This is a genomic window from Pseudomonas weihenstephanensis (assembly GCF_016812185.1).
Classification (GTDB): Bacteria; Pseudomonadota; Gammaproteobacteria; order Pseudomonadales; family Pseudomonadaceae; genus Aquipseudomonas; species Aquipseudomonas weihenstephanensis.
The window spans coordinates 172,347-401,020 of the sequence record NZ_JAAEBV010000005.1 but is presented as its reverse complement, the minus strand read 5'-3'; the positions used below and the strand labels follow the sequence as shown (position 1 = coordinate 401,020).

213 protein-coding genes, 6 tRNA genes, 7 pseudogenes and 1 riboswitch (2 of these 227 cut by a window edge) are annotated in these 228,674 nt (G+C 56.4%); of the genes and pseudogenes, 128 read left to right on the top strand and 98 right to left on the bottom strand.

Going from position 1 to position 228,674, the window contains the following annotated elements; translation table 11 throughout:
* The 4 genes in view from GYN01_RS17980 to GYN01_RS17965 are tightly spaced (at most 58 nt apart) and all read right to left on the bottom strand, a layout consistent with a single transcriptional unit that may run on beyond the window.
* Positions 1-266, bottom strand: partial view of a SufE family protein gene (locus GYN01_RS17980; RefSeq protein WP_048363345.1) — the 5' portion only. Its footprint begins 142 nt before the window's first position; only the first 266 of its 408 coding nucleotides appear in the window; its start codon is at positions 264-266; the stop codon falls past the left edge of the window.
* Positions 263-1,468 carry an aminotransferase class V-fold PLP-dependent enzyme gene (locus GYN01_RS17975; protein WP_203307550.1) on the bottom strand — a complete coding sequence of 402 codons (1,206 nt, stop codon included), beginning with the start codon at positions 1,466-1,468 and terminating at the stop codon, positions 263-265. The genes GYN01_RS17980 and GYN01_RS17975 overlap by 4 nt, the downstream gene beginning before the upstream one ends.
* A 58-nt stretch (positions 1,469-1,526) precedes the next feature.
* On the bottom strand, positions 1,527-2,561 hold the full coding sequence (gene dapD, locus GYN01_RS17970; protein WP_048363347.1) for a 2,3,4,5-tetrahydropyridine-2,6-dicarboxylate N-succinyltransferase: 1,035 nt from the start codon (positions 2,559-2,561) through the stop codon (positions 1,527-1,529).
* 48 nt (positions 2,562-2,609) lie between these two features.
* Positions 2,610-2,972: an ArsC family reductase gene (locus GYN01_RS17965; RefSeq protein ID WP_048363348.1), complete on the bottom strand. Its 363-nt coding sequence runs from the start codon at positions 2,970-2,972 to the stop codon at positions 2,610-2,612.
* A gap of 249 nt (positions 2,973-3,221) precedes the next feature.
* Here GYN01_RS17965 and GYN01_RS17960 point away from each other — a divergent pair, with 249 nt between their 5' ends.
* On the top strand, positions 3,222-4,868 hold the full coding sequence (locus GYN01_RS17960) for a Na+/H+ antiporter (RefSeq protein ID WP_048363349.1): 1,647 nt from the start codon (positions 3,222-3,224) through the stop codon (positions 4,866-4,868).
* A 78-nt stretch (positions 4,869-4,946) separates the two neighbouring features.
* On the opposite strand, the gene dapC is transcribed toward GYN01_RS17960, so the two are convergent.
* The 3 genes and pseudogenes from dapC to map all read right to left on the bottom strand — a co-directional run.
* Entirely contained in the window at positions 4,947-6,146 is a 1,200-nt protein-coding gene (gene dapC / locus GYN01_RS17955; RefSeq protein WP_203307549.1) for a succinyldiaminopimelate transaminase, read from the bottom strand.
* Positions 6,147-6,172: 26 nt separating this feature from the next.
* Positions 6,173-8,875: a [protein-PII] uridylyltransferase gene (locus tag GYN01_RS17950; RefSeq protein WP_048400013.1), complete on the bottom strand. Its 2,703-nt coding sequence runs from the start codon at positions 8,873-8,875 to the stop codon at positions 6,173-6,175.
* Between the two features lie 56 nt (positions 8,876-8,931).
* Positions 8,932-9,747: pseudogene (gene map, locus GYN01_RS17945) on the bottom strand (type I methionyl aminopeptidase); the annotation flags it as partial.
* A 338-nt stretch (positions 9,748-10,085) separates the two neighbouring features.
* Between map and rpsB the strand changes: the two are divergent.
* The 23 genes and pseudogenes from rpsB to ispD all read left to right on the top strand — a co-directional run bounded on the left by rpsB (position 10,086) and on the right by ispD (position 36,145).
* The gene (rpsB, locus tag GYN01_RS17940) at positions 10,086-10,826 is read left to right on the top strand and encodes a 30S ribosomal protein S2 (RefSeq protein WP_048363353.1); all 741 of its coding nucleotides are present in this window, start codon (positions 10,086-10,088) and stop codon (positions 10,824-10,826) included.
* Positions 10,827-11,032: 206 nt separating this feature from the next.
* Positions 11,033-11,902 (top strand): translation elongation factor Ts, encoded by an 870-nt coding sequence (gene tsf, locus GYN01_RS17935; RefSeq protein ID WP_048363354.1) that lies wholly within the window; start codon positions 11,033-11,035, stop codon positions 11,900-11,902.
* 207 nt (positions 11,903-12,109) lie between these two features.
* Complete coding sequence (gene pyrH, locus GYN01_RS17930) at positions 12,110-12,853, top strand: UMP kinase (RefSeq protein WP_048363355.1); 744 nt, start codon at positions 12,110-12,112, stop codon at positions 12,851-12,853.
* Positions 12,850-13,407 carry a ribosome recycling factor gene (frr, locus tag GYN01_RS17925; RefSeq protein WP_003440428.1) on the top strand — a complete coding sequence of 186 codons (558 nt, stop codon included), beginning with the start codon at positions 12,850-12,852 and terminating at the stop codon, positions 13,405-13,407. Before pyrH ends, frr begins: the two co-directional genes overlap by 4 nt.
* 15 nt (positions 13,408-13,422) lie before the next feature.
* Positions 13,423-14,178: a polyprenyl diphosphate synthase gene (gene uppS / locus GYN01_RS17920; protein ID WP_048363356.1), complete on the top strand. Its 756-nt coding sequence runs from the start codon at positions 13,423-13,425 to the stop codon at positions 14,176-14,178.
* Positions 14,178-14,984 carry a phosphatidate cytidylyltransferase gene (locus tag GYN01_RS17915; protein ID WP_048363357.1) on the top strand — a complete coding sequence of 269 codons (807 nt, stop codon included), beginning with the start codon at positions 14,178-14,180 and terminating at the stop codon, positions 14,982-14,984. Before uppS ends, GYN01_RS17915 begins: the two co-directional genes overlap by 1 nt.
* Positions 14,981-16,168, top strand: coding sequence for a 1-deoxy-D-xylulose-5-phosphate reductoisomerase (gene ispC, locus GYN01_RS17910; RefSeq protein WP_203307548.1), 1,188 nt, complete (start codon positions 14,981-14,983; stop codon positions 16,166-16,168). The genes GYN01_RS17915 and ispC overlap by 4 nt, the downstream gene beginning before the upstream one ends.
* A 44-nt stretch (positions 16,169-16,212) precedes the next feature.
* Positions 16,213-17,565 carry an RIP metalloprotease RseP gene (gene rseP / locus GYN01_RS17905; RefSeq protein WP_048363359.1) on the top strand — a complete coding sequence of 451 codons (1,353 nt, stop codon included), beginning with the start codon at positions 16,213-16,215 and terminating at the stop codon, positions 17,563-17,565.
* Positions 17,566-17,640: 75 nt separating this feature from the next.
* A complete protein-coding gene (bamA, locus tag GYN01_RS17900; RefSeq protein ID WP_048363360.1) occupies positions 17,641-19,986 on the top strand; it encodes an outer membrane protein assembly factor BamA in 2,346 nt (781 codons plus the stop codon).
* 43 nt (positions 19,987-20,029) lie between these two features.
* The gene (locus GYN01_RS17895) at positions 20,030-20,533 is read left to right on the top strand and encodes an OmpH/Skp family outer membrane protein (RefSeq protein ID WP_003440444.1); all 504 of its coding nucleotides are present in this window, start codon (positions 20,030-20,032) and stop codon (positions 20,531-20,533) included.
* Between the two features lie 2 nt (positions 20,534-20,535).
* Positions 20,536-21,590 (top strand): annotated as a pseudogene (gene lpxD, locus GYN01_RS17890) (UDP-3-O-(3-hydroxymyristoyl)glucosamine N-acyltransferase).
* 109 nt (positions 21,591-21,699) lie between these two features.
* Entirely contained in the window at positions 21,700-22,140 is a 441-nt protein-coding gene (gene fabZ, locus GYN01_RS17885; RefSeq protein ID WP_048363361.1) for a 3-hydroxyacyl-ACP dehydratase FabZ, read from the top strand.
* On the top strand, positions 22,137-22,913 hold the full coding sequence (lpxA, locus tag GYN01_RS17880; protein ID WP_048363362.1) for an acyl-ACP--UDP-N-acetylglucosamine O-acyltransferase: 777 nt from the start codon (positions 22,137-22,139) through the stop codon (positions 22,911-22,913). The genes fabZ and lpxA overlap by 4 nt, the downstream gene beginning before the upstream one ends.
* Positions 22,914-22,915: 2 nt before the next feature.
* Positions 22,916-24,046, top strand: coding sequence for a lipid-A-disaccharide synthase (gene lpxB / locus GYN01_RS17875; RefSeq protein WP_048363363.1), 1,131 nt, complete (start codon positions 22,916-22,918; stop codon positions 24,044-24,046).
* Positions 24,047-24,057: 11 nt separating this feature from the next.
* Entirely contained in the window at positions 24,058-24,675 is a 618-nt protein-coding gene (rnhB, locus tag GYN01_RS17870) for a ribonuclease HII (protein WP_048363364.1), read from the top strand.
* 78 nt (positions 24,676-24,753) lie between these two features.
* Positions 24,754-28,275, top strand: a complete 3,522-nt coding sequence (gene dnaE, locus GYN01_RS17865; RefSeq protein WP_048363365.1) for a DNA polymerase III subunit alpha — start codon at positions 24,754-24,756, stop codon at positions 28,273-28,275.
* A gap of 184 nt (positions 28,276-28,459) precedes the next feature.
* The gene (locus GYN01_RS17860) at positions 28,460-29,407 is read left to right on the top strand and encodes an acetyl-CoA carboxylase carboxyltransferase subunit alpha (protein WP_048400000.1); all 948 of its coding nucleotides are present in this window, start codon (positions 28,460-28,462) and stop codon (positions 29,405-29,407) included.
* 68 nt (positions 29,408-29,475) lie between these two features.
* Positions 29,476-30,792, top strand: a complete 1,317-nt coding sequence (tilS, locus tag GYN01_RS17855) for a tRNA lysidine(34) synthetase TilS (RefSeq protein ID WP_203307547.1) — start codon at positions 29,476-29,478, stop codon at positions 30,790-30,792.
* 272 nt (positions 30,793-31,064) lie between these two features.
* Positions 31,065-32,696, top strand: a complete 1,632-nt coding sequence (locus GYN01_RS17850) for a CTP synthase (RefSeq protein WP_048399995.1) — start codon at positions 31,065-31,067, stop codon at positions 32,694-32,696.
* Positions 32,697-32,702: 6 nt separating this feature from the next.
* A complete protein-coding gene (gene kdsA / locus GYN01_RS17845; RefSeq protein ID WP_048363369.1) occupies positions 32,703-33,548 on the top strand; it encodes a 3-deoxy-8-phosphooctulonate synthase in 846 nt (281 codons plus the stop codon).
* A gap of 153 nt (positions 33,549-33,701) precedes the next feature.
* Positions 33,702-34,991, top strand: a complete 1,290-nt coding sequence (gene eno, locus GYN01_RS17840) for a phosphopyruvate hydratase (RefSeq protein WP_048363370.1) — start codon at positions 33,702-33,704, stop codon at positions 34,989-34,991.
* 168 nt (positions 34,992-35,159) lie between these two features.
* Positions 35,160-35,438: a cell division protein FtsB gene (gene ftsB / locus GYN01_RS17835; RefSeq protein WP_048399993.1), complete on the top strand. Its 279-nt coding sequence runs from the start codon at positions 35,160-35,162 to the stop codon at positions 35,436-35,438.
* Positions 35,435-36,145 (top strand): 2-C-methyl-D-erythritol 4-phosphate cytidylyltransferase, encoded by a 711-nt coding sequence (gene ispD / locus GYN01_RS17830; protein WP_048363372.1) that lies wholly within the window; start codon positions 35,435-35,437, stop codon positions 36,143-36,145. The genes ftsB and ispD overlap by 4 nt, the downstream gene beginning before the upstream one ends.
* Before the next feature lie 80 nt (positions 36,146-36,225).
* Here the strand turns inward: ispD and GYN01_RS17825 are convergent, their stop codons facing one another.
* Positions 36,226-37,122, bottom strand: coding sequence for a LysR substrate-binding domain-containing protein (locus tag GYN01_RS17825; RefSeq protein WP_048399991.1), 897 nt, complete (start codon positions 37,120-37,122; stop codon positions 36,226-36,228).
* Positions 37,123-37,230: 108 nt separating this feature from the next.
* On the opposite strand from GYN01_RS17825, the gene GYN01_RS17820 reads away from it, so the two are divergent.
* The 8 genes from GYN01_RS17820 (at position 37,231) to rpoS (ending at position 44,384) form a co-directional block, all read left to right on the top strand.
* On the top strand, positions 37,231-38,343 hold the full coding sequence (locus GYN01_RS17820; RefSeq protein WP_048363374.1) for an S-(hydroxymethyl)glutathione dehydrogenase/class III alcohol dehydrogenase: 1,113 nt from the start codon (positions 37,231-37,233) through the stop codon (positions 38,341-38,343).
* A gap of 51 nt (positions 38,344-38,394) precedes the next feature.
* Complete coding sequence (fghA, locus tag GYN01_RS17815) at positions 38,395-39,240, top strand: S-formylglutathione hydrolase (protein ID WP_203307546.1); 846 nt, start codon at positions 38,395-38,397, stop codon at positions 39,238-39,240.
* A 62-nt stretch (positions 39,241-39,302) separates the two neighbouring features.
* Positions 39,303-39,776, top strand: a complete 474-nt coding sequence (gene ispF / locus GYN01_RS17810; protein WP_048363376.1) for a 2-C-methyl-D-erythritol 2,4-cyclodiphosphate synthase — start codon at positions 39,303-39,305, stop codon at positions 39,774-39,776.
* Positions 39,773-40,831 carry a tRNA pseudouridine(13) synthase TruD gene (gene truD, locus GYN01_RS17805; RefSeq protein ID WP_203307545.1) on the top strand — a complete coding sequence of 353 codons (1,059 nt, stop codon included), beginning with the start codon at positions 39,773-39,775 and terminating at the stop codon, positions 40,829-40,831. The genes ispF and truD overlap by 4 nt, the downstream gene beginning before the upstream one ends.
* On the top strand, positions 40,819-41,568 hold the full coding sequence (gene surE / locus GYN01_RS17800; RefSeq protein WP_203307544.1) for a 5'/3'-nucleotidase SurE: 750 nt from the start codon (positions 40,819-40,821) through the stop codon (positions 41,566-41,568). Before truD ends, surE begins: the two co-directional genes overlap by 13 nt.
* Before the next feature lie 41 nt (positions 41,569-41,609).
* Positions 41,610-42,245, top strand: coding sequence for a protein-L-isoaspartate(D-aspartate) O-methyltransferase (locus GYN01_RS17795; protein ID WP_173426975.1), 636 nt, complete (start codon positions 41,610-41,612; stop codon positions 42,243-42,245).
* Between the two features lie 206 nt (positions 42,246-42,451).
* Entirely contained in the window at positions 42,452-43,276 is an 825-nt protein-coding gene (locus tag GYN01_RS17790) for a peptidoglycan DD-metalloendopeptidase family protein (RefSeq protein WP_048363380.1), read from the top strand.
* Between the two features lie 103 nt (positions 43,277-43,379).
* Complete coding sequence (gene rpoS / locus GYN01_RS17785) at positions 43,380-44,384, top strand: RNA polymerase sigma factor RpoS (protein ID WP_048363381.1); 1,005 nt, start codon at positions 43,380-43,382, stop codon at positions 44,382-44,384.
* Between the two features lie 603 nt (positions 44,385-44,987).
* On the opposite strand, the gene GYN01_RS17780 is transcribed toward rpoS, so the two are convergent.
* Genes GYN01_RS17780 through GYN01_RS17770 form a run of 3 tightly spaced genes read right to left on the bottom strand, consistent with a single transcriptional unit; the run spans position 44,988 to position 47,538 of the window.
* A complete protein-coding gene (locus GYN01_RS17780; protein ID WP_203307543.1) occupies positions 44,988-46,037 on the bottom strand; it encodes an alkene reductase in 1,050 nt (349 codons plus the stop codon).
* A 20-nt stretch (positions 46,038-46,057) separates the two neighbouring features.
* On the bottom strand, positions 46,058-47,224 hold the full coding sequence (locus tag GYN01_RS17775) for an MFS transporter (RefSeq protein ID WP_048399979.1): 1,167 nt from the start codon (positions 47,222-47,224) through the stop codon (positions 46,058-46,060).
* 11 nt (positions 47,225-47,235) lie between these two features.
* A complete protein-coding gene (locus tag GYN01_RS17770; RefSeq protein ID WP_048363384.1) occupies positions 47,236-47,538 on the bottom strand; it encodes an ArsR/SmtB family transcription factor in 303 nt (100 codons plus the stop codon).
* Positions 47,539-47,694: 156 nt separating this feature from the next.
* Here GYN01_RS17770 and GYN01_RS17765 point away from each other — a divergent pair, with 156 nt between their 5' ends.
* Positions 47,695-48,297 (top strand): acyl carrier protein phosphodiesterase, encoded by a 603-nt coding sequence (locus GYN01_RS17765; protein WP_203307542.1) that lies wholly within the window; start codon positions 47,695-47,697, stop codon positions 48,295-48,297.
* Here the strand turns inward: GYN01_RS17765 and GYN01_RS17760 are convergent.
* Together GYN01_RS17760 and olsB are read right to left on the bottom strand one after the other, a co-directional pair.
* Positions 48,289-49,080, bottom strand: coding sequence for a lysophospholipid acyltransferase family protein (locus tag GYN01_RS17760; RefSeq protein ID WP_048399976.1), 792 nt, complete (start codon positions 49,078-49,080; stop codon positions 48,289-48,291). The genes GYN01_RS17765 and GYN01_RS17760 overlap by 9 nt on opposite strands.
* Positions 49,080-49,835 carry an L-ornithine N(alpha)-acyltransferase gene (gene olsB / locus GYN01_RS17755; RefSeq protein ID WP_048363387.1) on the bottom strand — a complete coding sequence of 252 codons (756 nt, stop codon included), beginning with the start codon at positions 49,833-49,835 and terminating at the stop codon, positions 49,080-49,082. Before olsB ends, GYN01_RS17760 begins: the two co-directional genes overlap by 1 nt.
* 263 nt (positions 49,836-50,098) lie before the next feature.
* Here olsB and GYN01_RS17750 point away from each other — a divergent pair, with 263 nt between their 5' ends.
* From GYN01_RS17750 to GYN01_RS17735, 4 genes are all read left to right on the top strand, one after another.
* On the top strand, positions 50,099-50,689 hold the full coding sequence (locus tag GYN01_RS17750; protein WP_048363388.1) for a YceI family protein: 591 nt from the start codon (positions 50,099-50,101) through the stop codon (positions 50,687-50,689).
* 1 nt (position 50,690) lies between these two features.
* Positions 50,691-51,845 (top strand): phospholipase D-like domain-containing protein, encoded by a 1,155-nt coding sequence (locus GYN01_RS17745; protein WP_048399972.1) that lies wholly within the window; start codon positions 50,691-50,693, stop codon positions 51,843-51,845.
* Positions 51,846-51,982: 137 nt separating this feature from the next.
* A complete protein-coding gene (locus tag GYN01_RS17740) occupies positions 51,983-52,618 on the top strand; it encodes a LysE family translocator (RefSeq protein ID WP_048363390.1) in 636 nt (211 codons plus the stop codon).
* Between the two features lie 82 nt (positions 52,619-52,700).
* A complete protein-coding gene (locus GYN01_RS17735) occupies positions 52,701-53,987 on the top strand; it encodes a GGDEF domain-containing protein (RefSeq protein ID WP_203307541.1) in 1,287 nt (428 codons plus the stop codon).
* 304 nt (positions 53,988-54,291) lie between these two features.
* Here the strand turns inward: GYN01_RS17735 and GYN01_RS17730 are convergent.
* From GYN01_RS17730 to GYN01_RS17715, 4 genes are all read right to left on the bottom strand, one after another.
* A tRNA-Gly gene (locus GYN01_RS17730) sits at positions 54,292-54,365 on the bottom strand.
* A gap of 67 nt (positions 54,366-54,432) precedes the next feature.
* Positions 54,433-55,317 carry an alpha/beta fold hydrolase gene (locus GYN01_RS17725; RefSeq protein WP_203307540.1) on the bottom strand — a complete coding sequence of 295 codons (885 nt, stop codon included), beginning with the start codon at positions 55,315-55,317 and terminating at the stop codon, positions 54,433-54,435.
* Between the two features lie 103 nt (positions 55,318-55,420).
* Positions 55,421-56,113 (bottom strand): pseudouridine synthase, encoded by a 693-nt coding sequence (locus GYN01_RS17720; protein WP_203307539.1) that lies wholly within the window; start codon positions 56,111-56,113, stop codon positions 55,421-55,423.
* A gap of 33 nt (positions 56,114-56,146) precedes the next feature.
* Positions 56,147-56,371: a cysteine-rich CWC family protein gene (locus tag GYN01_RS17715; RefSeq protein ID WP_048399960.1), complete on the bottom strand. Its 225-nt coding sequence runs from the start codon at positions 56,369-56,371 to the stop codon at positions 56,147-56,149.
* A gap of 149 nt (positions 56,372-56,520) precedes the next feature.
* Here GYN01_RS17715 and ung point away from each other — a divergent pair, with 149 nt between their 5' ends.
* A complete protein-coding gene (gene ung / locus GYN01_RS17710) occupies positions 56,521-57,213 on the top strand; it encodes a uracil-DNA glycosylase (RefSeq protein WP_203307538.1) in 693 nt (230 codons plus the stop codon).
* Positions 57,214-57,230: 17 nt separating this feature from the next.
* Here ung and GYN01_RS17705 read toward each other — a convergent pair whose 3' ends face one another.
* The 4 genes from GYN01_RS17705 to GYN01_RS17690 are packed head-to-tail and all read right to left on the bottom strand — an operon-like array spanning position 57,231 to position 61,262.
* Positions 57,231-58,262: an AbrB family transcriptional regulator gene (locus tag GYN01_RS17705; RefSeq protein ID WP_048399956.1), complete on the bottom strand. Its 1,032-nt coding sequence runs from the start codon at positions 58,260-58,262 to the stop codon at positions 57,231-57,233.
* Positions 58,255-59,769 carry a tripartite tricarboxylate transporter permease gene (locus GYN01_RS17700; RefSeq protein WP_203307537.1) on the bottom strand — a complete coding sequence of 505 codons (1,515 nt, stop codon included), beginning with the start codon at positions 59,767-59,769 and terminating at the stop codon, positions 58,255-58,257. The genes GYN01_RS17705 and GYN01_RS17700 overlap by 8 nt, the downstream gene beginning before the upstream one ends.
* Position 59,770: 1 nt before the next feature.
* Positions 59,771-60,229 (bottom strand): tripartite tricarboxylate transporter TctB family protein, encoded by a 459-nt coding sequence (locus GYN01_RS17695; protein WP_048399952.1) that lies wholly within the window; start codon positions 60,227-60,229, stop codon positions 59,771-59,773.
* 55 nt (positions 60,230-60,284) lie between these two features.
* Complete coding sequence (locus tag GYN01_RS17690; protein ID WP_048363399.1) at positions 60,285-61,262, bottom strand: Bug family tripartite tricarboxylate transporter substrate binding protein; 978 nt, start codon at positions 61,260-61,262, stop codon at positions 60,285-60,287.
* 489 nt (positions 61,263-61,751) lie between these two features.
* On the opposite strand from GYN01_RS17690, the gene GYN01_RS17685 reads away from it, so the two are divergent.
* Positions 61,752-62,423, top strand: a complete 672-nt coding sequence (locus GYN01_RS17685) for a response regulator (protein ID WP_048363694.1) — start codon at positions 61,752-61,754, stop codon at positions 62,421-62,423.
* On the top strand, positions 62,416-63,825 hold the full coding sequence (locus tag GYN01_RS17680; protein WP_048363400.1) for a sensor histidine kinase: 1,410 nt from the start codon (positions 62,416-62,418) through the stop codon (positions 63,823-63,825). Before GYN01_RS17685 ends, GYN01_RS17680 begins: the two co-directional genes overlap by 8 nt.
* Here GYN01_RS17680 and GYN01_RS17675 read toward each other — a convergent pair.
* Positions 63,818-64,639 (bottom strand): HDOD domain-containing protein, encoded by an 822-nt coding sequence (locus GYN01_RS17675; protein ID WP_048363401.1) that lies wholly within the window; start codon positions 64,637-64,639, stop codon positions 63,818-63,820. The genes GYN01_RS17680 and GYN01_RS17675 overlap by 8 nt on opposite strands.
* A gap of 32 nt (positions 64,640-64,671) precedes the next feature.
* Positions 64,672-65,613: a CAF17-like 4Fe-4S cluster assembly/insertion protein YgfZ gene (gene ygfZ, locus GYN01_RS17670; protein ID WP_048363402.1), complete on the bottom strand. Its 942-nt coding sequence runs from the start codon at positions 65,611-65,613 to the stop codon at positions 64,672-64,674.
* A 149-nt stretch (positions 65,614-65,762) separates the two neighbouring features.
* Between ygfZ and GYN01_RS17665 the strand changes: the two genes are divergently transcribed.
* Together GYN01_RS17665 and GYN01_RS17660 are read left to right on the top strand one after the other, a co-directional pair.
* A complete protein-coding gene (locus tag GYN01_RS17665) occupies positions 65,763-66,017 on the top strand; it encodes an FAD assembly factor SdhE (RefSeq protein ID WP_048363403.1) in 255 nt (84 codons plus the stop codon).
* The gene (locus GYN01_RS17660) at positions 66,001-66,453 is read left to right on the top strand and encodes a protein YgfX (protein ID WP_203307536.1); all 453 of its coding nucleotides are present in this window, start codon (positions 66,001-66,003) and stop codon (positions 66,451-66,453) included. Before GYN01_RS17665 ends, GYN01_RS17660 begins: the two co-directional genes overlap by 17 nt.
* On the opposite strand, the pseudogene GYN01_RS17655 reads toward GYN01_RS17660, so the two are convergent.
* Positions 66,422-66,613, bottom strand: a pseudogene (locus GYN01_RS17655) (L-aspartate oxidase); the annotation flags it as partial. The gene GYN01_RS17660 and the pseudogene GYN01_RS17655 overlap by 32 nt on opposite strands.
* A gap of 43 nt (positions 66,614-66,656) precedes the next feature.
* On the opposite strand from GYN01_RS17655, the gene GYN01_RS17650 reads away from it, so the two are divergent.
* The 8 genes from GYN01_RS17650 (at position 66,657) to GYN01_RS17615 (ending at position 72,908) form a co-directional block, all read left to right on the top strand.
* Positions 66,657-68,096, top strand: coding sequence for a tyrosine-type recombinase/integrase (locus GYN01_RS17650; protein WP_203307535.1), 1,440 nt, complete (start codon positions 66,657-66,659; stop codon positions 68,094-68,096).
* An 869-nt stretch (positions 68,097-68,965) separates the two neighbouring features.
* Entirely contained in the window at positions 68,966-69,748 is a 783-nt protein-coding gene (locus GYN01_RS17645) for a Rha family transcriptional regulator (RefSeq protein WP_203307534.1), read from the top strand.
* 104 nt (positions 69,749-69,852) lie between these two features.
* Positions 69,853-70,041: a hypothetical protein gene (locus GYN01_RS17640; RefSeq protein WP_047282980.1), complete on the top strand. Its 189-nt coding sequence runs from the start codon at positions 69,853-69,855 to the stop codon at positions 70,039-70,041.
* A gap of 28 nt (positions 70,042-70,069) precedes the next feature.
* Complete coding sequence (locus tag GYN01_RS17635) at positions 70,070-70,384, top strand: hypothetical protein (RefSeq protein ID WP_047282979.1); 315 nt, start codon at positions 70,070-70,072, stop codon at positions 70,382-70,384.
* The gene (locus GYN01_RS17630) at positions 70,381-70,710 is read left to right on the top strand and encodes a hypothetical protein (protein WP_203307533.1); all 330 of its coding nucleotides are present in this window, start codon (positions 70,381-70,383) and stop codon (positions 70,708-70,710) included. The genes GYN01_RS17635 and GYN01_RS17630 overlap by 4 nt, the downstream gene beginning before the upstream one ends.
* A gap of 313 nt (positions 70,711-71,023) precedes the next feature.
* Complete coding sequence (locus tag GYN01_RS17625; protein ID WP_203307532.1) at positions 71,024-71,440, top strand: hypothetical protein; 417 nt, start codon at positions 71,024-71,026, stop codon at positions 71,438-71,440.
* Between the two features lie 100 nt (positions 71,441-71,540).
* Positions 71,541-72,581 (top strand): hypothetical protein, encoded by a 1,041-nt coding sequence (locus tag GYN01_RS17620; protein WP_047282976.1) that lies wholly within the window; start codon positions 71,541-71,543, stop codon positions 72,579-72,581.
* Between the two features lie 162 nt (positions 72,582-72,743).
* Complete coding sequence (locus GYN01_RS17615) at positions 72,744-72,908, top strand: hypothetical protein (protein ID WP_157774110.1); 165 nt, start codon at positions 72,744-72,746, stop codon at positions 72,906-72,908.
* Between the two features lie 191 nt (positions 72,909-73,099).
* Here GYN01_RS17615 and nadB read toward each other — a convergent pair whose 3' ends face one another.
* Positions 73,100-74,716 (bottom strand): L-aspartate oxidase, encoded by a 1,617-nt coding sequence (gene nadB, locus GYN01_RS17610; protein ID WP_203307531.1) that lies wholly within the window; start codon positions 74,714-74,716, stop codon positions 73,100-73,102.
* A gap of 520 nt (positions 74,717-75,236) precedes the next feature.
* Between nadB and rpoE the strand changes: the two genes are divergently transcribed.
* The 4 genes from rpoE to GYN01_RS17590 all read left to right on the top strand — a co-directional run bounded on the left by rpoE (position 75,237) and on the right by GYN01_RS17590 (position 79,028).
* The gene (gene rpoE, locus GYN01_RS17605; RefSeq protein WP_047277106.1) at positions 75,237-75,818 is read left to right on the top strand and encodes an RNA polymerase sigma factor RpoE/AlgU; all 582 of its coding nucleotides are present in this window, start codon (positions 75,237-75,239) and stop codon (positions 75,816-75,818) included.
* Between the two features lie 31 nt (positions 75,819-75,849).
* Positions 75,850-76,440: a sigma-E factor negative regulatory protein gene (locus GYN01_RS17600; protein ID WP_048363406.1), complete on the top strand. Its 591-nt coding sequence runs from the start codon at positions 75,850-75,852 to the stop codon at positions 76,438-76,440.
* Between the two features lie 7 nt (positions 76,441-76,447).
* Complete coding sequence (locus GYN01_RS17595; protein WP_048363407.1) at positions 76,448-77,410, top strand: MucB/RseB C-terminal domain-containing protein; 963 nt, start codon at positions 76,448-76,450, stop codon at positions 77,408-77,410.
* Between the two features lie 181 nt (positions 77,411-77,591).
* A complete protein-coding gene (locus tag GYN01_RS17590; protein WP_203307530.1) occupies positions 77,592-79,028 on the top strand; it encodes a DegQ family serine endoprotease in 1,437 nt (478 codons plus the stop codon).
* Between the two features lie 70 nt (positions 79,029-79,098).
* On the opposite strand, the gene GYN01_RS17585 is transcribed toward GYN01_RS17590, so the two are convergent.
* From GYN01_RS17585 to arcD (GYN01_RS17530), 12 genes are all read right to left on the bottom strand, one after another.
* Positions 79,099-79,590, bottom strand: a complete 492-nt coding sequence (locus tag GYN01_RS17585; RefSeq protein ID WP_203307529.1) for an RDD family protein — start codon at positions 79,588-79,590, stop codon at positions 79,099-79,101.
* 96 nt (positions 79,591-79,686) lie between these two features.
* Positions 79,687-79,899 (bottom strand): cold-shock protein, encoded by a 213-nt coding sequence (locus GYN01_RS17580; protein WP_048363410.1) that lies wholly within the window; start codon positions 79,897-79,899, stop codon positions 79,687-79,689.
* Between the two features lie 386 nt (positions 79,900-80,285).
* Positions 80,286-81,410 (bottom strand): glycine cleavage system aminomethyltransferase GcvT, encoded by a 1,125-nt coding sequence (gcvT, locus tag GYN01_RS17575; RefSeq protein WP_203307528.1) that lies wholly within the window; start codon positions 81,408-81,410, stop codon positions 80,286-80,288.
* Between the two features lie 17 nt (positions 81,411-81,427).
* Positions 81,428-82,804, bottom strand: a complete 1,377-nt coding sequence (locus GYN01_RS17570) for an L-serine ammonia-lyase (RefSeq protein ID WP_048363412.1) — start codon at positions 82,802-82,804, stop codon at positions 81,428-81,430.
* Positions 82,805-82,888: 84 nt separating this feature from the next.
* Positions 82,889-85,747, bottom strand: coding sequence for an aminomethyl-transferring glycine dehydrogenase (gcvP, locus tag GYN01_RS17565; RefSeq protein ID WP_203307527.1), 2,859 nt, complete (start codon positions 85,745-85,747; stop codon positions 82,889-82,891).
* Positions 85,748-85,757: 10 nt separating this feature from the next.
* Positions 85,758-86,141: a glycine cleavage system protein GcvH gene (gcvH, locus tag GYN01_RS17560; RefSeq protein ID WP_048363414.1), complete on the bottom strand. Its 384-nt coding sequence runs from the start codon at positions 86,139-86,141 to the stop codon at positions 85,758-85,760.
* Between the two features lie 327 nt (positions 86,142-86,468).
* Positions 86,469-87,986: a sigma-54-dependent transcriptional regulator gene (locus GYN01_RS17555; protein WP_048363415.1), complete on the bottom strand. Its 1,518-nt coding sequence runs from the start codon at positions 87,984-87,986 to the stop codon at positions 86,469-86,471.
* Between the two features lie 201 nt (positions 87,987-88,187).
* Positions 88,188-88,547 (bottom strand): DUF5064 family protein, encoded by a 360-nt coding sequence (locus GYN01_RS17550; RefSeq protein ID WP_048363416.1) that lies wholly within the window; start codon positions 88,545-88,547, stop codon positions 88,188-88,190.
* Between the two features lie 56 nt (positions 88,548-88,603).
* Positions 88,604-89,533 (bottom strand): carbamate kinase, encoded by a 930-nt coding sequence (gene arcC / locus GYN01_RS17545; RefSeq protein WP_048363417.1) that lies wholly within the window; start codon positions 89,531-89,533, stop codon positions 88,604-88,606.
* Between the two features lie 83 nt (positions 89,534-89,616).
* Entirely contained in the window at positions 89,617-90,627 is a 1,011-nt protein-coding gene (locus GYN01_RS17540) for an ornithine carbamoyltransferase (protein WP_048363418.1), read from the bottom strand.
* Between the two features lie 76 nt (positions 90,628-90,703).
* Positions 90,704-91,960 carry an arginine deiminase gene (gene arcA, locus GYN01_RS17535; protein ID WP_048363419.1) on the bottom strand — a complete coding sequence of 419 codons (1,257 nt, stop codon included), beginning with the start codon at positions 91,958-91,960 and terminating at the stop codon, positions 90,704-90,706.
* Between the two features lie 33 nt (positions 91,961-91,993).
* Positions 91,994-93,421 carry an arginine-ornithine antiporter gene (arcD, locus tag GYN01_RS17530; protein ID WP_048363420.1) on the bottom strand — a complete coding sequence of 476 codons (1,428 nt, stop codon included), beginning with the start codon at positions 93,419-93,421 and terminating at the stop codon, positions 91,994-91,996.
* Between the two features lie 457 nt (positions 93,422-93,878).
* On the opposite strand from arcD (GYN01_RS17530), the gene arcD (GYN01_RS17525) reads away from it, so the two are divergent.
* Positions 93,879-95,306 (top strand): arginine-ornithine antiporter, encoded by a 1,428-nt coding sequence (gene arcD / locus GYN01_RS17525; RefSeq protein WP_203307526.1) that lies wholly within the window; start codon positions 93,879-93,881, stop codon positions 95,304-95,306.
* Positions 95,307-95,464: 158 nt separating this feature from the next.
* Here the strand turns inward: arcD (GYN01_RS17525) and GYN01_RS17520 are convergent, their stop codons facing one another.
* From GYN01_RS17520 to gap, 7 genes are all read right to left on the bottom strand, one after another.
* Positions 95,465-95,866, bottom strand: a complete 402-nt coding sequence (locus GYN01_RS17520) for a YbaN family protein (RefSeq protein ID WP_048363422.1) — start codon at positions 95,864-95,866, stop codon at positions 95,465-95,467.
* Between the two features lie 58 nt (positions 95,867-95,924).
* Entirely contained in the window at positions 95,925-96,533 is a 609-nt protein-coding gene (locus tag GYN01_RS17515; protein ID WP_048363423.1) for a biliverdin-producing heme oxygenase, read from the bottom strand.
* Between the two features lie 111 nt (positions 96,534-96,644).
* Positions 96,645-99,248 (bottom strand): TonB-dependent receptor, encoded by a 2,604-nt coding sequence (locus GYN01_RS17510; RefSeq protein ID WP_203307525.1) that lies wholly within the window; start codon positions 99,246-99,248, stop codon positions 96,645-96,647.
* Positions 99,249-99,365: 117 nt separating this feature from the next.
* Positions 99,366-100,271, bottom strand: a complete 906-nt coding sequence (locus GYN01_RS17505) for a FecR family protein (RefSeq protein WP_082149345.1) — start codon at positions 100,269-100,271, stop codon at positions 99,366-99,368.
* 166 nt (positions 100,272-100,437) lie between these two features.
* Positions 100,438-100,956 carry an RNA polymerase sigma factor gene (locus GYN01_RS17500; protein WP_048399923.1) on the bottom strand — a complete coding sequence of 173 codons (519 nt, stop codon included), beginning with the start codon at positions 100,954-100,956 and terminating at the stop codon, positions 100,438-100,440.
* Positions 100,957-101,157: 201 nt separating this feature from the next.
* On the bottom strand, positions 101,158-101,622 hold the full coding sequence (locus GYN01_RS17495; RefSeq protein WP_048363427.1) for a methylglyoxal synthase: 465 nt from the start codon (positions 101,620-101,622) through the stop codon (positions 101,158-101,160).
* 4 nt (positions 101,623-101,626) lie between these two features.
* On the bottom strand, positions 101,627-102,628 hold the full coding sequence (gene gap, locus GYN01_RS17490; RefSeq protein ID WP_048363428.1) for a type I glyceraldehyde-3-phosphate dehydrogenase: 1,002 nt from the start codon (positions 102,626-102,628) through the stop codon (positions 101,627-101,629).
* 208 nt (positions 102,629-102,836) lie between these two features.
* Between gap and edd the strand changes: the two genes are divergently transcribed.
* The 4 genes from edd to GYN01_RS17470 are packed head-to-tail and all read left to right on the top strand — an operon-like array spanning position 102,837 to position 107,863.
* Positions 102,837-104,663: a phosphogluconate dehydratase gene (gene edd / locus GYN01_RS17485; RefSeq protein ID WP_048363429.1), complete on the top strand. Its 1,827-nt coding sequence runs from the start codon at positions 102,837-102,839 to the stop codon at positions 104,661-104,663.
* Complete coding sequence (locus GYN01_RS17480; protein WP_203307524.1) at positions 104,660-105,625, top strand: glucokinase; 966 nt, start codon at positions 104,660-104,662, stop codon at positions 105,623-105,625. The genes edd and GYN01_RS17480 overlap by 4 nt, the downstream gene beginning before the upstream one ends.
* Positions 105,626-105,675: 50 nt before the next feature.
* A complete protein-coding gene (locus GYN01_RS17475; RefSeq protein ID WP_048363431.1) occupies positions 105,676-106,413 on the top strand; it encodes a response regulator in 738 nt (245 codons plus the stop codon).
* Positions 106,403-107,863: an ATP-binding protein gene (locus GYN01_RS17470; RefSeq protein ID WP_238936302.1), complete on the top strand. Its 1,461-nt coding sequence runs from the start codon at positions 106,403-106,405 to the stop codon at positions 107,861-107,863. The genes GYN01_RS17475 and GYN01_RS17470 overlap by 11 nt, the downstream gene beginning before the upstream one ends.
* Positions 107,864-107,882: 19 nt before the next feature.
* Here GYN01_RS17470 and GYN01_RS17465 read toward each other — a convergent pair whose 3' ends face one another.
* Positions 107,883-108,539, bottom strand: coding sequence for an AP2 domain-containing protein (locus tag GYN01_RS17465; protein ID WP_048363433.1), 657 nt, complete (start codon positions 108,537-108,539; stop codon positions 107,883-107,885).
* 346 nt (positions 108,540-108,885) lie between these two features.
* On the opposite strand from GYN01_RS17465, the gene GYN01_RS17460 reads away from it, so the two are divergent.
* From GYN01_RS17460 to GYN01_RS17435, 6 genes are all read left to right on the top strand, one after another.
* Positions 108,886-110,163 carry an ABC transporter substrate-binding protein gene (locus tag GYN01_RS17460; RefSeq protein WP_048399913.1) on the top strand — a complete coding sequence of 426 codons (1,278 nt, stop codon included), beginning with the start codon at positions 108,886-108,888 and terminating at the stop codon, positions 110,161-110,163.
* Positions 110,164-110,260: 97 nt separating this feature from the next.
* Complete coding sequence (locus tag GYN01_RS17455; protein ID WP_048363435.1) at positions 110,261-111,169, top strand: carbohydrate ABC transporter permease; 909 nt, start codon at positions 110,261-110,263, stop codon at positions 111,167-111,169.
* Complete coding sequence (locus GYN01_RS17450; RefSeq protein ID WP_048363436.1) at positions 111,162-111,998, top strand: carbohydrate ABC transporter permease; 837 nt, start codon at positions 111,162-111,164, stop codon at positions 111,996-111,998. The genes GYN01_RS17455 and GYN01_RS17450 overlap by 8 nt, the downstream gene beginning before the upstream one ends.
* Positions 111,999-112,001: 3 nt before the next feature.
* Entirely contained in the window at positions 112,002-113,162 is a 1,161-nt protein-coding gene (locus GYN01_RS17445) for an ABC transporter ATP-binding protein (protein WP_048363437.1), read from the top strand.
* Positions 113,163-113,247: 85 nt separating this feature from the next.
* Positions 113,248-114,585, top strand: a complete 1,338-nt coding sequence (locus GYN01_RS17440; RefSeq protein ID WP_203307523.1) for a carbohydrate porin — start codon at positions 113,248-113,250, stop codon at positions 114,583-114,585.
* A 97-nt stretch (positions 114,586-114,682) separates the two neighbouring features.
* On the top strand, positions 114,683-115,546 hold the full coding sequence (locus tag GYN01_RS17435; protein ID WP_048363439.1) for a D-hexose-6-phosphate mutarotase: 864 nt from the start codon (positions 114,683-114,685) through the stop codon (positions 115,544-115,546).
* 49 nt (positions 115,547-115,595) lie between these two features.
* On the opposite strand, the gene GYN01_RS17430 is transcribed toward GYN01_RS17435, so the two are convergent.
* Positions 115,596-116,456 (bottom strand): MurR/RpiR family transcriptional regulator, encoded by an 861-nt coding sequence (locus GYN01_RS17430; RefSeq protein WP_173426974.1) that lies wholly within the window; start codon positions 116,454-116,456, stop codon positions 115,596-115,598.
* Between the two features lie 207 nt (positions 116,457-116,663).
* Here GYN01_RS17430 and zwf point away from each other — a divergent pair, with 207 nt between their 5' ends.
* The 3 genes from zwf to GYN01_RS17415 are packed head-to-tail and all read left to right on the top strand — an operon-like array spanning position 116,664 to position 119,516.
* The gene (gene zwf, locus GYN01_RS17425; protein WP_048399907.1) at positions 116,664-118,133 is read left to right on the top strand and encodes a glucose-6-phosphate dehydrogenase; all 1,470 of its coding nucleotides are present in this window, start codon (positions 116,664-116,666) and stop codon (positions 118,131-118,133) included.
* Positions 118,120-118,833 carry a 6-phosphogluconolactonase gene (pgl, locus tag GYN01_RS17420; RefSeq protein WP_048399905.1) on the top strand — a complete coding sequence of 238 codons (714 nt, stop codon included), beginning with the start codon at positions 118,120-118,122 and terminating at the stop codon, positions 118,831-118,833. Before zwf ends, pgl begins: the two co-directional genes overlap by 14 nt.
* A gap of 17 nt (positions 118,834-118,850) precedes the next feature.
* Positions 118,851-119,516, top strand: coding sequence for a bifunctional 4-hydroxy-2-oxoglutarate aldolase/2-dehydro-3-deoxy-phosphogluconate aldolase (locus GYN01_RS17415; protein WP_048363443.1), 666 nt, complete (start codon positions 118,851-118,853; stop codon positions 119,514-119,516).
* A 131-nt stretch (positions 119,517-119,647) separates the two neighbouring features.
* Here the strand turns inward: GYN01_RS17415 and GYN01_RS17410 are convergent, their stop codons facing one another.
* Positions 119,648-120,835, bottom strand: coding sequence for an aminotransferase class V-fold PLP-dependent enzyme (locus GYN01_RS17410; RefSeq protein ID WP_048399903.1), 1,188 nt, complete (start codon positions 120,833-120,835; stop codon positions 119,648-119,650).
* A gap of 13 nt (positions 120,836-120,848) precedes the next feature.
* The gene (locus GYN01_RS17405; RefSeq protein WP_019693207.1) at positions 120,849-121,085 is read right to left on the bottom strand and encodes a DUF3820 family protein; all 237 of its coding nucleotides are present in this window, start codon (positions 121,083-121,085) and stop codon (positions 120,849-120,851) included.
* A gap of 208 nt (positions 121,086-121,293) precedes the next feature.
* Here GYN01_RS17405 and GYN01_RS17400 point away from each other — a divergent pair, with 208 nt between their 5' ends.
* Positions 121,294-121,761 carry a ferritin-like domain-containing protein gene (locus tag GYN01_RS17400; protein WP_048399902.1) on the top strand — a complete coding sequence of 156 codons (468 nt, stop codon included), beginning with the start codon at positions 121,294-121,296 and terminating at the stop codon, positions 121,759-121,761.
* A gap of 56 nt (positions 121,762-121,817) precedes the next feature.
* Here the strand turns inward: GYN01_RS17400 and GYN01_RS17395 are convergent, their stop codons facing one another.
* Together GYN01_RS17395 and GYN01_RS17390 are read right to left on the bottom strand one after the other, a co-directional pair.
* Positions 121,818-122,288, bottom strand: coding sequence for a MaoC family dehydratase (locus GYN01_RS17395; RefSeq protein ID WP_047277033.1), 471 nt, complete (start codon positions 122,286-122,288; stop codon positions 121,818-121,820).
* A gap of 74 nt (positions 122,289-122,362) precedes the next feature.
* The gene (locus GYN01_RS17390; RefSeq protein ID WP_048399900.1) at positions 122,363-123,307 is read right to left on the bottom strand and encodes an alpha/beta hydrolase; all 945 of its coding nucleotides are present in this window, start codon (positions 123,305-123,307) and stop codon (positions 122,363-122,365) included.
* A 209-nt stretch (positions 123,308-123,516) separates the two neighbouring features.
* Here GYN01_RS17390 and fadD2 point away from each other — a divergent pair, with 209 nt between their 5' ends.
* Together fadD2 and fadD1 are read left to right on the top strand one after the other, a co-directional pair.
* A complete protein-coding gene (gene fadD2 / locus GYN01_RS17385; protein ID WP_048363447.1) occupies positions 123,517-125,205 on the top strand; it encodes a long-chain-fatty-acid--CoA ligase FadD2 in 1,689 nt (562 codons plus the stop codon).
* Between the two features lie 350 nt (positions 125,206-125,555).
* Positions 125,556-127,247: a long-chain-fatty-acid--CoA ligase FadD1 gene (fadD1, locus tag GYN01_RS17380; protein WP_048399898.1), complete on the top strand. Its 1,692-nt coding sequence runs from the start codon at positions 125,556-125,558 to the stop codon at positions 127,245-127,247.
* Between the two features lie 130 nt (positions 127,248-127,377).
* Here fadD1 and GYN01_RS17375 read toward each other — a convergent pair whose 3' ends face one another.
* A complete protein-coding gene (locus tag GYN01_RS17375) occupies positions 127,378-127,758 on the bottom strand; it encodes a hypothetical protein (protein ID WP_048363449.1) in 381 nt (126 codons plus the stop codon).
* A gap of 200 nt (positions 127,759-127,958) precedes the next feature.
* Here GYN01_RS17375 and GYN01_RS17370 point away from each other — a divergent pair, with 200 nt between their 5' ends.
* The 3 genes from GYN01_RS17370 (at position 127,959) to def (ending at position 129,857) form a co-directional block, all read left to right on the top strand.
* Positions 127,959-128,150 carry a CsbD family protein gene (locus GYN01_RS17370; RefSeq protein WP_048363450.1) on the top strand — a complete coding sequence of 64 codons (192 nt, stop codon included), beginning with the start codon at positions 127,959-127,961 and terminating at the stop codon, positions 128,148-128,150.
* Between the two features lie 211 nt (positions 128,151-128,361).
* Entirely contained in the window at positions 128,362-129,315 is a 954-nt protein-coding gene (locus GYN01_RS17365) for a YihY/virulence factor BrkB family protein (protein WP_048363451.1), read from the top strand.
* Between the two features lie 2 nt (positions 129,316-129,317).
* On the top strand, positions 129,318-129,857 hold the full coding sequence (gene def / locus GYN01_RS17360; protein WP_048399896.1) for a peptide deformylase: 540 nt from the start codon (positions 129,318-129,320) through the stop codon (positions 129,855-129,857).
* Positions 129,858-129,931: 74 nt separating this feature from the next.
* Here the strand turns inward: def and GYN01_RS17355 are convergent, their stop codons facing one another.
* Positions 129,932-130,342: a GNAT family N-acetyltransferase gene (locus tag GYN01_RS17355; RefSeq protein ID WP_048399894.1), complete on the bottom strand. Its 411-nt coding sequence runs from the start codon at positions 130,340-130,342 to the stop codon at positions 129,932-129,934.
* A gap of 291 nt (positions 130,343-130,633) precedes the next feature.
* Between GYN01_RS17355 and GYN01_RS22740 the strand changes: the two are divergent.
* Positions 130,634-131,404: pseudogene (locus GYN01_RS22740) on the top strand (PAS domain-containing protein); the annotation flags it as partial.
* Positions 131,381-131,953, top strand: coding sequence for a methyl-accepting chemotaxis protein (locus GYN01_RS22735; RefSeq protein WP_420850452.1), 573 nt, complete (start codon positions 131,381-131,383; stop codon positions 131,951-131,953). The pseudogene GYN01_RS22740 and the gene GYN01_RS22735, both read left to right, overlap by 24 nt.
* Before the next feature lie 87 nt (positions 131,954-132,040).
* On the opposite strand, the gene GYN01_RS17345 is transcribed toward GYN01_RS22735, so the two are convergent.
* Both GYN01_RS17345 and gntR read right to left on the bottom strand, forming a co-directional pair.
* A complete protein-coding gene (locus tag GYN01_RS17345) occupies positions 132,041-132,541 on the bottom strand; it encodes a hypothetical protein (RefSeq protein WP_048399891.1) in 501 nt (166 codons plus the stop codon).
* Between the two features lie 152 nt (positions 132,542-132,693).
* Entirely contained in the window at positions 132,694-133,725 is a 1,032-nt protein-coding gene (gene gntR / locus GYN01_RS17340) for an HTH-type transcriptional regulator GntR (RefSeq protein WP_048363456.1), read from the bottom strand.
* 226 nt (positions 133,726-133,951) lie between these two features.
* Here gntR and GYN01_RS17335 point away from each other — a divergent pair, with 226 nt between their 5' ends.
* Positions 133,952-134,485 (top strand): gluconokinase, encoded by a 534-nt coding sequence (locus GYN01_RS17335; RefSeq protein ID WP_048363457.1) that lies wholly within the window; start codon positions 133,952-133,954, stop codon positions 134,483-134,485.
* Between the two features lie 85 nt (positions 134,486-134,570).
* On the top strand, positions 134,571-135,923 hold the full coding sequence (locus tag GYN01_RS17330) for a GntP family permease (protein ID WP_048363458.1): 1,353 nt from the start codon (positions 134,571-134,573) through the stop codon (positions 135,921-135,923).
* Positions 135,924-135,977: 54 nt separating this feature from the next.
* Here the strand turns inward: GYN01_RS17330 and alaC are convergent, their stop codons facing one another.
* Positions 135,978-137,186, bottom strand: a complete 1,209-nt coding sequence (gene alaC / locus GYN01_RS17325) for an alanine transaminase (RefSeq protein WP_048363459.1) — start codon at positions 137,184-137,186, stop codon at positions 135,978-135,980.
* Positions 137,187-137,383: 197 nt separating this feature from the next.
* On the opposite strand from alaC, the gene GYN01_RS17320 reads away from it, so the two are divergent.
* A complete protein-coding gene (locus tag GYN01_RS17320; protein ID WP_048399886.1) occupies positions 137,384-137,875 on the top strand; it encodes a GyrI-like domain-containing protein in 492 nt (163 codons plus the stop codon).
* 6 nt (positions 137,876-137,881) lie between these two features.
* Here GYN01_RS17320 and GYN01_RS17315 read toward each other — a convergent pair whose 3' ends face one another.
* From GYN01_RS17315 to GYN01_RS17295, 5 genes are all read right to left on the bottom strand, one after another.
* Positions 137,882-138,385, bottom strand: coding sequence for a GNAT family N-acetyltransferase (locus tag GYN01_RS17315; protein ID WP_048399884.1), 504 nt, complete (start codon positions 138,383-138,385; stop codon positions 137,882-137,884).
* Between the two features lie 115 nt (positions 138,386-138,500).
* A complete protein-coding gene (locus GYN01_RS17310; protein WP_338053184.1) occupies positions 138,501-138,743 on the bottom strand; it encodes a methyltransferase family protein in 243 nt (80 codons plus the stop codon).
* 61 nt (positions 138,744-138,804) lie between these two features.
* Entirely contained in the window at positions 138,805-139,998 is a 1,194-nt protein-coding gene (locus GYN01_RS17305; RefSeq protein WP_203307522.1) for a GAF domain-containing sensor histidine kinase, read from the bottom strand.
* Between the two features lie 163 nt (positions 139,999-140,161).
* Positions 140,162-140,467, bottom strand: coding sequence for a PepSY domain-containing protein (locus GYN01_RS17300; RefSeq protein WP_203307521.1), 306 nt, complete (start codon positions 140,465-140,467; stop codon positions 140,162-140,164).
* Positions 140,468-140,571: 104 nt separating this feature from the next.
* Entirely contained in the window at positions 140,572-141,699 is a 1,128-nt protein-coding gene (locus GYN01_RS17295) for a glycerophosphodiester phosphodiesterase (RefSeq protein ID WP_203307520.1), read from the bottom strand.
* A gap of 231 nt (positions 141,700-141,930) precedes the next feature.
* Between GYN01_RS17295 and GYN01_RS17290 the strand changes: the two genes are divergently transcribed.
* On the top strand, positions 141,931-142,257 hold the full coding sequence (locus GYN01_RS17290; RefSeq protein ID WP_048363465.1) for a DUF2025 family protein: 327 nt from the start codon (positions 141,931-141,933) through the stop codon (positions 142,255-142,257).
* Between the two features lie 28 nt (positions 142,258-142,285).
* Here the strand turns inward: GYN01_RS17290 and GYN01_RS17285 are convergent, their stop codons facing one another.
* From GYN01_RS17285 to GYN01_RS17265, 5 genes are all read right to left on the bottom strand, one after another.
* Positions 142,286-143,362 (bottom strand): diguanylate cyclase, encoded by a 1,077-nt coding sequence (locus tag GYN01_RS17285; RefSeq protein WP_203307519.1) that lies wholly within the window; start codon positions 143,360-143,362, stop codon positions 142,286-142,288.
* Between the two features lie 468 nt (positions 143,363-143,830).
* Entirely contained in the window at positions 143,831-144,148 is a 318-nt protein-coding gene (locus GYN01_RS17280; protein WP_048363467.1) for a helix-turn-helix domain-containing protein, read from the bottom strand.
* Positions 144,149-144,396: 248 nt separating this feature from the next.
* Complete coding sequence (locus GYN01_RS17275) at positions 144,397-145,647, bottom strand: ribonucleotide-diphosphate reductase subunit beta (RefSeq protein ID WP_203307518.1); 1,251 nt, start codon at positions 145,645-145,647, stop codon at positions 144,397-144,399.
* Between the two features lie 495 nt (positions 145,648-146,142).
* Complete coding sequence (locus tag GYN01_RS17270; RefSeq protein ID WP_048399874.1) at positions 146,143-146,361, bottom strand: hypothetical protein; 219 nt, start codon at positions 146,359-146,361, stop codon at positions 146,143-146,145.
* 135 nt (positions 146,362-146,496) lie between these two features.
* A complete protein-coding gene (locus GYN01_RS17265; protein ID WP_048363470.1) occupies positions 146,497-146,760 on the bottom strand; it encodes a DUF2790 domain-containing protein in 264 nt (87 codons plus the stop codon).
* 419 nt (positions 146,761-147,179) lie between these two features.
* Between GYN01_RS17265 and acs the strand changes: the two genes are divergently transcribed.
* The 6 genes from acs to argR all read left to right on the top strand — a co-directional run bounded on the left by acs (position 147,180) and on the right by argR (position 153,923).
* On the top strand, positions 147,180-149,135 hold the full coding sequence (acs, locus tag GYN01_RS17260) for an acetate--CoA ligase (RefSeq protein ID WP_048363471.1): 1,956 nt from the start codon (positions 147,180-147,182) through the stop codon (positions 149,133-149,135).
* A 606-nt stretch (positions 149,136-149,741) separates the two neighbouring features.
* Positions 149,742-150,527: an ABC transporter substrate-binding protein gene (locus GYN01_RS17255; RefSeq protein ID WP_048363472.1), complete on the top strand. Its 786-nt coding sequence runs from the start codon at positions 149,742-149,744 to the stop codon at positions 150,525-150,527.
* A 90-nt stretch (positions 150,528-150,617) separates the two neighbouring features.
* Positions 150,618-151,307, top strand: coding sequence for an ABC transporter permease (locus tag GYN01_RS17250; RefSeq protein WP_048363473.1), 690 nt, complete (start codon positions 150,618-150,620; stop codon positions 151,305-151,307).
* On the top strand, positions 151,304-152,002 hold the full coding sequence (locus tag GYN01_RS17245; RefSeq protein WP_048363474.1) for an ABC transporter permease: 699 nt from the start codon (positions 151,304-151,306) through the stop codon (positions 152,000-152,002). Before GYN01_RS17250 ends, GYN01_RS17245 begins: the two co-directional genes overlap by 4 nt.
* A gap of 51 nt (positions 152,003-152,053) precedes the next feature.
* Positions 152,054-152,818, top strand: coding sequence for an ABC transporter ATP-binding protein (locus GYN01_RS17240; protein WP_203307517.1), 765 nt, complete (start codon positions 152,054-152,056; stop codon positions 152,816-152,818).
* A gap of 124 nt (positions 152,819-152,942) precedes the next feature.
* Positions 152,943-153,923, top strand: coding sequence for a transcriptional regulator ArgR (gene argR, locus GYN01_RS17235; RefSeq protein ID WP_048363476.1), 981 nt, complete (start codon positions 152,943-152,945; stop codon positions 153,921-153,923).
* A gap of 2 nt (positions 153,924-153,925) precedes the next feature.
* Here argR and GYN01_RS17230 read toward each other — a convergent pair whose 3' ends face one another.
* Positions 153,926-157,834, bottom strand: coding sequence for a leucine-rich repeat domain-containing protein (locus GYN01_RS17230; protein WP_203307516.1), 3,909 nt, complete (start codon positions 157,832-157,834; stop codon positions 153,926-153,928).
* 654 nt (positions 157,835-158,488) lie between these two features.
* On the opposite strand from GYN01_RS17230, the gene GYN01_RS17225 reads away from it, so the two are divergent.
* The 7 genes from GYN01_RS17225 to astE all read left to right on the top strand — a co-directional run bounded on the left by GYN01_RS17225 (position 158,489) and on the right by astE (position 166,285).
* A complete protein-coding gene (locus GYN01_RS17225; RefSeq protein WP_203307515.1) occupies positions 158,489-159,709 on the top strand; it encodes an aspartate aminotransferase family protein in 1,221 nt (406 codons plus the stop codon).
* 140 nt (positions 159,710-159,849) lie between these two features.
* Positions 159,850-160,869 carry an arginine/ornithine succinyltransferase subunit alpha gene (aruF, locus tag GYN01_RS17220; RefSeq protein WP_048399868.1) on the top strand — a complete coding sequence of 340 codons (1,020 nt, stop codon included), beginning with the start codon at positions 159,850-159,852 and terminating at the stop codon, positions 160,867-160,869.
* Positions 160,870-160,923: 54 nt separating this feature from the next.
* Positions 160,924-161,961, top strand: coding sequence for an arginine N-succinyltransferase (gene astA / locus GYN01_RS17215; RefSeq protein ID WP_048363480.1), 1,038 nt, complete (start codon positions 160,924-160,926; stop codon positions 161,959-161,961).
* Entirely contained in the window at positions 161,958-163,424 is a 1,467-nt protein-coding gene (gene astD / locus GYN01_RS17210) for a succinylglutamate-semialdehyde dehydrogenase (RefSeq protein WP_173426973.1), read from the top strand. The genes astA and astD overlap by 4 nt, the downstream gene beginning before the upstream one ends.
* A 127-nt stretch (positions 163,425-163,551) precedes the next feature.
* Positions 163,552-164,898 carry an N-succinylarginine dihydrolase gene (astB, locus tag GYN01_RS17205; RefSeq protein ID WP_048399865.1) on the top strand — a complete coding sequence of 449 codons (1,347 nt, stop codon included), beginning with the start codon at positions 163,552-163,554 and terminating at the stop codon, positions 164,896-164,898.
* A gap of 63 nt (positions 164,899-164,961) precedes the next feature.
* Positions 164,962-165,249 carry a hypothetical protein gene (locus tag GYN01_RS17200; protein ID WP_048363695.1) on the top strand — a complete coding sequence of 96 codons (288 nt, stop codon included), beginning with the start codon at positions 164,962-164,964 and terminating at the stop codon, positions 165,247-165,249.
* A 13-nt stretch (positions 165,250-165,262) separates the two neighbouring features.
* On the top strand, positions 165,263-166,285 hold the full coding sequence (gene astE / locus GYN01_RS17195; protein WP_048363483.1) for a succinylglutamate desuccinylase: 1,023 nt from the start codon (positions 165,263-165,265) through the stop codon (positions 166,283-166,285).
* On the opposite strand, the gene GYN01_RS17190 is transcribed toward astE, so the two are convergent.
* Entirely contained in the window at positions 166,270-167,634 is a 1,365-nt protein-coding gene (locus GYN01_RS17190) for a M91 family zinc metallopeptidase (protein WP_053221317.1), read from the bottom strand. The genes astE and GYN01_RS17190 overlap by 16 nt on opposite strands.
* Positions 167,635-167,925: 291 nt before the next feature.
* A complete protein-coding gene (locus tag GYN01_RS17185; protein ID WP_048399862.1) occupies positions 167,926-168,438 on the bottom strand; it encodes a 6,7-dimethyl-8-ribityllumazine synthase in 513 nt (170 codons plus the stop codon).
* A 129-nt stretch (positions 168,439-168,567) separates the two neighbouring features.
* Positions 168,568-168,738: riboswitch (FMN riboswitch) on the bottom strand.
* A gap of 214 nt (positions 168,739-168,952) precedes the next feature.
* Between GYN01_RS17185 and ltaE the strand changes: the two genes are divergently transcribed.
* The 9 genes from ltaE to mgtE all read left to right on the top strand — a co-directional run bounded on the left by ltaE (position 168,953) and on the right by mgtE (position 177,020).
* Positions 168,953-169,957 (top strand): low-specificity L-threonine aldolase, encoded by a 1,005-nt coding sequence (gene ltaE / locus GYN01_RS17180; RefSeq protein WP_048399860.1) that lies wholly within the window; start codon positions 168,953-168,955, stop codon positions 169,955-169,957.
* Positions 169,958-170,103: 146 nt separating this feature from the next.
* On the top strand, positions 170,104-172,722 hold the full coding sequence (alaS, locus tag GYN01_RS17175) for an alanine--tRNA ligase (protein WP_048363487.1): 2,619 nt from the start codon (positions 170,104-170,106) through the stop codon (positions 172,720-172,722).
* A gap of 83 nt (positions 172,723-172,805) precedes the next feature.
* Positions 172,806-174,041, top strand: coding sequence for an aspartate kinase (locus GYN01_RS17170; RefSeq protein ID WP_048399856.1), 1,236 nt, complete (start codon positions 172,806-172,808; stop codon positions 174,039-174,041).
* 187 nt (positions 174,042-174,228) lie between these two features.
* A complete protein-coding gene (gene csrA / locus GYN01_RS17165; RefSeq protein ID WP_003175645.1) occupies positions 174,229-174,417 on the top strand; it encodes a carbon storage regulator CsrA in 189 nt (62 codons plus the stop codon).
* Between the two features lie 61 nt (positions 174,418-174,478).
* Positions 174,479-174,569: transfer RNA gene (locus GYN01_RS17160), tRNA-Ser, on the top strand.
* Positions 174,570-174,676: 107 nt separating this feature from the next.
* Positions 174,677-174,753 (top strand) — tRNA-Arg (locus tag GYN01_RS17155).
* Between the two features lie 69 nt (positions 174,754-174,822).
* Positions 174,823-174,899 (top strand) — tRNA-Arg (locus GYN01_RS17150).
* Positions 174,900-174,969: 70 nt separating this feature from the next.
* A tRNA-Arg gene (locus GYN01_RS17145) sits at positions 174,970-175,046 on the top strand.
* A gap of 531 nt (positions 175,047-175,577) precedes the next feature.
* The gene (gene mgtE, locus GYN01_RS17140) at positions 175,578-177,020 is read left to right on the top strand and encodes a magnesium transporter (RefSeq protein WP_203307514.1); all 1,443 of its coding nucleotides are present in this window, start codon (positions 175,578-175,580) and stop codon (positions 177,018-177,020) included.
* A gap of 125 nt (positions 177,021-177,145) precedes the next feature.
* Here mgtE and GYN01_RS17135 read toward each other — a convergent pair whose 3' ends face one another.
* Positions 177,146-177,472 carry an Arc family DNA-binding protein gene (locus GYN01_RS17135; RefSeq protein ID WP_047276944.1) on the bottom strand — a complete coding sequence of 109 codons (327 nt, stop codon included), beginning with the start codon at positions 177,470-177,472 and terminating at the stop codon, positions 177,146-177,148.
* Between the two features lie 365 nt (positions 177,473-177,837).
* On the opposite strand from GYN01_RS17135, the gene phnN reads away from it, so the two are divergent.
* Complete coding sequence (gene phnN, locus GYN01_RS17130) at positions 177,838-178,416, top strand: phosphonate metabolism protein/1,5-bisphosphokinase (PRPP-forming) PhnN (protein ID WP_203307513.1); 579 nt, start codon at positions 177,838-177,840, stop codon at positions 178,414-178,416.
* On the opposite strand, the gene GYN01_RS17125 is transcribed toward phnN, so the two are convergent.
* Together GYN01_RS17125 and GYN01_RS17120 are read right to left on the bottom strand one after the other, a co-directional pair.
* Positions 178,408-178,587: a PA3371 family protein gene (locus GYN01_RS17125; protein ID WP_048363492.1), complete on the bottom strand. Its 180-nt coding sequence runs from the start codon at positions 178,585-178,587 to the stop codon at positions 178,408-178,410. The genes phnN and GYN01_RS17125 overlap by 9 nt on opposite strands.
* Before the next feature lie 18 nt (positions 178,588-178,605).
* Positions 178,606-178,842 (bottom strand): hypothetical protein, encoded by a 237-nt coding sequence (locus GYN01_RS17120; protein ID WP_048400325.1) that lies wholly within the window; start codon positions 178,840-178,842, stop codon positions 178,606-178,608.
* A 391-nt stretch (positions 178,843-179,233) separates the two neighbouring features.
* Between GYN01_RS17120 and GYN01_RS17115 the strand changes: the two genes are divergently transcribed.
* A tRNA-Arg gene (locus GYN01_RS17115) sits at positions 179,234-179,310 on the top strand.
* Between the two features lie 281 nt (positions 179,311-179,591).
* Positions 179,592-180,896 (top strand): HEPN domain-containing protein, encoded by a 1,305-nt coding sequence (locus GYN01_RS22365; protein WP_238936301.1) that lies wholly within the window; start codon positions 179,592-179,594, stop codon positions 180,894-180,896.
* Here GYN01_RS22365 and GYN01_RS22360 read toward each other — a convergent pair.
* Positions 180,893-181,507: pseudogene (locus tag GYN01_RS22360) on the bottom strand (recombinase family protein). The gene GYN01_RS22365 and the pseudogene GYN01_RS22360 sit on opposite strands and share 4 nt — an antisense overlap.
* Positions 181,508-181,659: 152 nt before the next feature.
* Here GYN01_RS22360 and GYN01_RS17105 point away from each other — a divergent pair.
* Positions 181,660-182,418 (top strand): competence protein CoiA, encoded by a 759-nt coding sequence (locus GYN01_RS17105; RefSeq protein WP_203307512.1) that lies wholly within the window; start codon positions 181,660-181,662, stop codon positions 182,416-182,418.
* Between the two features lie 565 nt (positions 182,419-182,983).
* On the top strand, positions 182,984-183,871 hold the full coding sequence (locus GYN01_RS17100) for a DUF2971 domain-containing protein (protein WP_203307511.1): 888 nt from the start codon (positions 182,984-182,986) through the stop codon (positions 183,869-183,871).
* 185 nt (positions 183,872-184,056) lie between these two features.
* Here GYN01_RS17100 and GYN01_RS17095 read toward each other — a convergent pair whose 3' ends face one another.
* On the bottom strand, positions 184,057-185,091 hold the full coding sequence (locus GYN01_RS17095; protein WP_203307510.1) for a hypothetical protein: 1,035 nt from the start codon (positions 185,089-185,091) through the stop codon (positions 184,057-184,059).
* A gap of 325 nt (positions 185,092-185,416) precedes the next feature.
* Between GYN01_RS17095 and GYN01_RS17090 the strand changes: the two are divergent.
* Positions 185,417-186,042: pseudogene (locus GYN01_RS17090) on the top strand (DDE-type integrase/transposase/recombinase); the annotation flags it as partial.
* Positions 186,043-186,314: 272 nt separating this feature from the next.
* On the opposite strand, the gene GYN01_RS17085 reads toward GYN01_RS17090, so the two are convergent.
* The 9 genes from GYN01_RS17085 to GYN01_RS17045 form a co-directional block, all read right to left on the bottom strand.
* A complete protein-coding gene (locus GYN01_RS17085; protein ID WP_203307509.1) occupies positions 186,315-186,671 on the bottom strand; it encodes a hypothetical protein in 357 nt (118 codons plus the stop codon).
* A 208-nt stretch (positions 186,672-186,879) separates the two neighbouring features.
* Entirely contained in the window at positions 186,880-187,386 is a 507-nt protein-coding gene (locus tag GYN01_RS17080) for a hypothetical protein (protein WP_203307508.1), read from the bottom strand.
* A gap of 11 nt (positions 187,387-187,397) precedes the next feature.
* Positions 187,398-188,264 (bottom strand): TIGR04255 family protein, encoded by an 867-nt coding sequence (locus tag GYN01_RS17075; protein ID WP_203307507.1) that lies wholly within the window; start codon positions 188,262-188,264, stop codon positions 187,398-187,400.
* A gap of 810 nt (positions 188,265-189,074) precedes the next feature.
* A complete protein-coding gene (locus GYN01_RS17070) occupies positions 189,075-189,932 on the bottom strand; it encodes a hypothetical protein (protein ID WP_203307506.1) in 858 nt (285 codons plus the stop codon).
* Positions 189,933-189,993: 61 nt separating this feature from the next.
* Positions 189,994-190,191 carry a hypothetical protein gene (locus GYN01_RS17065; RefSeq protein WP_203307505.1) on the bottom strand — a complete coding sequence of 66 codons (198 nt, stop codon included), beginning with the start codon at positions 190,189-190,191 and terminating at the stop codon, positions 189,994-189,996.
* A gap of 771 nt (positions 190,192-190,962) precedes the next feature.
* Positions 190,963-191,376 (bottom strand): hypothetical protein, encoded by a 414-nt coding sequence (locus GYN01_RS17060; protein ID WP_203307504.1) that lies wholly within the window; start codon positions 191,374-191,376, stop codon positions 190,963-190,965.
* A 60-nt stretch (positions 191,377-191,436) separates the two neighbouring features.
* The gene (locus tag GYN01_RS17055; RefSeq protein ID WP_338053182.1) at positions 191,437-191,691 is read right to left on the bottom strand and encodes a helix-turn-helix domain-containing protein; all 255 of its coding nucleotides are present in this window, start codon (positions 191,689-191,691) and stop codon (positions 191,437-191,439) included.
* A complete protein-coding gene (locus tag GYN01_RS17050; RefSeq protein ID WP_203307503.1) occupies positions 191,688-192,014 on the bottom strand; it encodes a hypothetical protein in 327 nt (108 codons plus the stop codon). The genes GYN01_RS17055 and GYN01_RS17050 overlap by 4 nt, the downstream gene beginning before the upstream one ends.
* Before the next feature lie 142 nt (positions 192,015-192,156).
* The gene (locus GYN01_RS17045; protein ID WP_338053181.1) at positions 192,157-192,375 is read right to left on the bottom strand and encodes a helix-turn-helix domain-containing protein; all 219 of its coding nucleotides are present in this window, start codon (positions 192,373-192,375) and stop codon (positions 192,157-192,159) included.
* Positions 192,376-192,532: 157 nt separating this feature from the next.
* Here GYN01_RS17045 and GYN01_RS17040 point away from each other — a divergent pair, with 157 nt between their 5' ends.
* The gene (locus GYN01_RS17040; protein ID WP_203307502.1) at positions 192,533-193,042 is read left to right on the top strand and encodes a hypothetical protein; all 510 of its coding nucleotides are present in this window, start codon (positions 192,533-192,535) and stop codon (positions 193,040-193,042) included.
* Here the strand turns inward: GYN01_RS17040 and GYN01_RS17035 are convergent.
* The 3 genes from GYN01_RS17035 to GYN01_RS17025 form a co-directional block, all read right to left on the bottom strand.
* On the bottom strand, positions 193,031-194,245 hold the full coding sequence (locus GYN01_RS17035; RefSeq protein WP_203307501.1) for a tyrosine-type recombinase/integrase: 1,215 nt from the start codon (positions 194,243-194,245) through the stop codon (positions 193,031-193,033). The two genes, GYN01_RS17040 and GYN01_RS17035, sit on opposite strands and share 12 nt — an antisense overlap.
* 187 nt (positions 194,246-194,432) lie before the next feature.
* On the bottom strand, positions 194,433-194,708 hold the full coding sequence (locus GYN01_RS17030; RefSeq protein WP_048363508.1) for a hypothetical protein: 276 nt from the start codon (positions 194,706-194,708) through the stop codon (positions 194,433-194,435).
* 133 nt (positions 194,709-194,841) lie between these two features.
* Positions 194,842-196,161: a histidine-type phosphatase gene (locus tag GYN01_RS17025; protein WP_203307500.1), complete on the bottom strand. Its 1,320-nt coding sequence runs from the start codon at positions 196,159-196,161 to the stop codon at positions 194,842-194,844.
* Positions 196,162-196,496: 335 nt separating this feature from the next.
* Here GYN01_RS17025 and GYN01_RS17020 point away from each other — a divergent pair, with 335 nt between their 5' ends.
* Complete coding sequence (locus tag GYN01_RS17020) at positions 196,497-197,738, top strand: glutamine synthetase family protein (protein ID WP_173426972.1); 1,242 nt, start codon at positions 196,497-196,499, stop codon at positions 197,736-197,738.
* 103 nt (positions 197,739-197,841) lie between these two features.
* Positions 197,842-199,185 carry an MFS transporter gene (locus tag GYN01_RS17015; protein WP_203307499.1) on the top strand — a complete coding sequence of 448 codons (1,344 nt, stop codon included), beginning with the start codon at positions 197,842-197,844 and terminating at the stop codon, positions 199,183-199,185.
* 46 nt (positions 199,186-199,231) lie between these two features.
* On the opposite strand, the gene GYN01_RS17010 is transcribed toward GYN01_RS17015, so the two are convergent.
* The 4 genes from GYN01_RS17010 to flgA all read right to left on the bottom strand — a co-directional run bounded on the left by GYN01_RS17010 (position 199,232) and on the right by flgA (position 201,828).
* Positions 199,232-199,972 carry a flagellar brake protein gene (locus GYN01_RS17010; protein WP_048363512.1) on the bottom strand — a complete coding sequence of 247 codons (741 nt, stop codon included), beginning with the start codon at positions 199,970-199,972 and terminating at the stop codon, positions 199,232-199,234.
* A gap of 92 nt (positions 199,973-200,064) precedes the next feature.
* Positions 200,065-200,532: a flagella synthesis protein FlgN gene (locus tag GYN01_RS17005; RefSeq protein WP_048363513.1), complete on the bottom strand. Its 468-nt coding sequence runs from the start codon at positions 200,530-200,532 to the stop codon at positions 200,065-200,067.
* Positions 200,533-200,582: 50 nt separating this feature from the next.
* Positions 200,583-200,906, bottom strand: a complete 324-nt coding sequence (gene flgM, locus GYN01_RS17000; RefSeq protein WP_048399848.1) for a flagellar biosynthesis anti-sigma factor FlgM — start codon at positions 200,904-200,906, stop codon at positions 200,583-200,585.
* A 151-nt stretch (positions 200,907-201,057) separates the two neighbouring features.
* Positions 201,058-201,828 (bottom strand): flagellar basal body P-ring formation chaperone FlgA, encoded by a 771-nt coding sequence (gene flgA, locus GYN01_RS16995; RefSeq protein ID WP_203307498.1) that lies wholly within the window; start codon positions 201,826-201,828, stop codon positions 201,058-201,060.
* A 77-nt stretch (positions 201,829-201,905) separates the two neighbouring features.
* Between flgA and GYN01_RS16990 the strand changes: the two genes are divergently transcribed.
* The 6 genes from GYN01_RS16990 (at position 201,906) to flgE (ending at position 206,955) form a co-directional block, all read left to right on the top strand.
* A complete protein-coding gene (locus GYN01_RS16990; RefSeq protein WP_048363516.1) occupies positions 201,906-202,838 on the top strand; it encodes a chemotaxis protein CheV in 933 nt (310 codons plus the stop codon).
* Positions 202,839-202,884: 46 nt separating this feature from the next.
* The gene (cheR, locus tag GYN01_RS16985) at positions 202,885-203,712 is read left to right on the top strand and encodes a protein-glutamate O-methyltransferase CheR (protein ID WP_048363517.1); all 828 of its coding nucleotides are present in this window, start codon (positions 202,885-202,887) and stop codon (positions 203,710-203,712) included.
* Positions 203,713-203,998: 286 nt separating this feature from the next.
* Complete coding sequence (gene flgB, locus GYN01_RS16980) at positions 203,999-204,406, top strand: flagellar basal body rod protein FlgB (RefSeq protein WP_048363518.1); 408 nt, start codon at positions 203,999-204,001, stop codon at positions 204,404-204,406.
* A gap of 3 nt (positions 204,407-204,409) precedes the next feature.
* Complete coding sequence (flgC, locus tag GYN01_RS16975) at positions 204,410-204,853, top strand: flagellar basal body rod protein FlgC (protein ID WP_048363519.1); 444 nt, start codon at positions 204,410-204,412, stop codon at positions 204,851-204,853.
* A 15-nt stretch (positions 204,854-204,868) separates the two neighbouring features.
* Positions 204,869-205,597 (top strand): flagellar hook assembly protein FlgD, encoded by a 729-nt coding sequence (flgD, locus tag GYN01_RS16970; protein ID WP_048399843.1) that lies wholly within the window; start codon positions 204,869-204,871, stop codon positions 205,595-205,597.
* A 29-nt stretch (positions 205,598-205,626) separates the two neighbouring features.
* Positions 205,627-206,955 carry a flagellar hook protein FlgE gene (gene flgE / locus GYN01_RS16965; protein ID WP_048363521.1) on the top strand — a complete coding sequence of 443 codons (1,329 nt, stop codon included), beginning with the start codon at positions 205,627-205,629 and terminating at the stop codon, positions 206,953-206,955.
* Between the two features lie 480 nt (positions 206,956-207,435).
* On the opposite strand, the gene GYN01_RS16960 is transcribed toward flgE, so the two are convergent.
* Positions 207,436-207,618 carry a hypothetical protein gene (locus tag GYN01_RS16960; RefSeq protein ID WP_203307497.1) on the bottom strand — a complete coding sequence of 61 codons (183 nt, stop codon included), beginning with the start codon at positions 207,616-207,618 and terminating at the stop codon, positions 207,436-207,438.
* A 41-nt stretch (positions 207,619-207,659) separates the two neighbouring features.
* Between GYN01_RS16960 and GYN01_RS16955 the strand changes: the two genes are divergently transcribed.
* Positions 207,660-208,328, top strand: coding sequence for a hypothetical protein (locus tag GYN01_RS16955; protein WP_082149335.1), 669 nt, complete (start codon positions 207,660-207,662; stop codon positions 208,326-208,328).
* 95 nt (positions 208,329-208,423) lie between these two features.
* On the opposite strand, the gene GYN01_RS16950 is transcribed toward GYN01_RS16955, so the two are convergent.
* Together GYN01_RS16950 and bglX are read right to left on the bottom strand one after the other, a co-directional pair.
* Positions 208,424-211,297: a ribonucleoside-diphosphate reductase subunit alpha gene (locus GYN01_RS16950; protein ID WP_048363523.1), complete on the bottom strand. Its 2,874-nt coding sequence runs from the start codon at positions 211,295-211,297 to the stop codon at positions 208,424-208,426.
* 692 nt (positions 211,298-211,989) lie between these two features.
* Positions 211,990-214,281: a beta-glucosidase BglX gene (gene bglX, locus GYN01_RS16945; RefSeq protein ID WP_048363524.1), complete on the bottom strand. Its 2,292-nt coding sequence runs from the start codon at positions 214,279-214,281 to the stop codon at positions 211,990-211,992.
* A 263-nt stretch (positions 214,282-214,544) separates the two neighbouring features.
* Here bglX and GYN01_RS16940 point away from each other — a divergent pair, with 263 nt between their 5' ends.
* The 8 genes and pseudogenes from GYN01_RS16940 to GYN01_RS16905 all read left to right on the top strand — a co-directional run bounded on the left by GYN01_RS16940 (position 214,545) and on the right by GYN01_RS16905 (position 220,568).
* Entirely contained in the window at positions 214,545-215,153 is a 609-nt protein-coding gene (locus tag GYN01_RS16940; protein ID WP_048363525.1) for a LemA family protein, read from the top strand.
* Positions 215,154-215,260: 107 nt separating this feature from the next.
* The gene (locus GYN01_RS22510; protein ID WP_203307496.1) at positions 215,261-216,004 is read left to right on the top strand and encodes a TPM domain-containing protein; all 744 of its coding nucleotides are present in this window, start codon (positions 215,261-215,263) and stop codon (positions 216,002-216,004) included.
* Between the two features lie 28 nt (positions 216,005-216,032).
* Complete coding sequence (locus GYN01_RS16930; protein WP_203307495.1) at positions 216,033-216,647, top strand: TPM domain-containing protein; 615 nt, start codon at positions 216,033-216,035, stop codon at positions 216,645-216,647.
* Between the two features lie 217 nt (positions 216,648-216,864).
* Positions 216,865-217,142: pseudogene (locus GYN01_RS16925) on the top strand (LuxR C-terminal-related transcriptional regulator).
* A gap of 36 nt (positions 217,143-217,178) precedes the next feature.
* Positions 217,179-217,730, top strand: coding sequence for a hypothetical protein (locus GYN01_RS16920; protein WP_203307494.1), 552 nt, complete (start codon positions 217,179-217,181; stop codon positions 217,728-217,730).
* A gap of 581 nt (positions 217,731-218,311) precedes the next feature.
* Positions 218,312-219,529, top strand: coding sequence for a class I SAM-dependent methyltransferase (locus GYN01_RS16915; RefSeq protein ID WP_203307493.1), 1,218 nt, complete (start codon positions 218,312-218,314; stop codon positions 219,527-219,529).
* A 136-nt stretch (positions 219,530-219,665) separates the two neighbouring features.
* Positions 219,666-220,247 (top strand): DJ-1/PfpI family protein, encoded by a 582-nt coding sequence (locus tag GYN01_RS16910; RefSeq protein WP_048363532.1) that lies wholly within the window; start codon positions 219,666-219,668, stop codon positions 220,245-220,247.
* 15 nt (positions 220,248-220,262) lie between these two features.
* Positions 220,263-220,568 (top strand): ribbon-helix-helix domain-containing protein, encoded by a 306-nt coding sequence (locus GYN01_RS16905; RefSeq protein ID WP_048363533.1) that lies wholly within the window; start codon positions 220,263-220,265, stop codon positions 220,566-220,568.
* 50 nt (positions 220,569-220,618) lie between these two features.
* On the opposite strand, the gene GYN01_RS16900 is transcribed toward GYN01_RS16905, so the two are convergent.
* From GYN01_RS16900 to GYN01_RS16890, 3 genes are all read right to left on the bottom strand, one after another.
* On the bottom strand, positions 220,619-223,168 hold the full coding sequence (locus tag GYN01_RS16900; protein WP_203307492.1) for a TonB-dependent hemoglobin/transferrin/lactoferrin family receptor: 2,550 nt from the start codon (positions 223,166-223,168) through the stop codon (positions 220,619-220,621).
* Positions 223,169-223,288: 120 nt separating this feature from the next.
* Complete coding sequence (locus GYN01_RS16895; protein WP_203307491.1) at positions 223,289-224,239, bottom strand: FecR family protein; 951 nt, start codon at positions 224,237-224,239, stop codon at positions 223,289-223,291.
* On the bottom strand, positions 224,236-224,775 hold the full coding sequence (locus tag GYN01_RS16890; RefSeq protein ID WP_203307490.1) for an RNA polymerase sigma factor: 540 nt from the start codon (positions 224,773-224,775) through the stop codon (positions 224,236-224,238). The genes GYN01_RS16895 and GYN01_RS16890 overlap by 4 nt, the downstream gene beginning before the upstream one ends.
* Before the next feature lie 174 nt (positions 224,776-224,949).
* Between GYN01_RS16890 and GYN01_RS16885 the strand changes: the two genes are divergently transcribed.
* Positions 224,950-225,282, top strand: coding sequence for a YegP family protein (locus tag GYN01_RS16885; protein WP_059763173.1), 333 nt, complete (start codon positions 224,950-224,952; stop codon positions 225,280-225,282).
* Between the two features lie 103 nt (positions 225,283-225,385).
* On the opposite strand, the gene GYN01_RS16880 is transcribed toward GYN01_RS16885, so the two are convergent.
* Together GYN01_RS16880 and GYN01_RS16875 are read right to left on the bottom strand one after the other, a co-directional pair.
* Positions 225,386-226,273 carry a dihydrodipicolinate synthase family protein gene (locus GYN01_RS16880; protein WP_048363538.1) on the bottom strand — a complete coding sequence of 296 codons (888 nt, stop codon included), beginning with the start codon at positions 226,271-226,273 and terminating at the stop codon, positions 225,386-225,388.
* 32 nt (positions 226,274-226,305) lie between these two features.
* Positions 226,306-227,088 (bottom strand): aldolase, encoded by a 783-nt coding sequence (locus GYN01_RS16875; RefSeq protein ID WP_048399814.1) that lies wholly within the window; start codon positions 227,086-227,088, stop codon positions 226,306-226,308.
* Between the two features lie 151 nt (positions 227,089-227,239).
* On the opposite strand from GYN01_RS16875, the gene GYN01_RS16870 reads away from it, so the two are divergent.
* A complete protein-coding gene (locus tag GYN01_RS16870; RefSeq protein WP_048399812.1) occupies positions 227,240-227,782 on the top strand; it encodes a helix-turn-helix domain-containing protein in 543 nt (180 codons plus the stop codon).
* Between the two features lie 13 nt (positions 227,783-227,795).
* Here the strand turns inward: GYN01_RS16870 and GYN01_RS16865 are convergent, their stop codons facing one another.
* Positions 227,796-228,674, bottom strand: the 3' portion of a protein-coding gene (locus GYN01_RS16865; protein ID WP_203307489.1) for a DUF4917 family protein. It continues 147 nt past the right edge of the window; 879 of the gene's 1,026 nt are visible here — the last part of the coding sequence; the start codon falls outside the window, past its right edge; the stop codon is at positions 227,796-227,798.

The following is a 228,674-nucleotide window of genomic DNA, read 5'->3' as shown; positions in this document are numbered from 1 at the left end:
TTCACTCGCGCCAGCAGCAGTGCCACCAGCCCGCGAATCAAGCGCGCATCACTGCTGGCCGCAAACTGCCAATGCCCGTCTTTCAATTCGCCCACCAACCACACCAGGCTTTCACAGCCCTGCACGAGGTTGGTGTCGGTTTTTTCGGTCTCGGGCAGTGCGGGTAAGCGTTGGCCCCACTGCATCAGCAAGCGCGCGCGCGACTCCCAGCCCACACACTGCTTAAAACTGTCGAGGGCAACGTGCGCTTCAGCGGGCAAGCTCATCGCAATAACTCCAACGCCTGATCAAGTGCCGTGAAGAATCGCTCAAGATCTTGCGAATCGTTGTACAGCGCCAATGACACGCGTATAGCGCCCGCCAGCCCCAGGCTTTTCAGCAACGGCATAGCGCAGTGGTGACCGGCACGCACCGCAATGCCTTGCTCCGTCAGCAGGTGTGCAAGGTCAGCGTTGTGCACGTCGTCGACGACAAAACTCACCAGTGCCAGTTGCGCAGTGCCCAGCAGGCGAATGCCGGGACGTTGCTGCAAGCCTTTGACCAGCAGCGCATGCAGGGCGGCTTCGTGGGCCTCGACGGCGTGTTGATCCAGGCTCGCCAAATAACTCAGGGTGGCGCCCAGGCCGATCACGCTGGCAATCGGCGGGGTGCCAGCCTCAAAACCCAGGGGCGCCGGGCGAAAGGTCGCGTGCTGGTAGTCGGCGTCTTGCACCATCTCCCCGCCAAACTGCCAATGCTGCAAGCGAGCGAGGGCTTCGTTACGCCCGCACAGCACGCCCAGCCCGTCAGGGCCGTACAGTTTGTGGCTGGAAAATACGTAGAAGTCGCACCCCAACGCGTGTACGTCATGACGGCCATGCACGACGCCTTGAGCGCCGTCGACCACGGTCAGCGCGTTGTGCGCTTTGGCCAGCGCCAACAGGGCGGGCAGGGGTTGCCACACGCCCAGCACGTTGGACAATTGGCTCACCGCCAACAGGCGGGTACGCGGGGTGATCAGTTGGGCAGCGGTGACAAGGTCAATCACGCCATCGCTGTCGAGCGGCAACACCACCAGTTTGAGGTGCTTGCGCTGGGCCAACTGTTGCCAGGGCAGCAGGTTGGCATGGTGTTCCAGGGCGCTGATGACGATTTCGTCACCGGCCTCAAATTGGTGTTCCAGCCCGTAGGCCAGCAAGTTCAGCGCCGAGGTGGCACCGTGGGTGAAAACGATGGTTGCGCGGTCGCCGGCATTGAGCCAGTGGGCGACTTTGGCGCGGCTGTTCTCAAAGGCCTGGGTCGCGTGGGCGCCCGGCAAGTGTTGGGCCCGGTGCACGTTGGCGGCGCCACTGGCGTAGTAGTGCGTCAGTGCGTCGAGCAGGGCCTGGGGTTTTTGCGTGGTGGCAGCGTTGTCCAGATAGGTCTGGTCTTGACGTTGCAAGGCGGCGATGGCTGGGAAGTCAGCGCGCCAGGGAGAAGGCAAAAGCATGGTGTTGTGGCTCTGTTGACGAGGCCAGAAACTGGCCCCGTCAGTGGCAGACAGACGCTTAGTTGTGCGCGTGCAGGGCTTCGTTCAGCTCGATGGCCGACTTGTGGGTTTTGCATTCCACCGCGCCGGTTTGCGAGTTGCGACGGAACAGCAGGTCGGACTGGCCCGCCAGTTCACGGGCTTTCACCACGTTGACCAGTTGGTTGTTTTCATCGAGCAGTGCCACTTTGGTACCCGCCGTGACGTACAGGCCAGACTCGACGGTGTTGCGGTCGCCCAGCGGGATGCCGATACCGGCATTGGCGCCGATCAGGCAGCCTTCGCCGACTTTGATCACGATGTTGCCGCCGCCCGACAGGGTGCCCATGGTGGAGCAACCGCCACCCAAATCCGACCCCTTGCCGACGAATACGCCCGCCGATACGCGGCCTTCGATCATGCCCGGGCCTTCGGTGCCCGCGTTGAAGTTGACGAAGCCTTCGTGCATCACGGTGGTGCCTTCGCCGATGTAAGCGCCCAGACGCAGACGTGCCGCGTCAGCGATACGCACGCCCGCCGGTACTACGTAGTCAGTCATTTTCGGGAACTTGTCGACCGAGAACACTTCCAGCAGATCGCCACGCAGACGGGCTTCGAGTTGACGTTCAGCCAATTCGCCGAGGTCGATGGCGCCCTGGCTGGTCCAGGCCACGTTTGGCAGCAGCGGGAACACGCCCGCCAGGTTCAGGCCGTGCGGCTTGACCAGGCGATGGGACAGCAGGTGCAGCTTGAGGTAAGCCTCGGGCGTGGACGTCAGGGCTGCGTCTTCGGCCAGCAAGGTGGCAACCAGCGGCTTGTGGCTTTCGGCCAGGCGGGTCAGCAACGCGGCTTGCGCGGCGTCCAGTGGTTTGGCCGCTTCAGCCATTTGCGCCGCTTGCGCGGTGGTGAAGGTGATTGCCTGATTGCCACCGGTGTAACCCAGGATCGGGGCGATGGCTGCAATCAGCTCGGCCGACGGGTTGAGCAGGGGTTGTGCGTAGAACACTTCCAGCCATGCGCCTTGACGGTTTTGAGTGCCGACGCCGAAGGCTGCGCTGAACAGGGTAGTAGACATGCAATTACCTCTTACAAAAATAAATGGGCGCACGATAAGCACTTGGGCTTAAAGAAGGGCTGCCGCATAAAGATCTGGCTTGAAGCCAATCAGGGTTTTGTCACCGAGATCGAGCACCGGGCGCTTGATCATCGAGGGTTGAGCGAGCATCAGTTCAACGGCTTTGGCTTGGTCGAGATCGGCTTTTTGTTCGTCGTCGAGCTTGCGAAAGGTTGTACCGGCGCGATTGAGCACCACTTGCCAGCCGTGCTCAGTGCACCACTGGTTGAGGTGTTCGCGGTCGATGCCCGTGCTTTTGTAGTCGTGAAAATCGTAGTGCAGCCCATTTTCATCCAGCCAGGTGCGCGCCTTTTTCATGGTGTCGCAGGCTTTGATGCCATAAAGGTGCAAGGTCTTGCTCGAATCGGTCACGGAAATTGCCCCTCCTTTGGAGATGCTTAAAATGAGCAGTCGCGGATTATGCCACGAGCGGCGCGCTGGGTGCGCCAGGCGTGGAGGTTGGCACGGTGTTGTGACATGTCATCACGCCACTGCGACTTTTGTTGAGCGGTCAGCGTTTGCCATTAAAGGCTACTATGGCTCGGGATGGAAAAGTGTTGCCACTTATGTTTAGTTAAAAGCCGTTCAGTTTGAAGCGGCCCGCTCGGGAACCCTGCTGATATGCAAACCGCCTATACCGTCCTCATCCTGCTGATGCTGGTGGGTGTCTCCCGTCTATTGGGGCGTTTGATCCCGTTGCCATTACCCTTGGTGCAAATTGCCGCTGGCGCTTTGCTGGCCTGGCCAACACTGGGCCTGCATGTGGCGCTGGACCCTGAGTTGTTTCTGTTTCTGTTTTTGCCGCCGCTGCTGTTCTCCGATGGTTGGCGCATGCCCAAGCGTGAGTTCTGGCGTTTGCGTGGGCCGATTCTGACCTTGGCCGTGGGCCTGGTGCTGTTCACGGTGGTGGGGGCGGGGTACTTCATCCACTGGATCTTGCCGACCATTCCGTTACCCGTCGCCTTTGCGCTGGCCGCGGTGCTGTCGCCGACCGATGCGGTGGCCGTGTCGGCCATTGCGCAGAATCGCTTGCCGGCGCCCTTGATGCATATGTTGCAGGGCGAGGCGTTGATGAATGATGCAACGGGCCTGGTGACCTTCAAGTTCGCGCTGGTGGCGGCCATTACGGGCGTGTTTTCGTTGACCAATGCCAGTGTCACGTTCCTGTTGGTGGCGTGTGGCGGCTTGGCCATCGGTGTGGCATTGAGCTGGCTGGTGGGGCGCATGCGTGCCTGGATGATTGCGCGCGGTTGGGACGACCCGGCGACCCACGTGGTGTTTATGTTGTTGCTGCCGTTTGCAGCCTATGTGCTGGCCGAGCGCCTGGGTGCCTCGGGTATTTTGTCCGCCGTAGCGGCGGGCATGATGCAGAGCTGGCTGGACCTGTTGCCGCGCCAGACCAGCACACGCATGCTTAACCGCAGTGTGTGGGGGCTGCTGGAGTTTGCGTTCAACGGCCTGATCTTCCTGCTGCTGGGCCTGCAACTGCCGGACATCATCAAGGCGGTGGTCAGTCACGAAACCACTTTGTGGCCGACACTGATGTACCGCTGCCTGGATGTGGTGGCGGTGTTTTTGGTGTTGCTGGCGTTGCGTTTTATCTGGGTGCAGAGCATTTGGCGATTGTCGGGTCTGCTGCGACGCTGGCGCGGCAAGGGCGAACTGACGATGGTGCCGACGGCGCGTTCGTGCTGGTTGCTCACGGTCGGCGGTGTACGCGGGGCGGTAACGCTGGCAGGTGTGATGTCGGTGCCGCTGTTCATCAGTAAAGGCGTTGACTTCCCTGAGCGTGATTTGCTGATTTTCATCGCGGCCGGGGTGATTCTGCTGTCCTTGATTGCGGCGTGTATTGCCTTGCCGTTCCTGCTGCGCGGGATCGAAAAAAGCCCTGACGACGCCATGCGCAAAGAAGTGCGCGAGGCGTGGCGGCGCACGGCTGAAGCGGCGATTCACGCGCTGGAGACTGAAGAACGGGTGGAGCCGCAAACCCAGCAGGATGCGGCTCAGGCTGCTCTGGCAGCTGAATTGAAGGCGCGGATCATGTCCGAGTATCGGCATCAGTTGGAGGTCTACAACGATTCGGCGGAAGCGCAGGCGCTGGCGTCGCAAATGGACCTGCTGGAGAGTCGCCTGCGGATCAAGGCGCTCAGGGCGCAGCGACTGGAGCTGTACAGCATGCGTCGTCATCACGAGATTGGCGATGACGTACTGAGCGAGATCCTCAAGGATCTGGACATGAGCGAGGCGAATCTGGGTCAGGTCAAGTAGTCCCCCGTACCTCGATCCGCCGGCTGCGATCTTTGCGGATGAAAGATCGCAGCCAGCGACAGCGCCTATGAGGGCGGGTTAGCGGCGGCGCTGGATGAAGTCGCGGATTCGCTCGGCGGCCTCTACGCATTCGGCCAGTGGGGCCACCAGCGCCATGCGCACCCGGCCTGCGCCAGGATTGAAACCCTCGACTTCGCGCGACAGGTAGGAACCCGGTACGACGGTGACATGTTCTTCGGCGAACAGGTCGCGGCAGAATGCAGCGTCGTCACCTTCCACCTGGGGCCACAGGTAAAAACCGCCATCAGGGCGTTGCACATCCAGCACCGGGCTCAAAATCTCCAGTACCGCGTCGAATTTCTCGCGGTACAGGTCGCGGTTGGTGCGCACGTGGGCTTCGTCGTTCCATGCCGCAATGCTCGCCAGTTGCGTTTGCACCGGCATGGCACAGCCGTGGTAGGTGCGATAGAGCAAGAATGCCTTGAGGATCTGTGCATCGCCCGCCACGAAACCGGAACGCAGCCCCGGCAGGTTTGAACGCTTGGACAGGCTGTGGAACACCACGCAACGTTTGAAGTCTTCACGGCCCAAGGCAACGCAGGCGCTGAGCAGGCCGACCGGTGGGGTGTGCTCGTCGAAATACAGTTCGCTGTAGCACTCGTCCGCGGCAATCACGAAGTCGTACTCGTCTGCCAAGGCAATCAGCTTTTTCAGGGTTTGAAGCGGGATCAGTGCGCCGGTCGGGTTGCCCGGTGAGCACAGAAACAGAATTTGGCAGCGCTTCCAGGTGTCGGGGCTCACGGCATCAAAATCGGGGTTGAAGCCATGTTCGGCCAGGCACGGCAGGTAATGCGGTGTGGCACCGGCCAGAAAGGCTGCGCCTTCATAGATTTGATAGAACGGGTTGGGGCTGATCACCAGCGCGTCGTCGCCACGGTTGACCACGGTCTGGGTGAAGGCAAACAGCGCTTCACGCGTGCCGTTGACCGGCAGGATGTTGCGCGCCGGGTCGAGCCAGCCAGCCGGCACGTTGAAGCGGCGCTCGGCCCAGTGGCCAATGGTTTCGCGCAAGAGGGGGATGCCCAGCGTGGTCGGGTAGACCGCCATCTGGTCGAGGTTATCGGCCAGCGCCTTGGCCACGAAATCGGGCGAGCGGTGTTTCGGCTCGCCAATCGACAGTGCAATCGGGCGTTTGTTTGCGCTGGGCTGCACGCTGCCAAGCAGGGCGCGCAGTTTTTCGAACGGGTAAGGCTGCAACTGGTTCAGAGCGTTGTTCATCGGGTGCGGGTCTCACTCGGCGGCGCTTAAATGCTCAGGCGCCACGGTTCTGGGGGGGCATCTTTATTGACCGTTAATTGCTCGACGATTGCTTCCTGCAGGCGCATGCACAGTTGCGGGTCAGACAAGGGTTGGTTGTTTTCATCGGTGATGAAAAAGACGTCTTCTACGCGCTCGCCCAAAGTAGCGATCTTGGCGTTTTGCAGCGACAGATCGAATTCCAGAAAGATCATTCCGATACGGGCCAGTAAGCCGGGGCGGTCGGGAGCGCTGAGCTCGAGCACCGTTACAGGGCGCTGTGCATCGTTATGGATCGTGACCTGCGGCGCGAAGGCAAAGTGTTTGAGCTGGCGCGGCACGCGGCGCTGGATGATGGTCGGGTAGTCATCCGGATTGCGCAGGGCTTCGGTCAGGCCTTTGCGGATTTTTTCGATGCGCTCGGGGTTGTTGCCAATCGAGTCGCCGTCGTTGTCGAGCACGATGTAGGTGTCGAGGGTGAACTGGCTGCTGGAGGTGATGATGCGCGCGTCATGGATGTTGAGGTTGAGTTGGTCCATGGCCGCGACCGTCACTGCGAAGAAGTCGTGTTGGTCGGGGGCGTAGATGAAGATCTGGGTGCCGCCTTCAAAGTCGCGCTGGGTGGTCTCTTTGATCAACACCAGCGGGCCGCCGTCGGCAGGCTGTTGCAAGATGGCTTCGGTGTGCAGGGCGACATCGGCCGAGGTGTGACGCAAGAAGTAGTCGTCCCCCAGTTGCGACCACAGTTGCTCGACATCGTCCTGGTCGTTGCCGTTGCGTACCAACGTGTCCAGCGCCGCGCTTTGGGTCTGACGGATCTGCTCTTCACGGTCTACCGGGTTTTCCAGGCCGCGCCGCAAGGCCCGCTTGGTCTCGGTATAGAGCTGGCGCAACAGGCTGGCGCGCCAGGAGTTCCAGAGCGTCGGGTTGGTGGCGTTGATGTCGGCGACGGTCAGTACATAAAGGTAGTCGAGGTGGGTCTCATCGCCCACCGCCTGTGCGAAGTCATGGATCACTTGCGGGTCGGACAAGTCCTTGCGCTGGGCGGTGGTCGACATCACGAGATGGTTTTGCACCAGCCACACGATCAACCGGGTGTCCCACTGCGGCAACTGATGGCGAATGCAGAAGGCTTCGGCATCCACGGCGCCGATTTCGGAATGGTCGCCGTGACGGCCCTTGCCGATGTCGTGGTACAGGCCTGCCAGATAGATCAATTCCGGTTTGGGCAGTTTGGCCATCAGTTTGCTGGCCAACGGAAATTTCTCGGACACCTGGGTGTACTGCAATTTGCGCAGGTGCTTGATCAAGTTCAGCGTGTGCGCATCGACCGTATAAATGTGGAACAGGTCGTGCTGCATCTGGCCGACGATAAACCCGAATTCGGGCAGGTAACGTCCCAAAATGCCGTAGCGGTTCATCCGTCGCAGGTTGCGATGAATACCGTTCTTGCACTTGAACAGCTCAATAAACAGGCTGGTATTGCGAATGTCATTACGGAAATCGTCGTCGATCAGGTAACGGTGCTCACGCAACAAGCGAATGGTGTCGGCGCGTACGCCTTTGATTTCCGGGTGTTGGGCCATCAGCAGGAAAATTTCCAGCATGGCAAACGGCGTGCGCTTGAACACCTGGTCACTGGTGGCTTCTATATAGCCGTCGTGCAGCTGAAAGCGCGAGTTGATGGGCGTAGGCGGTGCTTCGTCTTCGGGGGCCAGAATGACCTCTTCGAAGTGCTGAATGATCAGGTCGCTGAGCTGAGCGATGCTCATGACCACCCGATAGTACTGTTGCATGAAGTTTTCGATGGTCTGTTTGGTGTCTTCGCCCGCAAAGCCCAGCAGCTCGGCGATGCTGCGCTGGTGATCGAACAACAGGCGGTCTTCAGCGCGCCCGGCCAGCATGTGCAGCGCGTACCGCACCTTCCATAAAAATTCTTGGGAGGAGGCGAGCAGGGCGTGTTCGCTCTCGACCAGAAAACCTTCGCCTGCCAACGCGCGCAGGTTGAGGGTGCCGTATTGACGACGGGCAACCCACAAGATGGTCTGGATGTCGCGCAGGCCGCCCGGAGAACCTTTGACGTTGGGTTCCAGGTTGTATTCCGTGTCGTTGTACTTGTGGTGTCGGGCTTTTTGTTCGGCGTGCTTGGCCAGAAAGAAGTCTTTGCTGGGCCACATGTGCGCGGTGCTGGTGACGTCCAGCATGCGCTGGCGTAAATGTTCGGGGCCGGCCACGGTGCGGCTTTCCATCAGGTTGGTGATGATGGTCAGGTCGGCGCGGGCTTGTTCGGCGCACTCCTCCACTGAGCGCACGCTCTGACCGACTTCCAGGCCAATGTCCCAAAGTAACGTCAGAAAGCGCTCAATTGAGTCGCGAAAAATTTCGTGATCGGCGTTGTCCAGCAAGATCAGCAGGTCAATGTCGGAGTAGGGGTGCAGTTCGCCGCGGCCGTAGCCGCCTACCGCCACCAGCGCGATATCGGCTTCGGCGCTCCAACTGAACTGGTCCCAAGCCTGATTCAGGATGCAGTCAACGAACCAGGCGCGATCCTCGATCAAACGTCGAATGTCGCGCCCTGTGCGAAAGCGGTCGTCGAGCACCTCACGTGCCTGGCGGATCGCCTTTTTGAAAGCGGCAATGGGGCTTGCCTTTAATGCCAGTTCGGCCTGGAACTGGCCACGGTCAAAAAGTTCGGGATCCACCTGCGGCATTGATTGGCTTTCCTGTGGCTGGGTTGTGGCTATCTATAGAGAAGCGACTGCAAACATCAGGCCGAAACGCGCGCGATGGTGTCATCGCTGCGCAGGGTAAAGATCTCGTAGCCGGTGTCGGTGACCAGCAGCGTGTGTTCCCACTGCGCTGACAACTTGCGGTCCTTGGTGATCGCGGTCCAGCCATCGCCCAGCACTTTGGTGTCGGCTTTGCCCTGGTTGATCATCGGCTCGATGGTGAAGGTCATGCCGGCTTTGAGTTCCATGCCGGTGCCCGCGCGGCCGTAGTGCAGGATTTGCGGTTCTTCGTGGAACACTTTGCCGATGCCGTGACCACAGAACTCGCGCACCACCGAAAAGCCGTTCTTTTCAGCGTGCTTCTGGATCACTTCACCGATATCGCCCAGGCGGCAGCCCGGTTTGACGATTTCAATGGCTTTGTACATGCACTCTTGTGTCACTTGCGACAGGCGCTCAGCCCAGACTGGCACTTTGCCAACATGGAACATGCGGCTGGTATCGCCGTGGTAGCCGTCCTTGATCACCGTAACGTCGATGTTCAGGGTGTCGCCTTCCTTCAACGCCTTGTCGCCCGGAATGCCGTGGCAGACGACGTGGTTGATCGAGGTGCAGATCGACTTAGGGAAGCCTTTGTAGTTGAGCGGGGCCGGAATGGCCTTTTGCACATTGACGATGTAATCGTGGCAGATGCGGTCCAGCTCTTCGGTGGTCACGCCGGGCTTGACGTACTCGGCGATCATTTCCAGGACTTCGGCGGCCAGTTTGCCGGCGACACGCATTTTTGCGATGTCCTCGGGGGTTTTGAGGGTGACGGTCATACAGGCTCTCTTCGCGCGTTGGCGCTCATCAACGGGTTTGCGGGTGCGTGTTCGGCAACACCCTGACGTAAAAACGCGATTCTAACAGACGACCGGCGTTAATCATGGGCCGCTTGCCATCGTTTCTCTTAATGGAATGGGGCATTCTGGCTCTATTGCGCGCCTTGCGCAAAAGCGCATGGAAGAAAGTCAGAATCCGTGTTTCGTTTTTTGGCCGTCTTGTGTTATAAAATGCGCCGCTTTGCGGGTATAGCCCGCTGAGCACAAACCCACACACGTGTCGACACGATGACCTGGGTGCCTTCAGCTCGAAGCTGCTGGTTGGTCATTGGGATACGTGGAGGCCTAACCCGACTTATTAAGGAACTATCATGTCCCAAGTCAACATGCGCGATATGCTGAAGGCCGGTGTGCACTTCGGTCACCAAACCCGTTACTGGAACCCGAAGATGGGTAAATACATCTTTGGCGCGCGTAACAAGATTCACATCATCAACCTTGAAAAAACCCTGCCAATGTTCAACGAAGCTCTGACTTTCGTAGAGCGTCTGGCCCAGGGCAAAAACAAGATTCTGTTCGTCGGCACCAAGCGTTCCGCTGGCAAGATCGTTGCTGAAGAAGCAGCACGTTGCGGTTCGCCGTACGTGGATCACCGCTGGTTGGGCGGCATGCTCACCAACTTCAAAACCATCCGTGCTTCCATCAAGCGTCTGCGTGACCTTGAAATCCAGGCCGAAGACGGTACGTTCGCCAAGCTGACCAAGAAAGAGGCGCTGATGCGCACTCGCGATCTGGAAAAGCTGGATCGTAGCCTGGGTGGTATCAAGGACATGGGCGGTCTGCCAGACGCTCTGTTCGTTATCGACGTTGACCACGAGCGTATCGCGATCACCGAAGCTAACAAGTTGGGTATCCCGGTTATCGGCGTTGTCGATACCAACAGCAGCCCAGAAGGTGTTGACTACATCATCCCGGGTAACGATGACGCAATCCGCGCTATCCAGCTGTACATGGGCGCGATGGCTGATGCTGTAATCCGTGGCCGTAACCACGTTGCTGGCGGCACCGACGTATTCGTCGAAGACGCTCCAGCTGCAGCGGTTGAAGGCTGAGTAATTAACGCCTAGCGTTTACTCAGTACGCAAAAAGGGGGCTTGGCCCCCTTTTTGCCACCTCGAAATCCATTTGTTGGACACGCCTCTGTCGTTGCTGTATCAAATTGCGGCTGGCAGGGTTGCATCGAGGCAGGCTTCACACGAATTGAACGCCCGTTTGGTCGGGTGGAATGGTTGAAAACCTATCCAAGAGGAATTTTGAAATGGCAGAGATTACTGCAGCGTTGGTTAAAGAGCTTCGTGAGCGTACTGGCGAAGGCATGATGGATTGCAAGAAAGCCTTGACCAAGGCTGGCGGCGACATCGAAAAAGCCATCGACGATATGCGTGCTTCGGGCGCCATCAAGGCCGCCAAAAAAGCAGGCAACGTTGCTGCTGAAGGCGCTATCGCAGTTAAAGTTGCGGATGACAACAAGTCGGCCGTAATTCTGGAAGTTAACTCGCAAACCGACTTCCTGGCTCTGCAAGATGACTTCAAGAAATTCGTAGCTGACAGCGTTGAAAAAGCGTTCGCAGACAAGCTGACCGAAGCCGCTCCGCTGATCGCTGCTCAAGAAGCTGATCGTCTGGTTCTGGTAGGCAAAGTAGGCGAAAACGTTAACATTCGTCGTCTGACCCGCGTTGAAGGTGATGTTGTTGATGCTTACCTGCACGGCAACAAAATCGGTGTTGTTGTTGCTCTGAAAGGCGGTAACGCTGAACTGGCTCGCGACATCGCAATGCACGTTGCTGCCAGCAACCCAGAATTCCTGCTGCCATCGCAGGTTTCCGCTGACGCAATCGAACGCGAAAAAACCGTGTTCATGAGCCTCAACGAAGACAAGATCAAAGGCAAGCCAGCAGAAATCGTTGAAAAAATGGTTGCCGGTCGTATCAGCAAGTTCCTGGCTGAAGCCAGCCTGGTTGAGCAGGCGTTCGTTAAGAACCCTGAAATCAAGGTCGGTGAGCTGGCCAAGAAAGCCGGTGCTGAAATCGTTTCCTTCACTTACTACAAAGTAGGTGATGGTATCGAGAAGCCGGTTGACGACTTCGCTGCTGAAGTAGCTGCTCAAGTGGCTGCAAGCAAGCAATAAGACGGTTTCCAACTGTCGACCCTAAGAGGCTGCCCGCTCACGCGCGCAGCCTCTTTTCAAATGGGTGAGGGTTTTACCTTTCCCGGCGGAACCGGTTTGCAAAATCGTGATCCGATGGTGCTGTTGTGCAGCGCCAAGCTAGAGTAAGCGTAGGCTGAAACCAGCCTCGCACAGATTTTTTATAAAACGCGGCAGGAGAGATTCGCAATGGCTCAGCAGGGCAGTGGTTATCAAGCTCGCTATAAACGCATTCTACTCAAGCTAAGCGGCGAGGCCCTGATGGGCTCTGAAGATTTCGGGATCGACCCCAAGGTCCTCGACCGCATGGCGCTGGAAGTTGGCCAATTGGTTGGCATCGGCGTTCAGGTAGGTTTGGTGATTGGTGGTGGCAACCTGTTCCGTGGCGCTGCGTTGAGTGCTGCCGGCATGGATCGTGTCACCGGCGACCACATGGGCATGCTGGCAACCGTGATGAACGCCTTGGCCATGCGCGATGCGCTGGAACGTGCGAATATCTCCGCCATCGTAATGTCGGCCATTTCCATGGTCGGCGTGACGGATCACTATGACCGTCGCAAGGCGATGCGCCACTTGAACGCGAAAGAAGTGGTGATTTTCGCTGCGGGTACGGGCAATCCATTCTTCACAACGGATTCTGCCGCCTGCTTGCGAGCCATTGAAATCGACGCTGATGTGGTGCTTAAAGCCACCAAGGTTGACGGCGTATACACCGCAGATCCATTCAAAGACCCGCATGCCGAGAAGTTCGATCATCTGACTTACGATGAAGTGCTGGATCGCAAGCTGGGCGTTATGGACCTGACGGCTATCTGTCTGTGCCGCGACCACAAAATGCCATTGCGCGTATTTAACATGAACAAGCCAGGCGCCCTGCTTAACATTGTTCACGGCGGTGCTGAAGGCACTCTGATCGAGGAAGGTCAACAATGATTAACGAAATCAAAAAAGACGCACAAACGCGCATGCAAAAGTCGCTGGAGTCGCTGAGCCATGCATTTGGCCAGATCCGTACCGGCAAGGCTCACCCAAGCATTCTGGGCAGCGTGATGGTGCCTTACTACGGCTCGGATACTCCGATTAGCCAAGTCGCCAACATTACCGTTAAAGACTCTCGCACCCTGCAAGTGGTGGCGTTCGAGCGCAACATGCTCGGTGCAGTCGACAAGGCAATCCAGAGCGCTGGCCTGAACCTCAATCCGACCAATCTGGGCGAGTTGCTGCTCATCTCCATGCCGGCCCTGACGGAAGAAACCCGTAAGGTTTTTGCCAAGCAAGCGCGTGACGCTGCAGAAGATGCGCGTATTGCCGTGCGTAACATCCGTCGTGATGCCTTGAGCCAGTTGAAAGACCTGGTCAAAGAAAAAGAAATCAGCGAAGACGAAGAGCGCCGTGCTGCTGATGATATCCAGAAGCTGACCGACAAGGCTGTTGCTGATATTGAAACGGCGACCAAGCAGAAAGAAGCGGACCTGATGGCCGTATAAGGGTCTGGGCGTTTTATGGAAAAGACCAAGCAGGCTGTGTCGCCATCGGTGCCGCGACATGTCGCGATCATCATGGATGGCAATAATCGCTGGGCGAAAAAGCGCTTTATGCCGGGGGTTGCCGGGCATAAAGCGGGCGTGGATGCTGTCCGTGCAGTGATTGAGGTGTGCGCCGAGGCTAAGGTCGAGGTGCTCACTTTGTTCGCTTTTTCCAGTGAAAACTGGCAGCGACCTGCGGCTGAAGTCAGCGCCTTGATGGATTTATTCTTCAAGGCGTTGCGTCGTGAGGCCAAGCGCCTCAACGAAAACAACATCAGTCTGCGCATTATCGGTGATCGCTCACGTTTCCATCCCGAGCTGCAAGCGGCGATGCGTGAAGCGGAGACGATCACTGCCGGGCCTGGACGCTTTGTACTGCAAATTGCCGCTAATTACGGCGGTCAGTGGGACATTGCCCAGGCCGCTCAGCGCTTGGCGCGTGAGGTTCAGGCGGGTCATTTGCAACCTGAAGACATCACGCCCGATTTGCTGCAAACCTGTCTGGTAACTGGCGATCTGCCGTTGCCTGATTTGTGCATCCGCACCGGTGGCGAACATCGCATCAGTAATTTCTTGCTGTGGCAGTTGGCCTATTCCGAACTCTACTTCTCCGACCTGTTCTGGCCGGACTTCAAACACGAAGCCATGCGTCATGCATTGGCTGATTTCGCTTCTCGCCAGCGTCGCTTCGGTAAAACGAGCGAGCAGGTTGAGGCTGGAGCCCGGGTTTAATGCTTAAACAACGCATCATCACTGCACTTATCTTGCTGCCAATCGCCTTGTGCGGTTTTTTCCTGCTTGAAGGGTCCAACTTTGCACTCTTTATAGGGCTGGTTGTGACGCTGGGCGCATGGGAATGGGCGCGGTTGGCCGGTTTTACCGCTCAAGCTGCCCGTGTTGGCTTCGCCGTCATCGTTGCGCTCCTGCTGTTTTGCCTGCACTTATTGCCTGACCTCGCGCCCTGGGTGCTGGCGGCTGCGGTGGTGTGGTGGGCAGCGGCCACCTTTTTGGTGCTGACGTTCCCCGAGTCGGCTTCGCGCTGGTCGAGCACGGCGGCAAAGCTGGTGATTGGCCTGCTGATCCTGCTGCCTGCCTGGCAGGGGTTGGTCATGATCAAGGCCATGGCGCTGGGCAATTGGCTGATCATGGCGGTGATGGTGTTGGTGTGGGGGGCAGACATCGGCGCCTATTTTTCAGGGCGTAAATTTGGCAAGCGCAAACTCGCCCCTAAAGTCAGCCCCGGTAAAAGCTGGGAAGGCGTCTTCGGTGGCTTGGTCCTGAGCCTGCTGATCACGCTTGTGGTTGGCATTGTGCGCGGCTGGAGCGCCGGCGAGATGGTTGCTGCGTTGGCGGGTGCGGCGGTTGTGGTATTGATTTCGGTGGTGGGCGACCTCACAGAAAGCATGTTCAAGCGCCAGGCGGGCATCAAAGACAGCAGCAATCTATTGCCGGGCCATGGCGGTGTGCTGGATCGCATTGACAGCCTGACGGCGGCGATCCCTGTGTTCGCGGTGTTGCTGTGGATGGCGGCATCATGAGTCGTCCTCAATTCATCACGGTGCTGGGTGCAACAGGTTCTATTGGCCTGAGTACCCTGGATGTGATTGCGCGTCACCCAGATCGTTATCAGGTGTTTGGCTTGAGCGGCTATAGTCGCCTCAATGAACTGCTGGCCTTGTGCGTGCAGCACAGGCCACAGGTCGCGGTGGTGCCACATGCGCAGGCCGCGCTTGAGTTGCAAGCCGGTTTGCGCGCTGCGGGCCTGAGTACCGAAGTGTTGGTCGGCGAGCAAGGCTTGTGTGATATTTCGTCGGCGCCGCAAGTCGATGCCGTGATGGCGGCGATTGTCGGTGCAGCAGGGCTGCGTCCTACGCTGGCGGCGGTCAATGCGGGCAAGAAAATACTGCTGGCGAACAAAGAAGCGTTGGTAATGACAGGCGCTTTGTTCATGCAGGCGGTGCGCCGCAGTGGCTCAGTGTTGTTGCCCATTGACAGTGAGCACAACGCGATCTTTCAGTGCTTGCCGCAGGATTTTGCGCGCGGCTTGGGTCGTGTGGGTGTTCGGCGTATTTTGCTGACGGCCTCAGGCGGTCCTTTCCGTGAAACGCCATTGGCTGACCTGGAGCGGGTGACCCCTGATCAGGCGTGCGCTCATCCCAATTGGTCGATGGGGCGCAAAATTTCAGTCGATTCAGCCAGCATGATGAACAAAGGGCTTGAGTTGATTGAGGCGTGCTGGCTGTTCGACGCCAAGCCAAGTCAGGTTGAAGTGGTGATTCATCCGCAAAGCGTGATTCACTCGCTGGTGGACTATATAGATGGCTCGGTGTTGGCGCAGTTGGGTAACCCGGACATGCGAACCCCGATTGCCAATGCATTGGCCTGGCCAGAGCGTATTGATTCGGGGGTCGCGCCCCTGGACCTCTTTTCGGTGGCGCGGCTGGACTTCCAACGCCCGGATGAGCAGCGTTTTCCATGCTTGCGCCTGGCGCGCGAGGCCGCAGCGGCTGGCAACAGTGCGCCAGCCATGCTCAACGCGGCCAATGAAGTGGCGGTGGCGGCGTTTTTGGGTGGTCGGATTCGCTACCCGCAGATTGCTCAGTTGATTGAAGACGTTCTAAATAAAGAGCCTGTGGTAGTCGTCGACGAATTGGAGGCAGTATTTGCCGCTGATGCCAAGGCGCGTGTATCGGCTGAACAATGGTTGAGCCGTAAGGGTTGATCAGGGCTGCTTGCCGGAACCGGACAGGATCGCGGAGAAAGTAGATGAGTGCGCTTTATATGATTGTTGGCACCCTGGTGGCATTGGGGGTGCTGGTCACTTTTCATGAATTCGGTCACTTTTGGGTGGCGCGCCGTTGCGGCGTCAAGGTTCTGCGTTTCTCTGTGGGCTTCGGCACGCCGTTACTGCGTTGGCGCGATCGCCAGGGCACTGAATTTGTGGTGGCAGCCATTCCGTTGGGTGGCTACGTAAAAATGCTTGATGAGCGGGAGGGCGACGTCCCTGTCGATCAGTTGGATCAGTCCTTTAACCGCAAAACCGTTGGGCAGCGTATTGCGATCGTTGCAGCAGGCCCGATTGCGAACTTCATGTTGGCGATGCTGTTTTTCTGGATTTTGGCCATGTTGGGCAGCCAGCAGGTGCGCCCGGTCATTGGTGCGGTCGAAAGCGGTAGCCTGGCTGCGCAGGCCGGTCTGGTGGCCGGTCAGGAAATCGTCGCCATTGATGGCGAGCCGACGACCGGCTGGTCCAACGTCAATTTGCAGTTGGTGCGTCGCCTGGGTGAGAGCGGGACGATTCAAGTAGCCGTGCGTGATGCCGGTTCGACTTCAGAGTCCGCGCATCAGGTGGTGTTGCATGATTGGCTAAAAGGCGCCAACGAGCCGGACCCTATCAGTTCTTTGGGTATTCGCCCCTGGCGCCCCGAGTTGCCGGCTGTTTTGGCCGAGCTGGACCCAAAGGGCCCTGCGCATGCTGCCGGGCTCAAGACAGCGGACACGCTGCTGGCCATGAACGATCAGCCGGTCAAGGACTGGCAGCAAGTGGTGGATTGGGTTCGTGAGCGCCCGGGTGCGCAGATCGTATTGCGTGTAGCGCGTGATGGTGTGCCCCTTGAGGTGCCTGTCACCTTGGCTGCGCGCGGTGAAGGCAAGGCTGCCACGGGTTATCTGGGGGCAGGGGTCAAGGGTGTGGACTGGCCGCCCGAGATGATTCGTGAGGTCAGTTACGGTCCGCTAGCCGCAATTGGCGAGGGCGCAAAACGCACTTGGACCATGAGCGTATTGACGCTCGACTCACTTAAGAAAATGTTGTTCGGCGAGCTCTCGGTAAAAAACTTGAGTGGACCGATAACCATTGCTAAAGTGGCGGGCGCTTCTGCCCAGTCGGGTGTTGCGGATTTCCTGAATTTCCTGGCTTATCTGAGTATCAGTCTTGGGGTTCTGAACTTGTTGCCCATACCAGTATTGGATGGGGGACATTTGTTGTTTTATCTGATCGAGTGGGCGCGTGGTCGTCCCTTGTCGGATCGGGTGCAGGGTTGGGGAATGCAGATCGGTATCAGTTTGGTGATCGGGGTGATGTTACTTGCTCTGGTCAACGATCTGGGCCGTCTGTAAACGCTTCGCTGAATTGCGAATCTGCCGCATTTTGCGGCAGTTTGTTTATTGCCAGTTGGAATAAGAAAGGACTTCATGAAACGTCTGCTGCTAACTGCGGTTCTCGCCGTACTGATGATCGCCGAAGTTCACGCCGAGTCCTTCACTATCTCTGATATTCGTGTCAACGGGCTGCAGCGGGTTTCCGCTGGTAGCGTGTTTGGCGCGTTGCCGCTGAACGTGGGTGAGGTAGCGGATGACCGCCGTTTGGTGGAATCCACTCGTGCGTTGTTCAAAACCGGGTTCTTTCAGGACATCCAACTGGGTCGTGATGGCAATGTGCTTGTCATTACGGTTGTCGAACGTCCTTCCGTCTCCAGCATCACCATTGACGGTAACAAGGCGATCTCCACTGACGACCTGATGAAAGGTCTTAAACAGTCGGGTCTTGCCGAAGGCGAAATCTTCCAGCGCGCCACCCTTGAAGGTGTGCGTAACGAGCTGCAACGTCAGTACGTTGCCCAAGGCCGCTACTCGGCTACGGTGGACACCGAAGTGGTGTCCGAGCCGCGCAACCGGGTTGCCTTGAAGGTCAATATCAACGAAGGCACGGTGGCAGCCATCCAGCACATCAACGTGGTGGGTAATACTGTTTTCCCGGAAGACGACCTCGTTGATCTGTTCGAGCTGAAAACCACCAACTGGTTGTCGTTCTTCAAGAATGACGACAAGTATGCGCGTGAAAAACTCTCGGGCGACCTTGAACGTCTGCGCTCTTACTACCTCGATCGCGGCTATATCAATATGGATATTGCTTCGACTCAGGTCTCGATCACGCCCGACAAGAAAAACGTCTACATCACGGTCAACGTGAACGAAGGCGAAAAATTCAATGTGGGTGAAGTCAAGCTGAGCGGTGACCTCAAGGTCCCAGAAGACCAGATCAAATCGCTGCTGCTGGTTCAGCCGGGCCAGGTGTTCTCGCGTAAGCTGATGACCACCACCTCTGAGCTGATTACCCGTCGTCTGGGTAACGAAGGCTATACCTTTGCCAACGTTAACGGCGTGCCGCAGCCAAACCCTGAAGATCACACCGTAGCCATTACGTTTGTGGTTGATCCGGGCAAGCGTGCTTACGTTAACCGCATCAACTTCCGTGGCAACACCAAATCTGAAGACCAGGTGCTGCGCCGCGAAATGCGTCAAATGGAAGGCGGCTGGGCGTCGACTTACCTCATTGATCAGTCCAAGGTGCGTCTTGAGCGTCTGGGCTTCTTCAAGGAAGTGAACGTAGAAACCCCGGCAGTGCCAGGCACTGACGACATGGTTGACGTTAACTACGCCGTAGAAGAACAAGCCTCCGGCTCGATCACCGCCAGCGTCGGCTTTGCCCAGAGCGCCGGTTTGATCCTCGGTGGCTCGATCACTCAGAACAACTTCCTGGGTACCGGTAACCGCGTCAGCCTCGGCTTGACCCGCAGTGAGTACCAGAGCCGTTACAACTTCAGCTACGTTGATCCTTACTGGACTGCCGATGGCGTGAGCCTGGGCTACAACGCGTTCTATCGCACCACTGACTACAAAGAACTCGACGTTGATGTTGCAAACTATTCGGTGGACAGCCTGGGTGCAGGCATCACCATGGGCTACCCGATCAGCGATACGTCACGTCTGACCTATGGCCTGAGCGTGCAGCAGGATGAAATCAGCACAGGTGATTACACCGTCGACGAGATTTTCGACTTCGTAAACCGTGAAGGTGACAAGTACCTCAACTTCAAGGCATCGGTGGGCTGGTCCGAGTCGACGCTGAACAAAGGTGTGTTGCCAACCCGCGGTAGCTCGCAAAGCCTGACGCTTGAGACCACTATTCCGGGCAGCGACCTGCAATTCTACAAACTGGATTACCGTGCACAGCTGTTCCAGCCGTTGACTGATACCTACACCATGCGCCTGCACACTGAGCTGGGCTATGGTGATGGTTATGGTTCAACCTCAGGGCTTCCGTTCTACGAGAATTACTACGCCGGTGGTTTCAACTCGGTACGTGGCTTTAAAGACAGTGCCTTGGGTCCTCGCAGTACGCCAAGTACAGGTAAGAACGGTACCTTGGTCGACCCGGACCAGGATTCGCTGCCATTCGGTGGTAACGTGCTGATCCAGGGTGGTGTTGAAGTGCTCTTCCCAATGCCGTTTGTGAAAGATCAACGCTCCCTGCGCACCTCCGTATTCTGGGATGTGGGTAACGTGTTCGACACGAACTGCAAAGGCGATACCAAAGATTGCGATATCGGCTTTAGCAACCTGGCCAGTTCTGTGGGTGTTGGCGTAACGTGGGTCACTGCTCTTGGTCCGTTGAGCTTCAGCTTGGCGATGCCAATCAAGAAACCGGATGATGCCGATACACAGGTGTTCCAATTCTCTCTCGGCCAGACTTTCTAAAAGCCTGACTTCAGATAACACAACGATTTTGTAGGAGTGCATCGTGCGTAAGTTGACTCAATTGGTTCTCCTGGCTTCGGTTCTGGTAGCAGGTCCGGCGTTCGCCGACATGAAAATCGCCGTACTGAACTATCAGATGGCGCTGCTCGAATCGGACGCTGCCAAGCGTTACGCCGTCGATGCCGAGAAAAAATTCGGTCCGCAACTGACTAAACTCAAGTCCCTGGAAAGCAGTGCCAAAGGCATTCAGGATCGTTTGGTCAAAGGCGGCGACAAAATGCAGCAAGGCGAGCGTGAGCGTCTGGAGCTTGAATTCAAGCAAAAGGCCCGCGATTTCCAGTTCCAGTCCAAGGAGCTGAATGAAGCCAAAGCAGTTGCTGACCGTGAAATGCTGAAACAGCTGAAGCCAAAACTGGACAGCGCTGTTGAAGAAGTCATCAAGAAAGGTGCCTTTGACCTGGTGTTCGAGCGTGGTGCTGTGATTGATGTAAAGCCTCAGTACGACATCACTCGCCAAGTCATTGAGCGCATGAATCAGCTGAAGTAATTATGACTGCGACTATAAAACTCGGCTATTTGGCCGAGTTCCTCGGTGCCACCTTGCGTGGCAGCGCGGAGAAAGAAATCACTGGGCTAGCCACTTTACAAGAGGCTGGCCCATCTCAGTTGAGCTTTCTGGCCAACCCTCAATACCGAAAATACCTGGTGGATTGTCAGGCTGGAGCTGTATTGCTCAAGTCAGCCGATGCCGAAGGGTATGTCGGTGATGCGTTGATTGTGCCCGACCCTTATCTGGCGTATGCCCGTATTTCCCACCTGTTTGATCCCAAGCCCAAAGCCGTGGCCGGGGTTCATCCTACTGCGGTAATTGCGGCTGACTCAGTGATTGATCCTGCGGCAAGCATTGGTGCCTTTGCGGTAATTGAAAGCGGTGCGCGCATTGCGGCCGGCGTTACCATTGGCCCTCATTGCTTTATCGGCGCTCGCTGCGAAATCGGCGAAGGTGGCTGGCTGGCTCCCCGCGTGACGCTTTATCACGATGTTCGCATCGGCAAGCGCGTGGTCATTCAGTCAGGTGCGGTGCTGGGGGGCGAAGGCTTCGGTTTTGCCAACGAGAAAGGTGTGTGGCAAAAAATCGCCCAGATCGGCGGCGTGTCCATTGGTGATGACGTTGAAATTGGCGTCAACACGGCTATCGACCGCGGTGCACTGGCAGATACGGTCATTGGCAATGGCGTCAAGCTTGATAACCAGATTCAGATCGCGCACAACGTGCAGATCGGTGACCATACGGCGATGGCCGCGTGTGTCGGGATTTCGGGAAGCACTAAAATCGGCAAACACTGCATGTTGGCCGGCGGTGTGGGGCTGGTGGGGCATATCGAGGTCTGCGATAACGTTTTTCTCACCGGCATGACCATGGTGACGCATTCGATTACCGAGCCGGGCGCCTATTCTTCCGGTACGGCGATGCAACCAGCGGCTGAGTGGCGCAAGAGTGCAGCACGTATTCGCCAGCTGGACGACATCGCAAGAAGGTTGAAACAACTGGAAAAGCGCGTCGAGAAGTGACCCCTGAGGGTATCGCTTCATCTGAAAGCTAATACTATTTCCATATCAGGTGCGCAGAACCACTGGTTTGTGCGCTTGATTTGCTAGAGGAGCGCGCCTTTGTCGCGCGCGCCCAATCTTTATTACAGGCTTCCCCACGAAATGATGGACATCAACGAGATTCGCGAATATCTGCCTCACCGTTACCCGTTCCTGCTGGTGGATCGAGTGGTGGATCTGGATGTCGAGAACAAACGCATTCGTGCCTACAAGAATGTCAGCATCAACGAGCCTTTCTTCAATGGTCACTTCCCGGCGCATCCGATCATGCCCGGTGTTCTGATCATTGAAGCGATGGCTCAGGCTGCGGGCATTCTTGGTTTTAAAATGCTCGACCTGAAGCCTGCTGACGGCACGCTTTACTATTTCGTAGGCTCCGACAAGCTGCGTTTCCGCCAGCCAGTCACGCCGGGCGACCAATTGATCCTTGAAGCCAAGTTCTTGAGCTGCAAGCGTCAAATCTGGAAGTTCGAGTGCCAGGCGTCGGTTGATGGCAAGCCGGTATGCTCGGCTGAAATTATCTGTGCGGAACGCAAACTATGAGTTTGATTGACCCTCGCGCAATCATCGATCCGACGGCCATTTTGGCCGACGACGTCGAGGTCGGCCCTTGGTCGATCATCGGCGCAGGTGTGGAAATCGGCGAGGGGACAGTGATTGGGCCGCATGTGATTCTCAAAGGCCCAACCAAAATCGGTAAACACAATCGCATCTACCAGTTCTCCTCGGTAGGCGAAGACACGCCCGACTTGAAGTACAAGGGCGAAGAAACACGGCTGGTGATCGGTGATCACAATGTGATTCGTGAAGGTGTCACCATCCATCGCGGTACGGTTCAGGACCGTGCCGAGACCACGTTGGGTGATCACAACCTGATCATGGCGTATGCCCATATCGGGCATGACAGCGTGATTGGTAACCACTGCATTCTGGTCAACAACGCCGCATTGGCGGGCCATGTGCATATGGGGGATTGGGCGATTTTGTCCGGTTTCACCTTGGTTCATCAGTTTTGCCATATCGGCGCCCACAGCTTTTCCGGCATGGGCACGGCGATAGGCAAGGATGTTCCTGCGTTTGTAACCGTGTTCGGCAGCCCTGCCGAAGCGCGCAGCATGAACTTGGAGGGCATGCGCCGTCGCGGTTTCAGCGAAGATGCCATCCATGCGCTGCGCCGCGCTTACAAAGTGGTTTACCGCCAGGGGCTGACGGTGGAGCAAGCGCTTGTCGAGCTGGCTGATCCCGCCGCGCAATTCCCCGAAGTTGCCCTGTTTGTCGACTCCATCCGTTCTTCCACACGTGGCATCACCCGCTGATCATGGCCAGATTGCGTATTGCGCTGGTGGCGGGGGAAGCCTCGGGCGATATTTTGGGTTCGGGTTTGATGCGGGCACTCAAAGCCCAGCACCCTGATGTTGAGTTTATCGGGGTCGGTGGTCCGTTGATGGAGGCCGAGGGCATGCGCTCTTACTTCCCGATGGAGCGTCTCTCTGTCATGGGGCTGGTTGAAGTACTGGGTCGCTTGCGTGAACTGCTCAAACGTCGCAAGGAGCTGGTTCAGACACTTATTGCCGAAAAGCCGGACGTGTTCATCGGCATCGATGCACCGGACTTCACCCTCAATATCGAGCTTCAATTACGCCGTGCCGGGATCAAAACCGTGCATTACGTCAGCCCGTCGGTCTGGGCCTGGCGTCAGAAGCGTGTGCTTAAAATTCGCGAAGGCTGCGACTTGATGCTCACGTTGTTGCCTTTTGAAGCCAAATTCTACGAAGAGCACGGCGTGCCGGTGCGTTTTGTCGGGCATTCGCTGGCTGACACCATCCCGCTGCACGCGGATAAAGCCGCAGCGCGCGCTGAGTTAGGATTGGCAGACGGGCCGTTGGTCGCTTTGATGCCAGGCAGTCGTGGGGGGGAGGTGGGCAAGCTGGGAGGATTATTCCTCGATGCTGCGCAGAAAATCCACGCAGTCCGCCCTGAAGTACGTTTTGTGCTGCCGTGCGCCAATGCCGCACGACGCGAGCAAGTCGAGCAGTTGCTGATTGGACGCGACTTGCCGCTGACGCTGCTGGACGGCCGATCGCACTTGGCGTTGGCAGCGTGTGATGCGGTGTTGATTGCGTCTGGTACGGCGACCCTTGAGGCGTTGTTGTACAAGCGGCCTATGGTTGTGGCTTACCGGCTTGCGCGGCTCACGTTCTGGATTCTCAAGCGTCTGGTCAAAAGTCCTTACGTGTCTTTGCCTAATTTGTTGGCCCAGCGCATGTTGGTGCCGGAGTTATTACAGGACGCAGCCACCCCTGACGCACTGGCGCAAACCCTGTTGCCGCTCCTGGACAATGGAGATGAGCAAACGCAGGGGTTTGACGCCATACATCGCACATTGCGCCTCGACGCCTCCAATCAGGCGGCCAAGGCCGTGTTGGAACTGATTGCACAATCCAAATGAGTAAAGTGACTATGCAAATCGGATTGGACTTCAATCTGGTCGAAGACCTTGTGGCCGGCGTTGATGAAGTCGGTCGCGGCCCGTTGTGTGGAGCGGTCGTGACCGCGGCGGTGATTCTCGACCCTGCGCGCCCGATTGCGGGCCTTAATGACTCGAAAAAACTGACCGAAGCGCGCCGCGAAAAGCTCTATGACGAAATCTGCGAAAAGGCCCTGAGCTGGTGCATTGCACGCGCAGAAGTTGAAGAGATTGACGAGTTGAATATTCTGCATGCCACTATGTTGGCCATGCAGCGTGCCGTAGAAGGGTTGAGCATCACCCCGAAACTGGCAATGATCGACGGCAATCGTTGCCCTGCGTTGACAATGCCTGCTGAGGCCGTTGTAAAAGGCGATAGCAAAGTACCGGCGATTGCCGCAGCGTCGATTTTGGCCAAGGTCAGTCGTGACCGCGAGATGGCCGCTTTTGAACTGCAATATCCGGGTTATGGCATCGGCGGTCACAAGGGCTACCCGACAGCTGTACATCTTGAAGCCCTTGAGCGTCTTGGTCCTACACCCATTCACCGACGTTCCTTTGGTCCGGTGCGGCGAGCCTACGAGGCGCGCGAAGGTCTGACCGAGGTTTAGCCTCAAGGCTGATGTTTTTGCCAAGGCCCGGTACAATCCGGGCCTTGTTGTTTCTCAAAGCTTATAGACAGGATCACCATGCCGGCTTCATTCGTTCACCTGCGCCTGCACACTGAATATTCCCTGGTCGATGGCCTGGTGCGGATCAAGCCGCTGATCAAAACCCTTGCGGGCATGAACATGCCCGCTGTGGCGGTAACTGATCAGAACAACATGTGTTCATTGGTCAAGTTCTATAAAGCGGCCATGGGCGGCGGAATCAAGCCAATCAGCGGCGCGGATTTGTGGCTGTCGAACAAAGATCCGGAAAACCCCTTGAGTCGCATCAGCCTGTTGGCGATGAACGGCGTGGGTTATCGCAACCTGACTGAACTGATTTCCCGTGGTTTTATTGATGGCCAGCGCAACGGTCAGGTCATCATTGAGCGCGAATGGGTGGCTGAGGCGTCTGAAGGCCTGATCATGTTGTCGGCCGCCAAAGAGGGCGAGATCGGTGTCGCGCTGATCAGTGGTAACACTGAAGAGGCCGAGACCCTGGCCCGCGAATGGATGGATGTATTTGCGGATCGTTTTTATCTGGAAGTGCAACGCACCAAACGTCCCAATGATGAAGAGCACCTGCATGCTGCGGTGGCACTGGCCGACAAGATCGGTGCACCGTTGGTGGCCACGAACGATGTGCGCTTCATCAAGCAACAGGACTTTGAGGCGCATGAAACGCGCGTGTGCATTGGTGAAGGGCGTGCGCTTGATGACCCGCGTCGCTCAAAAAACTACAGCGATCAGCAATACCTTAAAAGCGCCGAGGAAATGGCTGAGCTGTTCAGCGATTTGCCCGAAGCACTAGAAAACACGGTCGAAATCGCCAAACGCTGCAATATCGAAGTGAAGCTGGGTAAGCACTTTTTGCCTAACTTCCCGATTCCCGATGGCATGACCATCGATGAATACTTCCGCAAAGTGTCGTTCGATGGCCTGGAAGAGCGCCTGAGCGTCTTGCTGCCCAGAGACACCACTGAAGATTACGACGCCAAGCGTCAGGTGTACGTCGATCGACTGAATTTTGAGCTGGATATCATCATCCAGATGGGGTTTCCAGGTTACTTCCTGATCGTAATGGACTTCATCCAGTGGGCCAAAAGCAATGGCGTGCCCGTGGGGCCGGGCCGTGGGTCGGGTGCCGGATCTCTGGTGGCCTATGTTCAAAAGATCACGGACCTTGACCCGCTTGAATATGACCTGCTGTTCGAACGATTCCTGAACCCGGAACGGGTATCGATGCCCGACTTCGACGTCGACTTCTGCATGGATGGTCGGGACCGGGTCATTGAATACGTGGCCGAGAAGTACGGCCGCAACGCGGTAAGCCAGATCATTACCTTTGGTTCGATGGCGGCCAAAGCCGTGATTCGAGACGTGGCGCGGGTGCAGGGCAAGTCATACGGCCTGGCAGATCGTCTGTCGAAGATGATTCCGTTTGAAGTCGGCATGACACTTGAAAAAGCCTATGAGCAGGAAGAAATCCTGCGCGACTTTATCAAGGTCGATGAAGAAGCCGCCGAAATCTGGGACATGGCACGCAAGCTTGAAGGCGTTGTGCGTAACGTCGGTAAGCACGCGGGTGGTGTGGTCATTGCGCCGACTAAATTGACCGATTTCTCGCCGATTTATTGCGACGAAGAGGGCGGTGGTCTGGTCACCCAGTTCGACAAGGATGACGTCGAGGCCGCAGGTCTGGTGAAGTTCGACTTCCTGGGCTTGCGCACGCTGACGATCATCGACTGGGCGCTCAAAACCATTAACCGCGAGCGCGCCAAGGTCGACGAGCCGGCGCTGGATATCGCCTTTATCCCGCTGGACGACAAACCGACGTATCAATTGCTGCAAAAGGCTGAGACCACGGCGGTGTTCCAGCTTGAGTCGCGCGGCATGAAAGAGCTGATCAAAAAGCTCAAGCCCGACTGCCTGGAAGACTTGATCGCACTGGTGGCCCTGTTCCGTCCGGGCCCGCTGCAATCCGGCATGGTTGACGACTTTATCAACCGTAAACACGGTCGCGCCGAATTGGCGTATCCGCACTCGGATTACCAGTACGAAGGCCTCAAGCCGGTATTGGCCCCGACCTACGGCATCATTCTGTATCAAGAACAGGTGATGCAGATTGCACAGGTCATGGCCGGTTATACCCTCGGCGGGGCTGATATGTTGCGTCGCGCCATGGGCAAGAAAAAACCCGAAGAAATGGCCAAGCAGCGCGGTGGTTTCATTGAAGGTTGTGCCAACAACAACATCGACGCTGACCTTGCCGGTAACATTTTTGACCTGGTGGAGAAGTTCGCCGGTTATGGCTTTAACAAGTCTCACTCGGCGGCATATGGCCTGGTGTCGTATCAGACCGCATGGCTGAAGACGCACTATCCGGCGCCGTTCATGGCGGCGGTACTTTCGGCGGACATGCACAACACCGACAAGGTTGTAACCTTGATCGAAGAAGTGCGCACGATGAAGCTGCGTCTCGACGCACCGGACGTGAATGCCTCCGAATACAAGTTCACGGTGAACGACGAAGGTCGGATTATTTACGGTTTGGGCGCTATCAAGGGCGTGGGTGAAGGTCCGGTCGAGGCCATTACCGAGGCGCGACAGGATGGACCCTTCAAGGATCTGTTCGATTTCTGTGCCCGGGTTGACCTCAAGCGCATCAATAAGCGCACCCTTGATGGCTTGATCCGCAGTGGGGCACTGGACCGTCTGGGGCCTTGCTTCCATGACGAACCCAAGGCTTATCAGGCGAGCATCGATCAGAATCGTGCAATTCTGCTGGCCGCTCTGGAAGGTGCGATCAAGGCGGCAGAGCAAACCGCGCGTACCCATGACAGTGGCCACGATGACCTGTTTGGTGGCGTGTTTGTCGCAGAAGATGCCGACGTGTATGTCAACCATCGCAAAGCCAAGGAGCTGACGCTCAAAGAGCGACTCAAGGGTGAGAAAGACACGCTGGGCCTTTACCTGACCGGCCACCCGATCGATGAATACGAAGGCGAAATCCGTCGTTTTGCCCGCCAGCGCATTATCGACCTCAAGCCTGCTCGCGATACGCAGACGGTTGCCGGCATGATCATCGCCCTGCGCGTCATGAAGAACAAAAAAGGCGACAAGATGGGCTTCATCACGCTTGATGACCGTTCGGGCCGCATAGAAGCCTCCTTGTTTGCCGAAGCGTTCCATTCTGCGCAATCGCTGTTGCAGACCGATGCGATGGTGGTCGTCGAAGGGGAGGTCAGTAATGACGACTTCTCCGGCGGCTTGCGTCTGCGGGTCAAGCGGGTGATGAGCATGGAAGATGCGCGTACCAGTTTGGCCGAAAGCTTGCGCCTGAAAGTCAATCACGCCGCTCTCAAAGGTGATCAGTTACGTCAGTTGGGCGATTTGCTGAAGAAGCACCGCGGCGCTTGCCCGATTACCATGGAATACACAGGGGGCGATGCCAAGACGATGTTGCAGTTCGGAGAGAGCTGGAGAATCGATCCGGCAGACAGCTTGATTCAAGCCTTGCGTGACCAGTTTGGGCGAGACAACGTCTTCCTCCAATACCGTTGACGGTCAGGGGCGTGACACGCGCCCTGACCTCGACCCTAATTTTTAATCTCGACCTGAGAGCGCCTGTCCCTTAAGGTAGGCGCGATACAGATCAACCGGCTGCCCCAGTCTGTTTGGATGCACCAGCAAATGCTGGGCCTCAGACCTTCTGGCATGCTTTGCCGCCGACCCAAGACGGATGCTTATGAACCCGAATTTTCTTGATTTCGAACAGCCGATTGCTGACCTGCAAGCCAAAATCGAAGAGTTGCGCCTGGTCGGTAATGACAATTCGCTGAACATCAGCGATGAAATCTCTCGCCTGCAAGACAAAAGCAAAACGCTGACTGAAGATATTTTCGGCAAGCTGACCAGTTGGCAGATTGCCCGCCTGGCCCGTCACCCGCGCCGCCCTTACACACTGGACTACATCGACCACATCTTCACTGAGTTCGATGAACTGCACGGCGACCGTCACTTTTCGGACGATGCGGCCATTGTGGGCGGCATTGCGCGTCTGGACGATCAGCCGGTAATGGTGATCGGTCACCAGAAGGGTCGCGAAGTACGTGAAAAGGTGCGCCGTAACTTCGGCATGCCGCGCCCTGAAGGCTACCGTAAAGCTTGCCGTTTGATGGAAATGGCCGAGCGCTTCAAGATGCCGATCCTGACCTTTATCGACACGCCGGGTGCGTATCCGGGTATCGATGCTGAAGAGCGCAACCAGAGCGAAGCCATTGCCTGGAACCTGCGTGTCATGGCGCGCTTGAAAACCCCGATCATCGCCACTGTTATCGGTGAAGGCGGTTCAGGCGGTGCCTTGGCGATTGGTGTGTGCGATCAGTTGAACATGTTGCAGTACTCCACTTACGCCGTGATTTCGCCAGAAGGCTGCGCGTCGATTCTGTGGAAAACCGCCGAAAAAGCGCCGGATGCAGCCGAAGCAATGGGCATTACCGCTGAGCGCTTGAAAGGCCTGGGCATTGTCGACAAGGTGATTGGCGAGCCTTTGGGTGGCGCTCACCGTGATCCTGTGGCCGCGTCTGCCAGCATTCGTGCAGATCTGATTTCTCAGCTGGATATGCTGAAAAAGCTGGATCACGAAACGCTGCTCAAGCGTCGCTATGACCGTTTGATGAGCTACGGTCTCTGATCTCTGATTAAGGTCGGCCCCCACCCTGGCCTCTCCCTCGGGGAGAGGGCCAAGGTGAGGGGGCTTTAATGTCTGACATCCCGGCTTTGCTTCTGCATGCCCTCAACCCCTGGCGTAAGGCCAAGGCCTGGCATGTCGCGCTCTCCGGTGGCCTTGACTCCACTGTTCTGCTGCACCTTCTCGTACAACTGCGTAAAACCCATGCACTTCCTGCGCTGACTGCGATCCATGTTCATCATGGCTTACAGGCAATCGCTGACGCGTGGCCAGCACATTGCCAGGCGCTGTGTGACGGGCTGGGCGTGCCGTTGCAGGTTGTTCGCGTACAGGTGCGCGCAGGGCCCAGTATCGAGCGCGCGGCGCGGGAGGCGCGTTATCAGGTGTTTACGGCGCTCACCCAGGCTGACGAAGTGCTACTGACGGGCCAGCACCGTGACGATCAGGCCGAAACCGTGCTGTTTCGCTTGCTGCGCGGGGCAGGTGTGAGTGGGTTGACGGGCATGCCGCGTCAACGCCGTCTGGGTGACGGGGATATGTGCCGACCGCTGCTGGATGTAAGTCGTACAGCGCTTGAGAATTATGCGCACGCCCATGGCTTGAACTGGGTTGAAGATCCTTCCAATGCGCACAGCGACTTTTCCCGCAATTACTTGCGCCATGAAGTGCTGCCGATCCTGACCCGACGCTGGCCGCAAGCTGCCGCGACATTGGCGCGCAGCGCAGCACACTGTGCCGAGGCGCAAGGTTTGCTGGATGAACTGGCCGGGCAGGACTTGGGTGTCGCCCGTACCGCCACCGCATTTGCATGGCTTGGCCTGCCTTCGTTGGAGCTTGCGCTCATTGCCCGTTTGTCGCCTGCCCGCCAACGCAATGCTTTGCGTCATTGGCTGGCTCATTTGAGTCGTATGCCTGATACCGAGCATTGGGCGGGTTGGGAGGTCTTGCGCGATGCGCGTGACGATGCCCAGCCGATCTGGCGTCTGGCCGATGGCGAGCTGCATCGGGCGGGCGGTCGAATCTGGTGGTTGTCCGGCGAGTGGTTGCAATCCCCGTGCGCGCCACTCCAATGGCTGCATCCAGAAGCGCCTTTATCGTTGCCTGGAAATGGTCTGTTACGTTTGATTGGAGATGCCCCGCAGGGTCCCTTGCAGGTGAACTATCGTTTGGGAGGCGAAGTGATGACGTTGGCGCAACGCGGCCGTCGTGATCTCAAACGCTTGCTCAACGAGCGGGGAGTGCCGCTCTTCGCCCGTGGCAGATTGCCGCTTGTGTACTGTAATGAGCAGTTATTGGCCGTGGCAAACGTCAGTGGACTGGACTCCAGCCCCTGTGGGCGCTGGCAATTGCAGTGGTTGCCAACTTCAAGCGATCAAGGTTTGAGCTGAAAGGGGCTTTCCGGTAGACTACGCTCCCTTCTTGATACAGCTTCTGTAGATTCACCGGAATTACAGAAGCTGCCGATTACCAAGCAGTCTTTGCTGGGCGATTTTAAAAAAATGTGTGGCTTGTATCGAACCGATGGTTGCCATCGGTCTGTTTCAACGCAGCAGTTTTTCGAAAGGTGCACTGTGACTAATGCTGGTGATTGGGGGCTTCGGCCTTCCTTCGCTTTCCCCGGCGGCTCTGACCGCTTTAACGCAGACTTCTAGGGTTTTTCATGACGCGCTACATCTTCGTCACGGGCGGTGTTGTTTCTTCATTGGGGAAAGGCATTGCCTCGGCTTCATTGGCAGCCATCCTGGAGGCGCGGGGACTTAAGGTCACCATGCTGAAGCTGGACCCCTACATCAACGTTGATCCGGGCACCATGAGCCCGTTCCAGCACGGTGAAGTGTTCGTCACACACGACGGCGCCGAGACCGACCTGGACTTGGGTCACTACGAGCGGTTTATCCGCACGACCATGACCCAGAACAACAACTTCACCACGGGCCGTGTTTACGAACACGTTCTGCGCAAGGAGCGCCGTGGTGATTACCTGGGGGCAACTATCCAGGTAATTCCGCACATCACTGACGAAATCAAGCGTCGAATCATCAAGGGCGCCGGCGATGCCGACGTAGCGATGGTTGAGATTGGCGGCACTGTGGGTGACATTGAGTCGCAACCGTTCCTCGAAGCTATCCGTCAACTGCGCATCGAAGTAGGCGCCAAGCGCGCCATGCTGATGCACCTGACACTGGTTCCGTACATCGCCACCGCTGGCGAAACGAAAACCAAACCTACGCAACACTCGGTTAAAGAACTGCGTTCTATCGGCTTGCAGCCAGATGTACTGATCTGCCGCTCCGATCACCACGTTGATGTGTCCTCGCGTCGCAAGATCGCGCTGTTCACCAACGTTGAAGAGCGCGCGGTGATTTCGCTGGAAGACGCCGACACCATCTACAAGATCCCGGGCATGCTGCACGCTCAGGGTCTGGATGATTTTGTCATTGAGCGTTTCGGCCTCGAATGCAACAGCGCGGACCTGTCCGAATGGGACAAAGTGGTCGACGCCAAGCTTAATCCGGAGCACGAAGTGACCATCGCAATGGTCGGCAAGTACATGGAACTGCTGGATGCGTACAAATCGCTGATTGAAGCGATGAGCCACGCCGGTATTTCCAACCGTACCAAGGTCAACCTGCGTTATATCGACTCCGAAGACATCGAAAACAAAGGCACTGAACTGCTTGAAGGCTGTGATGCCATTCTGGTTCCGGGCGGCTTCGGTCTGCGTGGCGTCGAAGGCAAGATCACGGCGGTTCAATATGCACGCGAAAACAAGGTGCCTTACCTGGGTATCTGCCTGGGCATGCAAGTAGCGGTTATCGAGTTCGCACGTAATGTGCTGGGCTGGAAAGACGCCAACTCCACTGAGTTCGATCGCAGCAGCGGCCACCCGGTTGTCGGCTTGATCACTGAGTGGGAAGACGCCACGGGCTCTGTTGAAACCCGTACTGAAACCTCGGATCTGGGCGGCACCATGCGTCTGGGTGCGCAGGATTGCCAGCTTGCAGCCGGCTCCAAGGTGCACGACTGCTACGCCAAAGACGTAATCGTTGAGCGTCACCGTCACCGTTACGAAGTGAACAACAACCTGCTGCCTCAGTTGATGGAAGCGGGCTTGAAAGTCACCGGTCGTTCTGGCGACGGCGCGCTGGTAGAAGTGGTTGAAGCCCCGGATCATCCTTGGTTCGTCGCGTGCCAGTTCCACCCGGAGTTCACCTCGACGCCACGTGATGGCCACCCACTGTTCACCGGTTTCGTCAAAGCGGCACTGATGCAACACGAGAAAAAGGCGTAATTGAGCATGGCGCAAAAGATTATTCGTGTAGGCAATATCGAAATTGCAAACGACAAGCCAATGGTCTTGTTCGGTGGCATGAACGTGCTGGAAAGCCGTGATATGGCCATGCAGGTGTGCGAAGAGTACGTGCGGGTTACCGAAAAGCTCGGTATTCCTTACGTGTTCAAGGCCAGTTTCGACAAGGCCAATCGCTCATCTGTCAGCTCTTACCGTGGCCCCGGCCTGGAAGAGGGCATGCGGATTTTCCAGGACATCAAGGCAGCCTTTGGTGTGCCGCTGATTACCGACGTCCACGAGCCTGCGCAAGCAGCCGTGGTCGCCGAGGTTTGCGACATCATCCAATTGCCGGCGTTCTTGTCGCGCCAGACCGATCTGGTGGTGGCCATGGCCAAAACCGGCGCCGTGATCAACATCAAAAAAGCCCAGTTCCTCGCTCCACAGGAAATGAAACACATCCTGAGCAAGTGCGAAGAAGCGGGTAATGATCAGTTGATTCTCTGTGAACGTGGGTCCAGCTTTGGCTACAACAACCTTGTGGTCGACATGCTGGGCTTCGGCATTATGAAACAGTTCGAATACCCGGTCTTTTTCGACGTGACCCACGCGCTGCAAATGCCTGGTGGTCGTGCCGATTCAGCCGGTGGTCGCCGTGCCCAGGTCACTGACCTGGCCAAGGCCGGTATCAGCCAGGGCCTAGCGGGCCTATTCCTTGAGGCGCACCCGGACCCGGACAACGCCAAATGTGATGGCCCTTGCGCCTTGCGTCTGGACAAACTGGAGCCGTTCCTGGCCCAGTTGAAGTCGCTGGATGAGTTGGTTAAGAGTTTTCCTGCAATAGAAACCGCGTAACCCTCGATTCTCCGGTAAAGTACCGCACGATTTCTCGGGCCTCAGGGTCCGAGCCTTATCGTCCGCAAGGCTGCCTGTTACTCGACCCTTGCCGGCGATGACCAAATTTCCCTCAGCTGCGTCGTTTTCGTCAACTTTGGAGTATTTACAACAATGGCAAAAATCGTCGACATCAAAGGTCGTGAAGTTCTCGACTCCCGTGGCAATCCCACTGTGGAAGCGGACGTGCTTCTCGACAACGGCATCATCGGCAGCGCGTGCGCGCCGTCCGGTGCTTCTACCGGCTCCCGTGAAGCACTGGAGTTGCGTGATGGCGACAAGAGCCGTTACTTGGGCAAAGGCGTGCTGAAAGCCGTTGCCAACATTAACGGCCCTATTCGTGATTTGCTGCTGGGTAAAGACCCGGTTGATCAAAAAGCACTGGACCACGCGATGATCGCGCTGGACGGTACTGAAAACAAAGGCTCGCTGGGTGCTAACGCGATCCTGGCCGTCTCGTTGGCAGCTGCCAAAGCGGCTGCTCAGGACCAGGACCTGCCGCTGTACGCTCACATCGCCAACCTCAACGGCACACCGGGTGTTTACTCGATGCCGGTTCCGATGATGAACATCATCAACGGTGGTGAGCACGCCGATAACAACGTCGACATTCAAGAGTTCATGGTTCAGCCAGTCGGCGCCAAGACCTTCTCTGACGCGTTGCGCATGGGCACCGAAATCTTCCATCACCTCAAAGCTGTGCTCAAGGCCCGTGGCCTGAACACCGCAGTGGGCGACGAGGGTGGTTTCGCGCCCAACCTGGCCTCTAACGAAGATGCACTGAAAGTGATCTCCGAGGCAGTCGCCAATGCCGGTTATACCTTGGGCACCGACGTGACCCTGGCACTGGATTGCGCAGCCAGCGAATTCTACGAAGACGGTAAATACAACCTGTCGGGCGAAGGTCAAGTCTTCAACTCCGAAGGCTTCGCTGAATACCTGAAGGGCCTGACTCAGCGCTACCCGATCATCTCCATTGAAGACGGCCTGGATGAGTCTGACTGGGATGGCTGGAAAATCCTGACCGACAAGATCGGCGAGAAAGTGCAGCTGGTCGGTGACGATTTGTTCGTGACCAATACCAAAATCTTGAAAGAAGGCATCGATAAAAAGATCGCCAACTCGATCCTGATCAAGTTCAACCAGATCGGCACCCTGACCGAAACACTGGAAGCCATCCAGATGGCCAAGGCGGCGGGTTACACCGCTGTGATCTCGCACCGTTCCGGCGAAACCGAAGACTCCACCATTGCCGACCTGGCCGTGGGCACGTCGGCGGGTCAGATCAAGACCGGCTCTCTGTGCCGTTCGGATCGCGTGTCCAAGTACAACCAATTGCTGCGTATCGAAGAGCAGTTGGGGGCAAAAGCCAAGTACAACGGTCGCGGCGAGTTCCGCGGTTAAGCGTCTGGCGTAAAAAAAACAGCAGGTTGTGTCGGAAAATTCGCCACTGTGAGTTTTTTGACACTAATCTGATGCTTCTGTATACAAGCCTGGTTCGTCCAGGCTTTGTACTATTCGTTGTTTATGTTTGTCGGCATGGCTGTCTTTTCACTGGATACCTGATATTCGATGCGCAGTCCCAATTGGTTGTTCCTTATCTTGCTCTTGCTGCTGGCTGGCCTACAGTATCGCCTGTGGGTGGGGAATGGCAGTTTGGCGCAGGTTACCGACCTGACTCAGCAAATCGCCGATCAGCGTGCTGAAAACGAAATATTGCTGGAGCGTAATCGCGTACTGGATGCGGAAGTGCTTGAGCTGAAAAAAGGCATGGAGACCGTTGAAGAACGTGCTCGCCATGAATTGGGCATGGTTAAAGAGGGCGAAACCCTCTACCAGTTGGCTCAATGAGTGTTTCAACTACGGCCTTCTGGGCCGTGATTCCTGCCGCGGGCGTCGGAGCCCGTATGGCCGCGGACCGTCCCAAACAGTATTTGCAGTTGGGCGGGCGCAGTATTCTCGAACACAGCCTTGGCTGTTTCCTTGATCATCCGGGCCTTAAGGGGCTGGTGGTCAGTGTGGCGTGTGATGATCCTTTCTGGCCGTCCCTACAGTGCGTGGCTGACCCGCGTATTGTTCGGGTTGACGGCGGACGTGAACGTGCCGACTCGGTGCTCAATGCGCTGCTGCACTTGCATGCACAAGGCGCGTCTGACGATGACTGGGTGCTGGTGCACGACGCTGCGCGGCCCAACCTGTCCCGCGAAGACCTGGATAAATTGCTGAGTGAACTGGCTGATGATCCCGTCGGCGGTTTGCTGGCGGTGCCCGCTCGGGACACGCTCAAGCGTGTCAATAAGAACGGCCGCGTGGTGGAAACGGTTGATCGAAGCCTGATTTGGCAGGCGTACACGCCGCAGATGTTTCGCCTGGGCATGTTGCACCGTGCCTTGGCCGATAGCCTGGTGGCGGATGCCACAGTGACCGATGAGTCGTCAGCGATGGAGTGGGCCGGACTTGCGCCGCGCTTGATCGAAGGGCGCTCGGACAACATCAAAGTCACTCGCCCTGAAGACCTTGAATGGCTGCGTTTGCGTTGGGGTCGCACGCACCCGTAGTGGCTGGCGAGGTACGATCGCTGCGCAATCTATCGCAGTCTTCGTACCTCGACAGCGACTACAGAAACCTTGCGCAGTGCCTAGCTCAAATACTCCTCGCGCTGCGCCAACCCTTCCTTCAAGTAGTCCACCAATTTTCTGACTTTGGGCGATAAGTGCCGTTGTTGCGGATACAGCGCCCAGACGGCGGTATTGGGCGGTTGATGCGCTTCAAGCAGTGACACCAGCGCCCCCGTTTTCAGGTGTTCCAGCACGTAGTAGTCCGGCAGTTGGCATAATCCCGTGCCAAATAGCGCTGCATCCAATACCGCCTGTCCACTGTTGCAGCGCCAGTTGCCTTGCACGCGTTGCGAAAATTCACGTCCGTCTTGCTGCAATTGCCACATATCTGAACTGCCAATCAAGCAGTTGTGGCGACTCAATTCAGACACGCTGTGGGGCCGACCATAACGTTCCAGATAGGACGGCGAGCCACACAGATACATGCGTCGTGGGGCCAGTCGCGTGGCAACCAGTCGTGAATCCTGGAGGCGACCCAGCCGAATGGCCAGATCGAGGCTTTCGTGCACCAGGTCCAAAGGTCGGTTGCTCAGTTCAATGTCCACCCGCAGTTGCGGGTAAAGCGCCATGTATCGCGTCACCAGCGGCACGATAAAACGCTCCCCGTAGGCCACGGCGCAGGTCATGCGCAGTAACCCTTTGGGTTCGCTGGCCAGATCGCCGATCGCGCGCAGCGCTTCTTCGCGTCCGTCTTGCAGGCGCTGGCAATGTTGCAGAAAGGTTTGTCCGGCCTCTGTCAGGGTCACGCGCCGCGTACTGCGATAAAACAAACGTGTTTGCAGGCGCTCTTCCAGCCGGGCGACCTGACGGCTGATGTGTGACGACGACACACCGAGTCGCTCAGCGGCAGCGGTGAATTGACCGCACTCAGCGACCGCGACAAATTCGTCTATACCTTCCCAGCGGTTCTCGGTCATGAATGATTGTCCCTGTCTGGCAATAATGTTTTGCTTTTGGCTGGATTATTAATCAGCCAGCGCTGATTTACACTGCATGTCTTGTTTTTACTTTGCTGGAGACGATTGATGATCAAGTCACGTGCTGCCGTAGCCTTTGAGGCCAAAAAACCGCTGGAAATCGTTGAAGTGGACGTTGCCATGCCCAAAGCAGGCGAAGTGTTGCTGCGCGTTGTGGCTTCTGGCGTTTGTCATACCGATGCCTACACCTTGTCCGGCGCCGACCCGGAAGGCATTTTTCCGTCGATTTTGGGCCACGAAGGTGGCGCTATTGTCGAAGCTATCGGCGAAGGCGTGACATCGGTTGCTGTCGGCGATCACGTCATCCCGCTGTACACCCCGGAGTGCCGTCAGTGCAAATTCTGTTTGTCGGGGAAAACCAATCTGTGTCAGGCGATTCGCTCGACCCAGGGCAAAGGTCTGATGCCTGATGGCACTACGCGTTTCTCCTACAAAGGGCAGCCAATTTTCCACTACATGGGGACATCGACCTTCTCCGAGTACACCGTGTTGCCAGAAATCTCGGTGGCCAAGATTGCTAAAGACGCGCCACTGGAAAAAGTCTGCCTGCTGGGCTGTGGCGTGACCACCGGGATCGGCGCGGTGCTTAATACGGCCAAGGTCAAACCCGGCGACACCGTGGCCATCTTCGGACTGGGCGGCATTGGCTTGTCAGCCGTCATCGGTGCGGTGAAAGCCAAGGCTGCACGCATCATTGCCATCGACATCAACCCGGCCAAGTTTGAAATCGCCAAGCAATTGGGTGCGACTGATTGCGTCAACCCCAAAGACTTCGATCGCCCGATTCAGGACGTGATTGTCGACATGACGGACGGCGGCGTGGATTTCTCCTTCGAGTGCATCGGTAATGTGCAATTGATGCGGTCGGCGTTGGAAAGCTGCCACAAGGGTTGGGGCGAGTCTGTGATCATCGGCGTGGCCGGTGCCGGTCAAGAGATCTCGACACGTCCATTCCAGTTGGTGACCGGTCGCGTCTGGCGCGGTTCGGCATTCGGTGGTGTACGCGGTCGCACCGAACTGCCGAGCTATGTCGACATGGCGCAGTCTGGCGAAATCCCGCTGGATACGTTCATCACCCACACGATGGGCCTGGAAGATATCAATAAGGCTTTCGACCTGATGCATGAAGGCAAAAGCATCCGCACCGTCATCCATTTCTAATCGACAGGGGTCAGCCGCAAGTATTTGGGGCTGGCCACCGGGAGCTTTCCGATGACCCTGGAAAATATTTCCTGCCAGAAAAGCTTTGGCGGTTGGCACAAACGTTACAAGCACCGTTCTGATGTGCTCGGTTGCGACATGGTATTTGCCGTGTATTTGCCGCCTCAGGCTGAACACGGCGCCAAATTGCCTGTGCTGTATTGGCTGTCGGGTTTGACCTGCACTGATGAAAACTTCATGCACAAAGCGGGCGCAATGAAAATGGCCGCCGAGTTGGGGCTGATCATTGTGGCGCCCGATACCAGCCCGCGTGGCGAGGGCGTGCCGGATGACCCGAACGGGGCTTGGGACTTCGGGCTGGGTGCCGGCTTTTACCTGAACGCCACGCAGCAGCCCTGGGCGCAGCATTATCAGATGCACGATTATGTGGTGCAGGAATTGCCTGCATTGGTTGAAGCGCATTTTCCGGCCTCTCAAAAGCGTGGCATCAGTGGCCATTCAATGGGTGGGCACGGAGCGCTGGTATGCGCATTGCGCAATCCGGGACGCTATCAGTCGGTTTCGGCGTTTGCCCCCATCAGCAACCCGATGGACTGCCCGTGGGGACAAAAAACGTTCACTCACTATTTGGGCGAGGAACGTTCGCGCTGGCGTGAGTGGGACGCCAGCGTGCTGCTGGGTGAGGCGCGCGAACGATTGCCCCTGTTGATCGATCAAGGTGATCGGGATGACTTTTTGACCGTGCAGCTCAAGCCTGAGGTGTTGCAAAAAGCAGCGCAGTTGGCCGATTACCCGCTCACCTTGCGTCTGCAACCGGGTTACGACCATAGCTATTTCTTCATCGCCAGTTTCATCGACGACCATTTGCGTCATCACGCCGACGTGCTATGCGCCTAATAGCGCCCAATGCGGGACAAAGTAGGTAGAATCACGCCCTGACTTAATCGGGGCGTTTTTTTATGCGTATTGGCCACGGCTATGATGTGCACTGTTTTGCTGAGGGCGATTTTATTACCTTGGGCGGTGTGCGAATCCCACATAAATTTGGTTTGCTGGCCCATTCTGATGGCGACGTGCTGCTGCATGCGCTCAGTGATGCGCTGCTCGGCGCCGCGGCGCTGGGCGATATCGGCAAGCATTTCCCGGACACCGACCCGACCTTCAAAGGTGCGGACAGTCGCGTGCTGTTGCGTCATGTGGTGGGCCTGATCCACGCCAAAGGCTGGAAGGTCGGCAATGTCGACAACACCATCATTGCTCAGGCGCCAAAAATGGCGCCGCATATTGAAACGATGCGCGCGCTGATTGCTGCGGATCTTGAGGTTGATTTGGACCAAGTGAACGTTAAAGCCACTACCACCGAAAAGCTCGGGTTTGTCGGTCGTGAAGAAGGTATCGCGGTGCATGCCATTGCGTTGTTGGTTCGCGCATGAACGATTTTGATCTGCTCGGCCCACGGGCTTATGGCGACGCTTTGGGGAGCGCTGTACTCAAAGCCGTGGCTGAAGACTTTCAGGTCGACGAAGTGCTGGACATCCCGTTGTCCGGTGAGGGCGAGCACTTATGGTTGTGGGTTGAGAAACGTGGCCTGAATACCGAAGAAGCTGCCCGCCGCATCGCCAAGGCGGCGGGGGTGCCTCTGCGTACGGTGAGTTACGCCGGCTTGAAGGATCGTCAGGCGCTGACCCGTCAGTGGTTCAGCGTGCAGTTGCCGGGCAAAGCTGATCCGGACCTGTCGAGTGCTGAAAATGACACGCTGAAAATTCTCAAGACTTCGCGCCATAAACGTAAGTTGCAGCGCGGTGCGCACGCGGCAAACGGTTTTACCTTGCGTTTGACGCAATTGGCCGGTGACAAGGACGCACTGCAACAGCGTCTAGAACGGATCGCCAAGCAGGGGATCCCCAATTACTTTGGCACGCAGCGGTTTGGCTGGCAGGGCGGCAATCTGGGCGAAGCGCGCGACTATGCCGCGCGCAAGGCATTGCCGGAACAACGCAATGTGCGCTCGCGGTTATTGTCGACAGCTCGCAGCTACCTGTTCAACCAAGTGCTGGCGGCACGCGTCGCCGATGGTACATGGCAGCAGGCCCAAGTAGGCGACCTGCTGGCGTTCACCGACAGCCGCAGTTTTTTCCCGGCCGGGGAGGCTGAATGCAGTGATCCGCGCCTGGCGATTCTGGACCTGCACCCGACGGGGCCGCTATGGGGGGAGGGTGACTCGCCCACGCAAGGCGCAACCCATCTCCTGGAACAATCCATTGCCGAGCGCGAAGCTGCCCTGCGTGATTGGCTGGTTCGGGCAGGCATGAGCCATGAACGACGCATTCTGCGGCTGCCCATTGGCCGGTTGACGTGGCATTATCCGGAGCCTGACATTCTGCAACTGGAATTTGTACTGCCGGCCGGATGCTTTGCCACTGTTCTGGTGCGCGAGCTTGTTGATCTGGTGCCGCTGGGTCAAACGGACAGCCTATGCGTATTCTGATTTCAAACGATGATGGGGTAAGCGCTCCGGGCCTTGCAGCGCTTCACGCTGCGTTGGGCGATTATGCCGAGTGCGTGGTGATTGCGCCCGAGCAGGATAAAAGTGGCGCCAGCAGTTCGCTGACGCTGGATCGACCGTTGCATCCGCACACGCTCGCCAATGGCTTTGTCAGTATCAACGGCACGCCCACCGATTGTGTGCATCTGGGTATCCACGGCTTGCTCGACCCGCAACCCGACATGGTGGTTTCGGGGATTAATCTGGGTGCCAACCTGGGGGATGATGTGCTGTATTCCGGCACGGTGGCGGCGGCTTTGGAGGGGCGTTTTTTGCAGCGACCTTCCTTTGCGTTTTCGTTGGCCTCGCGCCAAGTCGACAACCTGCCCACGGCCGCCTATTTTGCACGCAAGCTGGTGCAGGCCCATGAGCAACTGGACCTGCCGCCGCGCACCGTACTTAACGTGAATATTCCCAATTTGCCTTTGGACAAAATCCGCGGCATTCAGCTCACGCGCCTCGGTCATCGGGCGCGGGCGGCGGCTCCGGTCCATGTGGTCGACCCGCGCGGCAAAGCCGGTTACTGGATTGCCGCCGCGGGTGATGTTGAGGACGGAGGGCCGGGCACTGATTTTCATGCGCTCATGCAAGGTTATGTGTCGATCACGCCACTGCAACTGGACCGCACATTCGCCGACGGCTTCAAGGGCCTTAGTGGTTGGCTTGAGGGCCTGGACTGATGGGGCGTGAGCAGGATGGCCTGATGCATCGCGGTATTGGCATGACCTCGGAGCGGACACGGGAGCGGTTGATTCAGCGTCTGCGTGAAGAGGGCATCGTTAATCACAATGTGCTTGAGGTCATCCGGCGTACACCGCGCCATCTGTTTGTAGATGAAGCCCTTGCACACCGTGCTTACGAGGACACCGCGCTGCCGATTGGCAATAACCAGACCATCTCCCAGCCTTACATGGTTGCGCGCATGAGCGAGTTGTTGCTTGAAGACGGCCCGCTGGACAAGGTCATGGAAATCGGCACCGGTTCTGGCTATCAAACAGCGGTCCTTTCGCAGTTGGTTGAACGGATTTTTTCGGTTGAGCGCATCAAGGTGCTTCAGGATCGGGCCAAAGAGCGTTTACTGGCACTGAACTTGCGCAACGTCGTGTTTCGTTGGGGCGATGGCTGGGAAGGGTGGCCGGCCTTGGCGCCTTACAACGGTATTATCGTAACGGCGGTCGCCACTGATGTGCCCCAGGCGTTGCTCGATCAATTGGCTCCCGGTGGGCGTTTGGTCATCCCTGTGGGTGCGGGCGAGGTTCAGAAGTTGATGCTGATCGTGCGTGAGGAACACGGCTTTGCGCGTCGGGTCATCGGCAATGTGCGTTTTGTGCCGCTGCTCAACGGGCCGTTGGCCTGAGGCTTTGCTCGCAGGCGCTGAATTATAGGACCGGGTAAGGGTCATACAGCCCAGAGGCAAGGCTCTGCTCAGCGATGTTTATGTTTTAAACGGCGCGTTTACAGTTCAGCTTTACTGTCTGTAAAAGCGATGTTGCCAGTTATACTGCGCCACTTTTGGCCGCCACTGGCCTTCTAATATTTAGCCACCATCAAAGGGAGCGGCGGGTGAGTCTCACAGTCATTGCGCAGCGTATGAATACCAAAAGCTATCAAAGACTGGTGGTCGGTCTATTCCTGAGTGCCACACTCGCCTTGTTGGCGGCCTGCTCCAGCACGCCTAAAAACGGTGTGCGGGTCGTTGATCGCAACGGTGTGGCACAACGTCCCGCGGTGACCACCGGGCAGTACGTTGTGCGACGTGGCGATACGCTATTCTCGATTGCGTTTCGCTACGGTTGGGATTGGAAGGCATTGGCCGCACGCAACAATATTGGTGCGCCGTTCACCATTGTTCCGGGTCAGACCATCCGTTTTGATGGCCGTGCGGGCACTCGACCGGCGGCAGTTGCCACCACCGTTACCTCGCCTTCTTCGGGGAGCAAGACCACTGTGATCAAGCGCCCGGCGACCACGACCAAGACGCCTGTGGTCACTGCGCCTCTACCCGCAGGCCCCGCGCCCAAGGGCTGGGGCTGGCCTGCAAATGGTATTTTGATCGGTAAATTCTCTTCAAACGGTAGTTTGAATAAAGGTATTGATATCGCCGGGGATTTGGGACAGCCTGTTTTAGCTGCGTCTGATGGCTCAGTTGTTTATGCCGGGAGTGGATTGAGGGGCTACGGCGAGTTAGTCATCATTAAGCACAGCGATACCTATGTCAGTGCCTACGGTCATAACCGTAGGTTATTGGTTCGGGAGGGGCAGCAGGTCAAGGTTGGTCAGACAATTGCCGAAATGGGGTCAACTGGTACAGACCGGGTGAAACTTCACTTTGAAATTCGCCGTCAAGGTAAGCCTGTAGATCCACTGCAATTCCTTCCACGCCGTTGATCAGTTACCAGCCTGTTCCTGATGTAGTAAAGGAATGGGCTCCAGCATTGCCAAGGATCGGTGACGCTAGAGCTTGAGGTCGAACTCAACAAAGGACTATAAAATGGCTCTCAACAAAGAAGCGCCGGGGTTTGACATCGACGATGAGGTGCTCCTTATGGACGCTTACACCGTCGCGGACTCGATGTCAGAAGATGATGCTTCATCCCCTGCAGTTCGTACCAAATCTAAAAACTCATCTGCTTTAAAACAGCACAAGTACATTGACTACACCCGAGCGCTTGATGCGACTCAGTTGTACCTCAATGAAATTGGCTTTTCCCCGTTACTCTCTCCCGAAGAGGAAGTCCATTTTGCGCGCTTGTCGCAAAAAGGAGATCCGGCCGGGCGTAAGCGCATGATTGAAAGCAACTTGCGATTGGTGGTTAAAATCGCCCGACGCTACGTCAATCGCGGGCTTTCGCTGTTGGACCTGATTGAAGAGGGCAACTTGGGCCTCATCCGGGCGGTTGAGAAATTTGACCCTGAACGCGGGTTCCGCTTCTCGACATATGCCACCTGGTGGATCCGCCAAACGATTGAACGGGCGATCATGAATCAGACCCGTACCATTCGTTTACCGATCCACGTTGTAAAAGAGCTTAACGTTTACTTGCGCGCTGCACGTGAACTGACCCAAAAGCTCGATCACGAACCCTCCCCTGAAGAAATCGCCAATCTGCTCGAAAAACCCGTGGCTGAGGTCAAGCGCATGCTGGGTCTCAATGAGCGGGTGTCCTCGGTCGATGTTTCTTTAGGCCCTGATTCCGATAAGACCCTGCTCGATACCCTGACGGATGATCGTCCAACAGATCCTTGTGAGCTGCTGCAAGACGATGATTTGTCGCAGAGTATTGATCAGTGGTTATCGGAGCTGACGGACAAGCAACGTGAGGTGGTGATTCGCCGCTTTGGGTTACGCGGTCATGAAAGCAGCACGCTGGAAGATGTAGGGCTGGAAATTGGTCTGACGCGTGAGCGTGTCCGCCAGATCCAGGTTGAGGGTCTGAAGCGCTTGCGTGAGATCTTGGAAAAGAACGGCCTTTCGAGTGAGTCGTTGTTCCAGTAAGCAATGTGACCCTTTAAAAAACCCGGCCATGTGCCGGGTTTTTTACATCAGCTAAACGCGATATTTCGACCTCGACCCCCTTCAAAGCCGCTGTTGAAATGGAATGTCACGAACACAATTGAACTTTTGCTTCATCGTTTTGTAAGTCATTACTTACTCTTGTTGTAAGCCAATGGTGGTGAAGTGTTTTATTTATGGCTTTTTCTTACATTGCTTATTTCATAACCTATTGATTAATATAGCTTTTAATATTAGTTGAGGTTCTGTGGTGTAATAAAAATCTATAACTGGTGTGGTTGCAGCTGCTTTGGAAATCTTTAATATCACAACTGTATCGACGGATCGATACAGCGTTCAAGGATGGACGTTGAAGGACATCGCAGGATGCGATTCATCAGGATGATGAAAGGGAAAAAAGGGATTAAGGAATAAATGTGGGCGGGTCAAACCGCCCCTTTTTTTCATATAACTGCCAGGGACTGTCCGAAGTCTGCATGATGTTTTTTTCGGCAGCGCGTGACCCCCCTCTTAACAGCAAAACGCCCAAGGTCGATGACCTTGGGCGTTTTGTTTTGTGTCACAGGCATTCAGAGCGTGTGGCGTTTACAGGGCAGGGTAGTCGATGTAGCCGACAGCGCCCTTCGAGTAAAACGTTTCTGGATGCGCTTCATTGAGTGGTGCATCAACTTTCAGGCGTACAGGCAGGTCTGGGTTGGCGATAAAGGGCACACCAAAGGCCACCGCATCCGCTTTACCCGCCGCCAGCCATGCGTTGGCGCTGTCCTTGGTGAAACCCTCATTAACGATGTAAGGGCCGCCGAAGGCTTCTTTCAACTGCGGGCCGATGCTGTCCGGGCCTTCTGCTTCGCGTGAGCAAATAAATGCGATGCCGCGCTTACTCAGTTCACGGGCCACGTAGCCAAAGGTTTCAGCCAGGTTTTCATCGCCCATGTCGTGCAGGTCAGCCCGTGGCGACAGGTGCACGCCTACGCGGCCTGCGCCCCAGACGTCGATTGCAGCGTCAGTGACTTCCAGCAGCAAGCGAGCACGGTTTTCGATGCTGCCACCGTATTGATCGGTGCGCTGATTGGTGCTGCTTTGCAGGAACTGGTCAAGCAGATAGCCATTGGCGCCGTGAATCTCTACACCGTCAAAACCTGCAGCTTTGGCGTTCTCTGCGCCGGTGCGATAGGCCTCAACGATGTCGGCGATTTCGGCTGTTTCCAGTGCACGCGGGGTGGGGAAATCAACCTTTGGACGCACCAGGCTCACATGGCCTTGAGCCGCAATGGCGCTTGGAGCGACAGGCGCTTCGCCATTGAGGTAAATCGGATGGGAAATGCGACCCACGTGCCACAGTTGCAAGAAGATCCGACCTCCGGCTGCGTGCAGCGCTTTGGTGACATTGGTCCAGCCGCGAACTTGATCTTCGGACCAGATCCCCGGAGTGTCGGGGTAGCCCACGCCAAGCGGGGTGACCGAGGTTGCTTCGCTAAGGATCAGGCCGGCCGATGCCCGCTGTACGTAGTATTCAGCCATTAACGCGTTAGGAACTCGTCCCTCATCGGCGCGACAGCGGGTCAGCGGCGCCATGATGATGCGGTTGGGCAGTTGGAGGTCGCCCAGTGTGATTGGATCGAAAATCGTGGTCATGTCTGTAGCCCTCTCAAAGATCAGTGTGTGGCAGTGGCCAGTTCGGTGTTACCGCCCTGGCGAAATGTAATCAGGGTCACCAGCAAAGCCAGTACCGCCAGGGCGGCTGCCGCCAGTGGCACGCTGGTAAGGCCGAAACCGTGGGCAATTACGCTGCCGCCCACCCAGGCCCCAAGTGCGTTGCCCAGGTTGAAAGCGCCAATGTTCAGGGTCGACACCAGATTGGGGGCCGCTTTGCCGAATGTGACGACGTTGACTTGCAGTGCCGGTACGGCGGCGAACGACGCGGTTGCCCAGAGGAACAGGGTGATCTCGGTCGGGATGATCGCCACGCTGGTCCAGGTCAGTACGGTGGAAATCACCGCCATGGCAATGAACACGCCGATCAGGGTTGCGGCCAGGCGCTTGTCTGCCAGTTTGCCGCCGATGATGTTACCCACGGTCAGGCCCAGGCCGATCAGTAGCAGGGTCCAGGTCACGCCACGCGGCGAAACGCCTGTGACATCGCCCAACAGGGGCGCCACATAGGTGAACAGGGTGAACATGGACGCTGCAAACAGTGCCGTCATGCTCAGTGAAAGCCAGATGCCTGCACCTTTGAGGGCAGCCAGTTCAGCGCGCATGTCGAGTTTTTCTTCGTCGCGCTTGGCTGGCAAGAAGCGAATCAGGCCAATCAATGCCACTACGCCAATAACGGTGACGGCAAAAAATGTCGAGCGCCAGCCAGCGGCCTGCCCCAGTGCGGTGCCCAGCGGCACGCCCAACACGTTAGCCAAGGTCAGCCCGGTAAACATCAATGCTACGGCAGAAGCACGCTTGTTGGCGGGCACCAGGCCTGCGGCGACCACCGAGCCAATCCCGAAGAAGGCGCCGTGGCACAGGGCTGTCACCACGCGGGCAAACATCAATACGTTGTAATCGCTGGCCAATGCACACAGCAAATTGCCAACGATAAAAATGCCCATCAACGCTACCAGCGCAGCCTTGCGCGGTAACTTTGCCGTGGCCAGTGCCATGAACGGTGCACCAATGGCCACGCCCAGTGCATAGCCCGTCACCAGCCAGCCAGCGCCGGGTATGGACACGCCAAGGTCGGTCGCGACATCTGGCAGCAAGCCCATGATCACGAACTCGGTGGTGCCGATGGCGAAGGCGCTGAGCGCCAGAATGAGGAGCGAGAGGGGCATGTAAATCCTTGTTAAAGCGCTTGGTTAAGTTTGGCGAGGAAGGCTTGAATGGTGTCTTCGTTGCGTTTGAAAAAGTGCCATTGACCGTGCTTTTGGCTGGTAATCAGCCCAGCGCGTTGCAGCGTCGCCAGATGGGCCGACACCGTGGACTGCGACAGGCCGCAGTGCTGGTCAAACTGCCCGGCGCAAACGCCGTGCTCGGTGGAGTGCAGCTGGTCGGGGAACGAGGTCTGCGGATCTTTCAGCAGATTGAGGATTTCTCGGCGTACTGGGTGTGCCAGCGCTTTTATTATTTCGTCGAGGTCGATCGTCATGGTGGCAGTGCTCAATGAGGTACAACGTTATATCGCGATGAGGCGAACTTTAAATCGTTATATCGCGATATACAAATATGATTTCGATCTGAGATCAGTTTGAATTGGTATATCGGGTTATAACGATATTGGGAGAGCAGTGCTAAACTGCGCGGCATGAATTATCTCGCACATCTGCACCTGGGCGGCCAGCGCCCTGAAGAATTACTCGGCAGCCTGTACGGCGACTTCGTGAAAGGACGCCTGCAAGGGCAATTTCGGCCGGATATCGAGTCGGGTATACAACTGCACCGCAGCATTGATGTGTTCACCGACCATCATCCGCTGGTTGATCAGGCGCTGGCGCGTTTTAGCCATACCCGTCGTCGCTATGCGGGGATTGTGCTCGATGTGTTTTTCGATCATTGCCTTGCCCGGGACTGGGCCCACTACGCCGAGCAGCCGCTGGAGCGCTTTACAGCTGACTTTTATCGGGTGCTAAAGGCCCAGGCGCATTTACCGAGTCGCCTTGCGCGCATTGCCCCCCACATGGCGGCCCACGATTGGCTGGGTTCCTATCGGCATTTCGAATCGCTTGAGCAGGTGTTTTTCGGTATCTCCCGGCGTTTGTCTCGCCCGCAAGAGCTGGCGGGCGCCATGCAAGACCTCAACGCTCTGTACAAGCCACTGAGTGAAGACTTTTACAACTTTTACCCGCAGTTACAGGCTTACGCGGCACTGCAATTGCGTCGCGCGCACGACCAGCCCCCGTCAGTGTGATAGCACAGCGGTCTCACAGGCAGTCTCGGTCGCAATGGGTGTACCCATCAACACACGACTGATAGCCTCCTGCGCTCTGAATGCCAGCACTGCGCGCTCTTGCTGATCGCTGGCAATCGGTTCCAACACGTGAATTTCGACGTCGGCCTGGGCGTGGCTGAACAAGCGCATCAAGTGCGACACCAAATCGTCATTCCCGATAAACGGCGCGATGGTGTCTGGCTCGCCATCACGGACATAGCGGATGGCAACCGGTTGCACAGGCACATGACTGTCGATGGCCGCCGACAACAGGCGCCCGTGAAAGGTACGCACCGAGCGTCCATCAGTGGTCGTGCCCTCGGGAAACATCAAGAGCGGCAGCGGCTGCTGCAAGTGCCGGGTCATGTGCTCGCGAACCCGCTGACTGTCGCCCGCGCCACGGCGAATGAACAGACTGCCAGCCTTGGCGGCCAGCCAACCCGCCACGGGCCAGCCGCGAACCTCGGCTTTGGACAAAAACGATAAAGGGGTCAATTGCCCCAGCAGTGCAATATCAGTCCATGACACATGATTGCTGACCCATAGCATGGGGGTTTGAGGCAGTTGCCCGAACACTTTGATGCGATAGGGCAGGGCATTGCTCAAACGGCTCATGAAAAATTGTGACCAACGCTGGCGCCGGTTCATGGTGCTGTTGAGTTTTAGACGCTCCATCAGCCCAAACACACTGGCCATGCCCAGCCCCAGCGCGACCACCAGCAGCACGCGGGCCACTCGGCCATAACGACGCAACCGGCGCATTACATGGCCGCCTTGAAGTGGCGTGCATAGCGCGGGCAGAGTTCGTCACGCTTGAGCAGGATAAACACATCGGCGACCTGAAAGTCTTCGTCCCAGCACGGCTCGCCGCACACCTTGGCACCCAGGCGCATGTAGGCTTTGAGCAGGGGGGGCATTTGCGCGATGAGGTTGAGGGGCACGTCGTGCGGCGGTAACGGTTTTTTCGGTTCGGCGCGTAAGTGCTCGGTACATAAATATCGTTCACGCAGGCGCTGCATGATCGCCTGTGCTTGCACGCCACCATCCTGCATCGGGATGCTGGCGCAGCCCATCAGGTAGCGATAGTTGCCCTGGTTGAGCACCTCGGCCAATTCCGCCCACAACACCGCAATCGTGCCGCCATTGCGGTAGGCCGGGTCTACACAGGTGCGGCCAATCTCCAGGATCGGTCCTTGTAGATGCGCCAGCCCGTGCAAGTTGAATTCTTCTTCGCTGTAAAAGTGGCCAATGCTGCGTGCGGCGGCGTGATCCAGCAGACGGGTGGTAGCGACCAGTTGGCCGCTGTTTAAGTCGCGTACACCGATGTGCGCGCAGTGCGTGTCGAATGCGTCTTGGTCCAGCCCACTTTCGCCGCCTTTGAGCGTTGCTTTGAGTTCATCGCTGAACACACGAAAGCGCAGCGCTTGCGCCTCGCGCAACCCTTGGGGGTCGACCAGACGCTCTGCCAGCAGGCGTCGTGCGTGAACAGTGTCGCGAATGCGGGCGATCTGAGACATTGCCAATCTCCATGCAGGCCTTTGCCCGCTTAGGGTTGCTGCCAATCGACTGAGGAGTGCAACCTCAGGCTAGGCAGGCGCAATGTCATCGCCATGACAGTTGGATGATGCTTGCATGACAGACGCTGCGGGCGTTTGAGGCCAGATGAACTGTCGGGGTAAGTTAACGTCCTACACGATGCGCGAAAAAAACTTAACGCACGGCTTGCATGTACCCGGACTAGGGGTAATGTTCGCCCACGTCTACTGGCTAAAGAGTCCTTATGTTTAAAGCGTGTTTATCTTCTGTTGGCGCGGTGTTACTGACGCTCGGCGTGAGCCTGCCCGCGCAGGCCAATTGGTATCTGGATGGTGAATCGTCGCGTTTGTCGTTTATCACCACGCAAAACGCCAACGTTGCAGCTGTGCATCGATTTTTGGTGTTGCACGGCAAAGTGGATCGCAAGGGGCAAGCGCAAGTGCGTATCGAGATGGATTCGGTCAACAGCGCGGTACCGTTGCGCGACGAACGCATGCGTGACGTGTTGTTCGATTTCAAGCACTACCCCGAAGCGCAAATCACGGCGCAAATCGACCTTCAGCCCCTCAATGATCTGGCGCCTGGCGCCCAATTTGAGTTGCGTTTACCGGTCACGGTCAGCCTGCGCGGTAAGCAACACACCTATGATGCCGAGTTACTGGCCACGCGCCTGGATGAGCATCGCTTTCAAGTGGTGACCCTGGAACCGCTGGTGGTACAGGCCGAGGATTTCGGGTTGCAACCCGAGCTGCAAACCTTGCGTAAATTGGCCGGTTTGTCGGCGATCAGCTTTTCAGTGCCGGTGGGTGCGGTGCTGATTTTCACGGCGCGCTGAGATGGCAGGGGCCGTGTTCCCGTGGCGCAGTGTCAATCGCTTCGAATTGTTGATCGACGGTCCGCAGTTTTTCCCGCGTATGCTCGCCGCCATTGCCCAGGCACAGGGCCATATCGATCTGGAGCTGTATTTGGTCGAAAGCGGGGCCTGTGCAGACGCGATCGTGCAGGCCCTGGAGCATGCCGCCGAGCGCGAGGTGCGGGTGCGCTGCCTGTTTGACGGTTACGGCAGTTTGGCGTTTTCCTTGAGTTTGCGTCGCCGCTTGATCGACGCTGGCGTGGAGCTGCGCTTTTACAACCGCATCAGTTGGCGCAAGGGGTTGAATAATCTGTACCGCGATCACCGCAAGTTGTTGTTGGTGGATCAGCAATTGGCTGTGGTCGGTGGCACGGGCGTGACCGATGAATTTTGGCAGCCGGGTACCAATACCTGCGACTGGCATGAAGTGATGGTCGAGATTCAAGGGCCATTGGTGCAGGACTGGCAGATGCTGTTTGACCGGCAATGGCGCGCCAATATCAGCCGCAAAGCCTGGAAACCCGCCACGCACTTCGGGTTGTCCCATTTGCCCCGGGTGCCCGAGCAAGGGGCGGGGATGGGGCGGGTGGCGTATGCCGATGCGCATCAACACCGCGATATTTTGCAGTCGCTGGTCAGGGCAATTAACAGCGCCAAACAGCGAATCTGGTTGGCCACGCCTTATTTTCTGCCGACCTGGCAAGTGCGCCGCTCGTTGCGTCGCGCGGCGAGCCGTGGGGTAGATGTGCGCTTGCTGCTCACCGGTCCTCGTACCGATCATCCCTCTGTGCGGTACGCCGGTCATCGCTACTACCCGCGCTTGCTTAAGGCAGGGGTGCAAATTTTTGAGTATCAGCCGTGTTTTTTGCACCTCAAAATGGTGCTGATCGATGACTGGGTGAGTATTGGTTCGTGCAACTTCGATCACTGGAACTTGCACTTCAACCTTGAGGCCAATCTCGAAGCGCTGGACCCGGCCTTGACTCAAGCGGTGGCTACAAGCTTTGTCAGTGACTTCAAACAGAGCCAGCCGGTCAGTTTGGACGCCTGGCAATCGCGTCCTCTTTGGCGGCGGGTCAAACAGCGCATCTGGGGCTGGGTTGACCGCTTGGTGGTCAATATAGTGGGGCGTCGCTAACGCGTGCCCGGATTGTTTGAGGCGGCGATAAGCGGTTTTAATTCAACATGCGGTTACATAGTGTTCAAGAACGTGCAGAATCGAGGCGCTCGACGGCCAATTGGAGAGCGTGAGTACGATTTCTGGAGCGTTTTTGCATGACACTTTCGTTGTTGTTGGCGGTACTGGCCTCAGGCTTTATTTATGGCATCACACCGGGGCCCGGGGTGTTGGCCGTTTTTGGGATTGGTGCGGCGCGTGGGCGTCGCGCGGGCGCCGGTTTTTTGTGCGGGCACTTGCTCGGTGATGTGATTTGGTGCAGTACGGCATTGATTGCCATCGTGGGTGCGCGGGAGTTCGGCAGCGCCGCATTTAACGTGCTGGGTTTATTGAGCGGGCTGTACTTGTTCTGGTTAGGGCTGCGTGCCGTCCGTGCGCAACGCAACAGCGGAGCGCAACAAGGTCCGGCTCGCCAACCGTTTGCCCACGGTATTTTTTTTGGCCTGACCAACCCCAAAGCCTATCCCGTGGCAGTGGCCACTTTTACCGCTTTGCTTTCCAGTCGGGCAGAGCTTTTGACGTGGGCGATGTTGCCCTGGCTGATAGCGCTCAGCTTTGTGGGCGGCGCGCTGGCTTACGCCATTTTGGTCGCGGTGGTTGGGGCCAGCCAGGTGCGGGCTGTGTATCAGCGCCATGAATTACTGATTACACGCTTGTGCGGCGTCATGTTTATAGGCTTTGCCATTAGTGCCTTGGGCCATGCATTGCCCGGGTTGTGGTTGAGTCTTGGATGAACTGAGTGGCAAGGATTCACTCGGCGGGTATTACGTAAAAGGATGACGCATGAGGTTTCACCTTCTGGCTTAGAGCTGCCCCATGGATATTAAGAGCTACCTGTCTCAATCCAGCGTTATTGATTTGTTGCTCGATGCCGTATGTGTGGTCGATCGTCAGGGGCGCTTCATTTATGTCAGTGCCGCCTGCGAACGCATTTTTGGTTATGCGCAGGACGAATTGATTGGCACCCGCATGATTGACCTGGTGCTTCCCGCCGACCGCGAGCGGACCCTTCAGGCGGCCAAAGAAATCATGGGCGGTGAACCCAAGCTCAATTTCGAGAACCGTTATGCGCGCAAAGATGGGCAGGTGGCTCATATCCTGTGGTCGGCACGTTGGTCGCAGACCTGGCAGATGCGCATCGCGGTGGCTCGCGACATCACCGAGCGAAAGCACGCGGAGTCTCGCCAGCAGGCATTGTTTGATATCTCTGAAGCGGCGCATAACGCCGAAGACTTGATGCAACTCTTCAAGCGGGTGCATCAGTTGATCGGCCAATGGCTGCCGGCGTTGAATTTCTCAATAGCGCTGTGCGACACCCCTCAAGGTGACTTGAGTTTTCCTTATCTCGTCGATGATCACCCTCAACGAGAGAGGGACGAGGTCAGCCATTTTAGTGAGTTAGTCATTCGCAGTGGCCAGCCTCTGTTGCACAGCGCGCGCGATACGGCCTCATGGCTGGGTGTGCCCTTGGCCACCCACAAAGGCATCATTGGTGCGGTGTTGGTCAAGAGCTCTTTGGGAAACGAGCGGTATACCGAGCAGCACAAAGAATTACTGCAATACGTGTCCACTCAAGTGGCGGCGGCCATAGAGCGAAAGCAACTGCATACCCGCTTGCAGTACTTGGCCCAGTACGATGCCTTGACCCATCTGCTCAATCGCGAGTCGTTGTATGAGCGCTTGCACAGCGCATTGGCCAAAGCCAAACGGGATAAGGGTTTTCTGGCAGTGCTGTATGTCGACCTGGACCATTTCAAACAGATCAATGATCGTTATGGGCATGGTTTTGGCGATACCTTGTTGCAACACATTGCCAGGCGCTTGCAGCATTGCGTGCGCGAGAGCGACACCGTCGCGAGGATGAGCGGCGATGAATTCGTGTTGGTGCTGGATAACCTCAAGCTGCCAGAACATGCGCTGTTCGTAGCGGAAAAAGTCCGTATTAATCTCAGCCTGCCGCTATTGATCGAGGGACACACGCTCAATGTACTGCCCAGTATCGGCGTGGCGATCTACCCCGAGCACGGCGACCAGGTGCCGCAATTGCTCCATCATGCCGACACGGCCATGTACAGCGTGAAAAGGCAGGGACGCACGGTATGAGGGAGGTTGCAGCGCATTATTTCGATGTGGCTCGTCCTGGCTTTGGAGGCCGGCTTGATCGTAGTACCGACGGCCGTGCTGGATGGCCATTCAGGAGATCGCTGTAGGCAGGTGAGTTGTGCGTTTGCCCAATTGAACGCGCTAGCGAGCCGGGACAGTGATGCGAAGGACGTGGATTGCGCTCGAACGGCAGTGGAGGTTGTTGCATTGCGTCACGTTGTGGGAGTCCTGTGTAGGGGGACTACGCGACTGTCTAGAGACTTGCTCAGTTGATTTAAGTGAAATCAATGAGTTTGGAGAAAAGTGGAGCGGGTGAAGGGAATCGAACCCTCGTTATCAGCTTGGGAAGCTGGAGTAATGCCATTATACGACACCCGCTCAGAGCGGCTGACTTTGTACCAGAACGCGGCCTGTTTGAGAAGTTTTAATTCCAGAAATCGTTGACTTACGCGCTCATGCAACAGGGCGTGTGTGAAGGTTTGCTCTGTATGAATGCAGATACAGCCATCGGTTGCAGGAAGTTGAGCAGGGCGCTTTTACAGTGTTGGCTGGCGCTGGCGTGCTCCATGTCCAGAAAATGCCCGGTGTTTTGTACGGCAATGAACTGGCTGTTCGCAATAGCGTCTGCAAAGTGGCGCGCATCACTGGCGGCGGTGTATTCGTCCCAGGCGCCATTGATGAACAGCACAGGGATTGCAATGCCGTATGCGTCGCCCAGGGTGTTCAGGCCGCCGGCGCTCAGCAGTTGTTCGATGTGAAAGTGCATTTGTGCGTATTCGTGATCGGCAAGGTTACTGATATGGCGAAAGTTGAAGCGTTTGAACAGGTGCGGCAAGTGTTTGCCCAGCGTGTCATTCACCAGGTTGCCGAGCAGCGTGCGGTTGCCCGCAGCCAGGCCCTGGCGACCGCGTTCCAGGTAGTCGTACATCGCGTCGTTCACGCGGGGTGAGAACGAGCTGATGACGGCTTTTTCGATGCGTCGGGGCGTGTTGGCCAGCGCCGTAAGTGCGACCAGCCCGCCCCATGAAAACGACAGCAAAAATCGGGCATCAAAGTGCTCGATCAATTCGAGCAGCACCTGCGCTTCAAGCTCATTGGTCAGCAGCGTTTGATGGCGGTTGTGCTGCTTTGACTGGCCCGCATACGGCTGGTCGTACAAGACGACATTCAGCGCGGGGTGCAGGTTTTTTAAGGTTTTGGCAAATGACGCAGTGGTGGCCATCGACCCGTTGACCAGAATGATCGTGCTTTGAGCCGTTTCACTGCGATACAACTCAGTGTGAATTCGATACTGACCTTGAATGTCGAGCACAGCGATTTCAGGCGTCATGGCGGCATACTCCAGCGAGCCGAGTGTCGGTTAGCCTGACGATGAACCTCGAATGTGACAGTCGATGGTGGCGGTGCCAACGGTGCGATAGACGGCCCAACGTTTAAAACAAGGCGATTTCTTGCGGGCTGAGCGCTCGATACTCACCGGGTGCCAGCCCTTTATCGAGGCTCAGCGCTCCAATGCTTTCGCGGTGCAGGCGCAGCACTTTGTTATTGAAGTAACCAAACATGCGTTTGATCTGGTGGTAGCGGCCTTCAACGATGCTCAACCGGGCGCTGTGCGCACTGAGCACATGCAGCTCAGCGGGCAGGGTAGTGAGGTCTTCGTAGGCGAAGTAAATGCCTTGTTTGAACGTGGTTGCATACGCGCTGCTGATCGTTTGTTCCGTTTCGACGTAATACACCTTGGGCAGCTTGGTTTCTGGCTGGGTCACGTGGCGTGACCAGTGGCCATCGTTGGTAATGAGCATCAACCCGCTGGTGTTGAAATCCAGTCGCCCGGCAATGTGCAGGTCTTCCTTGTCCGGCTCGTTCAATAGATCGAGCACCGTTGGGTGCTCCGGGTCCTGGGTGGCGCTGACGCAGCCGGGCGGTTTATGCAGCATGAAGTACCGCGCCGCTTTACCGGCTTGCAGGGTCTGCCCGTCGAGTTCGATGCGATTGAACGCACGCACTTCATAATGCGGGTCGCTGATGATCTGCCCATCCACCTGAATGCGCTTTTCGATCAGCAACAGGCGAACTTGCTGGCGGTTCAATTGCGGCAGGTTGCTCAGGAAACGGTCTAAACGCATAGCCTTCGATCACATGAAAATCAGGAGCGCATCTTAACGGCTGACGCCTGCATTCGATGCAGCAAGTTGCTTGAGCACCCCGGCGCAGCGCGGGCAAAGGCACGTCGCATTGCGCAGTTCGGGAGCAAGCGCCTCAATGACGTTGGGGTCAATCGTGACCTCAAAGCACCAGCACGGGCTGGCGGATGGCTCATCATTGCCGACCATCGCGCATTGGTTGCTGGCGCCGCAGGCAGGGCACAGGCTGGGTGTCGACATGGGAGGGCCATAACGCGTAGGGTTCAGGCCGATCTTTATACAACATTTAAGCCGTAACCATGATGTGCGGCGACCACACGTCCCTGATTGCATTGACAAGCCAGACGCGCTTTTTTAGTGTCCGCACCCTAGTTTTTCGAGTAATAGCCATGACGCTGGACGACCGTATAAAAATCGAACCCCTCTGGAAGCAGGCATTGCGTGATGAGTTCGAAAAACCCTACATGGGCGATCTGCGTGAGTTCCTGCGCCAGGAGCACGCGGCGGGCAAAGAGATCTACCCGCCTGGCCCACTGATTTTCAACGCGCTGAACTCGACCCCGCTTGATCAGGTCAAGGTGGTCATTTTGGGACAGGACCCCTATCACGGTCCCGGTCAGGCGCACGGATTGTGTTTTTCGGTGCAACCCGGCGTGCCCGCACCACCGTCGCTGGTCAACATTTATAAAGAACTCAAACGCGACTTGAATATCGACATCGCCCCGCACGGCTGTTTGCAGTCATGGGCGCAGCAGGGGGTTTTGCTGCTTAACACGACCATGACGGTGGAGCGCGCCAATGCCGCCTCCCATGCCAAAAAAGGCTGGGAACACTTCACCGACCGGATTATTCAGGTGGTAAGTGAGCAACAGCCCAAACTGGTGTTTTTGTTGTGGGGCGCCCATGCCCAGAGCAAACAGAAACTGATCGATGCCACCAAACATCTGGTGCTGACGTCGGTGCACCCTTCGCCGCTTTCCGCCTATCGCGGATTTATCGGCAACGGGCACTTCAGCCGCACCAACAAGTTTCTTGAGCAAAACGGCCTGACGCCCATTGACTGGAAGTTGCCTGACGCTTGAGGCAGGGCGGCAAGCCTTCAGGCTTTAAGTCGCACCCAATATTGGTAAAGGGGTTCGGCGAGAAACAATACAAACAGCAAACGCATGACTTGCAGCGCCGTGACCAACGGCACGGACAGTTGCAACACTTCGGCGGTGAGGCTCATCTCCGCGATCCCGCCCGGCATCATGCCCAGTGTCATGGAGCGCAGGTCCAGCTGGGTGAGGGCACTTAAACCCACGGCGCAGGCACTGGCGATCAGCATTGTCAGCGCTGTACCGAGCAGCGTGCGCCCGATGAACGACGGTGCGCGCCGAAAGAACGCGCGATTGAAGTGACACCCCAGACCACTGCCAATCAGCCATTGGCCTGCCTGACTACTGCCTTCGGGCAAGCCGGTGTGCAAGTCGAACAGGATACTGACGCTGGCGCTGATCAGCAGTGGTCCGAACAACCACGGGTTGGGCTGACGCAAGCGTTGCCACAGCCAGGCCAGCAAGGCACCCGCCGGAAACAGCACGGCCAGCCAAAAAACATCAACCGGGGCGGGGTGCAAGGCCGGTGTGCCGCCACCTAACATGTATTTGAACGCGGCGGGCACACACAGCACCACGGCCAGCACCCGCAAACTCTGGCCCGCAGCCACGCGGCTCAGCACCGCGCCGTTGCGTGCGCCAAGGTTGACCATTTCGCCAGAACCGCCCGGCATGCTGGAGAAAAAGGCGGTGGCTCGGTCTTCGCCGCTGCGCCGCATGATCCACACGCTGATGATGCTCGACACGCTGGTCAGTAACGCCCCCAAAAAAATCAGCCAGAAGTGCGCGAGCACCTGTTCCATCACCCCGGGTGTGAAATGCAGACCGATACCAATGCCGACAATCCATTGCCCGCACTTTCGCCCGCCCGGGATCTCGGCCAGTTGCCACGGGCTAAGGCAGCGCACCAGGATGATTGCCAACAACGACCCCACCATCCACGGCAGGGGCCAGCCGATCAGGCTGGCGAGGTAACCGCCGGCCAGACCGACCAGCGGTGTTGCCCACCACTGCTTGAACCTGGCCTCAGGCATTGGCCAGTGCACGGCGTTGAGCACTGCGTTTGCGCCAGATGCGCACAATCGGCAGCAGCAACATGAGGCTGGTCAGCACCCACACCCCCAACGTGATAGGGCTGGACCACAGAATGTCCAGCGCACCGTTGGAAATCGACAGCGCACGGCGCAGGTTCTGCTCCATCAGGCCACCCAGAATGAAGCCCAGCAGCACCGGCGACAGCGGGAAGTCGAGCTTGCGCAGGATGTAACCGAAGATGCCAATGCCGATCATCAGGAACAGGTCGAAGGTGGTGGCATGCACCGCATACACACCAATGGCGGTAATGATCGCGATCACCGGCACCAGCGCCCAGTTCGGCACGGCAAGAATGCGGGTGAAGATGCGGATCATCGGAATGTTGAGGATCACCAGCATGATGTTGGCGATAAACAACGACGCAATCAGGCCCCAGACGATGTCGGGCTGTTGTTGAAACAACAAGGGGCCGGGCGTGATGTTGTACAGCGACAACGCACCGATCATCACGGCGGTGGTGCCCGAACCCGGTACACCCAGCGTCAGCATGGGCACCAGAGCGCCACAGGCCGAAGCACCAATCGCAGTTTCAGGGGCCGCCAGGCCGCGCATGTCGCCTTCACCGAATGTACCCGTGGTGCCCGCCAGACGCTTTTCGGTCATGTAGGCCACGGCGCTGGCCAATGTCGCGCCCGCACCGGGCAGCACGCCCATGATGAAACCGAGCAGGCCGCAGCGAATATTCACGGCAAATACCGCTGCCGCTTCTTTGACGTTGAACATCATGCGGCCCGTGGCCTTGACCGCCTCCTGGCCGCGATGGGTTTTTTCCAGCAGCAAGAGAATCTCGCTGATGGAGAACAACCCCAACACCAGCACGACGAACTGAATGCCGTCAGTCAGGTGGATGTTATCGCCGGTAAAGCGGTACACACCGCTGTTGGCGTCGATCCCCACGCACGACAAAAACAAGCCGATCAGTGCGGCGATAAAGGTTTTGAGCGGTCGATCACCTGCCATACCGCCCAGGCACACGATCGCAAACACCATCAGCACGAAATACTCGGCGGGTCCGAAGGCGATCGCCCATTTGGCCAGCAGCGGCGCAAACAGCACCATGCCGCAGGTGGCGATAAAAGCGCCGATAAACGAACTCCAGGCCGACAGCGACAGCGCCACACCTGCCAACCCTTTGCGGGCCATCGGATAACCGTCCAGAGTGGTCATTACGGTAGACGCTTCGCCGGGAATGTTCAGCAGGATCGAGCTGATCCGCCCGCCGTACTCACAACCCAGGTACACCGCGGCCAGCAAAATCAGCGCGGATTCGGGCGGCAGCCCCAGCGCAAAGGCAATCGGAATTAGCAGCGCGACCCCGTTGATCGGGCCCAACCCCGGCAGCAACCCCACCACTGTGCCGATCAACGTGCCGCACAGTGCAGTGATCAGGTTGTACGGGCTGAGCGCGACGCCGAAGCCCTGGCCCAGATAGCCAAAAGTATCCATATCAGTTCTCCAGAACGTCGAGCAGGCCGAGGGGCAGCGGAACATCCATCGCTTTATCGAACAACAGATAAAGCCCCACGCTCATCAAGCTGATGATCGCCACGCTGGGCAGCCAGCGCCCGCCGTACAGGCGTGCCATCGGGATGCCAATCAGGATGCTGCTGAGGATGAAACCCAGCGGCTCAAAGGTGCCGGCAAAGATCAGCAGCAGCACGACGCACGCGCCGATTTTGATCAGGGTGTCGCGGTCCAGTTTCGGGTCGTCTTCGCTGTGCACCACCGGGGTTGGGCGAACGATCATGTAGATCAGGCCCAGCCCCATCAGGCCCAGCATCAGCAGCGGAAAGGCGCGCGGGCCGACGGGTTCGTACGAAAAAGCCGCCTGATACGGCCAGGCCATCAGCGCCAGGCCGACGCAGGCCAATAGCAGCACGGAGGCAAAAATGCGTTGTAAGAGCATGGTTCACTCCTGCGCCGCGCTGCGGGTGTGCAGCGCAGCTCTTTGGCAGTGGCGGTTACTGGATCAGGCCGAACTCTTTGGCCAGCACTTTGTAGTCGCTCACCTGTTGTTTGACGTAGGTGTCCAGCTCGGGGCCAGTCATGGCGAACGGAAAGAGTTCGCGCTGATCGCGCAAGGTGGCGAACTCTTCAGAGGCCAACAGGGTGTCGAAGGCGTTTTTCCACCACGCGTAGTCTTCGTCGCTGACTTTTGGCCCCAGATAGAAACCGCGCACCACAGGCCACACGATGTCGTAGCCCTGCTCTTTGGCGGTCGGGATGTTTTTCATCTCCGGTTCGTCCAGGCGCTCTTTGGAGAACACGGCGAGGATGCGCATATCACCGCTTTGGATGTGCGGCATGGAGTCGGAAATGTCCGTACTGCCCACCTGAATGTGCCCGCCCAACAACGCTGTGGCGATTTCACCACCGCCTTCGAGCGCGACGTAGCGCAAGTCACGCGGGTTGATCCCGGCGGCTTTGGCGATGAGCGCAGTTTGCATCCAGTCCTGGCTGCCGACGGTACCGCCGGAGCCGATGACCACTTTGCTAGGGTCTGCTTTGAGGGCTTTAACCAGATCGTCGAGGTTCTTGTACGGCGAGTCGCTTTTCACGGCAATCGCGCCGTAGCTGGTGCCGACGGCTGCAAGCCAGCGCACGGCACCCTCATCAAAGCGCCCAAATTTCCCTTGGGCCAAATTGAGCAACGAGCCACTGGACCACGCTACCAGCGTGCCTGCATCGCCGGGTCGTTGGGCAACCACGGCGTTGTAAGCCACCGCGCCCACGCCGCCCGGCATGTAGGTGACGCGCATGGGTTTGCTGAGCAGTTTTTCGTTCACCAGCGCGCTTTGCGCCAGCTTGCAGGTCAAGTCAAAACCGCCACCGGGGGAGGCTGGGGCAATGCACTCCGGGCGTTTGGGTTCGGCGATGGAGGGGCCAGCGAACAACAGGCAGCTGGCAGCAAGAGCAACGGCGCGCAGTGATGGATTCATGTTGTCTCCAGGGGAGTTGTTGTTTTTAGAAGAAGGGCGGGCCCTATCGCACGAGCAGCCGGGTTTGACCGACGCGCACGCTTAACGCGGGGCGACAGAGCCTGTGGGTCAGGCCCATGACTGTACCGATCGAGGTGAATTGGCGAATACGAAGTAAACGGACAGGCCAGGTGGCCCGAGGCTGTAAAGCCGGCATGAAGAGGTGCTCCATTATTGTTCTTATTGGCGAAAACGCTTCGAGGCGTTTTTCGGGTTGCTACGGCATTCAGGGCACGGGTAGTTGTAACTGCCCATTTCACGATCCTAGTGGGCGAACCTTTCGCCAACCTTTCAACCGCCGTTCATCCCGTTTCATCCTTTTTCTGACTTCACAGCCTTGCAGGCGTCTGTACACTCCGCGCAAAGAAACGCAGGGCCTGAGGCTGTTCAGCCGTACTTAAAAGAGGCGGCATGTGGGCAGGTCCCAATAAAAATAATGAGGATGATCCCATGCGCGTGCTTTTGGTCGAAGACCAGCCACAGCTGGCGGACAGTGTTGCTCAAGTGTTGAAAAGTACCGGTTTGACGGTGGATGTTTTGCACGATGGCGTGGCGGCCGATTTGGCGCTGGCCAGCGAAGAATATGCCGTGGTGATTCTGGATGTAGGGTTGCCACGCATGGATGGTTTCGAGGTGCTTGCCCGTTTGCGCGCGCGCGGTAAAACCCTTCCCGTGTTGATGCTGACCGCGCGCAGCGACGTCAAGGACCGCGTGCACGGGCTTAATTTAGGGGCGGATGATTATCTGGCCAAACCCTTTGAGCTGACTGAGCTTGAGGCGCGGGTCAAGGCGTTGCTGCGCCGCAGCGTATTGGGCGGCGAGCGTCAGCAGCGGTGTGGCGCGCTGGTCTACGACCTTGAGACGCGGCGCTTCACGCTGGGCGATGAGCTTGTGACCCTGACGTCGCGCGAGCAGGCAGTGCTGGAGGCGCTGATTGCGCGTCCCGGGCGGGTCATGAGCAAGGAACAATTGGCCGCCCAGGTGTTTGGCCTGGATGAAGAAGCCAGCCCCGACGCGATTGAAATCTATGTGCATCGGCTGCGTAAAAAACTGGATGCCCAGAAAGTTGCGATTGTGACCTTCCGTGGCCTGGGTTACTTGCTGGAAAGCCGTGATGCGTAAACTCGACAGCTTGCGCTGGCGACTGCTGTGGCACCTGACGTTGCTGTTGGTGGTGTTGATGCTGGCGAGCAGTTTGAGTGCCTACTTCAATGGCCGCGAAGCCGCTGACACCGCCTATGACCGAACGCTGCTGGCGTCTGCGCGTACCATTGCGGCGGGGCTGTCGCAGCGCGATGGCAGCCTGAGTGCCGACGTGCCTTACGTTGCACTCGATACGTTTGCCTACGACAGCGCGGGACGTATCTATTACCAGGTCAACGATATTCATCAGCGTCTGATCTCCGGCTACGAGCATCTGCCCGGCCCCCCGCCGGGTACTTTACGCACCGACGATTACCCGGCGCTGGCGCGTTTTTATGACGCTCAATACTTGGGGCAGAACGTGCGTGTGGTCAGCTTGCTCAAAGCGGTGAGCGAACCCAACATGAACGGCATGGCCGAGATCCGGGTGGCTGAAACCGATGAGGCGCGCGTATCGATGGCGCGCAGCCTGATGGCCGACACCTTGTTGCGCCTGGGCATGCTGGGCCTGGGCGCTTTGCTGGTGGTGTGGTTTGCGGTCAGTGCGGCGTTGCGGCCATTGGAGCGTTTGCGCACCGCCGTGGAGGAGCGCGAGCCGGATGATTTGCGGCCCTTGCCACGGGTCCCGGTGCAGCGCGAGTTGTGGCCGCTGGTACAAGCCCTCAATCATTTCACTGAGCGTCTGCGCGGTCAGTTTGAGCGCCAGGCGCAATTCATCGCCGATGCATCCCATGAGTTACGGACACCGTTGGCCGTGCTTAAGGCTCAGTTGGAGTTGGGCTTGCGTGCCCATGAGCCGGATACGTGGCGCAGCACCTTGGCGCAGGCGGTGCAAGGCACGGATCGGCTGACGCATTTGGCCAATCAATTACTGTCGCTGGCGCGTATTGAGAACGGGGCGCGCGCGATTGCAGAAGGGGGCGCGCAATTACTGGACCTCAGTCAACTGGCACGCGAACTGGGCATGGCGATGGCGCCGCTGGCCCATGCGCGTGGCGTGGCGTTAGCACTTGAGGCCGAACACCCGGTGTGGATGCACGGTGAGCCGACATTGCTCAATGAGTTACTCAGCAACCTGATGGACAACGCATTGGCCCACACCCCGGTCGGCGGCAATGTGATATTGCGCGTCATCGAGCCGGCGGTGCTGGAAGTTGAAGACGATGGGCCGGGCATTCCCTATGAAGACCGCGAGCGCGTATTTGAGCGGTTTTATCGCCGAAACCCGATGGTTGCAGGCTCGGGGCTGGGGTTGGCGATTGTGGGTGAGATCTGTCGCGCACATGTGGCGCAGATCACCCTGCACGATGGCGCGCAGGGGGGGCTGAAAGTGCGGGTCAGTTTTGTGCCTGCGACGGTGGCGCGCAGTGACGTCAGATAAACATGCTGCGGGCGGTGTTCAATTCATCGTGCAGCTTGGCGCTCATGGCATCCAGGCCCAGTTTCTTGAAGGAGGGCAATGCGTTCAGTTCAACCTTGGCAATGGCGCAATGGTCATTTTGATGGGTGAACACCGTAGCGATTTGCACCAGATCAATGTAATCGAGGTTGTCTGAATTGCGCGTGAAGTCCAGGTACTGGCCGGGTAGCTTGACCAGCATTTCAGGGAACTCCCACACGCTGAGCAGTTTGTCGCCGATCAAGGGGTGGATGTTTTCGATGACGTGATTGAGCGACACCGGGTCCGAGAGCAGTTCGTTGTGCTCTTCGGCGTAGGTCAGAATCGGCAGCACCCCAATTTGATGAACCAGACCGCCCAGTGCAGCCTGATCCGGTTTCAGTTGGGTGTAGCGTCTGCACAAGGCATAACAGATGCCAGCGATTTCCAGGCTTTGACGCCACACCTCGCGCATTTTCTGTTCGACCACGTCAGAGCGTGCATGGAAGATTTGCTCCATGACCAGCCCGATGGCCAGGTTGCTGCTGTAATTGACCCCCAGGCGCGTAATGGCTGTGTGCAGGTCGGTGACTTCCTGAGTGGCGCGCAACAGCGGACTGTTAACCACTTTAATCAGGCGGGCAGACAGCGCGGTGTCACGGCCAATGACTTTGCTTAAATGACTGACACTGATATCAGGGTTTTCAGCGGCCTTGCGGATGTTCAAGGCTACTTCGGGTAGCGTGGGCAGAACCAGGTCATCTTTATCAATAGCCTGAATCAAATCCTTTTGGACTTTATGCGCCAACGTGCTCATTTCTGTTCTCTGGGGGTTTCAAGGTACGGCAATTAGCGCTGGATCTCGCGATCACGGTCCAGTTGATAGGGCAGGTCCATCAGCGACAGCGCAGGCCCTTGTAAATCACCGACATGCACATCGCCTGACTGCGCCGCTTCGGCTTGCAGAACGGCCAGTAATTCAACACCGTGTTCGCTTCGGGCGCCGATCACCACTTCGCCAATGGCGCTGCTATGAGTGGGGGCAAACAGCGGAGTTCCCGGTAATGGCACGTCATTGCCTGTAAGCGACAGGCGGTAGAGGTGGCGTTTGAGCTTGCCCAGATACTGCATGCGCGCAACGATCTCCTGACCCGTGTAGCAGCCTTTTTTGAAGCTCACGCCGCCCACTGCCTGCAGGTTGATCATTTGCGGGATAAACAGCTCGCGGGTTTGCGCCATGACTTGGCCGATACCGGCGCGGATTTGGCCCAGTAGCCAATCATTAAGCTCGGCTTGAGGCAACTGAGCCTCCAGTTGGCGAGTCAGGGTGGGCGCCTGCTCGGCAGGCGCCCACAGTTCGGTACGGCCTTCAGAGGCGCGAACCGCGATCAAGTCGTTGGCGCGCGCTACGCTGTCGGTGTCGGCAGGCAGGTGCAGGCCCAGGCTCGCAAGCACGTGGTCGGCCTGTACCAGGCCAAAACGCACCCAGTTAGTGCTGTCATCGGTAAGCGTGGACTTTGAAAACACGGCGTACTTTTTCAGGTCGGCCAATTGTGGTTCTACCAGTTCGCGGGCCATCGCCAGCAAGCAGCCGTCGGGCTGAAGGACGATGCGGAAACTCGATTGCATCCGGCCTTTTTGCGTGCAGCGGGCGCCGAGGCTTGCGCGCGTGTCGCTCAAGTAATTGAGGTTGCAGGTCAACTGCCCCTGTAAAAACTTGCTCGCGTCATTGCCGCGAACAGCAAGCACGCCTTCGTGCGTCAGGGTGCAGAAAAAAGCAGAGTCGGCCATGGTTCATCGCAGGTCAAAAAGTCTGGGACACATCATAGAGGTGCGTTCTGCAAATGGATAGTTCGCGTAGGACCGGTGGAGACCGACCAAAGCCGACTGGTCTCTGGCAGAACGGTCTGTATACTTGCGCACTATTTGAGGAGCGCTCCATGGTCGAAGATGTTGAACTCAATCGTCTTTACTGGCACAGCCGCCGCGGCATGCTTGAACTTGACGTGCTGTTGGTGCCTTTCGTCAAAGAGGTATACGCCACGCTGAACGACGTAGACCGCGAGTGCTATCGCAAGCTGCTTGAGTGCGAAGACCAGGACATGTTCGGCTGGTTTATGGAGCGCAGCGAGTCCGAAGACCCGGAGTTGCAGCGCATGGTTCGCATGATCCTGGATCGTGTCCAGCCCAAGTAATTTTTTCGAATGCCGCTGGCGTGCTTCCGGGCACTTGCTGGCGGCGTATCTTGCAGCCCAGACGCTGGCGCTGATCGCAATCTGCCTTCTTTCTATACCTGCCTGGGCTCAAGTGCTGGGGGCTTTTGTGTGTTTGAGCCACGGGGTTTGGGTGTGGCCACGGCATATCCGCCTGACCCATCCCGCGGCCATTAGCGGCTTGCGGCGTAATGCTGAGGGTTGGCAGTTGTGGAGTCGCGCTAACGGTTGGCAGGCTGTTCAACTGCGTCGCGACAGTGTCGCGTTGCCTGCGTTGGTGATTGTGCGTTTTAGTCTTCGAGGCGAGCGTTGGGTGCGTGCGGCTTGCATACCCTGCGACGCGCTGGCGCCCGATCAGCACCGGCGCCTGCGCGTGCGGCTCAAGTTCAGTCGGCGTAGGTGGCTGGCACCAGAATAGTGTCCAGTGCCTCGGGCAGCATGTGCGGGTAGTCGAGTGTGTAATGCAGGCCGCGCGACTCCTTTCTGGCCATCGCGCTGCGGATCATCAGTTCGGCCACTTGCGCCAGGTTGCGCAACTCGATCAAGTCGCGGCTGACTTTATAGTTGCTGTAGAACTCGACCCTATGAGGCTAAACCCAATGGATACAGGGGTTTCAGCCGATGACCGTCAACCACCGCTCCCCAAGTGGGACAAACCTGTTACAAACTGCGCTCGCCAAGCCGTACCACTATCGCCGGTCTGGTCGCTATTACCTTCGCCTTCGCCCTCAAGGAACCCTTAAGGGCTTCTTCACGCTGTCACTCAGGACTACCGACAAGGCCACCGCAATGACCATCTCCGACGACATCCTTTCGACTCTCAAGGCTTACCACTTGGACAACCCTGAGGCGTCATGGGACGAACTCCGTGAGCGCTTGATTGAGTTCGCTGAATACAACCTGACGATGGCACACGGTGATAGCTCGCTGGTCGCTTACGAGATGATCAACGATGAGCATCACTTGGCGCTTCGTAAGGCATCCGCAAAGCTGCCCCTGAGCATCAATCAGCAACGGGCAGTGAGTAAGGCACTTGAGATCCTTGATGCCTCACAGGAGCGTATGCGCGGACGGTCGGGAAAACTGGTCGAGATCGTGAAGGACCTCAACGAAGAAACTTGTGGCATGTCTTTGGCCCTCTCCTTGCCTTCATCTGTAAACGCTTCTTCGGGTCTTACCTTCAAGTCCCTTTCTGCGCTCTACATGGAGGAGCGCAAAGACAGCATTCAGGCCAGCACCATGCGGGACGTGAAGTCATCGTGTGAGGCTATCGGCGTGATCCTTGGCGACTTGGACATGAAGACCCACACACGGGAGGACATGAAGAATCTGAGGGACAAGCTCCTTGAGGTCCGTAAGCCTTCAACGGTTAAGAAGGTGCTGACCCGGCTATCGACCGTCATGGATTGGGCTGTGAATAACGGCTATCTCGACAAGAGTTTCGATAAGGGTCTGAAGCCAACGAAAGGTGCTGACAGCTCCCGTGAGGCGCTCTCTCAGGATCAGGTAAAGGCCCTGATGGCTCACGCTAAGTCGCTTCCAGTGGACGCTTGGCAGCGCTGGGCGTTGTCCCTCGGGGTGATCACTGGGACCCGTATTGAGGAACTGAGGCAGTTGACCGAGGATGACGTTAAGCAGGTTGGGGACGTGTGGGTCATCGACATCAATAGGAACGATGGCAAGACAGCCAAGACCAAGAATGCTCTGCGTGTCGTACCGTTGACTGACGGTGCCTACGGGTTTGACCTTAAGGCGTTCCTTGAGTTTGTCAGGAAGGCCGACTCTCGCCTGTTCACCTTGGGAGCTGGTCAGTTCTCGAACGTGCTTAATGGGGCGCTACGGGATGTCTTGAGCTTGAAAGCTGATCGGACCCAGACCTTCCACTCGTTGCGTCACTCTCTGGCCGGTGCCCTGAAGGCCGCTGAAGTGCCTGTGGGGACCGCTGAGTCCATCTTGGGGCACGCCTCGGGGTCGATCAGTTATGACCTGTACGGGGCTGGGAGTGCGGTTGAGGTAAAACGAATGGCCGAAGCTCTGATTGAGGCATTATCAGAAGGCTGATTCGAGGGTCGCTGGAATAGACCTTGACAGGATCGTAAAGGCCCTGAGTGTGGTTCGGAAAGATGACTGATAGCTGACCAATAGTCACGGTGGATACTGAAGGGTGCCTTAGGGTGCCCTTCTTTGTGTCTGTCCCATGCTTATGCACAATCTGTTTTTAAACCCTCACCCATAGGAGGAAGACCCATAGCGGTTCCCCTACCAGTGCCAGCCAGTGACCACAAAGGTTGCTGAGCTGAGCAAGGCTTGATCGTACAGTGACCACCATATCCAGACGATCAAGCACCTAAGCAACGCTCCTGAGGGAGATCGTTGGGTCCAGCACTGAGGACCACCATAGCGATTCTGTCTGTCTGCCCTGAAGAGGGTGTGATTGACCTTTAACAGGTTTGGGCCTCCTGTTACTGATCGCATGGTTAACGGGGCCTTTTACTTAAAGATCCCTTTATATTAACTCTTATATTAATCATTATATTAATCATTATATAAATCATTAAGTAAGAGCACTTAAAGAACTTATAGACCCTTTAAGATAAGTACATTGGTTCTATCGAACACAATTAAACAGCAACTTAAAGTTACCGCTAAGTTCCATTAGTGGTATTTGGGTCTCCCACCGAGGTGACTGCCCGGTCCAGAACGTGACCAGAAGATCCAATCGGGTCCAAAACCTGACTGACTTTAAAACCCTCACCTATACAGGGAAGGATGCACACACATTCTCGACCTCAACCAAACGACCTGTCGCAAGGTCTCCCATATCACCAAGTCTTTCTGAATGTTCCTTGAGCCGTTACCGATGCCCGTAGAGGGGCCTTGGTGGTCGGTAATGGGTGCGAACTCAGGGAGCATTCAAAAAGGAAACTCTAATGCTTAATACTATGAACGAAATCACCATGAGCACCGTTGAAATTGCAGCCATGACTGGCAAGCGTCATGACAACGTTCTGCGAGATGCTGACCGAGCCATTGAATTGGTCACTGGAAAGATGGCCTCAGATTTGAGGGCATCTATCGGGGCAACTGAGGCTATTTATCAAGACGCATACAAACGCGATAAACGGATGTTGGTCCTAAACAAACAGATGGTCTTCACCGTCATTACTGGCTACGACACTTCACTGCGTTACACGATTATCGGTCGATGGATTGAACTTGAATTGGCTGCAAACCCTGCGTTTGGGTCTCAGGCAATTACTGACACTCTTATTGACCTTCAGTCACGTGTGGACATGATGGCTCCGGCATATGCTGAACACACCCGTAAAGGGACCCGAGAGGGCTATACGTGGCGCGAGGCTTGCCGACTGGCAGACGTTGAGCACCCCGACAAGGTGTTGGCAATGTTCAAAGCTAAGGGCCTTGTACGGACCTCTGAGGGCCTTACAGAGATACACCCGAAGTACATCGAGCGGGGTCACGCCAAGGCTGTCAACCAGCGTAACAAAGCTGTGAAGCTGACCGGTCACCTCTTCAGGATCACCCACAAGGGTCTCACCGAGTGGCTGCAACCTAAGTCTGAGTTAATCGCCAAGGCCCTTAAGGATCACCTCAAGGTTCGCCCTGTGCTGGATGAGGATGGCTTTGTGGTCGCCATTACAGGTGAAGGCTCCAATGGTCAAACCGTGTTCGATATTGCAACCAAACTTTGAGTCACACCCTAAGACTGCCCTGAGGCCCTTATGCCTTGGGGCTTTCTTTGAGTAGACGACACGAAAAGTCTAATAACCCTCACCTATACAGGAGAAACCTGACCATGACCGCTAACGAATACCGCTATGCCCAATACAACACCCGTAAAGGAATCCTGTCGAGGGCTGAGCGTTCCCGACTGTTCCTGTTCCTGAAGTTGGACCTTGAAGGTGCATCCCTTGGGACCATCCGTGAGGTCCTCACACGCACTGAGCGTGACCGTAAGGCTCGCCAACAACGCCGGACATACTAACCCGCCAGTCATTAAGGAGAACCTTGACATGACCTTTATAGAACGCCTTAACCATATCGCTGCATCCCCGGTAACTCGGGGTCGACTCATTGCGCTGCGTCACGTTTGGCAAGCGCCGCGCCAGCGACCTCCACTTAAGGACTCTGAAGGTTATGGGGTCAACTTAATGCTACTTCGTCAACACCTGACCGCGACCAATCCTGTTCTGCTGAAACTCGTAGACCTGATCATTGAATCAGACCTGAGTTTAGATGCTGTCCTTATGGTCCCGTTAAGTGTCCCGCTTGTGCGTACACAACCAATCATTATCGACACGTTAAAACTTGGGAGAACCTTCAAGTGAACTTAACAACTAACACACTCGCAATGGCGAACGCCGTAGACCGAGAAGAAAGCAAGATGCGCGCCTTGACCCTTGACGTACTGGACCGCCTTGAAAGCGCTGGTCTGGTCGAATGCTTGGTTGTCTCAGGCGGCAACCGTATGTGGTCCCATCGGACTCCCGTTGTGGGGTCCTATTGGCTGGCCCGTGAGATCGACCGCCGTGATGGCCGTGGCCGTGCCGCTAAGGCAATTGAAATAGATGAACGTGTGCTGATGTCGATCATCGCCCTAACTCACCGTGAGGACCATCGTGCGTCCCTTGCGACCCTGTATCCCAACGGGTGACCGCTGAGCTGTTTGAAGACTGGGGCATTGATACCACCAAGTAACTTATAGGGACCGTGGCGGGTCCTTATCCCCTTTATACACATGGCAGTTTAAAACCCTCACCCATAGGAGGAAGAGTAATTTCCTTACCGACTTTTGCCGTCCGCCATCGGCTTACAGGTTCCCGCAAGATCCACCAAAGAACCTAACCCAACCCAAAACCAGAACCCATAAGAAAGACCTGAGGACACAGAGCGGCTTCTCCTTTGCCTCTGGTCTCTGTGCGCCTATGCGGCAGGTCTTCCTTATGTGTCTAATAGGAGACACTACTATGCAACTGAATATCCAAAACAAAACTTCTGAGACTGTTGAAGTTCAAGGTCAAACCGTAACTATCGCCTTCGCTGAAGGTGTGATGTTGTCAGGTCTGCTCGCTGGCTGTGGTCGTAACTTCGCCAAGCAAAGCTCTATCGTTGAACAGTACATGGACGCTGAACTGTCCGTTAAGGCGTTCCCTGAGATTGCCCGTAGCGTGGCCAATGAGCGCGCCGAGCGACGTGCCTACGAGGCAAAGCGTCTTCAGGAAGCCCGTGAACATGCTGAGCGTGTGGCCTCGTATGCGACTCCAAGTGACCTTGAGGTCGCTCGTCGTCGTGCTAAGCGTGAGGCCCGTGAGGAAGAGATGCGTGCCCGTGGTGCTGCAATCCGTGCTGCCAATGGTCGATCCACTTGGAACTCCGGGGAGTAACCCGTGGGTGACCTTCTGACCAACATTGTTTTACCTCTGGTGACGCTGGCCCTTGCTGGCGTCCCTTTGAACCTTTCCCGACTTTCTTAAGGAGTACCCTATGATCAATTCCAAGACTACCGACCACCGTGACGCCCGTGACCGTCAGACCCCTGTGACCCACTTCGATGAAGCCTCTTGGGGTCATGGTGGGAACATCCAGTTCAACACTCAGGCATCGACTACCGCTCAGACCACTGACGTGAGTGTTGCCGTTGAGGCCATTACGGACGCCCTTGACGATCACTTCAATGGTGGTGATTGGGCTGCTATTGCCCATGACTCTATCCCCTGTGAGATCCGCCCTAAGGGCACTGAGCCAACTCCGGTTCAACTGGTCAACATGGCTAATCGCACCATTGAGTTCGACCCACGCCAGTCGATCTATGACCGCTCTAAGATCAGCAAGGGCGAAGCTATTGTGGGTGACGTGATCTTCACTGAGCCGACTGATACTGCTGCGCTGTTCTCTTCTCGTGTGACCCTGTTGGATGCTCACTTGGTCGCTGGCTTTACGTCCCACTCGCTGGGCCAGATGATGGACAAATGGATGAAGGACTTTGAGAAGGACTGTGGTTCAACTATCGCTGACATCCTGATCAAATCCCCAAGTACCCATAAGGTCTCCGTTAAGGACCCTTCAAAGCTCCCTCGTGAGCGTGCTGAGGACCTGATCGACATCCTTACGGTCTCCATGAACCAATCGGTGGGTAACTCCCTGAGTGAGTTCGTGTTGCTGATGCACCAATCGGAACAAGGTGTCTTGGAGCGTGCTGCCCATCGTGCAGGCGTGGACGACATTGAGGACCTGTTGGGCTGCCGTACTCAGTTCTACTCGGGCACTAACCGTGGCATCTTCATGTTGCCTAAAGGCTTTGCCTCCCTGTCGTTCCGTCAAGGTAATGATGGTGACGTATGGCAACTGCACTCGACCCGTAACTCAAGCATCCAAGGCTGGGACATCGAAATCACCGGTATCGCTGACGTAATGGCTCAGGCCAAGGTCAAGCTGAAGCTGGCGAACCCAGCGGACCCTACTGAGAAACTTCAGGTTGAGACCGTAGCGTTCCCGTTGATCACTTGCGTGGTCGCCAAGTCGTAACACTCGCAGCATCCATAGGGCCCTTCACGGGCCTTGTGGGCTGACCTGAGCGTCTACCCCAGCCGGTGGACTTTCAGTTGAGCCCATGTGCAATGCGTTGCTATGCCAAATGTGCAGGGCAATGATCCACATTCAATCTCACATTTCACGTAGGAGACCGCTATGGCCGCCAAGAAACCATGGTTGGCCGTCCTCAAGGCTATCGCTATGTCGAAAGCCACGTGGAAGCTGATGGGCACCGTTGCGGTTCTTTACGGTGCAACGCACGGCGAGCTGATAGCTGAAATGGTCGGGGAGGTCGTAGCGAATACGTTAGGTGCCCTTTGATAATCCGACACAAAATTCCGTGAGACCACCTGTCATAGCTAACCTGCGCGCGTACCCCCGTAGGCCCTCGCACGCTCGTATGGGCGCACGTTAAGGACCCTTGCGGGCAGGCGATAAGGACCCTTGCGTTGGGACAAATGTGTGCCAAAGCTGTTACAAACTGGGGTCCTATGGTGCTACGCTATGGTCTCCTAACGTGCCTCAAAGGTTGGTGTAAGGATCGTATCCTTCGCCTCTGGCAGCAGCTCTGGATAGTCCAGTGTGTAGTGCAGACCTCGAGATTCCTTACGTTCCATGGCAGACCTGATCATCAGTTCCGCTACTTGAGCAAGGTTCCTCAACTCAATCAGGTCTCTGCTTACTCGGTAGTTGCTGTAGAACTCGTCAATTTCATCCAGCAATAGCCGAACCCGGTGCTGTGCCCGTTGCAAGCGCTTGTTGGTGCGCACGATACCCACGTAGTCCCACATGAAGCGCCGCAGTTCATCCCAGTTGTGGGCGATGATCACGTCTTCGTCCGAATCGGTCACCTGGCTCGCATCCCAGCTGGGTAAGGCCACTGGAATGGCGATGTGCTGCAATTGAGCCAAAATATCGGTGGCAGCTGCGCGGCCATACACGAAACACTCCAGCAAGGAGTTGCTGGCCATGCGATTGGCGCCGTGCAGGCCAGTGAAACTGGTCTCGCCGATGGCATAGAGGCCGGGTACATCGGTGCGCCCATGCGCGTCGACCATGACCCCGCCGCAGGTGTAATGCGCGGCTGGCACCACGGGGATGGGCTGGCGGGTGATGTCGATGGAAAACCCAAGGCAGCGCTCATAAACCGTCGGGAAATGGGTCTTGATGAACGTTTCGGATTTATGGCTGATGTCCAGGTACACGCAATCAATGCCCAGGCGCTTCATTTCGTGGTCGATGGCCCGGGCGACAATATCGCGCGGGGCCAGTTCGCCGCGCGGGTCAAAGCGCTGCATGAAGCGCTCGCCGTTTGGTAGCTTTAAATGTGCCCCTTCGCCACGCAGGGCTTCGGTGATCAAAAAGCTTTTGGCTTGCGGGTGATACAGGCAGGTGGGGTGGAACTGGTTGAATTCCAGGTTCGCAACGCGACAGCCCGAGCGCCACGCCATCGCAATGCCGTCACCGCAGGCGCCGTCCGGATTGCTGGTATAGAGGTAGACCTTGGCGGCGCCGCCGGTGGCCAAAATCGTAAAGCGCGAGCCGAAAGTGTCTACTTCACCTGTGGCGCGATTGAGCACGTAGGCCCCCAGGCAGCGATCACCGTCCAGCCCGAGCCGGCGCTCGGTAATCAGATCAACGGCCACCCGTTGTTCAAGCAATTCAATGTTGGGGCGTTGGCGTGCCTGTTCGAGCAGGGTTTTGAAAATCGCGGCCCCCGTTGCGTCGGCTGCGTGGATGATGCGCCGGTGGCTGTGCCCGCCTTCGCGGGTGAGGTGGAACTCAAAACCCGGGTGCTGCGGGTCGACGGCTTCATCGCGGGTGAAGGGTACGCCTTGATCGATCAGCCACTGAATGGCCTCGCGACTGTGCTCGACAGTGAAACGCACGGCATCTTCATGGCACAGGCCACCGCCGGCGTTGAGGGTGTCTTCAACGTGGGATTGCACCGTGTCGGTGTCATCGAGCACGGCGGCAACACCGCCTTGTGCCCAGAACGTCGAGCCGTTGGCCAGATCGCCCTTGCTCAGCACTGCAATGCGCATGTGGCCGGGCAATGTAAGTGCCAGGCTCAAACCGGCAGCACCGCTGCCAATCACCAGCACATCATGTTGAAAATGTTGGCTCATTCTTCTGACATCCGCAAAAAAGCGCCCACTAGTATATAGAGGGGGGGATCGGCACAATAGCCGGGCCTTTATGGCATTGTGAAACTACAGCGGGCACGAAGTGTGCCTCACTCGCAGGCGGTCTGTATGCCGGTATGCAGAATTTTTTGCCGGTGCAGGCCGGGTTTAAGCGTGTGCAGAGGCTCATGCGTGGGGCTGTGTTGCAATGAGTGGTACCTCGCTCGGATTAATTGAACTTTTCCTATAGGCCAATGTTCCATAGAGGGTTGCCCATCGTGAAGGGGGACAGCGTTGGCTTTAACGCGGGCGGGCTTGAGGTACGGCCCACAGCAGATAAGCCTGACGACAAGATTATTGACGCAGCCGGCAAGGCCCGAGCTGCGTTTTCGTGCGCGCCAAATCCGAGTGCGCAGGAAACTTACCAGGGGGGGAGAGAACTTTTGCGTAAAGCCCGAGTCTATGTTTGCAAGCCTGATCAATTAGCACAGCAATCTCCCTCTCGGTCTTATGAGGAGTATTCATGCTAACCCAGGAAGAGGATCAGCAGCTGGTCGAGCGCGTACAGCGTGGCGACAAGCGTGCATTCGATCTGCTAGTGCTGAAATACCAGCACAAAATTCTCGGGTTGATCGTGCGGTTTGTGCACGACACCCATGAAGCCCAAGACGTTGCACAAGAAGCCTTCATCAAGGCTTACCGGGCACTCGGTAATTTTCGCGGCGACAGCGCCTTTTATACATGGCTGTACCGCATCGCCATTAACACGGCTAAAAATTACCTGGTATCACGGGGTCGACGTCCGCCAGACAGTGATGTGAGTTCTGAAGATGCTGAGTTTTACGATGGTGACCACGGTCTGAAAGATCTGGAATCGCCGGAGCGTGCTTTGCTCCGCGATGAGATCGAAGGTACCGTTCATCGCACGATTCAGCTGTTACCAGAAGATCTACGAACGGCGTTAACTTTACGTGAGTTTGATGGTCTGAGTTACGAGGACATTGCGAGCGTCATGCAATGCCCGGTGGGTACCGTGCGCTCCCGGATTTTCCGCGCCCGGGAAGCCATTGATAAAGCCCTGCAACCTTTGTTGCAGGAAACCTGAGACAGCGGCGACAGCCAAGAGAGGAACCGCCATGAGTCGTGAAGCCCTGCAGGAATCGCTGTCCGCGGTGATGGATAACGAAGCGGACGAACTGGAACTACGTCGGGTATTGAATGCCTTTGACGATTCGCACACCCGTGACACCTGGTCTCGTTACCAAGTGGCACGTGCTGCGATGCACAAGGATTTGATGATTCCACGCCTGGACATCGCATCTGCTGTATCGGCTGCATTGGCCGAGGAACAAACCCCGGTCAAAGTGGCCTCCAGCCCCTGGAAAAGCATTGGGCGTCTGGCAGTTGCAGCGTCGGTGACAGTCGCTGTGTTGGCCGGTGTAAGGCTCTACAACCAGGATGACATCGTCGGTGCACAGCTTGCTCAGCAAGGTACTCAGCCGAGCATGACCGCGCCGATGGTTAAAGGCCCTGCCGTACTGGCAAACTACAAAGAGAGCGCTGACCAGGCCCCGGGCCCTATGGCCAATGGTGTTCTGCAAGGTCAGTCAGGTTGGCAGGATCAACGTTTGCCGGGTTACCTGCGTCAGCATGCCCAGCAAGCTGCGATGAAAAGCACTGAGGGTGTACTTCCTTACGCTCGAGCCGCCAGTCTGGAAAACCGTTAAGGCCATCATGCGCGTCCTACCTCTGTTACCGCTTTTGCTAAGTGGCTGGTTTGCAGTGCCAGCCCATGCCGATGAAGCTCAGGATTGGCTCAAACGCCTCGGGCAAGCGGAGCAGCAGCAAAGCTATCAAGGCACCTTCGTTTATGAGCGAAACGGTAGTTTTTCTACCCACAGCATCTGGCACCTCGTGCAGGATGGAAACGTTCGTGAACGACTGCTGCAACTTGATGGCCCTGCTCAAGAGGTTGTCCGCGCCGATGGGCGCACCCTCTGTGTCACTGGCCAGCTGGTTTCGGGGCTACGCGGTACATCGGCAGCGTCGGTCAGAACGCTGGAGACCGAAAAACTCAGCAACTGGTACGCAGTGACCAAAACCGGAGATTCACGCGTAGCGGGTCGCAGGGCGGTGATTATTTCCCTAACGCCGCGTGATCAGCACCGTTACGGCGTTGAGTTGTATCTGGATCGCGACACCGGTTTGCCGCTTAAATCATTGCTGCTCAATGATAAGGCGCAACTGCTGGAGCGTTTTCAGTTCACTGAGCTGGACACTCAAACGCCTGACAGTGCACTGCTCAAACCCAGTGGACAGTGTCAGTCGGTTTCGCTCCAGCCGCCTGTCGAACAAACCGGTGCAGTGACTCACGCCTGGCATTCAGAGTGGCTGCCTCCGGGGTTTGAACTGGTCAACAGCACGGTCAATCGAGACCCGAAGACCAAGTCCGAAGTCACCAGCCTGTTGTATGACGACGGTCTAGCCCGCTTTTCAGTCTTCCTGGAGCCGCTCAATGGCGCCTCTGCACCTGACACGCGAGTTCAACTGGGCCCTACAGCTGCCGTTTCAAGGCACCTGACGACCAATGATGGCGATATGCTTGCTACCGTGGTGGGCGAGATTCCAATCGGCACCGCAGAACGCATTGCGCTTTCCATGCGTACCGGTAAAGCCGAGCCGCAGGTCAAGCCTTAGTGGTGCGCCTACATGTCTGGTGAAGATTTTCATTTGCCAAACGTTTTATATTTTTCTATAGGTCAGAGCCCTTAAGGCTCTGGCCTTGTTTGTTTGTGGGTGTCCAAAAATACGGTCTATGCTTTGGGCTTGGTTTTTGGATGCCAGCCGCTTAACTCTGCTTGCTATTAACGGGAGCTGTATGTCGATGCCTCGATTGAAACCTTACTTACCCATTCTTGCGGCCGTGATGATGCTCGGGCAGGCAGTTCCGGCCTTGGCGGATGCGCCGTTGGTGCAGTTGCCCGACTTCACGCAGTTGGTTGAACAAGCCTCCCCGGCGGTGGTGAACATCAGCACCACGCAAAAATTACCTGAGCGCCGTGTGTCAAGCATGGGGCAAATGCCAGATCTGGAAGGGCTGCCGCCCGGTTTGCGGGACTTTTTCGAGCGCAGCATGCCGCAGGCACCACGCAGCGGCGGCGGGCGTCAGCGCGAAGCTCAATCGTTGGGTTCGGGTTTTATCATTTCGCCTGATGGCTATGTCCTGACCAACAACCACGTCGTGGCGGATGCAGATGAAATCATCGTGCGCCTGTCAGACCGCAGCGAAATGAAAGCCAAGCTGGTTGGCACCGATCCACGCTCTGACGTGGCGCTGCTGAAAATCGAAGGCAAAAACCTGCCAGTTCTGAAACTGGGCAAGTCGCAAGACCTCAAAGCGGGGCAGTGGGTGGTTGCGATCGGTTCACCGTTCGGTTTTGACCATACCGTGACCCAAGGCATCATCAGCGCCATCGGCCGCAGCCTGCCGAACGAAAGCTACGTGCCTTTTATCCAGACTGACGTGCCGATCAACCCGGGTAACTCCGGCGGCCCGCTGTTCAACCTGGCTGGTGAGGTTGTGGGTATCAACTCGCAAATCTACACCCGCTCCGGTGGTTTCATGGGCGTGTCGTTTGCTATCCCTATCGACGTAGCGATGGACGTGTCCAACCAGCTTAAAAGCGGTGGCAAAGTCAGCCGTGGCTGGTTGGGTGTGGTGATTCAAGAGGTCAACAAAGACCTGGCTGAATCCTTCGGTCTGGACAAGCCAGCCGGTGCGCTGGTGGCTCAAGTGCTCGATGATGGCCCGGCAGCCAAAGGCGGCCTGCAAGTGGGTGACGTGATCCTGAGCATGAATGGCCAGCCAATTGTGATGTCTGCCGACCTGCCGCATCTGGTGGGTGCTCTCAAGGCGGGCAGCAAGGCAAGCCTTGAAGTGGTGCGTGACGGCAAGCGTAAAACCCTGGACCTGACCGTGGGCGCGATTCCTGACGAAGGCAAAGAGATGGACTCGCCGAGCGGTGCCGAGCGCAGCAGCAACCGTCTGGGTGTTTCTGTGGCGGACCTGAGCGAGGAGCAGAAGAAAGCCAACGACATCAAGGGTGGCGTGATCATCAAGGATGTTCAGGACGGCCCTGCGGCCCTGATCGGCCTGCAACCAGGTGATGTCATTACGCACTTGAACAACCAGGCGATTACCGATGCCAAACAGTTCACTGACATTGCCAAGGCGCTGCCAAAAAACCGTTCAGTGTCGATGCGCGTGCTGCGTCAAGGTCGTGCCAGCTTTATTACCTTCAAACTGGCGGAGTAACGCTGGTAGAGGCAATACGTTGAGGTAATGAGAAAGCCCGTATCGAGTGATACGGGCTTTTTTGTGCGGCTTATTTTTTCTTCTGTTTGGGGACCCTGACCAATTGGCTGTTGGAGTACATGTCATGCCAGGTGCGCTTTTGTTTATCGAAGAGCGACCAGACAAAGCCCAGACCGAAACACAGCCATGAACCAATCGATACGATAAAACGCAGCAACGCTTGCCACAGGCTGATTGCCGTACCGTCCGCGTTCTGTACACGTACCCCCCATACCTGCATGCCCAGGGTTTGACCTGAGTGGGTCCAGAACTTGGCAAAGAAGCCGAACAGCACAAAAAACAGGAGGGTGGACAACAGCGGGTCGCCGTCCAGTGCGCCGGACTCCGAGAGTGCGCGCATTTCGGCTTCACCGATAAAGCCCATCAAAATCAGTTTGTAAATAAAGGTGGTGACGATCATCAGTGCTGTGCACAACAAGAAATCGTAGAACATGGCTGCCAGGCGGCGCCCCAGGCCAGCGGCTGGAAACGCGCCTTGAGGGCTTAGTGGTTGTTTCGACATGGCAGGGTCTCGTGAAGGAAAAAAGCCATCTTACGGAATTGCGCCCATAAAAAAGCCCCTGATGTCACCATCAGGGGCTTTTCACTGCAATAAAGCTTAGGCTTCGGCTTGTACTTCGTCAGCCTGCATGCCTTTTTGGCCTTGTACGGCGACGAAAGTCACTTTCTGGCCTTCTTTCAGGCTTTTGAAACCGTTGCCTTGGATGGCACGGAAGTGCACGAATAAATCCGCACCGCTTTCAGGGGTGATAAAGCCAAACCCCTTCTCGTCGTTAAACCACTTGACGGTACCGCTTTGACGTTGGGACATTTCTTAGTTCCTTGACGCTAACAATTAATGACAGTCTCTTTGCTATGAAAGAGAACTGGTGCTGGGTTGCAGGAAAGTAAGAGACGCCGAACGGGTGTAGCAAACTTAGAGCTACTGCCCAGGTCACGATTCCAGCGACCCATGCAAACACAGTGCGCAAACTCTACGACAACCAGGCTTGTAAAAACAAGCCCTGCCAATACGCCGTCTGTCCCTCTGTTTTAAAGGATGTAACGTCGATTTAAGCCGCGTTTTTGGATAGGCATGTTCAATTGTTTTCGTGTTCTTTTCGATACTTACACTCTCGAAAAGTGCGCACTGTTTTGTGGCAGTTGCATGACACTTAAGTGTCGTGAACATGCAACTGTGTTTCAAACTAGGCGTCTTTACCCTCTGTAATAACGTTGCGCAACAAACGGCAGTTTCGACACTTTCATGGGGACACGTTTACCGCGAACGATTGCCCATACGTCGGTCTCCAGGGGTGTATAAGCCGTGTCTAGATAGCCCATTGCCAAAGGCGCACCCAGGGTTGGACCGAAACCGCCACTACAGATACTGCCGATCACGTTGCCGTCGGCGTTTACAACTTCGGCCCCCTCACGTACCGGCGTGCGCTCCTGAGGCAGCAGGCCGACCCGTTTACGAGCAACGCCGCTTTGCTGTTGGGCAAACACCGTTTCAGCGCCGGGGAACCCGCCCGCCCGCGGCCCGTCTGCCCGACGAGCTTTAGAAATGGCCCACAACAGGCTGGCTTCAATCGGCGTGGTTTTCTCGTTCATGTCATGCCCATACAAGCACAGACCCGCTTCCAGGCGCAGCGAGTCGCGCGCGCCCAAGCCAATCGCTTCCACTTCAGGTTGAGCCAGCAGGTGACGTGCCAGAGCCTCTGCGTGCTCTGCCGGTACCGAGATCTCAAAGCCATCTTCACCGGTGTACCCCGAACGACTCACATAGCATTCCACGCCCAGCAGCGTCACCGGTGCAAACTGCATAAAGGTCATTTTCGCCACTTGCGGCGCCAGGCGTTCCACTACCTTGACCGCCTCAGGGCCTTGCAAGGCGAGCAGGGCGCGGTCTTCGAACAGCGGCTGAATCTGACAATGGGTACTCAGGTGTTTACGCAAATGCGCCAGGTCTTGCTCTTTGCAGGCCGCGTTGACCACCAGAAACAGTTCATCGTTACCCAGGTTGGCGACCATCAGGTCATCCAGAATGCCGCCTTGTTCGTGGGTGAACATGGCATAACGCTGCATGCCCACTGGCAGGTCGATGATGTCGACCGGCACTAAGGTTTCCAGGGCTTTGGCCGCATCCGCGCCACTCAGGCGAATTTGCCCCATGTGCGACACATCAAACAGCCCGGCGTGTTCACGGGTGTGCTGATGCTCTTTCATGACACCCAGCGGGTACTGCACGGGCATGTCGTAACCGGCAAATGGCACCATGCGCGCACCCAGTTCCAGGTGCAGCGCGTGCAGCGGGGTTTTAAGCAGTTGTTCGGTGGACATTCGTGACTCCTTAAAAATCAGCACTCGATAATGTTGACGGCCAGACCGCCGCGAGCGGTTTCTTTGTATTTGCTTTTCATATCGGCACCGGTCTGGCGCATGGTGCGGATCACTTTGTCCAGGGAGACAAAATGCTGCCCATCACCGCGCAACGCCATGCGCACCGCGTTGATCGCTTTGACCGAGCCCATTGCATTGCGCTCGATGCACGGCACCTGCACTAGTCCGCCAATCGGGTCGCAGGTCAGCCCCAAGTTATGTTCCATGCCGATCTCTGCGGCGTTTTCGACCTGTTGCACGCTACCGCCTAGCACCTCGCACAACGCGCCCGCCGCCATTGAGCACGCCACGCCGACCTCGCCTTGGCAACCCACCTCCGCGCCGGAGATGGAGGCGTTTTCCTTGTACAAAATACCGATGGCGGCAGCGGTCAGCAGAAACCGCACCACGCCGTCTTCATTGGCGCCGCCGATAAAGCGCATGTAGTAATGCAACACGGCCGGAATAATCCCCGCCGCACCATTGGTGGGCGCTGTCACCACGCGGCCACCGTTGGCGTTTTCTTCATTGACCGCCAACGCGTACAGGTTGACCCAGTCCAGCACTGACAGGGCGTCGCGCAATGAGGCTTCGGGGTTGGCGCAGAGCTGGCGATGCAGGGCCGCGGCACGGCGTTTGACCTTCAAACCGCCCGGCAGGATGCCTTCATGGCGGCAACCGGCGCTGACGCAGTCCTGCATCACTTGCCAGATGTTGAGCAGACCGCTGCGGGTCTCGGCTTCCGGGCGCCATGCACTTTCGTTGGCCATCATCACCTGGCTGATCGACAGGTGGTGGGTGACGCAATGGCGCAGCAAATCCTTGGCGGTCTTGAACGGGTACTTCAGCTCAGTGCTGTCCTCCACGATGCGGTCAGCGCCAGCGGCGCCTTCATCCACCACAAAACCCCCTCCGACCGAGTAATACTCGCGGCTGCGGATTTGTATGCCAGCGGCATCGAGGGCACGAAAAATCATGCCGTTAGGGTGGTAGGGCAGGGGTTTGCGGATCATTGCCAGGTGCAGCTTTTCATTGAACGCGATGGGGTGTTGGCCCAGCAGGTTTAATTGCCCGCTGCTACGGATCGCGGCCAGACGCTGATCCACGGTGTCGGTGTTGACGGTGTCCGGGTGCTCGCCTTCCAGGCCCAGGAGCACGGCTTTGTCGCTTCCGTGGCCTTTGCCGGTGGCGCCGAGCGAGCCATACAGTTCCACTTTGACGCAGGCGGTTGTGTGCAATAGCTCATCACGCTGTAGACCTTCAACAAACCGTGCGGCGGCCCGCATGGGGCCGACGGTATGAGAGCTTGAAGGACCGATGCCAATTTTGAACAGGTCGAACACGCTTAACGACATGGGGTTCTCCGGTTTCTTATGGGTTATTGGCATTAAATACAGATGCCCTGTAGGCACGTTCGCACCTACAGGGGGGTTAGTGGTCTATGCCTCCTGATAGTTCTCAATCGAGGGGCACGCGCACACCAGATTGCGATCGCCAAACACATTGTCGACCCGACCCACTGGTGGCCAGTACTTGCTTTCGATCAACGACTCAACCGGGTACACCGCTTGTTCGCGGCTGTACGGATGGGTCCATTCACCGACCATTTCTGCGGCCGTGTGCGGGGCGTTTTTCAGCGGATTATCGTCTTTGTCCAGCGCGCCATTTTCCACGGCGCGGATCTCTTCGCGGATGCGGATCATGGCGTCGCAGAAGCGATCCAACTCTTGTTTGGACTCGCTTTCGGTCGGCTCGATCATCAGCGTGCCGGCCACCGGGAACGACATGGTCGGGGCATGGAAGCCGAAGTCGATCAGGCGCTTGGCCACGTCGTCCACGCTGATGCCGCTGCTGTCCTTGAGGGGGCGCAGGTCGAGGATGCATTCATGTGCCACCAGGCCGTTGCTGCCCGAATACAACACAGGGAAGTGCTCTTCGAGGCGGCGGGCGATGTAGTTGGCGTTGAGGATGGCCATTTGCGAAGCACGTTTGAGGCCTTCGCCGCCCATCATGCGGATATACATCCAAGTGATGGGCAGAATGCTCGCGCTGCCGAACGGCGCTGCGCACACCGCCCCTTGCTTGCGTGGCAGGCTGGCGTGGCCCGGCAGGAACGGCGTGAGGTGCGACTTGACGCCAATCGGACCCACGCCAGGGCCTCCACCGCCATGGGGAATGCAAAAGGTTTTGTGCAAGTTGAGGTGGGAAACGTCACCGCCGAACTTGCCGGGTGCGCACAAGCCCACCATCGCGTTCATGTTGGCGCCGTCGATGTAAACCTGGCCGCCATGGTCGTGAATAATGCCGCAGATTTCACGAATGCCTTCTTCGAACACACCGTGGGTCGAAGGGTAGGTGATCATCAATGCCGCCAGGTGCTCGCTGTGCTCGATGGCTTTGGCGCGCAGGTCTTCAATGTCGACGTTGCCGCGTGCGTCGCAGGCCGTGACCACCACGCGCATGCCCGCCATATTGGCGGTAGCCGGGTTGGTGCCGTGTGCAGAAGAGGGAATCAGGCAAATGTCGCGACGTTCTTCGCCACGGCTTTGGTGGTAGGCGCGAATCGCCAGCAACCCGGCGTACTCACCCTGGGAGCCCGCATTGGGTTGCAGCGAAATAGCGTCGTAACCGGTGGCGGCGCAGAGCATGGCCTCCAGCTCGTGGGTCAGTTGCTGGTAGCCCTGACTTTGTTCGACAGGTGCGAAGGGGTGCAGGCTGCCGAACTCGGCCCACGTGATCGGGATCATTTCGCTGGCAGCGTTGAGCTTCATGGTGCAGGAACCTAGCGGAATCATTGTGCGATCCAGTGCCAGGTCTTTGTCAGCCAAACGACGCAGGTAACGCATCAGTTCGGTTTCAGAGTGGTAACGGTTGAACACCGGGTGGCTGAGGATCGGCGACTGGCGCAGCAGCGCGGCCGGCAAGGTGCCACTCACGGTTTGAGCCAGGGCATCGAAGTCCGGCAGCGCTTGACCGTCGGCGGCCAGCAAGGCCCACAGCGCGGTCACATCGGACGGGCCACAGGTTTCGTCCAGCGACACGCCCACACGCTCGTCATCCACCACGCGCAGGTTGATGTGTTTGGCGTGTGCGTTGGCGTGCAGGATTTGGGTTTTGCCAGCGGTGTGCAGGGTCAGGGTGTCGAAAAATTCGATCTGCTCGACGTTCAGTCCCAGCGCAGTCAGGCCCTTGGCCAGAATCGCCGTCAGTTGATGAATACGCTGAGCAATCTGCGTCAGGCCTTGAGGGCCGTGGTACACGGCGTACATGCTGGCAATGTTGGCCAGCAGCACCTGCGCGGTGCAGATATTGCTCGTGGCCTTTTCGCGTCGAATGTGTTGCTCGCGGGTTTGCATGGCCAGACGTAACGCCGGTTTGCCATGGCGGTCGACCGAGATGCCGACCAGACGCCCCGGCATGTCGCGTTTGAACGCGTCGCGGGTGGCGAAGTAAGCGGCGTGCGGGCCACCGAATCCCAGAGGCACGCCAAAACGCTGGGCGCTGCCGATGGCCACGTCGGCGCCGAACTCGCCCGGCGGAGTCAGCAGCGTCAGTGCCAGCAGGTCAGCTGCGACGGCCACCAGCGCATTGGCGGCGTGGAAGCGTTCAACCAGTTCGCGATAATCGAACACGTCGCCATTGCTGGCCGGGTATTGCAAGAGGGCGCCGAAGAACGGCGACAGGTCCGTGAGGCCACGTTCATCACCCACCACCACGTCGATACCCAACGGCTCAGCGCGGGTGCGCAACACATCGAGGGTTTGCGGGTGGCAGTGACGGGAAGCAAAGAACGCGTTGCTGGACTTGTTTTTGCTCAGGCGCTTGCAGAAGGTCATGGCTTCCGCGGCGGCGGTGGCTTCATCGAGCAGCGAGGCGTTGGCAATCGGCAGGCCGCTGAGGTCGCTGATCAGGGTCTGGAAGTTGAGCAGGGCTTCGAGGCGGCCTTGGGAAATCTCGGGTTGATACGGCGTGTACGCGGTGTACCAGGCCGGGTTTTCCAACAGGTTGCGCAAGATCGGCGAAGGCGTATGGCAGTTGTAATAGCCTTGGCCAATATAGGTTTTGCACAGCTGGTTTTTGGCGGCGATGGCTTTGATCGAGGCCAGCGCATCCGCCTCGCTTTGCCCGGCTGGCAGGTTGAGCACGCTGGTGCCCTTGATGCTTTCAGGGATCACGCTGGCGCTCAGAGCATCGAGGGACTCAAAGCCCAAGGTGGCGAGCATGGCCTGTTCATCGGCCTGGCGCGGGCCGATGTGGCGCGCGATAAATTCATTGGCGGTGCTGAGTTTAGTGGTCATGGCGAGTTCCTCAGGCGTCAGCGTTGGCTTTGATCAGGCGGTCGTAGGCGTCCTGATCCAGCAACTGGCTCACTGCGTTGGCATCGGTGGGTTTGAAGCGGAAGAACCAGCCTTCACCCAGCGGGTCTTCGTTGACCCGTTCCGGGCTGCTATCGAGCGCCGGGTTGACTTCCAGCACCTCACCGTCCAGTGGCATGTACACACCGCTGGCGGCTTTCACCGACTCAACGGTGGCGGCTTCTGCGCCTTTGTCGTAGGCCTGTAGTTCTGGCAACTGAACAAACACCACGTCGCCCAGAGCGTTTTGCGCAAATGCGGTAATGCCCACGGTCACGCTGCCGTCGGCTTCGGCGCGCAGCCACTCGTGGTCTTCAGTAAAACGCAATTCGCTCATGGAAACTCCTCAGGGCCAGACTCGTCTGGTAGTCGCAGTTGATTGCTCGTGCAAGGACGAGCGCTTTGAGGAGTGCATTGCAAGATGGCTGCCAATTTGTAAAAGGCCATATTTATCAATGAATTGGTGGTTTCGACAGGCGGCAGCCTAATGCTATCTGTAGCGAAATCGCTACAGGTGTGAGGGGTTTAAAAAATCGAAGCGGATCAAAGCCTTGCAGCAGTGCGTCAGGCCATATGTGTACTGAAATCGTTCCGCCGTATCGAATTCAATACGATCGCTTGAGCGTGTTAGGCGATCAGATCAAAAGCTTGCACCCTGCGGCGGCTACGAAGCAGGATTTTTGCCGGGGATTGCATATTTACGCAGCCGCTGTGCAATCGCGGTGTGGCTGGTTTGCAGGCGGTTGGCCAACTGGCGGGTGGAAGGGTAGTCGACGTAGAGCTTTTCCAGCAGGGCTTTTTCGAACGAGGCGACAGCGTGTTCCAGGGTCAGCACTTCGCCATCGTTTTGCCGTGCCACTGAGGTCCCGGCGATGTCCAGATCGCCAATGTCGACGACGTTGCTTTCGCAAATGGCGGCGGCGCGAAAGATCACGTTTTGCAGTTGCCGCACATTGCCCGGCCAGCGGTTGCCCAGCAGGGCGGGGTAGGTGCCGGGCGCCAGGCGGCACACCGGGCGCTGGATTTGAGTGCAGGCCTGCTGCATAAAGGTGCGCGCCAGCAGCAGGATGTCTTGCCCGCGTTCACGCAGCGGCGGGACGTCGATGTTGAGTACATTCAGGCGATAGAACAGGTCTTCGCGAAAGGTGCCGTCGTTGACCATTTTTTCGAGGTTGCGATGCGTGGCGCTGAGGATGCGTACATTGACCTTCACTTCGCGTTCGCCGCCCACACGGCGAAAGCTGCCGTCATTCAAAAAGCGCAGGAGCTTGGCTTGCAGGTAAGGTGACATTTCAGCGATTTCATCGAGGAACACCGTGCCGTGATTGGCCAGCTCCATCAGCCCCGGCTTACCTCCGCGTTGCGCGCCGGTAAAAGCGCCGGGGGCGTAGCCGAACAGCTCGCTCTCGGCCAGGTTCTCAGGCAGGGCAGCGCAGTTGAGGGCCAGAAAAGGCGCGCCGAAGCGGTCGCTGATGGCATGGCAGGCGCGGGCCACCAGTTCTTTACCGGTGCCGGTTTCACCTTGAATCAATAACGGTGCATCCAGGGTCGCCACGCGTTGAGCGCGGGCTTTGAGGGTGCGGATCGCGGGTGAGTCTCCGAGCAAGGCGTCGAAGCCTTCAGCGTGGTCGTGATGCAGGGCTGCCAGGCGTTCGCCAATACGGCTCGGTTGATACAAGGTGAGCAGCGCCCCCGCATCCGTGATGGGGGTGGCATCGAGCATCAGCGGATGGCCGTTGAGGGTGACTTCACGCAGCGGCAGTCGAAAGCCGTTTTCTAGCAGCGCAGGCAGCAAGCCGGGGTCGCTGAACAACGCGCTGATGCTTTCACCGCCAGGTTCGTGGCCGCACAGCGACACCAGCGCCGGGTTGGCCAGTAGCACGTGGCCTTCGCTGTCGAGTGCCAATACCGGGTCGGTCATGGCCGCCAGCAGCGCATCGAGTTGCAGGTGCCGGCGCTGGCCTGGAAGGATGTCCACCACCTCCACCGATTGCACGCCCTGCACGCGGAACAAGGCTTCGCGTAGCTCGTCGAGCACGTGCGGGCTTAACGTCGGCGCGTCGATGTAGACGTTGGGCGGCACCATCTCCACGGCATCCAGATTGAGATTACGCCCGCCGAGCAGCGCCAGTACTTCCTGGGTGATGCCGACACGGTCGATAAAACTGACATGGATACGCATGGGAACGAGCAACACTTCTGGCCAGCGGAGGTGGCCAGTATGCCTTGGAGCAGAGAATTGGCGAAATTTGCGGCGGGCTTTATGGCGTGGCAGCGGCCGGTGGCTGGCGTGGCGTGCTCAGCGATTAAGCAATCGCTGTGTAACCGGACGTCGCCTGCGGCAACTGCTGCGCGATGGTGGCGAATTCTGTGGTGCGAGTCGTCACTCCAAATGTTCGGGCTTCATCGGTTCGCCCAGTTCGTGACCCAGTTGTTTTCGCACGTCTTCAAACATCATGTCGAAATATTTGTGCATCGAAGCCAAGGACGCATAGGGCGGGATGCCATTTTTTTTGGCGATATCAAACCCGACTTTGGCGAAGTTATAGAACTGGTCTTTGGGCAGAATGAACGTCTCTTTAAAATCCTTCTTGTTGATTTGGCCGTGCATGTCGAACTGCATCGACTTGCCTTCCTTGGGATCCTGAACGACCTGGTAATCGATCTTGATGTCATACCCGAAATCGCTTGGTTGCAGCGGTTCGCGGTGGATATGCAGGTGACCGGGCTCGAACGAGGCCATAGGGTAACTCCTTGGAGAGGGGGTAAAAGGGCAGACCCTAAAGCCTGCCCCGAGGTTCAGAAGTACGTAATACCCGATTTCTCGGTGCTAACGCGAGTACCGGCTTTACCTTGAACGATAGCTTCGATATCGGCCAGTGCGCCGATGACTGCGGTTTTACCGGTTTTACGCGCGAATTCGCACGCCGCTTCAACTTTCGGACCCATTGAACCTGAGGCGAAACCGAGTTTTTCCAGCTCATCGGGGTGAGCCTGGGCAATGCCTTTCTGGGTCGGTTTGCCCCAGTCAATGAAGGCTGCATTCACGTCCGTGGCGATGACCAGCAGGTCGCTGTTCAGTTGCTGCGCCAGCAGGGAGGAGGCCAGGTCTTTGTCGATCACCGCCTCAATGCCTTTGAGCTTGCCGTCTTCGCCGTACATGGTCGGAATACCACCGCCGCCTGCACAGATGACGATGGTGCCTTTTTCCAGCAGCCATTTAATCGGACGGATTTCGAAGATGCGTTTGGGTTTTGGACTGGCCACCACACGGCGGAATTTGTCGCCATCCGGTGCAATGTTCCAGCCTTTTTCAGCCGCCAGGCTCTTGGCTTCGGATTCGCTGTAGACCGGGCCAATCGGCTTGGTCGGGTTCTGGAAAGCCGGGTCTTTGGGGTCAACTTCAACCTGGGTCAGCAAAGTGGCGAACGGTGCGTCCGGTGGCAACAGGTTGCCCAGCTCTTGCTCGATCATGTAACCGATCATGCCTTCGGTTTCAGCGCCCAGCACGTCCAGCGGGTAAGGGCTGACGGCGGTGTAGGCTGCGGCTTGCAGGGACAGAAGGCCGACTTGCGGGCCGTTACCGTGGGCCACGACCAACTCGTTGCCTGGAGCGATGCGAGCGATTTGAGCGGTGGCAGTGCGGATGTTTTCGCGTTGATTTTCAGCGGTCATGGGTTGGCCGCGACGCAGAAGGGCGTTACCGCCCAGTGCAACGACGATACGCATAGGTCATTCCTTAAAAGAGGGGAAGGGCACAAACAACCGGGTTCTGTGGGAGCCAGCAGGCTCGCTCCCACAGGGGCACGGCTTTAGATATCAGCCAGCGCAGCTACCAGGATGGCCTTGATGGTGTGCATGCGGTTTTCCGCTTGTTCGAAGGCGATGTTGAAAGGCGATTCGAACACTTCCTCAGTCACTTCAATGCCGTTTTTAAGGTTTGGATGATGCTCGGCCACGTCTTTGCCGACTTTGGTTTCACTGTTGTGGAACGCAGGCAGGCAGTGCATGAACTTCACACGGATGTTTTCGGCGGCTTTGATCAAGTCCATGTTGACCTGATAGGGCAGCAGCAGCTTGATGCGATCGTTCCAGGCTTCCACCGGCTCGCCCATCGATACCCACACGTCGGTGTGGATGAAGTCCACGCCTTTAACTGCGGCTTTCGGGTCTTCGGTCAGGGTGATTTTTGCACCGCTTTCCTTGGCGAATTCCTGACATTGTTTAACGAACGACTCTTCAGGCCACAGGGCTTTTGGTGCGGCGATGCGCACGTCCATGCCCAGTTTGGCGCCGATCAGCAGCAGCGAGTTACCCATGTTGTTACGGGCGTCGCCCAGGTAGGCGTAGCTGATGTCGTGCAGCGGCTTGTCGCTGTGTTCGCGCATGGTCAGCACGTCGGCGATCATTTGCGTCGGGTGGAACTCGGCGGTCAGGCCGTTGAACACCGGCACGCCTGCAAACTTGGCCAGTTCTTCGACGATTTCCTGGGCAAAGCCACGGTATTCGATGGCATCAAACATACGACCCAGAACGCGGGCGGTGTCTTTCATGCTTTCTTTGTGGCCGATTTGCGAAGACACCGGGTCGATGTAGGTGACGTGTGCGCCCTGATCGTGAGCTGCCACTTCAAACGCGCAACGGGTGCGGGTCGAGGTTTTTTCGAAGATCAGCGCAATATTTTTGCCTTTCAGGTGCGGCTCTTCAGTACCGGTGTACTTGGCGCGCTTCAGATCGCGAGACAGATCCAGCAGGTAGTGAAGCTCGCGTTGGGTGTGGTGCACCAAGCTGAGCAGGCTGCGGTTTTTCATGTTAAACGCCATGGGGATCTCCTGGGTTTCTGGTAACCGGCTTGCGCCGCCCTTTGTGAGGGTCAGCGCAAGCATTCAAATGGATGAATTAATAGTCAATTGGGTCGCGGATGATTGGGCAGGTCATGCAGTGACCGCCGCCACGGCCGCGTCCCAGCTCAGAGGCGCTGATGGTGATGACTTCTACACCGGCCTTGCGCAGCAGGGTGTTGGTGTAGGTGTTGCGGTCGTAGCCGATCACCACGCCAGGCTCCAGTGCCACCACGTTGTTGCCGTCGTCCCACTGCTCGCGCTCTGCCGCGAAGGAGTTGCCGCCGGTTTCAACTACACGCAGGGTTTTGACGCCCAGTGCTTTGGCCACCACGTCGAGGAAGCTGCTTTCCTCGCGTCGCACGTCAATGCCGCCCTGCTTGCTTTCATCGGGGTACAGCGAGAAGGCAACGATCTGATTCACGACTTCCGGGAAGATGGTGACCAGGTCGCGGTCGCAGAAGCTGAACACGGTGTCCAGGTGCATCGCGGCGCGGGATTTAGGCATGCCGGCAACGATGACGCGCTCGACCGCTTTGTTCTTGAACAGGTTCTGTGCCAGTTGGCCGATGGCTTGACGCGAGGTGCGCTCGCCCATGCCGATCAGAACAACGCCTTTGCCGATTGGCATCACGTCACCGCCTTCGAGGCTGGCGTTGCCATGATCCTCCGTCGGATCCCCGTACCAGATCTGGAAGTCGGCGTTAGTGAACTCAGGGTGGAACTTGTAGATCGCAGTGGTCAGCAGGGTTTCCTGACGGCGCGCTGGCCAGTACATCGGGTTCAGCGTCACGCCACCGTAAATCCAGCAGGTGGTGTCACGGGTGAACTGAGTGTTGGGCAGTGGTGGCAGGATAAAGCTGGTGTGGCCGAGGAAGTCGCGGAACATTTCGATGGTTTTGCCACCGAAGCTGTCAGGCAGATCGTCAGCGGACACGCCACCAATCAGGTACTCGGCGGCTTTGCGGGGTTCCAGGCTTTTGATCCAGGCTTTGACTTCGTTGACCAGACCTACGCCCACCTGATTGGGGGTCACTTTGTGGTCCAGAATCCAGTCCAGCGCTTCTGGAATGGCAACGATGTCAGTCAGCAGGTTGTGCATTTCCAGCACGTCAATGCCGCGCTCGCGCATCTTGGTCACGAAGTCGAAGTGGTCGCGCTTGGCCTGGTTGACCCACAACACGTCATCAAACAGCAGCTCGTCGCAGTTGTTTGGCGTCAGGCGCTGGTGAGCCAGGCCAGGGGAGCAAACCATCACTTTACGCAGCTTGCCGGCTTCGGAATGTACGCCGTATTTCACTTTTTCCGTGGTCATTACAGTCATCCTCCAAAGTACATAAACAGGGAGTTACAGGGTCAGGAAGCCGTCATAGAGTCCATAAGCCGCCACGAGGGCGCCGATCACTACGGCAGCAAAAATAACTTTTTCGATAGTGGTGAAGATTTGTTGGCCGCTTTCCAGCTTCGCCTTGGCGAACAGAATGGCGCCGGGTGCGTACAGCAGAGCCGAGAGCAGCAGGTATTTCAGGCCGCCGGCATAGATCAGCCAGATGGCGTAGATCAACGCGATGCCGCCGATGATCAGGTCTTTTTTGCGTTCAGCCAGTGCGTTTTCATAGGTTTCGCCGCGTACCGCCAGCAAGAAGCCATAGGCCGCAGACCAGAGGTATGGCACCAGGATCATCGACGTCGCAAGGTAGATCAGCGACAGATAAGTACTGGCCGAGAACAGGGTGATGATGAGGAACACCTGCACCATGGCGTTGGTCAGCCACAGGGCGTTGACCGGTACATGGTTGGCGTTTTCCTTTTTCAGGAACGCCGGCATGGTGTGGTCTTTAGCGGCCGAGAACATGATTTCGGCGCACAGCAGCACCCATGACAGCAGGGCACCCAGCAAGGAGATGATCAAACCGACGCTGATCAATACCGCGCCCCAGTGACCGACCACATGCTCAAGCACGGCGGCCATTGACGGGTTTTGCAGTTTGGCCAGTTCAGGCTGAGTCATGATGCCCAGCGACAGCACGTTCACCAGTACCAGCAACAGCAGCACGGTGATGAAACCGATCACAGTGGCTTTACCTACATCTGAACGTTTCTCGGCACGGGAAGAGAAGATGCTCGCGCCTTCGATACCGATGAACACCCACACGGTGACCAGCATCATGTTGCGCACCTGATCCATCACGCTGCCCAGGTCCGGGTTTTTCAAGCCCCAGATGTCGCTGGTGAAGATGTCCAGTTTGAACGCGAACACGGCAATCAGAATGAACAGCACCAGCGGCACGACCTTGGCAACCGTGGTCACCAGGTTAATGAACGCCGCTTCTTTGATGCCCCGCAGTACCAGGAAGTGGACGGCCCACAGCAAGACTGAAGCACCGATGATCGCGGCCGGGGTGTTGCCCTCGCCGAAGACCGGGAAGAAGTACCCCAAGGTGCTGAACAGCAAGACGAAGTAACCGACGTTGCCCAGCCAGGCACTGATCCAGTAACCCCAGGCTGATGAGAAACCCATGTAATCGCCGAAACCGGCCTTGGCGTAGGCGTACACGCCACCGTCCAGGTTGGGTTTGCGGTTAGCCAGGGTCTGGAATACAAAAGCGAGGGTCAGCATGCCGACGGCGGTGATTGCCCAACCGATAAGTACAGCTCCAACATCGGCACTGGCGGCCATGTTTTGTGGCAACGAAAAGATCCCGCCGCCAATCATAGAACCGACTACCAGAGCAACCAACGCACCCAATCGTAGTTTTCCGGGAGTATCAGACATTTGTGGTGACTCCAATCTAGGAGAAGTGAGGCCTTAAGATAATGGCGTGGGTATTTCAGCCGTTTGACTTAGATCAGCGCATTACGACATTCCATTGTTAATAGAGCGGGAAGGTCGCAATCACGTATTATTTTGACGCTTCCTCAAAGGCGCGCTCCAGAGGTCTTAAAAGGTGGCTAATAGGTGGATAGCCGCGAGGTCGTGGGGATTGAAGCTAGTCACTATTTGAAGATTTGCAAATGTGGCGTTCATGTTTCATTGACCACAGTATGAAATTAAACCTTGGTTTACATAGGGGGATTGTTCTGGGTTTCAATAGACGCACTAGCGATTAAAAAAAAGGGGCTTATTGCGGGGGTTAATAGACGTATAAATGCGACATGTATTTAGTCAGTGAACAGCGGTAGCCTATTAACTGTGAACGATGAATTGTTCGAAACCGTATAACGAGGTGGCGATGTCGCAAAACACCCAGAAGCTTCGGCTTAATGCATTAATTGCGTTAGTGGTCGGGTCCATGATTGGCGGGGGGATCTTTTCGCTGCCGCAAAATATTGCCGAACGGGCAGCGGGTGGCGCTGTTTTGATGGGGTGGGGGATTACAGCCGTTGGCATGCTGGCGCTGGCGTTTGTGTTTCAGACCCTGGCCAACCGCAAGCCTGAACTCGACTCAGGTGTCTATGCCTACGCCAAGGCCGGTTTTGGCGATTACATGGGTTTCTCATCGGCCTGGGGTTACTGGATCAGTGCCTGGATGGGCAATGTCGGCTACTTCGTCCTGCTGTTCAGTACCTTGGGCTATTTCGTGCCTGTATTTGGGCAGGGCAATACGCCGATTGCCATTGGTTGCGCCTCGCTGCTGCTGTGGGGCGTGCACTTTCTGGTCATGCGGGGCATCAAGGAAGCGGCCTTTATCAATCAACTGACCACGGTGGCGAAAATCGTCCCCATCGTGATGTTTATTGTGTTGGCGGGTGTCGCGTTTAAAGCCGATATTTTCACCAAGGACTTCTGGGGCCGCGAAACCCCCAGCCTTGGCAGCGTGATGGACCAGGTGCGCAACATGATGTTGGTGACGGTGTTTGTATTTATCGGCATCGAAGGTGCGAGTGTGTACTCCGGTCGCGCAGAAAAGCGCTCGGACGTGGGCAAAGCCACCGTCATTGGTTTTATCGGCGTGCTGGCGCTGTTGGTAATGGTCAACGTACTGTCGCTGGGGATCATGACCCAGCCAGAACTGGCCAAGCTGCAAAACCCGTCAATGGCGGGCGTGCTCAAGCACGTAGTCGGAGAGTGGGGGGCGATTTTAATCAGTATCGGGCTGGCCATCTCATTGCTGGGCGCGTTGCTGTCGTGGGCCTTGCTGTGTGCTGAGATTTTGTACGCCACGGCCAAAGACAACACCATGCCGGCGTTCCTGAAAAAGGAAAACGCCAACCACGTGCCGGTCAATGCGCTGTGGCTGACCAACGGGATGATTCAGATATTTCTGCTCATCACCCTGGTGTCTGCGGGCACCTACACCAGCCTGATCTACCTCGCGTCCTCGATGATTCTTGTGCCTTACTTGTGGTCGGCTGCCTATGCGGTGTTGCTGTGTGTAAGAGGTGAGACTTACTCGAACGCGAGCCGACGCAGGGTCAAGGACCTGGTGGTGGGGCTGCTGGCCCTTGTCTACGCCATCTGGTTGCTCTACGCGGCGGGACCGAAATATTTACTGCTGTCGGCGTTGCTCTACGCACCGGGTGTCTTCTTCTTTGCCAAAGCCAAGCATGAGCAGGGTGAGCCGCTGTTCAAGGCCATTGAACAGGTGATCTTCGGGGCAGTGGTGATTGCAGCATTGGCAGCGGCGTATGCGCTTTATAGCGGTGCGTTGACGCTGTAAAACCATTGGCCTGCACACGCAGGCCAATGGTTTGACCTGCTTTTGATCTGCCCTGCCATCCGGCCGCCTCGCCTAAGCTCGACGTGGCCTTTGCGTCGGCTGGGCTAATTGGGTGGTGGCAGGGGCTGGTTAAAAGCACAAAGCCCAAAGCTGCGGGCCTACAGCGCCGAAGGCAGCCGTTCCGGCCGCGACCAAATCCACAGGTTGCCCACACTCATACCTGCAATGGCCAAAAACACCGGCCATTGATGCTCAAGCACATACAACATCAACCCCGCACATATCAACATGCTGATGGTGGCACTGACTTTGGCTTTGCGCTGAATGATCTTGCCATTGCGCCAGTTGATCAGGATCGGGCCAAACAACCGGTGGTTTTCTAGCCATGCACTCAGGCGCGGGGAGCTTTTGGTCGCGGCCCAGGCGGCGAGCAAAATGAATTCGGTGGTCGGTAGCCCCGGTATCACGATGGCAATCAATCCAATGCCCAGGCTGACGTAGGCCAGCAGGCCAAAGAGGATTTGGGCTATTTTCGACGAGGATTGGGTTTGGCGGGTCATAAGCTCAAGACGCATAAAAAAATGCCCGGCCAGCACATGCTGACCGGGCAGGTCTAGCTTAAGCCAGTTCTGGCTCAGCCGCGTAGGCGTGTTCCAGTAATACGGTGAAACGCTCAAAGGCGGCAACGGCACCTTTGTCCAGGTCGGCTTCTTCTTCGGCGCTCAATTGCAGGCCGTCGAGGGTTTTGACGAAGCTTTTCCAACCTTCAGCACGACCACCGGCCGGTTCGCCCAGGTGGCGCGCACCAAAGGTTTCGCTCAGCTCCAGGGCCACCGCACGTTTGATCAGGAAGGCGGCACCCAACTTGGAACCTTCCGAAACAAAGATCCAGCCCAGTGCCTGGGCCTTGCTCGGCGCGTTGACCGCACCCGCGACAGGTGCGGGCACTTCGGTGTTGAGGTCGGCCAGGTCAGCTTTGGCGTGCTCGGCGCGGCAACGCTGGGGCAGGTCAGGCACGATTTCTTTCAGGGCCGGGTCGGTGTACAGCGCTTGGAGTTCGGCCTGGAAGAGGTATTGAGCCACCACAAAACGGGCGAAGTTTTCCCGGGTTTCAAACGGCTTGTGAGCTTTGACCAGCGCGTCGAGCTTTTGATGCGGCTCGTTGGTGATCTGGTTCAGGCGTTGTGAACGCAGGGCAGGACGCTGTGCGGTGTCTTGAGGGGTCATGAAGATGTCCTTGAGAATGAGATGCGCTTTGTAACTAGACGAACAAGAAGACGCGTCACAGTAAAAAATCCTCACCGCACAGGTAAAAACGCTGCGCAGTGAGGGGCCGAATCAGATGTCCCAGACCAGGTTGATCGCGAAGTTGCGACCCGGTTGAGTCAAGCGATCCAGGTTGGCCGGGTTGACTGCCGAGGCTTCGCCCACGCCGTCGTAGCTGCGCACGTCATCCCACAACCAGTATTTCTTGTCGGTGAGGTTGTACACGCCCGCGCTCACGGTCACGTCTTGGGTGACTTTGTAATAGGCGCTCACATCCACAATGCCAAAGCCCGGGGTCTTGAATTGTTTACCCTCGATGTCGGGTGCTTTGAACGCCGTGTCGTCGACCCGGTTCTTTTTCTTCACCACGGTCCAGCTCACCAAACCTCCGTAGTTATCCTGGTCGTAACCCAGACCGAATACGCCCGTCAGCGGGTTAACGCTGTTGAGCGGTTGACCGTTGTCATCGTTGCGACCATAGGCGTAAGCAATCGAACCTTTGGTGTAGAGGCCGCGTGGCGCGCCGAACGCGTCGAGTTGCAGTTGGCCTTTGAGCTCAACACCCTTGATGGTGGCGTGCTTGATGTTGCGGCTCTGGAAACTGTCGAGGTCGTAGCCGGGCTTGACGTTGTCTTCGTCAATAAAGTCGCGGTATTTGTTGTAGAACACGGCAACGTCAAATGAACCCTCATCGAAGTGGCCGCGCAGGCCGGTTTCGTAGCTTTTGCTTTTTTCCGGTTCCAGATCGGGGTTGGGTTCTACCACGTAGCCTTCTTGCAGGTTCTCGAACCGGCCATACAGCGCCTTGGCGGTCGGGGTACGGAAGCCTTCGGAGTATTGGCCGAACCAGGTGTAGTGATCGTTGAACGCGTAGGTCACGCCCAGTTTTGGCGACAGACGGTGCCAGGTTTTTTCATCATCGCTGACGGGGTCGGTGCCGCTGGGGTTCACTGCATTGAGGAACTCCTGGGTGATTTTTGGCTTGAGGCGGGTGTAGTCGTAGCGCACGCCCGGCATGAACGTCCACTGGTTCCAGCTGATTTCATCCTGCGCAAACAGGCTGTAGGTGTTGATGGTCGGGTCCGGGAAGTCGCTGATTTTAGCGAACACATCGCCTTTGGCCGTGCTGAGTGCGCCCACCGCTTTACACCCACTGCCGACCGCCAGGCACACCGCGCTGCCACTGCGCGAACCCGTCACTTTGTCGTGTTTGACCGTGGTGCCGTAGGTCAGCAAGTGGTCAGTGGGGCCAATGGCAAAGGCTTTGTCAAATTGCGCATCGAACACCCATTGCTGCTCTTTGTAGAGGGTGTCGCGGGTGCGATACACGTCACGCACAAACGGCAAGTAGCGCTCTTCGGTGCTCTGGTCGGTCTTGGCGACTTGATAATTGAGGCTCCACTTGCCGTGATCAGCCAGCACGCTGTCGAGCACAAAGGTGTTTTCTATGCCAAAACGCTCGCGGCTGACGGTGTCGTTGCCGTTACGCGATTTGTACATGCCCATCGGTGCGCCGAGGTTGAACGGGCCGCCTACCACGCTCTTTTGATTGATGTCGCGGTCGTCTTTGTAGTGCTCATAGGTGAACGCCAGGCGGTCATCGTCGTTGTAGTTCCAGCCGGCCTTGGCCAGTACGTTGGTGGTGCGCACGTCTTCAGGGTTGGCGGCGGTACGGCTCAGGCCGGTGCCGCCGTGATTGCCATAGGATTCAGTTTCGTGACCGTCGCGGCGGCTCACATGCAGCAAACCATCGAACTGGTCGGCACGGCCCGCGACGGTCGCAGACTTGAGCCAGCTGCGGTCGGCCGAGCTGTAACCGGTTTTAAGGCGTGCGCCTGCGTCTTGTCCCGGCTTGATGATGTCGTCTGGGTTGAGCGTGAAGTAGCTCACCGCGCCACCAATGGCGTTACTGCCGTACAGCACGGACGCCGGACCGCGCAGGATCTCTACGCGTTTGACGATTTCGGGGTCGACGTAGTTGCGCTGGGTCTTGGCGAACGGGCCGTTGAAGAACGAGTTGGGGATTTCAACGCCATCGACCTGAGTCAGGATGCGATCGCCGTCGATGCCGCGAATGTTGTAACCGCTGATGCCACCCCGCAGGCCGCCACCGCCCACCGAGACGCCTGGCTCATAGCGCACCAGTTCTTTGATGGTGTTGACGTTCTGGCGGTCGAGTTGCTGGCGGTCATGCACGGTCACGGTGCTGGGCACTGTGATGACGTCTTGTTCCTGACGCGTGGCGCTGATGGTCACTTGTTGCAGGGCAAGGGTGGCGCTGCTGCCAGCGCGCTTTTCGAGGACGATAGTGTTTGTGCCCAGTTTGCGATAGCCCAGGTTGGTGCCGATCAACAGGCGTTCCAAGGCTTTTTCCGGTGACAGCGAACCGCGCACGCCCGGCGACGAGACGTTCTGCCCCAGTTCGGCGGTCAGGCCCACTTGCCAGCCGGTCACAGCGGTAAAGTCGTTAAGCGCGGCCACCAGTGGCTGTTGCGAAATTGCAAAGGTGTAATTGCCCACGGAGCGACTGGCTGGCTGCGCATCGGTCGCGGCCATGGCCGGTACCGCATGTGCGCCGGCCATCAGTACGGCGACGGTCAACAACGATAACGTGCACGGGTGCTTGGAACGTGTGCGGACGTTGGAAGAGGACCGGCTGTTGAAACGAGTGGGCATTGATAGCGCTCCGTGGTGAACGAATCTTATAGTTGCAAAGCTGACTCAAAATGCGAATCAGTTGCATTGACTACAACGAGACGTATGACCTTCGGCTATCGAGTAAAAAAAACGTCATTAATTGAGAATCACCAGCGCCGGGAATTCCGAAAGGCTGGAAGAGGTGATGTGGGCCAGCGAACGCACGATGTCCAGCGGCTGGTCCAGGCGGTAGTTGCCAGTGACCGCAACACTGGCCAGTTGCTCATTGTTGTTGACGATCCAGCCGGGGTAGTAGCGCCGCACTTCTTCAAGCACCTTGCCCATCGGGCAGTTTTCAAACACCAGGCGCCCTTGAACCCAGGCCAGGTCGGTTTGCGGATTGAGCTTGACCGGTTGTCCGAACCCGTTGGGACCAATGCTCACACTGTTGCCCGCGGACAAGCGCATCTGGGTGCCGACGCTGCTCATGCGTAAATCGACATCGCCCCGTTGCACGCGCACTTGTGCCTGACCATTGAGGTAGCTCACGGCGAACGCGGTGTCCCGCACGCTGACTCGCACCGGGCCGGCCTCGAGTACGAGGGGGAATTCCAGATTGGCCGGTACTTCAAAATAGGCTTCGCCCTGATACAGGCGCGCGCTGCTCTGGGCGTTGACCATGCGGCTGGAAAACGCGGAGTTGGTGTTGAGCAGCACCTTGGAGCCGTCTTCGAGTTGCAGGCGCTGGCGCTCACCCACCACGGTCAGGTGATCGGCTTGCAAACGCAGCGGCACATTGTTGTAGCCGCCTACACAGAGCACCAGCACGGCCGCTGTGGCCAAGTGTTTCCAGTGGCGGGCGATGCGCCGCATCACGCTGGGTGCGCGAGGGGTATTGAGGGTTTGTGCCGCTTCAATCAACGGTTGGCCGTTCCACACGTCATTGGCTTTGGCGAACGCTTGCGCATGGGCGGGATCTGCCTTGAGCCACGCCTGGAACGCTGCTTTTTCGCCATCGTCGGCACACTCAAGCACGATCAGCCAATCCAGCGCCTGATCCATGGCACTGTCTTGCAGAACGTCGTGTGCCACTTTTGGCGCCGCAGGGGGTTGAGTGTCCTTCACGGGTGTTCCTTGGCAATCTGGGGTGCGGTCGTGTTCAACGTCGTGGAATCCTGGGCGCGATGCGGCCAAATCGGATCTTGCTTACGGGTACATCCCGTAAAGGTTAAGGCCGATTCAGTCGCTCGGCTACCCCGACACAGATTGCCATGATCAATTTGAGTTCCTTTTGAACCGTACTCAGTGACACGTCAAGTTCTTCGGCGATCTCTTGATAGCTGCAACCATGCAGGCGGCTGAGGATGAAAATGCGCTGCTGACGCGCGCTTAACTGGCTCAGGCTCACACTCAAACGCTCCAGTAATTGCGCGGCTTGATGGGCTTCTTCCGGGGTGCTGAGAGGGGAGGCGACCCCTTCGATCACCTCGATGGGCACGTCTTCGAGCACCGTACGCGACTGGATACGTCGGGCGCGCAAATGGTCCAGCGCCAGGTTGCGTGCGGTCTGGTACACAAATGGCTCAAGGTGTTCAACCGTGCGTTCGCTCAAGGCTCGGGTCACGCGCAGGTACGTCTCCTGCAACAGATCCTCGGCGGTGCTTGGGTTATTGACCATGCGCTGCAAGGTGCGCAACAGGATGACCCGCTGCGTGAGGAAGACTTGATTGAAGTGGGACTGACTCACAGTGCTACCAGACCGATTTTGAGCAAATGATAATGCTTATCATCTGTATGTTTGGTCAAGTGCTGTTTTCGCCAGCGCGCATTTGAGTGGCGCGCCCCACCCCGTAACCTCTGTCGAAGGCGTCGTCTGATCGCGCGCGAGCGTCGAGTGAACGCTGGTTTGATGATGGCTGCGCCAGTGATTGCGCAGTGGAGGACGTGTTTACACGCGGCCCTTCAAGTACGCGCTGTAATCCGGAATGCGGTGTGGGTGGGTCTCGCTCATCAACGGGCTGCTGAGCAGGTAATCGGCACTGCATTCATTGCACGCCACGGGAATGTTCCACACGGCAGCCACGCGTAACAGTGCCTTGATGTCCGGGTCGTGAGGTTGCGGCTCGAACGGGTCCCAAAAAAACACCAGCATGTCGACCTGTTGCTCGGCAATGCGCGCCCCCACTTGCTGATCGCCGCCCAAGGGGCCGCTGATCATGCTTTCGACGGGCAGCCCCAATCGTTGGCCCAGCAACAAACCGGTGGTGCCCGTGGCGCACAGGTCATGTTGGCTGAGAGTCGCTTTGTGGCGTTCGGCCCAATCGAGCAAAAAACCTTTGCAGTGATCGTGGGCCACCAGGGCGATGCGCTTGCGCGCCGCCAGGGTGGCCGTCGTGAAGCTGATGCCGATCATCGCGTTACTCCGCGTTGCACAGCGCCAGGCAGTTATCGAGCATACGGTTGGAGAAGCCCCATTCGTTGTCGTACCAGGCCAGCACTTTGAGCATCTTGCCGCTGACTTTGGTGTGGTTGGCATCGAAAATCGACGACAGCGGGTTGTGGTTAAAGTCGCTCGAGACCAGCGGCAGGCTGTTGTAGCCCAAGACCCTGGAATGCTGGCTGGCCTCTTTGAACAGCGCGTTGACGTGCGCCGCAGTGGTTTCGCTCTTGAGCTCAACCGTCAGGTCGACCAGCGACACGTTGATCACCGGTACGCGTACTGCCATGCCGGTCAATTTACCGGCCAGTTCCGGCAGAACCAGGCCCACGGCCTCAGCGGCACCGGTTTTGCTCGGGATCATGTTCTGCGTGGCCGAACGCGCGCGGTACGGGTCGGTGTGGTAAACGTCAGTCAGGTTCTGGTCGTTGGTGTAGGCGTGGATGGTGGTCATCAAGCCGTTTTCAATGCCCAGCTCGCGGTGCAGAATTTGCGCGATCGGTGCCAGGCAGTTGGTGGTGCACGATGCACTGGAAATAATTTGATGCGATTGACGCAGAATGTCGTGGTTCACGCCGTACACCACTGTGGCGTCGGCATTTTTGCCCGGTGCGGAGATGATCACCTTGCGTGCGCCAGCGCTAATATGCGCCGCAGCCTTGCTGCGTTCGGTGAACAAACCGGTACATTCGAACACCACGTCGATCTTCAACGCGGCCCACGGCAGTTCGGCCGGGTTGCGAATGGCTGTGACAGCAATGTGGTCGCCGTTAACGGTCAGGCTTTCCTGATCGTGTTCAACGCTGGCCTCGAAGGTGCCGTGAACGGTGTCGTATTTGAGCAGGTGAGCATTGATAGCGCTGTCACCCAGATCGTTGATGGCGACGATCTGCAAGTCCTGGCGGTAGCCTTGGGTATACAGTGCGCGCAGGACGTTACGGCCGATTCGGCCAAAACCATTGATTGCGATTCGTAGAGTCATGGAAAGCGCCTGCCATCGATTTGTTGTTGGAATTACAAGATTATTCGCATAGAAATAGAAAACAAGCCATTTTGGTGGCAATATTTTGTTTTATCTACAACGAGTGACCTGAATCAACGGGTCCAAATGATCGAAGTTGCGTGTCTGGCCCTTCGATCAGCATAGGACACGCACAGGTCGCCACATCCGTTAGCCTGGAGTTCAACACATGCATCCCCGCGTTCTTGAAGTCACCGAGCGTCTTATTGCCCGCAGTCGAGCTACCCGTGAGGCATACCTGACGCTCATTCGCGGCGCCGCCAGTGACGGCCCGCAACGCGGCAAGCTGCAATGTGCCAACTTCGCCCACGGCGTGGCCGGATGTGGCACTGACGATAAAAACAACCTGCGCTTGATGAATGCCGCCAACGTGGCAATTGTTTCGTCTTATAACGACATGCTCTCGGCGCATCAGCCTTACGAGCACTTTCCCGAGCAAATCAAGCAAGCCCTGCGTGAAATGGGCTCGGTCGGGCAATTCGCCGGTGGCACGCCAGCCATGTGCGATGGCGTGACGCAAGGCGAGGCGGGCATGGAACTCAGCTTGCTGAGCCGTGAGGTAATTGCTTTGTCGACCGCTGTGGCACTGTCGCACAACATGTTCGATGCCGCGCTGATGCTGGGCATTTGCGACAAAATCGTACCGGGGCTGCTGATGGGCGCGTTGCGCTTTGGTCATCTGCCGACGATTTTTGTACCGGGCGGACCCATGCCATCGGGTATTTCCAACAAAGAAAAAGCCGATGTGCGCCAGCGCTACGCCGAAGGCAAAGCCAGCCGCGAAGAACTGCTCGAATCCGAGATGAAGTCCTATCACAGCCCCGGCACCTGTACCTTCTACGGCACTGCCAACACCAACCAACTGCTGATGGAAGTGATGGGCTTGCACTTGCCAGGTGCCTCTTTCGTTAATCCTTACACACCATTGCGCGATGCCCTGACCCGCGAGGCGGCTCATCAGGTGACGCGTCTGACCAAACAAAGCGGCAACTTCATCCCGCTGGGTGAAATTGTGGATGAGCGCTCGCTGGTCAATTCCATCGTCGCCTTGCACGCCACGGGTGGCTCGACCAACCACACGCTGCACATGCCCGCGATTGCGCAAGCGGCAGGTATTCAATTGACCTGGCAAGACATGGCCGACTTGTCCGAGGTGGTGCCGACCTTGTCCCACGTTTATCCAAACGGCAAAGCCGACATCAACCACTTTCAGGCGGCAGGCGGTATGTCGTTCCTGATTCGTGAGCTGCTCGACGCTGGCTTGCTGCATGAAGACGTCAACACCGTGGCCGGTCGCGGCCTGAGCCGTTATACCCGAGAGCCGTTCCTGGTGGACGGTGAGTTGGTGTGGCGCGAGGGCCCGATTGAAAGCCTCGATGAAAGTATCCTGCGCCCGGTGGCCCGTGCATTTTCGCCCGAAGGCGGGTTGCGGGTGATGGAGGGCAACTTGGGGCGCGGGGTGATGAAAGTCTCGGCGGTTGCACCTGAGCATCAAATCGTCGAAGCCCCGGCCCGGGTCTTTCAGGATCAGCAGCAACTGGCCGATGCGTTCAAGGCTGGGGAGCTGGAGCACGACTTTGTAGCGGTGATGCGCTTTCAGGGGCCGCGCTCCAACGGTATGCCTGAACTGCACAAGATGACGCCCTTTCTGGGTGTGTTGCAGGACCGTGGCTTCAAAGTAGCGTTGATTACTGACGGGCGCATGTCGGGTGCTTCCGGCAAAATCCCGGCGGCGATTCACGTCAGCCCCGAGGCGGCCATCGGCGGCGCACTGGCGCGGGTGCAGGATGGCGACATGATTCGTGTCGACGGCGTCAAAGGCACGTTGCAACTGTTGGTGGATGAGGCAGAATTCGCCGCACGCACCCCGGCCGTCGGCACCTTGAGCAACGCGGTGGGCACCGGGCGTGAGTTGTTTGCGTTTATGCGCCAGGCCTTCAGTTCGGCTGAACAGGGCGCCAGCACCTTCACCTCGTCTCTGGAAAACCTCAAATGAAGTTAGCTTTGGTCGGTGACATTGGCGGCACCAATGCGCGGTTTGCATTGTGGGAAAACGACCAGTTGCGTTCAGTCAGTGTGTTGGCCACTGCCGACTATGCGTGCCCCGAAGACGCGATCACGGTCTATCTGCACGGGTTGGGCCTGCCATTAGGGGGTGTGGGTGCGGTGTGCCTGTCGGTCGCGGGGCCGGTGAGTGGCGATGAGTTTCGCTTTACCAACAATCACTGGCGCCTGAGCCGCGTGGCGTTTTGCCGCACGCTTGAGGTTGATCGCCTGCTGTTGATCAACGATTTCAGTGCGATGGCGCTCGGCATGACGCGCTTGCAGCCTGAGGATGTGCGTCAGGTGTGTGCCGGTGTCGCTGAGCCGACGCGCCCTGCTGTGGTGATCGGCCCTGGTACGGGTCTTGGCGTCGGCACTTTGCTCAATCTGGGCGAAGGGCATTGGATGGCCTTGCCGGGGGAGGGCGGCCACGTCGACTTGCCCATGAGTAACCCGCGCGAAGTCCAGTTATGGCAGCACATCTACAACGAAATCGGGCATGTCAGCGCGGAGTCGGTGTTGAGTGGTAGCGGCTTGGCGCGTGTTTATCGTGCTATTTGCGCGGTGGAGGGTCACACACCGGTACTCGACAGCGATCGCGCCATCACGGGCGCAGCGCTGGCGGGTGATCCAGTCGCGCGTCAAGTGCTGGAGCAATTCAGTTGCTGGTTGGGACGCGTGGCGGGCAATAACGTCTTGACCCTGGGCGGGCGCGGCGGCGTGTACATCGTGGGTGGCGTGATCCCGCGTTTTGCCGATCTGTTTCTGGCCAGCGGTTTTGCCCGAAGCTTTGCCGATAAAGGCTGCATGAGCGATTACCTTAATGGCATTCCGGTGTGGCTGGTGACGGCGCCGTATCCGGGCTTGATGGGCGCAGGCGTGGCATTGCAACAAGCATTTGGCCAGGAGGCGTAATCCGTCTACGGTTGTTTGTTTGATCAATAAAAACAATAAGGAACGCCACTGTGAGTGCTCTGGGCAAATCCATTTTGCTGGTCGACGACGATCAGGAAATCCGCGAACTGCTTGATCTCTATCTCACCCGGGCGGGGTTTCAGGTGCGCACCGTGGGTGAGGGAGCGGGGTTTCGGCAGGCACTGGAACAGGCCCCCAGCGACTTATTGATCCTGGATGTGATGCTGCCCGACGAGGACGGTTTCAGTTTGTGCCGTTGGGTCAGGCAACATCCGCGCTGTGCCCAGACGCCCATCATCATGCTCACTGCCAGCTCCGACGAAACCGACCGGATTTTGGGGCTTGAATGGGGGGCAGACGACTACCTCGGCAAGCCCTTCAGCCCGCGTGAATTGCAAGCGCGGATCAAGGCGTTATTGCGGCGTGCGCAATTTGCCAGTGTCAGCCCGGAGGGCGGCAACCCGATTATGATGTTTGACGCGTGGCGCCTGAACACCGTGTCCCACCGGCTGTTCCATGCCGATGGCGAAGAAGTGATTCTGTCGGGCGCCGACTTTGCGCTGCTCAAGCTGTTTCTCGATCATCCGCAACAAATTCTGGACCGCGACACCATCGGCAATGCCACGCGCGGACGTGACCTGATGCCGCTGGACCGCATCGTCGACATGGCCGTCAGCCGTTTGCGCCAACGCCTACGTGACACCGAAAAACCGTCACGGCTGATTCGTACCGTGCGCGGCAGCGGTTATCAATTGGCGGCCGAGGTCAGCCACGGGCATGACCATTAAGCGGTTGCGCAAAGTGCGTGTGCCCCGTTCGTTGCTGGGGCGCATGTTGCTGCTCACGTTGCTGGCCATCTTGCTGGCGCAAACGTTATCCAGCGTGATCTGGCTCTCACAATTGCGCGCCACGCAACTTGAGGGGCTGGTGACCAGTGCCCGCAGCCTGGCGCACTCGATGAATGCCACGGTCAGTTACTTGCGTTCCCTGCCGTTGGCCTATCGACCGTTGGTACTCGATCAAATGCGCAGCATGGGCGGTACGCGGTTTGTCGTAAGCCTCAATGAGCGCCCCCTGGAGATGCAGGTATTGCCCAGCACGCAGCGCAAGGAAGCTGTGATCCGTGCAGTGGATCAGGTCCTGCGTAAATCGCTGGGGCCGGATGTCGACATGTCGGTCAAGTTCGTCAGCCCCCAAGACCTGCGTATTTTCAACGCAGGGCTAAAACTCGATGAACTGCCACGCTCCTGGGCGCACTTTGCCTTGACCCTGGAACCTGTCAACCCGCCGGTGCTGGTGACGCAAATCCAGATGGCCCCTGGCGAATGGCTGTACATCGCTTCACTGCTGCCCCAGCCCTATACCAGCCTGGAAGAAGAAGGGCTGCCGGCCATGCAACTGTGGTTCATTGCGCTGAGCAGTGTTTTTTTGCTGCTTTCCATCGGTTTGCTGGTGCACTGGCAAAGCCGCCCGCTCAAGCGGTTGGCGCGGGCTGCGCGGGATTTGTCGTTGGGTGAGGAAGAGGTTGAACCCATCGAAATCGGCGGTGGCAGTGAGGTGGTGGAAGTCGCACGGGCGTTCAATACCATGCGTGCGCGCATCAGTCGCTACCTGACGGAGCGCAGCCAACTGTTCAGTGCTATTTCCCATGATCTGCGCACGCCCATCACCCGTTTGCGTCTGCGGGTTGAGTTGCTTGAAGACGAGCAGTTGCAACATAAGTTCGGTCGCGATCTGGATGAGTTGGAGCTGTTGGTCAAAGGCGCGCTGCAATGTGTAAAAGACACCGATATTCACGAAAACATCGAGCCGGTGAACCTGAATCTGTTGCTCGACTGTTTGATTGAGCCTTACGTGCTCCCACACGGTAATGGCCGCGTGACACTCACCGGGCGTGCACGCTGGCCCTATGCAGGCAAGTCGCTGGCGCTGCGCCGGTGCATGGGCAACGTGATAGACAACGCGCTCAAATACGGCCACAACGCGCATTTACTGATCGAAGATGACGCGCACGCGTTTGTGCTGCACGTAGACGATGAAGGGCCTGGGGTGCCCGAGCAGCGGCTGGAGCAAGTGTTTGAGCCGCATTTCCGGCTCTCAGGGCAACAGCAGGGTTATGGTCTGGGGTTGGGGATCGCGCGCAATATTGCGCATAGCCACGGCGGCGAGGTCAGTTTGCAAAACCTGCGCCGTGGCGGCTTGCGGGTGACCTTGTTTTTACCGCGCGTGGTGGAATGAGTGACCGGTGTGCGCCTCATCAGTGGGTATTTTCTTTACTGTTGGCCGCCAAGTGCCGGCTGATCGACAAGCTGGCCTGTTCGGCGCTAATGGGCAGTAGCGGCTCCAGAAACGGGTTGGGCGATGGCTCGACGCTGGGTTCTGGCGCCTTTTTAATCATGGCGGCTTTGATGCGGTTTTCACGCACGCGCGCACTGGTTTGGCTGAAGTGCTGTTGTAACTTTTCCATGGCCACTTCATACGGTTCGTTGCACAACGTTAATTGGCGCTCGCGTTCTTGTAGCGCCATGAGTTTGGCCTGTTCGTCGCCGTAGCGATCAATGCGAAAACTCTTGCTCAAGTTGTAGCCATGAATACGCGTGGTCGCTCGCCAGTACTCGATGTTGTTTGATTGAATCCGATAAACCCCCGGATGGCCGCTGGTGTTATGGGGCATCAGGCGCTGGCGGTGTTCGTAGCTAAAGGACAGGGGCATTTTCAGCACCCACTGATTACGCACGCGTTCGGCCGCCAGTAATGCGGCTTCTTCGCTGCCATATTCACTGATCTCAAAAACTTGAATATGCACTTTGCCAGAGCGCTGAATATCCACTTTCCACGCGTATATCTCTCCGTTTTGATGTTTGAGGGGGTAAATGAAGTGTTGATTGGGCAGGAAAGGATTGCATTTGGACATGGCGTGTATCTCCTGATGGGCGTCGGCATCCGTTCATAAGTTGTAACGATGTTCAACAGATTCGCTGAAGTAATTTGCGTGTACAACGTGGGAAAACGACTTAGGGATGCGTCCTACAGGTAATGCGGAAATTGCTTTACAGGTTTGATAGCAAGAATTCTGGGATGTATCCGATTTCACCACTTGCAGGAGAATAAATAGTGCTGGCGAAAACCGTGGAAGTTTTGTCACTGAGTGGTGACAAATGAGCGTCTTTTCGTTACATGAGCCTCCCGACAGGTGGGTAGACTCTTTGTAAGCGCAAGCAACAGACTTGCTCAGTCATAACAACAAGAAAGGTCCTTCGATGAATGCATTCAACCGCCTCGCCCTTGTTATTTCCCTCGCTTCGCTACTTCCCCTCAATGCCTATGCAGCCGATCCCCAAGGCAATGTTGAAGTGGTGCATTGGTGGACGTCGGGCGGCGAAGCTAAAGCTGTCGATGTCCTTAAAAAACTGATCGAAAAAGACGGTTACACCTGGCAAGACAGTGCAGTGGCAGGCGGCGGCGGTGCTGCGGCCATGACCGTGCTTAAAACCCGTGCGGTGTCCGGTAACCCGCCTTCGGCTGCGCAGATCAAAGGGCCGGACATTCAGGACTGGGCCGCACTGGGCCTGCTGACCAACGTGGATGAGGTCGCCAAGAGTAACAACTGGGACAAATTGCTGCCCAAGACGGTGTCTGACACCATGAAGTTCGATGGCCATTATGTGGCCGTACCGGTGAACATCCATCGCGTGAACTGGTTGTGGATCAACCCGCAAGCGTTCAAAAAAGCCGGTATCGACAAAGCCCCGACCACCCTCGACGAACTCTATGCCGCAGGTGACAAGCTCAAGGCCGCAGGTTTCATTCCGTTGGCCCACGGCGGGCAGCCGTGGCAAGACAGCACGGTCTTTGAGGACATGGTGCTGAGCATCATGGGCCCGCAAGGCTACAAAAAAGTGTTTGTCGAAAACGATGAGGCCACCTTGACCGGCCCGCAAATGACTGAGGTGTTCACTCAGTTGAAAAAGCTTCAGGGCTACATGGACCCCGATGGCAGTGGTCAGGACTGGAACCTGGAAGCCGCCAAAGTCATCAACGGCAAAGCGGGCATGCAGATCATGGGTGACTGGGCGAAAAGTGAATGGACCGCGGCGGGTAAAAAAGCCGGCACTGATTATGAGTGCGTGCCATTTCCGGGCACTCAAGGCAGCTTCACCTACAACATCGACTCGTTGGCGATGTTCAAACTGGCCAAAAAGAACGACACCCCCGGCAACAATGCCGCGCGTGACGATTTAGCCAAAGTCGCGCTTGAACCTGAGTTCCAGTACGTGTTCAACCAGAACAAAGGCTCGATTCCGGTTCGCAATGACCTGGACATGAGCACGTTCGACAGCTGCGCACAAGCGTCCGCCAACGACTTTGCTGCGGCAGGTGAGAAAGGTCAGTTGCCAAGCATGGCGCACAACATGGCCACTTCTCTGGCCGTTCAGGGCGCGATTTTTGACGTGGTGACCAACTTCATGAGCGACAAAAATGCCGACCCGGCCAAAGCCGGCAAGCAACTGGCCTCGGCGATCAAGTCTGCCCGGTGATTGTCTGATACCCGCCGCGCTCGCGCGGCTCCTTTAATTTCGGATCGTCCGGCATTTGCGCAAGCGAATGCCGACACACCCTTGCGGGAGAATTTCGATGAGCGCTGTGGCTGTGTTCCACAAAGCCTCGCCGTTTGACGCGTTGCAACGCTGGTTGCCCAAGTTGGTATTGGCACCCAGCATGTTGATCGTGTTGGTTGGCTTTTATGGCTACATCTTTTGGACCTTCCTGCTTTCGTTTACCAACTCCAGCTTCATGCCCAGCTACACATGGGTGGGTTTGCAGCAATACGCACGCCTGATGGAAAACGATCGCTGGTGGGTGGCGAGTAAAAACCTGGCCGTGTTTGGCGGCATGTTTATCGCGATCAGCCTGGTGATTGGCGTGTTCCTGGCGGTGCTGCTCGATCAGCGTATTCGCAAGGAAGGCTTCATTCGCACCATTTACCTGTACCCGATGGCGCTGTCGATGATCGTCACCGGTACGGCCTGGAAGTGGTTGCTCAACCCCGGGTTGGGGCTGGACAAAATGCTGCGTGACTGGGGCTGGGAAGGGTTTCGGTTTGACTGGCTGTTGGACCAGGATCGCGTGGTCTACTGCCTGGTCATCGCGGCTGTGTGGCAGGCCTCGGGGTTTGTCATGGCCATGTTTCTGGCCGGGTTGCGCGGGGTGGACCAGTCGATTATTCGTGCCGCTCAGGTGGACGGCGCGAGCTTGCCGACCATTTATTTGCGCATTGTCTTGCCGAGCCTGCGCCCGGTGTTTTTCAGCGCGTTCATGATTCTGGCGCACATCGCCATCAAGAGCTTTGACCTGGTGTCGGCGATGACCGCAGGCGGGCCGGGCTACTCGTCTGACTTGCCTGCCATGTTCATGTATTCGTTTACCTTCAGCCGTGGGCAAATGGGCGTTGGCTCGGCCAGCGCCATCATGATGCTGGGGGCGATTCTGGCGATTCTTGTGCCTTATCTGTACTCCGAGCTGAGGAATAAACGCCATGATTAACGCACAGCGTTTGACCTTCAGTCGTTTGGCCATCTACGCCACATTGATCCTGGCGGCGGCGGTGTATCTGGTGCCGTTGGTGGTGATGTTGCTCACCAGCTTCAAAAGCCCGGAAGACATTCGCACCGGTAACCTGCTGAGTTGGCCGCAAGTGATTGATGGCATTGGCTGGATCAAGGCGTGGGACACGGTGGGCGGGTACTTCTGGAACTCGGTCAAAATTACGATCCCTGCCGTGCTGATCTCCACCTTCATCGGTGCCATGAATGGCTACGTACTGTCGATGTGGCGCTTTCGCGGCTCGCAGCTGTTTTTCGGTCTGCTGTTGTTCGGCTGCTTCCTGCCCTTCCAGACGGTCTTGCTGCCTGCCTCGTTCACCATCGGCAAGCTGGGGCTGGCCAACACCACCACCGGCCTGGTGCTGGTGCACGTGGTGTACGGGCTGGCGTTCACCACGCTGTTTTTCCGCAACTACTACGTCAGCATCCCGGATGCGCTGGTCAAGGCTGCGCGGCTCGACGGCGCAGGGTTCTTCACGATCTTCGGGCGCATTCTGCTGCCCATGTCGGTGCCCATCATCATGGTGTGCCTGATCTGGCAGTTCACTCAAATCTGGAATGACTTTCTGTTCGGCGTGGTGTTTGCCAGTGGCGACGCGCAGCCCATCACCGTGGCGCTCAATAACCTGGTCAACACCAGCACCGGCGCCAAGGAATACAACGTCGACATGGCCGCGGCCATGATTGCCGGGCTGCCGACACTGCTGGTCTACATTTTTGCGGGCAAGTATTTCCTGCGCGGGCTGACGTCCGGCGCGGTCAAGGGGTAAGGCATGGCAACGCTCGAATTACGCAACGTCAACAAAACCTACGGCAAAGGTTTGCCCGACACGCTGAAAAACATTGAACTGAAAATCAACGACGGCGAGTTTCTGATTCTGGTCGGGCCTTCGGGCTGCGGTAAATCCACCTTAATGAACTGCATCGCCGGGCTTGAAAGCATCAGCGGTGGTTCGATTCTGGTGGACGACGCTGACATCAGCGGCATGAGCCCCAAGGATCGCGACATCGCCATGGTGTTTCAGTCCTACGCGCTGTACCCGACCATGAACGTGCGGGACAACATCGCGTTTGGCCTCAAGATCCGCAAGATGAGCACCGCCGCCATTGATGAAGAGGTGGCGCGGGTGGCCAAGCTGCTGCAAATCGAACACCTGCTCACGCGCAAGCCGGGGCAGTTGTCGGGTGGCCAGCAGCAGCGGGTGGCGATGGGCAGGGCGCTGGCGAGGCGGCCGAAGATTTATCTGTTTGATGAACCGCTGTCCAACCTCGACGCCAAATTGCGGGTCGAGATGCGCACCGAAATGAAGTTGATGCACCAGCGCCTGAAGACCACCACGGTTTATGTCACCCACGATCAGATCGAAGCCATGACCCTGGGCGACAAAGTGGCGGTGATGAAAGACGGGATCATTCAGCAGTTCGGGACGCCGAAGCAGATCTACAACGATCCGGCCAATTTGTTTGTCGCCAGTTTTATCGGGTCGCCACCGATGAACTTCATCCCGCTGCGTTTGCAGCGCCAGGAAGGACGCCTGCTGGCGCTGCTCGACAGTGGTCAGGCGCGTTGTGAGTTGCCGTTAGGCGTGCGCGACGAGGGCCTTGAAGAGCGTGACGTGATCATCGGCATCCGCGCCGAACAAATCGTGCTGGCGAGCCCTGAGCCGAACGGGTTGCCGACCCTTCGTGCCGAAGTTCAGGTGGTGGAGCCCACCGGCCCGGACACGCTGGTGTTTGTGAACCTCAATGGCAGCAAAGTGTGCTGCCGTCTGGCTCCGGATGACGCGCCTCACGTGGGCGAAAGTCTCAATTTGCAGTTCGATCCTGCGAAAGTGCTACTGTTTGATGCAAACACAGGCGAGCGTCTGGGTGCGATGAGTTCGCCCCAGGCCCAGAGCCGGGCGGATAACGTGGCGCACTTCAAGGGTCGTTGATTCTGTACAGGGAGCCTGTTTTGAGGTGCTCTTTGAGCGGTGCCGCGTTAAACAAAGCCAATAAAAAACAACGAGGATCCAAGGGATGAACAACAGAATGACCCGCACCCGTCTGGCTTGCCAGCTGTCAGCTATTGTTGCGTTAGGACTGGGGGCAAGCAGTGTCTATGCCGACGACGCTTTCAGCGCTGATTCGAAATGGATGACCGGCGACTGGGGCGGTGAACGGACCAGGCTGATCGAGCAGGGCATCGACATCAAGGCCGATTACGTCGGTGAAATGGGTGCCAACCTGCACGGGGGTTACAACAACGACAAGACGGCGCGCTACAGCGACCAGTTCGGTCTGGGCGTGGCGCTCGACCTGCAAAAGCTGTGGGGCTGGGATAACACCCAGGCCAAAATCCAGCTCACCAACCGTAATGGCCAGAACATCTCCAACGACCGCGTGGGCGATCCGCGTGCGGGCACCCTGAGTTCCTCCCAGGAAGTCTACGGCCGTGGGCACATGGTGCGTTTGACCCAATTGTGGATCCAGCATCAGTTCCTCGACGGCAAGCTGGACGTCAAGGCCGGTTACTTCGGCGAAGGCGAAGACTTCAACACGTTCCCCTGCGAGTTCCAGAACCTGGCGTTCTGTGGTTCTCAGGTGGGCAACTGGGCCACCAACATCTGGTACAACTGGCCGGTCAGCCAGGCGGCACTGCGGGTGAAGTACAACATCACCCCCGAGCTTTATGCACAGATCGGCGCGTACAACCAGAACCCGTCGCAGCTTGAGCACGGCAACGGCTTCAAGCTCAGTGGTAGCGGTACCAAGGGCACGGTGCTGCCGGTAGAACTGGTGTGGTCGCCGAAGGTCAACGAGCTGCCGGGCGAATACCGTGTCGGTTACTACAAAAGCACGGCGCCTGCCGACGACGTGAGTGTCGACATCACCAGCACCGGCAAAGACTACCGTGTACGTGACAGCAAGCACGGTTACTGGTTCGTGGTGCAGCAGCAACTCACCACGCACAACGGTGATGCATCGCGCGGCTTGCATATCGCCGCCAACGCCACCTTCCACGACAAGGCCACCAATATCGTCGACAACTACCAGTCGCTGATGTTGGTGTACAAAGGTCCGTTCGACGCCCGCCCCAAAGATGACATCGGCATCGGTGCCGCCCGTATTCACGTCAACGATGACGTGAAGAAAAGCGCCGAGCTGATCAACGCCTCGATCGGTGTCACCGACTACAGCGACGCGTCGTACTCGCCGTTGCGCTCCACCGAGTACAACTACGAACTTAACTATGGCTTCCACGTGACCAACTGGCTGACAGTGCGTCCAAACTTGCAGTACATCGCGCACCCAGGTGGTGTGGACAAGGTTGATAACGCATTGGTGGCCGGTCTGAAAATTCAGTCGACGTTCTAAGTGCGCTAAGCTCCTTGCTTTTCTAGCGGGTAGCCCGGGCTATCCGCTTTTTTTCGGGTCGGCACTACCCGACGCATGATTTTCAGGATTGCGGCACATGCACGAGCATCCGCTTCATCGATTTTTTAAATTCAAACGAGAACAGCCGATCTTCCAATGGGAGCGCTTTCAGCAGCGTGACGTGTTGGTGATTAACCATCCGCATTGCCAGGCGGTGTTCAGCCGTCAAGGTGCGCAACTGTTGCACTTCAAGCCAACCGGTCAAAAACCGTGGCTGTGGTGCGCCGAGAAGTGGCCGCAGGTGGGTGCCATTCGGGGCGGGGTGCCGATTTGCTGGCCTTGGTATGGCCGTCATCCGAGCGAGAATGCGTGGCCGTCTCATGGCTGGGCACGGTTGATCGACTGGAAGCTGCTGGACAGTCAAACAGATGAAGAGGGCGTGAGCCTGCACTGGCGTTTAACGCTGTGCGATTGGCAGGTGGATTTGCATGCGCGCTTGGGCGAAAGCATGGAGTTGCGCCTCAGTACCGAGCATCAGGACGACGAGCCCTGCCAAATGAGTCAGGCGCTGCGCGCTTATTGGCGTATTGGTGATGTTGCCGAGGTAGCGCTGTCTGGGCTGGATGGCGTGATCGGTTATGACCAACTGAACCGCGAAGCTTGCGAGCAAAAAGGCGAGTTGCGGGTGGACGGCGGTTGTCAGCGGGTGTTCCAGCATGACGGTGAAATGCAGCTCAACGATCACGCCTGGCACCGGGCCTTGAGTATTGATACGGGAGACAACGCCAACACCGTGGTCTGGCATCCCGGCAGACGGCCGTTGCTGGGCGTCAGTTGGAGTGAGGTGATGGGGTTTGTGTGTGTCGAGTCCACCAGCGGCAGCACCCGCCAGCAAAGCCTGGCCCCCGGCGAGCAAGCGCACTTGAGCCTGCACGCGCGGGCGGGGCTGTGCAGCGCCTGATCGTCGGTTTTGCGACGCTACGCCGCCGGACGCCGCGACACAGTGGGCACTATTGCAGCTCATCCCCCACGGGGTAACGGCTGGCGTTGAGGCTTTCCTTGATTTTGCGCAAGTGCGGCTGGAAGTCCACGCCACGGCGCAACGTCATGCCGGTGGCCAGCACATCCAGCACGGTGAGCTGGATGATGCGCGAGGTCATGGGCATGTAAATGTCCGTGTCTTCGGGCAGCGGGATATTCAGGCTCAATGTACTGGCCTTGGCCAGTGGCGAATTTTCGGCGGTCAGTCCCAATACCGAGGCGCCGTTGGCCCGTGCAATACGAGCCACTTCAACCAGTTCGCGGGTACGACCGGTGTAAGAAATAATCACAAACAACTCACCCGTGTGGGCCACCGAGGCAATCATGCGCTGCATGAGTACGTCGGCATGCGCCGTGACGGCCAGGTTGAAGCGAAAGAACTTGTGCTGTGCATCCAGTGCTACGGGCGCTGAGGCACCCAGCCCGAAAAAGTGAATCTGCCGCGCTTGAATCAGCAAGTCCACGGCGCGGCTGATCAGGTTGGGGTCCAGCGCCTGGCAGGCACTGTCGAGCGAGGCGATGGCACTGCCGAAAATCTTTTGTGTGTAGGCCTCAGGGTTGTCGTCGGCTTCAACCGCGCGGCTGACATAGGCGGCGCCACTGGCCAGACTTTGCGCCAGTTGCAGTTTGAGCTCCGGGTAACCGCTGACACCAAACGAGCGGCAAAACCGGTTGACCGTCGGTTCACTGACCGACGCGGCCTGCGCCAGCGCCGCGATGCTGAAACGCGTCGCCTGCTGCGGGTTTTGCAGAATCACTTCGGCCACTTTACGCTCGGCTTTGTTCAGCTCTTCGAGGCGGCCTTTGATTTGTTCAAGTAAATTTCGCACGCGGTCCATTTATGTTCCTTGGGGCGTCGATGCAAGAGCTTGGCTGTAATGCGGCTCTGGAAGGTGGCCTATCCTACTGATGGCCCGATACGACCACTAGTAGCAATCTGTATTTAGAGAAAATGTTGTGTTTATTACTACATTTCTCCTTGAGTGATGCCTTGAAAAAAGGTATTTGTAGCTTAACTTGATAAAAGAACCAACATCATGTCTTCGATTACGGTTGAACCGTGCACCTTTGCCTTGTTTGGCGCCTTGGGCGATCTGGCACTGCGCAAATTGTTCCCTGCTTTATATCAACTGGATCGCGCCGGTCTGCTGCATGACGACACGCGCATTCTGGCACTGGCTCGCGAGCCGGGCGATGCGCTCACGCACCTGGCCCATATCGACAGCCAACTGCGTCAGTACGTCGGCGACAAGGAAATCGAAGACGCAGCACTCAACCGCTTTGTGGCCCGCCTGAGCTACCTGCATGTGGACTTTCTCAAGGCTGAAGACTACCTCGCGTTGGCAGAACAGGCCGGGACGGCACAACGCCTGATCGCCTATTTCGCCACGCCTGCGGCGGTGTACGGGGCCATTTGCGAAAACCTGTCAAAGGTCGGCCTGACGGACAACGCCCGTGTGGTGCTCGAAAAGCCCATCGGTTCGGACCTCGAGTCCTCGCGCAAGGTGAACGACGCCGTGGCGCAGTTCTTCCCTGAGACGCGCATTTACCGCATCGACCACTACCTGGGCAAAGACACCGTACAAAACCTGATTGCGCTGCGTTTTGCCAACAGCCTGTTTGAAACCCAGTGGAACCAGCGCTACATCTCCCACGTAGAAATCACCGTGGCCGAGAAAGTCGGCATTGAAGGGCGCTGGGGTTATTTCGACAAGGCTGGCCAACTGCGCGACATGATTCAAAACCACCTGTTGCAGCTCTTGTGCCTGATTGCGATGGACCCGCCTGCGGACCTCTCGGCCGACAGCATCCGCGACGAGAAGGTCAAGGTGCTCAAGGCGCTGGCGCCCATTACGGCCGAAGGCTTGACCACGCAAGTGGTGCGCGGCCAGTACATTGCGGGCTACAGCGAAGGGCAGTCGGTGCCGGGTTATCTGGAGGAAGAAAACTCCAACACCCAGAGCGACACCGAAACCTTCGTCGCCCTGCGTGCTGACATTCGCAACTGGCGTTGGGCGGGCGTGCCGTTTTACCTGCGCACCGGCAAACGCATGCCGCAGAAGCTGTCGCAGATCGTCATTCACTTCAAAGAGCCTTCGCACTACATCTTTGCCCCCGAGCAGCGTCTGCAAATCGGCAACAAGCTGATCATTCGTCTGCAACCGGACGAAGGCATTTCCTTGCGGGTGATGACCAAAGACCAAGGTTTGGACAAGGGCATGCAGCTACGCAGCGGCCCGTTGCAGTTGAATTTTTCTGACACTTATCGCAGCTCGCGGGTGCCGGATGCCTACGAGCGTCTGTTGCTCGAAGTGATGCGCGGTAATCAGAACCTGTTTGTACGCAAAGATGAAATTGAAGCGGCATGGACCTGGTGCGACCAGTTGATCGCGGGCTGGAAGAAGTCGGGCGATGCGCCGAAGCCTTACGCGGCGGGGTCCTGGGGGCCGATGAGTTCCATTGCATTGATTACGCGAGACGGGAGGTCCTGGTATGGCGATATCTGATTTGAAACTGCCTGCGGGTGTAACGGCGCACACGTTCAACGCACCAGCGGTGCTGGCTGAGGCGTTGGCTAAAACGGTCGCCGGGCAACTGAATGACGCGATCACTGCACAGGGTGTTGCCACCTTGGTGGTGTCGGGCGGTCGCAGTCCGGTGGCGTTTTTTCAGCGCCTGATCGAGCAGCCTGTCGATTGGTCCAAGGTGGTGGTCAGCCTGGCAGATGAGCGTTGGGTGCCAGTGGAGCATGCCGACAGCAATGCCGGACTGCTCAAGCAGCATTTGCTTAAAGGCCCGGCAGCCAAAGCGCGTTTTTTGGGGTTGTACAACGTTGCCCCCACACTGGACGCGGCAGCCGAACAGGCTGACCGCCAGTTGGCCGAATTACCGCCAATCGACGTGCTGATTCTGGGCATGGGCGATGACGGGCATACCGCCTCGCTGTTCCCTGCCAGCCCGAACCTCAAGCAAGCCCTGGACCTTGATAACCCGCGTCGTTGCTGGCCGATGAGGGCGCCGACGGTACCGCATCAGCGTCTGAGCATGAGCCGCCACCTGTTGAGCACTGCAAAGCACACGGTGCTGTCGGTACAGGGGCAGGCCAAATTGAACACTCTTACCGATGCGTTGGCGGGCGATGATGTTGCTGCTTTGCCGATTCGTGCCTTTTTGCAACCTACGTTAGAGATTTACTGGTGCCCATGAGCCAAGGATCAGCTGCCATGAAAATAACCACCCCGAACGTATCGATGGCCGAGAAAGTCGCCCTGATCGACGCGCTGTGTGCCAAGGCTCGTATTTTGCCGGTGATCACCATCGCCCGTAAGCAGGACATCCTGCCGCTGGCGGATGCGTTGGCTGCCGGTGGCCTCAATGCCCTTGAGGTCACTTTGCGCTCGGAGTTTGGTCTGGAAGCGATTCGCGTGCTGCGTGATCAGCGACCGGAGCTGATGACCGGTGCAGGCACTATTCTGGATCGCCACATGCTGGCGGCGGCAGAAGAAGCCGGCTCGCAGTTTATCGTCACGCCGGGTATTACCCGCGACTTGCTAGAGGCCAGCGTTGCCAGCGACATTCCGCTGTTGCCGGGCATCAGCAACGCGTCGGGGATCATGGAAGGTTATGGCTTGGGCTATCGCCGTTTTAAATTGTTTCCGGCTGAAGTCAGCGGCGGAGTGGCGGCCATCAAGGCGCTGGGCGGTCCGTTTGGCGAGGTGAAATTCTGCCCGACAGGCGGCGTCAGTCCGGCCAACATCCGCAGTTACATGGCGTTGAAAAACGTAATGTGTGTGGGCGGTAGCTGGATGCTAGACAGCGAATGGATCAAAAACGGTGACTGGGCGCGTATTCAGGAATGCACGGCCGAGGCATTGGCGCTGCTGGATTGAGTGTTTTGTAACAGGTTTGTTGTGTGATCTACGGTTTTTGGTGCGCTTGGTCGGCGCACCTTTTTTTTGCCTGCTTTTTACGTGCGGTACCAAAGCCCTCACCTAACCCTAGCGCGGTGGGTGAGGGGATTCTAGCCTTGCGCCAGCTCGCGCAACGCCCGGATCAACTGGTTGATGTCATCCAGCGTGGTGGCAAAACCCACGGTAATACGGATGCAACTGCCACAGGCAGACCCCTCACGCGCCACCGTGAACAGGTTGTAGTCCTTGAGCAGGCGCTCGACCATCGGCTGTTGGTCGTCCACATGGGTAAAGCGCAGCGAAGTGATGGCGCCGTTCAGTCGCGGGTCGTCTGGCGTCAGCACTTCAATGCCAGGCAGTTTGCGCGCTTCACCCACCCACAGGTTGCGCAAATACGTGAGCCGTGCCCCCTTGGCTTTCGCCCCGCCCAGATCAATGTGCTCTTGCAACACTTTGGGCAAGGTCAGCCAGGCTGCAATGTTGGCGGTGCCGTAAGGCGAGCGGTTACGGATGTCGGGTTCGGGATAACGCTGGTTGCCCATGTCCGGCGCAATGTCGGCCAAGCGCTGCGGGTCGATGTACATAAAACCCAGCGTCAACGGGGCGCCGATCCATTTGTGCAGGTTGTAACCTGCAAACGCCACACCCATCGCAGGCAGGTCAAAGTCGATTTGTCCCAGTGCATGGGCGCCATCGAGTATCACGTCAACCCCGTGCGCACTGGCCAGTTCGACAATGGCCTGGACCGGCAACACCAGCCCGGTGCGATGGGTGACATGGGTCAATGCCATCAGTTTGATACGCGGGTGCTGGGCGAACGCCTGGCGATAGCTCTCCAGCAGGCTTTCATAGGTGGCGGGATGACGGTGGGTGATTTCGATCACTTCAAGCCCGCGCTGTTGTGCCACCCAGCGCATGGCGTACTCAACGCTGTGGTACTCCAGATCACAGATCAACAACTGATCGCCGGGCTGCAAGCCTTGGTAGTTGCGGATAAGCGATTGCAGGGCATCTGACGCGCAGTTGGTCAGTGCAATGCTGGCGTGATTGACCTTGAGCATGTCCGCAAGTTGATTACGAATGTCCAGGTTTTGCGTGTGATCGAAGCACTGGCGCACATGCACCGAGTTGCTGCGGTTAATAAACTCGATATTGCGCTGGTAATCCTGTGCGACCCCACGGGTCATGCGCCCGAAATAGCCGTTTTCCAGGTTGATGGGGCCGGGTGCCAGGTCGTAGCGCTGTGCAATGGCGTGCCAGAAGTGTTCGTCGCGGGCGTTGTCTTCAATCCTTGGCATGGGAGGTGCTCTATCAATGGCGAGGTTTGGGTTTTCCGTGTTTAGCGCGCAACGGGTCCAGCAGGTCTGACAGACCGTTGTGATCAATTTCTTGCATCAAGGCCAGCAGGCCGCCCAACTCGCCGTGTGGAAAGCCTTCACGCGCAAACCAGTTCAGGTACTGGCCGGGGAGGTCAGCAATGATCCGGCCTTTGTATTTGCCAAATGGCATTTCGCGGGTCACCAGCAGTTCGAGTTTTTCGGGGTTCATGCGCGAGCCTTCGAGTACGTGAAACGTGTAAATGGAAAATACAGGCATTCTGCATGCAGGCCAATTGACAGTTCATGCAAAAAAACCGGATACAGTTTTGTATGTTATTTTTAAGTTATTGTTCTATAAGGTATTTTTTTAAATTCTAAGCTGGCACGGGCCATGCACTCTCTATTGCACGATCCTCAACCTTGTAAGGAATTGAACAATGACTGACCTCAATAAAGAAGCCATTAGCGTCCTGAACGATCTGATCGAAACCAGCAAGGATGGCCAGGAAGGTTTCAAATCGTGCGCTGAAGACATCAAGCACCCGGAACTCAAAGCACTGTTTGTAAAACGTTCGGTTGATTGCGCCACTGCTGCCGCTGAACTGCAAGCCCAGGTGCGCGCGTTGGGTGGGGATCCTGAAACCAGCACCAGCGTGGCCGGTGACTTGCACCGTCGTTGGGTGGATGTGAAATCTATCTTCACGGGCAAAGACGAAGAGGCGGTGCTCAATGAAGCTGAGCGCGGTGAAGACCATGCGCTGAAAGCTTACAGAGAGGCGCTGGAAAAAATTGCAAAACACAACCTGGTGGGGATCCGTGACCTGATAGAGCGCCAATACCACGGCGTACAACGCAATCACGATCAGGTTAAAGTGCTGCGCGATCAGGCCCGTGCTCGTTCTTGAGTGCTATCTGAATGCATGAAAAACGCCGGCTAGCCGGCGTTTTTTTATGCCCCGAATCAGCCAATGCTGATGGCTGGCAGTGTTGGCAACGTGACCGTTTGCTGTTTGCGCGGTGCCAGGATCTCGGCTTCGCCATCCACCACCAACTCATCGCGCTGGTTAAACACGCGGGTCGCAATGCGTACGCGAAACTTGGGCAGCTTTTCGAGAATTTCCAAACGCACGGTCAAGGTATCGCCAATTTTTACCGGTTTTTGAAAGCTCATTTGCTGGCCGATATAGATGGTGCCCGGCCCCGGTAATTCACAGGCCACCGCGGCACTGATCAACGCACCACTGAACATGCCGTGCGCAATACGCTCTTTGAACATGGTGGCGGCGGCAAATTCAGGGTCCAAGTGTACCGGGTTGTGGTCGCCGGACATGGCCGCAAACAACTGAATGTCGCGCTCTTCGACGGTTTTGCTGTAGCTGGCCGTCTGGCCGACTTCGAGGGCTTCGTACGGGGTGTTGGTAACCTGGGTCATGTAGCGCATGTCCTGTGACGAGTGTTTAATTTCAAATGTTTGATTTTAAAGGCTTTAATAGTTTTTGTGACGACTCATTCGCTGCGTGCGGGCCGCGGGTGCATCAGGGCCTGGTTCAGCCAGGCGATCACATCGCTCGTGACAGCATCGCGATTGGTCTCATTAAAGAGTTCGTGCCGTGCCTGCGGGTAAACCTTCAATTGCACATGGCGGTTGCCCGCCTTGCGCAGCGCATTGGTCAGATCAGTGAGACGCTTGCCCTCACTGACCGGATCACATTCGCCGCCCATGACCAGTATTGGCAGGCTCGGATCGATCTGTGACAGGTTGGAGGCCTTGCTGATTTGCTGCAAGCCGCCCAGCAGATCAATCCAGAACTGATTGGTGCAGCGAAACCCGCAAAGTGGGTCAGCCGTATAGGCATCCACTTCGCCCGGATCGCGGCTCAGCCAGTCATAGGGCGTGCGGTTGGGTTTGAACGCTTTGTTAAAAGAGCCGAACGACAGCCACTCGATCAGGGCGCTGCGGCCTTTGGGGCCTTGGCGCCAACGTTCAACACGGGCAATCAGGCGCGCGGCCCGATACAACAGGACAGGTTGATAGTTTGAAGCGCTGAGTATCGCGCCGTGCACGCTGGCGCTGTGGTGCAGTAAATACGATTGGGCGATGTAACTGCCCATGCTGTGCCCCAGCAAAAAAACTGCAATGTCAGGGTGCGTCTGATTGATGTGCTGTTGCAGGTTGGCGACATCACTGACCACGGCGCACCAGCCCTCCTCATCGGCAAAGTAGCCCAAGGTGCCGCGTTCCGCCGTTTTGCCATGCCCGCGCTGATCGTGGGCATACAGCGCAAAGCCGGCCGCGCACAGGGCGTTACCGAGTCGTTCATAGCGGGCGCTGTGCTCAGCCATGCCATGTGCCATTAACACGATGGCTTTGGGCGTGCCAGCAGGCAGCCACCGTCTGACATACAGACTGCTGCGATCATTTGCATCCAGCCAAAAACTGTCAGAAGCCATGATGATTCCTTCGTCCTGAATCCTTGCAGTGTATAGCGCATTCGCAGTCTCACCAGCGAACACACCCGCTCGCAACAAAACGATTCAAGATGTAAATGGCGAAGATCGCTGTGTTTGCCTACAACTTGAGAACTGTTAACGTCCGCAGGTTCCGCTTTTGATTGCATGAAAGAGGCGGCCAGGCATGCTCAGGTAAGAGGATAAAAATAATGCAACCTGATTTCTGGAATGACAAACGTCCGGCCGGTGTACCGCTGGACATTGATATGACGGCCTTCAAGTCGGTCGTCGATGTGTTTGAACGCTCCTGCAAGAAATTTGCAGACCGGCCGGCCTTCAGCAATCTTGGCGTGACCCTGACGTACGCTGAACTTGAGCGTCACAGCGCGGCTTTTGCCGGCTACTTGCAACAGCACACCGACCTTAAACCAGGCGATCGCATTGCGGTGCAAATGCCCAATGTGTTGCAGTACCCGATTGCGGTGTTTGGTGCGCTGCGCGCGGGGCTGGTGGTGGTCAACACCAACCCGTTGTACACCTCGCGCGAAATGCGCCATCAGTTCAAAAGCGCGGGCATTCGTGCGCTGGTGTATCTGAATATGTTTGGCAAGCGCGTGCAGGAAGTGCTGGAAGACACCGACATCGACTTTCTGATTGAAGCCAAAATGGGCGACATGATGCCGGCCGTCAAAGGGTGGGTGACCAACCTGGTGGTCGATAAGGTCAAAAAACTGGTGCCGCCTTACAGTGTCCCCCGGGCCATTTCATTCAAGAGCGTCCTGCATCTGGGGGCGGGGCAATCCATCCAGCCGGTGACATCGACACTCGATGATATTGCCGTGCTGCAATACACCGGGGGCACCACAGGGCTGCCCAAAGGCGCGATGCTGACCCACGCCAACCTGGTCGCCAACATGCAGCAAGTGCGCGCCTGCCTGTCGCAGCATGACGCGCAGGGGCAGCCGATCCTGCGCGACGGTCGCGAGATCATGATTGCGCCGTTGCCGCTCTACCATATCTATGCATTCACAGCCAATTGCATGTGCATGATGGTGACGGGTAACCACAACGTACTGATCACCAACCCGCGTGACATCAAGGGTTTTATCAAAGAGCTGAAGAACTGGCGCTTTACCGCGTTTCTTGGGCTTAACACGCTGTTCGTAGCACTGATGGATCACCCGGACTTCAAGACGCTGGATTTCTCCGGGCTTAAAGTCACCAACTCGGGCGGCACGGCATTGGTCAAAGCCACGGCCGAACGTTGGGAAAAACTCACCGCTTGTCGCATCGTCGAGGGTTACGGCCTGACCGAAACTTCGCCGGTGGCCAGTGCCAACCCGTGTGGCTCTTTGGCGCGCCTGGGCACGGTCGGCATGCCTGTACCGGGCACGGCGATGAAGGTCATCAGCGATGAGGGTGTCGATTTGGGCCTGGGTGAACGGGGCGAGTTGTGCGTTAAAGGCCCCCAGGTGATGAAAGGTTACTGGCAAAACCCGCAGGCCACGACTGAAGTGCTGGATGCCGAAGGCTGGTTCAAGACCGGTGACGTGGCGGTGATTGATCCTGATGGCTTTGTGCGCATTGTCGACCGTAAAAAAGACCTGATCATCGTGTCGGGCTTCAACGTGTACCCCAATGAGATCGAAGACATCGTCATGGCCCACCCCAAGGTGGCGAACTGCGCGGTGATTGGCGTGCCGGATGACCGCACCGGTGAGGCGGTCAAACTTTTCGTGGTGGCGCGCGCCGGTGGCGTAACGGTCGAAGAACTCAAGGCCTACTGCAAAGACAACTTCACCGGCTACAAAGTACCCAAGCAAATTGTGCTGCGCGATTCACTGCCCATGACCCCTGTGGGCAAGATCCTGCGCCGCGAGTTGCGTGATAACGCCTGATTCGTTCAACCAGGCGACAAGCGCCCGCTTGCCTTGTGCCAGCGGGCGTTTTTATGGGTGTTTATAAAACTGGAATATCCGCACGAATCGCCCTGCAAAGCCCGTAATAGAAGGCTTCGATACGATGTTGAGTTTTTATTCTAATGATGACTTAGGATTGTCCTACAGTCAGGTTGGTTACTTTGCAGGCCATCTTTGGCTCTAGGCGACCTTTGGCAAAGCTGCTACTCTCGGCGCGCTTTGTGACTTCTCGGTAAGTAAAAAGCCAGAGTTATCAATTATAAAAATCAAACAAATAATAACCGCATCAAATGCGGTGAAGAATTCGCGTCGCTGAGGAGTGGGCTTCCATGTTTCAAGGCTTTTGGAAGGATAAGTACCCAGCTGGGATTGCTGCTGAAATCAATCCAGACGAATACCCAAATATCCAGACGGTATTGCAACAATCTTGCCAGCGCTTCGCCGACAAACCGGCGTTCAGCAACCTGGGCAAAACCCTCACCTACGGTGAGCTTTACGCACTCTCGGGTGACTTTGCGGCCTACCTGCAACAGCACACCGACCTGCAACCCGGCGATCGCATCGCTGTCATGTTGCCCAATTTGCTGCAATACCCCGTCGCTGTGTTCGGAGCCATCCGCGCCGGTTTGATCGTGGTCAACACCAACCCGCTGTACACCGCGCGGGAAATGGAACACCAATTCAAAGACTCTGGCGCCAAGGCGCTGGTGTGTCTGGCGAACATGGCGCACCTGGCTGAAAAAGTCGTGCCGAAAACGTCGGTCAAACATGTATTCGTCACCGAAGTGGCTGACATGCTCTCGCCGTTCAAGCGTGTGCTGATCAATAGCGTCATCAAGTACGTGAAAAAGATGGTGCCGGCCTACCACATGCCTAATGCCATCAAGTTCAATGATGTACTGAGCAAAGGCCATGGTCAGCCGGTCAAGGAAGCCAATCCGCTGAGCAGTGATGTGGCCGTGTTGCAGTACACCGGCGGCACCACAGGCGTGGCCAAGGGAGCGATGCTGACCCACCGCAACCTGATCGCCAACATGCTGCAATGCAAAGCGTTGATGGGTTCCAACCTCAATGAAGGCTGTGAAATCCTGATCACGCCATTGCCGCTGTACCACATCTACGCGTTTACCTTTCACTGCATGGCCATGATGCTGATCGGTAACCATAACGTGTTGATCAGCAACCCGCGTGACCTGTCTGCGATGGTCAAAGAACTGTCGAAATGGAAATTCAGCGGCTTTGTCGGCCTTAACACGTTGTTTGTGGCGTTGTGCAATAACGAGGCGTTTCGCAAGCTCGATTTCTCGGCACTCAAGGTGACGTTGTCAGGCGGTATGGCTTTGCAACTGTCGGTGGCTGAGCGCTGGAAAGCGGTGACCGGTTGCCCGATTTGTGAAGGCTATGGCATGACCGAAACCAGCCCGGTGGCGTCGGTGAATCCGATCCAGAACATCCAGGCGGGCACTATCGGGATTCCGGTGCCGTCGACTTTGTGCAAAGTCATCAACGACGCCGGTGAAGAGTTACCATTGGGCGAAATTGGCGAGCTGTGCATTAAAGGCCCGCAAGTGATGAAGGGTTATTGGGAGCGTCCTGACGCCACCGACGAAATCATGGACAGCGATGGCTGGTTGAAGTCAGGCGATATCGCCGTCATTCAGCCCGATGGCTACATGCGCATCGTTGACCGCAAAAAAGACATGATTCTGGTCTCGGGCTTCAATGTGTACCCCAACGAGCTGGAAGACGTGATGGCCTCGTTGCCGGGCGTATTGCAATCGGCGGCGATCGGCATTCCGGATGAGAAAACCGGTGAACTGATCAAGGTGTTCATTGTGGTCAAGCCGGGTATGACGTTGACCAAGGATCAGGTCATGGCCCACATGCGCGCCAACCTGACGGCGTACAAAGCGCCAAAAATCGTCGAGTTCCGTGATGCCTTGCCGACCACCAACGTGGGCAAGATCTTGCGCCGCGAGTTACGTGATGAAGAGCTGAAAAAGCTCGGCCTGAAAAAGTAACGGCCCGTCTACAACAAAGCCCCGCAGTGCGGGGCTTTGTTGTTTTTGCAGCGGTGATCGTAAACGCGGATCCGCGTTTAATCAGGGCCGTGGCGACTCCTGATGGTACGACAGCCTTTTGAGGCTGTACTTACTTCTGCAAAAACTGCGCGAAGTTTACGCCTGTACCCGCGGGACGTACGTCTTGCAGGTACGAGTCCTTGTCAGCACTGAGCTCCAGGCTCATGGTCGGCGTGCGCTTGTGGGTCGCGCGTACCACCATGCCTTCGCGCTTTTCACGCAAGAACGCGGTGGTCACTTTCAAGTGCAGCAGTTCATCTGTGCTCGGCGTGTGCAGCAGCAAATGCACCCATTCATATTGACCAACAGCCAGGCGGGCCAGCGGAATGTCGAACCACCAAATATTTTTGTTGGTATTCAGCGCTGCGAAGTGACCGTTGTTGACGCCGATCACGGCACCGCCCAGTTCCTGGTTTCTGCGGGCAATGGCCTGCTTTTTATCGAGTTTCATAACCTTCCTACAATTCTGGATCTTCAGCGCCATAGCCTGAATACGTCGCGCATTCTCGGGGGTTAGCGGGCAAACATAAAGCTCAACCTGCGCTGAGCGATGAAATGAGTGACAGAAAATAAATGAAACTCTGTTCAAGCAGCTCAGGTCAATCTCTGTGTCGAGGTTATGACATCCGAAATTTCACTAGGAGAAATCCCATGAGCAGCACTGGCGATAAGATCAAAGGCATGGCGAACGAAGCAGTAGGCAATGTCAAGCAAACGGTAGGCAAAGCCACTGACAACGACAAGCTGCGTACAGAAGGCAAGGCTCAGGAGCTCAAAGGCGAAGGCCAGCAGGCGGTCGGCAAAGTCAAAGAGGCGGTAAAAAATACCGTCGACAAAGCCTGAGAGTGCACCTGTCCATAAGGCGCCAAGCGGGCCTGAGGAAGTGATAGACGGCCATCCTGGGATGGCCGTTTTCATATGTTTGAGTTTTGATATGTTTGAATTGCACATGTTTCCAAAGTCGCCAACTCGACTACTTTGAGGTAAAACCCCTGAGTTGAAGTCGTTGAATGGCTTGTTAAATACCCTCATTAGAGCGGCGAAAGGAGACGCTATGTTATTTCCGGTCTTGAATGGCCTGCCGTTGGGCAAAGTACTGATCCGCACGGTCAAGGAATTCATTGACGACGAAATGTCGACCTACGCGTCTGCGTTGGCGTATCAAATGTTGTTTTCGTTGTTTCCGTTCATTTTGTTCTTGATTGCACTGATCGGCTTTTTGCATCTGCCGGACTTCTTCACCTGGCTGCGCTTGCAATCTGAGCTGGTGCTGCCGCCTCAGGCGCTGGAACAGGTCAACCCTGTCATCGACCAGTTGCAGCAGTCCAAGGGCGGGTTGCTTTCGGTGGGTATCGTGATTGCCTTGTGGACGGCCTCCGCTGGCGTGCGCCTGATGATGAGCGCCATGAATGCGGCCTACGACGTGGTCGAGGGGCGGCCAATCTGGAAGCGTTTTCCGCTGTCGATTTTCTACACCATCGGCATTGCCGGCATGTTGCTGGCGGCAGCGGCGTTGATGGTGCTTGGCCCGCAAGTCATGAGCTGGCTGGCCGGGCAGGTGGGGCTGGAAGACTTTGTGGTGACGTTGTGGACGATTTTGCGTTGGCCGGTGATTGTGCTGCTGTTGATGGTGGCCGTGGCCGTGATGTATTACGTGATGCCCGACGTCGAGCAGAAGTTTCGTTTCATTACGCCGGGTTCGGTACTGGCGGTGGTGGTATGGATTGTGGCGTCATTGGGCTTTGCCTTTTACGTCAAAACCTTTGCCGACTACAACGCCATGTATGGCAGCATCGGGGCCATCATCGTGCTGTTGCTGTACTTCTACATCTCGGCGGCCGTGTTGTTGTTAGGCGCTGAAATGAATGCAGTGATTGAACACATGTCGGCGGAAGGCAAGGACCCCGGGGAAAAGACCTTCGATGAAGCAGACGACCCTGATCCCAAGCAGCATGTCAGCGGCCTTGGCCGCGACCACTCTCTCAAACCCACTTCTGATGAAGCCTGACTATGATTCGTGAAATTCTGAAAATGGGCGATGAGCGCCTGCTGCACGTTGCCAAGCCGGTGCCGGATGACATGTTCGACAGCCCGCAACTCTGGCAGCTGATCGATGACATGTTGCAGACCATGGAGCATGCGGGCGGCGTGGGTTTGGCGGCGCCGCAGATCGGGGTTGATCTGCAATTGGTGATTTTTGGCTTTGAGCACAGCGAACGCTACCCCGATGCAGAAGCGGTACCGCAAACCATCTTGATCAATCCATTGATCACGCCGTTGAGCCCAGTTCTTGAAGAGGACTGGGAAGGCTGCTTGTCCGTACCGGGTTTGCGTGGCGCAGTGCAGCGTTATCAGCGCATTCGCTACGAGGGGTTCAGCCCTAAAGGCGAGCCGATTGTGCGTGAAGCCGAGGGTTTTCATGCGCGAGTGGTGCAGCATGAGTGCGATCACCTGATTGGCCGTCTGTACCCGTCACGCATCAAGGACTTCAATAAGTTTGGCTTCATCGACGTGCTGTTCCCGGAACTGGAAGCCGGCACTCAGGCGTAAACCTCGTAATCGGTAGTCGCTGGCGCAGGCTGCGAGCCTTTCAGCCCTCGCAGCCTCGCGCGACTCAACAGCGGCTACAGGCCAATCCCCAGCGCGATCATTGCCTTGTTGCGCTGGTAGCGAACTAACCGCTCGTGCAATGCCTGCGGCAACTCGGCCTCCAGCGTAAATCCCAGCCCTTCATAAAAACCTTGCAGCTCAGGGTCGCAGAATAACCACACAGGCCCGTCGCAGGCTGTGACCGCCCGGTTCACCAGCGCAGCTGCCACCCCTTGTTTACGCGACAGCGGTGCGACGAATAAACCCGTCAACCAAAAGCCATGCGCCTGGGTGCGCAGGCACAAGCCGGCAATGATCTCATCTCCACGGGCGACCCATAATTGAGCGTCTTTGACGGCTTTCATCGACGATTGGTGGCTGCGGTAAAACTTGTTCAGCAAGGGCCACTGAGGGGCTTCAAGCAAGGCATAAGTAATTGCGGTCATGGTCAAGCGTCATGGGTTGAAGGCGGCGCAGTATAACCAAAGCACCCACGCACGTGACGCATCGTCCACGTGCGAACTTTCTTCAGAGTGGGCGTTCCGTCGCATTCTGATGGCAATTGGCTTGCAGCCTAATGTTGACTGGCTATGCTCGGTATTTACGGGGCTTGAACTTTCATTGCTTCAATCCCGGGGTTGCGTACGGCTCTCGCGTTACGAGCTAAAAGCGCAGGCGGTTTGTTGTGTCTTGAAGCGTATGAATTATCAATAGACAGCATCTCCAGGGATTGAGCCATGTTTGATTTACATCGCAAAGCCGACCTGCTTGAAAATCAACGCCTGAGTTGTTCTCTGAGCGATATGAAGGCCAAGGTATTGGCCATCAGTCGATCGATGGCCATTATTGAATTTGCCCCCGATGGCACCATCCTCGAAGCCAACGACAACTTTTGCCGGGTGATGGGGTATCCCGCGGAAGAGATCCGTGGCAAACATCACCGGCTGTTTTGCGAAGAGCCTTACACCCGAACCGCAGAATACGCCCAGTTCTGGCGTGACCTTGCGCGCGGGGAACCCATGAGCGGTACTTACCTGCGTCTCGATAAATCGGGTCGTGAGGTGTGGCTTGAAGCCAGTTACATGCCAATCGTTGGCGCGGACCGGCAGGTCACCAGCGTCATCAAAGTGGCGTCAGATATCACTGAGCGCATCCACAAAGAGCATGAAAACGAAAGCATCGTGAATGCCTTGAGCCGCTCAATGGCCTTGATCGAGTTTTCGCCGGACGGGCACGTGATTAACGCTAACCAGAACTTCCTCAACACGATGCATTATTCGTTGGGCGAGATTGTTGGCCAGCACCACAGTATGTTTTGCAAACCCAGCGAGCGTGAGTCAGCCGGCTATAAAGCGTTCTGGGCGTCACTCAATCGTGGCGAAGTGCACTCCCGGCGTTTTGAGCGGGTGGACAAATACGGGCATACGGTTTTTCTGGAGGCGTCCTACAACCCGATCTTCGATGCCAAGGGCCGCCTCTACAAAGTGGTGAAGTTTGCCAGTGACATCACCGCCCAAGTGACCCATCTGCAAACAGCGGCGGAGTCAGCCCACAGCACGTCTGTGCAAAACGATGCCTGTGCGCAGAAAGGTTCGCAGGTGGTTCAACAAACCGTGCAAATCATCGAGGCCATTTCCAGGGACTTGAACGAGGCAGCGCAGAGCATTGATGCGGTGAGCAAGCAGTCGGACATCATCGGCAAAATCGTGCAAACCATTCGCGGCATTGCCGATCAGACCAACTTGCTGGCCTTGAATGCGGCCATTGAAGCTGCCAGGGCGGGGGAGCATGGGCGCGGTTTTGCCGTGGTCGCCGATGAGGTCAGAAGCCTGGCCGCCCGCACCAGTGCCGCCACGATAGAAATCGTCGAGGTGGTGCGCAAAAACCACGACCTGTCACTCAGTGCAGTGAACAGCATGCAGTCGAGCTTGAGTCGAACCGGGCTTGGGGTTGAACTGGCGAATGAAGCGGGCGAGGCTATTTTGGAGATCCAGCAAGGTTCCCGGCATGTGGTCGATGCCATCAGCCAGTTCAACTCCTCGCTACAGTTGCACTGAGTCTCGCCCTGTAGTCGCTGGCAGCAGGCTGCGATGGCCTTGCAGGATTAGCCGTTTGTAACGTGCGCCAGCGACTACCGGTGGGATTTACACCTGGCTTTGCTGTTTCTGCTGGGCAATTTCAGCCTGCTTGATCGCTTCTTTCTGTCGCATCAAATCGCTGATTTTGTCGTTGATCGCCTGCTGTTTCTCTGGCGGCATCGCTTTTACGTCGTCTTCGGTCAAGCCCATTTCTTTCAGCAATTGCTCACGAATCCGCTGCGCAACCGGCTTGCTCATGTAGTCCTTGAACGCTTCAGTTGCAGAACCTTGGGCCGTGGCCTGGGTGTTCTGGGTGCCGGTGCTTTGCACGGCAGCGGCTTCAGGCACGCTGGATTGCAGCAGTACGAGGGTTTTAGCGAACGCCGCATTCACGTTATCCGCTTGAGCGTTGCCTGCGGCCGAGGCGGGCGTGGCTTGAAGGTTGGTCAGGGGCTGAGCGTTTTGCAATTGCCCGCTGTACAGCGCGCTGGCGGCGCCGGTAACCGGATCGAGATCCGGGCGCTGGGCTTTGAAGATAGATGAAGTGTTTTGCGTAGTAATCAGCATGAGTTGGCCCTGTTCAAATCATTGATAGGCAACTCATGAGCAAATACTGTGCCCAGCGTGCAGCGCCCCGTTTTATTGGGTTTCCGGTTTGAAGGCCGCGTCAGGCGGACAACCCTTGCCGCCCGCCTGCCGCTTTGTGGCCAAAGGCAGCTTTAACTGCTTTCGCGCACCATCAGTTCAAACCCCATGTCTTGCACGGGGTTGGCGACTTGATTGCCAGCCATAAGTGTCAGCATTTGCTCAGCGGCGCGACGTCCAATTGCTTCTCGCGGCGTACGAATGCTGCTCAGGCGCGGCACCATGAACTCGGAGGAGGGCAGGTCGTTGAACCCCAATATGGCAATTTGCTCGGGAATCTTGATGCCGAAGCGCGCCGCTTCCAGCAAGGCACCGTGAGCGAGGTCGTCGTTGCCAAAGAAAATCGCATCCACCTGCGGGTGAGCGGCGATTAATTGCAAAAACAACTCACCGCCCAGGCCCACAGACGAGGGACGCGGCGTCAGCACTTCAAGGTCGGGGTTGTACAAGCCCTTTTCTTGCAGTGCGCGGCGATAACCTTCGCCGCGCAACAAGGTGCGTTGGTCGAGTTGTGCGCCTATATAGGCCAAGTGCTTGCGCCCGCTGCCAATCAAATGATGGGCAGCGGTTTCGCCCGCCTGTAGCTGGGAGAAACCCACACAGTTCAAACCGGCGCCGGCGTCCAGCTCCATCATGTACACGCACGGCACATTGCTGGACTCGATCATGAGACGCGAACTTTCGGAGCGATCAAACCCGGTCAGTAATAAGCCGCGTGGCTGGTAGGCCATGTAGTTGCGCAGCAGGTCTTCTTCTTCGTCGCGCGAGTAGTGAAAGTTACCGATCAACACTTCAAAACCTTTGGGCCGCAAAACGGCGTGGATGGCTTCCAGGGTGTCAATAAACAGCAAGTTGGACAGTGAGGGCACCAGCACCACCACCGAATGGCTTTGCGCAGACGCCAGTGCACGAGCAGCAGGGTTGACCACGTAGTTCAAATCAGCAGCGGCCTGGCGCACTTTTTCGGCCAGTTCGGTGGCCACGCTACTGATACCGCGCAAGGCGCGAGAGGCCGTAATAGGGCTGACGCCCGCCAGTCGGGCCACTTCGTTAAGGGTTGGACGCCCCGTGGTACGGGTATTTTTATCGTTTTTGAAGGAGGTCATCGCGGCTTGCCAAACAAAAAACAAGCCACTAAGGTAGCGCTGTCCACGGAGACCCGCAATTGCCTGATTGTCGGGACTGCGATTACCCCAGCTTTGTATGTCGAGAGCGTCACCGCGTCTCCCCACAAAAATGAGAAATAGACGTCGGTAGCTCCGGCTTTGTGCTTTGCTTTCACCGAGTGAACGCATCGACAAAGACAGCGCTGTCTACGGACTGAGGTGTTTCATGAGTCAACCTATCACTGCCCTGGTCATCATGGGTGTTGCCGGCTGTGGCAAATCCAGCGTGAGCCAGGCGTTGTGCCAGCTCAATGGCGCGACCCCGATTGAGGGCGACGCGTTTCACCCTGCGGCTAACATCGCCAAGATGAGCGCCGGTATTCCCCTGACCGATGACGACCGTGCTGGCTGGTTAGACAGCCTGGCTAACGAATTGCGGCTTGCCGTTGAGCGGGGTCAACGACCGGTATTGACCTGCTCAGCCCTCAAATTGCGTTATCGCGAGCGCTTGCGCAGTGCGGTCGACGGTCTAGGCTTCGTGTTTCTTGAGTTAACGCCTGAGGTGGCCGCTGACCGTGTGGCGCATCGTCCTGGGCACTTTATGCCTAAAACGCTGATCGACAGCCAGTTCGCGGCCCTTGAATCACCCGAAGCGGAAGCGTTGGTGCTGACGCTCGATGCGGCAACCCATGACATCCAGCAGTTGGCCAACCAGGCCCGCGATTGGTGGCACGCTCATTCTTTGCTGGCAACCTCATGATTTTTCTTGAAACAGATAGCGCTATCCGCATCAGCCTCGGCTGCACATTCGCATGTCATAACAAAAACAAGCCAGGAGACGCCCCATGCTAGGCATGTCGCAAAATACCTTTCTGCTGATTGACGCAGTGGTGACCATCATCGGGCTGATCGTGCTGATCACCCGTTTCAAGTTGCATCCGTTTATCGCACTGATCATTGCCTCGGCTTTCCTGGGGCTGACCTCGGGCATGCCGACTGACAAGATCATCAAATCGTTTCAGGACGGTTTTGGCGGGGTCTTGGGCTTTGTCGGCATCATCCTGGCGCTGGGCACCATGCTTGGCAAAATGATGGCCGACTCCGGCGGTGCGGATCAAATTGCCCGCACGTTGATTCGGGCATTCGGTAAAGAGCGCGTGCAGTGGGCGATGATGTTCGCGGCGTTCCTGGTGGGCATCCCGCTGTTTTTCGAGATCGGTTTTGTGTTGCTGATCCCGCTGGTGTTCATCGTGGCGCGTCGCACAGGTGTGTCGCTGATTAAAATCGGCATCCCGTTACTGGCAGGTTTGTCCGCCGTTCACGGTTTGGTGCCGCCGCATCCTGGCCCGCTGCTGGCGATTGGCGTGTTTGGTGCCGATATTGGCAAAACCATTCTGTATGGTTTGATCGTGGCGCTGCCGACAGCGATTATTGCAGGGCCGATTTACGGCACCTTTATCTCCAAATACATCCCCGGCAACCCGTCGCAGGAGCTGGTAGACCAACTGGCCAGTGAGCCGGAATCCAGCAGTTTGCCGAGTTTTGGCATCACCTTGGCCACTGTGCTGTTGCCGGTGTTCCTGATGCTGCTCAAGACCTTTGCCGATGTGGCGCTGCCGGATGGCAACTTCTTCCGCGGCTGGATGGACATGATCGGTCACCCGATCACCGCCCTGTTGTTGGCGCTGTTGTTGTCGCTGTACACCTTTGGTGCGCGTCAGGGCATCGACTCCAAACGCATCCTTAAACTGCTCGACGCCAGCCTGGCGCCTACGGCGGCGATCATTCTGATCATCGGTGCCGGTGGTGGCTTCAAGCAAATGCTGGTGGCCAGTGGTGTGGGTGACGTGATCGGGCATATGGCGGTCAACGCGCAGATTTCGCCGATTCTGTTGGCGTGGTTGGTGGCGGCAGTGATTCGTATCGCCACCGGTTCTGCGACCGTTGCAACGATTACCGGGGCGGGGATTGTGTTGCCGGTGGTGGACTTGATTCCGGGCGTGAATCGCGAGTTGCTGGTGCTGGCGACCGGTGCGGGTTCGTTGATCCTGTCCCACGTCAACGACGCCGGTTTCTGGCTGGTCAAGCAGTACTTCAACATGACCGTGGCCGAAACGTTCAAAACCTGGACCGCGATGGAAACCATCCTGTCGGTCGTCGGTTTGATCTTTATCTTGCTGCTGTCGTTGGTGGTCTAAACCACACCCATCGGTGGGCGTGAGCTTACTCACCCCACCGATGGATTGGGTGTTTTAACTGGCGTTCAAGCCATCTGCGCGGAACATGGCGCGGATGCCGCGCAGGGCCTGTCGGATACGGTCCTGATTTTCGATCAGGGCAAAGCGCACATGGTCGTCGCCGTATTCACCAAAGCCAACGCCCGGTGACACACAGACTTTGGCGTCGGCCAGCAGTTTTTTGGCAAATTCCAGCGACCCCAAGTGGGCGTACGCTTCAGGGATTTTCGCCCACACATACATCGATGCCTTCGGGTTCTCGACCATCCAGCCCAGTTCATGCAAGCCTTTGACCAAGACGTTACGGCGTTGACGGTACTGCTCTGCAATGTCTTTTACGCACTGTTGATCGCCTTCAAGGGCCGCAATGGCCGCCACTTGCAGGGGCGTAAAGGTGCCGTAGTCGTGGTAGCTCTTGATCCGTGCCAGCGCGTTGACCAACTCGGGGTTACCCACCATAAAGCCAATGCGCCAGCCAGCCATGTTGTAGCTTTTGGACAGGGTGAAAAACTCCACGGCGATGTCTTTGGCCCCCGGCACTTGCATGATCGAAGGGGCTTTCCAGCCGTCGTAGACGATGTCGGCGTATGCCAAATCGTGTACGACCAGCACGTCGTACTGTTTGGCCAGCGCCACCACGCGCTCGAAGAAATCGAGCTCAACGCATTGCGCCGTCGGATTGGACGGGAAGCCCAAAATCATCATTTTTGGCTTCGGAATAGACCCGCGTATGGCTTTTTCCAGTTCTGCAAAAAAGTCCACGCCGGGAATCAACGGCACTGAGCGTACTTGAGCACCGGCAATCACGGCACCGTAGATATGAATCGGGTAGCTGGGGTTAGGCACCAGCACCGTGTCGCCCTGATCCAGGGTGGCGAGCATCAAGTGCGCCAAGCCTTCTTTGGAGCCGATGGTAACGATGGCTTCTTCTTCGGGGTCGATTTCGACGTTGTAGCGATCAGCGTACCAACGAGAAATTGCCCGCCGCAGGCGCGGGATGCCGCGTGAAGTGGAGTAGCCGTGCGTGTCTTCACGCTGTGCGACGGTGCACAGTTTTTCGACAATATGCGGGGGTGTCGGGCCGTCAGGGTTGCCCATGCTGAAGTCGATAATGTCTTCGCCACGACGCCGCGCGGCCATTTTCAGCTCGGCGGTGATGTTGAAAACATACGGGGGAAGTCGATCTATGCGCGCAAAGCGGCGCGGCGAACCTTGGTCTGCCATGAATGCCTCTGGAACGTAAGCGCCCGGAACCGTCCGAGCGACGTTGACCACTGCGGTGGTCTGGGCGAAACAATACGGGCGATGAGGGCGGTGTGTCCAGTTACAGTTAGTCGCTATTTTTGGGCAAAACAGGCTGGTTTTGTATTTGTTCCTATACTGCATCGCGACGTTGCCTACTGACTTGACGAGCACGCGCCATGAACGAAGCACAGACTTTCACCCTGACAACACCCCGGTTTGCCAAAGGTCAATTTCAATTGATCGCAGGTTTTGGCGGCCGCTTTAACCAGGACACCTCAGGCAACATCCCTGAACTGTGGGAACGGTTTATCCGCGACATGGGCGGTATCGCGAACCAGGAGGGTGAAGAAACCTACGGTGTGTGTTGCAACCCGGATGGTCAGGGTGGTTTCGAATACATCGCCGGGGTGGCCATCAGCAAGCTGGACGACTTGCCCGAGCGTTTTCGCTGGGTGGAGCTGCAACCTCAGGAGTACGCGATTTTTGAACATCGTGGCGCGCTGGCCAGTTTGGGGCAGACCTTTCAAGCCATTTGGCAGCAGTGGCTGCCAGCGTCCGGCTATAGCGCGGCCGATGCTCCGGAGTTTGAGCGCTACAGTGCCGACTTTAATCCAGGCACCGGCACAGGCGTGCTGGAGATTTGGTTGCCGATTAAAGAGCTGGGGTAGGGTGATTCAGCAGGCGTGTCGCGCGGGCTGTGTGCACGCCAACGACCGTATCAAGCGGCGTTCGCCTCGATACGCTTCGCCACTCTCAACCCAGCCCTGGCTCAGGTAAAACGCCAGGGCAGAGGTGTTGAAGGGGCTGACCGAGAGCATGATGTGATGGATATCGGGCCAGTGCTGGTTGAGTTGTTGCGCGAGCAACTGCAAGCATTGCTTGCCTACGCCTTGGCCCTGAACGCGCTTGTCGACCTGCAAGGCATGCAATGTGGCGCTTTGAGGTTCAGCCCAGTGCGCCAACAGTGGCTCACGCTTTAGCAGCAAAAATGCCACGGGCACTTCATCGCTGAGCATGACGAAGCCTTTTATCCCGGCCACTGGTTGAGCGGGCAGGGAATAGAGGGCCGACTCAATGTCGCCACAAAAGGCGATCTGTTCAGGGTGAACCTGAAGGTCACGCAGTTGCCGGTTTTGGCCAGGCGTCAGGTCGTGATAAGTGCAAAGGCGGTAGAGCATGTGGAGTGTCTGTCGTGGCGCGATCGGAGGGTTCGCAGGCAATCTGTGCCTGCAACCCTGAAGCAGTGCGCCAGTTTCTACTCATCCTTGCGTCAAATACATCGTTTTCGCGTGCTCATTTGTGCGGTTCTTTTTTACGCCCGATAAAAGGCACCAGCATGCCGACCCGTTTTTGGTAATGGCGGTAGGTGTCACCAAACACTGAGACCAAATCCTTCTCTTCAAACTGCGTGCCGATGATGATGTACAGCGTGCTCGTCAGCGCGAACACCAAATGCCCGACAGTCATGTTCGGGGTTGCCCAGAAGGCGAGTAGAAGCCCGAAGTACATGGGGTGGCGTACGAATCTGTAGAGCAGCGGGTCAGTTCGAAAAAATGTCGTGCTTCATACATCAGGAGGTCAGAGACGACGTTTGGCGTCAGATCTGATGCTCTTCGGGCAGGGGCATGCGAAAGGTAAACACGGTGCCGTGCTGTTCGCACGAGGCCACTTCAATGTTGCCGCCGTGGGACTTGGCAATCTGGTTGGCAATGTAGAGGCCCAGTCCCAGTCCGGCTTGCGGCGTGTCATTAGCGGGCCGTGAGTAGGGCTGGAACAGTTGAGCCTGCACGTTAAGAGGGATAGGTTGGCCCTGGTTGGTAACGGTGAGGCTGAAAACCCGTTCGATCACTTGCACCTGGACCTCAACCGCGCCGGTTTTTGCACCGTGGGCAATGGCATTGGCGAGCAAGTTGGAGAGCAACTGCGCAAGCCGACCGCTGTCGCAATAGACGTCGTTTAGTACCCCTATCTGCGCATTGATCACGCGCTCGGGGTGTACATGTTGGACTTCGCTGATCACATGCGTGAACACCTTGTCCAGATCGCAGGCGGCATGCCGCGTCAGCGGAATACCGGCGCCCAAACGCCCGCGAGCAAAATCCAGCACGTCTTCGACCAGTCGCGAAGCGCGCTGCCCACAGCTGAGTATGTGCTGTACCAGCGTTTCAGTGTCCGGGTTGGGGTGTTTACGCAATAACCGCTGCGAGGCGGTGGTGATGGCGAACAGCGGATTACGCAGGTCGTGGCCCAATACGGCAATGAACTGTTCGCGCAGCTCGGCGGTTTCACGTTCCAGCAGTAAGGCGGTTTGAGTGCGTTGCAAGTTTTCTTCGGCGTCCAGTTGCAGCGACAGCAAGCGGGCAAAGGACTCCATCGTGGTTTGGATGGTGCTGCTTTTGAGTTGGGCCGGCTCGGGGTCGAGCGCACAAATAGTGCCGAAAAAACTGCCGTCGGTGCGAAACACCGGGATCGTGATGTAGCTTTCGAAATGATAGATTTTAGGCGTGTGATGGTCGTGGTAGAGCGGGTCTTCACTCACGTTGTCGATGATGATCGGCTGATGCGAGCCCAAGGTTTCAAAGCACAAGGTGCTGACCAGATCCAGCTCGCCGCCTGGCTTGAGTCCAAACCCCAAATTGTCCAGCACTGCGCACGCTGTCCAACTGGTGGGCGTGACGCGCGCGACTGCGGCAAAACGCATCCCGGTCATTTCGCTGATGACTTGCAAAATAGCTGGAACTGCACTGATGCGATTGATCGTCGCGATGTCAGTTTCTACGCCTTGCGTCATGGATCGGGGTCTCGGGTGGTCGGTATGGGTGCAATTCTAGCGAGAACCCCTCTGCGTGGTACATATTTGTATATAAATTGTTGAATACCCCAGGCCGGTAGCACGCACAAAAAAGCCGCGCCCTTTCTGATAAAGGGCGCGGCTTTTAGAGGGGCGTTACAACTCAGGTGTCTTGTTTGTCTTCCAATACTTCGCCAGTTTTAGCATCCAGCGCTACATCCCACTGAACACCTTTGGCATCGGTCAGCTCAACTTCATAAACCAGTTTGCCCATTTTGTGATCCAGCTCTGTGTCTTGAATTGTGGCGCCCGGATGTTTGGCCAAGGCCGCTTGGTTGAGCTTTTCAAACGAGGTGATTTCACCCGATTTCAGCAAGCCTTGAATATGGTCCGGGCGAACATCGGCTTGAGCCAGACCCGCAGTCAGTGTCAAAGCAGTGGCAGCGAACAATACGTTAAGTGCTTTCATGATTAATTCCTCTGGGGTGAGCTGTTTAAGTGGGACCAGATTAACCATTACAACTTAATTCACGCTTAATTTTCGGCCTCACGCTTAAACAGACGTGTAATCGCTCAGAAGCCGTTCTTTTCCAGTAGCTGATTGACGGTCAAAGGCGCAGGACGCTGGTAGTACTTGAGTAGTTCAGAGGCGCGGTTGGTGAAGATGCCGTCTACCCCGGCCGCCATGACTTTCGTGAAGTCCACCGGCTCGTCGATGGTGTATGCGTGCACCAGCATGCCTTTGTCGTGAGTGGCCTTGTTCATCCAGGGCTGCACGAGGTCGAAGTAACTTTGGTCGCCGCCGTGCGTCAGTGCGGCTGACGGCCCTGTACCCATTGCGCCGTGGGCTTTGGCAAAGTCCAGCCATTGCAGGAACTCGGCGTGGTCTTTGGGTTGCTGTTTGGCGTAGTAAGCGGCTTTGTCCTTCTCGCCCGAATCGGCGAAGCTCACTTGGCTGTTGGGGGTCATGCCGCCTTCGCCGACCCACAGCAGGAGGATTTTAGGTGTGTCGGGCATTTCTTTTTGCAGCAGTTCCAGGCTGCTTTTTTCAAAGGTTTGCAGCACGACTCGGCCTTTGCCCTGGCCTACTTGCGGTTCGCCAGTGGTGACGGTGGCAGGTTGCAGCCAGCCACGTTTGCTCAGGTTGTTTTTCAGGTCGTGCTCAAGCCCGGGGAATTGCTTGGGCTCTTTGGTTTCGATGTACAGGCCCGGTTTGTGCTGCGGGCTGGCTTGGGCAATATCAATGATTTCGTCCAGCGTGAGGATTTGCAGACCTTTGTAGGAAGGACGTGCGCGCTGTGGGTAGGCTTCATTGAACCAGCTGCCGGCATCCAGGGTTTTCAATTCCGCCATAGTGAAGGCGTTGGCCGGGCTGTCTTTGCGCGCCGGGAATTTTTTAGCCACGTCTGTGGTGCGCAGCAGGCTGTTGTCATGCAAAGCAAACAACACGCCGTCTTTGCTGCGCTGCAAGTCCATTTCCAGATAATCAGCGCCCAGGTCGCGGGCCAGTGTGTAAGAGGCAGCTGTTGATTCAGGGGCATCGAAAGAGGCACCGCGGTGGGCGATAACCGCCGGGTGCGGGATGCCATGAGCTTTGGCCAGAACCGCTTGCGCGGAGTCCGATGCGCTGGCGGCATGTGCGCCACTCGTGCTCAGTAGCAGGCTGAGGAGCAGGGCGCTTTTGCCAAAAATATCAGGCATGGGATGAAGTCCTTTCGATCAGAAAAATAAGGACGTCTTTTTAACAACTGTCAGCCATTTCGGCTATCGAGAACCCGACATAAACGTGCGTTGTGTTTAATTTGCTGCGCTTTTTAGGTCTGGGCGCAGTATTCTTGCGCTCTAGAGCATCCCCGGCAGAGGGAACAGCCTTCAACCTTGTGTGTAAACCATCGTCCTTTGAGCCTTGCCGGCTCGTTAGTGGGGTTTACCATGCGCATCACTTCAGAACTCATCTGTCAGGCCGCTGATCTACTTAACGGCTTTGTTGGTTTCAATCGTAAGACAGGCCAGCACATTGTCCGTTTCAGTGAAGATTCTTTCGGTATGGACGTCGCCGACGACAACATCACGCCCACGTGCGAGTTTGTCTGGCAGGCAAGCGATGGCGACACCATGACCCTTAAACGGGCGTTGATTCAGTTATTGCTGGATCAAAATATCGATGAGCGTTTGAACATCACCGAGCCTTTGCGCGTTTACATGAGTCGCGAGGCGTTGCCCGAAATCTGCGCCATCCGACGTTGCGTCAACAGCTAAGACGCCTTATGCATGACATTCGGGCGTCTTAGCCTGGGTTACTTAAGGCCGAGCCTGGAAGCAGGTCGGCCGCGGCAACGCTGATTTTGTTGCGCCCGGTATTTTTCGCGATGTACAGCGCCTTGTCCGCTTCGTTAAGCCACTGTGAGGCATCATCGAAGTCGGGGCGGTACGAGGCCAGCCCGATGCTGAGGCTCACCTGCAAGCCGGGTTCATCGCCATCCAGCTCTTGGCTAAAGACCTGACGCAGGCGCTCCATGATGTCTTGCGTTTGTTCCAGGGAGCGATTGGGCACAATCACACAAAACTCATCGCCGCCATAACGTCCGGCCAAGTCTTCAGCGCGCAGGTTGTCTTTAAGCTGTTTGCTGAATTTGCGCAGTACGCTGTCGCCCACGATATGGCCGTAGGTGTCATTGATACGTTTGAAGTGGTCGATATCAATCAGGGCCAAGGTTGCTTTAGCGCCTGTTTGCTGACACTGGTTGAAGCTTAGTTGCAGCAGGTCTTTCCATGAACCGTGGTTGAGCAGGCCCGTCAGGCTGTCAGTGCGGCTTAAAGCGCGCAGTGTGCGTTTGTGTTCCGCCAGTTTGATGGCCAGTCGATAGCACACCATGCCCACTGCGAATGGGTAGAGCGCCAACATGGGCAAGCAGGCGTAGATTTGCAGAGGGGTTGTGTGCGGGGTGAAGTCGATGCCCAGTAACGTCCACGCGATCAGTACACCGGCTATTTGTGCCAACGCTCCGCGAACCAGCGTCTTTTGCCCGCCCGCGGCGACATTATTCATGGTCATCATCGACAGAATCGTCACGGTGGGCAGCGGGTTGAACTGAAAGCTGGCAGCCCAAAAACCACCGAAAAGCGAGTCGATGAGCATGTTGCGACGTTCGGTCTGGAACGGATACGCCGAGCGGGTCGATATTTTGAGGGCCACGTGCGGCCAGACAAACCCATTGAACAGCAACAGCCCCCAGATCCAGGGGGGCATATCGAGCGGATAGAGAGCCGCCATCACGCTGAAACAACCAATTCCCAGGCCCACGGTACGCGGCACGTAGATACGTCTGGCGAATGACAGGCCTTTGCCGCGTTGATTGTCCATAAGGGTCTGCATTAAAGAAAGGGTTCGGTGCATGCCTGCGGGGTTTGAGGCATTGCCGCGTGTTGTTTTATTCAGCGCGCATTGTCGATTATGACGTGCGTAATATTCAGCAAAAATTTAAGCATTTGCAGTCATTATGCTCAAGCGTAGCTGCTGGGCACCGATCAAGAGACGGGTTGCAGTCGCTAATGCGCCGCAGTTTTAATTTCGTGACCCGAAAATGACGATTAACCTTCTATCGCTCTTAAAGCGGCGTAGTAATCACGTTCGGTAATGGCACGCTTGATACGACCCTCCACTACGGGCGCGAGCGGTTTGATCGCATTGTGGCGTTGGTTGAGCACAACAGCGTGCTCATCACAACGCCACAGAGGGACGGGACGTTTAACCTGATGGGTTCTCACATGGGGCGGCGTTTGGGGCTTGATGCAATGCGTGTTGAGCGGGTGCGCTGAGAAAAGCGGGCACTCACTCGATCATTGCGAAATCTTCGCGACCTGCAGGGTCAGGTGTTGTGCCGCGAATGTTCCCGCCTCTGCTGGGGGCAAACCCCGGAAAGAACACCAGGCCTTCAGCTTCGAGCCGGTGCGCAAGCGCTAGCAGGGTTACATCCCTGATGGGTTCGCCCGCCTCAAAGCGTTGAATGGCAGGCACCGAAACCTTGGATGCGTGGCTCAATTGCTCAAAGTTCCAGCCCAGTATTTCGCGGGCCTGGGCGCAGTGCAGTGGTGTGAATTGATAAATGATGATTTGCTCAAGCGTACTGCGCATCGCTGATGGGTGCATGAGGATTCTCCGTGGCTGATTCGCTGCTTAAAAATACTGTGTTTTTATACAGTTGTCTTCAAGGGTGATCAAATCCATATTTTTGATCAGTGCCATCGCGCAACAGCGCTCCCAGCCCACCAATTCAGCTGCCGGGCACAGAGGTGATACGTCGAAAATTTCGATATAAACGCTGCGCAAAAAAAGCGGGCCAATAAAAAGGCCGCCCGCAGGCAGCCTTTTTAATTAGCGAATCATCACCTCTGGAATCAATCCCAGCTCAGTGCGCCGCCTGTTTGGTACTCAATGACCCGCGTCTCGAAGAAGTTCTTTTCTTTCTTCAAGTCCATGATTTCGCTCATCCAGGGGAACGGGTTAGTAGTGCCCGGATACTCTTCTTTCAGGCCGATTTGCGACAGGCGGCGATTAGCGATGAACTTGAGGTAGTCCTCCATCATCGCCGCGTTCATGCCCAATACGCCGCGCGGCATGGTGTCACGTGCGTATTCGATTTCCAGCTGAGTGCCTTGCAGGATCATCTGCGACGCTTCTTCCTTCATGTCGGCATCCCACAGGTGCGGGTTTTCGATTTTGATCTGGTTGATCACATCGATGCCGAAGTTCAGGTGCATGGATTCGTCGCGCAGGATGTACTGGAACTGTTCGGCAACGCCCGTCATCTTGTTGCGGCGGCCCATCGACAGGATCTGGGTGAAGCCGCAGTAGAAGAAGATGCCTTCAAGCACGCAGTAGTAAGCGATCAGGTTGCGCAGCAGTTCTTTGTCGGTTTCAACAGTGCCGGTTTCGAACTTCGGATCGGAGATCGAGCGGGTGTACTTCAAGCCCCAGGTGGCCTTTTTAGCGACCGACGGGATCTCGTGGTACATGTTGAAGATCTCGCCTTCATCCATGGCCAGCGATTCGATGCAGTACTGGTACGCGTGGGTGTGGATCGCCTCTTCGAAAGCTTGGCGCAGGATGTACTGGCGGCACTCGGGGTTGGTGATCAGGCGGTACACGGCCAGTACCAGGTTGTTGGCAACCAGGGAGTCGGCGGTGGAGAAGAAGCCCAGGTTGCGCATGACGATGCGGCGCTCGTCGTCGGTCAGGCCTTCGGGGTTTTTCCAGAGGGCGATGTCGGCAGTCATGTTGACTTCTTGCGGCATCCAGTGGTTTGCGCAACCGTCCAGGTACTTCTGCCACGCCCAGTCGTACTTGAACGGTACGAGCTGGTTAAGGTCGGCGCGGCAGTTGATCATCATCTTTTCGTCAACGGCGACGCGGGCGCTGGCGCCTTCGAGTTCGGCCAGGCCTTCTGCGATGTCTAGGTTGTCCAGCGCGGCCTTGGCGCGCTTGATGGCTTCGGAGTCGTTGGCCGTGACGGCACGCGCTTCCTGAGCTGCAACGCCACCGGCGGAGTCTAGCCGGTCCATGTTGGCTTCGGTTGCGTGGCCTGCGTTGGCGCCTTTGACGGCGGCTTCGCCTTCATCTTCTTTGTCGAATTCGTCCCAGCTCAGCATGACGTGTCGTCTCCTGCGTGAGGGCCAATGCCCGTGTAACAACGCTATGGTCAGGTTGTTTCACAGCCATAGGCCGCTTGGATCTAAGGAATGTTGCTTGCAGCAGCGGTAAGCGCACGCAAAAACATGAATGTATTCGTAGGGTTGGCCCGCTGTCGCTGAGGGGATGCAGTGGTTTGTGCATCTCAACCTGGCCGAGGAGCCGGAGCAGCGTGGGTTTATAGCCCAGAGAGGGGATATATCAAGCCCGTTTGACGGCCGCAGTATACGGGTTTTGTACCGGGTATTTCAGCCAGTTTTTTTTCGGACGATGCGACGAAATGCCCTAAATTTGGCCTGGACTTGCGCTTGGGTTAGGCGGGGCGCGGGTTTGTCTGCGAGGATTTATTTTGCAGCATGGCTAAGCGGTCGAGTGACCTGCGGTGCAGAAGGAGGCGGGGGGTGTCGGGTGTGGACTAAGCCCGGCCGAAACCGGGCGTTAAGTCACAGGGGGCATCAGCCCAAACGGTGGCCGTTGGTACGGTCATAGCCGTCCTCAGCAAAAGAGGCTGAGCGAGTGTTGTCATAACCGTCTTCGGCAAAAGAGGCTGAGCGAGTGCTGTCGTAACCGTCTTCGGCAAAAGTGGCCGCGTGCGTGCGGTCGTAACCGTCGGCCGCAAAAGCTGCGCTGGCCAATACCGATAGACTAAAAGCCAATATCAGTGAGCGTTTCATTAACGTCTGTCCTGAAGGTGTTATTCGCGGGGAGTGAACAGTTCAATACACACTGCCGTGCATCGAAAGTTATAAGTTCAAGCCTGGAGATACACGCCATAAAAGAGGGCGCTTTAAGCATTTAACAACGGCACGTTAGCCGTTGGAGCAACCATTACCCATCACGCGGTATTCGAGGGTGTGTTGCATGCCGTGGGAGTCTTCATAAACCATTTGTGCCGGTACAACTTCACACACGCTGGGCACTTCGCTCATGGAGATAACTTTGGCAATGTCCAGCTCGGAAGAATAAGAATAGTGTTCAACGGCCGGTGACTGGCTGGAAACAGGGGTGCTGACTTCATCCGCCATGGCGGTTAAACACACACTGCTGAGGGCCAGAACTAACAACGCTTTCATTTCAGTTTTACCTGTTTTCGGTCGAGTGGGGTCACGTAGCCCTTATGAGGCCACGTGTGAAACTTCATCAGTTAAGTGCGACTAAACTTGCCTTCGTGGGGGCTGTCACTTGCGTTAATCGCAGTGCCTTGGTTGGCGAGATGAATTTTATGCCTGCGCCGGACGGGCATATAGGGGGACTTTTGATAAAGACTGTTGACAGATTTTGCAACAATCGTAGAAAACAAGCCGTGTCAGGTGTTTTTGAGCGTGTCGTTCTGGGTTGCCAAGCCCTGTAAGCACTGTGCTTGAGCCTTCAATACAAAAGCTGTGTTTTTTCTACGCGTTTCTTACTACCAACGTCGAATGGAAGTCGTACGGTAGCCCGGCTAAAACAGGGTCATAAAACAACAACTACAAAAATAATTGAGGTGTGAAACATGAGTGCTGCTTCCCTGTATCCCGTACGCCCCGATGTCGCAGCCACGACGCTGACAGACGAGGCGACCTACAAGGCGATGTACCAGCAATCCGTCGTCAACCCCGATGGTTTCTGGCGCGAGCAAGCTCAGCGTCTCGACTGGATCAAGCCTTTTACCACCGTCAAGCAAACCTCCTTCGACGACCACCACGTCGACATCAAATGGTTTGCCGACGGCACCCTCAACGTGTCCTACAACTGCCTGGATCGCCATCTTGCCGAGCGCGGTGACCAGGTCGCGATCATCTGGGAAGGTGACGACCCTTCTGAGCAGCGCAACATTACTTACCGCGAACTGCACGAAGAGGTGTGCAAGCTGGCCAACGCTTTGCGCGGTCAAGACGTGCACCGGGGTGATGTCGTCACCATCTATATGCCGATGGTTCCCGAGGCGGTGGTCGCTATGCTGGCGTGTACCCGCATCGGCGCGATTCACTCCGTGGTCTTCGGTGGCTTCTCGCCGGAGGCGCTGGCCGGGCGCATCATCGACTGCAAATCCAAAGTGGTGATCACGGCCGACGAAGGCGTACGTGGCGGCAAGCGCACGGCGCTCAAGGCCAATGTCGATGTCGCGCTGACCAACCCGGATACCTCAAGCGTTCAGAAAATCATCGTCTTCAAACGCACCGGGGGTGACATTGCCTGGTACAAGCACCGTGACATTTGGTACCACGACCTGATGGCGGTAGCCTCGACGCACTGCGCGCCCAAAGAAATGGGCGCCGAAGAAGCCTTGTTCATCCTTTATACCTCCGGCTCCACGGGCAAGCCCAAAGGCGTGCAGCACACCACGGGTGGCTACCTGCTCTATGCCGCGCTGACCCACGAACGTGTCTTTGATTACCGCCCCGGCGAGGTCTACTGGTGCACGGCGGACGTGGGCTGGGTCACCGGCCATACCTACATCGTTTATGGGCCGCTGGCGAACGGCGCGACCACGGTGCTGTTCGAGGGCGTGCCCAATTACCCGGACATCACCCGTGTGTCGAAAATCATCGACAAGCACAAGGTCAACATCCTCTACACCGCGCCAACCGCCATTCGCGCCATGATGGCCGAGGGGCAGGCGGCGGTTAAAGATGCAGACGGTTCAAGCTTGCGCCTGTTGGGTTCGGTGGGTGAGCCGATTAACCCGGAAGCCTGGAGCTGGTACTACAAGACGGTGGGCAAGGAGCGTTGCCCGATTGTCGATACCTGGTGGCAGACCGAAACCGGCGCTTGCATGATGAGCCCGCTGCCGGGTGCTCACGCCCTCAAGCCGGGTTCGGCAGCGCGTCCATTTTTTGGTGTGGTGCCCGCGCTGGTGGATAACCTGGGCAACCTGATCGAAGGGGCCGCCGAAGGAAACCTGGTCATTCTTGATTCGTGGCCGGGTCAGGCGCGCACGTTGTATGGCGATCACGACCGCTTTGTCGATACCTACTTCAAGACCTTCCGTGGCATGTACTTCACCGGTGACGGTGCGCGCCGCGACGAAGACGGTTACTACTGGATCACCGGGCGGGTCGATGACGTGCTTAACGTCTCGGGGCACCGGATGGGCACGGCCGAGATTGAAAGCGCTATGGTCGCCCACCCTAAAGTTGCAGAAGCGGCGGTTGTAGGTGTGCCGCACGACATCAAAGGGCAGGGCATTTATGTCTACGTCACGTTGAATGGCGGCGAAGAACCGAGTGAGGCGTTGCGCCTGGAGTTGAAAAACTGGGTGCGTAAGGAAATCGGTCCCATCGCCTCGCCCGATGTCATTCAGTGGGCACCCGGCCTGCCCAAAACCCGCTCGGGTAAAATCATGCGTCGGATCTTGCGCAAGATTGCGACGGGGGAATATGACGGGCTGGGCGATATCTCGACGTTGGCAGATCCGGGTGTCGTGCAGCATTTGATTGATACCCATAAAGGCATGAAGGTCGCGTAAGGCGCCGCTTGCTTGAGCAAACCCCCGTCCGGCATTGCCTGGCGGGGGTTTTTATTGATGGGCCAGGCACAATCGGTAGGCGCGCTGACGTGTTAGGGGGGGGGCGCCTCATATGACTCGTCAACGGCCACCTGTTTTGCGCGCGCGCTGCCTGGCCGGCAGTTGAGGGGCGCAGGTGAGGTGTTACCGCATGTGTAACCGGGTGCCCGAAAACGGGGCCTTGCGCCACGTACAGCACTGTTTTAGAGCCTTGTTATGGGGGCTGAAAAATAAGATGAAACGCTACACTTGCCGGAATAGAAGGCTTTGCGAATAATAGGCCCGCTATTTGCAACTCATATAGGTTCTATATCAATTGCTCTTGCATTAATTTGAAGGGCTGTCAATGCCTCGGGTCGCATTTCTCAGTGCATCTGTAATTTGTTGTCGCATTGAAGAAATAACGGCGTGAAGCCTGTCGTTAGAATGCCGATCACTCGCTCGTCGTTGTTGTGCTGACCCCAGTGCAACGCCAGTAGCACGTGGCGCCGCATTCCCGGTTTAACCTCCGCATATTGGGCTCACGCTCATTCTGCATTTATTGCCCTTTACCGATGGAGTCCTAAGATGAAGAAACTCGTGCTTCTTGGCGCCCTGGCGCTGTCTGTGCTGTCCATGCAGGCTTTCGCTGATCAAAAACCTCTGAAAATGGGTATCGAAGCGGCCTACCCTCCGTTCGCCTCCAAGGCGCCGGATGGCAGCATCGTTGGTTTTGACTACGACATCGGTAACGCACTGTGCGAGCAGATGCAGGTCAAGTGCACGTGGGTTGAGCAGGAATTCGATGGCCTGATCCCGGCGCTTAAAGTGCGCAAGATCGACGCCATCCTGTCCTCGATGTCCATCACTGACGACCGCAAAAAATCTGTCGATTTCACCACCCGTTATTACCTGACTCCAGCGCGTCTGGTGATGAAGGAAGGCGCCGTTGTCAGCGACAGCCTTGATGAACTCAAGGGCAAGAAAATTGGCGTGCAGCGCGGTTCGATCCACGACCGTTTTGCCAAGGAAGTGCTGGCGCCTAAAGGGGCCACCATTGTTCCTTACGGCTCGCAGAACGAAATCTACCTCGACGTAGAAGCCGGTCGCCTTGATGGCACCGTGGCGGACGCGACGCTGTTGCAAGACGGCTTCCTCAAAACCCCTGCGGGCAAGGGCTACGCGTTTGTAGGTCCGCAGTTCACTGACGCCAAGTACTTTGGTGACGGCATCGGTATCGCCGTGCGTAAAGGCGACAAGGAGCATCTGGATCAGATCAACGCAGCGATTGCGGCGATTCGTGCCAACGGCAAATACAAGCAAATCCAGGACAAATACTTCGACTTCGATATTTACGGCGCAGACGCCAAGTAAGTCATCGCAGCACTCTGTCCTGAATGGCGCAAGCAACAGAATTTCTGAAGTTTGCGCCATTTTTTCATTCAAATTTTGAGGACCTGAATCATGTTGAAAGGCTACGGGGCTGTCATCCTCGATGGCGCTTGGCTGACGCTTCAGCTCGCCTTGTCGTCCATGGCCCTGGCCATTGTTCTAGGTCTGATTGGTGTTTCTTTGCGCCTGTCGCCGGTGCGCTGGTTGGCCTGGCTGGGCGATTTGTACTCCACGGTCATTCGCGGAATTCCCGATCTGGTGCTGATTCTGCTGATTTTCTACGGCGGCCAGGATTTGCTGAACCGCGTCGCGCCCATGTTGGGTTACGACGATTACATTGATTTGAACCCGTTGGCGGCTGGTATCGGCACCTTGGGCTTCATCTTTGGTGCGTACCTGTCCGAGACCTTTCGGGGTGCCTTTATGGCCATTCCCAAGGGGCAGGCCGAAGCTGGCATGGCGTATGGCATGAGCAGCTTTCAGGTGTTTTTTCGGGTGTTGGTGCCGCAGATGATTCGCTTGGCGATTCCAGGCTTTACCAACAATTGGCTGGTCTTGACTAAAGCCACGGCCCTGATTTCGGTGGTCGGCCTGCAAGACATGATGTTCAAGGCCAAGCAGGCGGCAGATGCCACCCGCGAGCCTTTCACCTTCTTCCTGGCGGTGGCCGCGATGTACCTGGTGTTGACCAGTGTTTCGCTGTTGGCGTTGCGACAACTTGAGAAGCGCTACTCGGTAGGCGTAAGGGCGGCTGATCTATGATCTTCGACTACAACGTGATTTGGGACAGCATGCCGCTGTACCTCGATGGCCTGCTCGAAACCTTGAAGCTGCTGGGTATTTCGCTGTTTTTCGGTCTGCTGGCAGCGGTGCCGTTGGGGCTGATGCGCGTTTCAAAATCGGCGCTGGTCAACTTCCCGGCGTGGCTGTTCACTTACGTGATCCGTGGCACGCCGATGCTGGTTCAGCTGTTTTTGATCTACTACGGCCTGGCTCAATTCGAAGCGGTGCGTGAGAGCTTCCTGTGGCCGCTGCTGTCCAGTGCGACCTTCTGCGCCTGCCTGGCGTTTGCCATCAACACCAGCGCCTACACTGCCGAAATCATTGCCGGTAGCCTCAAGGCCACGCCGCATGGCGAGATTGAAGCCGCCAAAGCGATGGGCATGTCACGCGCCAAAATGTACCGCCGCATTTTGTTGCCCTCGGCCATGCGCCGTGCGCTGCCGCAGTACAGCAATGAAGTGATCATGATGTTGCAGACCACCAGTCTGGCGTCCATCGTGACCCTGATCGACATCACGGGCGCCGCACGTACCGTGAACGCCCAGTATTACTTGCCGTTTGAGGCTTACATCACGGCCGGTGTTTTCTACCTGTGCCTGACCTTCATTCTGGTGCGCCTGTTTAAATTGGCTGAACGCCGCTGGCTGGGCTATATGGCCCCGCGCAAGGCATGATTGAGCGGTGTGCTCAACGACTGATCCCCTGTTTTCGTGAGAACCGACAGCATGTACAAACTTGAAGTCCAAGACCTGCATAAACGCTATGGCAGTCACGAAGTGCTCAAAGGCGTTTCTTTGGCCGCTAAAGCAGGCGACGTAATCAGCATCATCGGTTCCAGTGGCTCTGGTAAAAGTACCTTTTTGCGCTGCATCAACCTGCTTGAACAACCGCATGCAGGCAAAATCCTGCTCAATGGCGAAGAGCTGGAATTGATCGCCAACAAAGATGGCGCACTCAAGGCCGCAGATCCCAAGCAGTTGCAACGCATGCGTTCGCGCCTGTCGATGGTGTTCCAGCATTTCAACCTGTGGTCGCACATGACCGCGCTGGAAAACATCATGGAAGCCCCCGTGCATGTGCTGGGTATGTCAAAGGCCGATGCGCGGGAAAAAGCCGAGCATTACTTGAATCAGGTGGGTGTGTCGCACCGTAAGGATGCTTACCCGGGCCACATGTCTGGCGGCGAGCAGCAGCGTGTGGCGATTGCCCGGGCGTTGGCGATGGAGCCGGAGGTCATGCTGTTTGATGAACCTACCTCGGCCCTCGACCCTGAACTGGTTGGCGATGTCCTTAAAGTGATGCAAGACCTGGCTCTTGAAGGTCGGACCATGGTGGTGGTGACTCACGAAATGGGCTTTGCCCGTGAAGTCTCCAACCAACTGGTGTTTTTGCATAAAGGCATCGTGGAAGAAAGCGGTGACCCGCGCGAAGTGCTGGTCAATCCGAAATGTGAGCGTTTGCAGCAATTCTTGTCAGGTAGCCTGAAGTAACTGCGATTTCAAGACTGCCGTTGTGCACCAAAATAGGTCATGCTCCGCACCCTGCGCAGCTGGCCTAGGCTGAGTATCTGGCGCAATTGGTTTCTCTCTCTCGTTTTGTTCCGGATAGCACGCTATGACCGCCCATCGAATTGGTTTCCTTATTTGGCCCAGCACCAAAGCGCTGACCCTGGCGCTGGCCGAGGAAGCGTTGCGTGTTGCTCAGCGCGTGCACCCTGAAGTCGTTTATGAGTTGGTGTTCTTGCAGGCCGAGGCGCCAGCAGAAGGCGCCTGGCAACTGCCGGGGGAGCCGTGGGCGGGCAAGCTTGAAGGCTGTCAAAAACTGTTTTTGCTGGCCGATGAGCCACCGCTGGTCGTGGCCTCTGCACTGGGCAGCGCCCTGAAGCAGGCGGTGCGAGCGGGTTGCGTGATTGGTGGCTTGTCAGCCGGGGTGTACCCGTTGGCACAATTGGGCCTGCTGGATGGTTATCGTGCAGCGGTGCATTGGCGTTGGCAGGATGATTTTGCGGAGCGCTTCCCCAAAGTGATCGCCACCAGCCATTTGTTCGATTGGGATCGCGATCGCTTGAGCGCGTGCGGTGGCTTGTCGGTGCTGGATTTGCTGCTGGCGGTGCTTGCCCGGGACCATGGTGCCGAGTTGGCGGGTGCGGTATCTGAAGAGTTGGTGGTGGAGCGTATCCGTGAAGGCGGTGAGCGTCAGCGCATTCCTTTGCAAAACCGTTTGGGTTCAAGCCACCCCAAGTTGACCCAGGCTGTGTTGCTGATGGAGGCCAACATTGAAGAGCCTCTGACCACCGACGAAATCGCCCAGCATGTGTGCGTGTCCCGTCGCCAGCTGGAGCGCATCTTCAAGCAGTACCTTAATCGTGTGCCCAGCCAGTACTACCTGGAACTACGGCTGAACAAGGCCCGGCAAATGCTGATGCAAACCAGCAAGTCGATCATTCAGATCGGCTTGTCGTGTGGTTTTTCATCAGGGCCGCATTTCTCCAGTGCGTATCGCAACTTTTTCGGCGCCACTCCCCGCGAAGACCGTAACCAGCGTCGCAGCAGCAGCCCCTTTGAGTTGTCCTCAGCTTCGCCAGAGCGCGGCTGATGTTATTCTTCTGACTCGGGGATGAGAACCGGGTCGATACCGTCTTCGTCTTCCAGGTTAATGTTCATGTCAAACCCTGTTTGGGCAAAGTACTCGCGCACCCGGTTCAGCGATGCCTGTGAAAGAGGGTTGTCATCAAGATCAAGCGCCTCGGCTATAAAGGCGGGCGCCTCGAAAAGTTCGGTGGGTAAATCGCTTATCAGGTTTTCGCTCAAGTCGACTACTTCTAATTCCGAAAGCCCCAAGATTGAGGTCGGGAACTCGGTGAGTTCTGTATTGCGCAAATGCACAGTGTTTAGGTTCAGCATATTGCCAAAGTCCGGGGTTATGTTGAGCGGGTTCTGATCCAGGTCAATGTATTCCAAGTACTCAAGCCCGGCCAGGCCTGCGGCGCTGTCAGGGGTCAAGGTGATGGAACTTTGCTCCAGGCGTAACTCTGTCAGATTTTGCATTGAGAGCACGGCGTCCGGTAAGTGATCGAGTTCAAAACCTCGTAGATCCAGTGCGCGCAATTTCGGGAACCGTTGCAGAAACTCGTTAATGCCAGTTATAGCCCCCCTGCCCGTCAACGACAGGAGCGTGACGTGGCTGAAGTCAGCGTTAATGGGGGGCATATCTTCCAGGATCGGGCGGGTGAACGTCAGTTCAAATCCGTCCCGTGATGGGTCTGTGTAATGGTTGTCGAAGGCTGTTTGCCGACGCCAAGCTCGTTCAAGCTCCCGGCTGAATGCACGCCTGTCCTGAACTCTGGCCACCCGTGAGTTGGGTGAGAGCATGTCGCCGGTTCGTTGATTTACGGCGGGTGCGTTCAGGGTCCAGACCTCTAAGTCATTTCGCAGAGTGTTCAGCTCTTTTTCCTGCTCGGCAAGCCGCGCCTTAGCCATGCTTTCGGTGCTGGGCAACGTGGCCATGACGCGAGCCCTTTCGCGTGCGTCCAAACTTGGATAAAGCTCATGTACCAGCCTCTCAAGAGTTGAAGGGGCACGCTCAGGCGCATCGGCGCCAAGCAGGGGGTAACTGGCGCGCCCATGTACCAGTTCCATCGGAGATTTGAAGTCCATAGCGACTACTGGATGGTCGAAATGGCTGCTGACGCTCAAGCGTGGTAACAAAGGCTGGGCCTGAACGCGCGCTTTGAAGGCTGCCCCCTGGCCGGGGTGCGCGAACCCTAGGGCTTGACGCTCAAGGTCAGGTAATGCATGAAGCAGGGCGCTGTAGAGGTCGTCCGGGCCGTGCAGTTCATGGTTAAGCGCATCACGCGCGCTGTAGCGGTTTTCGGATTTGATCAAGACTTTACGAAGAGGCGCCATTTCGTCGCCAAGGCTGTTTAGAAGGGGGCCGGTAAAGTGTTTTTCACGAATCTCCAGGCGCACGTCCTGGGGCCAGCCGGGCATGGCTTCAATCGTTTTGAGTGTGAGCCATTCACTGTCCGGATTGTGGATAGAGTCCAGAAACATGCCTTCGTAAGCGCGGTTGATTCGGCTTTCCATTAAATGCCAGCGGGCTTCTTCCAGAAGGCGAGGCGCAATGGTCTTTTCATTGAGCAATTGCAGTATTTCATCGCCGCTGGCATGCCAGATCAATTCTTTGGCGGCATTGTTAGGCAGGCCTGGAAGTGCGGTTTGTAACAGCGTTACCTCGGCGCTGCCTCGTTGTTCGAGTGTCTCGTATCGCGAATTGAACAGCTCGGTACGTTTCAGGCGGGCAAGATCAGCCAGGCGCTGATAAAGCCGGGTAATCCTGTCCGGCATTTTAGGCAATGGGTCGCCAGACGCGGGGCTGGTGCCAATCAGTTGCTTGGTTTCGCTGTCTTCCAGCTGCTGGAGCACGCAGGTTACTAACTCGCCATCCCGCATTTTTGATTCAGGGACGGTGATGCGTAATCCCGGCGTTGAGGCTGACGGGTATTGGGCCAGTACCTGGCCTTGCTCGTTGATGAGCGAAATCACTCTGGAGGGCGGCCAAAGCTGCGGCTGGACCAAGAGTTGCAGCTGGGTTTGCGGATCGGCCAAGCGTTGCAGGGCCGGATCGGCGCTTTGCATTCGGGCAATGAAACGTTCAATCTGCGCATCAATTCTGAAACGCTGTAGCGTGTCGGCCAGCAGCGCGGGTGTAGGAAGCGCATCGCTGATCACACGACGAAGCACACCTGGATCGGTTCGGGTTATCGCAAGAATCCGTGACGCTTCAATATCGGAAAAATCACTGTTAAGTGGATTGAGGCGTTTGAACAGTTGCTCGTTGCTCCATTGAAGCGGGGTTTCGGTTTCAGCGATCCAGGCCCCAGAGCCGTTGTGACGTACGCGGGGTGAATAGGCTCTGCGCTGTGAGGGGTGTTTGATTCGGTAGCCGGGCGGACGTGATGTCGGCTCGATCTGGTAGGTTTTGCCCTCCAGGCTCAAGTGCAAGGCGCTGTTATGCGTATACACCCCGGTCTCGTCGGGTTGCACGTGAGTGGGCAGGGGCGCGGTATGTTCGTAGGGAGCGAGGTTAGGTTCCCATAATCGGGGTTCACCGTTCGACAGGGTCACGCGTTTCAAGCTGTCAACAAAGGGGGAGGATTGGATCTTCAGGGCCTCGCCGATGACTTTGCCACCGATGGCGAACGTAGCCGTCTGGGCCACGGTTTCTAGCACGCTGAATAAGTGGTTCCAGGCTTCCAGGGTTTTGCCCTGGGACCAATCCCGAATGCCTTCATATGTGTCATCTACGATTTGCCAAGCCATTTGCGCCAGCACCAGTCCCCCTAGCACGGGGATAAATGGCGCGGCGACGAATTCGATGGCGTTCAACACAAGCTCGGCGATGGCTTTAAGTTTTTCTTTGCGCTCGTGCCGGGTTTTTTGGTCTTCGGTGTCGGTTGGCACCGCAATTAATGGCGCGTCAGCCAGTATTTTCTGGCGTGTTTTTTGGTAGAGATATTCTGTGTAGTCTTGCGTGATTTCTAAGAGGGTAAAGGCCAGTGTCGGGCTTTCAATCGGTTCGACACTGATGTCGGGCGGATAGTCTTCTGGTCGGCCTTCCGGAACTTGCGCTGCGTCAATCAGGGTAAACCACAGCGACTGCTTGAGTGTGCTGAAAAACAGACCCAGTTGAGCGTGGCTGATGAAGCGGCTGAAGTATTGCTGATAGTGCTCACTGCGTAAGTTTTGCGCCAGTACTGCTATGCCTTCAGAGATTGAGGCATACCGTTTAAGTGGGTGTTGTGGGTCATTTGGCAGGTAAATGACGACTTCAGTGTTATGGCCGGGGGTTATCGCTGGGTGAGTAAAAACAAGTACGCCGGTTAAATCAGTGCCTAGTAGTGTCAGGCTGCAAGTGGACAGGGGGGGATGCAATGCACTCGTCCATGCGGCCTCCTGGCCCAGGATGGACAGCGATTCGAAAATGCTTTGGCTAATATCGCCTTGCACCAGAGCGGAGTGCATGGCGGCCTCAAATGCGGTTCTTTGCTGGTGCCTGACCTTGGTTTTAAGGGTGAGCTCTTGGCTTTTATTGTGGACGCCTAGATGCTGTTCAAGATGTGTTTTGTACTGACCGCCTAAATCCAGTTCTCGGCACAGCTTTATGAAGTCCGCCACGGGCAGTTGCTCCGTGAGTGTGTCCAGTATTTTGTAATACCCGGTGGTGGTGGGTTTGATAATAAAACCGGAATCGAAAGTGTGGGCGCTGACCTCGGTTTCACACTGTTCGAAATTGTGCAGGGCGGCGTCCAGGATTGATACTTTCCAGGTTTTGTAAGCCCCCGTGTTCAGATTTAACAGAGGCACTTTCAACGGGATGTACAGATTAATGAACGTCTCTTTCAGATCGAGTGAACGGTCGACGTTGTAGTGCGTGTGCAAGGCTTGTTTGAGTATTGGCTCTGCAAAGCCATAGATGTCCTGCAGCGTCTCCAGAGATTGCTCCACGTCACTGTGCGCCTTCCAGTGGGCGATGTGCGCGCGATTCAGGGCTGTTCGTTGAGGGCCTGTCATGGCGTGAGTGTTTCGGGGCGGGCGGGGCATGACGTCTTTTAAAAGACGCCGCTTGTGCGCGGGTGAGTGCAGCGCCCAGTCAGGCAGCAACTGCTTGATCACTTCGTAATGAAACGCTGGCGGCGCTGATTGAAGAGGGGGGGTTAGTGTTAGTGGTGCAGGCGTAGGCGAGGGCATGAGGGGGTATCTGCAAAAGTGACTGTTGTTTAAGTGTATGAGGCGCCCGGCCGCGAAATAAGCTTAAAAAATAGGGGTGTTCGTATAGCTATGTAGTTTTATTTATTTGAAAAACCAGCCCTGACGTGGGGTTCGGATGAAGTGGGGTTAGGTGCTCGCGGCCACCACGCTGCGCTATCGCTTTGGGCATACGGGTTTTGCAATCAATCAGGTAATACGCTGCCGTAAATATGACCAAGCGTTTAAACTGCGCCTTTGTGACGCAATATGTCGCATTGCCGCAAGCCTTGGAAAATCATGGTTGAGCGCTATAAGAAGTTGTCGCTTGGCGGCAAGGCTTGGCTCCCGTGTGTCCTTACAATCCCTCATCGCTTGCCAGTTTAGGCAGGCGTTCCTCTTCAGGAGACTCCGATGTCCGTTGAGCAAGCCCCGGTACAACGCGCCGATTTCGATCAGGTCATGGTTCCCAACTACGCACCTGCGGCATTCATCCCCGTGCGCGGAGCGGGTTCCCGAGTGTGGGACCAGTCGGGTCGCGAGCTGATTGATTTCGCTGGCGGCATTGCGGTCAACGTACTGGGCCATGCACACCCGGCTCTGGTCGGTGCGTTGACTGAGCAGGCGAACAACCTCTGGCATGTGTCCAATGTGTTTACCAACGAGCCGGCGCTGCGCCTGGCTAAAAAACTGGTGGACTCGACTTTTGCCGAGCGTGTGTTTTTCTGCAACTCGGGTGCTGAAGCCAACGAGGCGGCCTTCAAGCTGGCCCGTCGTGTGGCGCATGACCGCTTCGGCGCCGAAAAGTACGAAATCATTGCCGCGCTCAACAGCTTTCACGGTCGCACCCTGTTCACCGTTAACGTTGGCGGGCAGTCGAAGTACTCCGACGGCTTCGGTCCAAAAATCACCGGTATTACCCACGTACCGTTCAACGATCTGGCCGCCCTCAAAGCGGCGATTTCGGACAAGACCTGCGCTGTTGTGCTGGAGCCGATTCAGGGCGAAGGCGGCGTGCTGCCCGCTGAGCAGGCTTACCTGCAAGGCGCTCGCGAGCTGTGTGACCAGCACAACGCGCTGTTGGTCTTTGACGAAGTGCAAACCGGTATGGGCCGCACCGGTGAGCTGTTTGCCTACATGCATTACGGCGTGACGCCTGACATCCTCACCAGTGCCAAGAGCCTGGGCGGTGGTTTCCCGATTGCCGCGATGCTCACCACCGAAGCGCTGGCCAAGCATCTGGTCGTCGGCACCCACGGCACCACATACGGCGGCAACCCGCTGGCGTGTGCTGTCGGCAACGCGGTGATCGATGTGATCAACACGCCTGAAGTGTTGAGTGGGGTAAAAGCCAAACACGCGCTGTTCAAAACCCGTCTTGAGCACATTGGCCAGCAATATGGCCTGTTTACGCAAGTGCGTGGTTTAGGGCTTTTGCTTGGCTGCGTGTTGAGCGATGCCTGGAAGGGCAAGGCCAAGGATATTTTCAACGCCGCTGAAAAAGAAAACCTGATGATTTTGCAAGCCGGCCCGGACGTGGTGCGTTTCGCGCCAAGCCTGGTGGTCGAAGAGGCTGATATTGAAGAAGGCTTGAATCGTTTTGAGCGCGCTGTAAAAAACCTGACGCAAGCCTGAGCTTGACCCTGCATTACTCGTAGGAGCGCGCTTTCAGACAGGCTTGTGTCTGAGGGCGCAGCTTCAAGGCAAGCACACTCGCTTCTACAGGTGATGCGCCAATTCCCCCCCTTTTATTTTTTGGATTAAGGAGTGACACCATGCTGGTGATGCGCCCTGCGCAAATGGCTGATCTGGGCGAGGTACAGCGTCTGGCTGCGGACAGCCCGATTGGTGTCACTTCATTGCCGGACGATATCGAACGCTTGCGCGACAAGATCGCAGCCTCCGAAGCCTCGTTCGCGGCAGAAGTCAGCTTCAATGGCGAAGAAAGCTACTTCTTTGTTTTGGAAGATACGGCCACCGGCGCACTGGTGGGTTGCTCGGCGATTGTCGCGTCGGCCGGGTATTCAGAACCGTTCTACAGTTTTCGCAACGAGACCTTTGTCCACGCCTCGCGTGAGCTGAAGATTCACAACAAGATTCACGTCTTGTCGCAGTGCCATGACCTTACCGGTAATAGCCTGCTCACCAGTTTCTATGTGGTCCCGCAGTTAGTGGGCTCGGCATGGTCCGAACTCAACTCCCGTGGGCGACTGCTGTTTGTGGCCAACCACCCGGAGCGATTTGCCGATTCGGTGGTGACTGAAATCGTCGGTTACAGCGATGAAAATGGCGACTCGCCGTTTTGGGATGCGATCGGGCGTAACTTCTTTGACCTGAACTACACCGCCGCCGAACGTCTGTGCGGCCTTAAAAGCCGTACCTTCCTCGCCGAACTGATGCCGCATTACCCGATTTATGTACCGCTGCTGCCCGATACGGCTCAAGAAGCAATGGGGCAAGTGCATCCGCGTGCGCAGATCACCTTCGATATCCTGATGCGCGAAGGCTTTGAAACCGATCATTACATCGACATTTTCGACGGCGGGCCGACCCTGCATGCGCGGGTGTCGGGCATCCGCTCAATCGCTCAAAGTCGGGTAGTACCGGTCAAAATCGGCGAGCTGAGCAAGGGCGGCGGTCGTCAGTACCTGGTGGCCAACGCCCAGCTTCAGGATTACCGGGCGGTGTTGCTTGAGCTTGATTGGGCACCGGGCAAACCGGTCACGCTGGATCTGCAAGCGGCCGAAGCACTGGGCGTGGGTGAAGGTGCCAGCGTGCGAGTGGTTGCGGTTTAACGCCTTTGAGCGAGTGTCGCGAGGTTCGTCAGCGAACCCGTTTGAGGAGATAGCATGATCGTTCGTCCTGTACGCAACAGCGATTTACCGGCCCTGATTGAACTGGCCCGCAGCACCGGCACCGGCCTGACCACCTTGCCGGCCAACGAAGAACGCTTACTGCACCGTGTGACCTGGGCTGAGAAAACCTTCCGGGGCGAAGCGGAGCGCGGCGATGCCGATTACTTGTTTGTACTGGAAAACGACGACGGTAAAGTCGTCGGTATTTCTGCCATTGCTGGCGCCGTGGGTTTGCGCGAGCCGTGGTACAACTTCCGGGTCGGTTTGACCGTCAGCGCTTCGCAAGAACTGAATATTTACCGCGAAATTCCGACCCTGTTTTTGGCTAACGATCTGACAGGTAATTCAGAGTTGTGCTCGTTGTTCCTGGGCGCCGACCACCGTACTGGCCTCAATGGCCGGATGCTGGCCAAGGCGCGGATGCTGTTCATCGCAGAATTCCCTGAGCTGTTCGGGAACAAAATCATTGCTGAAATGCGTGGCATGTCTGACGAAGCGGGACGCTCGCCGTTCTGGGAAAGCCTGGGGCGGCACTTCTTCAAGATGGAGTTCAGCCAGGCCGACTACCTGACCGGTGTGGGCAATAAAGCCTTTATTGCCGAGTTGATGCCCAAGTTTCCGGTTTACACCTGTTTCCTGTCTGAAGATGCGCGTGCGGTGATCGGCCAGGTGCACACTCACACCGAGCCTGCGCTGAACATGCTCAAAAGCGAAGGCTTCAGCTATCAGGGCTACGTCGACATTTTCGATGCCGGCCCGGCTGTGGAGTGTGAAACCAGCAAGATCCGTGCAGTGCGCGAGAGCGAAGCGTTGGTGTTGGCCATCGGCACTCCGGGCGACGACGCCACGCCTTACCTGATTCACAACCGCAAGCGCGAGGACTGCCGTATCACGGCGGCACCAGCACGTCTGGCGGCGGGCACCTTGGTGGTTGATCCACAGACCGCCAAGCGGTTGCAATTGAGCGCGGGCGATCAAGTGCGCGCCGTCACCTTGTCTGCCCAGCCAGTGGCCCCACGGGAGTCGAAATAATGAGCACGTTGTACATCGCAGGCGCCTGGCAAAACGGCCTGGGCGAAGCCTTTGAATCGCTTAACCCGGTCACTCAGCAGGTGCTGTGGAGAGGCAATGGCGCAAACGCTGAACAGGTGGATGGCGCGGTGAAGGCTGCGCGAGAGGCATTCCCGGCATGGGCCACGCGTTCATTTGAAGAGCGCTTGAGTGTGCTGGAGGCGTTCGCGGCCAGCCTCAAAACCCACGCCGACGAACTGGCCCACTGCATCGGTGAGGAGACCGGTAAGCCGCTGTGGGAGTCGGCGACTGAAGTCACCAGCATGATCAATAAAGTGGCCATTTCGGTGCAAAGCTACCGCGAACGCACCGGAGAAAAGAGCGGCCCGCTGGGCGACGCCACCGCGGTGTTGCGCCACAAGCCTCACGGTGTGGTGGCGGTGTTTGGTCCGTATAACTTTCCGGGTCACCTGCCCAACGGCCACATCGTCCCGGCCTTGCTGGCCGGTAACAGCGTAGTGTTCAAGCCCAGTGAGCTGACGCCTAAAGTGGCCGAGTTGACCGTCAAGTGCTGGATTGAAGCGGGGCTGCCTGCGGGCGTATTGAACTTGCTGCAAGGCGCGCGGGACACCGGCATCGCATTGGCGGCGCATACCGGCATTGATGGCTTGTTCTTCACCGGGTCGAGCCGTACGGGCAACGCGTTGCATCAGCAGTTCGCCGGTCGCCCGGACAAAATCCTGGCCCTGGAAATGGGCGGTAATAACCCACTGGTGGTCGATCAGGTGGCGGATGTGGAAGCGGCGGTTTACACCATCATCCAATCCGCCTTTATCTCGGCCGGCCAGCGTTGCACCTGTGCACGGCGCTTGTTGGTGCCCGAAGGCACGTGGGGCGACAGCCTGCTGAGCCGTCTGGTGCAGGTCAGCCAGACGATCGAAGTCGGAGCGTTCGACCAGCAGCCTGCGCCGTTTATGGGCTCGGTCATTTCGTTGGGCGCGGCGCGTGTATTGATGGATGCCCAAGAAGTATTGCTCGGCTCGGGGGCTGTGGCCTTGCTGGAAATGAGTCAGCCAGACGCCAATGCCGCTTTGCTCACACCGGGCATTATCGACGTGACCGAAGTCAGTGAACGTTCTGATGAGGAGCTGTTCGGGCCGTTGCTGCAAGTGATTCGCTACGCTGACTTTGACGCGGCCATGACTGAAGCCAACAACACGGCGTTCGGTTTGGCAGCGGGTTTATTGTCGGACAGCGAAGCGCGTTATCAGCAGTTCTGGCTGCAAAGCCGTGCAGGCATCGTGAACTGGAACAAACAACTGACGGGCGCGGCGAGCAGCGCGCCGTTTGGCGGCATCGGCGCATCGGGTAATCACCGTGCCAGTGCGTATTACGCCGCCGATTATTGCGCCTATCCGGTGGCCTCGCTGGAAACGCCGATCCTGGCACTGCCCGCGGCATTGACGCCGGGTGTGTATTTGTAAGCTGACCTTTAACCTGTCTGTGCGGGCGAAAGCTGCGATTTCTTGAGAACAGGATCGCAGCCAGCACCAGCGCCTACGGGGCTTGTGTGATTGATGCCTATAACAACCGTTTGCCGGAGCCTCGCTGATGAAGTCCTTTGAAGTCAATTTTGACGGTTTAGTGGGGCCGACCCATAACTACGGCGGTTTGTCGTTCGGCAACGTCGCCTCCCAGAGCAACAGCCAGCAGGCTTCCAACCCCAAGGAAGCGGCGCTCCAAGGCCTGGAAAAAATGAAAGCGCTGATGGACATGGGGTTTGTCCAGGGGGTACTGGCACCCCAAGAACGCCCGGACGTGAGTGCCTTGCGCCGTTTGGGTTTCAGTGGCTCGGACGCACACGTCATTCAACAGGCTGCCAAAGAGGCGATGCCGTTGCTGGTCGCCAGTTGCTCGGCGTCGAGCATGTGGGTGGCCAATGCTGCCACCGTCAGCCCGAGCGCTGACACTCAAGATGGCCGTGTGCATTTCACCGCGGCCAACCTCAATTGCAAATTTCACCGCAGCATCGAGCACCCGACCACTAGCCGTGTGCTGAGCGCGATGTTTGCTGACCAGCAGCACTTTGCGCATCACGCCGCATTGCCAGCGGTTGCTCAATTTGGTGACGAAGGCGCGGCTAACCACACGCGCTTTTGCCGTGATTACGGTGAGGCGGGCGTTGAGTTTTTTGTTTTCGGGCGCAGCGCGTTCGACAGCCGTTACCCGGCGCCGCAACAATACCCGGCGCGCCAGACCCTCGAAGCGTCGCAAGCGGTCGCCCGCCTTCACGGTTTGAGCGAGGCGGGTGTGGTGTTTGCGCAGCAAAATCCGGCGGTCATTGACCAGGGTGTGTTTCATAACGACGTGATTGCGGTAGGTAATGGCGAACTGCTGTTCCATCATCAGGATGCATTCCTGAACACCGATCAGATGCTGGCTGAGTTGCACGCCAAGTTGCGCGCGCGCGGGGGTAATTTCCAGTCCATTTGTGTGCCGCGAGATCAAGTGGCGGTCGAAGACGCCGTGCGCTCGTACCTGTTCAACAGTCAGCTGCTCAGCCGTGCTGACGGCTCGATGCTGCTGATCGTGCCAGAAGAATGCCGCGCCAACCCCCGTGTCTGGCAGTACCTGCAAGGCTTGACGGCAGCGGGCGGTCCGATCCGCGAGATCAAGGTGTTTGATCTTAAACAAAGCATGCAGAACGGTGGTGGCCCGGCCTGCCTGCGGCTGCGCGTCGCACTGAAAGAAACTGAACTGGCGGCGGTCAATCCGGGGGTTATCATGACGCCTGCGTTGTATGACACGCTCACCCAGTGGGTGAACACGCACTACCGCGACGCGCTGCGCGAAAGCGACCTGGCTGACCCGCAGTTGCTGCTTGAATGCCGGACGGCACTGGATGAACTGACACAAATCCTTAAACTGGGCGCGGTTTACCCTTTCCAGATCAATTGAACACCGGCATGCGGGTTTTAATTCGCCTGCACTGCCACTTCACTTTCCAATGAGTACGAAATGATGAGCGATTCCCTGCAACTGATTCTTGAAGACACCGACGGCAAGCAACTGCAAACCTCCTGCACCCGCGTTGCGGTCATGTGGCAGGGTAAAGAGCTGTGGATTCAACAAGACGGTCGTGGCCAATTGTTGATTGGTGTCGACGTAGAAGAAGGCGACGCCGAATACGCCAACCTGCTGCTGCGTCCTTTGGCGACTAACCTTGTAAGCCTGCAACTGGAAATGGAACCGGCTGACCTGGGCGATGACGAAGATGGTCACGTACACGGTCCAGACTGCAATCACTGATTAAGGATGCACTATGCTCGCCCTCGGCAAACTGCTTGAACTGACACTGGCTGGTCGCGAACCGGCGCAGAAAATTCAACTGACCGCCGATGGCGTGCGATTGCGCTGGCTAAGTGAAGGCGCACTGGAAGTCACGCCGGCGCAAGGGCAGGACGATGGCCTGGACTTGTTATTGTCGGCGGGTATCCACGGTAACGAAACAGCGCCGATCGAGTTGCTTGATCGCCTGTTGCAGGGCATTGCACGCGCAGAAGTAAAGCCGCGTGCACGTATTCTTTTCTTGTTCGGTAATCCGGGTGCAATGCGTACCGGGGCGCGTTTTGTCGAAGAAGACCTCAATCGACTGTTTAACGGTCGGCATGAAAGCAGCAGTGGCCCTGAAGCCCTGCGTGCCTGTGAGCTGGAGCATCTGGCGCAGGCGTTCTTCAATGCGCCGGATCGCACGCGGCTGCATTACGATCTGCACACGGCGATCCGCGGCTCGAAAATAGAGCAATTCGCGCTTTATCCGTATAAAGCGGGTCGCGTTCATTCGCGTCGAGAGCTGGCGCGGCTGTACGCAGCTGGTATGGAAGCGGTCTTGTTGCAAAACAAGCCGTCGATTGTGTTCAGTGCTTACACCTATGACCAGTTGGGGGCCGAAGCATTTACCCTTGAGTTGGGCAAAGCGCGCCCGTTTGGGCAAAACGCAGGCGTGAATGTTGAGCGCCTTGAACTGCGCTTGAAGCACATCATTGAAAGCACTGAACCCTCATTGGAAGATGCCTCTCTGGAAGGTTTGCAGTTGTTCAGCGTGGCCCGTGAAGTGATCAAACACAGTGAGGCCTTTATCCTGCACCTGCCGGCCGATGTCGAAAACTTCTCTGAACTCAGCAAGGGCTATCTGCTGGCCGAAGATGCAGGTAAAACGCGTTGGACGATCGAGGAGAAGGGCGCGCGGATTATCTTTCCCAATCCCAAGGTCAAGAATGGGTTGCGCGCCGGGATGATTATCGAGCCTGCCACCTTGAACGGTATCGATCAGTCCTCTGAGTAACGAATGTAGGTTTTGCGCAAGGGCAACCCGAGTTCTTCACGCATGCCGTTCTCACTGTAGGGTTTGGGGTTGGTCGTGAGGGGCGGCGTGGCAGGATCCTTATCAAAGTCAAAAGGCTTTACGGCACAAGGCAGTCCCACGGCTTGCAATTCAATGTTATTGACTTGCGGGGCTTGTTTGACGCCACTGTGCCCGTCTGGGCTGGCGCCTAAAAACTGCGTGCCCGTCACAAAGTTATAGGCGTGGCACAGTTCATGGTAGAGCGCGGTGAGCGGTATTGCGTGTGGCGTTGAAAATGTTGGGTTGTAATAAACCGTACCGCCGAAATCCGGGAGGCCTGCTTGCCCCACCTGAATGTAAGACCTTCCGTCGCCCAGGTTGGGTATGTAAAGGCCATTGTTCACATGCTTGAGCTCGGCGATGGTGATGGGTTTTTGGCTTTTATGAATACTTTTGCTCAGCTCGGCTATCAATTTTTGCCCATTGGCAGACCCGAGCAGCAACTTCAAATCATCCTGAACACGCTCAATAAACGTTTCGCTACCTTGAATAATCAAGCCGGACTCAGACAGAGGGCTTGAGCTGACTGTCATCACGTACGTGTTGGCGAGAGCGGGCGATTTTGTAGTTGTCCAGCGACCATCGATTATTTCGTCCGTTATGTAATGGGGGGTGCCTTCGGCGAAAATCGTGTCGCTATCCTTGATCCCGTCGAGGACGTTTTCCCCCTTGCCCGTGTAAATAACGTTAGACCCGGAACCCGCGGTGAGTACATCGTCGCCATCACTGCCATATAAGATGTTGTGGCCCTGGCCGCCGACCACGACGTCGTCGCCTTCACCCGCATTGACAAATGATGTACCGGCTCCGCCGCGAAAGGAATCTGTGCCTTTGCCCAGATAAGCCACCGTCGAACTTGCGCCGGTGGCATTCACAATGTCATCGCCGTCTCCGGTATTAACATAGTTGTCTCCTGCTCCTGTCATCACGATGTCATTGCCGTCGCCGGTCAGTACAGTTGTGTGTTGAGCGTTGGTGACCACGGTGTCATTGCCCACACCGGTTTCAATATGAAACGGGTTTTTAAAGGTGTCGGCGATATACACCGTGTCGTTACCATAACGGGTATGAAGTTCGATGATCTGTTTGGTGCTGGCAGGCTTGACTCGATACCGCTCTTTATTGAGGTCAATCAGCAGTGTGTTGTTGCTGCCTTTGCTCACGAAGATGGAGGCCTGTGGCGATAATGCAGCGAAAACCAGTCGATCAATGGGGGTGGGGTACAAAACACCCTCTGTGACGTAACGGACTATGGTGGCGTTGTCGCCGATATGAAGAATGCTGCTCACGGTGGTTTCCGAGATATTGGGCAGCGGTCTGGATACAACGGTTTCGGTTCGGTCCGGTGGGGCTGTGGCGCCACCGTCAAAGTAAAACTCATGGAGGGCAGGCGTAGGGCCTGATGTTGCAGAGGGAGGTAGAGGGCACATAAGTCAGGTTCCGAAGCGTTATGTTCAAGGGTAAAGGGGGCTTGCCCCGTTACAGGCCATTGAAACGCGTCGAGCGCTTGGCTGTGCTTTAGATAGTTATCGCGTGACTCTCGACTGACCTGATGGCCAGGCCAGCCGAGAGGTCAGGTGTTACACGGCGCGCTTTTGCTGGGAATCCATGCGCTTGATGGCACGAATTTTATGCAGCGTATCGACGCAGGTTCTTGCCGCTTCTTCGCCTTTGTGTACGAAGTGGTCGAAGAAGAACTTCTGGTGCTCTTCACCGGCGTGGAAGTGGTGCGGCGTCAGGCTGACCGAGAATACGGGTACTTCGGTTTCCAGCTGAACTTGCATCAGGCCGCTGACCACCGATTGGGCAACGAAGTCGTGGCGGTAGATACCGCCATCCACCACCAGTGCCGCGCCGACGATACCGGCATAACGGCCCGTCTTGGCCAACAGCTTGGCGTGCAGCGGGATTTCAAACGCGCCGCCGACTTCAAAGAAGTCGATATCGCTTTCCTGATAGCCCTGCACCAGCATTTCGGCCAAAAAGCCCTTACGGCTCTGATCGACAATCTCTTTGTGCCAGGCGGCCTGGATAAATGCGACGCGCTCGTTGTGGTGATTTTTGCTTTTGCTGTCGATTGCGGTGGGTTGCATGTTCTGACTCCTGTTTGTGTGAAAAACAGGGCATATGAATCGAATGGGATTTAAGGGTGCGTTCAGACAGGTGGTGCGTGCGCAAGCGCATCGACACCCCCCGTCTGATTGACGGCCCTTTGGCGCCAATCCCGTTCTCTCTTCATCCGGACTATGACCGTCGGCCCCGGGATCACACCGGGTCTGCTGACCTTGCCAAGTCGTCTGCCGAAGCCTTCGAACCTGCCAAGCGCTCGCGGGCTATGCGCATTGCGCGCAATTACCGCCGGTGGGGAATTGCACCCCGCCCTGAGAACGTTGCCACCAGCCTTTCTGGCGGCGGGCATTTTGTACCACATCTGTTTGAAGGATGCATGGCTGCTTTTGGCCAATAGCTATCAACCATTCAGATGGTTTTATCGGTTATTTGTGACGCAATCGCTTGATTAATGCCGGCTGAACCCGCAGTAATCGTGTTCGACAGGGATTTCCCCGATTAGCATCTGATGCTCATCTCACATGGCCGAGGCTTGCAATGACTGTTATCGATCTTCGTAGCGACACCGTGACCCAACCCAGCACTGGTATGCGCGAGGCCATGGCTGCCGCGCGCCTGGGCGATGATGTGTATGGCGAAGATCCAACGGTCAACAAGCTTGAGGCCGAAATGGCCCAGCGTCTGGGGTTTGCCGGGGCGCTGTTTGTGCCCAGCGGTACGATGAGTAATTTGCTGGCGCTGATGGCGCATTGCGGGCGAGGCGATGAATACATCGTGGGTCAGCAAGCGCACACCTACAAATATGAAGGCGGCGGGGCTGCCGTGCTGGGGTCGATCCAGCCGCAACCGCTGGAAGTGCAGGCAGATGGTTCGCTGGACCTGAATCAGGTGGCTTGCGCGATCAAGCCTGACGACTTTCATTTCGCCCGCACGCGGTTGCTGGCACTGGAAAACACCATGCAGGGCAAGGTGTTGCCGCTGGCGTATGTGGCGGCGGCCAGTCGTTTGACCCGCGAGAATGGCCTGGCGTTGCACCTGGATGGCGCGCGGCTGTACAACGCGGCCGTCAAGCTGGGTGTGGACGCAGGTGATATTACCCGTCACTTCGACTCGGTTTCGGTGTGTTTGTCCAAAGGGCTGGGCGCCCCGGTGGGGTCGGTGCTGTGCGGCACGGCGGACCTGATCGCCAAGGCCCGGCGCTTGCGCAAAATGGTCGGCGGCGGGATGCGTCAGGCGGGTCAGTTAGCTGCCGCCGGGTTATATGCGCTGGATCATCAGGTCCAGCGCCTGGCAGACGACCACGCGAACGCCGCGTATCTGGCTGAAGGCTTGTGCGCGTGTGGTTATGAGGTCGAGCCTGTGCAGACGAACATGGTGTACGCACAATTGGGTGATCGTGCAGAGGCGCTCAAGGCCTTTGCCGCTGAGCGCGGGATCTCGTTGAGTGCTGCCCCGCGCTTGCGAATGGTGACGCACATGGATGTCAGCCGCAGTCAGATTGAGCAGGTGGTCACGGTTTTTAATGAATTTAACCGCCAATGAGCGCGTAAGCCGTCCAATTGCATGTGCCTATCGTATAAACACGCTGTACCCAAGGCGCTGGGCCGATATAATGCGGCCCTTTGCGAGTCGCACTGTCGAGCGACATGATTGACTTGCCTCTGGCCTCAGCCTCCGTGGAAGAACCTATGAAAAGCGCAGAAATCCGTGAAGCCTTCCTTCGCTTCTTCGAGGAGCAAGGTCACACCCGTGTCCCTTCCAGCTCCTTGGTGCCGAATAACGACCCGACCCTGCTGTTCACTAACGCGGGGATGAATCAGTTCAAGGACTGCTTTCTGGGTCAGGAAAAACGTGCCTATACCCGTGCAACCAGCAGCCAGAAGTGCGTGCGTGCCGGCGGCAAGAACAGCGACCTGGAAAACGTCGGTTACACCGCACGTCACCACACCTTCTTTGAAATGCTCGGCAACTTCAGCTTTGGCGATTACTTCAAGAAAGACGCGATCAATTTCGCCTGGACCTTCCTCACGGGCGTACTCAAGCTGCCTAAAGACAAACTTTGGGTGACTGTTTACGCCAGCGATGATGAAGCCTATGACATCTGGACCCAAGACGTCGGCGTTCCCGCTGAGCGCATGATCCGCATTGGCGACAACAAAGGTGCGCCGTACGCTTCGGACAACTTCTGGACCATGGGCGATACCGGCCCGTGTGGCCCGTGCACCGAGATTTTCTACGATCACGGCCCGGATATCTGGGGTGGCCCGCCGGGCTCGCCGGATGAAGACGGCGACCGTTACATCGAAATCTGGAACAACGTATTCATGCAGTTCAACCGCACCGCCGATGGCGTGTTGCATCCGTTGCCAGCGCCGTCGGTCGACACCGGCATGGGCCTGGAGCGGATCAGTGCGGTGATGCAACACGTTAACTCCAACTACGACATCGACTTGTTCCAGAGCCTGTTGAAAGCGGCGGCCGAGGCCATAGGCTGCGCCAACGAAGGCCAGGCGTCGCTCAAGGTCGTGGCTGACCACATCCGCTCGTGCAGCTTTTTGATCGCTGATGGCGTATTGCCGTCCAACGAAGGTCGCGGTTATGTACTGCGCCGCATCATTCGTCGCGCGTGCCGTCACGGCAACAAGCTGGGTGCAACCGGCAACTTCTTTTACAAGATCGTTGCGGCACTGGTGGCTGAAATGGGCGAAGGCTTCCCGGAGCTGGTGCGCGAGCAAGCCAACATTGAGCGCGTGCTCAAGGCTGAAGAAGAGCAGTTTTCCAAGACGCTGGAGCAGGGCCTCAAGATCCTCGAACAGGACCTGGCTGATCTGAAGGGCACCGTGGTGCCGGGTGACGTGGTGTTCAAACTCTACGACACTTACGGCTTTCCGATGGACCTGACTGCCGACATCGCCCGGGAGCGTAACTTGACCGTGGACGAAGCTGGCTTCGAGCGCGAAATGGAAGCCCAGCGCGTACGTGCGCGTTCGGCCAGCTCGTTTGGCCTGGACTACAACACGCTGGTCAAAGTTGACGTGCCCACCGAGTTCATCGGTTATAACGCCACGCAGGCGTCAGCCAAGATCATTGCGCTCTATAAAGAAGGCAAATCGGTTGAGTTCCTGAATGAAGGCGACGAAGGTGTGGTCATTCTTGATCAAACACCTTTTTACGCAGAATCAGGCGGCCAGGTGGGCGACTGCGGGTACCTGCAAGCAGGTGCTGCACGCTTTGATGTGCGCGACACCACCAAGACCGGCGGCGCGTTCTTGCACCACGGCGTGGTAGCGACAGGCAGCCTGAAAGTGGGCGAGAGCGTTGATACCCAGGTAGATGCCGATGTACGTCACGCAACCGCGCTGAATCACTCGGCGACGCACTTGTTGCATGCCGCGTTGCGTAACGTGCTGGGCGAACACGTACAGCAGAAAGGTTCGTTGGTTGACAGTCAGCGCATGCGTTTTGACTTCAGTCACTTCGAAGCGATCAAGCCTGAGCAAATCAAGGCGCTGGAAGACATCGTCAACGCCGAGATTCGCAAGAACACCCCGGTTGAAACCGAAGAGACCGATATCGAAACCGCCAAGCAAAAAGGCGCGATGGCGCTGTTTGGCGAGAAGTACGGCGATAACGTGCGCGTATTGAGCATGGGTGGTGATTTCTCGGTGGAGCTGTGCGGCGGTATTCATGCCAAGCGCACCGGCGACATCGGCCTGATGAAAATCACCAGCGAAAGCGGTGTGGCGTCGGGTATTCGTCGTATTGAAGCGGTGACGGGCGCTGCCGCACTGGCTTACTTGAATGCTGCTGAAGAGCAGCTCAAGGAAGCAGCAAGCCTGATCAAGGGCTCACGCGAAAACCTGGTCGACAAACTGTCGGCTGTGCTGGAGCGTAACCGTCAGTTGGAAAAACAACTGGAACAATTGCAGGCCAAGGCCGCAAGCGCTGCCGGTGACGATCTGTCGTCGTCGGCCGTGGACATCAAAGGCGTGAACGTCTTGACCGCTCGCCTGGACGGTCAAGATGGCAAGGCGCTATTGGCGCTGGTAGATCAGCTGAAGAACAAGCTCGGCCGTGCAGTGATCCTGCTGGGTGGGGTTTATGAAGACAAGGTTGTACTGGTTGCAGGCGTAACCAAAGACCTGACTGGCCAACTCAAAGCCGGTGATTTGATGAAGCAGGCTGCTGCGGCAGTGGGCGGGAAGGGCGGTGGTCGCCCGGACATGGCGCAAGGTGGCGGTGTGGATGCCGCAGCCCTGGACGCCGCGCTGGCCCTGACTGTGCCATTTGTCGAGCAGGGTATCTGAGGTCCAGAGCGCGCTGTCGTCTAGTGGCAGCGCGTGGTTTGAATGATAAATGGGCGCCCTTTAGGGGCTGAGGCTGCTTTGAAATGGCTTTGATCGTACAGAAATTCGGAGGCACCTCGGTCGGCACTGTCGAACGAATCGAGCAGGTCGCCGATAAAGTTAAGAAGTTCCGTGAAGCCGGGCATGACCTGGTGATTGTGTTGTCGGCGATGAGCGGCGAAACCAATCGTCTGATCGAGCTGGCCAAACAGATCAGCGATCAGCCGTTGCCGCGTGAACTGGATGTGATTGTCTCCACCGGCGAGCAGGTGACGATTGGCCTGCTGGCGATGGCGCTGAACAAGCGCGGCGTCCCGGCGGTGTCCTATACCGGCAGTCAGGTGCGTATTCTCACAGACAGTTCGCACACTAAAGCCCGCATCCTGAAAATTGACGATCAGAAGATTCGTACAGACCTCAAGGCTGGACGTGTGGTTGTGGTTGCAGGTTTTCAGGGCGTAGACGAGCAGGGCAACATTACGACGTTGGGCCGTGGCGGCTCTGACACGACGGGTGTGGCCTTGGCGGCTGCATTGAAGGCGGATGAGTGCCAGATCTACACCGACGTCGATGGCGTCTACACCACCGACCCTCGGGTTGTGGCGCAGGCTCAGCGACTGGAAAAGATCACCTTTGAAGAAATGCTGGAAATGGCCAGCCTGGGTTCCAAGGTGTTGCAGATCCGTGCGGTTGAGTTCGCTGGCAAGTACAACGTCCCGCTGCGCGTCTTGCACAGCTTCAAGGAGGGTCCAGGCACCCTCATTACTATTGATGAAGAGGAATCCATGGAACAGCCGATCATTTCTGGTATCGCGTTCAATCGCGACGAAGCCAAGCTGACCATCCGTGGCGTGCCAGACACCCCGGGCGTGGCGTTCAAGATTTTAGGGCCGATCAGTGCGGCCAACATCGAAGTCGATATGATCGTGCAAAACGTGGCGCACGATAACACCACCGATTTCACCTTCACCGTGCACCGTAACGATTACAGTGCAGCCCAAACGGTGCTGGAGAACACGGCGCGCGAGATCGGCGCACGTGAAGTGGTCGGCGATACCAAGATTGCCAAGGTGTCTATCGTGGGTGTGGGCATGCGCTCTCACGCCGGTGTGGCCAGTCGTATGTTTGAATCGTTGGCCAAAGAGAACATCAACATCCTGATGATCTCGACCTCTGAGATCAAAGTCTCGGTGGTGATCGAAGAGAAGTACCTGGAGTTGGCTGTGCGCTCGCTGCACACGGCGTTTGAATTGGATGCACCTGCCCGACAGGGTGAGTGACGCATTACCCGGAGGGCGCGGTTGAACCGCGCCCTTTGTTTTTTTGATGAATGTGAACGAAGGCCTCTTGTTTCGTCATGTTGGTCAATACTTAAGGAGCGTCGGGCTATAGCTGTTTAGCTAGTAGGCCGAAGCCCTTTTTTTTTGCAGACTGTTGTCCCTGAATGAATAGCGTGAGGAGAAACGTATGCTGATTCTGACTCGCCGTTGCGCAGAAAGCCTGATCATAGGCGATGGTGAAATTACTGTGACCGTGCTCGGCGTCAAAGGAAACCAAGTGCGAATCGGTGTTAACGCCCCCAAGGAAGTGGCCGTGCACCGGGAGGAAATCTACCTTCGGATCAAGAAAGAAAAGGACGAAGAACCAAGTCTTTAATTTTATTTAAGTTTTTGGTTGCATACGGGGAAAAGGCTGGTTATTATACGCCCCGTGTTGCGGAGAGGTGGCCGAGTGGCCGAAGGCGCTCCCCTGCTAAGGGAGTACATCTCAAAAGGGTGTCGGGGGTTCGAATCCCCCCTTCTCCGCCATTATTCATGTAGCACGTTCGAATCTAGCCAGTTCAGTAAGTTATTGAATTTATTGAAAAAAACACTTGGCAGAGAGATTCAACGGTCTATAATACGCAGCTTCAAATGCACTCGTAGCTCAGCTGGATAGAGTACTCGGCTACGAACCGAGCGGTCACAGGTTCGAATCCTGTCGAGTGCACCATTTAAGAGTTAGTTGCTCCGGTAGTTAACTTGGCTTCAACCAGGGTGGTCTGGTTTAACAAACACACTTGCACTCGTAGCTCAGCTGGATAGAGTACTCGGCTACGAACCGAGCGGTCACAGGTTCGAATCCTGTCGAGTGCACCATTTAAGAGTTAGTTGCTTCGGCAGTTAACTTGGCTTCAACCAGGGTGGTCTGGTTTAACAAACACAACTTGCACTCGTAGCTCAGCTGGATAGAGTACTCGGCTACGAACCGAGCGGTCACAGGTTCGAATCCTGTCGAGTGCACCAAACACCAAGAAGCCCGCCTTTAAAGCGGGCTTTTTGCTGTCTGTGATTTGAGTGGCGTTGCGCCGACACGCAGTGCGTTATTGTCATGCGCCAGACTTGTCGCCGCTTCACTGCGCCACGCTGGAATTTACTGGCGTGCAAATGGTCTATGTCAGGTGTTATGCAGAACCTGGCGCAGGTTGCGATCATTTCAGTCCTCGCAAAAAACTCAACCCTCGGCAATCGTCACGACAGGCCGTGTCGCCGCGTTAATTTTTTTACACAAAGACTGTGCTCCGGGCCGATCATCTGGCGTCGCAGAGTCATCGCGTGAACAAAGTTCGGTGATGCTGCGCAAGCATTTGTTATCCCCGAGATTTTTAGCGTCATTAATGTTTTAAGCCGTGTATGATTGCGCCCGTCAGCCCCGCCGGGGCTTGTGGAATACCTCCATGGACTTACCCAGTAGTAACTCAGCATCCCGTTTTACCAATCATGAATTGACTGATTGATCCTTCCGGCGTGCCCTGCTGCTGGGAGTGGAGTTCGCCTATGACCGAAGTTGAAGTAAAAAAAACACAAGAAAGCCTGCAAAGCCGCCTGGCTCAAGTAATTGAGCTGCTGAATCGCCAGCATGTGGTCGAAGACCTGACACATCGTCAGGAAGGCCATCACCATGATCGGGTCGAGAACCTGGTCCATCGGCAAAACCTTGTAGAACTCCAGCGCAAGCTTGAGGACCTGCACTCCGCAGACGTTGCCTACATCCTTGAAGCGTTACCCCTCGATGACCGTCTGACGGTCTGGCAGTTGGTCAAGGCTGATCGCGATGGCGACATCCTGCTAGAAGTCTCCGACTCTGTACGTGAAACCCTGATCGCCGACATGGACGATCACGAGCTCCTGGCAGCGGCCAAGGAGATGGATGCCGATGAACTCGCTGACTTGGCCCCCGAGCTGCCGCGAGACGTCGTCCATGAGCTGATGGAAACCCTCGATGGCCAGCAGCGTGAGCGTGTGCGCTCCGCGCTGTCCTATAACGAGGATCAAGTCGGTGCCTTGATGGATTTCGAGATGGTGACCATTCGTGAGGATGTCAGCCTTGAAGTCGTCCTGCGTTATCTGCGCCGTCTCAAAGAGCTGCCGGGCCATACCGACAAATTGTTCGTGGTCGATTATGACGGCGCGTTGAAAGGCGTGTTGCCGATCAAGCGTTTGCTGGTCAACGACCCTGAAAAACAAGTGTCGGAAGTCATGGCCAATGATCCGGTGAGTTTTCACCCGGATGAAGACGCTTACGATGCGGCTCAGGCATTTGAGCGTTATGACCTGATTTCGGCCCCGGTGGTCGACAAAAACGGCAAGCTCATCGGCCGTCTGACCATTGACGAAATGGTTGATTTGATCCGTGAAGAAAGCGAGACCGAAGTCCTTAACATGGCGGGTCTGCGCGAAGAAGAAGATATTTTTGCTTCGGTCTGGAAGTCCTTGCGCAACCGTTGGGCCTGGCTGGCCGTTAACTTGGTGACGGCATTTATCGCGTCGCGGGTAATCGGTTTGTTTGAAGGCTCGATTGAAAAGCTGGTAGCGCTCGCGGCCTTGATGCCAATTGTGGCCGGCATCGGCGGCAACTCTGGCAACCAGACCATCACCATGATTGTGCGGGCGATGGCGCTGGACCAGGTCAACACGGGCAGTACCTCGCGGTTGATGCGCAAGGAGCTGGCAGTTGGCTTGATCAACGGCCTGGTGTGGGGTGGGGTGATTGGCGTAGTGGCGTATTTGCTGTACGGCAGTTGGTCGCTGGGTGTGGTCATGACCGCCGCGATGACGCTTAACCTGCTATTGGCTGCCCTGATGGGCGTGTTGATCCCCATGACCCTGGCCCGCTTGGGTCGCGACCCGGCGATGGGGGCCAGCGTGATGATTACCGCCATGACCGACAGTGGCGGATTCTTCATCTTCTTGGGGCTGGCCACGATCTTCCTGCTCTGACCCTTAACGGCTTGATCTGGCACTGTCTGATCAAGCCGTTTTTGCTTGTGATGCGTCTTGAGGCGGGCAGAGCGCCCACAAAAAAAACCAGCACAAGGCTGGCTTTTTTGGGCGCTGGTTTTAACTCAAGAAGCGTCGGATGCCATTTCAACATCGTGTGCAATCAATGAAACCAAAGCGTTTTGCTGGCGATGAGACAGCTGGCGGAAGCGTTGCAACAGCTCGCGTTCATGCATGGACAGCTCGGGGCTGTCCAGGCGCAGCGCAGGCTCGTCGCCCAATGCGCCTTCCTGGATAAGGCTTTGTTCCAGGCGGGCAATGATTTCTGAGTTCATGCTGCGGTGATGGTTGCGGGCCACCTCGGCAATGCGTTCGCGCATTCCGTCTGGCAGGCGCACTACGAACTTGTCAGCCGTGCGGCTGGAATAAATTGCCTGTTTCAATGGGCGCATATAGTTAACCGGTTAGTTCAGGGGAGCGGTTCTCGGAATTGGCCGCAGGATGTTTTTAAGACCGTCCTTAAAGCCAAATGTTCAACCTGAATTGCTAAGAGGCAGGGATCATGCCTCAAATTAGCCACTTCCCTGGCGTCAATTCTGTGACAAATATTGAACCGGATGCAGGCTTTTTGCCAGCAACGATTATCAGAAATGAGCATTGGGTTTGATAGCACTTTGCCCACCCGTTCATCTGAAACACATCATATAAGCTGTTTTCAGCGCTTTTATACCTTGAAAGCCCGATTCAGGCCCGCATCTGCACACAGCACAATCCAGCGCATTGCGTGGCAATAGCTCAGTACCGAGAGGATCCATTCATGTCAGGCACATTGATCTATTTGATGGGGCCGTCGGGGTCGGGTAAAGACAGCCTGATCAACGCCGCGCGCCCGTATTTGGCAGAGCGCGGTTGTGACGTGATGCGGCGTGTAATAACCCGTTCGGCTGAATCCGTTGGGGAGGAGGCGGTGGGCGTTTCGCCAGAGGCGTTCGAGTCGCTCAAGCAGCAAGGCGCTTTTGCCCTGCACTGGCAGGCCAATGGCCTTGAGTACGGCATTCCTGTGCAGCTTGATGAATGCCTCGATAGCGGGCGGCATGCGCTGGTCAATGGCTCGCGCGGCTATTTACAGCAGGCGCGGGCGCGTTATCCGGATTTGCTGGCCATTGTCTTACGGGTTGATAGCGAGGTGTTGCAAGGGCGCTTGCTCAAGCGCGGCAGGGAAACGCCGTCTGAGATCAGTGCGCGACTTAAACGCAATGAATTGTTTCTGGATTCTCTGGCGACATTGAGCACCGAACAGGTCCATGTGTTGGACAACTCAGCAGCGTTGTCCGTGGGGGTGCAAGGCTTGTTGAGCTTGATCGATAACGCCCTCGCGTATTCTGCGTCAGCGTAACAGCGGGTCAAACTTGATTCGGCGACCGACCAGCAGGGCAATCAGCCAAGCGATAAAGAACGTTCCGGCAGCAATCAAAGGCAGATCACCCAGATCACCGTATGGCATAAAAATATCCAGGGCCAGACTGGACAGTGCCAGCATTAGAAAGCCGAATGCGAATTTGGACATGATTCTAAAAAGCTCTCTTCAAAATACCCAGTGCTCGCTTTGAACCGTTTGCTGTTGCGCTGCGCTGTCAGAGGTCAGGCGCGATGCGCCACTCTTGCCCTGAGTCATCACTGCCAGCTGTGGTAACGGTTTGAGCGGTTTATAGGTGTCAGCCAGGTTCACGCCCGATTCAACTGACGCCTGGTCGGGTTGGAACTGGAAAATGACCAAAATGGCCAGCGCGAGTGCATTTAACAGGATCAAAGTGCTGTTCATGGCGGTCATCTCTGAGGGCATGGACTTAATACACTTGTCATTGCAGCCTTCGTGCCAACGCAGGATACCTATAAAACCCTTTTAAATCAGTCATTTGCTGATGATTTTAAACGACCTGGAGTTGCAAATTGCAAGGACATGATTTGCGGGTCATGCAATATGCACGATGCTAGAGGTCGTTGAAGGGTCGTGTAGCGGCTGATGCGCACCGGGGGGGCTGAGGTCGGCGTTGCAAGGCCATCTGTCGCAATGGGCGCAATCTCCTTCATTGAGGCATCGTACTAGTAAGTACTTACAGCCAAAAAGCCAACGGACGACATGACAAAACCCTGCATCGCCGTTACCATGCTCGCCGTCCTGCACGCCACGCCTTGCGTGGTGCGCGTGAATTGTCTCAGTAGCTCAATTGGATAGAGCATCCCCCTCCTAAGGGGAAGGTTGCAGGTTCGAACCCCGCCTGGGACACCATATAATTAAGGCCTCTTAGGCAGATCGGTTGTTCTCAGCATTGGGCTGTGACAGCAGGATGGCAGCAGTAGGCACCAAAAAACCCTGTCTGAGGAAACTTGGACGGGGTTTTTTATTGGTTCGAAAGCGCCAAGTCGTTAAAAAGCTTGGCTACAGCGTCGATTCTAAGTAAGGCCTTTAGGGGGTGTCTCGTAGCGTGTGAGGTCCCTGGACCGTAAAGTCTACTGCGTTAGTAGAGCAGAATGGTGGCCTTCAGAAACTTTACAGATAAGGATGTCGTTATGGATATGCCAGCAAAAAAACGCAGAACCTCCGAATTAGATCTCTCCGTGCTCCTCAAGCAAACGGCATTGATGCCCAAGATACAGGCGCATAAAACGCTCGACTTTCTAGAGAGCTTACGAAGGGAGATCCGGACCCCTGGCGGGCATTCGTTGTATTTATCAGATCAAGGCTTGGAAAGCTTTTTAAGGCTCAGTGATATGGCGGAGGAGTTTCTGCCAAGTAGATCTAAGCTTGAGGCCCAGGATATCTGCGTGGCTTGCAAGGAAGCCCTCGGGCGGTTGTATGAGCAGGATGCTCCATCGAGAGAAATCATGTCTTATTTTGCGACTGTGGAGGCAATCGCCAAAGAGTCAATCAACATACATAGGTTCTATACCTCCCTAGCTGGGCTCGAATTCGACGGTGTTGATGAGTTCAGTATTGGCTATGTATCCATACAAAAGCCGGACCTCGAAGTACTAAAAAGCTGCGTTGCAAATGACGACTTGGTAAACAGCACGTGGGAGCAGATGCAGCAGGGGTTGTGGGTAACGGCTGAGGTCACAGGTAGCCTTGAATACGCAGAGCGCCGCTTTTTCGACGACGTAAAAATCGCATGCGGGCTGCTGGCAGTTTCGTTTACTACCGTTTTGGAGAATGGTGGCGCTGCGGTGAGGCTGGTCCCGAGCATGGACGGCCGCTTCAGACCTGGTGCAGTTAGCTGGTTCTCCTATCCCGCGGTATCGAAGGTGCTCCGCACAACAACGAATGTGATGGGCTTTGATAGGCTCACATTTGATGAGAGGCATAAAAGTGGGTTGCCGAGCTGTTCTTGGTACCAGGATTTGGTGCGGATAGTTCAGGATGGAAAGGAGACGGATGCGGAGCTGGCTGTTCGACGTGGTATTTATTGGTTTTTCGATGCCCAAACGGACACCTCTCCTGAAATGCAACTGGTGAAGTTCTGGAGCAGCATCGAATGCATTTTTTCCATTGGTAAAGAGGACACCACCAAAAAAATCAAGCGGGGACTGACTGCATTACTTACCTATGGACGTTACAGCTTTTCTGACACCAAAAATTGGGATCGGCTGGAGTCGGAAATCGGCCGCCTTTACGATTTGCGTTGCGGGGCGGTGCATGACGCTATGCACAACCATGTAATGGTTGGTCACGTCACCACTGTTAGTAAATGGGCCGCTTGGGTGATGTTGGAGGTCGCGCATTTAGTTACTGATGGTTTCGATACGAGGGTGAAGATCAAGGCGGAAATCGACAGGGTATGTGGTATCCGCCTGGCTGACCGCGCCAAGCGCGATTAAGTACGGGTATCTAGAATGGGCAAGACAGTAGTAGTGGAGCAATTGGCGTGTCTAGCGGTCGCGCGAATACCAAGTCCTAATTCCAGTAGCCCCTTAACCCGCTTGCGCAAGCCCTCGTCCTCTGGACGGTCTTGGCACTTGCCAGTTGCCTTAGCTTTCTCGATGCCCTGACCCTGACGCTCGCGACGTTGTTCGTAACCCTTGCGTGCAATGGCTGCCATCATCTCCACCAACATCGAATTAATTGCCCCAAGCATCCGCCCGGTGAACTCGTCACCAGTGGTGTCCTGCTTTCCCTAGTGGCTCGTCGGCAGGTCGAGTGCGACGATACGCGGCCGCTTGGAATCAATCGCAGCCTTGAGCTTCTGTCAGTCCAACACATAAAGGCGTGAGAGGGGGGCTATCTACTCCACCAGCAACACGTCGCTCTTGTGCGCATCCCTGAGCGGGCGGAGCAGCTCAGACCTGTCTGCCGTGGCGCCGCTGGTGTTCTCTAGGTACACGCTTGCTATGACCTTGTTATGGTCGGTGGCGAACTGCTAGAGCGATGCTCGGGCGCAGTTTGCGTCCTGCTCTTCGGTTGATGCTCGGAGGTATGCACGGATGAACATGATAGGTGCCTCTACCAGTTAGGGCGGGTTACTGATTCTGTTGCGCTGTAGGTGTTACTTATCAAACCGAAAGCCCGGATAGCCAAAGTAAGCCTGGATCTGGATATCAGAAAAGAGCACGTTGAGATGCCATCTAAGGAGGCATAGCATGGTTGCTACTTGCCATCATGGAGCGCGGAATGATTTCAGCGATGATAGAAGGGGAAAAGCGGCCCCCCAAGGTAAAGGGAGAGCAGACGATTTGCGTCGGTTGCGGTAGCACGCTTAGGGCCGTGATGCCGCAATTCAAGGTTGCACATTGGCGTCATAACTGTGGCGACTGCGATCCGTGGAGTGAGCCCGAAGGCGAATGGCATTTGGGATGGAAAAGTTTCTTCAATCCCCGCTTTTGTGAAGTGTTCATGCGAGATCCAGAGAGTCAAGAAATCCATAGAGCTGACGTTTTATGCCCGCAGTCCGGTGGGGAAGGGGTTGTCTTGGAGCTGCAACACTCTCCTATATCGGAAGAGGAGCGGATAGCCCGAGAGGTTTTCTACACTAAAGAAAATCGAATGTTCTGGCTTCTTAATATGGGTAGAACATCGGCCCTTTCATTCAATTTTTCGTCGTGCCTCAACTTTAGTGAGGCCAACCGCATAGAAATCGGGGGGCGCGACTTTTATCGGATGGAATGGTTCATGCGAGGGACGATGCTGGATAAATGGAAGCAATCTCGGGTGCACGTTTTTCTAAATCATGGCCCATTCATTTTCTATCTTGCGACGATGGCCGCTTGCCGTTCTTTGGTCGGCGGTCAAGCTAAAGGAGAGTTTGCCTTGGCGCGGCTTACGGTTCTAGAGTTTCTTAGAGCTGTAGCTGGAGATGACCCCTTTGCGCTTACGATAAGCTCGGCTGAGAGTGAAGGGGGTTAGGCCGATTAGATCGAGGTTGGGCGGATGTCCAGGTCTGCGTTGGTGTCGCTTTCGAAAGCGCTGCGCCTGATCGGCCTTCAGGCGGGTTACTTGTTCATTCAGTGCTCCAGACCAGCTGCACGAGCCTGGTACCTCTCATCAGTGCCAAGTCCAAACAAGCGCTCACCGACTCGAACGTACAGGCTCCAGCTTTGCTAGCGTTGCTTCGCGAAACGGGTATCGCACGTAACTTCAATCGTTCCTGCTATGTGGTCACTTTTTTTCTTATGTTCCGGTAGGCGTCAGTGGCTAACCGCGCTGATCGCGCGCACGCTTAGGTTGAATTGATTGAGCCCAGTCGGTCCGATTCGGCTCATTTGGTCCGTGTCAGTTAGAAAAAAATCATTGCAGTCACTCTCCGCAATCGTCAGGCGCCCATTGAATCGAGTTGCTCCAGTAGATTTACGCACTCCCCGACACCTCGCCTGGCTCGCTTACCGACAGTACTATTGCGACCGGTGGCATAAGCTCATGGTGAATCGCCTCATGGGTGCTTTTAGAGATTCCTCAGAAACGGATACCGATCATGAAGCTCCCCCCAGTTTTTTATAAATACGCGCCATCCTCTACTGCCTGCTTAGTCTTAGAGAGCTCCAAGCTACGTTGGTCCAGTCCGCTGCTTTTCAATGACATCGCTGAATTCCAGCGAATGCCGCGATTTCATCCGCGCGTGGCTGACTCTTATCAATTGCTAACTGATTCAATTGTTTCTACGGCCTTTGATGGTGTAGAGATCGATGAGGCCCGGCTAACGCACCAAACACGTTTACTATTGAATTCTGTTAAACAGATGGCCTCTGAGGGCTGCATCAAGCGAGAAGACGTACTGAAAGGTTTGGCTGGTGAGGTTGCTGACGCTGATCAAAGAATTGAGATGTCGCTTCGGGATTGCGTCGAGAATCTTGGACTTAGCACTGCTAGGGTTTTATGTGTTACTTCTGATAATGACAACAATGCAATGTGGGGGAATTATGCTGAGAGTCACACCGGATGTGTTTTAGGCTTTCGACACATCATCGAATGCTCAACACCTCTTCTTGCCGCCACGCGTGTCTCTTATTCAACTGAACCTCCCGTTGTAGGGACAGGTCTTGATTTTTTATTGTATGGAAACACCGCCGAATTGAGAAAGCGTACGCTTAACTCAATTTTTTATACCAAAGACCAGTCTTGGGAATATGAGCGTGAGTGGCGAGTTATCACGTGGCGAAGAGATGAAGTAGGGGCGCAGTTTAGCGATTTCCTCTTCTATCCTGATGAATTGGAGTCGGTAACCCTAGGGGTGCGGGCGACAAGTATTACTGAAGAGTGTGTTCGTCACTTACTGGCTAAAAAATATCCTTCAGCGAGTCTTTATCGAATGAGATTGAGCTGCGGAAAGCTCGAGCGGGAATTGCTAGCTAGTGTCGACTAAACTCTATAATTAAAGGTCATGTTGAGTGGGGAGCATAGCTGTGTTTGATGTGTTACTACTCAGGAATTTTTAACATATTATGCTGTTTGGCGAGCCGACCACTGCGGTGCTGCAAGTGGTCGGTATCCCAAGCGTCCAGCAAGTTTCGCCATCTACTCGCCGTCTTTGAGTGAATGTTAATGAAACTACTTTGCTTTAGGTATAATGGATGTCATGGCTTTTGTGATTGCAATGAGTTGATTGTGTTCGTATTCTATTTTTTTAAGCTCGGTTGTGCTTTGTCCTTTTTCGAGTATATGGTTTCTTTCTGTTTTAGATAGCGTATCTATAACTTTGTGGTATGTGTTCGGGTCGTTCGATCGAAGAGCACCGGCTAATGAGATATATTTCAATTCTAAATTTGTAAGCTCGTTCTGATAATATTTTATTTCAATAAGTTTTGTTCTGTGGAGGCGTAAGAAGAAATAGGCAAGTACCTCGATTGAAATAACTAGGGAGAATCTGGATCCGTAGTGAAGGGCTATTGCTGAAGTAGTTGCGGTGCTAAAATCTAGTGGTGCTGATGAAAAAAATAGATTGGCGATGTTTGGAAATACAAAAATCCCCAAGGCTATAATGCCGGTGATTGCGATAGCTACACCCAGCGCAAGGTTGGTTGTTGCGCTTCGTATTAGTCGCTTTAGTTCTTCTTCAATTCGGCGTGTAGCGAGAGTTCGAGATTCATTAATCTCTTCTATCATGGCTAGTTTTTCATGGTTTTCCTCGATTAGCTCTTCAAGGCTTAGTAATAGAGCGGGCTCGGCTTCATGAATAATTTTTTTTACTAAGGCATTACTTATTGGTTCGGAAATTTGTTTTGATGTTTCCTTTAAGAGCTCTATCTCTAATATTATATCGTTGATTTTCTTGCTGTTTTCATCGGCGCTTGATTCGTTTCGTCTTTGCGTAGATGCTAGTTCTCTTTGCAGAATCTGGCGGTCTTTGAATCCGGTTTGTAAATACCATAATAAAAGAAAGAAGAAGCTTGTGATTGTAAAAGTTGTTAAGCCTAATTTCATAAGGCCGATACTTAACGAGTCCTCAAGATTCCAGGATAACTCTAGTTTTACCCAAAGAAATATGGCTGCGGCTAGAGGTAAGAAAACAGAGGCGAGTCTTAATCTCAGCATTCTATTGAATTTTTGATTAGCAAAAAATTGTGATTCTGAATCGTCGCTCATGGGATGGTCCTTGACTAGTTTTGGCATTATGCCACCATGAGCTTGGTTTGAGGTAGAAGCTGGTTAGATAAGCTGCGAAAGATAGAAAATTCGTACTCACTTTGAATTACCCCTAGTTTCATAGGCACCTCAAAACCTTCACAAGATTCCTATTTTTAGGAGTTATGAGTAGCTCGCGTTACCTCGAAGCATTCAATAAGCCAAGCGATCAACCAAGTGACCGAAAATCAGCTTCTTGGATCTTAGGTAGATGCGCGATTGGATGTGTCTGAGCCTCGATGTCTGGATTAAACGCGACACCAAGCCCCTAGAGTGACTCTTTCAGAAGGACGATCAACGACTGCTCGGCCTGATCAAACATCCCTAGCTGAAAACGGTGGTGTTTATGGTTATCGAAAGATTCATGATGATCTGCGCGAGGCTGGCTAGGCTGATGCACCTTGAAGGTTTGCGTTCTCAGACTGGATATCGACGGATGATGTAGAAGCATGGCGGGAAATCAGCCGTTGCGTCACCGAACTTACTGAAGCGCCGGTTCGATGTCATAGAGAGAGCCCAGCAAAGTCTGGGTCGCGGACTTCATCTATATCCGAACGTATTAGGGTTGGCTGTATTTGGCTGTGTAGCTCGATCTGCTTTCACGCTAGGTCAATGAAGTCGCAGGTGACCAGCTATGTGGCCATTGATGCGTTGTTGATGGCGGTGTGGGGGGTGTAAACCGAAGCTGTAGGTGATGATTTATTCGGATCAAGGCAGTCAGTACCGCAGCTCAAACTGACGAGGCTTCTTGAAGGCTAACAACCTGGTTGCCAGTATGAGTGGTCGAGGTAACTGCCACGACAACGCCGTAGTTGAGAGGTTTTACTACCCCAGCAACATCGTGGTTTCAACAATCAGCGCTCATCGATAGCGTTTGAGAGGCGTTACGCAATGGATTTTCAAGGTGTCTAGAGAGTCTGGGGCGATTCAGATAGTCCAAGTGCACGCCAGTCGTGTGCAGATGCCCATCGTTGTCTTTGAAGCTAGGATTGGGTAGATGGCCTCGCCGGGCGCTTGCCTTGGATCTCGCCTGCTTCTGCCTGCGATCATCCTGACGATCTGAAATGCCTATTCAGGTTGGGCCACCACCTCGGCGGTGGGAGGATATTCTGATTATGCCAAGGATCTGGGGGGGGGGGCACAACGAATGCATCTTGAGTAACGACTGGATATGTCGTAGTAGGCTAGCCGCTTACAGGGATTTTGCTGAATGCGTCAGCAATATCTTTACGTGCCTGTTTTTTTTCAGAGTTGGTCCGCCCAGCAATTTCGAATACATCACTGTGAGCAACATTTGCCTCTAGAGCGGTATCGTATACCGATAAAAGCCGCTTTTCGTTCATTAATAAAGATCTGATCAAACCACAGCTTGCTGTGACTGAGCCCACATACACACGCTCAGGGCGATCCTCTGGTTTAGTTTGATTGAATCCCTGAGCCTGCAATCGTCCACGTTCATGAGTTTCTGGCTCTATTTTCAGAGACCCCCCACGCTCGCAGGATAGCCCCTTATCTTTGGCGTCGCTGAATAGAGCAGGCAAGACTTCACCGTCATGCATGTGAAGAGGGGAGAATACAAATCTGTGTAGAAATTCCTCGCCTCCCACAACGCCCGGAGAAAACCTGCTTACAGATTCACACTCGCAAAAGGCTTCAGGGAAAGAGTCATCTATCAGCTTAGCGCGGGCCGATACCTCGCCCCTTCCACTAGGCAGCCCCTCAAATAACGCCTGACACGTCATATATCAGCTAAACCAGATCCAAGTGAGTCAAGAAACCAGTGTGCAAGACCTTCTCGTTAAGCGCTAGATCAGCGCTCGCGAACCTTACCCCTGGCGCGTTGTAAATGTAGTGAAAAGTACCGTCCCCTGGAAAGGAGATCTCTATGTAGCGATCAGTATCCTTCCAAAAAAGAGAAATTTCACCATCGCCAGCAAGCATTGGTACAGGCGCTTCAAATCGAATAGGGAGTACGTGCAAAAACTCCACAGCATTACTCCAAGACGCATAGGTAGCCGGCTCGCCACCATATCCATCCCAGTCGTAACCTGCGTGCATGTAGCCATTAAGTTTCGCGTACAGCCTGCTCAACCCAACCTCCCGGCTATTCACATGAGTGGGGGGAAGCTGAGCGAATAAGCCGGTGAGCCCGAGATGAATCACGGTCTTAGGCGCGTTCTTAGTCGAGGTGACTTGGATCACGTAGGGAACGGGCTGATCTGTAATGGTGGACTGCGTTTCCATTGCAACGGCCATTGCAGCTCTCCTTATTCGGTACGGGGGGCGCTGTGCGAATTAAAAGAGATTAGCTCTTTAACTTGCTCAGTCAACATGTTCCCCACAACCACTTTATTCTCGTCGTGCAGATATTGGAATACATCGTTCATCTGCGGGTTCAGCGCCCCAGCATCCGTTACAGGACTAAACATCTCCGACAAAAGATATTTGTGTGCAGTCGTAATTTGTACGTCAAAAACTGAACCGGTTTCAGTGACGTTTACGTTTACATTGGTAAGCAGCTTTCCACTCAAACCAAACTCAGGCTGGCTGAAATATCCATGATGAGAATGGAACGCGTCCCTCAGAGACGTAAAGGTGGGCGGTAGGAACCTAGTAGACGGATCGAACAACTCGGTTAGAGGCTCAGCTGCACCTCGTGGAAAATTCACCTTGAATGCGTCTGTATACTGCAATGACAGGGCTGAGAATTTTCCAGCACCAAGCCATGGGGCGAGGATAGATAGGTATTTTTTTACCTCCGCCCAAAGTCCGGCCCATCGTTCGTACTCCCCACAAACGATCATCAACATATTCGCCTGAATGTTGACTGAAAGCGCGGGCTCACCGTTGGGCTTAACCCTGTCAAATGCGACTCCACTTATTGCGCCAGGCGGACTGAAAGGCTGAGCAAATGGATTCGCGAAAAATTGGTTATCTGAATTCTGCGGGAAATTCATCACCATTTGCTGATGCTTGGTCACCCTTGGCAAATCAGCGACGAGTTCATCGTGCAACGGGGTGCCTTCTAGCAAGCCAGCAAAAGCATGTGGCGGCAAAGGGGCAGAGAACTCGAACAGAAACAATACGTTACTGATCGCGTGCTTGCCACCAAGGGGCTTTATGTTGGCTGCCATGGAACCTCAAAGGATCGAATACAGAACTCGTGCACTATATATAGCAGCTGTGACAGGCAAGTGCTCGACTACCTAGCCCCGCTATGGTGGGCCGGGATAATAGCACAACGATTGGTTTCGTCACTTTTGAGTGTGGACGCTAAAATTCGACATCGACAGATGTCTTTTTCTAGCAAACGGTACACTCCAGTGCGAGTTTTTCTGCAGCAGGCAATGCAATTACGCCTCCAATACTCTCCCTTCATCAGCCCTGGCTCGTACACGGCCTAGCACCTCATGTTCGCCAGCAGTGACCATTCGAACAGCCTCTCGCGTCGAGTTGCTCCCTATCATCCTCGTCTCCACCAGTTGAACCTTTTAACCCTCGAGCGGCTATTTCTTGTTAATCAGGCTGACTTTTCGGAATATCGGACGACATGTTGATAAGAGAACCCGAAAGCTCATTGCTGGGATGTTCTTACTGAAATTTTCCGCTGAAAATTTTTCTAACTGAAATCTTTACTGAAATTTTTTGCGAGGCATTTAGAGCAATGCTTTCAGCCGGTTTGTTGGGATTTCAGTAAGGGATATTTCAGTAACTTTTCAGGACTGCGGCTAAAAAAATCACGCGGGTTTCCTGCCCCGTACCCCCATAAAAGGCCCAGGGTCCCCGGCAGGCTTTGGGAGCGCCAAGACAGTGCAGTCTTGACGGGAGAGGGTGGGGTTCTGTCGCAGATGACATTAAAGAGGGTTGGGCGCAGGCAGTAAGAGAGTACGTCTGCATCACTGCCAGGGAAGTCAGACAGCCCGCTTGCGCGGGCTATTTAGGGGTTACGCTGCAAGCAGATCCGCCAGAGAAATGTCGCGTGCGACGGCTGCGAGGGCGCTACGATCCAGGCTCAACACACCAGGGCCGAACCGAGGCACGTCAAGTTGGGATAGATCGTCCCCCATTCCGCCCTTTTGATAACTTACTGCAAGTATCCGGGCGCCTATAGCGGCAAGCTGTTTGACGGCTGCATTCCACTCTTCACCTTGCTCCAGCCCTATCGCATTCAACACAGCTGCTCTGGCCTCAACTCCCTGCTGCTGAGCGGCTGTGATTTGGGTCGCGATGGTATCGAGTTCGATCTGTATAGCAGTGAGAATAAGTTCTTGCTGTCTCACTTGCTCATCCGTTACAGCAAGTTGTTGGGCTGCTTTCTGAATCTCGCTATTGGCGGTCGCCGCACCTTTGTCGTCGCTCTCGGCAAGGCTCCGGGCGTAGAGGCTGGCTGCGTCTCGCTCGGCCTGTTGCGCCTGTTCAAGGGATCGTTCTGATTCCGCTTCAATAGATTGGAATCTCTCCCTCAAGCGAGCTTGCGTCCGCTCCAGGGCTTCAACTGTGCTAACTGATTCGGCCATGATTTTCGTTGAACTGACTCTGGTTTTTTTCACTAGTGACAGACGTTCCGCATACTCCAGCTTTCGTTCAATACCGCTCATCTCGCAGGCGATGCTGCGAATGCGGCACTCAGCATCAGATGCCCGATCCATAGCTGCTCGGCTTTCGGGCGTTCCTATCTCGTTACCATATTGATTGAAATTACGCGGGGCATTTTTCCAAGCTGTTTCCAGCTGCGGAATGCTGTTTTCTAGTATTTCACGTTCGGCTGTTAGGGCTGCGTGCTGCTTTTTCAGTTCGATCATGTCAGTTCCCAAAATGAGTAATAGTTATGTACGTGGCTGGCGAGGCCGAAGGCTGCCTGCGTTACCTCAACCCCATCACACGGGCAATTTCCACTTGGGGCACACCGCGATCCAGAGCGCGCTGAGCGTCACGGACCATTTGTGTAATAGCCTCATCCTCAATCCGGCGCGCCATTGCATCAGCCTTGCGGGCAATCAAGGCGGCCAACTCTCGCGGGAATGGCGCACGCCTGGGGCGGCTGTAGTCTTCTTTGTCCACTTAACCTCCTGAAGCACTCAACCGTGTAGGTAGTTACACGGTGTGTTGAAAGCTACACAGTGGAGCGCTGCTGTTATTCATGCTTTGTCGGTACCACTTCTGCCAAATTCCAAAGTGCTTCAGTTACTTGATGTAGTGGGGCATCTGCTGCCGGGGTATAGCTCGGCATTTGGTCGATGAATGCTCGACGAGGGCTCGTCGAATACTTATCGAACACTGCGTTCATCAATTTTTAATCCTCTCCTATGATTGATTTCTGAAATCGCTAAAGCCCTTACGCTGCGTGGCCTGCAGGCAATTACCGGATTCTCCAAATCTAACGCCTGTCTGCTCAAGCTGTCGCTTTTTAGGCCCCCGGTCTAACACTGGTGCTTTAAGGGTTACCAACCACTGCTCTAACAGTTATCGACGGGCGTAGATTTACGCTCGTTAACCCGCGATTTTACGCTGGTTGCGATCCACGGAATTACGCATCGGCCCGGCCTTAATCTGAGGCTGCACCCCGCAACATATGCACCCCGCACAAGTTGCACCCCGGCAGCAGATGCCCCTTCGTGGTGACTCGAACTCCCGCCGTCTGGTGTGAAAAGCTGAGCTTGGTTGGTAGATATATATAAGGGTGTATTGATTCGATACCGGATGAATTGATTTAGTGGTATCGAATCAATACACGATGCTTGATCTTTAAAACTAGACCGGACACAACGGGACTAACGAGCTTTACTACGTGTATCGAATCAATACCGCTCCTTGTATTGATTCGATACCGGATCAAACCGAGTTTGTTAGCTCCATCACGGTTTTGGGTGGTGTTCTTGTCGCCGAGATTTCTAGACCCTTGCCGGGACATTCATCGATTGCGTACCACGAAAGTGCATACAGTGCGCATCTTGATCCGTGCCTTGAAAACATGCTGCTACGGGACTGAATGATCCATCCACCATCCAGCAGGGCGCACAGGGCCTTTTGAAGGATGTTTGGAGAACTGATTCCCCACTCCTTCGCCATGGTGCGCGTTGCTGACAAGTCACCGTTGTTGCTCCCGTTGTACTGCATATGCAGTTCCATTAAGACGCCCCGGGCGGTGAAACTCAGCGAGCGATACGGTGCAGACTGGCCCATCGTCCACAGCATCATGGCGAAGGGCTTGGCCTTGAGTTTGAACCCCTTTGCTTTTAATGCCATTGCGCAGCTCACAGGCAAGCTGTTGGGCACCGCAAAAACAGAGCCCAGCAGCAAATCAAATCAAGATGGCTCGCTAGCCAGGACGTACAAACCTACCCTGTGCGGGCGTCGTCCTGGCTCTGTGGTTTTATAAGTCCATTCTGTTTTGATTGAGTAGCCGTTATTGCGCAACCACCTGACAGAGGATGGTGGATGAACGATATCCAGAGAGCGCGCGGCGTCGATGCTTGACACGGGGCCTGCGCGCAAAGCCTGCACAAGCCTTTTGGCTTGCGCCGCTGTGGAGTGATTGCCTGCGGTGTTGGAATCTGTCACGATTCTTGCCTCATATTGGTCTCATCCAGTGTGTTTTCGCTCTGGCGGCGCGCCAACGCTGCCAGAGCTGTCTTTTCCTGATTTGTTTCTTCTTTCTCCATCCGATCTGAGATGTACTCGCCGCGCTCGCTGAGCTGGTCACTTATAAGTTGTAAACCAGCCATTAGTCCCGAAATATGAAAGTTACTCATAAAGGGTCTGCCGTCATCGAAATCTGATTCAGTCAAATTGAAATCGATCAGGCAGGCTACTGTCTTTATAAAAACTCCAGCGCCCTTTAGAAGTTCTGCGTCATAGCTAACGGCCCCAGCACTCGTTTTCATAACCTTCTTCCTCCAATAGTTTTTATTACCTCTATCCGTTGAGCACCGAAACGGCGCATTGCCTCAAGGTCGGTCAGTAGCGTGCTGGCAGGCAGTTGAAGCGTGCCCAGGATATTTCCGGCGTGATCGAGTATCCGTATGTTCATCGTGCGTTCTTCCGGGCTATACGATTGATCCAGAGCTCCAACTCACTAACCAAAATTAAGCGGCGCTTGCCGGTTTTAAAAGACTGGAGTTCACCCGCGGCGATGGCTTTGTATATCCCGCTGCGGCTGTGCAGTGTCCTTCGCGCGGCTTCATCCGGGCCAATGACCAAAGCGGGTGGCTGGCTTATTTCAGGCTTCGACAAATTTTGATCCACGGCTTTCTCCCTCTCCTGGCTGGAAATTGGGTTAAGTAGTCCAGGCACGGCAACTTTAGAACGCAAAATCATACTCTGCAAGCAAAAGCTGCACGAAACGGTACGATTGACTGCAAAGTCTTTCGCGTGCAGTATTTGCGTTATTAAGGAGAGCCCAATGGCCAGACCCCGTAAAACCACTGATCAGAGCCAAACGATCAGCGTTTCCCTTCGAATAGATCCAAAAATAAAATTCGCTATCGATCTTCTCGCTCGAGAACAGAAGCGCACCATCACCGGCGTATTGGAATGGTCAGTAATGCAGTCGATTCGGAATCACAGGGTGCTGGGTCGCACGGGAGAGTGGGATCAAGATCTCTCGCTTTTCGAATACCTGGAGATGACCTGGTCTCCGATTGAAGCGCATCGAATTGCGGCGCTTGGTGCTATTAGGCCCCAGCTTTTAACTTATGAGGAGAGTTGTGTTTTTGAGGTGATTCGCAGTATTCCTCAGATCTATACTCATGCTCCTCCAGGGGTAGACCTAATTAACTACGAGATGCTTGATGTTTATTGGCCTTTAATCAAAGATCGCGCACTCAAAGTGTTGGAGACTGGTTCGTTGATTCCAATTGATATAGCCGAAGTCGTGGAGCATTGGAAAGCATCGGATTTCTTACCCGATTAAATCTACTGCTGCGGCTTTTGTCCCAGGCGCCAGGTGTGCATATCGTAATGTCATTTTTATATCTGAATGCCCCAGCAGATCACGCACAGTATTCAGCGGGACTCCCGCCATTACGAGGCGTGACGCGAAGTCGTGACGCATATCGTGCCATCGAAACCCGGTGATACTCGCCTCCTGTAGCAGTTTTAGCCAAGCACTTTTTACGTCCTCCATCCGGCCTCCGCCTTGCCCTGTGAACACGAACGTTGATTCGCTGCATTGCTTTTTCCAAGCCTTGAGCGTTCTGAATACTTCGGTATTCATAGGTATATGGCGCGTCTCAGAAGTCTTCGCAGTATCGCCGCCTACGGTGATAGTTTTGCTTTGGAAGTTGACCATTTGCCAAGTTAAGCCGAATAGCTCTCCGCGCCTAATTCCTGTGTTAAGTGATACAAGCACCATTGGCTTTAAGTGGTCGGTAAATGCCTGCTCTCGTAAGTCTTGATGTAGTGGCTTTTTACGCTCGGCTCTCCACTGGTTCGCGCTGTCACGCTCTAGGCAAGCGCGATGCTCTCGGATTTCTAATGCGTTCCTGAGGTTTCTCGATTCATCTTTCGACAGGTAGCGCACCTTACCCTTGGTATCGACTTTTAGTTGCTTCAACTTTATCAGAGGGTGTTCGCTGATGAACCCCCACTCTAGAGAGCGACTGAGTACACCGCTGATGGTGCCCATCTTGCGATTCGCAGTTGCTGGCTTATTTCCACCTGTGAGCCAGGAAGTTCTCAGCAGCTCTAGGTCGCGCCCGGTGATTTCGTTAAGGCGCAGCAGCATGATTGAGGCGAAGTTATTGTCCAGGGTGTGGAGTGTTTTTTCATACCCTTTGTGGTGCGCCTTGAACCACGGCAGATAGGTGTCGTCGAGGAATTCGCGCAGGGTAGGGGTGCTGGCGTTCCTGCGGTTTTGGGTGACCGCCAGTGGTTCGCCGTGCTCATGTGCGTCTGTTAGATACCTGCCAGCCTCAGTGCGGGCCTGATCCAGCGTCATCACCCTCACGCGGCCTAGAGTGGCATTCTTGTTGCGCCCCCACGTCACCATATAGCTCATGTGCCCACTGGGCAGAACGCGAATAAAAAAACCGGGGAGGTGGGTGTCGTGAACACGATAAACTTTCGGCTCTGCGGACAGGCTGCTAATGAGTCTTTGGGTAATCTTAGTCTTCATGATTCCAGTCGTGACAGCAGTGTGACAGAAGAAAGCACAGTATCAGTCAGTATCAGAACACACAACCACACAGAAAAGCCCTTTGTTTACTGGGTTTGTCCTGTGTTTGCTGGTTTGTAGTTGACCCTCCTAAGGGGAAGGTTGCAGGTTCGAACCCCGCCTGGGACACCATTTCACGCATCTCCCTTTACTCGCGTATTGCAATTGAGGCTCCTGGCCACAATTCGGTAATGCGTCGATCCAGTTCTTCGAAATCTGCCATGCCGAGCACGCGCGTGGTGTTCAGACCCCGCAAATAGCCCTTGAGTTGATGTGCCGTGGCGCGCTGCGTTTCTACGTGTGCGTGATCGTCAAGCAGGATGTCTTTATAGGCAATGAGGTACTCGGCCACACGATCACGGTACTCGGGGAGCACGGCGTCCAGGATCAGGTCGAAGGTGCGTTTTTTTGGCTGGCTATTCACGGTTTATTCCAGATCGATGAGTAGGTTGTTGTTTTTGTTACATCCAGATTTGAATGTAACTCACCCTTTACCTCGACGGCGACTGTGTGAAGCACTTCTTGTTTGGGGGCTGTATGGCGCTCGTGATGGACGCTTAAGGCATTGATGAAAAGCGATAAGGCGTGAGCGCAGTCGGGTCGATGTTGTGATCGACCGTGGCTATTGCGTCTTTGAGTGGGCACAACAGGCCGACGCGGGTGGCGCGGCAGTCGTTGGCGCTTTTGAAATCGCTGCTCAGCGGTTTTGCTGTGCCCCTGAGTTGGGTCAGGTCCCGGATCTGGTCCATCGACTGCGCCTCAAAGGCGATGCGTAAAAAATAGGCACCGGTTTTGACTTCTTTGTAGCGCTCGAACTGCAAAGTGCCGACGGGCGGGATGTTGTTGTCGATGTAATCGCCCAGTTTCCAGCTGAAACCCAGCATGGTGCGCAGGTACGAAATATTAGTGTCGTGGGCCACGAGCAGCATCAAGGGCACGTCCGGTGGTGCGCCGGTGGCGTTCTTGGATGCCAGTGGGGTGCCTTGTTTGAGTGCCAGCGAAATCTGGTTCATCAGCTCAGAAGCGCCACGGCTGGCGATGTAGGGGATGTCGTTCAAGTAGTCGTATTTGGCCTTGGTGAGCACCATCAGGCTCGACACTTCAGCGGCCGTGCGGGCGTGGCCAAACGCAACCTTGTTCAGCGGCAGGCCCTGGCTGTATTCGAGGCGAAACACTTCGCCCATGTTCGCGCCAGCGCTCAGGCCTTTGATCGAGAAACGACCTTTTTCGTTTTGCACCAGCTGCCACGGTTCGTGGCCATACGCGCAATTGACGTCGGGCAGGCAGGCGACTTCACGCAGGGTTTCTTCGAAGGGCGCGTAACGCTTCTGGGCCGCTTCGACGCTGCCGCCCAGGGCCTTGAGAATCTGTGCCTTGGCTTTTTCGGCGTCGAGGGCGGCGAAACTCATCTCGTTAGCCTGAAACAACGCGTCTTGTTTGCCCGCCACGTAGGTGGGCTGCAACCCACAGCCGGGAAACATGCCGTCGAGTAATGCCTGGGCCGTGGCTTTGGTGCGTTGCCGCGGGCTGGCGTGCACCAGCAGGTGTTTGGCATCGGGGCAGCCCTGCGCGATCAAGCCTGCGTGGCGCAAAACCGCGCCGCGATAGCGGCCCATCTCCACGGCGCCGGTGTAGCCGTGGCCGGTCAGATTGCCCAAGGGCACCAGCCACGTCGGCCATTGGCGCTGGGTGACCTTGGTCAGCCGCTTCTCATTGGACTCGGTGGGCGGGCGCACCCCATGGCGACTGACCTGCACCACTTTGTCCAGTACATAACCATCGCTGCTGGGCGTTTGCGCGAAGGCCATCGGGCTGAGGGTGCTGGCCAGCAGCAGGCCAATGGCGCATCGGGACACAGAAAATACGGAGTGCTTCATCAATATTCCTTATGGCAACGCAGCGCAGGAGCGAGCCTGCGGGTTCTTCCAAGACACAATTGGCGACAGAGTCTAGTTGGCAATTGTTACTGCGAATGTGTTTTCTGCCCTCGGTGTCAGGATCACGCCGTGTTTGTGAGCATTTGTGTAGCGCTCGCTTGAAATACCGAACAGGTGGTGCGTATTTTGTACGGGTTGCCGTTCGCGGCGTGTACAACAACAAGGAAAGCGTCATGACGACCGATGGCCAGGGTTCACTCGCACAGCGACTGTCCGGCATTGATGAGATTGAATGTGTAACGCCCGATTTGAACGGCGTACCGCGTGGCAAGGTGATGACCGCTGAAGGGTTTCTGGAGGGGCGACGCCTGCAAATGGCCCGCGGTGTGCTGCTGCAATGCATCATGGGCGGCTACCCGGAGTCACGTTTTTATGGCAGCGATGACGGCGACCTGGCGTTGGTGCCGGACGCGGCGCACATCCATCGCCTGCCCTGGAGCCAGCAACCTCGCGCCTTGGCCATTTGTGACGCCGACGAGCTGAGCGGTGAAAGCTCGTGCCTGTCGACCCGTGGTCAGCTCAAAGCGGTGATCGCCCGCTACGCAGCCCGCGGATTGGCTCCGGTAGTGGCCACTGAGCTTGAGTTCTTTGTGTTCGCGCCCAATACCGACCCGACCCAGGCGTTCCAGCCGCCAGTAGGGCTGGACGGTCGCCGTGAAGACGGTTTTTCGGCGTTCAGCATCAGTTCCAACAATGGCCTGCGGCCCTTCTTCAGCGAAGTGTATGAATGCATGGCGGCGCTGGGCTTGCCCCGTGACACGTTCATGCATGAGATGGGCGTAAGCCAGTTCGAGATCAACTTGCTGCACGGCGACCCGCTGCTGCTGGCCGATCAGACGTTTTTGTTTAAGCACTTGCTGAAGGAAGTCGCGCTCAAGCACGGCCTGACCGTGGTGTGCATGGCCAAACCGCTGGCGAAAACAGCGGGTAGCTCGATGCATATCCATCAAAGCGTGGTGGAGCTTGGCACCGGGCGTAACGTGTTTAGCGCTGAGGCGGGTCAGCCGACCGCGACCTTCCGTCACTTTATCGGCGGGCAGCAGGCGGGCATGGCAGATTTCACGGCGTTGTTTGCGCCCAACGTCAACTCCTACCAGCGGCTGTGCCACCCGTATGCGTCGCCGAACAACGCATGTTGGTCCCTCGACAACCGATCGGCGGGCTTGCGCATACCCGCCAGTTCACCCGTGGCGCGACGCGTCGAAAACCGTTTGCCGGGGGCGGATGCCAACCCGTATCTGGCCATTGCTGCAAGCCTGGCGGCCGGTTTGCATGGCATCGAAAACGAGCTGGAACCGACGGCTGCGATTCAGGGTGAGTTTGAAGTGCCTGAGGCATTGTCATTGCCATGTACCTTGCATGCCGCCCTTGAGCGTCTCAAGTGCAGTCACTTGGCGAGGGAACTGTTCGGCAAGGAGTTCATCGAAGGTTACATTGCGTCCAAGACGATGGAGCTGACCAGCTTCTTTGATGAAATAACACCCTGGGAACGCCGTGTATTAGCGGCTCAGGCTTAATCGTCCAGACGGCACAAAGCCTTGCGGCTTGACCGTTTGAACCTGCTGCGCTCGGCTATCGTCAGATAGCCCGACCGCCACTGCATGGAGTCGCGCAACGCCGATGCGCCAAATCTGGAAGTCTTTTAAAGCGCTGTATTTCGCCTCGCTGATGATGTTGATCGGCTCGGGCTTGTTGAGCACCTACCTTGCCTTGCGCCTTGCGGCCGACAATGTTGATGGCCTGTGGATTGGTGGCTTGATGGCGGCCAACTATTTTGGCCTGGTATTGGGCGGCAAGATTGGCCACCGCTTGATCGCGCGCGTGGGGCACATTCGTGCGTATGCCGCCTGCGCCGGGATCGTCGGCGCAGCGGTGTTGTGTCACGGTTTAACCGACTGGCTGCCTATGTGGCTGCTGCTCAGGGTTATCGTGGGTTTGGGCATGATGTGCCAATACATGGTCATCGAAAGCTGGCTTAACGAGCAGGCCGACGCCAAGCAGCGCGGCGTGGTGTTCAGCCTGTATATGATTGCCTCGTATCTGGGCCTTGTGCTCGGGCAATTGATTTTGGTCATCCACCCGCAGTTGGGCCTTGAATTGCTGATGCTGGTGGCGCTGTGCTTTGCCCTGTGCCTGGTGCCCGTGGCTATGACCCGGCGCATCCACCCGGCGCCTTTGCACCCCGCGCCGATGGACCCCAAGTTCTTCATCAAGCGCGTACCACAGTCGCTGATCGCCGTGATGGGCGCCGGGCTGCTGGTGGGTTCGTTCTACGGTCTGGCGCCGCTGTATGCCACGCAGCAGGGCTTGTCCACCGAGTTGGTCGGTTTGTACATGGGGTGCTGTATTTTTGCCGGGCTGCTGGCGCAGTGGCCGTTGGGCTGGTTGTCGGATCGCTATGACCGGCCGCTGTTGATTCGTGTGTTTGCGTTCATCCTGGCGGTGGTGTCGCTGCCGCTGGCGATCATGCCAACCGTGCCGCTGGAGGTATTGTTTGTCGCGGGTTGGCTCAGCGCGCTGGTGCAGTTTTGCATCTATCCGCTGGCGGTGGCGTTTGCCAATGACCACGTAGAAGCTGAGCGGCGCGTGTCATTGACCGCCATGTTGCTGGTGACCTACGGCATTGGCGCCAGCGTCGGACCGCTGGTGGCAGGTGTGCTGATGAAGGTGCTGGGCAGTCAGATGCTGTACGCGTTTTTCAGTGTGACGGGGCTGGTGCTGGTGTGGCGCATCCGACCGAATGCGGTCACCAACTTGCACCAGGTCGACGATGCGCCGTTGCAGCACGTCGCCATGCCCGACAGCATGTCCAGTTCGCCCTTGGTGGCAGCGCTTGACCCGCGGGTGGACGAGCAGGTGGTGCAGGAGCAGATGCAGGACAGTGTCGAGCCGGTGGTTGAGCCTGAAGAGCCTCATCCCGGCCCCCTCCCGGAGGAAGAGGGCGCCGATCTGCGTAAGGACTGAAGCAGTGTGCGCTTAAACCCCTCTCTCTTTAGGAGGGGGGGATCACTCAATAATCGTCGTCTTTATCAAAGCGTCGCGCATCACGTTGCAACTGATACACAAAACGCTCGACCTGACGCTGCACACCGCCGCTCATGTTGTGAAAACGCATGCCGGCAAAGGTGATGTTCAGGCGCTCTTCAAAGTGCAGGTAGCGCAACTCCACAGGCGTGGTCATGGCGCCAAAGGGCAGGGCGGCGTTAAAGCGCTCGTAGACTTGCCCCAATTGCAGACGTTCACTGATGTCGCCTTCAAACCTCAGCTTGCAGCCTGTGGCGGACACATCCAGCAACTTGCCTTCGATCGGGAATTTAATCTTGTCCCCGTCGACTTTTACGCTGACCAGATCCGCCAGCTTGAGTGCCGCGCGGAACGCATTACGGCGCTGGTGGTAAACGATTTCGCTCGGTAAGGCGCCGTGATAACTGCGGTGACCGTCTTTGTCTTCAATGGTCAGTTGAGTGGTGCATTCCCAGGCTATGCGTACGCCATCATGAAAACCTTCAACGCGAAACGGCTCGCCAGCTTCAAGAAAACGCTCACCGTCACGCGGGATCATTTCATCAAAGGCGAGGGTGGCGGTATCGCGATCTACGTCAATCAAATAGCTCTGAAAGCGCTGACTGCGTTCGTGGAAGGTGATGATCAGGGGGTCATGGCTCTCTTTTAGCATCCGCAAAGTGGCGGAAATTTCCAAGGCAGAGGTGAATACCTTTGGAGGCTGCGGAGCATCTTCGGCAGTGGACACGGTTCGTCAATCTCCAGACAAAATACAACAACACGCAAAAGGCGGCATTTTGCCAGTATGTTGCGTCCTTAGGATAGTGCAGGCCGGCGAGCTTAAGCCTGACTGAAGGCGCGTGGTTTGTTGACCAGCGCTGTGGTGCCGCGAGCGTCATACAACGTATGGGCTTCGCCGCCGTGCAGGATGCGCTGTTGATTGGCAGTAATGAGCTGTTGCGTCTGGATGGCTTGGCCATTGACTGCATTGGCAGCTTGGCACTCAGCCAGCAACTGATTCAGTGCAGCGCTTTGGGCCAGCAGTTGCGGGCCAACATCGGAGTGGCTGGCCAATTGTTCAAGGCCGCTGTGGTTGGCTGTCAAGCCGAGGCTAACCAGCAGTTCGCTGCGTTTGCGCCCATGCTGGTCGAGCAGAATGATGAGCGACTGCTTGCGTGCCAGGATCTTTTCGAGCACCAGCATATCGCGCCCTTGCAGGGCGACTGTTTCGTCTTGCAGCAGGCTGAGCAGTGTCTGGGCCGAGCCGAAGTCGTCGTTGATCAGTTGCAGTAAAGTCGTGTCGTGCATGGCTGGCTCTGGAATTTAAGCGTCCAAAAGCCTGGCGCTTGCCGCGAAGGCTAGCGCTGGGCTTCCAAGTTAAGCAATTTGCTGGCGACCCGATTGCTGTCGACGGTGTAGCTACCATCGGCAATGGCCTGTTTCAACTCAGCCACACGGCTTTTGTCGACAACCGGTTGGTCACGCAGCGAATCGCTGATTTTTTGCAACTGTTGTGCCTCGTGGCTCAGATGCACAGATTCCCCGCTCGGGGCATTGGCATCAGCGCGCTCAGCGTTAACAGGGGCCGCTTGCGTGGCGCTACCTGCTTCCTGAGTGGCGTTGCTGCGCGTACTGCCGGTTAAAGGCGTGGCGCTGTTTAGGCGACTGAAGTCGATGACCATGTTGGAAAACCTCTGGGTATTTGGACGCTTGCCATGTTTTCGGCCATACCCGAGAAAACTTTAGGCTCGATTAATCATAGGTCGACGCGAATCAGTACTGATCTGCGTCAAGCGACAGTGTAGGAAAGTTGAGGTACGTATGCCAACTGTCCTACAAAGCCACCTCGACTTGCCCTGGCCCGGTAATGCGCGCTTTGATCACCCGTTTGGAGTTCAGGTTCTTGACCCGAACCTGTTCGCTGAGGCCGCCGTCGGACAGCGCTTCGCCGGGCATTCTGACAGTCAGTGTGCCGCTGCGGGCGTTGATCACCACCTGATCGCCCTTGCGTACTACGGCGGCCTGCTCCAGATGCGTCAACGTCAGCACTTGGTCGGTGACCATTGGTCGCAGAAGTTTTTGGCCAACGGCCAGTTCCACAGCCGTCATGTAGCCCTGATTGATCAGGCTGATGTCCCGCTCACGCAGGGCTACGTCGTCATAGTCGATCACCATGCCGCGCTTGAGCGGGTGGGTAACGGTCACTACCTCGCGGAACAACTTGACCTGCGCCGGTACGAAGATCGTCCAGGGCGAGCTACCCTCACAGCGTACGCGCACGGTGACGCGGCCCATGGGTTGGGCCGGGCTTTCAAGGGTGGCTGTCAATTCCTTGTCGCACTGGGCCAGGCGCAGGCGGGGGTCCAGGTTGTTTACCTGGATCTCGTAGCGGCCTTCTATATGACCAGTGGCGAGGTAGTCTTCGACAGTGAATTCAAGAAAGCCTTGGGTCACGCCGATAAGCTGAGTAGGAGATGTAAACCCATCAGCGTAGGATTGTGCTCCAGCGCTTATCAGGCACCCGGCCGCAAGGAAGCTTAAAAAGCGGCGGCGCAGCGTCTGAGGAATCGGCCAGTGGCGAGAAATTGTCGTTTTTGCATTCATGGCGGATAAATAGCAAAGCCCGTGCCGTTTACCGGGTTATGTGCGTCGCAACTTAAAGTTTTTGAGGGGAACCGAGTATGGCTGGGGTGATGGATGCGGTTAACCAGCGCACTCAACTGGTGGGGCAAAACCGCCTGGAGCTGTTGTTGTTTCGCCTGGACGGGCAGCAGCTGTACGGGATTAACGTGTTCAAAGTCCGCGAGGTGCTGCAATGCCCCAAGCTGACAGTGATGCCAAAATCTCACCCGGTGGTCTGCGGTGTGGCGAGTATTCGGGGGGCGACCATTCCGATTCTCGACTTGGCGATGGCCACCGGCGCAGGCGCCTTGAAAGATCAAAGCAGCCCGTTTGTGATCATTACCGAGTACAACACTAAAACGCAGGGTTTTCTGGTGCGTTCGGTTGAGCGCATTGTCAACATGAACTGGGAGGAGATTCATCCGCCACCCAAGGGCACCGGGCGTGATCACTACCTGACGGCGGTGACGCGGCTGGATGATCAGTTGGTCGAAATCATCGACGTTGAAAAAATCCTGTCTGAAGTTTCGCCCTCATCCGAAAGCATTTCGCACGGTGTAGTTGACGTTGAAACCCAGAGCAAAGCCGTGTCGTTGCGAGTGCTGACGGTGGATGACTCCTCAGTGGCGCGCAAGCAGGTAACACGTTGCCTGCAAACGGTCGGCGTTGAAGTGGTGTCGCTCAATGACGGCCGTCAGGCGCTGCAATACCTGAAGAACATGGTGGACGAAGGCAAAGACCCGTCAGAAGAGTTTCTGATGATGATCTCGGACATCGAGATGCCGGAAATGGACGGTTACACCCTGACGTCCGAAATCCGCAGCGATCCGCGCATGCAAAAGTTGCACATCATTCTGCATACTTCGTTGTCCGGGGTATTCAATCAGGCGATGGTCAAAAAAGTCGGCGCCAATGACTTTTTGGCAAAATTCCGCCCTGATGACCTGGCATCCCGGGTAGTTGACCGGATCAAAGAAGCAGACCACAGCTAGGGGCTTGGCCCTTGGCGGTTAACACGATTGATAGAGGCAGGATCATTTGTCTACGGGTAATTTGGATTTTGAGCAGTTCCGGGTTTTCCTGGAAAAAGCCTGTGGCATTTTGCTAGGTGAGAACAAGCAGTACCTTGTTTCCAGCCGTCTGAACAAGCTGATGGAACAGCAAGGTATCAAGTCGCTGGGTGAGCTGATTCAGCGCATCCAGAGCCAGCCCCGCAGCGGGTTGCGCGAGCAGGTGGTCGATGCAATGACCACCAACGAAACCCTGTGGTTTCGCGATACCTACCCCTTTGAAGTGCTGAAGAACAAAGTCCTGCCTGAGCTGACCAAGGCTAATCCGGGTCAACGTTTACGTATCTGGTCGGCGGCGTGCTCTTCGGGGCAAGAGCCGTTTTCGCTGTCAATGGCCATTGATGAATATGAGCGCACCAACCTTGGGCAATTGAAGGCGGGCGTGCAGATTGTGGCCACCGACCTGTCCAGTTTGATGCTTAACACCTGCAAAACGGGCGAGTACGACAGCCTCGCGATTGGCCGTGGTTTGTCCCAGGAGCGCTTGCAACGTTACTTCGATCCGAAAGGGCCGGGGCGTTGGGTGATCAAGGCGCCGATCAAAAATCGCGTCGAGTTCCGCTCGTTCAACCTGCTGGACAGCTACGCCGGGTTGGGCAAGTTCGACATGGTGTTCTGCCGCAACGTGCTGATCTACTTCTCGGCGGAGGTCAAAAAAGACATCCTGCTGCGTATTCACAGCACCTTGAAGCCAGGGGGGTATCTGTTCCTCGGTGCATCCGAGGCATTGAACGGCTTGCCGGATCACTACCAGATGGTTCAGTGCAGTCCGGGCATCATCTATCAGGCTAAGTAAGTCGATCTGCGCCACATCAAAACGGGAGCCCGCAAGGCTCCCGTTTTTTTGTGCGCCAGCGCCAGCGCGCTGTTCTATTCATGCTCTTGAGCGGTTGTCGAGGAACAAAGCGGCAGAAAAGCGGCAGTCGGCGGTCAGTCATTGCCGCTTTTCTGGCATTGGCGCAGCTCATCTCCTCGCAAAGCCTTGAAATATGGGGATGTGAAAACTGGCACGGGGTTTGCTCTATCCACTGCATGTAAGACCTGAACCACATTCTCAGGTCAGCCCACAAAGGTTTTCCGACATGAGCATCAGCTTCGATAAAGCGCTCGGTATCCATGAGCAAGCCCTTGGCTTTCGCGCACAGCGCGCCGAAGTCCTGGCGAACAACATCGCCAACGCCGATACCCCGAACTACAAGGCTCGGGACTTGGATTTTGCCTCTGTGCTTGCCGCACAGAGTGACAAAAACAAGAACGGCAGCTTTGCCTTGAACATGACCAACAGCCGCCATATCGAAGCTCAGGGCCTGAGCAGTGGCGACGAGTCATTGTTGTACCGCACGCCGATGCAGCCCTCTATCGACCAGAACACGGTGGATGCTCAGCTCGAACAATCGAACTACGCAGAGAATGCGGTCAACTTCCAGGCCAGCTTCACGCTGCTCAACAGCAAATTCAAAGGGCTGGTATCAGCCCTGCGCGGAGAGTAATCCATGTCTCTAGCCAGTGTTTTCAATATTGCCGGTAGCGGCATGAGCGCTCAGACCACTCGACTGAACACCGTCGCCAGTAACATCGCCAACGCCGAGACCGTTTCGTCGAGCATCGACCAAACCTACCGCGCCCGTCACCCGGTGTTCGCCACCATGTTTCAGGGCGCGCAAAGCGGTAACGGCGGTTCGCTGTTCCAGAATCAGGACGCAGCCGGGCAGGGCGTACAAGTGCTGGGCGTGGTCGAAGACCAAAGCAACCTCGACGCCCGCTACGAGCCGAACCATCCTTCTGCCGACGCCAAAGGGTATGTGTACTACCCCAACGTCAACGTGGTTGAAGAAATGGCTGACATGATTTCCGCCAGTCGTTCGTTCCAGACCAACGCCGAAATGATGAACACCGCCAAAACCATGATGCAGAAGGTACTGACCCTGGGTCAGTGATAAGGAACGACGCAAATGAGTGTGACCGATTCCGTCAGCAACAAAACCCTCAATCAGGTGCTGGCCAACTCTGCCCAGGTTAAAACCAAGGACACCAGCCTGGCGGCGGCGTCCAAGGCAGTTGCCGGCAACGATAAAGCCCTGGGCAAGGATGCGTTCTTGCAACTGCTGGTCACCCAGCTGAAAAACCAGAACCCGCTGGACCCGCAAGACAACACCGCGTTCGTCGCGCAGTTGGCGCAGTTCAGCAGCCTGGAAGGCATCACCACTCTCAATGACTCGGTGAACGCCATCACCGGCGGCTTGCAGTCCTCGCAAGCCTTGCAGGCGTCGTCGCTGGTGGGCCGTTCGGTGATCGTGCAAACCGGTGAAGCGTTGGTCGATACCGCCAGCGAAAAACCGTTCAACGGCACGGTCGTGGTGAAAGAGGCGGACACCAAGCCAACCATCACCATCACCGATGCAGACGGCGAACTGGTCAGAACGATTCAGATGCCCGCACAGAAAGCCGGCAATGTCGACTTCACCTGGGACGGCAAAAATGATGACGGTGAGCTGATGCCTAAAGGTAACTACACCTTTACCGCCTCGTCTAAAACCGACACCACCACCACGGCGCTCACCACCTACCTGCCCGCCACAGTTAACAGTGTGACGCTGAGCAAAACCGGCGGTGAAATCATGCTCAATCTCGCAGGTCTGGGCAGCATTGGCATGTCCAAAGTCCAGACCATTGGCCTCTAAGCCGACCCATACGCCTCAAGGAGTGAAACATGTCTTTTAATATCGGCCTTAGCGGCCTCTATGCGGCCAACAAACAACTCGACGTTACCGGCAACAACATTGCCAACGTTGCCACCAGCGGTTTCAAAGCGTCGCGCGCCGAGTTCTCGGATATTTACTCGGCGAGCAAGCTGGGCGTCGGCAGCAAGACCATCGGCAGCGGTGTGAACCTGGCCAACGTCTCGCAGAACTTTGCCCAAGGTTCGATCAACAACACCGGCAACCTGCTGGACATGGGCATTCAGGGCAGCGGCTTTTTCGTGCTGAGCGAAAACGGCTCGCTGAGCTACACCCGTGCCGGTACGTTCAAGGCCGATAAAGAAGGCTACGTCACCAACACTGATGGCAGCGCGCGGTTGCAGGGTTACGGCGTTGACGCCAACGGCAAAATCATCAATGGCGTGCTGACAGACCTGCGTATCGACACCTCGAACCTGGCGCCCAAGGCGAGCGGCTCGGTGGACTCGACCATCAACCTGAACTCGACCAGCGATGTGGTCGATCAGGTGAAAAACCCGTTCGACCCTTCAAAGCTTGAAACCTACAGCAAAAAATTCAGCACCACTGTTTACGATACTCAGGGCAACCCGCACCCGATGGATCAGTACATGGTGAAAACCGATTCCAACACCTGGAAAACTTACACCCTGATCGATGGCCGCAACCCGGACGGCAGCCCGGTCACGGGTAAAGATGCCGAGGCCCCGGTCGCCTCGACCATGGTCTTCGACTCGGCAGGCGCGCTGACCAGCGTCACCACGCCTGACCCGGACCCGACCAAGCCAGATATCATCAGCAGCACCCTGACGGTGGGTAACTGGATGCCAGGAGCCGAGGTTAACGGTAAGTGGGTGTCCAACGGGGCCGCCTCCAAAGATGGCGGTATTGCCATCAACATGGCCAAAACCACCCAGTACAACACCGACACCTCGCGTAACCCGCCGACCCAGGACGGTTATGCCACTGGCCAGATCACCAACCTGACTATCGACGGTTCGGGCGTGATGTTTGCCAACTTCAGCAACAACCAGAGCCGTGCCATTGGCCAGATCTCGCTCGCCAGCTTCACCAACGAGCAAGGTTTGCAGCCTATCGGCGGTACAGCCTGGAAAGAAACCTTCGCCTCGGGTCAGGCCGGTTACGATGCACCGCAAATCGGCAGCCTGGGCGCCATCAAGTCCAACTCGCTGGAAGACTCCAACGTCAACCTGACCAACGAACTGGTTGACCTGATTAAAGCGCAGAGCAACTACCAGGCCAACGCCAAAACCATCTCCACCCAGAGCACCATCATGCAGACCATCATTCAGATGACCTGATGCGTTAGCGCTCCACAGAAAACCCCTCGTAAGAGGGGTTTTTTTGTGTCTCAAACACACACATTCTGTCCAGCAGCGGCTGTTCAAATATTGACATGCTTGTAATAGGAACCTCGCGAGACTGCCCGCCACTGATTTAGGTGGAGCCTGATGGCTCGCCAATCTAGGGAGGACAGGATATGAATATTTCTGGAATACACCGGCGGAGTGCAGCAAACGATGCATTTTATTCACTGGTAGGCCCTGCAGCCAGAGCAGACCCGGTAGGGCCTGAGGTGAATGCCAGTACGGTGAAGAAGCTGCTTAACGAGTTGTTTGATGTTATGAGACCAACTCGGGATCATAAGATTAAAGAACTGACTGAGAAGCTGGAGGCGCTTCGCACAAAGCTCGGTGATGAAAAATTTAAAGAAATTCTTGATCAGTTGCGCAAAGAAGCAGAGGCCTCGGTAGAGTTTCTTGAGTTTCTACGCAGATTGATTAAGTCGATGTGGCAGGATGACGACGTCCCGCCGCCAAGTCCGGGTCCAGGTCCAGGTCCAAGTCCAAGTCCAAGTCCAAGTCCAGGTCCAGGTCCAGGTCCAGGTCCAGGTCCAAGTCCAAGTCCAAGTCCAGGTCCAAGTCCAAGTCCAAGCCCAAGCCCAAGCCCAGGTCCAGGCCCAAGCCCAGGCATTAACCCGTCTCCGATAGGTCCGGGCGACAGGGTGAGCAACAAGCCGATTACTGACGGTGCTAAATATTTCAACTACAAACCTGATCATTCCGATCCGGGCAAACAGCCTGCCAACATCTGGAGCGGCTTCAGTCAGGGACCTGACGGAAATTGCATTACGGTTTCGGCCATCAAGGCCGCCATGATGGCTGCAGGGCAGAAACCCACGGATATTTTCAAAGATGTGAGCGAAACGGCCAATGGCTTTAACGTCACCATGCGCGATGGGTTTTCGCTTCATTTGACCAAGGATGAGTTGAGAGTGGCTGCCAGAGAGGCTCGCTTCAAGGGTGATGATCCGAAAATGATGACTGATGCCAATTTCTTGTACGCAGCCAGTGCCAAGCGTGCACAAATGGAAGGCAACGACGGGCGGCGGAACATGACGTTCCAGCAGGCGGCCCAGAGTCTCAACGATGGGGAGCACGCAGATGAAGGTTTGCAGCGTCTTGGACTGAAGAATTACGTTCGCAGAACCTCGGCGGCAGAGCTGGCTTCTGGCCAGTTGGGCGTCATCAATCGCGATGCTCACTCGATGGCGGTCATCGACGGTCGCGAAGAGCGTTGGGGGAAGCGTGGTGGATACCCACCGTCGTTCTACAACGATGCGTATGCCCTGGACTCGGCAGGTTTGCGCCGTGACAAGCTTAGGGCTGCCTGAGGCGCGGTATTTTTAAGGCAAAAGAAAACCCCCGACAAGCCTGAGGGCTTGTCGGGGGTTTGGTGTAAGCGCCGCGAGGCGCTTACCGATTCAGCTTATTGACACGCTTCGCAATCCGGCTCGTCAATCGCGCACGCTTTTGGCACTGGGGCCGGGCCTGCTGGCGCAGCAGCGACGTCTTCGCTGTTGTTGCCGTTCGATACAGCGTTGAGCTTGCCAGTGTTGACCGTGGACTTCTCGGTGCTGGTCGCCGCCAGTGCACGGAGGTAGTAGGTGGTTTTCAGGCCACGGTACCAAGCCATACGGTAGGTCACGTCCAGTTTTTTGCCCGAAGCGCCTGCGATGTACAGGTTCAGCGACTGAGCCTGGTCGATCCACTTTTGACGACGGCTGGCCGCGTCGACGATCCACTTGGTGTCCACTTCAAATGCAGTCGCATACAGCTCTTTGAGCGCTTGCGGGATGCGTTCGATCTGCTGCACCGAACCGTCGTAGTACTTCAGGTCGTTGATCATGACCGAGTCCCACAGACCGCGAGCCTTAAGATCGCGAACCAGGTACGGGTTGATCACGGTGAACTCGCCCGACAGGTTCGATTTCACATACAGGTTTTGATAGGTCGGTTCGATCGACTGCGACACGCCGGTAATGTTGGCGATGGTGGCGGTCGGTGCGATGGCCATGATGTTGGAGTTACGAATGCCGTTCTGTACACGGGCGCGAACCGGTGCCCAGTCCAGGGATTCGTTCAGGTCAACGTCAATGTACTTCTGGCCGCGCTGCTCGATCAGGATCTGTTGCGAATCCAGTGGCAGGATGCCTTTGGACCACAGCGAACCCTGGAACGTCTCGTAAGCGCCACGCTCGTCAGCCAGGTCGCACGACGCCTGAATGGCGTAGTAGCTGACGGCTTCCATCGACTTGTCGGCAAACTCGACAGCCGCCTGGGAGGCGTACGGAATGTGTTGCAAGTACAGAGCGTCCTGGAAGCCCATGATCCCCAGGCCGACAGGGCGGTGCTTGAAGTTCGAGTTACGCGCTTGCGGCACCGAGTAGTAGTTGATGTCGATCACGTTGTCGAGCATGCGCACGGCCACGTCGATGGTGCGCTTGAGCTTGGCGGTGTCCAGCTTGCCGTCCTTGATGTGGTTCGGCAGGTTGATCGACCCCAGGTTGCAAACAGCGATCTCGTCCTTGTTGGTGTTCAAGGTGATCTCGGTGCACAGGTTCGAGCTGTGAACCACGCCCACGTGCTGCTGCGGGCTGCGCAGGTTGCACGGGTCTTTGAAGGTCAGCCACGGGTGGCCGGTTTCAAACAGCATGGACAGCATTTTGCGCCACAGGTCTTTGGCCTGAATGGTCTTGAACAGCTTGATCTTGCCAGGGTACTGAGACAGTGCTTCGTAGTACTCGTAACGCTCTTCGAAGGCTTTACCGGTCAGGTCGTGCAGATCCGGTACTTCGGAGGGCGAGAACAGGGTCCACGGGCCGTCATCGAAGACGCGCTTCATGAACAGGTCAGGGATCCAGTTGGCGGTGTTCATGTCGTGGGTGCGACGACGGTCATCACCGGTGTTCTTGCGCAGCTCGATGAACTCTTCGATGTCCATGTGCCAGGTTTCAAGGTAAGCGCACACTGCGCCTTTACGCTTGCCACCCTGGTTAACGGCAACGGCGGTGTCGTTCACCACTTTGAGGAACGGCACAACACCCTGGGATTTGCCGTTGGTGCCTTTGATCCACGAACCCAGCGCACGGACTGGCGTCCAGTCGTTGCCCAGGCCACCGGCGAATTTGGACAGCATGGCGTTGTCGTGGATCGCGTGGTAGATGCCCGACAGGTCATCCGGCACGGTGGTCAGGTAGCAGCTCGACAGCTGTGGCCGCTGAGTACCGGCGTTGAACAGTGTCGGCGTCGAAGACATGTAGTCGAAGGACGACAGCAAGTTGTAGAACTCGATGGCGCGGTCTTCTTTTTGCTTCTCTTCGATCGCAAGGCCCATGGCCACGCGCATGAAGAAGATTTGTGGCAGTTCGAAACGCACGCCATCCTTGTGGATGAAGTAACGGTCGTACAGGGTTTGCAGGCCCAGGTAGGTGAACTGCTGATCGCGCTCGTGGTTGATCGCCTGGCCCAGTTTCTCCAGGTCGAAGGTCGCCAGAATCGGGTTCAGCAGGTCGAACTCAATACCCTTGGCGATGTAGGCAGGCAGGGCCTTGGCGTACAGGTCAGCCATTTCGTGGTGAGTGGCGCTTTCGGCCACTTGCAGGAAGCTCAAGCCTTCGGCACGTAAGGTGTCCATCAGCAGGCGAGCAGTCACGAACGAGTAATTGGGCTCGCGCTCAACCAGGGTACGGGCAGTCATCACCAGGGCGGTGTTGACGTCGCTCAGGGCCACGCCGTCGTACAGGTTTTTCAGGGTTTCGCGCTGGATCAGGTCGCCATCGACTTCTTCCAGGCCTTCGCAGGCTTCGGTGACGATGGTGTTCAGGCGGCCCATGTCGAGCGGTGCAAAGGTGCCGTCGGCGCGCGTGATGCGGATCGAGGGGTGAGCCACAACAGCGTCGGCAGCAGGTGCGCGCGTGGCACGTTCTTTGGAGCGGGCATCGCGGTAGATCACATAGTCACGGGCTACTTTCTGCTCGCCGGCGCGCATCAGGGCCAGTTCAACCTGGTCCTGGATTTCTTCGATGTGGATGGTGCCACCCGATGGCATGCGGCGCTTGAACGTCGCAGTGACTTGTTCGGTCAAGCGGGCAACGGTGTCGTGGATGCGCGACGAAGCGGCGGCATTGCCGCCTTCAACTGCAAGAAACGCTTTGGTGATGGCGACGGTGATCTTGTCATCGGTGTAAGGAACCACGGTCCCGTTACGTTTGATCACGCGCAATTGGCCTGGCGCGGTCGCAGATAGATCCAGATTTGAATCAGAACCCTGCGAGTTCTCGCGAGTTGTGTCGGTTTGCATGGGTGTCTCCACGTTCTCTATGTTTATTTGGGCGCCTCAAAAAGGTGCCCACCGTTGCGTCCTGAAGCACTACAACCGGTGGTTAACCGGGCATACCAACCTCGGGACGTACAGAAAGGGGTGTATTGGGCCGCTTCCTTGCCGAAGTTTTGGGTTTGCGCGTACCGCCTCAAACCTTATTCCTGGTGGGTGACAGTTATGGACTGCAACACCCGGGCCGCATTCCGGCATCAGCCAAAAAACGGTTGCCATCCGCATGAGCGGTTTGGGCTTGAAAACTGCGTTTGGTTCAACCCTACAGGCGCGAGAAAAGGGCTTGAAATTCGCGACTGGGTTGTGTTGGGTTTTTGCCCTGAAACCCTACATGTAGGGTCTTTTGGCGGAATTGATACAAGATATGCGTTTTGCGGGTCTCGTGCAATGCACTTCCTGTGGATAACTCTGTGTGTAAATTGTGTATGAAACGCAAAAAATCCATGTAGGCCGCATGGCACCGGCATTACACCGTTTGTCACTGGTTTGTGCGGGATCGTATCGGCGGTCTGAATTTTGAGGGCGCGAACCCTACCACAAAAAACAGCGCTGTCCGAACGCATTTTGGGGTAGGTGCAAAGATCGAAAAGGTCAAGCGCAGATTGGCATCAAGAAGTGCCGGGAAGACCGTTCAAAGCCTTCCCGGCTGTTACGCGAAATTAGAGCAATTGGAAGCTCTTTTGCTGAACGTTTTGTGAATCAAGCCCTAGCTGCACGTTGAACTCACCGGGTTCGGCGGCGTATTTCAACTGCGCGTTGTAAAACTTCAGGGCGTCTTCGTCGATGCTGAACTGCACAACTTTCTCTTCGCCGGGCTTAAGCATCAGCTTGTGAAAGTTTTTCAGCTCTTTGACGGGGCGGCTCATCGACGCACTAACGTCTTGTATATAAAGCTGCACCACGGTCTCACCTGCACGCTGGCCGGTATTTTTTACCGTCACGCTGGCCGTCAGGGCTGCACCCGGCTTGAGGGTCTCGCTGGAGAGGCGCACATCTGACAGGCTGAAGTCGGTGTAGCTCAGGCCATAACCGAACGGGTAAAGCGGGGTGTTGGGTTCGTCAAAGTACTGCGAGGTGTAGTTGCCAGGTTTGCCTGGGGTGAAGGGGCGGCCAATGCGCAGGTGGCTGTAGTAGCTCGGAATCTGACCTACCGAGCGCGGGAATGTGATCGGCAGTTTGCCCGACGGGTTGTAGTCGCCGAACAGCACGTCGGCGATGGCATTGCCGCCTTCAGTGCCGCTGTACCAGGTTTCCAGCACCGCATCGGCCTGTTGTATCTGTTGATCAATGGACAGCGGCCGGCCATTCATCAGCACCAGTACCAGCGGCTTGCCAGTCGCTTTCAGGGCGCTGATCAAGGCACGCTGCGGGGCTGGCAAGTCGAGGTCAGTGCGGCTGGCGGCTTCATGGGACATGCCGCGAGCTTCGCCCACCACGGCGACCACGATATCGGCCTGTTGCGCCGCTTTGACGGCTTCATCGAGCATGACTTGCGCCGGGCGCGGGTCATTGGTCACATCGAGCATATTGGGGTTGGAATGATTGAGGTAGTCGACCACCGTCTGATCATCCGTCACATTGGCGCCCCGGGCGTAGGTCAGCGTGGCCTGTTTACCCATGGCATTGCGCAACCCTTCACGTACAGTCACTGATTGCGCGGGTACACCGGCGCCCGACCAACTGCCGAGCATGTCGATTTTCGAATCGGCCAGCGGCCCGATCAGCGCGATGCGCGCCTGTTTGTTCAAGGGCAGGGTATGGGACTCATTCTTGAGCAGCACCTGACTTTTTCGCGCTACGTCACGGGCTTCGGCCCGGTGCAGGCGGCTTTCAGCGTTGACATCGGCCGGGTCGTCTTCAGCCTTGCCTATGCGCAGGTAGGGGTTATTAAACAGTCCCATGTCGTATTTGGCGCCAAGCACCTCGCGTACGGCGTTATCCAGATCGCTCTGCGCTACTTTTCCGGACTTGACCAAGCCTGGCAGTTCTTTGCCATACACCAGGTCATTCATGCTCATGTCGACACCCGCTTTGATCGCCAGCGTGGCAGCTTCTCGCTCGTCTTTGGCCACCCCGTGCTTGATCAGCTCAAGAATCGCGCCATGATCACTGACAGCCACCCCTTTGAAGCCCCATTCCTTACGCAATAAATCCTGCATAAGCCACATGTTGGAGGTGGCCGGTACCCCGTTGATCGAGTTCAGCGCCACCATTACGCTTCCAGCCCCAGCCTCAATAGCAGCGTGGTAGGGCGGTAGGTAATCCTGAAACATGCGGGTAGGACTCATGTCGACGATGTTGTAGTCCCGTCCACCTTCCACGGCGCCATAAAGGGCGAAGTGTTTGACGCTGGCCATGATGTTGCCGGGCAGGGCGGGAGACACGCCTTGATAGGCCTGCACCATGACCTTGGCAATGCGCGAAACCAGATAGGTGTCTTCGCCAAAACCTTCCGAGGTCCGACCCCAGCGAGGATCGCGAGCGATATCGACCATCGGCGAAAATGTCAGGTCGAGGCTATCGGCGCTGGCTTCCTTGGCCGAAATCCGGCCACTCAGGGCGATGGCGTCCATATCCCAGCTGGAGGCCAGTGCCAGACTGATCGGGAAAATGGTGCGATGCCCGTGAATCACGTCATAGGCAAAGAACATGGGGATTTTCAAACGGCTGCGCATGGCGGCGTCTTGCATCGGACGGTTTTCGGGACGCGTCACCGAATTAAACGTGCCGCCGATGCGGCCTGCGGCGATTTCCTTGCGAATCAATTCGCGGGGCATGTCGGTTGCAATGCTGATCAGGCGCAACTGCCCGATTTTTTCATCGAGGGTCATTTGTTTGAGCAGGTCGGCGACAAACACCTCTTTAGGAGGCAACGGAGCCGCAGGCGTTTGGGCCCAGACGGCGTGGCTGGTCAGGCTAATCGCGATCGCCAGCAAACACATTTTGGTCATGAAATTCTTCTGCGCGCCGTTCACTCACGCCACGTAAACCGGTGGCTTGGGAACGATATTGTTTTGGAAGGGGTATTTAGTCTATTTATGGTAGAAATTTACCCTATCTTTATAGGGGAATACTCCTACATCTTGCGCAGTCTTTTAGCTGATTCGTCCCCCGCAATCCAGTGTTGCCAAGAGATATTCAGGGCGCAGTGGGAGTTTTTAGCGCGAGGGTGGTGTCTATGAACGCAATGCAATCATTTCGGAGCGTCACGAGCATGGGAATACAAAGCGTTAGAGCCTTGGGCTGGAAAGTCATCGCACTGCTGGCGCTGAGCAGCGTATTGGCGGGGTGCGGCATCAACACCATACCCACCCTGGATGAGCAGGTGAAAGCGGCCTGGTCACAAGTGCAGAATCAGTACCAGCGTCGTTCTGACTTAATCCCCAATCTGGTCGAAACGGTCAAGGGCGCGGCCAAACAGGAGCAGGCAACGCTCACGGCTGTGATTGAGGCGCGGGCCAAGGCCACGTCTATTCAGGTGGATGCCAGCACCCTGAACAACCCGGAAAAACTCAAGCAGTTCCAGGACGCGCAAAACCAACTGACAGGTGCCTTGAGCCGTTTGATGGTGGTGTCGGAACGTTACCCGGACCTCAAATCCAACCAGAACTTCCTCTCGTTGCAATCGCAACTTGAAGGCACGGAAAACCGCATCAGTGTGGCCCGTCGCGACTTTATTCTTGCGGTAGAGCGCTACAACACTGAAATCCGCACCTTCCCGGGCCGTCTGTGGCATGCCGTGATGTACAGCGACTTGCCGGTCCGCCCAACCTTCGAAGCCACCACGCCGGACGCCGACAAAGCGCCTGAAGTGAAGTTTTAAGACGCCTGGCCAATCGCGAGTCCCGTAGCAGCTGCCGAGGAACGAAGGCTGCGTTCCTCGGCAGCTGCTACGGGTACGTCTTCCCCCTTCCAATCAGCGTGGTGCAGATGCGTATATCAAGACTGGGGTCAGGCCTGCTGCTGTGGCTATTTATAGTCACGGCCCAGGCGCTGACATTTCCCGCACTCAGCGGACGGGTAGTGGACGACGGGCAAATGCTCGATCCCGCCACACGTCAGCAATTGACGCAATCGCTAGAAGCCCACGAAAAAGCCACCGGCGAGCAGGTGGTGGTAGTGACCGTGCCTGATTTGCAAGGCACCCCCATTGAAGACTTCGGCTACCAATTGGGGCGCACCTGGGGCATCGGTCAAAAGGACAAAAACAACGGTGCCTTGCTGATCGTTGCCCGTGACGACCGCAAATTGCGCATCGAGGTCGGTTATGGGCTGGAAGACCGCCTCACAGACGCGCAATCGTCGGTAATCCTCAATCAAGTCATCACGCCTGCCTTTAAAGCGGGCCACTTCAGCCAGGGCATCAGCGACGGTGTTGCAGCGATCCTCCAGGTGTTGGGCGGCGATCCATTGGCCGAACCGGCCTACGCCAGCGGGCAGGGCGATGGCAATGACTTGCTGGCCGAACATCCCTTTGTCGTACTGCTGTTATTCGTCCTGTTTGTCATAGTGGTTGCCGCGTGCCAGTTCTACGGCATCTGCAACTCGGGCGGCGGGGGCGGTTCACGCTCCGGCGGTTTTGGCGGGGGCGGTTTTGGTGGTGGCGCAGGAGGTGGCGGCTTTAGTGGCGGCGGTGGCAGCTTTGGCGGCGGCGGTGCCTCGGGCGGCTGGTAATTCAATTTTCAGGCGAGCATAAACACTCATGGCTTTACTCACACAAGCGCAACAACGGCAGGTCGAAGAAGCGGTGACCCGCGCCGAGCAACACACAGACGCCGAAATTGTCACCGTGTTAGCCCCGCGCGCGGACGACTACAGTTACATTCCGTTGCTCTGGGCCAGCTTGATCGCCTTGCTGGTGCCCGCATTGGCGCACTTTTTTATCGGCGGCATTCAGATCTATTCGCTGCTCCTGCTGCAATGGGCCAGCTTTGTTTTCCTCAGCCTGATCTTTCGCATCCCGGCGATTACCACCCGCTTGATCCCGCCCCGTGTGCGGCATTGGCGGGCCAGCAACCTGGCGCGGCGCCAGTTTCTGGAGCAAAAGCTGCATCACACCCAAGACCGCACCGGGGTGCTGATTTTTGTCAGTGAAGCTGAGCGTTATGTCGAAATTCTTGTAGATGAAGGTATTTCCCGGCATCTGGATAACAGCGACTGGGGCACTATCGTCAACGACTTCGTCCGCCGTGTGGCATTGGGGCATACGGCTGAAGGCTTTATTGCCTGTATCGATGCCAGTGCGCAATTGCTTGCGCAGCACATACCCAAAACCCAACCGCGTAATCAATTGCCGAATCGGTTGGTGATGTTGTAATCGTTTTCTTTGTGATCCTGATGTTTCTGATACTTCGCTAAGAAGTATCAGACTTTTGTAATGTCTTCTTTGTGGTTTTATTCTTGTGTCTGCGTAAGTAAGTTCTTGCGAGTCTGCAATATAAGTTCCCGCTATTTATAGTTCTCTTTGTTGTGGAAAACTGTGTTGTCATTTTTTGAATGATGGCTAGGTTGTATTGTGTCCGGGTGTTTTTTTGATGTGCTCTGAGGTTGATAAAAGATGGGGAAAGGGAATGAAGCTTACATCTAGGGAGAAAGAGGTGCTTGATTTGCTTATGGGTGGGCGCACAAATAAGGCGATAGCACAACAGTTGCTAATTAGCGATTTTACGGTTCGGGATCATGTGTCGTCATTGTTGTCAAAGTATGGTGTGGTAAATCGTATGGCGCTAATGGTGGTGGTTAGTCGTTTGGGTGACAACGCCCGAAAAATAACGAAACCCCTACGGATGTAGGGTTGCTGTATCAATATTGAGGGTTTAGTTTTAAATCAATCGCGCAAGAGGCAGGAATGAAGAAGTCACCTTTTTATATACCGCCTGGTTATGTGGCGACTCGGATGGATTTAGTGGTGATGGTCTTTTATTGTCTGCTTATGTTTGGGCTAGGCTTGATGATGTGGGAGGCGCGTGTAGAGGTGCCGCCGGTGCCGAAAGAAGTAGTGCTGCGCAGCGCGTATGTGACTCAGCCTTTGAGTAGATCAAAATCATCAGTGTATTTGTATTTTAATGTGGAGCGGGGCGAGGGTGATTATAAATACAGTATTGAGTTCCCCAGTTATGAGTCAAAATCATTGAATGTTCGCAAGCATGGAAAGTTGTGGGTGGCTGTAGACGCTAATAGTGATAATGAATTTGTTTGGGCAGTCTACGATGATGAGTTTCGACTGATGATGAGCCGTCAGCAGATAGCGCAGTGGGCGAAGGATAATAATTTCAGGAGTTATCTTATGATTGCCTGTTTCTATTTGGCTGTAGGTTATTTTGTGTTTTATATCATTAGGTACGGTGTTTTTAATCGATATTGCCAGAGGAAGGTATTCAGTGAGGATAGAGAAAGTTGACGAATCAATTTATGTGATTGATGATTTTTTGACAGAAGCTGAAGAGAGTGAAATCAATATTCAGCTCAAAGGAGAGGTGTGGCGGTATAACTGGCCAAATTATGAGGCTTTACCCTTTGTCAGACCCTGCTGGCACGTTTTTATAGCCGGCAAAGGGCGCCCGCTTGGCCATTGATGAATTGAGGGGCAATCAGGCTTGGGGTTTTTTGACGGGGGTGTGGGAACGCTTTTTAGCCTTGCATACATTTAAAATGACCTTGCTTGGTGTTTATGCAAATGGACAGACGTTTGGTCAAGACACAATTATTCATCGACGTAATAACGCGTTAAAGCACCACATTTAGGCTGTTCGAATGACCGTTTATGCATGCCGGCCGGTGGCATTTTCAGGGTTTTATCCATGTCAATTTCATGTGGTTGGTTACGCCACTGAGTCTTTGCAATTGCAGGAAGGGTGCTCGTCAGAACCCCACGAAGACTGCGCTGCAAAATTACCCCGTGCCCTGTGCCGCCAACCCGCCTAAAATACCCGCCATTGTTTTCTGATTTCCCCTCCTGCATCCCCCGAGGCACCTTTTTCAATGTCAGTGACTGCTACCACCGCCCCGTCTGTGCCGGATCATCGTGCGCAATTTTTGAACCTGCTGGAAACCGGCCTGGCTCAAAACTCCTTCATCAAGCTGGTGCTGGCCAAGTACGTCGGCCCGGACGCCGAGTTGCAGCGGGTCATCATCAAGCAGGTTACGGTCAAGGATCAGCCTTGCCTGTCGTTTGTCTATCGCTATAAGACCCGCGATATCACCAAGAACTTCCCCCTTGATGAGGCCGTGACGACCATTGCCGGGTTGCTGCCTGAAGCGTTCAAAAATGCGCATCTATTGACCCTCACAGACGAAGTGCAACTGGAGTACAGCAAAAAGGGCAAAAGCTCGCTGTTCAAGGGTAAAAGTCAGCAGGCCCGTGAACTGCCTTCGGCTGAACACAATCGCGAGAAGAACCGTTTTCTGGATTTGACCCGCCCCTTTCTTGCCGACCTTGGGGTGACCAACAAGCAGCAGGAACTGATCCCGGCGATGTCGCGCAAGTGGAAGCAGATCAACAAGTTCATCGAAGTGTTCTCACACGCGCTGAGCAGTTCGCCGCTTGCGCTAGACCAGCCCATCAAAGTGGCTGACTTCGGCTCTGGCAAGGGCTATCTGACGTTTGCCATTCACGATTACTTGCGTCACAGCCTGCAAGCCGAAGGCGTGGTCACCGGCGTTGAGCTGCGTGAAGACATGGTCACGTTGTGCAATAACGCAGCGCAGCGTCTGGAGCATCCGGGCCTGAGCTTTCAGCACGGTGACGTGCGCAGTTTTGCGCCCACTCCGATTGACGTGATGATCGCCTTGCATGCCTGTGACATTGCCACTGACTACGCGATTCACATGGGCATCCGCTCGGGCGCCGCGATCATCATGTGCTCGCCGTGCTGCCATAAGCAGATCCGCCTGCAAATCCAGAGCCCGGCGCTGCTCAAGCCGATGCTGCAATACGGCCTGCATTTGGGTCAACAGGCCGAAATGGTCACCGACAGCCTGCGTGCGCTGTTCCTTGAAGCCTGTGGTTATGAAACCAAAGTGTTCGAGTTCATCTCGCTGGAGCACACCAACAAAAACAAAATGATTCTTGCGGTCAAGCGCGCCGAACCGGTTGATAACGCGCAGTTGCGGGTGAAAATCCAGGAATTGAAGGCGTTCTACAGCATTCAGGAGCATTGCCTGGAAACCCTGCTGCAAGCGGACGGGTTGCTGAAGTAAATCGGTGTAGTACCCGGTTATTACCCGCGTAGGTACTGTGCGTCTACTCTTGCAGGTGTTAACGAGTCCCCAGCACAGCGCCTACCGGCGTCTGTTGGGTATGCACTCCAAGCCTTAACTCACAGGAGTACGCAGCATGGCGGCGAAAAAGATTTTGATGCTGGTGGGCGATTACGTCGAAGATTACGAAGTGATGGTGCCGTTTCAGGCGCTATTGATGATCGGCCATCAGGTGCATGCGGTTTGTCCGGGTAAAAAATCGGGGCAGACAGTGCGTACCGCGATTCATGACTTTGAAGGCGATCAGACCTACAGCGAGAAACCGGGCCATCTGTTTGCCCTGAACTTCGATTTCGACGCAGTCAACGCCCGCGATTACGACGCGCTGTTAGTGCCCGGTGGTCGTGCGCCGGAATACCTGCGCTTGAACGAAAAGGTTCTGGAGTGGGTACGTGACTTCGACAAGGCGGGCAAACCGATTGCCGCGGTCTGTCACGGTGCGCAATTGCTGGCCGCGGCCGGCATCCTGGCAGGCCGTGAGTGCAGTGCATACCCCGCATGTGCCCCGGAAGTGCGTTTGGCGGGCGGTACTTATATTGATATCGACGTGAACCAGGTCCATGTGCAGGGCAACCTGGTGACAGCCCCCGCGTGGCCAGCGCATCCGGCCTGGCTGAGCGCTTTTCTGGGTCTGCTGGGGACTTCCATTTCCTTGTAAGGCGAGGGTGTGACCATGTGTGAGCTGTACGTTAAAGCCGACCCGATTCTGTACGAATCACGCTCGCGCTCTCTGCGTATTTGCGGCGTGGTCACCACGTTGCGACTGGAAAACCAGTTTTGGGACATCCTCAGTGAGATCGCACAAGCGGATGGCATGACCACCAATCAATTGGTGGCCAAGCTCTACGAGGAAGTGATGGATTACCGCGGCGAAGTGGTCAACTTCGCCTCGTTCTTGCGCGTGAGTTGCACCCGCTATTTGAGCCGGCGCTCAGATCAGGCGCCGGGGCTGAGGGTGGTAACGCGTAACACCCGCTGACCTGGCGGTGCAAACCCGCAGCCTGCGCCAGTTCCTCTTACAGGGTGGGGTTAGAAGAACCGCGTTACGCTGATCTTGGCGTTACGCCCCTGACTGTAGGCGTTATCGCCACTGAGCATCGGCTGGTAACTCTTGTTGAACAGGTTGTCCACGGTGAAGTTGACCTCAGTGCCTTTAAGGTACGGCTGCTGTGGTTTCCAGTTGGCGAACAGGCCCTGCACGTTATAGCCGTCGTTGGCGTATTGGTCGTAGTAGCGATCGCCCAAGGCACTGATCGCGGTGCCGTAGTACTTGTCGCTTGGCAAACGGTCGGTCTTGCGCACGAACTCGCCTTTCCAGCCGATGCGCGCATCCCATGCCGGTATTTTGGTGCCGAGTATGGCGACCCATTTCGGGGCGGGAATGTCCCGCGCCCAGACGTTCGGTCCCCACGGGTTGGTGTAGGCGCCTTCGTGCTTACCGGTCATCCATGCGTAAGACAGCGAGCCAAAGACGTAAGTGGACTCGTAGAAGCTTTCAATTTCAAAGCCCTTGATGGTCACACTGCCAATGTTGCGGTAGTTGGGTATATTGCCCGGCCCACAGTCTTTGGACATGCTGCCGGCGGCCGTTTGGGCTGCGCACCCTACGCCGGTGGCTTTGAAAATTTCATTGTCGACGGTGTTGCGAAACAGGGTGGTGCGGATCAGTGCGTGGTCGTTGTCGCCAAAGATGTGATCAAAGTTGGTGATGTTGCCTGCACGCCAGCCCGTGATGACTTCGGGTTTCAAATTGAGGCTGGTCGCGGTGCGGCTACCCAGTCCTTGAAGCTCGTATTGTTCATCGATTACCGGTGCGCGCCAGGTTTTGCTGTAGTCGACAAACAAGGCGGTGTTCGGGTTTATTTTCCAGAAGCCCGACAGGCGAGGCGACCAGCCAGTGTAGGTTTTGTCGCTGTAGTCGTGACCCAGTTCCGCGTGGTTATAGAACGGTGCGTCGTTTTGCTCGCCGCGGTTGCGCACATGGTCGTAGCGCACGGACGGTGTCAGGGTGAAATCACCGTACGTGATCGCGTCTTGCAGATAGAAGCTATTGGTATCGACTTTGCCCTTGGGCATGAAGCTGGGCTGATAGTGGCCGTAGTTGTATTTCTCTACCTCATAGGTTTTACCCGGCATCCACATGTCGACATCACGCTGGTGCTTGCGAATTTGCATGCCAGTGGTCACGGCGTGATCCAGCGGGCCGCTGGCAAACAGGCTGATGTTTTCGATCTGAAGCATGTCGTCGGTGTAGCCGGTGTCCATCTTGCGACCGCCGGTGGCGGGCTGGAAATAGGCTTGAGAGCCGCGCGTGTCCGTCTGCTCTGTGTTTGAGTGCGAGTACTTGACCTCAAGATTGACCAGCGGGTTTTCGATAGGCTGGTACTTGTATTTGGCCGACCAGGTGGTGTCGATGGTCGAACGGTTGGACAAGTAACGTTTTGAGGCAACGTCGTACCCATATTTGTCGATGTTGGCCTGGCTCGGCGCCGCCGGGTAGCTGATGGCCGAGAAGGGCACCCACAGGTAATTGTTGGCGCGTGAATACGACATCCCGAGGCTGTGTTCCTCATTGAAATGCAGGTTCACTTTGAGCAATTGCGCGTCCAGGTCTTGTGCGGTGTTGGGCAAGCGCTTGGGGTTGACCGGGTAGGCGTGCTTGGGGTCCGGCATGTGGCCGGCCAGCTTCATGTCATCGCCATCACGCTTGGTGTAATACACCAGCGCATCCGCGCGGCCATCATCGGTGCGGCCATACACGGCGCCACTGTAAACCTGTTGGTGGTCGTTGCTGCTGTAGCCGTATTTGAGCATGGCGCCGGTGTCTTTGCCCTCTTCGAGCAGGTCCGGTGCATCTTTGGTTTCCATGTGCACGGAACCGGCAAAACCACCGTTGCCGGTGCGCATATCGTGCGGGCCTTTTTCGACGACCAGCCCCTTGATCAGTTCAGGCTCGATAAAGATGGTGCCTTGCATGTAGCGTTCGAAGCCGCTTTTGGTCGCGCCATCCACGGTCATTTGTACGTCTTCGGCTTCACCCATGCCCCAGATGTTGATGGTCTGACCGCCGGGCTTGAGCGAGCCGCCGAGGTTGATACCGGGCAAGGTCGCCAGCAGGCTGGGAATATTGTTGGCCTGATAGCGATTGATTTCAGCTTGGGTCAGGGTCGACTTTCCGACGTTGCTGGAGTCAATTTCATTGCCGGTGCCAATCACGCTCAGCGCACCCAGTTGCAGGCTGTTGCTGGTGGTGGTGCCTTCCTCTTTAGGGCGTACGACAAAGGTGCGGTCGACCTGGATCAGGCTGAAATCGGTGCCGCGCAACAATTGATTGATGGCGTCTTGTGCGCTGTAAGCACCACTGAGCGCCGGGGCTTTGATGTTGCGCAACAGCTCTTCGTCAAACAGCAACTGGATCTTGGCTTGCTGGGCCACTGCACTCAACGAACTGGCCAGCGACTGAGCGGGCAATTGCAGTTGGATCGACTCGGCCTGCGCGTGCAGGCTAAAAGCCATGCATGCGGCGAGCAAAGTCGGGCGAGTGCACAAATGTGAGACGAAATGTGGTGCGCGAAACATGAAACCCCCCAGTGCGGCAACAAAGGCCAAAAAGACATGCGTTAGCAACGCAGACCCAAGGAAGACGCAGCACGATGAGAAAACCTCATATGCGAATGAAAAATATTCGCATATGTTTTTTTAGCGGGGTTCGATGCGTATTTTTCCGTTGTCCAGGCGCACGGTTTTCACCGGTATCAAGGCAGGCAGGGCTTTGACCAATGCCAGCGGATCGTTGACGTCGAGGTTGCCGGACACCTTGTAACGGGCGAGTGGGCCGCTGGCCAGTTCAATGACGCCGGGGCGGTAGAGGTCCAGTTCGTCGATCAGGCTGGCCAGTTCGCGTTTGCGAAAGGTCAGGTGGCCGCCGCGCCAGTCGGCAACCTCGCTTGAGGCGAGGGTTTGCTCGCTCAGCACGTGTCGGGCGTAGTCGTAACTGGCACGCTGGTCAGCGCTCAGCAAGGCCGAGTGTTTGGCGTCGGGCAAAAATGCCACCTGGCCGTGGGCGACGCTGACCACTAATTGCCGCGGGCTGCGGCGCACATCAAAGCCGGTGCCGACCACGCGTATCCGCGCATCGCCTGCGTGCACCACCAAGGGTTGGTCTTTATTGGCTGCCACCTCGATATAGAGCTGGCCGTGATCCAGAAAAATGTCGCGTTGATGCGCGCTGAAGTTGATGCGCAATTGTGTGTTGGCGTTGACGTACAAAGTGCTGCCATCAGGAAGTGTGAGGGTTCTGGCGCCCTTGGCCTGTGTGGCAATGTGTTGCTGGTGCAGTGCAACGGGGGTGCCGAGGTTTAATGCAAACACGGCGCACAACACGGCTGCCGCAGTGGCTAATGCCAGCACTGAGCGGCGCTTGGCCGGTGGCTTTACGGGGAGTACACGCGGTTTATTCAGTTGCCTGAGTTCGCCCAAGTCACCCCACAGCGATTCAAATGCAGCATAGGCTTTGGCATGCGCGGGGGTGGCGTACCAGGCACTGAATTGAGCGCGGCTTTGACGATCGGGCTGATTGCGGTTGCGCGCAAACCAACGGGCGGCCTCAGCGTCAATGCTGTCTTCGGCGCTGGCGTGAAAAGAGGTCATTTTGGCTGCTCCTTGCCGCTGTCCCGATGTAAATGTTGCTTGCAGTGCAACAAGGCAAAGGCGATGTGCTTTTCCACCATGCTTACCGAAATTCCCATGCGTTTCGCGATCTGCGCCTGACTCAAACCTTCAAAGCGGTGCAGCATAAGGGCTTCGCGGCGTCTGGGCGAGAGTTCTGCAAGCACTGCCTTGAGCTGTTCCAGGCGTTGCAGGCGCTGTGCAGCCAGCATCGGGTCATCCCTCTCATCGCTTAACGGCTCGGCGTCGTGCTCAGGCGGCTCGGCGTGAGCCGAGTGGCGCACCTGCTGACGACGCCAGTGATCGCGCAGCAGATTGCGCGCCATCTGGAACAAAAAAGCCCGTGGTTGCTCGACTTTGGCCCGGTCTTGATAGCCCAGCCATTGGGTGAAAACGTCTTGCGTCATGTCAGCTGCATCGCTGGCGTTGTCGGTGCGTTTGCGCAGGAAATGCAGAATCTGCGTATAGAACTCGCGGAAGGATTCGGCCAACGCGGGGTCGGGTTTTAAGCCTGGCATGAAAATCCTTGGGGGCTCAGCGATGCAAAATAAGTTGCGAATGGTATCGAGAATTATTGCTATTTGTCTGCATGGAAATTGATCTTTCGTCATTTCATGCAGATAAATGGATAAAAGCTGGGCGCAGGCTTTACTCAGGCATGCAAAAAACCGTCAGCATTCAGGAGAAACGTCATGTCGGGTTGGTACGAGTTGGGCAAAACCAGTAATGGGCAGTTCCGGTTTGTTTTGAAAGCGGCCAATAACGAGCCGATTTTGGTGAGCGAGCAGTACACCACGCGTGAGGCGGCCAAAAACGGAATTGCTTCGGTGCAGGTCAATAGCCCACTGGATGAGCGCTATGAGAGAAAAGTGGCCAAGGACGGTAAGCCGTACTTCAACCTCAAGGCGGCCAATCACCAGATTATTGGCACCAGCGAGCAATACAGCACCGAGGCGGCACGTGAGAAGGGCATTGCCAGCGTTAAAAGCAATGGGCCGACGACGGTGATTAAAGAGCAGCCGTAAAGGCCTGTAGAGGCTCTGTTGCCAGAGTTGTCGCAACTGACGAGTAGCGCGAGGCTGTGTCCGATCGCTTGGCAATCGAACACAGCCTTCGGTGTCTAGAGGTTTATTTCAGTTGGGTGAGTAAGCCTTCCAAGTGTTTAACCCCCGCTTCACCCAGCGCGAATACGGGCAGGCGCGGGTTGCCCGCTTCCAGGCCGGTCAGGCGCAAACCGGCTTTGATGGTGGCGGGCAGGCCGCCTTTGAGGATGAATTCGAGCAGCGGCAGTTGGCGGTAAAACAGCGCCCGTGCGCTGTTCAAGTCGTTGGCCTGCACCGCTTGATACAGCGCCAGGTTCAGCGCCGGGATCAAGTTGGGCGCTGCGGTGCACCACCCTTTGGCGCCTGCCGCGAACGCTTCCAGGGCCAACGGGTTGCAGCCGTTGTAGAACGGCACTTGGCCCTCACCCAGTTGTTGCAAACGGTGCATGCGCTGAATGTCGCCCGTACTCTCCTTGACCATGGTGACGTTTTCGACGGCATTGAAAATCCGCAGGATCAACTCCACGGACATGTCAGTACCGCTGGTGGCCGGGTTGTTGTACAGCATGATCGGGGAACTGATGCTGTCGCCGATGGCCTGGTAGTGGGCGAGGATTTCTGCCTCGCTGAGTTTCCAGTAAGAGGCGGGCAACACCATGACCACGTCGGCGCCGTGCTGTTCGGCGAAACGGGCACGGCGTACGGCCTTGGCGGTGGTCAGGTCGGAGACGCTGACAATGGTCGGTACGCGTTTGGCAACGTGGGCGATGCTGAACGCGCTGACGTCATCCCATTCGGCGTCACTCAGGTAGGCGCCTTCGCCGGTGCTGCCCAGCGGCGCGATGGCGTGTACCCCGCTGTCAATCAGTCGGTCAATGGAGCGGCCAAGGGCGGGCAGGTCGAGGGTGTCGCCGTCTGCCGTGAACGGGGTGATGGTGTAGCCGATGATGCCGTGGAGGGTTGGAGTCGTCATGGTCAGTGTCCTGTCAGGTAGGGGGAGGCGGATCAGTTCAGGCAGTCGGCATGACGACGCAGGTTTTGCCGAGCATAGTAATTGAAGGCGGCGGCGTGGCGTTTTGGACGGCTGATCCAGTCATGGGCTTCGCGACCGAGTGCCGGTGTAATCGGCTTGATGGTGCCCGCCGCCATTGCCAGCAATTGCAGTTTGGCGGCGCGTTCGATCAGTTGGGCAATCACGCAGGCTTCTTCAATGCTGGCGCCGGTCGACAATTGGCCGTGGTGCGAGAGCAAAATCGCGCGTTTATCGCCCAGCGCACCGGCGATCAGTTCGCCTTCTTCGTTCCCCACCGGCACGCCCGGCCAGCCCTCCAGAAAAGCGCAGTCTTCATACAGCGGGCACAGGTCCATGTGCGACACCTCAAGCGGCACTTCGAGCATCGACAGGGCGGCCACATGCGTGGGGTGGGTGTGAATGATGCAGTTCACGTCGGGACGGGCGCGGTACACCCAGCTGTGGAAACGATTGGCCGGGTTGGGCATGCCGTGACCTTGGAGCACCTCCAGGTCTTCATTGACCAGCAGCAGGTTGTCCGCAGTAATTTCATCAAACCCCAGGCCCAATTGTTGGGTGTAGTAGGTGCCGGGTTGTGGCCCGCGGGCAGTAATTTGACCGGCCAGACCTGAGTCGTGGCCATTTTCGAACAGGATGCGGCAGGTGAGCGCCAGCTTTTGCCGGGCAGTCCACGTATTATCCGCCAGCGTATGTTGCATCTGCGCCAGCGCTTGCTTGACCAGTTGTTCTTTGGGAAGTGCTAATGTCTTGGCCATGTCGGTGTCCTCGGTGATTGCCGGATGGGCCTGCCCCTATGGCGTGAAAGGTGATGGGGGGCAGTGCGCTATGACACTTAAAAGGCTATATGACACAAAGTGTCATAGGCAAGCAAAATTCGCTACTCCTTTGATGGATTAATCGCTCTACATGTCTATCCGTTTGAAAATACTCAGAAAAAAACTTGGCGTGACCCTTGAGACGCTGGCTGAAAAATCCGGTATGACCAAGAGTTATTTATCGAAAGTCGAGCGCGGTTTGAACACCCCGTCGATTGCCGCTGCGTTGAAACTGGCCAAGGCACTCAACGTCAATGTTGAGGAGTTATTCGCCCAGGAGAATGCCGGGTTTGATGGCTACAGCCTGGTGCGCAGTGATCAGCACCCACTGCTGTCGAGCAATGAAAAGTCGCCGGGGTATGCCGTGTTGGCGCATCAGGTCAGTGAACGTCATTTGCTGCCGTTCATGATGTACCCACCCGCCGAGTTCGCCGACCCCAGCTTCAAAGAGCACATGGGGGAAGAGTTTCTGTTCGTGCACGAGGGCGCGGTCGAAGTCGATTTCATGAATGAGCGGGTGATCTTGCAGCGTGGCGATGCGTTGCATTTCAATGCGCAGAAACCTCACCGCCTGCGCTCGGTCGGTGAGGTACAAGCGCAATTGCTGGTGGTGGTGCACAGCACCGAGCAATAGCGCGAGAGGCGGTTTACTCCTCGACCGGCACTCTGTGCTGGGTTGAACCCAGTGGGTGTGTTTTTGAATTATAGAAGCGCAATGCCACCTTTTTCTCTGCAAATAGCTGCGTGTAGTGGTTTTTCTGGAAGCGGATAAAGGCTTCGCTGCGCGGGTAGATCGAGATGCACAGGGTTTTCAGAGGCGCCACACGCAGGGCGTCGATCAGGTGCTGATCCTGCTCGCCCAAGCTGTGGCCGAAGATGCACAACGTGTCTTTATGAGTCATCAGTTGCTCATGACAAAACGACAGGTAATCGCAATGGCGGATGGATTTACGCTTGTCGTCGCTGGTGCTTTCGCTGACAAACAATGGCACATCGTCCAGCGCGCTGATTGAGTGGTTGATCGCAAAGTTGCTGAGCAAGGTCGACTCGTTACCCGTGCATTTGCGCGCTTTGCCTTCCTGGTTTTTCACCAGGTGCAGCGCGCCGTGCAGGTACAGCACGCGCGTGGTTTTGCCTTTGCTCAGGCTGTCGCCCAGCTCAAACGTGGCGCCTGGGGTATTGAACAGGTCATTGAAGCGCTTGGGGGCCTGCATCAAGGCCCAGGGCGTGAGCAGGTCGTAATTGGCGCAATACACGGTGGCGTATTGCGCCAACGCTTCTTGCCAGCACGCCAAGGTGTGCGGCTGCATCAGGCGCCACGGGATGTGCACGTCCTGGGTGCTGTTGATCAGCGCTTCCTTGATTGCGTAATAGCGTTTGCGCGGTGATGCCGAGTTGATTGCCAGGGCTTTGTTGACCTTGCTCGCGGTTTTAAGCGCGCTGAGCACGTGTTCAAAGTTACGTGTGCCCAAGGCTTCAAACACGCTGAGTTCGGTCTGGCTGAGGGGTTTTTCGGCCACACTGCG

Bases quoted from the DNA above. Each gene is read 5' to 3' on its own strand.
- GYN01_RS17265 (WP_048363470.1), bottom strand. From the start codon at position 146,760: ATGAAAGCGTTGTTAGTTCTGGCCCTCAGCAGTGTGTGTTTAACCGCC.
- GYN01_RS17080 (WP_203307508.1), bottom strand. From the start codon at position 187,386: ATGGCCGTTGCAATGGAAACGCAGTCCACCATTACAGATCAGCCCGTT.
- GYN01_RS16905 (WP_048363533.1), top strand. From the start codon at position 220,263: ATGTGTGAGCTGTACGTTAAAGCCGACCCGATTCTGTACGAATCACGC.
- GYN01_RS17570 (WP_048363412.1), bottom strand. From the start codon at position 82,804: ATGTCGTTAAGCGTGTTCGACCTGTTCAAAATTGGCATCGGTCCTTCA.
- dapC (WP_203307549.1), bottom strand. From the start codon at position 6,146: ATGAACAACGCTCTGAACCAGTTGCAGCCTTACCCGTTCGAAAAACTG.
- GYN01_RS17455 (WP_048363435.1), top strand. From the start codon at position 110,261: ATGAGCGCTGTGGCTGTGTTCCACAAAGCCTCGCCGTTTGACGCGTTG.
- acs (WP_048363471.1), top strand. From the start codon at position 147,180: ATGAGTGCTGCTTCCCTGTATCCCGTACGCCCCGATGTCGCAGCCACG.
- GYN01_RS17745 (WP_048399972.1), top strand. From the start codon at position 50,691: ATGGCAGGGGCCGTGTTCCCGTGGCGCAGTGTCAATCGCTTCGAATTG.
- GYN01_RS17440 (WP_203307523.1), top strand. From the start codon at position 113,248: ATGAACAACAGAATGACCCGCACCCGTCTGGCTTGCCAGCTGTCAGCT.
- arcA (WP_048363419.1), bottom strand. From the start codon at position 91,960: ATGACCACGGAAAAAGTGAAATACGGCGTACATTCCGAAGCCGGCAAG.
- GYN01_RS17850 (WP_048399995.1), top strand. From the start codon at position 31,065: ATGACGCGCTACATCTTCGTCACGGGCGGTGTTGTTTCTTCATTGGGG.
- surE (WP_203307544.1), top strand. From the start codon at position 40,819: ATGCGTATTCTGATTTCAAACGATGATGGGGTAAGCGCTCCGGGCCTT.
- GYN01_RS17410 (WP_048399903.1), bottom strand. From the start codon at position 120,835: ATGCCAAGGATTGAAGACAACGCCCGCGACGAACACTTCTGGCACGCC.
- tsf (WP_048363354.1), top strand. From the start codon at position 11,033: ATGGCAGAGATTACTGCAGCGTTGGTTAAAGAGCTTCGTGAGCGTACT.
- rpoE (WP_047277106.1), top strand. From the start codon at position 75,237: ATGCTAACCCAGGAAGAGGATCAGCAGCTGGTCGAGCGCGTACAGCGT.
- GYN01_RS17415 (WP_048363443.1), top strand. From the start codon at position 118,851: ATGAAAATAACCACCCCGAACGTATCGATGGCCGAGAAAGTCGCCCTG.
- GYN01_RS17975 (WP_203307550.1), bottom strand. From the start codon at position 1,468: ATGCTTTTGCCTTCTCCCTGGCGCGCTGACTTCCCAGCCATCGCCGCC.
- def (WP_048399896.1), top strand. From the start codon at position 129,318: ATGATTCGTGAAATTCTGAAAATGGGCGATGAGCGCCTGCTGCACGTT.
- GYN01_RS17640 (WP_047282980.1), top strand. From the start codon at position 69,853: ATGACCGCTAACGAATACCGCTATGCCCAATACAACACCCGTAAAGGA.
- GYN01_RS16940 (WP_048363525.1), top strand. From the start codon at position 214,545: ATGGGAATACAAAGCGTTAGAGCCTTGGGCTGGAAAGTCATCGCACTG.
- GYN01_RS17520 (WP_048363422.1), bottom strand. From the start codon at position 95,866: ATGACCCGCCAAACCCAATCCTCGTCGAAAATAGCCCAAATCCTCTTT.
- flgC (WP_048363519.1), top strand. From the start codon at position 204,410: ATGTCTCTAGCCAGTGTTTTCAATATTGCCGGTAGCGGCATGAGCGCT.
- GYN01_RS22510 (WP_203307496.1), top strand. From the start codon at position 215,261: ATGCGTATATCAAGACTGGGGTCAGGCCTGCTGCTGTGGCTATTTATA.
- flgA (WP_203307498.1), bottom strand. From the start codon at position 201,828: ATGAATGCAAAAACGACAATTTCTCGCCACTGGCCGATTCCTCAGACG.
- rpoS (WP_048363381.1), top strand. From the start codon at position 43,380: ATGGCTCTCAACAAAGAAGCGCCGGGGTTTGACATCGACGATGAGGTG.
- GYN01_RS17540 (WP_048363418.1), bottom strand. From the start codon at position 90,627: ATGGCGTTTAACATGAAAAACCGCAGCCTGCTCAGCTTGGTGCACCAC.
- csrA (WP_003175645.1), top strand. From the start codon at position 174,229: ATGCTGATTCTGACTCGCCGTTGCGCAGAAAGCCTGATCATAGGCGAT.
- GYN01_RS17510 (WP_203307525.1), bottom strand. From the start codon at position 99,248: ATGCCCACTCGTTTCAACAGCCGGTCCTCTTCCAACGTCCGCACACGT.
- GYN01_RS17120 (WP_048400325.1), bottom strand. From the start codon at position 178,842: ATGAACAGCACTTTGATCCTGTTAAATGCACTCGCGCTGGCCATTTTG.
- flgE (WP_048363521.1), top strand. From the start codon at position 205,627: ATGTCTTTTAATATCGGCCTTAGCGGCCTCTATGCGGCCAACAAACAA.
- rnhB (WP_048363364.1), top strand. From the start codon at position 24,058: ATGCAAATCGGATTGGACTTCAATCTGGTCGAAGACCTTGTGGCCGGC.
- phnN (WP_203307513.1), top strand. From the start codon at position 177,838: ATGTCAGGCACATTGATCTATTTGATGGGGCCGTCGGGGTCGGGTAAA.
- GYN01_RS17860 (WP_048400000.1), top strand. From the start codon at position 28,460: ATGAACCCGAATTTTCTTGATTTCGAACAGCCGATTGCTGACCTGCAA.
- GYN01_RS17015 (WP_203307499.1), top strand. From the start codon at position 197,842: ATGCGCCAAATCTGGAAGTCTTTTAAAGCGCTGTATTTCGCCTCGCTG.
- GYN01_RS17245 (WP_048363474.1), top strand. From the start codon at position 151,304: ATGATCTTCGACTACAACGTGATTTGGGACAGCATGCCGCTGTACCTC.
- GYN01_RS17185 (WP_048399862.1), bottom strand. From the start codon at position 168,438: ATGCAACCCACCGCAATCGACAGCAAAAGCAAAAATCACCACAACGAG.
- GYN01_RS17070 (WP_203307506.1), bottom strand. From the start codon at position 189,932: ATGATCGAACTGAAAAAGCAGCACGCAGCCCTAACAGCCGAACGTGAA.
- pgl (WP_048399905.1), top strand. From the start codon at position 118,120: ATGGCGATATCTGATTTGAAACTGCCTGCGGGTGTAACGGCGCACACG.
- GYN01_RS17705 (WP_048399956.1), bottom strand. From the start codon at position 58,262: ATGCCTGAGGCCAGGTTCAAGCAGTGGTGGGCAACACCGCTGGTCGGT.
- ltaE (WP_048399860.1), top strand. From the start codon at position 168,953: ATGACTGTTATCGATCTTCGTAGCGACACCGTGACCCAACCCAGCACT.
- GYN01_RS17675 (WP_048363401.1), bottom strand. From the start codon at position 64,639: ATGAGCACGTTGGCGCATAAAGTCCAAAAGGATTTGATTCAGGCTATT.
- astB (WP_048399865.1), top strand. From the start codon at position 163,552: ATGAAGTCCTTTGAAGTCAATTTTGACGGTTTAGTGGGGCCGACCCAT.
- GYN01_RS17590 (WP_203307530.1), top strand. From the start codon at position 77,592: ATGTCGATGCCTCGATTGAAACCTTACTTACCCATTCTTGCGGCCGTG.
- zwf (WP_048399907.1), top strand. From the start codon at position 116,664: ATGTCTTCGATTACGGTTGAACCGTGCACCTTTGCCTTGTTTGGCGCC.
- GYN01_RS16920 (WP_203307494.1), top strand. From the start codon at position 217,179: ATGAAGAAGTCACCTTTTTATATACCGCCTGGTTATGTGGCGACTCGG.
- GYN01_RS16950 (WP_048363523.1), bottom strand. From the start codon at position 211,297: ATGCAAACCGACACAACTCGCGAGAACTCGCAGGGTTCTGATTCAAAT.
- GYN01_RS17960 (WP_048363349.1), top strand. From the start codon at position 3,222: ATGCAAACCGCCTATACCGTCCTCATCCTGCTGATGCTGGTGGGTGTC.
- dapD (WP_048363347.1), bottom strand. From the start codon at position 2,561: ATGTCTACTACCCTGTTCAGCGCAGCCTTCGGCGTCGGCACTCAAAAC.
- pyrH (WP_048363355.1), top strand. From the start codon at position 12,110: ATGGCTCAGCAGGGCAGTGGTTATCAAGCTCGCTATAAACGCATTCTA.
- GYN01_RS17100 (WP_203307511.1), top strand. From the start codon at position 182,984: ATGAAGCTCCCCCCAGTTTTTTATAAATACGCGCCATCCTCTACTGCC.
- alaS (WP_048363487.1), top strand. From the start codon at position 170,104: ATGAAAAGCGCAGAAATCCGTGAAGCCTTCCTTCGCTTCTTCGAGGAG.
- GYN01_RS17095 (WP_203307510.1), bottom strand. From the start codon at position 185,091: ATGAGCGACGATTCAGAATCACAATTTTTTGCTAATCAAAAATTCAAT.
- GYN01_RS17550 (WP_048363416.1), bottom strand. From the start codon at position 88,547: ATGGCCTCGTTCGAGCCCGGTCACCTGCATATCCACCGCGAACCGCTG.
- GYN01_RS17480 (WP_203307524.1), top strand. From the start codon at position 104,660: ATGAAGTTAGCTTTGGTCGGTGACATTGGCGGCACCAATGCGCGGTTT.
- GYN01_RS17685 (WP_048363694.1), top strand. From the start codon at position 61,752: ATGCGCGTGCTTTTGGTCGAAGACCAGCCACAGCTGGCGGACAGTGTT.
- GYN01_RS16990 (WP_048363516.1), top strand. From the start codon at position 201,906: ATGGCTGGGGTGATGGATGCGGTTAACCAGCGCACTCAACTGGTGGGG.
- GYN01_RS17445 (WP_048363437.1), top strand. From the start codon at position 112,002: ATGGCAACGCTCGAATTACGCAACGTCAACAAAACCTACGGCAAAGGT.
- GYN01_RS16870 (WP_048399812.1), top strand. From the start codon at position 227,240: ATGTCTATCCGTTTGAAAATACTCAGAAAAAAACTTGGCGTGACCCTT.
- GYN01_RS17665 (WP_048363403.1), top strand. From the start codon at position 65,763: ATGGTCGAAGATGTTGAACTCAATCGTCTTTACTGGCACAGCCGCCGC.
- ung (WP_203307538.1), top strand. From the start codon at position 56,521: ATGACGCTGGACGACCGTATAAAAATCGAACCCCTCTGGAAGCAGGCA.
- fabZ (WP_048363361.1), top strand. From the start codon at position 21,700: ATGATGGACATCAACGAGATTCGCGAATATCTGCCTCACCGTTACCCG.
- GYN01_RS17770 (WP_048363384.1), bottom strand. From the start codon at position 47,538: ATGACGATCGACCTCGACGAAATAATAAAAGCGCTGGCACACCCAGTA.
- GYN01_RS17060 (WP_203307504.1), bottom strand. From the start codon at position 191,376: ATGGCATTAAAAGCAAAGGGGTTCAAACTCAAGGCCAAGCCCTTCGCC.
- GYN01_RS22365 (WP_238936301.1), top strand. From the start codon at position 179,592: ATGGATATGCCAGCAAAAAAACGCAGAACCTCCGAATTAGATCTCTCC.
- GYN01_RS17795 (WP_173426975.1), top strand. From the start codon at position 41,610: ATGACCTCGGAGCGGACACGGGAGCGGTTGATTCAGCGTCTGCGTGAA.
- GYN01_RS17580 (WP_048363410.1), bottom strand. From the start codon at position 79,899: ATGTCCCAACGTCAAAGCGGTACCGTCAAGTGGTTTAACGACGAGAAG.
- GYN01_RS17555 (WP_048363415.1), bottom strand. From the start codon at position 87,986: ATGCGTATCCATGTCAGTTTTATCGACCGTGTCGGCATCACCCAGGAA.
- fadD2 (WP_048363447.1), top strand. From the start codon at position 123,517: ATGCAACCTGATTTCTGGAATGACAAACGTCCGGCCGGTGTACCGCTG.
- GYN01_RS17505 (WP_082149345.1), bottom strand. From the start codon at position 100,271: ATGGATCAGGCGCTGGATTGGCTGATCGTGCTTGAGTGTGCCGACGAT.
- GYN01_RS17760 (WP_048399976.1), bottom strand. From the start codon at position 49,080: ATGCGCCGGTTGCGTCGTTATGGCCGAGTGGCCCGCGTGCTGCTGGTG.
- GYN01_RS17715 (WP_048399960.1), bottom strand. From the start codon at position 56,371: ATGTCGACACCCAGCCTGTGCCCTGCCTGCGGCGCCAGCAACCAATGC.
- GYN01_RS16900 (WP_203307492.1), bottom strand. From the start codon at position 223,168: ATGTTTCGCGCACCACATTTCGTCTCACATTTGTGCACTCGCCCGACT.
- GYN01_RS17375 (WP_048363449.1), bottom strand. From the start codon at position 127,758: ATGAAACTCGATAAAAAGCAGGCCATTGCCCGCAGAAACCAGGAACTG.
- ispC (WP_203307548.1), top strand. From the start codon at position 14,981: ATGAGTCGTCCTCAATTCATCACGGTGCTGGGTGCAACAGGTTCTATT.
- gcvP (WP_203307527.1), bottom strand. From the start codon at position 85,747: ATGACCACTAAACTCAGCACCGCCAATGAATTTATCGCGCGCCACATC.
- GYN01_RS17225 (WP_203307515.1), top strand. From the start codon at position 158,489: ATGTCCGTTGAGCAAGCCCCGGTACAACGCGCCGATTTCGATCAGGTC.
- ispF (WP_048363376.1), top strand. From the start codon at position 39,303: ATGCGTATTGGCCACGGCTATGATGTGCACTGTTTTGCTGAGGGCGAT.
- GYN01_RS17255 (WP_048363472.1), top strand. From the start codon at position 149,742: ATGAAGAAACTCGTGCTTCTTGGCGCCCTGGCGCTGTCTGTGCTGTCC.
- tilS (WP_203307547.1), top strand. From the start codon at position 29,476: ATGTCTGACATCCCGGCTTTGCTTCTGCATGCCCTCAACCCCTGGCGT.
- GYN01_RS17315 (WP_048399884.1), bottom strand. From the start codon at position 138,385: ATGCTCTACCGCCTTTGCACTTATCACGACCTGACGCCTGGCCAAAAC.
- GYN01_RS17170 (WP_048399856.1), top strand. From the start codon at position 172,806: ATGGCTTTGATCGTACAGAAATTCGGAGGCACCTCGGTCGGCACTGTC.
- GYN01_RS17750 (WP_048363388.1), top strand. From the start codon at position 50,099: ATGTTTAAAGCGTGTTTATCTTCTGTTGGCGCGGTGTTACTGACGCTC.
- bamA (WP_048363360.1), top strand. From the start codon at position 17,641: ATGAAACGTCTGCTGCTAACTGCGGTTCTCGCCGTACTGATGATCGCC.
- GYN01_RS17400 (WP_048399902.1), top strand. From the start codon at position 121,294: ATGACTGACCTCAATAAAGAAGCCATTAGCGTCCTGAACGATCTGATC.
- GYN01_RS16895 (WP_203307491.1), bottom strand. From the start codon at position 224,239: ATGACCTCTTTTCACGCCAGCGCCGAAGACAGCATTGACGCTGAGGCC.
- astE (WP_048363483.1), top strand. From the start codon at position 165,263: ATGCTCGCCCTCGGCAAACTGCTTGAACTGACACTGGCTGGTCGCGAA.
- GYN01_RS17355 (WP_048399894.1), bottom strand. From the start codon at position 130,342: ATGACCGCAATTACTTATGCCTTGCTTGAAGCCCCTCAGTGGCCCTTG.
- GYN01_RS17950 (WP_048400013.1), bottom strand. From the start codon at position 8,875: ATGCCGCAGGTGGATCCCGAACTTTTTGACCGTGGCCAGTTCCAGGCC.
- GYN01_RS17285 (WP_203307519.1), bottom strand. From the start codon at position 143,362: ATGGACAATCAACGCGGCAAAGGCCTGTCATTCGCCAGACGTATCTAC.
- GYN01_RS17305 (WP_203307522.1), bottom strand. From the start codon at position 139,998: ATGACGCAAGGCGTAGAAACTGACATCGCGACGATCAATCGCATCAGT.
- GYN01_RS17700 (WP_203307537.1), bottom strand. From the start codon at position 59,769: ATGGATACTTTTGGCTATCTGGGCCAGGGCTTCGGCGTCGCGCTCAGC.
- GYN01_RS17025 (WP_203307500.1), bottom strand. From the start codon at position 196,161: ATGAAGCACTCCGTATTTTCTGTGTCCCGATGCGCCATTGGCCTGCTG.
- gap (WP_048363428.1), bottom strand. From the start codon at position 102,628: ATGACTCTACGAATCGCAATCAATGGTTTTGGCCGAATCGGCCGTAAC.
- mgtE (WP_203307514.1), top strand. From the start codon at position 175,578: ATGACCGAAGTTGAAGTAAAAAAAACACAAGAAAGCCTGCAAAGCCGC.
- olsB (WP_048363387.1), bottom strand. From the start codon at position 49,835: ATGTCTCAGATCGCCCGCATTCGCGACACTGTTCACGCACGACGCCTG.
- GYN01_RS16890 (WP_203307490.1), bottom strand. From the start codon at position 224,775: ATGCCAGGCTTAAAACCCGACCCCGCGTTGGCCGAATCCTTCCGCGAG.
- rpsB (WP_048363353.1), top strand. From the start codon at position 10,086: ATGTCCCAAGTCAACATGCGCGATATGCTGAAGGCCGGTGTGCACTTC.
- GYN01_RS17765 (WP_203307542.1), top strand. From the start codon at position 47,695: ATGAATTATCTCGCACATCTGCACCTGGGCGGCCAGCGCCCTGAAGAA.
- GYN01_RS17515 (WP_048363423.1), bottom strand. From the start codon at position 96,533: ATGACCCCTCAAGACACCGCACAGCGTCCTGCCCTGCGTTCACAACGC.
- GYN01_RS17585 (WP_203307529.1), bottom strand. From the start codon at position 79,590: ATGTCGAAACAACCACTAAGCCCTCAAGGCGCGTTTCCAGCCGCTGGC.
- GYN01_RS17435 (WP_048363439.1), top strand. From the start codon at position 114,683: ATGCACGAGCATCCGCTTCATCGATTTTTTAAATTCAAACGAGAACAG.
- lpxA (WP_048363362.1), top strand. From the start codon at position 22,137: ATGAGTTTGATTGACCCTCGCGCAATCATCGATCCGACGGCCATTTTG.
- GYN01_RS17365 (WP_048363451.1), top strand. From the start codon at position 128,362: ATGTTATTTCCGGTCTTGAATGGCCTGCCGTTGGGCAAAGTACTGATC.
- GYN01_RS17690 (WP_048363399.1), bottom strand. From the start codon at position 61,262: ATGAATCCATCACTGCGCGCCGTTGCTCTTGCTGCCAGCTGCCTGTTG.
- GYN01_RS16880 (WP_048363538.1), bottom strand. From the start codon at position 226,273: ATGACGACTCCAACCCTCCACGGCATCATCGGCTACACCATCACCCCG.
- kdsA (WP_048363369.1), top strand. From the start codon at position 32,703: ATGGCGCAAAAGATTATTCGTGTAGGCAATATCGAAATTGCAAACGAC.
- alaC (WP_048363459.1), bottom strand. From the start codon at position 137,186: ATGGCAGACCAAGGTTCGCCGCGCCGCTTTGCGCGCATAGATCGACTT.
- GYN01_RS16875 (WP_048399814.1), bottom strand. From the start codon at position 227,088: ATGGCCAAGACATTAGCACTTCCCAAAGAACAACTGGTCAAGCAAGCG.
- GYN01_RS17125 (WP_048363492.1), bottom strand. From the start codon at position 178,587: ATGTCCAAATTCGCATTCGGCTTTCTAATGCTGGCACTGTCCAGTCTG.
- GYN01_RS17725 (WP_203307540.1), bottom strand. From the start codon at position 55,317: ATGACGCCTGAAATCGCTGTGCTCGACATTCAAGGTCAGTATCGAATT.
- edd (WP_048363429.1), top strand. From the start codon at position 102,837: ATGCATCCCCGCGTTCTTGAAGTCACCGAGCGTCTTATTGCCCGCAGT.
- arcD (WP_203307526.1), top strand. From the start codon at position 93,879: ATGTCGCAAAACACCCAGAAGCTTCGGCTTAATGCATTAATTGCGTTA.
- GYN01_RS17395 (WP_047277033.1), bottom strand. From the start codon at position 122,288: ATGACCCAGGTTACCAACACCCCGTACGAAGCCCTCGAAGTCGGCCAG.
- GYN01_RS17650 (WP_203307535.1), top strand. From the start codon at position 66,657: ATGACCGTCAACCACCGCTCCCCAAGTGGGACAAACCTGTTACAAACT.
- GYN01_RS16885 (WP_059763173.1), top strand. From the start codon at position 224,950: ATGTCGGGTTGGTACGAGTTGGGCAAAACCAGTAATGGGCAGTTCCGG.
- gntR (WP_048363456.1), bottom strand. From the start codon at position 133,725: ATGACCTCCTTCAAAAACGATAAAAATACCCGTACCACGGGGCGTCCA.
- GYN01_RS17680 (WP_048363400.1), top strand. From the start codon at position 62,416: ATGCGTAAACTCGACAGCTTGCGCTGGCGACTGCTGTGGCACCTGACG.
- fghA (WP_203307546.1), top strand. From the start codon at position 38,395: ATGACCCTGGAAAATATTTCCTGCCAGAAAAGCTTTGGCGGTTGGCAC.
- GYN01_RS17735 (WP_203307541.1), top strand. From the start codon at position 52,701: ATGGATATTAAGAGCTACCTGTCTCAATCCAGCGTTATTGATTTGTTG.
- GYN01_RS17615 (WP_157774110.1), top strand. From the start codon at position 72,744: ATGGCCGCCAAGAAACCATGGTTGGCCGTCCTCAAGGCTATCGCTATG.
- GYN01_RS17320 (WP_048399886.1), top strand. From the start codon at position 137,384: ATGAACGAAGCACAGACTTTCACCCTGACAACACCCCGGTTTGCCAAA.
- GYN01_RS17600 (WP_048363406.1), top strand. From the start codon at position 75,850: ATGAGTCGTGAAGCCCTGCAGGAATCGCTGTCCGCGGTGATGGATAAC.
- GYN01_RS17250 (WP_048363473.1), top strand. From the start codon at position 150,618: ATGTTGAAAGGCTACGGGGCTGTCATCCTCGATGGCGCTTGGCTGACG.
- GYN01_RS17740 (WP_048363390.1), top strand. From the start codon at position 51,983: ATGACACTTTCGTTGTTGTTGGCGGTACTGGCCTCAGGCTTTATTTAT.
- GYN01_RS17270 (WP_048399874.1), bottom strand. From the start codon at position 146,361: ATGAAACGCTCACTGATATTGGCTTTTAGTCTATCGGTATTGGCCAGC.
- GYN01_RS17405 (WP_019693207.1), bottom strand. From the start codon at position 121,085: ATGAACCCCGAAAAACTCGAACTGCTGGTGACCCGCGAAATGCCATTT.
- GYN01_RS17625 (WP_203307532.1), top strand. From the start codon at position 71,024: ATGCAACTGAATATCCAAAACAAAACTTCTGAGACTGTTGAAGTTCAA.
- GYN01_RS17460 (WP_048399913.1), top strand. From the start codon at position 108,886: ATGAATGCATTCAACCGCCTCGCCCTTGTTATTTCCCTCGCTTCGCTA.
- GYN01_RS17620 (WP_047282976.1), top strand. From the start codon at position 71,541: ATGATCAATTCCAAGACTACCGACCACCGTGACGCCCGTGACCGTCAG.
- arcC (WP_048363417.1), bottom strand. From the start codon at position 89,533: ATGCGTATCGTCGTTGCACTGGGCGGTAACGCCCTTCTGCGTCGCGGC.
- GYN01_RS16915 (WP_203307493.1), top strand. From the start codon at position 218,312: ATGTCAGTGACTGCTACCACCGCCCCGTCTGTGCCGGATCATCGTGCG.
- GYN01_RS17035 (WP_203307501.1), bottom strand. From the start codon at position 194,245: ATGAAGACTAAGATTACCCAAAGACTCATTAGCAGCCTGTCCGCAGAG.
- GYN01_RS17050 (WP_203307503.1), bottom strand. From the start codon at position 192,014: ATGAAAACGAGTGCTGGGGCCGTTAGCTATGACGCAGAACTTCTAAAG.
- eno (WP_048363370.1), top strand. From the start codon at position 33,702: ATGGCAAAAATCGTCGACATCAAAGGTCGTGAAGTTCTCGACTCCCGT.
- ispD (WP_048363372.1), top strand. From the start codon at position 35,435: ATGAGTGTTTCAACTACGGCCTTCTGGGCCGTGATTCCTGCCGCGGGC.
- nadB (WP_203307531.1), bottom strand. From the start codon at position 74,716: ATGAGCCAACATTTTCAACATGATGTGCTGGTGATTGGCAGCGGTGCT.
- lpxB (WP_048363363.1), top strand. From the start codon at position 22,916: ATGGCCAGATTGCGTATTGCGCTGGTGGCGGGGGAAGCCTCGGGCGAT.
- GYN01_RS17370 (WP_048363450.1), top strand. From the start codon at position 127,959: ATGAGCAGCACTGGCGATAAGATCAAAGGCATGGCGAACGAAGCAGTA.
- rseP (WP_048363359.1), top strand. From the start codon at position 16,213: ATGAGTGCGCTTTATATGATTGTTGGCACCCTGGTGGCATTGGGGGTG.
- frr (WP_003440428.1), top strand. From the start codon at position 12,850: ATGATTAACGAAATCAAAAAAGACGCACAAACGCGCATGCAAAAGTCG.
- dnaE (WP_048363365.1), top strand. From the start codon at position 24,754: ATGCCGGCTTCATTCGTTCACCTGCGCCTGCACACTGAATATTCCCTG.
- GYN01_RS17295 (WP_203307520.1), bottom strand. From the start codon at position 141,699: ATGCCTGATATTTTTGGCAAAAGCGCCCTGCTCCTCAGCCTGCTACTG.
- argR (WP_048363476.1), top strand. From the start codon at position 152,943: ATGACCGCCCATCGAATTGGTTTCCTTATTTGGCCCAGCACCAAAGCG.
- fadD1 (WP_048399898.1), top strand. From the start codon at position 125,556: ATGTTTCAAGGCTTTTGGAAGGATAAGTACCCAGCTGGGATTGCTGCT.
- truD (WP_203307545.1), top strand. From the start codon at position 39,773: ATGAACGATTTTGATCTGCTCGGCCCACGGGCTTATGGCGACGCTTTG.
- GYN01_RS16930 (WP_203307495.1), top strand. From the start codon at position 216,033: ATGGCTTTACTCACACAAGCGCAACAACGGCAGGTCGAAGAAGCGGTG.
- GYN01_RS17135 (WP_047276944.1), bottom strand. From the start codon at position 177,472: ATGCGCCCATTGAAACAGGCAATTTATTCCAGCCGCACGGCTGACAAG.
- GYN01_RS17595 (WP_048363407.1), top strand. From the start codon at position 76,448: ATGCGCGTCCTACCTCTGTTACCGCTTTTGCTAAGTGGCTGGTTTGCA.
- GYN01_RS17335 (WP_048363457.1), top strand. From the start codon at position 133,952: ATGAGTCAACCTATCACTGCCCTGGTCATCATGGGTGTTGCCGGCTGT.
- flgM (WP_048399848.1), bottom strand. From the start codon at position 200,906: ATGGTCATCGACTTCAGTCGCCTAAACAGCGCCACGCCTTTAACCGGC.
- flgB (WP_048363518.1), top strand. From the start codon at position 203,999: ATGAGCATCAGCTTCGATAAAGCGCTCGGTATCCATGAGCAAGCCCTT.
- GYN01_RS17075 (WP_203307507.1), bottom strand. From the start codon at position 188,264: ATGGCAGCCAACATAAAGCCCCTTGGTGGCAAGCACGCGATCAGTAAC.
- ygfZ (WP_048363402.1), bottom strand. From the start codon at position 65,613: ATGGCCGACTCTGCTTTTTTCTGCACCCTGACGCACGAAGGCGTGCTT.
- flgD (WP_048399843.1), top strand. From the start codon at position 204,869: ATGAGTGTGACCGATTCCGTCAGCAACAAAACCCTCAATCAGGTGCTG.
- GYN01_RS17775 (WP_048399979.1), bottom strand. From the start codon at position 47,224: ATGCCCCTCTCGCTCCTCATTCTGGCGCTCAGCGCCTTCGCCATCGGC.
- GYN01_RS17040 (WP_203307502.1), top strand. From the start codon at position 192,533: ATGGCCAGACCCCGTAAAACCACTGATCAGAGCCAAACGATCAGCGTT.
- GYN01_RS17390 (WP_048399900.1), bottom strand. From the start codon at position 123,307: ATGGCTTCTGACAGTTTTTGGCTGGATGCAAATGATCGCAGCAGTCTG.
- GYN01_RS17470 (WP_238936302.1), top strand. From the start codon at position 106,403: ATGACCATTAAGCGGTTGCGCAAAGTGCGTGTGCCCCGTTCGTTGCTG.
- aruF (WP_048399868.1), top strand. From the start codon at position 159,850: ATGCTGGTGATGCGCCCTGCGCAAATGGCTGATCTGGGCGAGGTACAG.
- GYN01_RS16910 (WP_048363532.1), top strand. From the start codon at position 219,666: ATGGCGGCGAAAAAGATTTTGATGCTGGTGGGCGATTACGTCGAAGAT.
- GYN01_RS17345 (WP_048399891.1), bottom strand. From the start codon at position 132,541: ATGCTGATTACTACGCAAAACACTTCATCTATCTTCAAAGCCCAGCGC.
- GYN01_RS17635 (WP_047282979.1), top strand. From the start codon at position 70,070: ATGACCTTTATAGAACGCCTTAACCATATCGCTGCATCCCCGGTAACT.
- GYN01_RS17280 (WP_048363467.1), bottom strand. From the start codon at position 144,148: ATGCACCCATCAGCGATGCGCAGTACGCTTGAGCAAATCATCATTTAT.
- GYN01_RS17300 (WP_203307521.1), bottom strand. From the start codon at position 140,467: ATGAAAGCACTTAACGTATTGTTCGCTGCCACTGCTTTGACACTGACT.
- GYN01_RS17290 (WP_048363465.1), top strand. From the start codon at position 141,931: ATGCGCATCACTTCAGAACTCATCTGTCAGGCCGCTGATCTACTTAAC.
- GYN01_RS17450 (WP_048363436.1), top strand. From the start codon at position 111,162: ATGATTAACGCACAGCGTTTGACCTTCAGTCGTTTGGCCATCTACGCC.
- GYN01_RS17780 (WP_203307543.1), bottom strand. From the start codon at position 46,037: ATGACCACGATTTTCGATCCAATCACACTGGGCGACCTCCAACTGCCC.
- ftsB (WP_048399993.1), top strand. From the start codon at position 35,160: ATGCGCAGTCCCAATTGGTTGTTCCTTATCTTGCTCTTGCTGCTGGCT.
- GYN01_RS17240 (WP_203307517.1), top strand. From the start codon at position 152,054: ATGTACAAACTTGAAGTCCAAGACCTGCATAAACGCTATGGCAGTCAC.
- gcvT (WP_203307528.1), bottom strand. From the start codon at position 81,410: ATGTCCACCGAACAACTGCTTAAAACCCCGCTGCACGCGCTGCACCTG.
- uppS (WP_048363356.1), top strand. From the start codon at position 13,423: ATGGAAAAGACCAAGCAGGCTGTGTCGCCATCGGTGCCGCGACATGTC.
- gcvH (WP_048363414.1), bottom strand. From the start codon at position 86,141: ATGAGCGAATTGCGTTTTACTGAAGACCACGAGTGGCTGCGCGCCGAA.
- bglX (WP_048363524.1), bottom strand. From the start codon at position 214,281: ATGACCAAAATGTGTTTGCTGGCGATCGCGATTAGCCTGACCAGCCAC.
- GYN01_RS17330 (WP_048363458.1), top strand. From the start codon at position 134,571: ATGCTAGGCATGTCGCAAAATACCTTTCTGCTGATTGACGCAGTGGTG.
- GYN01_RS17275 (WP_203307518.1), bottom strand. From the start codon at position 145,647: ATGCTGAGCTGGGACGAATTCGACAAAGAAGATGAAGGCGAAGCCGCC.
- GYN01_RS17465 (WP_048363433.1), bottom strand. From the start codon at position 108,539: ATGTCCAAATGCAATCCTTTCCTGCCCAATCAACACTTCATTTACCCC.
- GYN01_RS17495 (WP_048363427.1), bottom strand. From the start codon at position 101,622: ATGATCGGCATCAGCTTCACGACGGCCACCCTGGCGGCGCGCAAGCGC.
- GYN01_RS17645 (WP_203307534.1), top strand. From the start codon at position 68,966: ATGCTTAATACTATGAACGAAATCACCATGAGCACCGTTGAAATTGCA.
- GYN01_RS17200 (WP_048363695.1), top strand. From the start codon at position 164,962: ATGAGCGATTCCCTGCAACTGATTCTTGAAGACACCGACGGCAAGCAA.
- GYN01_RS17820 (WP_048363374.1), top strand. From the start codon at position 37,231: ATGATCAAGTCACGTGCTGCCGTAGCCTTTGAGGCCAAAAAACCGCTG.
- arcD (WP_048363420.1), bottom strand. From the start codon at position 93,421: ATGTCTGATACTCCCGGAAAACTACGATTGGGTGCGTTGGTTGCTCTG.
- astA (WP_048363480.1), top strand. From the start codon at position 160,924: ATGATCGTTCGTCCTGTACGCAACAGCGATTTACCGGCCCTGATTGAA.
- GYN01_RS17005 (WP_048363513.1), bottom strand. From the start codon at position 200,532: ATGCACGACACGACTTTACTGCAACTGATCAACGACGACTTCGGCTCG.
- GYN01_RS17915 (WP_048363357.1), top strand. From the start codon at position 14,178: ATGCTTAAACAACGCATCATCACTGCACTTATCTTGCTGCCAATCGCC.
- GYN01_RS17020 (WP_173426972.1), top strand. From the start codon at position 196,497: ATGACCGCTGAAGGGTTTCTGGAGGGGCGACGCCTGCAAATGGCCCGC.
- GYN01_RS17720 (WP_203307539.1), bottom strand. From the start codon at position 56,113: ATGCGTTTAGACCGTTTCCTGAGCAACCTGCCGCAATTGAACCGCCAG.
- GYN01_RS17695 (WP_048399952.1), bottom strand. From the start codon at position 60,229: ATGCTCTTACAACGCATTTTTGCCTCCGTGCTGCTATTGGCCTGCGTC.
- GYN01_RS17825 (WP_048399991.1), bottom strand. From the start codon at position 37,122: ATGACCGAGAACCGCTGGGAAGGTATAGACGAATTTGTCGCGGTCGCT.